Origin of the sequence: Novosphingobium sp. GV079, assembly GCF_003058045.1 — a bacterium.
In the GTDB taxonomy this organism is placed as follows: domain Bacteria; phylum Pseudomonadota; class Alphaproteobacteria; order Sphingomonadales; family Sphingomonadaceae; genus Novosphingobium; species Novosphingobium capsulatum.
The window spans coordinates 1-230,686 of record NZ_QBUE01000006.1; the positions used below are offsets into that span (position 1 = coordinate 1).

At 65.9% G+C, this 230,686-nt stretch carries 190 protein-coding genes and 1 pseudogene (1 of these 191 cut by a window edge); 90 read left to right on the plus strand and 101 right to left on the minus strand.

Going from position 1 to position 230,686, the window contains the following annotated elements; translation table 11 throughout:
- From C8K14_RS09825 to purU, 4 genes and pseudogenes are all read right to left on the minus strand, one after another.
- Positions 1–100, minus strand: a pseudogene (locus C8K14_RS09825) (electron transfer flavoprotein subunit beta/FixA family protein); the annotation flags it as partial.
- A 22-nt stretch (positions 101–122) separates the two neighbouring features.
- Positions 123–1,514 carry an L-serine ammonia-lyase gene (locus tag C8K14_RS09830; RefSeq protein ID WP_107716543.1) on the minus strand — a complete coding sequence of 464 codons (1,392 nt, stop codon included), beginning with the start codon at positions 1,512–1,514 and terminating at the stop codon, positions 123–125.
- Entirely contained in the window at positions 1,511–2,005 is a 495-nt protein-coding gene (locus C8K14_RS09835; protein ID WP_107716544.1) for a prolyl-tRNA synthetase associated domain-containing protein, read from the minus strand. Before C8K14_RS09835 ends, C8K14_RS09830 begins: the two co-directional genes overlap by 4 nt.
- Positions 2,002–2,853, minus strand: coding sequence for a formyltetrahydrofolate deformylase (purU, locus tag C8K14_RS09840; RefSeq protein WP_199223718.1), 852 nt, complete (start codon positions 2,851–2,853; stop codon positions 2,002–2,004). Before purU ends, C8K14_RS09835 begins: the two co-directional genes overlap by 4 nt.
- A gap of 175 nt (positions 2,854–3,028) precedes the next feature.
- Here purU and C8K14_RS09845 point away from each other — a divergent pair, with 175 nt between their 5' ends.
- From C8K14_RS09845 to C8K14_RS09855, 3 genes are all read left to right on the plus strand, one after another.
- A complete protein-coding gene (locus tag C8K14_RS09845) occupies positions 3,029–3,979 on the plus strand; it encodes a LysR family transcriptional regulator (protein WP_022674616.1) in 951 nt (316 codons plus the stop codon).
- Between the two features lie 151 nt (positions 3,980–4,130).
- Positions 4,131–4,853 carry a PAS domain-containing protein gene (locus C8K14_RS09850; RefSeq protein WP_107716546.1) on the plus strand — a complete coding sequence of 241 codons (723 nt, stop codon included), beginning with the start codon at positions 4,131–4,133 and terminating at the stop codon, positions 4,851–4,853.
- Positions 4,846–5,115 carry a hypothetical protein gene (locus tag C8K14_RS09855; protein WP_107716547.1) on the plus strand — a complete coding sequence of 90 codons (270 nt, stop codon included), beginning with the start codon at positions 4,846–4,848 and terminating at the stop codon, positions 5,113–5,115. The genes C8K14_RS09850 and C8K14_RS09855 overlap by 8 nt, the downstream gene beginning before the upstream one ends.
- An 18-nt stretch (positions 5,116–5,133) precedes the next feature.
- On the opposite strand, the gene C8K14_RS09860 is transcribed toward C8K14_RS09855, so the two are convergent.
- From C8K14_RS09860 to C8K14_RS09885, 6 genes are read right to left on the minus strand one after another with little or no spacing between them, the layout of a single operon-like run.
- A complete protein-coding gene (locus C8K14_RS09860; protein WP_107716548.1) occupies positions 5,134–5,664 on the minus strand; it encodes a sarcosine oxidase subunit gamma in 531 nt (176 codons plus the stop codon).
- Positions 5,657–8,539 carry a 2Fe-2S iron-sulfur cluster-binding protein gene (locus C8K14_RS09865; RefSeq protein WP_107716549.1) on the minus strand — a complete coding sequence of 961 codons (2,883 nt, stop codon included), beginning with the start codon at positions 8,537–8,539 and terminating at the stop codon, positions 5,657–5,659. Before C8K14_RS09865 ends, C8K14_RS09860 begins: the two co-directional genes overlap by 8 nt.
- Positions 8,536–8,808: a sarcosine oxidase subunit delta gene (locus C8K14_RS09870; RefSeq protein ID WP_062785691.1), complete on the minus strand. Its 273-nt coding sequence runs from the start codon at positions 8,806–8,808 to the stop codon at positions 8,536–8,538. The genes C8K14_RS09865 and C8K14_RS09870 overlap by 4 nt, the downstream gene beginning before the upstream one ends.
- Positions 8,809–8,830: 22 nt before the next feature.
- Positions 8,831–10,084 carry a sarcosine oxidase subunit beta family protein gene (locus tag C8K14_RS09875; protein ID WP_022675220.1) on the minus strand — a complete coding sequence of 418 codons (1,254 nt, stop codon included), beginning with the start codon at positions 10,082–10,084 and terminating at the stop codon, positions 8,831–8,833.
- A gap of 1 nt (position 10,085) precedes the next feature.
- The gene (locus C8K14_RS09880; RefSeq protein ID WP_107716550.1) at positions 10,086–11,321 is read right to left on the minus strand and encodes an SRPBCC family protein; all 1,236 of its coding nucleotides are present in this window, start codon (positions 11,319–11,321) and stop codon (positions 10,086–10,088) included.
- A gap of 5 nt (positions 11,322–11,326) precedes the next feature.
- Complete coding sequence (locus tag C8K14_RS09885) at positions 11,327–13,834, minus strand: FAD-dependent oxidoreductase (RefSeq protein WP_107716551.1); 2,508 nt, start codon at positions 13,832–13,834, stop codon at positions 11,327–11,329.
- Positions 13,835–14,285: 451 nt separating this feature from the next.
- Here C8K14_RS09885 and C8K14_RS09890 point away from each other — a divergent pair, with 451 nt between their 5' ends.
- The 4 genes from C8K14_RS09890 to C8K14_RS09905 all read left to right on the plus strand — a co-directional run bounded on the left by C8K14_RS09890 (position 14,286) and on the right by C8K14_RS09905 (position 22,596).
- Positions 14,286–16,790: a TonB-dependent receptor gene (locus tag C8K14_RS09890; RefSeq protein WP_107716552.1), complete on the plus strand. Its 2,505-nt coding sequence runs from the start codon at positions 14,286–14,288 to the stop codon at positions 16,788–16,790.
- Positions 16,791–16,953: 163 nt separating this feature from the next.
- Positions 16,954–19,158: a PQQ-dependent dehydrogenase, methanol/ethanol family gene (locus C8K14_RS09895; RefSeq protein ID WP_107716553.1), complete on the plus strand. Its 2,205-nt coding sequence runs from the start codon at positions 16,954–16,956 to the stop codon at positions 19,156–19,158.
- A 2-nt stretch (positions 19,159–19,160) separates the two neighbouring features.
- Positions 19,161–20,528, plus strand: a complete 1,368-nt coding sequence (locus C8K14_RS09900) for an amino acid permease (RefSeq protein ID WP_107716554.1) — start codon at positions 19,161–19,163, stop codon at positions 20,526–20,528.
- 217 nt (positions 20,529–20,745) lie between these two features.
- Positions 20,746–22,596: a DUF885 family protein gene (locus C8K14_RS09905; RefSeq protein WP_107716555.1), complete on the plus strand. Its 1,851-nt coding sequence runs from the start codon at positions 20,746–20,748 to the stop codon at positions 22,594–22,596.
- A 116-nt stretch (positions 22,597–22,712) separates the two neighbouring features.
- Here the strand turns inward: C8K14_RS09905 and C8K14_RS09910 are convergent, their stop codons facing one another.
- From C8K14_RS09910 to C8K14_RS09925, 4 genes are read right to left on the minus strand one after another with little or no spacing between them, the layout of a single operon-like run.
- Positions 22,713–23,603 (minus strand): MBL fold metallo-hydrolase, encoded by an 891-nt coding sequence (locus C8K14_RS09910; protein WP_107716556.1) that lies wholly within the window; start codon positions 23,601–23,603, stop codon positions 22,713–22,715.
- 32 nt (positions 23,604–23,635) lie between these two features.
- Positions 23,636–24,385 (minus strand): SDR family NAD(P)-dependent oxidoreductase, encoded by a 750-nt coding sequence (locus tag C8K14_RS09915; protein ID WP_107716557.1) that lies wholly within the window; start codon positions 24,383–24,385, stop codon positions 23,636–23,638.
- Positions 24,385–26,010, minus strand: a complete 1,626-nt coding sequence (locus C8K14_RS09920; protein WP_107716558.1) for an FAD-binding oxidoreductase — start codon at positions 26,008–26,010, stop codon at positions 24,385–24,387. The genes C8K14_RS09915 and C8K14_RS09920 overlap by 1 nt, the downstream gene beginning before the upstream one ends.
- Positions 26,007–26,372, minus strand: coding sequence for a cytochrome c (locus C8K14_RS09925; protein WP_233251008.1), 366 nt, complete (start codon positions 26,370–26,372; stop codon positions 26,007–26,009). The genes C8K14_RS09920 and C8K14_RS09925 overlap by 4 nt, the downstream gene beginning before the upstream one ends.
- Before the next feature lie 194 nt (positions 26,373–26,566).
- Between C8K14_RS09925 and C8K14_RS09930 the strand changes: the two genes are divergently transcribed.
- The 8 genes from C8K14_RS09930 to C8K14_RS09965 all read left to right on the plus strand — a co-directional run bounded on the left by C8K14_RS09930 (position 26,567) and on the right by C8K14_RS09965 (position 33,846).
- Positions 26,567–27,475 carry a LysR family transcriptional regulator gene (locus tag C8K14_RS09930; protein ID WP_022675209.1) on the plus strand — a complete coding sequence of 303 codons (909 nt, stop codon included), beginning with the start codon at positions 26,567–26,569 and terminating at the stop codon, positions 27,473–27,475.
- A 100-nt stretch (positions 27,476–27,575) separates the two neighbouring features.
- Complete coding sequence (locus C8K14_RS09935) at positions 27,576–28,691, plus strand: FAD-dependent oxidoreductase (RefSeq protein WP_054130351.1); 1,116 nt, start codon at positions 27,576–27,578, stop codon at positions 28,689–28,691.
- A 34-nt stretch (positions 28,692–28,725) separates the two neighbouring features.
- Positions 28,726–29,628: a VOC family protein gene (locus C8K14_RS09940; protein ID WP_022675207.1), complete on the plus strand. Its 903-nt coding sequence runs from the start codon at positions 28,726–28,728 to the stop codon at positions 29,626–29,628.
- Positions 29,629–29,633: 5 nt separating this feature from the next.
- A complete protein-coding gene (locus tag C8K14_RS09945; protein ID WP_107716559.1) occupies positions 29,634–30,791 on the plus strand; it encodes a S9 family peptidase in 1,158 nt (385 codons plus the stop codon).
- An 83-nt stretch (positions 30,792–30,874) separates the two neighbouring features.
- A complete protein-coding gene (locus C8K14_RS09950; RefSeq protein WP_054130353.1) occupies positions 30,875–31,654 on the plus strand; it encodes a cyclase family protein in 780 nt (259 codons plus the stop codon).
- A gap of 5 nt (positions 31,655–31,659) precedes the next feature.
- Positions 31,660–32,643: a fumarylacetoacetate hydrolase family protein gene (locus tag C8K14_RS09955; protein ID WP_107716679.1), complete on the plus strand. Its 984-nt coding sequence runs from the start codon at positions 31,660–31,662 to the stop codon at positions 32,641–32,643.
- A 255-nt stretch (positions 32,644–32,898) separates the two neighbouring features.
- Positions 32,899–33,261 carry a WYL domain-containing protein gene (locus tag C8K14_RS09960; RefSeq protein WP_233251009.1) on the plus strand — a complete coding sequence of 121 codons (363 nt, stop codon included), beginning with the start codon at positions 32,899–32,901 and terminating at the stop codon, positions 33,259–33,261.
- Positions 33,262–33,477: 216 nt separating this feature from the next.
- A complete protein-coding gene (locus tag C8K14_RS09965; protein ID WP_062785709.1) occupies positions 33,478–33,846 on the plus strand; it encodes a PRC-barrel domain-containing protein in 369 nt (122 codons plus the stop codon).
- 65 nt (positions 33,847–33,911) lie between these two features.
- On the opposite strand, the gene C8K14_RS09970 is transcribed toward C8K14_RS09965, so the two are convergent.
- Positions 33,912–34,664, minus strand: coding sequence for a Crp/Fnr family transcriptional regulator (locus C8K14_RS09970; RefSeq protein WP_133726787.1), 753 nt, complete (start codon positions 34,662–34,664; stop codon positions 33,912–33,914).
- 293 nt (positions 34,665–34,957) lie between these two features.
- Between C8K14_RS09970 and C8K14_RS09975 the strand changes: the two genes are divergently transcribed.
- Positions 34,958–35,878: an SDR family oxidoreductase gene (locus tag C8K14_RS09975; protein ID WP_107716560.1), complete on the plus strand. Its 921-nt coding sequence runs from the start codon at positions 34,958–34,960 to the stop codon at positions 35,876–35,878.
- 68 nt (positions 35,879–35,946) lie between these two features.
- Here C8K14_RS09975 and C8K14_RS09980 read toward each other — a convergent pair whose 3' ends face one another.
- Entirely contained in the window at positions 35,947–36,600 is a 654-nt protein-coding gene (locus C8K14_RS09980; protein ID WP_158271889.1) for a Crp/Fnr family transcriptional regulator, read from the minus strand.
- Between the two features lie 307 nt (positions 36,601–36,907).
- On the opposite strand from C8K14_RS09980, the gene C8K14_RS22850 reads away from it, so the two are divergent.
- The 4 genes from C8K14_RS22850 to C8K14_RS09995 all read left to right on the plus strand — a co-directional run bounded on the left by C8K14_RS22850 (position 36,908) and on the right by C8K14_RS09995 (position 40,407).
- On the plus strand, positions 36,908–38,398 hold the full coding sequence (locus C8K14_RS22850; protein ID WP_233251010.1) for a hemerythrin domain-containing protein: 1,491 nt from the start codon (positions 36,908–36,910) through the stop codon (positions 38,396–38,398).
- A 91-nt stretch (positions 38,399–38,489) separates the two neighbouring features.
- Complete coding sequence (locus tag C8K14_RS09990; protein WP_107716561.1) at positions 38,490–39,485, plus strand: sensor histidine kinase; 996 nt, start codon at positions 38,490–38,492, stop codon at positions 39,483–39,485.
- A 103-nt stretch (positions 39,486–39,588) separates the two neighbouring features.
- On the plus strand, positions 39,589–39,783 hold the full coding sequence (locus tag C8K14_RS22355) for a hypothetical protein (protein WP_133726788.1): 195 nt from the start codon (positions 39,589–39,591) through the stop codon (positions 39,781–39,783).
- A 39-nt stretch (positions 39,784–39,822) separates the two neighbouring features.
- The gene (locus C8K14_RS09995) at positions 39,823–40,407 is read left to right on the plus strand and encodes a DUF4142 domain-containing protein (RefSeq protein WP_084390954.1); all 585 of its coding nucleotides are present in this window, start codon (positions 39,823–39,825) and stop codon (positions 40,405–40,407) included.
- A gap of 41 nt (positions 40,408–40,448) precedes the next feature.
- On the opposite strand, the gene C8K14_RS10000 is transcribed toward C8K14_RS09995, so the two are convergent.
- Together C8K14_RS10000 and C8K14_RS10005 are read right to left on the minus strand one after the other, a co-directional pair.
- Positions 40,449–40,964, minus strand: a complete 516-nt coding sequence (locus C8K14_RS10000) for a CinA family protein (RefSeq protein ID WP_062785721.1) — start codon at positions 40,962–40,964, stop codon at positions 40,449–40,451.
- 79 nt (positions 40,965–41,043) lie between these two features.
- Positions 41,044–41,364, minus strand: a complete 321-nt coding sequence (locus C8K14_RS10005) for a hypothetical protein (protein WP_062785723.1) — start codon at positions 41,362–41,364, stop codon at positions 41,044–41,046.
- Positions 41,365–41,522: 158 nt separating this feature from the next.
- Between C8K14_RS10005 and C8K14_RS10010 the strand changes: the two genes are divergently transcribed.
- From C8K14_RS10010 to C8K14_RS10030, 5 genes are all read left to right on the plus strand, one after another.
- On the plus strand, positions 41,523–42,326 hold the full coding sequence (locus C8K14_RS10010) for a Crp/Fnr family transcriptional regulator (RefSeq protein ID WP_062785725.1): 804 nt from the start codon (positions 41,523–41,525) through the stop codon (positions 42,324–42,326).
- A 106-nt stretch (positions 42,327–42,432) separates the two neighbouring features.
- Entirely contained in the window at positions 42,433–43,710 is a 1,278-nt protein-coding gene (locus tag C8K14_RS10015; RefSeq protein WP_084390956.1) for an efflux RND transporter periplasmic adaptor subunit, read from the plus strand.
- Positions 43,707–46,871: an efflux RND transporter permease subunit gene (locus tag C8K14_RS10020; protein ID WP_107716562.1), complete on the plus strand. Its 3,165-nt coding sequence runs from the start codon at positions 43,707–43,709 to the stop codon at positions 46,869–46,871. The genes C8K14_RS10015 and C8K14_RS10020 overlap by 4 nt, the downstream gene beginning before the upstream one ends.
- A complete protein-coding gene (locus C8K14_RS10025) occupies positions 46,868–50,059 on the plus strand; it encodes an efflux RND transporter permease subunit (protein ID WP_062785729.1) in 3,192 nt (1,063 codons plus the stop codon). Before C8K14_RS10020 ends, C8K14_RS10025 begins: the two co-directional genes overlap by 4 nt.
- On the plus strand, positions 50,059–51,555 hold the full coding sequence (locus C8K14_RS10030; protein ID WP_054130361.1) for an efflux transporter outer membrane subunit: 1,497 nt from the start codon (positions 50,059–50,061) through the stop codon (positions 51,553–51,555). The genes C8K14_RS10025 and C8K14_RS10030 overlap by 1 nt, the downstream gene beginning before the upstream one ends.
- Here C8K14_RS10030 and C8K14_RS10035 read toward each other — a convergent pair.
- The gene (locus C8K14_RS10035) at positions 51,501–53,165 is read right to left on the minus strand and encodes a tannase/feruloyl esterase family alpha/beta hydrolase (RefSeq protein ID WP_199223712.1); all 1,665 of its coding nucleotides are present in this window, start codon (positions 53,163–53,165) and stop codon (positions 51,501–51,503) included. The two genes, C8K14_RS10030 and C8K14_RS10035, sit on opposite strands and share 55 nt — an antisense overlap.
- Before the next feature lie 254 nt (positions 53,166–53,419).
- Here C8K14_RS10035 and C8K14_RS10040 point away from each other — a divergent pair, with 254 nt between their 5' ends.
- Entirely contained in the window at positions 53,420–53,710 is a 291-nt protein-coding gene (locus tag C8K14_RS10040) for a hypothetical protein (protein ID WP_107716563.1), read from the plus strand.
- Here C8K14_RS10040 and maiA read toward each other — a convergent pair.
- The 8 genes from maiA to betC form a co-directional block, all read right to left on the minus strand.
- Positions 53,701–54,348 (minus strand): maleylacetoacetate isomerase, encoded by a 648-nt coding sequence (gene maiA / locus C8K14_RS10045; RefSeq protein ID WP_107716682.1) that lies wholly within the window; start codon positions 54,346–54,348, stop codon positions 53,701–53,703. The genes C8K14_RS10040 and maiA overlap by 10 nt on opposite strands.
- A complete protein-coding gene (gene fahA / locus C8K14_RS10050; RefSeq protein WP_107716564.1) occupies positions 54,345–55,646 on the minus strand; it encodes a fumarylacetoacetase in 1,302 nt (433 codons plus the stop codon). Before fahA ends, maiA begins: the two co-directional genes overlap by 4 nt.
- Positions 55,643–56,242, minus strand: a complete 600-nt coding sequence (locus C8K14_RS10055; protein ID WP_369974049.1) for a VOC family protein — start codon at positions 56,240–56,242, stop codon at positions 55,643–55,645. Before C8K14_RS10055 ends, fahA begins: the two co-directional genes overlap by 4 nt.
- A complete protein-coding gene (hppD, locus tag C8K14_RS10060; RefSeq protein ID WP_107716565.1) occupies positions 56,242–57,348 on the minus strand; it encodes a 4-hydroxyphenylpyruvate dioxygenase in 1,107 nt (368 codons plus the stop codon). Before hppD ends, C8K14_RS10055 begins: the two co-directional genes overlap by 1 nt.
- Positions 57,349–57,501: 153 nt before the next feature.
- The gene (locus tag C8K14_RS10065) at positions 57,502–57,969 is read right to left on the minus strand and encodes an Lrp/AsnC family transcriptional regulator (RefSeq protein ID WP_199223713.1); all 468 of its coding nucleotides are present in this window, start codon (positions 57,967–57,969) and stop codon (positions 57,502–57,504) included.
- Positions 57,970–58,013: 44 nt separating this feature from the next.
- Positions 58,014–58,748 (minus strand): histidine utilization repressor, encoded by a 735-nt coding sequence (hutC, locus tag C8K14_RS10070; protein ID WP_022677598.1) that lies wholly within the window; start codon positions 58,746–58,748, stop codon positions 58,014–58,016.
- Positions 58,749–58,799: 51 nt separating this feature from the next.
- On the minus strand, positions 58,800–59,993 hold the full coding sequence (locus tag C8K14_RS10075; protein ID WP_133726789.1) for an MFS transporter: 1,194 nt from the start codon (positions 59,991–59,993) through the stop codon (positions 58,800–58,802).
- A 46-nt stretch (positions 59,994–60,039) separates the two neighbouring features.
- Positions 60,040–61,557 carry a choline-sulfatase gene (gene betC / locus C8K14_RS10080; RefSeq protein WP_107716568.1) on the minus strand — a complete coding sequence of 506 codons (1,518 nt, stop codon included), beginning with the start codon at positions 61,555–61,557 and terminating at the stop codon, positions 60,040–60,042.
- A 90-nt stretch (positions 61,558–61,647) separates the two neighbouring features.
- Here betC and C8K14_RS10085 point away from each other — a divergent pair, with 90 nt between their 5' ends.
- Positions 61,648–62,562 carry a LysR substrate-binding domain-containing protein gene (locus C8K14_RS10085; protein ID WP_107716569.1) on the plus strand — a complete coding sequence of 305 codons (915 nt, stop codon included), beginning with the start codon at positions 61,648–61,650 and terminating at the stop codon, positions 62,560–62,562.
- A gap of 149 nt (positions 62,563–62,711) precedes the next feature.
- Here C8K14_RS10085 and C8K14_RS10090 read toward each other — a convergent pair whose 3' ends face one another.
- The 4 genes from C8K14_RS10090 to C8K14_RS10105 are packed head-to-tail and all read right to left on the minus strand — an operon-like array spanning position 62,712 to position 67,543.
- The gene (locus tag C8K14_RS10090; protein WP_233251011.1) at positions 62,712–63,818 is read right to left on the minus strand and encodes an HPP family protein; all 1,107 of its coding nucleotides are present in this window, start codon (positions 63,816–63,818) and stop codon (positions 62,712–62,714) included.
- Positions 63,819–63,847: 29 nt separating this feature from the next.
- Entirely contained in the window at positions 63,848–64,297 is a 450-nt protein-coding gene (locus C8K14_RS10095) for a MarR family winged helix-turn-helix transcriptional regulator (protein WP_107716570.1), read from the minus strand.
- A 15-nt stretch (positions 64,298–64,312) separates the two neighbouring features.
- Positions 64,313–66,097, minus strand: a complete 1,785-nt coding sequence (locus tag C8K14_RS10100; RefSeq protein WP_233251012.1) for a chloride channel protein — start codon at positions 66,095–66,097, stop codon at positions 64,313–64,315.
- 45 nt (positions 66,098–66,142) lie between these two features.
- A complete protein-coding gene (locus tag C8K14_RS10105) occupies positions 66,143–67,543 on the minus strand; it encodes a glycoside hydrolase family 130 protein (RefSeq protein ID WP_233251013.1) in 1,401 nt (466 codons plus the stop codon).
- A 152-nt stretch (positions 67,544–67,695) separates the two neighbouring features.
- Between C8K14_RS10105 and tkt the strand changes: the two genes are divergently transcribed.
- From tkt to C8K14_RS22360, 6 genes are all read left to right on the plus strand, one after another.
- Positions 67,696–69,795 (plus strand): transketolase, encoded by a 2,100-nt coding sequence (tkt, locus tag C8K14_RS10110; RefSeq protein ID WP_107716571.1) that lies wholly within the window; start codon positions 67,696–67,698, stop codon positions 69,793–69,795.
- Positions 69,796–69,857: 62 nt separating this feature from the next.
- Complete coding sequence (gnd, locus tag C8K14_RS10115) at positions 69,858–70,835, plus strand: phosphogluconate dehydrogenase (NAD(+)-dependent, decarboxylating) (protein ID WP_107716572.1); 978 nt, start codon at positions 69,858–69,860, stop codon at positions 70,833–70,835.
- 168 nt (positions 70,836–71,003) lie between these two features.
- Complete coding sequence (locus C8K14_RS10120) at positions 71,004–72,086, plus strand: PLP-dependent cysteine synthase family protein (protein WP_233251014.1); 1,083 nt, start codon at positions 71,004–71,006, stop codon at positions 72,084–72,086.
- A gap of 85 nt (positions 72,087–72,171) precedes the next feature.
- On the plus strand, positions 72,172–73,725 hold the full coding sequence (locus C8K14_RS10125) for an aldehyde dehydrogenase (NADP(+)) (protein WP_107716574.1): 1,554 nt from the start codon (positions 72,172–72,174) through the stop codon (positions 73,723–73,725).
- A gap of 78 nt (positions 73,726–73,803) precedes the next feature.
- A complete protein-coding gene (pncB, locus tag C8K14_RS10130) occupies positions 73,804–75,108 on the plus strand; it encodes a nicotinate phosphoribosyltransferase (RefSeq protein WP_054130373.1) in 1,305 nt (434 codons plus the stop codon).
- A gap of 92 nt (positions 75,109–75,200) precedes the next feature.
- On the plus strand, positions 75,201–75,485 hold the full coding sequence (locus tag C8K14_RS22360; protein WP_133726790.1) for a hypothetical protein: 285 nt from the start codon (positions 75,201–75,203) through the stop codon (positions 75,483–75,485).
- A gap of 114 nt (positions 75,486–75,599) precedes the next feature.
- Here C8K14_RS22360 and C8K14_RS10135 read toward each other — a convergent pair whose 3' ends face one another.
- Positions 75,600–76,994, minus strand: coding sequence for a nicotinate phosphoribosyltransferase (locus C8K14_RS10135; RefSeq protein ID WP_107716575.1), 1,395 nt, complete (start codon positions 76,992–76,994; stop codon positions 75,600–75,602).
- A gap of 148 nt (positions 76,995–77,142) precedes the next feature.
- Between C8K14_RS10135 and C8K14_RS10140 the strand changes: the two genes are divergently transcribed.
- The 4 genes from C8K14_RS10140 to C8K14_RS10155 are packed head-to-tail and all read left to right on the plus strand — an operon-like array spanning position 77,143 to position 82,002.
- Positions 77,143–77,664 (plus strand): 2Fe-2S iron-sulfur cluster-binding protein, encoded by a 522-nt coding sequence (locus C8K14_RS10140; RefSeq protein WP_054130375.1) that lies wholly within the window; start codon positions 77,143–77,145, stop codon positions 77,662–77,664.
- On the plus strand, positions 77,661–78,632 hold the full coding sequence (locus tag C8K14_RS10145) for a xanthine dehydrogenase family protein subunit M (RefSeq protein ID WP_107716576.1): 972 nt from the start codon (positions 77,661–77,663) through the stop codon (positions 78,630–78,632). Before C8K14_RS10140 ends, C8K14_RS10145 begins: the two co-directional genes overlap by 4 nt.
- Before the next feature lie 5 nt (positions 78,633–78,637).
- Positions 78,638–80,890, plus strand: a complete 2,253-nt coding sequence (locus C8K14_RS10150) for a xanthine dehydrogenase family protein molybdopterin-binding subunit (RefSeq protein ID WP_107716687.1) — start codon at positions 78,638–78,640, stop codon at positions 80,888–80,890.
- Between the two features lie 14 nt (positions 80,891–80,904).
- Positions 80,905–82,002 carry a catalase family protein gene (locus C8K14_RS10155; protein ID WP_107716577.1) on the plus strand — a complete coding sequence of 366 codons (1,098 nt, stop codon included), beginning with the start codon at positions 80,905–80,907 and terminating at the stop codon, positions 82,000–82,002.
- Between the two features lie 21 nt (positions 82,003–82,023).
- Here the strand turns inward: C8K14_RS10155 and C8K14_RS10160 are convergent, their stop codons facing one another.
- The 7 genes from C8K14_RS10160 to C8K14_RS10190 form a co-directional block, all read right to left on the minus strand.
- On the minus strand, positions 82,024–84,303 hold the full coding sequence (locus tag C8K14_RS10160; RefSeq protein WP_107716578.1) for an FdhF/YdeP family oxidoreductase: 2,280 nt from the start codon (positions 84,301–84,303) through the stop codon (positions 82,024–82,026).
- Positions 84,304–84,424: 121 nt separating this feature from the next.
- Entirely contained in the window at positions 84,425–86,569 is a 2,145-nt protein-coding gene (locus C8K14_RS10165; RefSeq protein WP_107716688.1) for a catalase, read from the minus strand.
- 158 nt (positions 86,570–86,727) lie between these two features.
- Positions 86,728–86,940: a hypothetical protein gene (locus C8K14_RS10170; RefSeq protein ID WP_107716579.1), complete on the minus strand. Its 213-nt coding sequence runs from the start codon at positions 86,938–86,940 to the stop codon at positions 86,728–86,730.
- Positions 86,941–87,027: 87 nt separating this feature from the next.
- A complete protein-coding gene (locus tag C8K14_RS10175) occupies positions 87,028–87,642 on the minus strand; it encodes a hypothetical protein (protein WP_107716580.1) in 615 nt (204 codons plus the stop codon).
- Positions 87,643–87,789: 147 nt separating this feature from the next.
- A complete protein-coding gene (locus C8K14_RS10180; RefSeq protein ID WP_107716581.1) occupies positions 87,790–91,383 on the minus strand; it encodes an aminopeptidase in 3,594 nt (1,197 codons plus the stop codon).
- 20 nt (positions 91,384–91,403) lie between these two features.
- Positions 91,404–92,300 (minus strand): ABC transporter ATP-binding protein, encoded by an 897-nt coding sequence (locus C8K14_RS10185; RefSeq protein ID WP_054130379.1) that lies wholly within the window; start codon positions 92,298–92,300, stop codon positions 91,404–91,406.
- A gap of 93 nt (positions 92,301–92,393) precedes the next feature.
- Positions 92,394–93,332 (minus strand): LysR substrate-binding domain-containing protein, encoded by a 939-nt coding sequence (locus C8K14_RS10190; RefSeq protein ID WP_233251015.1) that lies wholly within the window; start codon positions 93,330–93,332, stop codon positions 92,394–92,396.
- A gap of 94 nt (positions 93,333–93,426) precedes the next feature.
- Between C8K14_RS10190 and C8K14_RS10195 the strand changes: the two genes are divergently transcribed.
- Positions 93,427–94,158 carry an SDR family NAD(P)-dependent oxidoreductase gene (locus C8K14_RS10195; RefSeq protein ID WP_233251016.1) on the plus strand — a complete coding sequence of 244 codons (732 nt, stop codon included), beginning with the start codon at positions 93,427–93,429 and terminating at the stop codon, positions 94,156–94,158.
- Positions 94,159–94,224: 66 nt separating this feature from the next.
- Here the strand turns inward: C8K14_RS10195 and C8K14_RS10200 are convergent, their stop codons facing one another.
- Together C8K14_RS10200 and C8K14_RS10205 are read right to left on the minus strand one after the other, a co-directional pair.
- Positions 94,225–95,067 (minus strand): sigma-70 family RNA polymerase sigma factor, encoded by an 843-nt coding sequence (locus C8K14_RS10200; RefSeq protein ID WP_107716583.1) that lies wholly within the window; start codon positions 95,065–95,067, stop codon positions 94,225–94,227.
- The gene (locus C8K14_RS10205) at positions 95,064–95,516 is read right to left on the minus strand and encodes a carboxymuconolactone decarboxylase family protein (protein ID WP_028658206.1); all 453 of its coding nucleotides are present in this window, start codon (positions 95,514–95,516) and stop codon (positions 95,064–95,066) included. Before C8K14_RS10205 ends, C8K14_RS10200 begins: the two co-directional genes overlap by 4 nt.
- Before the next feature lie 342 nt (positions 95,517–95,858).
- Between C8K14_RS10205 and C8K14_RS10210 the strand changes: the two genes are divergently transcribed.
- Complete coding sequence (locus C8K14_RS10210; RefSeq protein WP_107716690.1) at positions 95,859–98,198, plus strand: transketolase; 2,340 nt, start codon at positions 95,859–95,861, stop codon at positions 98,196–98,198.
- A gap of 34 nt (positions 98,199–98,232) precedes the next feature.
- On the opposite strand, the gene C8K14_RS10215 is transcribed toward C8K14_RS10210, so the two are convergent.
- The 3 genes from C8K14_RS10215 to C8K14_RS10225 all read right to left on the minus strand — a co-directional run bounded on the left by C8K14_RS10215 (position 98,233) and on the right by C8K14_RS10225 (position 100,871).
- Positions 98,233–98,694: an Lrp/AsnC family transcriptional regulator gene (locus tag C8K14_RS10215; protein ID WP_051146429.1), complete on the minus strand. Its 462-nt coding sequence runs from the start codon at positions 98,692–98,694 to the stop codon at positions 98,233–98,235.
- A gap of 240 nt (positions 98,695–98,934) precedes the next feature.
- Positions 98,935–100,011, minus strand: coding sequence for a fumarylacetoacetate hydrolase family protein (locus tag C8K14_RS10220; protein WP_107716584.1), 1,077 nt, complete (start codon positions 100,009–100,011; stop codon positions 98,935–98,937).
- A 38-nt stretch (positions 100,012–100,049) separates the two neighbouring features.
- Positions 100,050–100,871, minus strand: coding sequence for a VOC family protein (locus C8K14_RS10225; RefSeq protein WP_022677576.1), 822 nt, complete (start codon positions 100,869–100,871; stop codon positions 100,050–100,052).
- 263 nt (positions 100,872–101,134) lie between these two features.
- Here C8K14_RS10225 and C8K14_RS10230 point away from each other — a divergent pair, with 263 nt between their 5' ends.
- A complete protein-coding gene (locus C8K14_RS10230) occupies positions 101,135–102,040 on the plus strand; it encodes a LysR family transcriptional regulator (protein WP_022677575.1) in 906 nt (301 codons plus the stop codon).
- A gap of 52 nt (positions 102,041–102,092) precedes the next feature.
- On the opposite strand, the gene C8K14_RS10235 is transcribed toward C8K14_RS10230, so the two are convergent.
- The 3 genes from C8K14_RS10235 to C8K14_RS10245 all read right to left on the minus strand — a co-directional run bounded on the left by C8K14_RS10235 (position 102,093) and on the right by C8K14_RS10245 (position 106,719).
- Positions 102,093–104,489, minus strand: coding sequence for a TonB-dependent receptor (locus tag C8K14_RS10235; protein ID WP_107716585.1), 2,397 nt, complete (start codon positions 104,487–104,489; stop codon positions 102,093–102,095).
- 128 nt (positions 104,490–104,617) lie between these two features.
- Positions 104,618–105,700, minus strand: a complete 1,083-nt coding sequence (locus tag C8K14_RS10240; protein WP_166643341.1) for an amidohydrolase family protein — start codon at positions 105,698–105,700, stop codon at positions 104,618–104,620.
- Complete coding sequence (locus C8K14_RS10245) at positions 105,697–106,719, minus strand: aromatic ring-hydroxylating dioxygenase subunit alpha (protein ID WP_233251017.1); 1,023 nt, start codon at positions 106,717–106,719, stop codon at positions 105,697–105,699. Before C8K14_RS10245 ends, C8K14_RS10240 begins: the two co-directional genes overlap by 4 nt.
- A gap of 449 nt (positions 106,720–107,168) precedes the next feature.
- Between C8K14_RS10245 and C8K14_RS10250 the strand changes: the two genes are divergently transcribed.
- Together C8K14_RS10250 and C8K14_RS10255 are read left to right on the plus strand one after the other, a co-directional pair.
- Entirely contained in the window at positions 107,169–109,268 is a 2,100-nt protein-coding gene (locus C8K14_RS10250) for a TonB-dependent receptor (RefSeq protein ID WP_022677571.1), read from the plus strand.
- A gap of 44 nt (positions 109,269–109,312) precedes the next feature.
- A complete protein-coding gene (locus tag C8K14_RS10255) occupies positions 109,313–109,717 on the plus strand; it encodes a DoxX family membrane protein (protein WP_158271890.1) in 405 nt (134 codons plus the stop codon).
- 87 nt (positions 109,718–109,804) lie between these two features.
- Here the strand turns inward: C8K14_RS10255 and C8K14_RS10260 are convergent, their stop codons facing one another.
- Positions 109,805–110,854: an aromatic ring-hydroxylating dioxygenase subunit alpha gene (locus C8K14_RS10260; RefSeq protein ID WP_107716590.1), complete on the minus strand. Its 1,050-nt coding sequence runs from the start codon at positions 110,852–110,854 to the stop codon at positions 109,805–109,807.
- 98 nt (positions 110,855–110,952) lie between these two features.
- Here C8K14_RS10260 and C8K14_RS10265 point away from each other — a divergent pair, with 98 nt between their 5' ends.
- Positions 110,953–111,897 (plus strand): LysR family transcriptional regulator, encoded by a 945-nt coding sequence (locus C8K14_RS10265; RefSeq protein WP_107716591.1) that lies wholly within the window; start codon positions 110,953–110,955, stop codon positions 111,895–111,897.
- Between the two features lie 26 nt (positions 111,898–111,923).
- Here C8K14_RS10265 and C8K14_RS10270 read toward each other — a convergent pair whose 3' ends face one another.
- Positions 111,924–112,943, minus strand: a complete 1,020-nt coding sequence (locus C8K14_RS10270) for an aromatic ring-hydroxylating dioxygenase subunit alpha (protein WP_107716592.1) — start codon at positions 112,941–112,943, stop codon at positions 111,924–111,926.
- A gap of 91 nt (positions 112,944–113,034) precedes the next feature.
- Here C8K14_RS10270 and C8K14_RS10275 point away from each other — a divergent pair, with 91 nt between their 5' ends.
- On the plus strand, positions 113,035–114,054 hold the full coding sequence (locus tag C8K14_RS10275) for an AraC family transcriptional regulator (protein ID WP_158271891.1): 1,020 nt from the start codon (positions 113,035–113,037) through the stop codon (positions 114,052–114,054).
- Positions 114,055–114,079: 25 nt separating this feature from the next.
- Here the strand turns inward: C8K14_RS10275 and C8K14_RS10280 are convergent, their stop codons facing one another.
- On the minus strand, positions 114,080–115,009 hold the full coding sequence (locus C8K14_RS10280) for a LysR family transcriptional regulator (protein WP_107716594.1): 930 nt from the start codon (positions 115,007–115,009) through the stop codon (positions 114,080–114,082).
- Between the two features lie 101 nt (positions 115,010–115,110).
- Between C8K14_RS10280 and C8K14_RS10285 the strand changes: the two genes are divergently transcribed.
- The 4 genes from C8K14_RS10285 to C8K14_RS10300 all read left to right on the plus strand — a co-directional run bounded on the left by C8K14_RS10285 (position 115,111) and on the right by C8K14_RS10300 (position 118,784).
- Positions 115,111–116,199 (plus strand): aromatic ring-hydroxylating dioxygenase subunit alpha, encoded by a 1,089-nt coding sequence (locus C8K14_RS10285; RefSeq protein WP_158271892.1) that lies wholly within the window; start codon positions 115,111–115,113, stop codon positions 116,197–116,199.
- 157 nt (positions 116,200–116,356) lie between these two features.
- Positions 116,357–116,749: a cytochrome c gene (locus C8K14_RS10290; protein ID WP_107716596.1), complete on the plus strand. Its 393-nt coding sequence runs from the start codon at positions 116,357–116,359 to the stop codon at positions 116,747–116,749.
- On the plus strand, positions 116,746–117,237 hold the full coding sequence (locus C8K14_RS10295; RefSeq protein WP_107716597.1) for a hypothetical protein: 492 nt from the start codon (positions 116,746–116,748) through the stop codon (positions 117,235–117,237). Before C8K14_RS10290 ends, C8K14_RS10295 begins: the two co-directional genes overlap by 4 nt.
- Entirely contained in the window at positions 117,234–118,784 is a 1,551-nt protein-coding gene (locus C8K14_RS10300) for an FAD-binding oxidoreductase (protein WP_107716598.1), read from the plus strand. The genes C8K14_RS10295 and C8K14_RS10300 overlap by 4 nt, the downstream gene beginning before the upstream one ends.
- 36 nt (positions 118,785–118,820) lie before the next feature.
- Here the strand turns inward: C8K14_RS10300 and C8K14_RS10305 are convergent, their stop codons facing one another.
- From C8K14_RS10305 to C8K14_RS10335, 7 genes are all read right to left on the minus strand, one after another.
- Positions 118,821–119,477: a FadR/GntR family transcriptional regulator gene (locus tag C8K14_RS10305; RefSeq protein ID WP_022677560.1), complete on the minus strand. Its 657-nt coding sequence runs from the start codon at positions 119,475–119,477 to the stop codon at positions 118,821–118,823.
- Between the two features lie 105 nt (positions 119,478–119,582).
- Positions 119,583–121,052 (minus strand): NAD-dependent succinate-semialdehyde dehydrogenase, encoded by a 1,470-nt coding sequence (locus C8K14_RS10310; protein WP_107716599.1) that lies wholly within the window; start codon positions 121,050–121,052, stop codon positions 119,583–119,585.
- An 11-nt stretch (positions 121,053–121,063) separates the two neighbouring features.
- A complete protein-coding gene (locus tag C8K14_RS10315) occupies positions 121,064–122,074 on the minus strand; it encodes a dihydrodipicolinate synthase family protein (RefSeq protein WP_107716600.1) in 1,011 nt (336 codons plus the stop codon).
- Positions 122,075–122,078: 4 nt separating this feature from the next.
- Positions 122,079–123,074 (minus strand): ornithine cyclodeaminase family protein, encoded by a 996-nt coding sequence (locus C8K14_RS10320; protein ID WP_169049070.1) that lies wholly within the window; start codon positions 123,072–123,074, stop codon positions 122,079–122,081.
- A 153-nt stretch (positions 123,075–123,227) separates the two neighbouring features.
- A complete protein-coding gene (locus tag C8K14_RS10325) occupies positions 123,228–124,184 on the minus strand; it encodes a LysR family transcriptional regulator (RefSeq protein WP_054130397.1) in 957 nt (318 codons plus the stop codon).
- A 79-nt stretch (positions 124,185–124,263) separates the two neighbouring features.
- The gene (locus tag C8K14_RS10330; RefSeq protein ID WP_107716601.1) at positions 124,264–125,385 is read right to left on the minus strand and encodes an FAD-dependent monooxygenase; all 1,122 of its coding nucleotides are present in this window, start codon (positions 125,383–125,385) and stop codon (positions 124,264–124,266) included.
- A gap of 132 nt (positions 125,386–125,517) precedes the next feature.
- The gene (locus C8K14_RS10335; protein WP_107716602.1) at positions 125,518–127,971 is read right to left on the minus strand and encodes a TonB-dependent receptor; all 2,454 of its coding nucleotides are present in this window, start codon (positions 127,969–127,971) and stop codon (positions 125,518–125,520) included.
- A 399-nt stretch (positions 127,972–128,370) separates the two neighbouring features.
- On the opposite strand from C8K14_RS10335, the gene C8K14_RS10340 reads away from it, so the two are divergent.
- The 6 genes from C8K14_RS10340 to C8K14_RS10365 all read left to right on the plus strand — a co-directional run bounded on the left by C8K14_RS10340 (position 128,371) and on the right by C8K14_RS10365 (position 133,044).
- Positions 128,371–129,111: an EthD domain-containing protein gene (locus C8K14_RS10340; protein ID WP_062785806.1), complete on the plus strand. Its 741-nt coding sequence runs from the start codon at positions 128,371–128,373 to the stop codon at positions 129,109–129,111.
- Between the two features lie 165 nt (positions 129,112–129,276).
- Positions 129,277–129,810 (plus strand): sigma-70 family RNA polymerase sigma factor, encoded by a 534-nt coding sequence (locus C8K14_RS10345; protein WP_233251018.1) that lies wholly within the window; start codon positions 129,277–129,279, stop codon positions 129,808–129,810.
- Positions 129,797–130,507, plus strand: a complete 711-nt coding sequence (locus tag C8K14_RS10350) for an anti-sigma factor domain-containing protein (protein ID WP_107716605.1) — start codon at positions 129,797–129,799, stop codon at positions 130,505–130,507. Before C8K14_RS10345 ends, C8K14_RS10350 begins: the two co-directional genes overlap by 14 nt.
- Positions 130,508–130,793: 286 nt before the next feature.
- Positions 130,794–131,354: a fasciclin domain-containing protein gene (locus C8K14_RS10355; protein WP_107716606.1), complete on the plus strand. Its 561-nt coding sequence runs from the start codon at positions 130,794–130,796 to the stop codon at positions 131,352–131,354.
- Between the two features lie 177 nt (positions 131,355–131,531).
- A complete protein-coding gene (locus C8K14_RS10360; RefSeq protein ID WP_107716607.1) occupies positions 131,532–132,536 on the plus strand; it encodes a DUF3034 family protein in 1,005 nt (334 codons plus the stop codon).
- A gap of 28 nt (positions 132,537–132,564) precedes the next feature.
- Positions 132,565–133,044, plus strand: a complete 480-nt coding sequence (locus tag C8K14_RS10365; RefSeq protein ID WP_054130404.1) for a group 1 truncated hemoglobin — start codon at positions 132,565–132,567, stop codon at positions 133,042–133,044.
- A 209-nt stretch (positions 133,045–133,253) separates the two neighbouring features.
- Here the strand turns inward: C8K14_RS10365 and C8K14_RS10370 are convergent, their stop codons facing one another.
- Positions 133,254–134,810, minus strand: a complete 1,557-nt coding sequence (locus C8K14_RS10370) for an alpha/beta hydrolase domain-containing protein (protein ID WP_233252670.1) — start codon at positions 134,808–134,810, stop codon at positions 133,254–133,256.
- 47 nt (positions 134,811–134,857) lie between these two features.
- A complete protein-coding gene (locus C8K14_RS10375) occupies positions 134,858–137,290 on the minus strand; it encodes a TonB-dependent receptor (RefSeq protein WP_233251020.1) in 2,433 nt (810 codons plus the stop codon).
- Between the two features lie 345 nt (positions 137,291–137,635).
- Between C8K14_RS10375 and C8K14_RS10380 the strand changes: the two genes are divergently transcribed.
- Positions 137,636–138,850 carry an acyl-CoA dehydrogenase family protein gene (locus tag C8K14_RS10380; RefSeq protein WP_233251021.1) on the plus strand — a complete coding sequence of 405 codons (1,215 nt, stop codon included), beginning with the start codon at positions 137,636–137,638 and terminating at the stop codon, positions 138,848–138,850.
- A gap of 210 nt (positions 138,851–139,060) precedes the next feature.
- Positions 139,061–139,654 (plus strand): cytochrome c, encoded by a 594-nt coding sequence (locus C8K14_RS10385; protein WP_107716608.1) that lies wholly within the window; start codon positions 139,061–139,063, stop codon positions 139,652–139,654.
- Between the two features lie 147 nt (positions 139,655–139,801).
- Here C8K14_RS10385 and C8K14_RS10390 read toward each other — a convergent pair whose 3' ends face one another.
- Positions 139,802–140,581 carry a hypothetical protein gene (locus C8K14_RS10390; protein WP_133726791.1) on the minus strand — a complete coding sequence of 260 codons (780 nt, stop codon included), beginning with the start codon at positions 140,579–140,581 and terminating at the stop codon, positions 139,802–139,804.
- The gene (locus C8K14_RS10395; RefSeq protein ID WP_107716610.1) at positions 140,581–143,001 is read right to left on the minus strand and encodes a TonB-dependent receptor; all 2,421 of its coding nucleotides are present in this window, start codon (positions 142,999–143,001) and stop codon (positions 140,581–140,583) included. Before C8K14_RS10395 ends, C8K14_RS10390 begins: the two co-directional genes overlap by 1 nt.
- A gap of 528 nt (positions 143,002–143,529) precedes the next feature.
- Here C8K14_RS10395 and C8K14_RS10400 point away from each other — a divergent pair.
- From C8K14_RS10400 to C8K14_RS10410, 3 genes are all read left to right on the plus strand, one after another.
- Positions 143,530–144,873, plus strand: a complete 1,344-nt coding sequence (locus C8K14_RS10400) for a helix-turn-helix domain-containing protein (protein ID WP_107716611.1) — start codon at positions 143,530–143,532, stop codon at positions 144,871–144,873.
- A 93-nt stretch (positions 144,874–144,966) separates the two neighbouring features.
- Positions 144,967–145,503 (plus strand): MarR family winged helix-turn-helix transcriptional regulator, encoded by a 537-nt coding sequence (locus C8K14_RS10405; protein WP_199223714.1) that lies wholly within the window; start codon positions 144,967–144,969, stop codon positions 145,501–145,503.
- On the plus strand, positions 145,500–145,919 hold the full coding sequence (locus C8K14_RS10410; RefSeq protein WP_107716613.1) for a thioesterase family protein: 420 nt from the start codon (positions 145,500–145,502) through the stop codon (positions 145,917–145,919). Before C8K14_RS10405 ends, C8K14_RS10410 begins: the two co-directional genes overlap by 4 nt.
- A 51-nt stretch (positions 145,920–145,970) precedes the next feature.
- Here the strand turns inward: C8K14_RS10410 and C8K14_RS10415 are convergent, their stop codons facing one another.
- Both C8K14_RS10415 and C8K14_RS10420 read right to left on the minus strand, forming a co-directional pair.
- On the minus strand, positions 145,971–146,891 hold the full coding sequence (locus C8K14_RS10415) for a fumarylacetoacetate hydrolase family protein (protein WP_107716614.1): 921 nt from the start codon (positions 146,889–146,891) through the stop codon (positions 145,971–145,973).
- A gap of 28 nt (positions 146,892–146,919) precedes the next feature.
- Positions 146,920–148,047 (minus strand): cupin domain-containing protein, encoded by a 1,128-nt coding sequence (locus tag C8K14_RS10420; protein ID WP_107716694.1) that lies wholly within the window; start codon positions 148,045–148,047, stop codon positions 146,920–146,922.
- Between the two features lie 129 nt (positions 148,048–148,176).
- On the opposite strand from C8K14_RS10420, the gene C8K14_RS10425 reads away from it, so the two are divergent.
- The gene (locus C8K14_RS10425) at positions 148,177–149,154 is read left to right on the plus strand and encodes a carbon-nitrogen hydrolase family protein (protein WP_107716615.1); all 978 of its coding nucleotides are present in this window, start codon (positions 148,177–148,179) and stop codon (positions 149,152–149,154) included.
- On the plus strand, positions 149,151–149,798 hold the full coding sequence (locus C8K14_RS10430) for a flavin reductase family protein (protein WP_233251022.1): 648 nt from the start codon (positions 149,151–149,153) through the stop codon (positions 149,796–149,798). The genes C8K14_RS10425 and C8K14_RS10430 overlap by 4 nt, the downstream gene beginning before the upstream one ends.
- Before the next feature lie 11 nt (positions 149,799–149,809).
- Here C8K14_RS10430 and C8K14_RS10435 read toward each other — a convergent pair whose 3' ends face one another.
- Both C8K14_RS10435 and C8K14_RS10440 read right to left on the minus strand, forming a co-directional pair.
- On the minus strand, positions 149,810–151,297 hold the full coding sequence (locus C8K14_RS10435) for a serine hydrolase (RefSeq protein WP_107716616.1): 1,488 nt from the start codon (positions 151,295–151,297) through the stop codon (positions 149,810–149,812).
- Between the two features lie 102 nt (positions 151,298–151,399).
- Positions 151,400–152,797 carry a hypothetical protein gene (locus tag C8K14_RS10440; protein ID WP_107716617.1) on the minus strand — a complete coding sequence of 466 codons (1,398 nt, stop codon included), beginning with the start codon at positions 152,795–152,797 and terminating at the stop codon, positions 151,400–151,402.
- A gap of 301 nt (positions 152,798–153,098) precedes the next feature.
- Between C8K14_RS10440 and C8K14_RS10445 the strand changes: the two genes are divergently transcribed.
- The 6 genes from C8K14_RS10445 (at position 153,099) to C8K14_RS10470 (ending at position 160,159) form a co-directional block, all read left to right on the plus strand.
- On the plus strand, positions 153,099–153,479 hold the full coding sequence (locus tag C8K14_RS10445) for a DUF6152 family protein (RefSeq protein WP_054130410.1): 381 nt from the start codon (positions 153,099–153,101) through the stop codon (positions 153,477–153,479).
- An 89-nt stretch (positions 153,480–153,568) separates the two neighbouring features.
- Positions 153,569–154,375 (plus strand): hypothetical protein, encoded by an 807-nt coding sequence (locus C8K14_RS10450; protein ID WP_022678554.1) that lies wholly within the window; start codon positions 153,569–153,571, stop codon positions 154,373–154,375.
- Between the two features lie 75 nt (positions 154,376–154,450).
- Positions 154,451–155,770: a DUF4185 domain-containing protein gene (locus C8K14_RS10455; RefSeq protein WP_233251023.1), complete on the plus strand. Its 1,320-nt coding sequence runs from the start codon at positions 154,451–154,453 to the stop codon at positions 155,768–155,770.
- Positions 155,771–155,850: 80 nt separating this feature from the next.
- Positions 155,851–158,025 (plus strand): indolepyruvate ferredoxin oxidoreductase subunit alpha, encoded by a 2,175-nt coding sequence (locus C8K14_RS10460; protein WP_107716618.1) that lies wholly within the window; start codon positions 155,851–155,853, stop codon positions 158,023–158,025.
- Entirely contained in the window at positions 158,025–159,593 is a 1,569-nt protein-coding gene (locus tag C8K14_RS10465; protein WP_107716698.1) for an indolepyruvate oxidoreductase subunit beta family protein, read from the plus strand. The genes C8K14_RS10460 and C8K14_RS10465 overlap by 1 nt, the downstream gene beginning before the upstream one ends.
- Before the next feature lie 116 nt (positions 159,594–159,709).
- Positions 159,710–160,159 (plus strand): MarR family winged helix-turn-helix transcriptional regulator, encoded by a 450-nt coding sequence (locus C8K14_RS10470; protein ID WP_107716619.1) that lies wholly within the window; start codon positions 159,710–159,712, stop codon positions 160,157–160,159.
- 27 nt (positions 160,160–160,186) lie between these two features.
- Here C8K14_RS10470 and C8K14_RS10475 read toward each other — a convergent pair whose 3' ends face one another.
- Positions 160,187–161,296 carry an AraC family transcriptional regulator gene (locus C8K14_RS10475; RefSeq protein WP_107716620.1) on the minus strand — a complete coding sequence of 370 codons (1,110 nt, stop codon included), beginning with the start codon at positions 161,294–161,296 and terminating at the stop codon, positions 160,187–160,189.
- A 135-nt stretch (positions 161,297–161,431) separates the two neighbouring features.
- Between C8K14_RS10475 and C8K14_RS10480 the strand changes: the two genes are divergently transcribed.
- From C8K14_RS10480 to C8K14_RS10510, 7 genes are all read left to right on the plus strand, one after another.
- Positions 161,432–162,619, plus strand: coding sequence for a tyramine oxidase subunit B (locus tag C8K14_RS10480; protein ID WP_233251024.1), 1,188 nt, complete (start codon positions 161,432–161,434; stop codon positions 162,617–162,619).
- 62 nt (positions 162,620–162,681) lie between these two features.
- Positions 162,682–163,104, plus strand: a complete 423-nt coding sequence (locus tag C8K14_RS10485; RefSeq protein ID WP_022678547.1) for a Rid family hydrolase — start codon at positions 162,682–162,684, stop codon at positions 163,102–163,104.
- Positions 163,105–163,139: 35 nt separating this feature from the next.
- On the plus strand, positions 163,140–164,411 hold the full coding sequence (locus tag C8K14_RS10490) for an FAD-binding oxidoreductase (RefSeq protein ID WP_233251025.1): 1,272 nt from the start codon (positions 163,140–163,142) through the stop codon (positions 164,409–164,411).
- Positions 164,412–164,451: 40 nt separating this feature from the next.
- Complete coding sequence (locus tag C8K14_RS10495; protein ID WP_166643343.1) at positions 164,452–166,095, plus strand: AMP-binding protein; 1,644 nt, start codon at positions 164,452–164,454, stop codon at positions 166,093–166,095.
- On the plus strand, positions 166,092–167,273 hold the full coding sequence (locus tag C8K14_RS10500; RefSeq protein WP_107716623.1) for a thiolase family protein: 1,182 nt from the start codon (positions 166,092–166,094) through the stop codon (positions 167,271–167,273). The genes C8K14_RS10495 and C8K14_RS10500 overlap by 4 nt, the downstream gene beginning before the upstream one ends.
- The gene (locus tag C8K14_RS10505) at positions 167,270–168,526 is read left to right on the plus strand and encodes an SDR family oxidoreductase (RefSeq protein WP_107716624.1); all 1,257 of its coding nucleotides are present in this window, start codon (positions 167,270–167,272) and stop codon (positions 168,524–168,526) included. The genes C8K14_RS10500 and C8K14_RS10505 overlap by 4 nt, the downstream gene beginning before the upstream one ends.
- Positions 168,523–169,305, plus strand: a complete 783-nt coding sequence (locus C8K14_RS10510; RefSeq protein ID WP_107716625.1) for a cyclase family protein — start codon at positions 168,523–168,525, stop codon at positions 169,303–169,305. The genes C8K14_RS10505 and C8K14_RS10510 overlap by 4 nt, the downstream gene beginning before the upstream one ends.
- 25 nt (positions 169,306–169,330) lie before the next feature.
- Here the strand turns inward: C8K14_RS10510 and C8K14_RS10515 are convergent, their stop codons facing one another.
- Positions 169,331–169,897 carry a hypothetical protein gene (locus C8K14_RS10515; protein WP_133726792.1) on the minus strand — a complete coding sequence of 189 codons (567 nt, stop codon included), beginning with the start codon at positions 169,895–169,897 and terminating at the stop codon, positions 169,331–169,333.
- Between the two features lie 206 nt (positions 169,898–170,103).
- Here C8K14_RS10515 and C8K14_RS10520 point away from each other — a divergent pair, with 206 nt between their 5' ends.
- Complete coding sequence (locus C8K14_RS10520; RefSeq protein WP_107716627.1) at positions 170,104–171,558, plus strand: APC family permease; 1,455 nt, start codon at positions 170,104–170,106, stop codon at positions 171,556–171,558.
- Positions 171,559–171,589: 31 nt separating this feature from the next.
- The gene (locus C8K14_RS10525) at positions 171,590–173,089 is read left to right on the plus strand and encodes an aldehyde dehydrogenase (RefSeq protein WP_107716628.1); all 1,500 of its coding nucleotides are present in this window, start codon (positions 171,590–171,592) and stop codon (positions 173,087–173,089) included.
- A gap of 55 nt (positions 173,090–173,144) precedes the next feature.
- Here the strand turns inward: C8K14_RS10525 and C8K14_RS10530 are convergent, their stop codons facing one another.
- The 14 genes from C8K14_RS10530 to C8K14_RS10595 all read right to left on the minus strand — a co-directional run bounded on the left by C8K14_RS10530 (position 173,145) and on the right by C8K14_RS10595 (position 186,477).
- Positions 173,145–173,519: a DUF6152 family protein gene (locus tag C8K14_RS10530; protein WP_133726793.1), complete on the minus strand. Its 375-nt coding sequence runs from the start codon at positions 173,517–173,519 to the stop codon at positions 173,145–173,147.
- Positions 173,520–173,544: 25 nt separating this feature from the next.
- Positions 173,545–174,048, minus strand: a complete 504-nt coding sequence (locus C8K14_RS10535; RefSeq protein ID WP_107716629.1) for a DUF6644 family protein — start codon at positions 174,046–174,048, stop codon at positions 173,545–173,547.
- Between the two features lie 53 nt (positions 174,049–174,101).
- Positions 174,102–174,566 (minus strand): DUF6644 family protein, encoded by a 465-nt coding sequence (locus C8K14_RS10540; RefSeq protein WP_022678536.1) that lies wholly within the window; start codon positions 174,564–174,566, stop codon positions 174,102–174,104.
- 124 nt (positions 174,567–174,690) lie between these two features.
- Complete coding sequence (locus C8K14_RS10545; protein ID WP_199223716.1) at positions 174,691–176,757, minus strand: TonB-dependent receptor; 2,067 nt, start codon at positions 176,755–176,757, stop codon at positions 174,691–174,693.
- A gap of 147 nt (positions 176,758–176,904) precedes the next feature.
- Entirely contained in the window at positions 176,905–177,342 is a 438-nt protein-coding gene (locus C8K14_RS10550) for a carboxymuconolactone decarboxylase family protein (protein ID WP_062785861.1), read from the minus strand.
- A gap of 1 nt (position 177,343) precedes the next feature.
- Entirely contained in the window at positions 177,344–178,771 is a 1,428-nt protein-coding gene (locus C8K14_RS10555; protein ID WP_107716630.1) for an NAD-dependent succinate-semialdehyde dehydrogenase, read from the minus strand.
- 26 nt (positions 178,772–178,797) lie between these two features.
- A complete protein-coding gene (locus C8K14_RS10560; protein WP_107716631.1) occupies positions 178,798–179,367 on the minus strand; it encodes a cytochrome b in 570 nt (189 codons plus the stop codon).
- A gap of 26 nt (positions 179,368–179,393) precedes the next feature.
- Positions 179,394–180,182 (minus strand): SDR family NAD(P)-dependent oxidoreductase, encoded by a 789-nt coding sequence (locus C8K14_RS10565; protein WP_107716632.1) that lies wholly within the window; start codon positions 180,180–180,182, stop codon positions 179,394–179,396.
- Positions 180,179–181,783 (minus strand): acetolactate synthase large subunit, encoded by a 1,605-nt coding sequence (locus C8K14_RS10570; RefSeq protein ID WP_107716633.1) that lies wholly within the window; start codon positions 181,781–181,783, stop codon positions 180,179–180,181. The genes C8K14_RS10565 and C8K14_RS10570 overlap by 4 nt, the downstream gene beginning before the upstream one ends.
- A 1-nt stretch (position 181,784) precedes the next feature.
- A complete protein-coding gene (locus C8K14_RS10575; RefSeq protein WP_054130428.1) occupies positions 181,785–182,717 on the minus strand; it encodes an alpha/beta fold hydrolase in 933 nt (310 codons plus the stop codon).
- Between the two features lie 2 nt (positions 182,718–182,719).
- Positions 182,720–183,325, minus strand: a complete 606-nt coding sequence (locus tag C8K14_RS10580; RefSeq protein WP_022678528.1) for an amino acid synthesis family protein — start codon at positions 183,323–183,325, stop codon at positions 182,720–182,722.
- A 62-nt stretch (positions 183,326–183,387) separates the two neighbouring features.
- Complete coding sequence (locus tag C8K14_RS10585; protein WP_022678527.1) at positions 183,388–183,867, minus strand: VOC family protein; 480 nt, start codon at positions 183,865–183,867, stop codon at positions 183,388–183,390.
- The gene (locus tag C8K14_RS10590; protein WP_062785871.1) at positions 183,854–184,888 is read right to left on the minus strand and encodes a glycosyl hydrolase; all 1,035 of its coding nucleotides are present in this window, start codon (positions 184,886–184,888) and stop codon (positions 183,854–183,856) included. Before C8K14_RS10590 ends, C8K14_RS10585 begins: the two co-directional genes overlap by 14 nt.
- Positions 184,889–184,950: 62 nt before the next feature.
- Positions 184,951–186,477, minus strand: coding sequence for an aldehyde dehydrogenase (locus C8K14_RS10595; protein ID WP_054130430.1), 1,527 nt, complete (start codon positions 186,475–186,477; stop codon positions 184,951–184,953).
- 209 nt (positions 186,478–186,686) lie between these two features.
- Between C8K14_RS10595 and C8K14_RS10600 the strand changes: the two genes are divergently transcribed.
- Both C8K14_RS10600 and C8K14_RS10605 read left to right on the plus strand, forming a co-directional pair.
- Positions 186,687–187,457 (plus strand): 2-keto-4-pentenoate hydratase, encoded by a 771-nt coding sequence (locus tag C8K14_RS10600; RefSeq protein WP_107716634.1) that lies wholly within the window; start codon positions 186,687–186,689, stop codon positions 187,455–187,457.
- Between the two features lie 34 nt (positions 187,458–187,491).
- Positions 187,492–188,295, plus strand: coding sequence for an SDR family NAD(P)-dependent oxidoreductase (locus C8K14_RS10605; RefSeq protein ID WP_107716635.1), 804 nt, complete (start codon positions 187,492–187,494; stop codon positions 188,293–188,295).
- A gap of 124 nt (positions 188,296–188,419) precedes the next feature.
- Here C8K14_RS10605 and C8K14_RS10610 read toward each other — a convergent pair whose 3' ends face one another.
- Complete coding sequence (locus C8K14_RS10610) at positions 188,420–189,607, minus strand: MFS transporter (RefSeq protein ID WP_022678522.1); 1,188 nt, start codon at positions 189,605–189,607, stop codon at positions 188,420–188,422.
- 89 nt (positions 189,608–189,696) lie between these two features.
- Complete coding sequence (locus C8K14_RS10615) at positions 189,697–191,061, minus strand: aminotransferase (protein ID WP_022678521.1); 1,365 nt, start codon at positions 191,059–191,061, stop codon at positions 189,697–189,699.
- Positions 191,062–191,314: 253 nt separating this feature from the next.
- Between C8K14_RS10615 and C8K14_RS10620 the strand changes: the two genes are divergently transcribed.
- Positions 191,315–192,259: a LysR family transcriptional regulator gene (locus C8K14_RS10620; protein WP_231627483.1), complete on the plus strand. Its 945-nt coding sequence runs from the start codon at positions 191,315–191,317 to the stop codon at positions 192,257–192,259.
- Between the two features lie 476 nt (positions 192,260–192,735).
- Here the strand turns inward: C8K14_RS10620 and C8K14_RS22635 are convergent, their stop codons facing one another.
- The 3 genes from C8K14_RS22635 to C8K14_RS10630 all read right to left on the minus strand — a co-directional run bounded on the left by C8K14_RS22635 (position 192,736) and on the right by C8K14_RS10630 (position 194,449).
- Positions 192,736–192,891 carry a hypothetical protein gene (locus C8K14_RS22635; RefSeq protein WP_156306329.1) on the minus strand — a complete coding sequence of 52 codons (156 nt, stop codon included), beginning with the start codon at positions 192,889–192,891 and terminating at the stop codon, positions 192,736–192,738.
- A gap of 78 nt (positions 192,892–192,969) precedes the next feature.
- The gene (locus C8K14_RS10625; protein WP_022678519.1) at positions 192,970–193,245 is read right to left on the minus strand and encodes a hypothetical protein; all 276 of its coding nucleotides are present in this window, start codon (positions 193,243–193,245) and stop codon (positions 192,970–192,972) included.
- Positions 193,246–193,249: 4 nt separating this feature from the next.
- Positions 193,250–194,449 (minus strand): CaiB/BaiF CoA-transferase family protein, encoded by a 1,200-nt coding sequence (locus C8K14_RS10630; RefSeq protein WP_233251026.1) that lies wholly within the window; start codon positions 194,447–194,449, stop codon positions 193,250–193,252.
- A 213-nt stretch (positions 194,450–194,662) separates the two neighbouring features.
- Between C8K14_RS10630 and C8K14_RS10635 the strand changes: the two genes are divergently transcribed.
- Entirely contained in the window at positions 194,663–195,628 is a 966-nt protein-coding gene (locus C8K14_RS10635; RefSeq protein ID WP_158271893.1) for an IclR family transcriptional regulator, read from the plus strand.
- 8 nt (positions 195,629–195,636) lie between these two features.
- Positions 195,637–196,854, plus strand: coding sequence for an SGNH/GDSL hydrolase family protein (locus C8K14_RS10640; RefSeq protein ID WP_107716638.1), 1,218 nt, complete (start codon positions 195,637–195,639; stop codon positions 196,852–196,854).
- 21 nt (positions 196,855–196,875) lie between these two features.
- Here C8K14_RS10640 and C8K14_RS10645 read toward each other — a convergent pair whose 3' ends face one another.
- From C8K14_RS10645 to C8K14_RS10665, 5 genes are all read right to left on the minus strand, one after another.
- Complete coding sequence (locus C8K14_RS10645) at positions 196,876–199,674, minus strand: family 78 glycoside hydrolase catalytic domain (protein WP_107716639.1); 2,799 nt, start codon at positions 199,672–199,674, stop codon at positions 196,876–196,878.
- On the minus strand, positions 199,674–203,150 hold the full coding sequence (locus tag C8K14_RS10650) for a glycosyl hydrolase (protein WP_107716640.1): 3,477 nt from the start codon (positions 203,148–203,150) through the stop codon (positions 199,674–199,676). Before C8K14_RS10650 ends, C8K14_RS10645 begins: the two co-directional genes overlap by 1 nt.
- A 66-nt stretch (positions 203,151–203,216) precedes the next feature.
- Entirely contained in the window at positions 203,217–205,811 is a 2,595-nt protein-coding gene (locus C8K14_RS10655) for a TonB-dependent receptor (protein WP_054130438.1), read from the minus strand.
- 57 nt (positions 205,812–205,868) lie between these two features.
- Positions 205,869–207,482, minus strand: a complete 1,614-nt coding sequence (locus tag C8K14_RS10660; protein WP_233251027.1) for an alpha-L-fucosidase — start codon at positions 207,480–207,482, stop codon at positions 205,869–205,871.
- 110 nt (positions 207,483–207,592) lie between these two features.
- A complete protein-coding gene (locus C8K14_RS10665; RefSeq protein ID WP_107716702.1) occupies positions 207,593–208,708 on the minus strand; it encodes an ABC transporter substrate-binding protein in 1,116 nt (371 codons plus the stop codon).
- 120 nt (positions 208,709–208,828) lie between these two features.
- Here C8K14_RS10665 and C8K14_RS10670 point away from each other — a divergent pair, with 120 nt between their 5' ends.
- From C8K14_RS10670 to C8K14_RS10700, 7 genes are read left to right on the plus strand one after another with little or no spacing between them, the layout of a single operon-like run.
- On the plus strand, positions 208,829–209,281 hold the full coding sequence (locus tag C8K14_RS10670) for a MaoC/PaaZ C-terminal domain-containing protein (protein ID WP_022674682.1): 453 nt from the start codon (positions 208,829–208,831) through the stop codon (positions 209,279–209,281).
- A 4-nt stretch (positions 209,282–209,285) separates the two neighbouring features.
- A complete protein-coding gene (locus tag C8K14_RS10675; RefSeq protein ID WP_107716641.1) occupies positions 209,286–210,299 on the plus strand; it encodes a sugar ABC transporter substrate-binding protein in 1,014 nt (337 codons plus the stop codon).
- Positions 210,293–211,804 carry a sugar ABC transporter ATP-binding protein gene (locus tag C8K14_RS10680; protein WP_107716642.1) on the plus strand — a complete coding sequence of 504 codons (1,512 nt, stop codon included), beginning with the start codon at positions 210,293–210,295 and terminating at the stop codon, positions 211,802–211,804. The genes C8K14_RS10675 and C8K14_RS10680 overlap by 7 nt, the downstream gene beginning before the upstream one ends.
- Positions 211,801–212,913 carry an ABC transporter permease gene (locus C8K14_RS10685; protein ID WP_107716643.1) on the plus strand — a complete coding sequence of 371 codons (1,113 nt, stop codon included), beginning with the start codon at positions 211,801–211,803 and terminating at the stop codon, positions 212,911–212,913. The genes C8K14_RS10680 and C8K14_RS10685 overlap by 4 nt, the downstream gene beginning before the upstream one ends.
- Positions 212,910–214,103, plus strand: coding sequence for an extracellular solute-binding protein (locus C8K14_RS10690; RefSeq protein ID WP_107716644.1), 1,194 nt, complete (start codon positions 212,910–212,912; stop codon positions 214,101–214,103). The genes C8K14_RS10685 and C8K14_RS10690 overlap by 4 nt, the downstream gene beginning before the upstream one ends.
- Complete coding sequence (locus tag C8K14_RS10695; RefSeq protein WP_107716645.1) at positions 214,100–215,152, plus strand: Gfo/Idh/MocA family protein; 1,053 nt, start codon at positions 214,100–214,102, stop codon at positions 215,150–215,152. The genes C8K14_RS10690 and C8K14_RS10695 overlap by 4 nt, the downstream gene beginning before the upstream one ends.
- Positions 215,153–215,183: 31 nt before the next feature.
- Entirely contained in the window at positions 215,184–217,259 is a 2,076-nt protein-coding gene (locus C8K14_RS10700) for a beta-galactosidase (RefSeq protein WP_233251028.1), read from the plus strand.
- Positions 217,260–217,283: 24 nt separating this feature from the next.
- Here the strand turns inward: C8K14_RS10700 and C8K14_RS10705 are convergent, their stop codons facing one another.
- Both C8K14_RS10705 and C8K14_RS10710 read right to left on the minus strand, forming a co-directional pair.
- Entirely contained in the window at positions 217,284–218,360 is a 1,077-nt protein-coding gene (locus C8K14_RS10705) for a hypothetical protein (RefSeq protein ID WP_107716646.1), read from the minus strand.
- Positions 218,350–219,171: a FadR/GntR family transcriptional regulator gene (locus tag C8K14_RS10710; RefSeq protein WP_233251029.1), complete on the minus strand. Its 822-nt coding sequence runs from the start codon at positions 219,169–219,171 to the stop codon at positions 218,350–218,352. Before C8K14_RS10710 ends, C8K14_RS10705 begins: the two co-directional genes overlap by 11 nt.
- A gap of 169 nt (positions 219,172–219,340) precedes the next feature.
- Here C8K14_RS10710 and C8K14_RS10715 point away from each other — a divergent pair, with 169 nt between their 5' ends.
- On the plus strand, positions 219,341–221,431 hold the full coding sequence (locus C8K14_RS10715) for a TonB-dependent receptor (RefSeq protein WP_107716647.1): 2,091 nt from the start codon (positions 219,341–219,343) through the stop codon (positions 221,429–221,431).
- 21 nt (positions 221,432–221,452) lie between these two features.
- Here C8K14_RS10715 and C8K14_RS23030 read toward each other — a convergent pair whose 3' ends face one another.
- On the minus strand, positions 221,453–221,710 hold the full coding sequence (locus tag C8K14_RS23030; protein WP_133726794.1) for a hypothetical protein: 258 nt from the start codon (positions 221,708–221,710) through the stop codon (positions 221,453–221,455).
- Between C8K14_RS23030 and C8K14_RS23035 the strand changes: the two genes are divergently transcribed.
- Positions 221,696–221,806, plus strand: coding sequence for a PepSY domain-containing protein (locus tag C8K14_RS23035; protein WP_082349689.1), 111 nt, complete (start codon positions 221,696–221,698; stop codon positions 221,804–221,806). The genes C8K14_RS23030 and C8K14_RS23035 overlap by 15 nt on opposite strands.
- 127 nt (positions 221,807–221,933) lie before the next feature.
- Here C8K14_RS23035 and C8K14_RS10725 read toward each other — a convergent pair whose 3' ends face one another.
- The 7 genes from C8K14_RS10725 to C8K14_RS10755 form a co-directional block, all read right to left on the minus strand.
- Positions 221,934–222,935, minus strand: coding sequence for a LacI family DNA-binding transcriptional regulator (locus C8K14_RS10725; protein ID WP_054130452.1), 1,002 nt, complete (start codon positions 222,933–222,935; stop codon positions 221,934–221,936).
- A 43-nt stretch (positions 222,936–222,978) separates the two neighbouring features.
- Positions 222,979–224,160 (minus strand): cytochrome P450, encoded by a 1,182-nt coding sequence (locus C8K14_RS10730; RefSeq protein ID WP_062785910.1) that lies wholly within the window; start codon positions 224,158–224,160, stop codon positions 222,979–222,981.
- A 1-nt stretch (position 224,161) separates the two neighbouring features.
- A complete protein-coding gene (locus tag C8K14_RS10735) occupies positions 224,162–225,244 on the minus strand; it encodes a hypothetical protein (RefSeq protein ID WP_233251030.1) in 1,083 nt (360 codons plus the stop codon).
- A complete protein-coding gene (locus tag C8K14_RS10740; RefSeq protein WP_133726795.1) occupies positions 225,241–226,539 on the minus strand; it encodes an alpha/beta hydrolase in 1,299 nt (432 codons plus the stop codon). Before C8K14_RS10740 ends, C8K14_RS10735 begins: the two co-directional genes overlap by 4 nt.
- 5 nt (positions 226,540–226,544) lie before the next feature.
- Positions 226,545–228,077 carry a dienelactone hydrolase family protein gene (locus C8K14_RS10745; protein WP_107716649.1) on the minus strand — a complete coding sequence of 511 codons (1,533 nt, stop codon included), beginning with the start codon at positions 228,075–228,077 and terminating at the stop codon, positions 226,545–226,547.
- 17 nt (positions 228,078–228,094) lie between these two features.
- Entirely contained in the window at positions 228,095–230,230 is a 2,136-nt protein-coding gene (locus C8K14_RS10750; RefSeq protein ID WP_158271894.1) for a TonB-dependent receptor, read from the minus strand.
- 425 nt (positions 230,231–230,655) lie between these two features.
- Positions 230,656–230,686: the 3' portion of a LysR family transcriptional regulator gene (locus tag C8K14_RS10755; RefSeq protein WP_022677295.1), read on the minus strand. The gene runs 869 nt beyond the window's last position; 31 of the gene's 900 nt are visible here — the last part of the coding sequence; its start codon lies off the right edge, out of view; it ends in the stop codon at positions 230,656–230,658.

Here is a 230,686-nt window from a genome sequence, read left to right on the forward strand (position 1 = left end):
TCATCTTCACGTTCGCCAGCTCGACACCCGTGCCATCCGCCTTCACCCGCGGCTTCACGTTGTAGTCGATCACCCGCTTCACGCAGACCAGGGCTTTCATCGATACATCTCCTCGAACTCGCTCAGCATTCCACCACGTTGACCGCCACGACGTTCACCGCCAGGCCGCCTTGCGAGGTTTCCTTGTACTTGTCACGCATGTCTGCGCCGGTTTGGCGCATGGTTTCGATCACCTTGTCAAGACTCACCATGTGCTGGCCATCGCCCAGCATGGCGAGGCGCGAGGCGTCGATCGCCTTGACCGCGCCCATGGCGTTGCGCTCGATGCACGGGATCTGCACCAGCCCACCCACCGGGTCGCAGGTCAGGCCCAGGTTGTGCTCCATGCCGATTTCGGCGGCGTTTTCGATCTGGGCATTGTTGCCACCCAGCGCCGCCGTGAGGCCCGCCGCCGCCATCGAACAGGCCACGCCCACTTCGCCCTGGCAGCCCACTTCGGCGCCGGAAATGGAAGCGTTGCGCTTGTAGAGCGCACCGATCGCCGCCGCCGTCAGCAGGAACGTGCGCCGCCCGGCGCGATCGCCGCGATAGCAGCGCTCGTAATAGCGCAGCACCGCCGGAATGATCCCGGCCGCGCCATTGGTGGGTGCCGTCACCACGCGGCCACCAGCGGCGTTTTCCTCGTTCACCGCCATGGCCCACAGGTTGATCCAGTCGAGCACGGCAAGCGGCTCTGACAGCGACATCTGCTGGCGGTGCTGCAATTCCTGCGCCAGTGCGGCGGCACGACGCCGCACTTTCAGGCCGCCGGGCAGGATTCCGCCCTGCGCGCAGCCGCGATCGATGCAGGCGGCCATGGTATCGGCCAGCAGATCGAGCCCGGCGTCCACTTCGGACGGGCTGCGCCACGCCAGTTCGTTGGCCAGCATGATCTGGGCAAAGCTGAGGCCGGTTGCCTCGCCAATCTCGATCAGCTGCGCGGCAGAGGCAAAAGGATAGGGCAATTCCGGCACATCGAGCGCCGGCGCATTGCGGATCACCTCGTCCTCGTCGAGTACGAAGCCGCCGCCCACCGAATAGAACAGCCGCCGCGTCAGCATCTCGCCCGCTTCGTCCCAGGCCGCCAAGGCCATGGCATTGCTGTGATAGGGCTGCCGCTCGCGCTGGAGAAAGCGCATGTCCTGCGCCGGGGCAAACGCAACCTCGTGCTGCCCGAGCAGCGCGACGCGGCCCGATTGCTCCACCGCGGCAACGATGCCCGCCACCGCATCGGGATCGACCGTGGCAGGCACTTGCCCCGCCAGGCCCAGGATAATCGCCACGTCGGTGGCGTGGCCCTTGCCGGTCAGGGCCAATGACCCATAGAGATCGACCGATACCCGCACCGTGCGCGCCAGCAGGCCCGCAGCCTCCAGCGCCTCGGCAAAGCGGCGCGCGGCCACCATCGGCCCCACGGTGTGGGAACTCGATGGTCCGATGCCGATCTTGAACAGGTCAAACGTGCTGACGGTCATGGCCGCTCCGGAATGCCAGACACGATCGCGGAGTGATTCCACCCTTCCAGGGCGCGCAACAAATCGCCACCGGAAAGACCGATCGTTGCTGTGTTGCGCAAGGGATGAACGTGAACCCGTTCTGCGTCAACCAGATCCGCGTCGATCACCACGCGAACCGCGCCATCGGCATCGTTGATCACCGCGAGCGGTGTCACCGCGCCGGGCGTCACGCCCAACAGACGCTCCATGTCTTCCGGCTTGCCAAAGCTGAACTTTTTGGCGCCGACCGCGCCAGCCAGCCCCTTGAGGTCCACCCGCTTGGCATGGTCGACCGTTACCAGCCAGAAACTGCCATCGGCGTTCTTGAGGAACAGGTTCTTGGTGTGCGCCCCGGGCAGCGCGGCGTGGATCGCTTCGCTTCCATCCACGGTGAACACTGCCTCGTGTTCCAGGCTGGACCACACCACGCCCAGCGCAGCCAGATCGGCGTAGAGCCGGGCCTCGCTCACTTGAACACCACGGTGCGGTGGCCATTGAGCATGACGCGGTGCTCGCAATGGGCCTTGACCGCGCGGGTCAGCACACGGCTTTCGGTTTCCTGGCCCTGGGCGATCAGGTCATCGACGGTATCGGCATGGTCCACCATCGAGACATCCTGCGCGATGATCGGCCCTTCATCCAGATCGGGCGTTACGTAGTGGGCGGTGGCGCCCACCATCTTCACGCCGCGCTCGTATGCACGGTGATAGGGCATCGCGCCCTTGAACGCCGGCAGCGAGGAATGGTGGATGTTGATCACGCGGCCTTCCAGGGCGCGGCAGGTGGTGTCGGACAGCACCTGCATATACCGCGCCAGGATCACCAGATCGACATTCTGCTGCGCGATCATGTCCAGCAGCTTTGCTTCCTGCTCCACCTTGTTTTCCGGCGTGATCGGCAGATGGTGGAAGGGGATGCCCTCGTGCTCCACCCGGCGCTGCCAGGTGGTATGGTTGGACACCACGCTGGTCACTTCCATCGGCAGATACCGCGTGGCGGTGCGATAGAGCAGGTCATTCAGGCAGTGCCCGCCCTTTGACACCATGACCAGGGCGCGCACCTTGACCGACAGATCAAAGACCTTCCAATCGATGCCATAGGCACTGCCGACCGAGAGGAACGCGGCGTTGAAGCGATCCACCGTCATGCCTTCGGGCGCGGTGAAGGCCACGCGCATGAAGAAGCGGCCGGTGACGGCATCATCGAACTGCGCGCTTTCAACGATGTTGCAATCCTGCGCCGAAATCGACGTGGCGATCGCGGCCACCAGGCCCTTGCGATCCACACACGAGACAAGCAGGACGAAATCGGGTTTCAAAAGCGCCACGTCAGCTCCCTTTCGCTGGTTGCCCGCATCTGTAGGACGGCTTGCCCGCAACAGGAACGGGGCAGCGCAGACAATAAGCAGATATAATCTGGTAGTTCAGGCATCATGATGGCACAAGAGTGCAGCACGGGGGCGCGAGAGGGCGCGCACCCAAAGGATCATGCCCATGCGCCTGCCCGCCGAATTCGATCTGCACGGCTTGGAAGTGTTTGTCCTGACGGTGGAACTGGGCGGGATGACCGCCTGCGCCCAACAGTTGCGGATCACCCAGTCGGCGGTGTCGCAAACCATCACCCGGCTGGAACAGGGCATCGGCGCGCCGCTGTTCGATCGCTCGCTGCGGCCACTAGGCCTGACGCCATCGGGCCGCGCCCTGCACGAGCGCGCGCGCAAGCTGCTGGCCAGCGCGCGCACTGCCTATGACGAGGTGCGCGAAGGCGCGCAGCAGCCGATCGACCAGTTGACCGTGGGCATGAGCGAGAGCCTCGCCAACCTGCTCACCGCGCCGCTGCTGCGCCGGCACGGCATGCGCGTGGGTTCATGGCGCGTGCGATCGGGCATTTCGCTGCGCCAGCAGCAGGAATTCCTCGCCCGGCGCTGCGACATGCTGGTGACCGGCAGCAATACCCTGGAAAAACACCCGGGCATCGAGCATCACGACGTGATCGACGATCCGTTCGTGATGATCTTTCCGGCCGACCACAGCGGCAGCATCGATCCGGCCGACGTAGCCGAGCGCATGCCGTTCGTGCGCTATTCGCTCGATACCGGCATGGGCCAGCGCATCGAAAGCCAGTTGACCCGCATGAAGCTGCGCCTGCCCAATGTGATCGAGGTGGAGATCATCCACCAGCAATTGACCACGGTGGGCATGGGCATCGGCTGGAGCATCACCTCGTTGCTGTGCCTCGCGGCCCTGCCCCAGCTGATGCCGCAGCTGCGCGTCGAACCCCTGCCGCGCGGCCGCTTTGCCCGCCGCATCCAGGTGGTAGCGCGGATGGGCGAACTGGGCGATCTGCCTGGCCAGACTGCTGCCCTGGCGCGCGAGACCCTGCTGGATCAGGTCCTGCCGCCGCTGATGACCAACCTGCCCTGGGCCGGACCTCTGCTCGGGTGATCCGGCGGCCATGAGAATCGCGGCAACCCCAAAAAGTGCGCTTTTCCGCCATTTTTGCCGGAACCTTTGCATTAACTAAGGATTAGAGCCCCGTCGCGAAGGTGCGCGTGGGGCACGCCTGACCGGGTGTTGGGGAACTCCGGCAGTAATCATGACTAACAACGAACTTTCACGGCAGGTTGCCGGAATCTCGCAACTCTCGCTGGCTGCGGCGCTCGACCAGAGCGTGGATTGCGTCAAGGTTATCGGGCTTGATGGCGCGGTAACTTACGTCAATCCCAATGGCTTGTGCGCCATGGAGATCGATACGCCGTCAGACGTGCTGGGCAAGCGCTGGGACACGCTCTGGCCCGAAGAAGGCCGGCCGCATATCGCCAGCGGCTTTGCCACGGCCCAGGCCGGCGGTGTATCGCGGTTTCGTGCCCATTGCCCCACGGCCAAGGGCAACAGCCGCTGGTGGGACGTGAGTGTTTCGGCGCTGCGCGACGATACCGGCAAGCTGATCAGCTATCTGGCCGTGTCGCGCGACGTGACTGATGCCGAACTCTCCCGCCAGGTGCTGGAAACCGCCACGCGCGAGTTGCACCATCGGCTGCGCAACACCTATACGATGATTTCCAGCCTGATCCGCGGCTTTGCCCGTGGCGACGCGCACAACGATGCCTTTGCCGGGCAGATGGCCGAACGCCTGATTGCGATGGGCCGCGCCCAGGCCCTGTTCACCAGCCTGGAAGTGCCGTGCAGCCTGGTCGAACTGATCGATGCGCTGGTCCTGCCCTTTGGCAGTGCGTTCTGCCCGGTGGCGACCGACAAGGTGCGCGACATGCCGATTGCGCGCGCCCTGGCTGACAACGATCGCCCTGGTCGTGGGTGAACTGGCGGTCAATTCCTCGAAGCATGGCGCGATCGCGCATGGCGGCGCTATCACGCTGTCGAGCGAGGATCAGGACGGCGACATCGTGATCACCTGGCACGAGGTTTCGAACCGCCCCGTGCAGGCAACCTCGCGCGATGGCGGCCAGGGGCTGAACCTCATCAACCGCATCGTGCGGCTGCGCGAGGGCGCGATCGACCTGGACTGGCAGCCCGATGGCCTGACCGCGCGCCTGCGCTTCAAGGGCGGTGTGGCGGCCTGAATTTCAGGCCAATTCTGCTTAGCCGCGTTCCGCCGCCTTGAGTGCGTGCCACAACCATGGGGCAAAGCTGCGCCACACGAACACGCGGAACACGGTTGCGCTTTCGCGCCACAGGATCACTTCCACCGTTTCGAAAACGGTGCGGGTGGCGCGGCCCACAGCAAACCGGTCGAGATCGAGCGGACATCCCGATGACAGGACGGTGGCCGCCCCTGCCCCCTCCACCCGGATGACCACGCCGCGCGCGGAAATGTCCACCACGCTCACCGGTTGCCCGGCGCCATCGGGCAGCGCGGTGCCGGCAGGCAGATCGGCCAGCCATTCGTCTGGCCCGAGGCAGGCGATGCCATCCAGCGTCTCGCCAATGCGCGCCGGTACAGCGCGGCCGATCACGCCTGAAAGCGCCTGCGCCGTGCGGGCGCGCAGCGACCAGCGGCTGGCCGGTGCTTCCAGCGTCAGCGCCACGCCCGAGGCGGTAACTGCCTGGGCTTCCAGCGCCAGATCGGTGCTGGCCACGGCCAGGGCGGGGATCGCAAGGACATCAGACATCGAGGCGGCTCCCTTGCGGATCATAGAACACGGTGCTGGCGCTCACCCGCGCGCGGATCGTGCGGCCGGGCATCGGCACATGGATCACCTGGCCATCGCGCGCGCGGCCGTCGGCAATCACCGCCATGGCGATGGAGCGGCCCAGCGTGGCGCTGTGATACGACGAGGTGACGTGGCCCAGCATGGTCATCGGCACCGGCTGATCGGGATCGGCCACGATCTGCGCGCCTTCTTCCAGCACTTCCTGCGGGTCTTCGGTCAGCAGCCCGACCAGTTGCTTGCGCCCCGGTGCGCTCATGTCGGGCCGGGCGAGCGAGCGCTTGCCGACGAAATCGGGCTTCTTGGTGCCCACTGCCCAGGCCATGCCGGCGTCGTCCGGGGTCAGCGTGCCGTCGGTATCCTGCCCAACGATGACATAGCCCTTTTCGGCGCGGAGCACGTGCATCGTCTCGGTGCCATAGGGGGTGATGCCGTGGGCCTGGCCAGAGGCGTGGATCGCCTCCCACACCATGCGCCCATGCTCGGCCGGCACGTTGACTTCATAGCCAAGCTCACCGGTAAAGCTCACGCGGAACAGGCGCGTCGGCACGCCGCAGATACGGCCCTCGCGAATGGCCATGTGCGGAAAGGCGCCAGGCGCCAGATCGATGCCTTCGACCAGCGGCGCAATCACCGCGCGGGCGAGCGGCCCCTGCACCGCGATCACCGCCCACTGCTCGGTCGTGCTGGTCAGCCAGACGTCGAGATCGCTCCATTCGGTCTGGAGATAGTCTTCCATCATCGCCAGCACGCGCGCCGCGCCGCCGGTGGTGGTGGTCAGGTGGAAACGATCGGGTGCCAGGCGCGCCGAAACGCCATCGTCGGTGATAAAGCCATCCTCGCGCAGCAGCAGCCCATAGCGGCAGCGGCCGGGTGCCAGCGCCTTCCACGGGTTGGTGTACATGCGGTTGAGGAATTCGGCGGCATCGGGCCCGACCACCTCGATCTTGCCCAAGGTCGATGCATCGAACATGCCCACCTGCTGGCGCACGGCCAGGCACTCGCGCGCCACGGCGGCGCGCATGTCTTCGCCGCCTTGGGGGAAATAGCGCGCACGGCGCCATTGCGCCACGTTCTCGAACACCGCGCCGCGCGCATCGGCCCAGCCGTCGATCACCGTCTTGCGGATCGGCTGGAAAAGCGCATCCTTGTGATGCCCCATCAGCGCGCCGAACGTCTGCGGCGTATAGGGCGGGCGGAACGTGGTGAGGCCGATATCGGTCACCGGCTTGGCCAGACTGCCCGACGCGATCTGCAAGCCATTGAGGTTGCTGGTCTTGCCCTGGTCGGTGGCCATGCCGTTGGTGGTATAGCGCTTGATATGCTCGATCGAGCGCATGCCCTCGCGCACCGCCAGATCGATGTCGCGCGCCTTCACGTCGTTCTGGAAATCGACGAAAGCCTTGGTCTGCCAGATCGGCTTGGGGCCAGGCAGCGTGCCCAGCGCCAGGCCCGCGCCCATGTCCCAGGCGCCTGCCCCGGCGCCCACGGCGCGGCAGTTTTCCTGCGCCACGTCGGGCAGATAGGCGCCCCAGGCATTGTCCCAGCGCAAGCTGCCCTTGGCGTGGCTCCACAAATGCACGGTCGGCGTCCAGCCACCGGCCATCAGCAGCGCATCGACCGCCAGTTGCTGGCCCTGCCCGGTGCCACCGGGGGCAAAGGTCACGCCGGTCACCCCATGGCGGCCCGCCACCTGCGTGACGGCATGGCCAAGATGCACGGCAATCCCCGCGCCGCGCACGGCAGCAACCAGATCGGCCGCCACTTCGCCCCGCAAGTCGATCACCGCCACCACGTTGACGCCAGCCGCCTTGAGCGCCAGCGCATCGCGCCAGCCGCTGTCGTGCACCGCCATCACGGCCACGGCGCGGCCCACCGCCACGCCGTAGCGCACCGCCAGCGTGCGCCCGGCGCTCGACAGCATCACCCCCGGCACGTCGTTGCCATCGAACACCAGCGGGCGCTCGATCGCACCCTGGGCCAGGATGACCTCGCCGGCGCGGATGCGCCACAGCCGCTCGCGCGCGCCGCTCGCCTGCGCCGGGGCCAGATGATCGGTCAGCTGCTCCACCGCGCCCACGAAGTTCTGGTGGTAATAGCCGAACGCGGTGGTGCGGGTCAGCACCGTCACGTTGCCGAGCCGGCGCAGCGCCATGGCCTTGTCGGCCACTTCGCCCCACAGCGCCTGGTCCGACAGGGCACCGCCGCCCAGTTCGTCCTGCTCGTCGATCAGGATTACCCGGCCGCCGTCGGCCGCCGCCGCCAGCGCGGCATCGATCCCGGCCAGGCCACCGCCCACCACCAGCACTTCGCAATGGGCATAGGTGGCGTCGTAATGATCGGGATCGCGCTCCGTCGGGCTGGCGCCAAGGCCCGCCATGCGCCGGATCGCCGGCTCATAGAGCTTTTCCCAGGCCGAACGCGGCCACATGAATGTCTTGTTGTAGAAACCCGCGGGAAAGAACGCACCAAGCCGATCGTTGACCGCGCCCAGGTCGAACTTGAGCGAGGGATAGCGGTTCTGGCTTTGCGCGGTAAGGCCCTGATACAGCGGCACGGATGGCGCGCGCAGATTGGGCGTGCGCCGGCCCCACCCCGGCCCGGCCCCACCGCGGTCCACCGTCACCAAGGCATTGGGCTCTTCCGTCCCCATGCCCAGAATGCCGCGCGGGCGGTGATACTTGAACGAGCGGCCGAACAGCATCTGCCCGGATGCCACCAGCGCCGAAGCCAGGCTGTCGCCGGCAAAGCCGCGATGGGCGCGCCCGTCAAAGGTGAAATCCAGCGGCGCGGCGCGGTTGACGCGGCCGCCGGCAGGAAGACGATAGCCGCTCATTTACGCGGTTCCCCGGCCTTGTAGGTCTGTTCGAAACGATCGCTCACGGTATCGCGCACGGCATTGAAGAAACGCCCGCAACCGTGGGTATGCCGCCAGCGTTCGTGATGGCGCCCGCGCGGATTGCGGCGGATGTAGAGATAGTGCTCCCATTCCTCGTCGCTCAGCGTTGCGGGATCGAGCGGGCGCGCGATATGCGCCTCGCCACCATAGACGAATTCCACCTCGGGGCGGTCTTCTTCGCAATAGGGGCAATGAATCAACAGCATGGCTTGGTTCCCTGCGCCTTGCTCAGTGGGCCACGGCGGCTGCGGCCGCCTCGTCGATCATCCGCCCGTTGCGGAACCGATCGAGCGTGAACGGCGCGTTGATCGCGTGCGGGGCATCGTGGGCGATGGTATGCGCCAAAAGATCCGCCGCGCCCGGCGTCGCCTTGAACCCGCCCGTGCCCCAGCCACAGTTGACATAGAGGCCCTGAACCGGAGTCTTGCCCAGGATCGGCGAGCGATCGGGCGTCACGTCGACGATCCCGCCCCAGGTGCGCAGCATGCGCATGCGGGTAAAGATCGGGAAGATCTCGCAGATCGCCGCCAGGGTATGCTCGATGATGTGGAACGCCCCGCGCTGCGAATACGAGGTATATTGGTCCGTCCCCGCGCCGATCACCAGTTCGCCCTTGTCGGACTGGCTGATATAGGCATGCACGGTGTTGGACATGACCACGCAAGGGAAGATCGGCTTGACCGGCTCTGACACCAGGGCCTGCAGCGGATAGCTTTCCAGCGGGAATTGCAGGCCGGCCATGTTCATGACGACCGAGGTATTGCCCGCCGCCGATACGCCGATCTTCTTTGCCCCGATAAAGCCGCGCTCGGTCTCCACCCCCAGCACCGCGCCATCGGGCCCGCGCCGGATGCCGGTGACGGCGCAGTTCTGGATGATATCGACGCCCAGCGCCGTCGCCTTGCGGGCATAGCCCCAGGCCACGCTATCGTGCCGCGCGGTGCCGCCGCGCCGCTGCAACGCGCCGCCCAGCACCGGATGGCGCGCGTTGGGCGAAATATCGAGCGGCGGGCAATAGGCCTGGCATTCTTCCGGGCTCAACCATTCATTGTCCACGCCGTTCAGGCGGTTGGCGTGGATGTGGCGCTTGAAGCTCTGGATGTCGTGCACGTTGTGCGCCAGCATCAGCACGCCGCGCTTCGAATACATCACGTTGTAGTTGAGCTCCTGGCTCAACCCGTCCCACAGCTTGACCGCATGGTCATAGAGGTGGGCGCTTTCATCATAGAGGTAGTTCGAGCGGATGATCGTGGTGTTGCGCCCGGTGTTGCCACCGCCCAGCCAGCCTTTTTCGATCACCGCAACATTGGTGATCCCATACTTGGCCGCCAGGTAATAGGCCGCGCCCAGGCCATGCCCGCCCGCGCCCACGATGATCACGTCATAGGCCGCCTTGGGTGCCTTGTCGGGCCATTGCTCCGGCCACGACTGGTGCCCCGAAAAAGCCTGCGCGATGAGATTGAGCCCGGAAAAGCGCATCATCTTATGGCTGTCCTGCCGCTTCCAGCGCGGCCTTGGCGCGCTCGACGTAGAAGGTCTTGAAGGCATCGACGAGGTTTTCCTCGAGCGCGTAGGGCCCGGGGCGATAGCCATCGGTGACGATGCCGGCGTGGTTCATTTCCGCCAGGTGGCGGTCCTGGCGGTTGGTCGCCTTCCACACGTGGGTCAGGTTCTCCACGGTGTAGTCTTCGCCTTCCACCGCATCTTCGTGCACCAGCCACGAGGTGCGCAGGATCGAACGATCCGGCCCCTGCGGCATCACGCTGAACGTCACCACGTGATCGCAGCAGAAGTGGTGCCAGGAATTGGGCTGGGTCCATACCGAAACGCTGGTCGGTTCGGCGTGCTCAACCGGCCAGATCAGCTTCCTGGAAGCCGGCTGCCCGTCCATGGTCTGCGACAGCGCCCCGTGCGCCAGGCTGAGGCGACCCACGCGATGCCAGCCGCCATCGGGAAATTCGACCAGGTCGCGCCACACGCCCATGGCTTTCCAGCGCTCCACCTGGGCAGTCACATCGTCTTCATCAGCCGCGTCGCCGTCTTCCGGGTTGCCCCGGCCAAAGCCCGATCCACTCAGCGAATTGAGCAGTTCGGGGTGGTTGGCCTCGCAGTGATAGCACTCGCGGTTGTTTTCCATGACCAGCTTCCAGTTGGCCGTGTCATGCAGGTCTTCGACCGCGGCCACCTTGAGCTTGTCCATGTTGTAGATGCCGATGGCGGCCGCGATGTCCTGCTTGGCCGGTTCGATCGGCGGCGGATTGTCCGCCAGGCAGATGAACAGCAGGCCGCCGCAGTTTTCCAGCGCCACCTGGCGCAGGTTGTGTGCGCCCTTGTCAAAATCGTCGGGCATGCCGCGCGCGGCGATCAGCTTGCCATCCAGGCCGAATGTCCAGAAGTGATAAGGGCACATGATGCGCGGCATCGTGCCGGCCTGAACCTGGCAAATGCGCGATCCGCGATGGGTGCAGGTGTTGTAGAACGCGCGCACCTCGCCATCGCGGCCGCGCACGATGAACACCGAGTTGTTGGCCATTTCAAAGACGTAGAAATCGCCAGGGTTCTTCACGTGGGCCACGGTACAGGCATAGAGCCACACCGACTTGAGCATCACCTCGGTATCGAAGCGAAAGGCTTCCTCGCTGGTGTAAAGCGCCTGCGGCAAGGTGTAGCCGGGGCGATCCTGGTTCAGCAGTTCGGCAATCGAAGCGAAATTGCGCATGGGAACTAGCTCCGCAATGCAAGGTTTTCGGGGTCGAAGGGCGAGTCTGGGATCACCACGGCCTTGTGCATCGTTCCGAGAATGGAAATCTCGAGTTCGGTGCCAAGGTTTGCGTGTTCAGGTGCGATCATCGCCAGCGCCAGCGACTTGGCCGTGCGCCAACCATAGCCGCCCGACGTGGCGCGGCCAACCAGTTGTCCATCGCGATAGATCGCTTCGGAGCCGCGGGCATCGGCATCGGTGACGCCCAGCACCTCCAGGGTAACCAGAGTAGAAGAAAGACCGGCTTCCTTCTTCGCCAGCAGCCCGTCACGGCCAACGAAGTCCGGCTTCTTCATGGATATGAAGCGTTCAAGCCCGCTTTCCAGCGCGTTGTATTCCACCGAAAGTTCGCGCGGGATCAGCTTGTAGCTCTTTTCCAGCGCCATCGACGTCATCGCCCGGATGCCAAAGGGCTTGATGTCGAATTCGGCGCCGGCTTCCATCAGCTTGTCGAAGATGTAGTTCTGCATCTCGATCGGGTGGTGGAATTCCCAACCCAGCTCGCCGATGAAGTTCACGCGCAGCGCATCGCACGGCGCCGCGCCGATCGAGATGCGCTTGCCCGTCAGCCACGGGAACGCCTCGTTCGACAGATCGGTGCGGGTCACCTTGGCCAGCACGTCGCGGGCACGCGGCCCGGCCAGGACCAGCACGCCCATTGCCGTGGTCAGCCGCTCGAACTTGACCGAACCGTCGGCGGGCAGCGCCTTGATCAGATAGTCATGATCGTGCTGCTCCAGCGCGCCGGCCGAAACCAGGTAATAGCTTTGCGGCCCGCGCTTATAGACGGTAAACTCGCTGCGCACGCCGCCAGCCGGCGTCAGCAGGTACGACAGGCTGACCCGGCCGATCTTCTTGGGCACCGCGTTGGACAACAGCTTGCCCAGCCATTCTTCCGCACCAGGGCCGGAAATCAGGCACTTGGCAAACGCGCTCATGTCCTGAATGCCAACCTTTTCCGTCACATGGCGGCATTCATTGCCAACATGCTCGAAGTAGTTGGAGCGGCGGAACGACCACTTTTCACGGATCGGCGCACCCGGCACATCGGGATGATTGTGGTTGAGCAGCGTTTCGGGACGGTCGAGATCGGCGTCGGTCAGTTCATAGCCGTCGGGCGCGAACCAGTTGGGGCGCTCCCAGCCGAACACGCTGCCAAACACCGCGCCCAGCTTCTTCATGCGGTCATAGCATGGCGTCTGGCGCAGCGGGCGGGCAGCCTCGCGCTCTTCATCGGGATAGTGAACGGTGAACACCTTGGCATAGGCTTCCTCGTTCTTTTCGATGAGATAGCCTTCGTCGGCATAAGTGCCGAAGCGGCGCGGATCGACCCCCATCATGTCGATGGTGGGTTCGCCGTCCACAATCCAGTGGGCCAGCTGCCAACCCGCGCCGCCGGCTGCCGTGATGCCGAAGCTGTGACCTTCATTGAGCCAGAAGTTCTTCAGCCCCGGCGCAGGACCGACGATGGGCGACCCGTCGGGCGTGTAGGCAATGGCGCCGTTGTAAACCTTCTTGATCCCCAGCTCACCAAAGGCGGGCACGCGCTCGATCGCCGAGAGGATATAGGGCTCCAGGCGTTCGAGAGCATCGGGGAACAGTTCATATTCGCTATTGGCGGCCGGCCCCTTCACATAGCAGGCCGGTGCGCCGACTTCATACGGGCCAAGCAGCAGGCCGCCGGCTTCCTCGCGCATGTACCAGCTCGAGTCGCTTTCGCGCAGCACGCCCATTTCGGGCAGGCCCTTGGCGCGGCGCTCCATGATCGCGGGGTGCTGTTCGGTGACGATGTACTGATGCTCGACCGGGATCACCGGCACATCCAGGCCGACCATCGCGCCCGTCTGGCGGGCAAAGCTGCCGGTGGCCGAAACCACATGCTCGCAGGTGATATCGCCCTGGTCGGTGGCCACCACCCATTCGCCGTTGGCCTTCTGGGTGATGCCCGTGACCGTGGTATTGCGCATGATCGTGGCGCCCCGCTGGCGCGCCCCCTTGGCCAGGGCCTGGGTCAAGTCGGCCGGCTGGATATAGCCATCGGCGGGATGCTGGATCGCGCCGAGCACCCCGTCCATCTGTGCCAGTGGCCAGATTTCATGCACTTGCTCAGGGGTGAGAAAGTTTACGTCCACCCCGATGGTCTTGGCCACGCCCGCATAATAGCGGTATTCGTCCATGCGATCGGGGCTGTTGGCGAGGCGAATGTTCGACACGCGCGAGAAGCCGACATTGAGGTCGGTTTCCGCTTCCAGGCTGGGATAGAGATCAACCGAATACTGGTGCAGCTTGCCGACCGAGTAGGACAGGTTGAACAGCGGCAGCAGGCCGGCGGCATGCCAGGTAGAGCCCGAGGTCAGTTCCTTGCGCTCGATCAGCACGACATCGGACCAGCCCATCTTGGCCAGGTGATACAACGTGCTGACGCCGACGACGCCGCCACCAATCACCACAACGCGCGCACTAGTCTTCATGTCATGCCTCGGCTTTGCTTGGCTGCCTATTTGCAGAAGGGCTATTCCAGCGCGGGAACCGGCGCAATCACGGTGCCACACCATTTTGGAAACTAATGCGAGGGATTAGAAATAATGCTTGCCCCAAGGTCGGGGTGCGCGGCATTGCGAGTCCGTCAACCGCGACATTCCACATCGCCTCGCCCGGCCCTGCCGCCACGGCGCCCGGCACGGTAGCGCATTAGGCAAGTTAATGAGAGTAGTAAGTAGGTGTTATTACCAAACGAAACTGGTGCAGTTAATTTTATATGGTAAAATCATATACTTGACCGTTATGATACCGTAATCCCACAAGGCCGGAAGAAAGCTTTTCCACTGTTGCTGAAGGCTTGCTGCGCCTGCGTTCCTGATGCACGATCCCGGTGCAGGTATTGTGCCCCCGAACGAGGGGCCGGCTTGGAGGGAAGCTGTCATGCGTCACCTGGTATTCTCGGGCACTGTCCTGAATCAAAAATCTGTTCTCCAACACTTTGGTGCGCGTGCGCGCCATGGCCGATCGGGCATCCGCATCATGGCGCTGGCCGCCACGGCGCTGATCCCCGGCCTGGCCCAGGCCCAGGCGCCCGCACCGGCCGAAACCGCCGCCCCGCAAACCGATAACGGCACGGGCGACATCGTGGTGACGGCACAGCGCCGCGAGCAGAAGCTCAACGACGTGGGCATCGCCGTCTCGGTCATTTCCGCCAAGGACTTGCGCGCGCTCAACATCAACAACGCCACCGATATCGTGCGCGCGATCCCCAACCTGAAATACAACGCCTATGGCTCGAGCCAGGTGGTGTTCAACATTCGCGGCGTGTCGCAGAACGACTATGGCGACCAGCAGGAACCGCCGGTTGCCGTCTATCAGGACGACAGCTACGCCGCCTCGATCACCACGGCCGGCTTCCCGATCTTTGACTTGGCCCGCACCGAGGCGCTGCGCGGGCCGCAGGGCACCCTGTTTGGCCGCAATGCCACCGGCGGCGCGGTGCAGTTCATTTCCAACCAGCCCAGCCACGAGTTCGGCGGCTATCTCTCCGCCACCACCGGTAGCTTCAACCAATCGATCTTCGAAGGCGCGGTCACCGGCGGGCTGACCCAGACGCTCTCGGCCCGTGTTTCGGGCGTGTATGATCGCGATTCCGGCTATATCAAGAACCTGCTGCCGGGCGGGGCCAATCTGGGCGCCAACAACCATTGGGCCACGCGCGGCATCCTGCAGTGGGACCCGACCAGCGATTTTCGCGCCCGCCTGACGGTGCGCTATACCCAGGCCGATCACGAACGCCAGGCTGGCGTCTATACCCTGACCCCGGCTTGCCCCAATGCGCAGTTCCAGGGCGAATTCCTGGCCGCCAACCAGGTCTGCGACTATTGGAACAACTATGGCGGCACGTCGTACAACGGCGGCGTGCCCGGCTCGGTCGCCAATGGCTATGCCAACCCGGCGATCACCGCCACCCAGGGCGGCAACCCGTGGCAGACCTACAGCGCGGGCGAAAACTATGTGAACCGCAAGCAGTTTGCCGCCACGCTGCGCCTGGAAGCCAAGCTGGGCGCGTTCGACGTCACGTCGATTACCGATTACCAGAACCTCGCCAAGTTCTATATCGAGAGCGATGATGGCGTGCCGGGCCTGCCCTATGTGGAAGGGGCTGCACTGCCGCCGTTCACCACTGGCCCCTGCGCCAGCGCGCCCAGCGTCACCTGCTATGCCTCGGGCACGATCTTCTATCAGCGCGCCCGAACCCAGCAGATCACGCAGGAACTGCGCGCCGCCACCCATTTCGGCAACAACTACCTGACCATGGGCGCGTTCGGCATGCTGCTGACCGGCAACTATGGCGCCAAGTATGCCACGCCGTTCGACCAGTACGATCCCACCGTGCAGTTCTACCAGCGCACCAAGTCCTTCGCGGTCTTTGCGCAGGACGAATACAAGTTCGACGATCACTGGAAGCTGATCTTGGGCGCCCGCTACTGGCGCGACAGCAAGCTGGCCTGGTACCGCGCGGCAGAGGCGATTTCGGGCCTCACCGTCAACTGGGGCCCCAGCGGCATCAACTTCTTCGATCCCACCGGCGCTGCCCAAGCCAGCGGCATCACGGTCACGCCGTCGGCCGCCTCACCCACCTATGACGGGGTGACCGCGCGCGCCGAGCTGGATTACAAGCCTGGCCCCGATACGCTGCTCTATGCCAGCTACAACCGTGGCTCCAAGTCGGGCGGGTTCACCTTCTCCACCGGCACACCGTTCCCCGGCCAGGCCCTGATCGATACGCTCAACAACATCCCCTACCGGCCCGAGACGCTCAACGACTATGAAGTGGGCCTCAAGACCAAGATCGGCCGCAACATCCAGTTCAACCTTGCGGCATTCTACTATGATTACAAGAACTACCAGGCCTATGTTCAGGTCGGTTATACGCAGCTGGTGCGCAACCTGCCGGCCACGATCAAGGGCGTGGAAGCCGAACTGACGGCCCACCCGATCGAAGGGTTCACGCTTCAGGCCTCGGCCGCGGTGCAAGACAGCAAGGTCAAGAACGTGCTGCTGCCCGATGGCGTGACAGTCGTGAACCACGATCTGCCCCAGGCCCCCGGCTTTTCCGGCAACGCCCTCGTCCGCTATGAATTCGGCATGGGCGGCGCGCGCGTCTCGCTGCAGGGTGACGCGCTCTATACCGGCAAGTTCTGCTTCTCGGTGCTCTGCGCGCCAGACGAGCGCGAAGGCGCCTATCACGTGGAAAATGCCCGCATCGGCGTGATCCCGGCGGGCGGCAAGCTGGAGCTGGCGTTCTTCGTCAACAACCTGTTCAACCGGGTCTATCGCTCCTACGCCTTCGACGGCTCGCTCTATTGGGGCGATGCGCTGAGCGTCTATGGCAAGCCGCGCACCTGGGGCCTGACTGCCCGCATCAACTTCGGCAACTGACCCATGCCTGGGCCGAACCTGTGACGGGTTCGGCCCGGGTTTCGACAAGACATGATGACGGCCATGGCGCATCCGGGCCACGTGGGGCGGCGAGGCGATTGCAGCTGTGGATAGACTGTGATCTATCTTGCCAAGTTCCCTGCCCCACCGGAAAGTGAGGCCCATGAAGACCCTGCGCCAGGCTGTCCTGATCCTGCTTGCCTCTGCCGCTATGGGCGGCGGTGCCCTGATGCTCAACGCCTGCACCAGCGCGCGGGCCGATACGCCAGTTGCGGGGGCTGATCGCGCGGCGGCGGCCACGGCCGGGGCCGAATGGCCGCTGACCGGGGGTAATACGGCGGGCACCTGGTATTCCGCGCTTACCGATATCAACGAAACCAACGCCGCCTCGCTGGGCTATGCCTGGTCTTACGACATGGGCACCGAACGCGGCCAGGAAGCCACGCCCCTGGTGGTCGGCGGGGTGATGTATACCTCTGGCGTCTGGGGCAATGTCTATGCCCTCGACGCCGCCACTGGCGCGCTCCTCTGGCAATACGATCCCGAAGTGGATGGGCAGTGGGGCCGCAATGCCTGCTGCGACGTGGTCAACCGCGGGGTCGCCTATCGCGACGGCACGGTGTTCGTCGCGTCGGAAGACGGGCGGCTGCACGCGATCGATGCCAAGACCGGCAAGGCCCGCTGGATCGCCGATACGATCGTCAACCACAAGCAGCCCTATGCCTCTACCGGCGCGGTGATCCTGACCAAGGACGCGGTGGTGATCGGCAATGCCGGCGCCGATATCGGCGATGGCGATCTGCGCGGCTATATCTCGGCCTGGGATATCAAGACCGGCACGTTCAAATGGCGCTTCTTCACGGTGCCGCCCGCGCCCGGACAGCCGTTCGAGCATCCCGAGCTGGCCATGGCGGCCAAATCATGGGGGCCCAACCGCGATGGCCGCACCCAGAACGGCGGCACGGTGTGGGACGGGTTGTCCTACGATCCCGAAACCGACCAGATCGTGTTCGGCACCGGCAACGCCTCGCCTTACCTGCGTTCGGCCGACGGCGTGCGGCATGATGACCTGTTCAACGCCTCAATCATCGCGGTCAATGCTCAGAGCGGGCGGATGAACTGGTACTACCAGACGACGCCGGGCGACGAATGGGACTATGATGCGGTCCAGAAGTTCGTCTTTGCCAACCTGACCATCGCCGGCCAGCCCCGCCGCGTGGTGATGCAGGCCTGCAAGAACGGCTTTTTCTATACGCTGGACCTGAAAACGGGCAAACTTCTGTCGGCTGATCCGTTCACCTATGTGAACTGGGCCAAGGGCGTGGACCTTGCCACCGGCCGGCCGCTGGTTACCGAGCATGCCGACTATTCGAAAAGCCCGAAGAACGTCTATCCTTCGTGGGCCGGCGGGCACACCTGGAACCCGATGTCGTTCAGCCCGCAGACCGGGCTCGTCTATATTCCCGCGATCGATGCCGGCAACGTCCTGCTCAACATGAAGGCCAACGGCGGCTCGCTCACCCATCTCGAAGGCTTCTTCTCGTCAGACGGGATTTTCCCCGACGATCTCTATGATCCCGCCGCGCTGAAGCGCGTGTTCGGCCCGCTGCCCGCCAAAGACGATCTGCAGAAAGAGCGCCCTGGCGTGAAACTGGTGCGCGAGGTGCTGCGCGCATGGGATCCGGTGGCCAGAAAGGTGGTGTGGGAACGCGTTACCTCGCAAGGGGTGCGCGGCTATGACGGCGGGGTGCTGAGCACGGCGGGCAACCTGGTGCTCCAGGGACGCGGCGATGGCAGCTTGTGGATCTATAACGCCCGCACCGGCGCGCCGATCAAGACGATCCAGACCGGCAGCCACATCATGGCCGCGCCGATGACCTACAAGATCGGCGGCGTGCAATATGTGGCGGTTCAGGCCGGCTATGGCGGATCGGGCATCACGTTCCCGATCCCGCCCTCCAGCGCGGCCTATGCCAATCGCAACGCCAACCGCATCCTGGTGTTCAAGCTGGGTGGCGGCGCGGTGCCGATGCCCGACAAGCGCGAGACCCCGCCCTATCTGCCACCCCCGCCGCTCAAGGCAAGCCCGGCGCTGATCGCCCGGGGCGAGGACAAGTTCACCGAGAACTGTTCGCGCTGCCACGTGCTGGGCACGCCGGGTGTCACGCCCGATCTTTCGCGCCTGCCGCCCGAAGTGCACTCCAGCTTCAACGATATCGTGCTGAAAGGCGCGCTGGCACCGATGGGTATGGCCCGGTTCGATGATGTGGTGACAAAGGCCGATGTCGAGGCCATCCATGCCTATCTGATCGACCAGCAGCGCCAGGGTTACCAGGCGCAACAGTCTGCCAAGAAAGCGAGCCACTGATCATGTCTGCATCTCCCCCCGGCGAAGCGCTGGCCCATTCGTTGAAGCCGCGCCATGTCGCCATGATTTCGATCGGGGGCATCATCGGCGCCGGGATCTTCGTGGGATCGAGCGCCGCGATCCACATTGCCGGGCCGGCCGTGCTGCTGACCTATGCGCTGTGCGGCGCGCTGGTCTTCGTGATCATGCGCATGCTGGGCGAAATGGCCATGGCGCGCCCGGGCGTCGGCTCCTTCACCGGCTATGCCGCGCTGGGGCTTGGCCCATGGGCAGGGTTCACCACGGCCTGGCTCTATTACTATTTCTGGGTGATCACCATCGCGGTGGAGGCGATTGCCGGCGCCAACATGCTGATGCCGTTCATTCCCCTGCCGATGTGGGCGCTGGCCGCGCTGCTGATCGCCGCGATGACGCTGGTGAACCTGTTCTCGGTCAAGACCTATGGCGAGTTCGAGTTCTGGTTCGCCTCGCTCAAGGTGATCACGATCATCGGGTTCATGGCCCTTGGCCTTGCTTATATCTTCGGCTTCGGACCAGGACTGGCGCGGCTGACCGCTGGTTTTGCCAGCCATGGCGGCGCATTTCCCATGGGGCTGGGCGCGGCGTTCACCGCCATTCCGGTGGTGATCTTTTCGATGATGGGTTCGGAAGTGGCGACCATCGCTGCCGTGGAAACCGAAGACCCGGCGCGCAACATCGTGCGCGCGGCGCGCACCGTCACCTTGCGCATCATGTTCTTTTACATCGGCTCGATCGCGGTGATTCTGGCGATCCTGCCATGGGATAGCGTGATTTCGGGCAAGTCACCGTTCGTGGCGGCACTGTCGATCATCAAGGTGCCCGGCGCGGAAGCGGTGATCGGTGCGGTGATCTTTACCGCGATCGTCTCGTGCCTCAATTCGGCGATCTACGTAACCTCGCGCATGCTGTTTGAAATGGCGCAGCGCGGCGATGCCCCGGCAGCGTTCGGCCGCGTTTCGCCGCGGCGTGTGCCGGCGCTGGGCATCATCGTTTCGGGCGTGGCCGGCTTTGCCGTGGTGCTGTCTTCGGTATTTTCGCCCGATGCGCTCTTCACCTTCTTGCTGCAATCGTCGGGCGCGACGATCCTGTGCGTCTATCTGCTGATTTCCCTGAGCCAGATCGCCCTGCGCCGCCGGCTTGATGCTGCGGGTGAGCAGTTGACGGTCAAGGTCTGGGCGTTTCCCGTGATTTCGTGGACGGCGGTGGGCGGGATCATCGCCGTGCTGGTGATGATGGCGATGATGCCCGATCAACGCCTGCAGGTGGCGCTGAGCCTGGCGGTCTTTGCCGCCTGCGTCAGCGCCCATTTCCTGCGACGGCAGCGCGCCCGCAACGCCCAGGTCGCCTGATCGCGAGACCCATCGTGGCCGATCGCAACCAGGGCGATATCCCGTTTGCGATCGGCCAACGACATGCTGGGATCGACCAGCGTCTTTGCTTTCAACCGCAACCATCCGCTATCGCGCGAAGGTGGTTGCCATTGCTGTGGCAGCCCTTCCCCCCCGCTGCCGCGCCCGGCGCCCCCCTCAATACGGGCGCGGCAGCCACTTTGTAACGGACTTGCCGATGAACCGCCGCCACATCCTCAAGGCCGGCGCCGCCAGCGCCGGGCTGGCCGCCCTCTCGAGCCTGGGCACTGCCCGCGCCGCAACCACCGCTTCCACCATCCCTGCCAACGATGCGGCTTCCAGTTCCGGCGAAGACCGGCGGCTCAATGCCCTGTTCGACAGCATGCTGGCCGATCAGCTGGCGCACTCGCCAGAAATGGCCACCGGCCTGGGCGTGGACAGCGGCGCCCACGCTGGCGCCAAGGCGCGCCTCGATGATCGCTCGCTCCACGCGTGGGAAGACGCCAAGGCCCGCACCGCGCGCGACCTGGCCGCCCTGCGCAAGATCGACGCCGCCAAGCTGACCGGCAACAACCGCTGGAACTATGCCAGCATCCTCTATTCCACCCAGCTCAACGACACGATGAACCGCACGTTTGCAACGGTCGGTTCGCCCTATGTCGTCACGCAGTTGACCGGCTGCTATCAGCAGATCCCCGATTTCCTCGATAGTCAGCACACCATCGCCAATGCGGCCGATGCCGATGCCTATCTTTCACGGCTGGACGCCTTTGCCACCGCGATCGACCAGGACAGCGCCGCCGTGCGCCACGACGTGGCCGCCGGCGTGGTGCCGCCCGATTTCATCCTGGCCAAGGCCCTCACCCAGCTCAAGGCGCTGCGCGACGTGCCGGCGGCGCAGTCCAACATGGTGTCGTCGATCGTCCACCGCACGGCGGAGCAGCACATCCCCGGCCAGTGGCAGGCCCGCGCCGAAGCCATCGTGGCCAAGCGCGTGCAGCCCGCGCTCGATCGCCAGATCGCGCTGATGGAAAGCCTGCAGCCCAAGGCGGTGCACACCGCCGGGGTCGCCCGCCTGCCCAAGGGCGAGGAACTCTACCGCCTGTCGCTGCAGAGCTATACCACCAGCGACATGGCGCCGGAGGAAATCCACCGCACCGGCCTGGAACTGATCGCGCAGCAAAGCGCGCAGGCCGATGCCATCCTCAAGAGCCAGGGCTATACTCAGGGCACCGTGGGCCAGCGCCTGCGCGCGCTATATGACGATCCCAAGTTCCGCTATCCCAATACCGACGAAGGCAAGGACAAGCTGCTGGCCGACCTCAACCGCCAGGTCGAGGCGATGGAAGCGCGCCTGCCGCAGTATTTCGGCACCCTGCCCAAGACCAAGCTGGACATCCGCCGCGTGCCCAAGGCCACCGAGGCTGGCGCGCCGGGCGGCTATTACCAGAATGGCTCGCTCGACGGGACGCGCCCGGGCGCCTATTACATCAACCTGCGCGACACCGCCGAAGTACCGAGCTGGACGCTGCCCACGCTGACCTATCACGAAGGCGTGCCGGGCCACCATCTGCAGCTCTCGCTGGCCCAGGAAGCCGGACTGCCGACGCTGCGCAAGATCCAGTTCTTTTCCGGCTATGGCGAAGGCTGGGCGCTCTATGCCGAACAGCTCGCGGTGGAAATGGGCGTCTATGAAAACGACCCACTCGGCCATGTCGGCCAGCTGCACGACAGCATCTTCCGTGCCGTGCGCCTGGTGGTGGACAGCGGCATGCACGCCAAGGGCTGGAGCCGCGAACAGGCGGTGAAATTCTATACCGACACCATCGGCGATCCCGAAACCATGGCGATCACCGAAGTGGAGCGCTATTGCGTGTGGCCGGGCCAGGCGTGCAGCTACATGCTGGGCAAGCTCGACTGGCTGCGCCTGCGGGCCAAGGCGCGCGCGGCGCTGGGCAGCAAGTTCGATATCCGCACGTTCCACGATGCCGGCCTGCTGCCCGGCGCAATGCCGCTGCCAGTGCTGGACCAGTGCATCGACGGCTATATCGCCGCCGCACAGACCTGATCAGGCTAAACCGACAGGGTGGCGTGGGACCCCGGACCAAGTCCGGGGTGACGAGAAATGATTGAAGTGAGGACGTCGCCCCGGACTTGATCCGGGGCCCCACACGCCCGTACGAATTACTCATCCCACGGCGGAATTTCCCCTGCGCCCACCTTGCTCGACGTGCCGAGCAGGAACCCGCCATAGACCTCGGTCGCGTCGGGATAGGCCTTGTTCATTGCCGCAGCGATCTCTGCCGACGAATGGCTGGCGGCGCGCGCGGCCACGAACGTCTTGATATAGTCGCGCGTCCAGCCGATCGCGCCATTGTCGTTGGCCGCGCCGGGGTGGCGATGCCCGGCAATCACCGTCACCGGACGCAGCGCATCGAGGCGGTCGAGCGTGGCGAGCCAGGCCGCATAGCGCGCCGGCGTATGTTCACCCAGCCACACGTGCACGCCATTGTAGAGCACGTCACCCGCCACCAGGGTACGCGCCTGGGCATCCCACACCACGGTCGAATCAACATGATCGCCCTGCATCGGCCCCAGCACCTGCAGGCGATGCCCGTCCAGGTCGATGCTGTCGCCGGTCATCGCCACCGGTTGCACGGCGCGATGGGGTGCGTTGGTGCCCAGTTGCCCGCTCCAGCGCTTGAACTTGATCGGGATGGACCGGGCCATATCGTGCGCCGCCACAGGATTGGCCACGATCTGCGCATCGGGAAAGGCATCGGCCAGCACATCCAGACCGAAGAAGTGATCGGGATGATCGTGCGTGATCACGATGGTCTGCAGATGCTTGCCGCTATCAAGCACGGCAGCAGCGACGCGATAGGCATCGGACCGGGCAAACGGCACGTCGACCAAGACCGCGTTCTTGTCTCCCTTGATCAGGGTGACATTGGCAAACATGCTGATCGGGCCGGTGGGAATGACCTCGTATTGCAGCGGTTTTTCCGCCGATTGGGCCAGGGCCGGTGTCGCGCCCAGCAGCGCTGCGGCCAACATGAACATAGGCATCTTCATGATAGAGGTCTCCTTCCACGCGCGGACGTTTTTCAATGCGCCGTCTGCCCGCCATCGATCACGAACACCGCGCCGTTGCAGAAGCTGGCGGCATCGGAACACAGGTGCAGCACGGTGCCGGCCACTTCCTCGGGCGCGCCGGCCCGGCCAGACACGTTGTGGGCAAAGAACGCCTGCCTGAAATCGTCGCTATCGAGCCAGGCCTGCGTCATCGGTGTGGCGATGAAGCCGGGCGCGATGGCGTTGATGCGGATATGGCGCGCCGAATATTCCACCGCCGCCGCCTTGGTCAGGCCCACCACCGCATGTTTGGCGGCAACATAGTGCGCCATGTTGGGATCTGCGACGAGCCCGGCGACCGAGGCGGTGTTGACGATCGCCCCGCCGCCAATGCTGAGGAAATGGCGGATCTGCGCCTGCATGGCATAGAACACGCCCTTGATATCGACATCGAAGATCAGGTCGAGGTTTTCGGGCGGCACTTCATGGAACGGCAGCGGCGGCGGCAGCACACCGGCGTTGTTGAACGCCATGTCGAGCGAACCATAGGTATCGAGCGCCAAGGCCACGAGATCGGCATGGACACGCACATCGCGCACGTCGGCCTTGCGGAAGGTGGCGCGGCCCCCGGCATCGACGATGGCTTGCGCGATCCGCGCCGCATCCTCGTTCCAGTCGCCGATCACCACGGCGGCCCCTTCGCGGGCAAAGGCGGCGGCGGTGGCCGCGCCGATGCCGGTGGCGCCGCCGGTGATCACCACGGTCTTTCCGGTAAAACGCATCAGATGATCCCCGATTTGCCAGGCGCGAGAATCCCGTTGGGATCGATCGCGTGCTTGAGCGTTGCGTTGAAGCGGCGGTTCACCTCGCCATATTGCTGCGCCACCAGGTCCATCGAATTGACCCCGGTGCGATAGCTGGCCCAGCCCTGTGCGCCAAAGCGCACCACCAGTTCCTTGTAGCAGTCATCGGCGCGCTGGTGCTCGGCCGCATCGGCCTTGTCGAACAGCAGGGCGATGATGTGGTGCAGGTCGCGCCAGCCGATCGCGTAGGCGGCGGTATAGTCGAAGCCGTGGCGCGACACGATTTCGCGCGCCAGCGCCGTCTGCCGTTGTGCCTCCACCCCGCGCGCTGCGGCCACTGGCGCAAACCAGGCCAGGCCCCCACCCGATCCGCGCCAGCGCAACAGGCCGATCTCGTCGAGGTTGAGGCCACCTTGCATCAGGGTCTGGTGGTGGTGGAACCAGGGGTTGTCGCCCATTTCGGCCGCCGTCAGCACTTCGCCGCCACTGGCGGTGAGGCTGGCGCGGATGATCGGCTCTACCCCCGCGATCGTCTGGTCGGTGCCATAGAGCGCGAAATAGGTGTTCCACATGCCCAGCCCGTTGGCCTTGGCCGCTTTCTTGACGCTGTCATCGTCGAGCGGAGCGCCATCGGGCACGATCTCGTTGCGCCGCTTGAACATGGCGAGCTGGTAGCTTGCGCTCATCATCAGGTTGCAGTTGGCCACCAGGTTCGTCACGCGCAACGGGCGCATCGCCTCGATGATGCGGGGCACGTCGGCCATGTCGCCATGGCGCACCATGAACGGCTTGTAGACCGGCGGCCTGGGCATCAGCCACATGCCCATCTTGGTAACGATGCCAAAGTTGGATTGGGTGAAAAGCCCGTCGAGATAGGGGCCATAGCCCCACTTGAACGCCTGCCAGGCCGTGCTGCCCTTGATGCTGCCCATGCCGGTGCGCATCACCTCGCCACTGGGCAGCACCACTTCCATGCCGCACTGGAACATGAAGTGTTCGCCATAGGGCGTGTATCCCACCCCGCGATCGAGCGTATTGCCCACCGGCGAGGCGATCGGGCCGACCGTGGGCACATCGATCCACAGCGGGATCTTGTTCTCGTCGAGATAGTCCTTGAGCTGCTGATATGTGACGCCCGGCTCCAGCAGGCAGGTGCCAAGCTCGGCATCAACCTCCAGAATGCGGTTCATCCGCTTGAGATCGAGCACAACCTGCCCCGGCGTGGCCGGAGACGTCATGCCATAGCCCATGTTCTTGCCGGTCGAGACGGTCCACAGCGGCTGGCGATACTGGTTGGCGATGCGCACGATCGCCTGCACTTCTTCCAGCGATTGCGGGCAGACCGCACCCACCGGTTTGTAGCGGTGGGCCGGATCGGGGATATAGGCCTTTTCATAGGGGGCCACGGCGTCTTCATCGCCGAACACCCATTCCGCCCCGACGACACCGCGAAAGGCCTTCATCGCGCCGGTAAAGTCCGCCATGCTGCGTCCCGGGGCGAGCGGTGCCGGGCTGGCGGCGCTGGCCCCGGTGCCCAGGCCAATGCTGGCGGCACCGACCAGGCCGGCGCCAAGCAGGCCACGGCGATCGAGATCGAGGCTCATTGTCCGTGCTCCTCCTTGCGGGCCGGGCTTTGCGAAACCCATTGCGACAGGGCATCGAGTTCGGCGGGGGTAATTTCGGTGGGGCGGAACGCCGGCATCGCGTTTTGCCCGTGGCGCACGATATAGTGGACAGCCTCGGCCGGCAGGCCACGACCCAGGATGATCGGGCCCACGTTGCGGCCATGGCAATAGCCGCAAACCTTGGCATAGACCTGTTCCGGGCTGCGCTGGGGCAAGACTTTACCCAGTGCCTGGCGCACGGGTAGAGCCATAGCCGGAGCGCCTCCTTGCTGGGCAAGCGCGGGCATCGCCGGCAGCGGCAGGGCAGCCGCCAGCATGATCAGCATGGACCTTGTCATCATCCCCTCTTGTCTGCCGGGCCGCGCGTTTGTGCCTGCGCGTGCCCTGCCCTTTAGGGTGTATCCCCCGCCCCGCCCGCGCGCCACGGCCAGCGGCAGCCAGCGTTTCACGCGGTGAAAACAGCGCGCACAACGCAGACAGGGCAATCGATCCACGCTATGGATCGATCTTCCCTCAAACTATCGACGAATGGCAGATGCGCTTCAAAGGTCTCGATCTCAACCTTCTGGCCGCATTCGACGTGCTGCTGGAAAGCCGCAGCGTTTCGGCCGCCGCACGGCAGATGAACCTGAGCCAGCCGGCGATGAGCGCGGCGCTGACCCGCCTGCGCGAATACTTTGCCGACGAGCTGCTGGTGGTTCAGGGCAAGCGCATGTACCCAACCGCCTTTGCCGAGGCGCTGGTGCCACAGGTGCGCGATACTCTGCGCTCGGTCGAGGCGATGCTGGCGGCCTCCAACCGGTTTGATCCGGCGACCACGCAGCGCACGTTCCGCCTTGTGGCGTCGGATTATGTCGTCACCGCCGTGCTTGCCCCCCTGCTGCAGGCCTTGCCGCGCCTGGCGCCTGGCCTGCGCATCGAACTGGTGCTGCCCAGCGACGCTGCCCATACCGAACTGCGCGAAGGACGCGCCGACCTGCTGATCGCACCGGAGCAATTCATCCTGTCGGACCATCCCAGCGAATTGCTGTGCGAGGAACGCCACGTGGTGATCGGCTCCAGCCACAACGCCGCCTTTGCCGATGGCGGCCCCAGCCTGGAGGCATTTCTGACCGCCGGCCATGTCTCGGTGCGGATCGGCGCCTTGCGCGATCATGCCTTTGCCGATCGCCAGCTCAACCAGATGGGACTGGAACGCAGGATCGAGATCGAGGTGCCTTCGTTCAGCACGATCCCGTGGGTGTTGATGGACACGCAGCGCCTGGCGGTTATTCAGGAGCGGCTGGCCCGCCGCCTGGTCGCGGCCTTTCCGCTGGCGATGGCGCCGCTGCCGTTCGCGTTTCAGCCGATGCGCGAAATGGTGCAATATCACCGCACGCGCAGCAGCGACGAGGGGCTGCGCTGGCTGATGGCCCGCCTGCGCGAAGTGGCCTATCGCAGTTGATCCATTCCATGGATGGATGATGATCAAAACAATCTAGTATCCAAATTCGTATTCACCCCTAGGATGCAGGTCATAACCAGCCCTTGGGGAGAGACCTGACGTGCAAGACTTGCCCGTGCTTGTGGTGGGCGCCGGAATCGGCGGCCTTTCCGCCGCCATCGCGCTGCGCCGCGCCGGCCACCGTGTCACCGTGATTGAAAAAGACCCGACCTGGTCGGTCTATGGCGTGGGCATCATCCAGCAGTCCAACGTGGTGCGGGCGATGGAACAGCTGGGCGTGCTCGATGCCTTCCTCGATGCCGCCTGCGGATTTGACGCGGTGGAAATCTATGTGCCCGATGGCACCCGCGTGGCGCGCGTGCCCACCCCGTCGCTGGTCGAAGGACGCCCGTCGAACGTGGGCATTGGCCGCCGCGCGCTGCAGAAGGTGCTGGGCGACAGCGCCCGCGAACTGGGCGCCGACATCCGCCTGGGCCTGACGGTCACCGCGCTGGACGAAGCCGATGATGGCGTGGACGTGACGCTGTCCGACGGCAGCACCGCGCGCTATGCCGTGGTGATCGGCGCCGACGGCGTCTATTCGCAGACCCGCCAGATGATCCTGCCCGATGCGGAAAAGCCGCAGTTCACGGGCCAGGCGGTGTGGCGCTACAACTTCCCCCGCCCGGCCGATCTCGATGCGCTGCACGTCTACAACGGCCGCATCGGCATTGGCCTGGTGCCGGTATCGCGCGACACGATCTACATGTACGTCACCACGCCCGAGCCGGACAACCCGCGCTATCCGCGCGAGGGGCTGGCCGCTGCGATGCGCGGCAAGCTGGTTGGCGCCGCGCCGCAGATCCAGGCCCTCGCCAGCCAGATCACCGATGATGACGGCGTGGTCTATCGTCCGCTGGAAGGCATGATGATCCATGGCCCCTGGCACAAGGGCCACGTGGTTCTGCTGGGCGATGCCGTCCACGCCACGACCCCACACCTGGGCCAGGGTGCCGGCATGGCGATCGAGGATGCCCTGGTACTGGCCGAGGAACTGACCGCGGCCGACAGCGTGGAAGAGGCGTTCAGCGCCTATCGCGCCCGGCGCTATGAACGCTGCCGCTATATCGTCGAAAGCTCGCTCGCCATCTGCATGGGCCAGTTGGGCAAGGGCCCGCCGATCGACAACCACAAGGCCACGGCTGAGATGTTTGCCATGGTCGCCCAACCGATCTGATCTTTTTTGCCTTCTTGCCAAGGATTGCCAAGCGATGAGCCGAGTGACCGAAATCCGCTATGTCGGATATGGCGTCGAAAACTATGACGCCGAACGCGCCTTTTACGCCGATGACTGGGGCCTGGACGAAGTGGCCGCCACCGATGACATGGTGTGGTTCAAGGCCCAGGGCCATGACGAACACCATGTCGTGCGCCTGCACAAGGCCGAGGTGAACCACGTCGAAGTGATCGCCTTTGCCGCCGACACCCCGGCCGATGTCGACGCGCTGCACGACAAGATCATCGCTGCCGGCTGCAAGGTGATCCATGCCCCTGCCACGATGGATGCGCCGGGTGGCGGCTATGGCTTCCGCTTCTTCTCGCCCGATGGCCTGCCGTTCGAGATTTCGGCCGATGTCGCCCGTGGCGACAAGCGCACGCTCGCGCATTGGGAAGGCGTGCCGGTCAAGATCAGCCACATCGTCATGCACTCGCCCGATCACCAGGCGATGGTCAAGTTCTTTACCGATGTGCTGGGCTTCAAGGTCTCTGACTGGCTGGGCGATTTCATGTGCTTCCTGCGCTGCAACGAAGCCCACCACCGCGTTGCCATCCTGCCTGGGCCGCCCTGCCTCAACCACGTGGCCTATGACATGCTCTCGGTGGACGACATGATGCGCGGCGCCAGCCGCCTCAAGAAGCGCGGCACCGATCTGCGCTGGGGCCCGGGCCGCCACACCGCCGGCAACAACACCTTCAGCTATTTCACCACGCCCGCCGGCTTTGCCGTGGAATACACCGCAGACCTGGACCAGGTCGATTTCGAAACGCACGAGGCCCAGGTCCATGTGCCGGCGCCCTCGATCATGGACCAGTGGGGCATTGGCGTGGGCGGCCCGCAGACCATGCCGCATCCGGCGCCCGATGCGCGCCTGTTCCAGCCGGCCGGGGTTTGATCGTCATGGCGCTGTTTGAATACTTTCCGAACTATATCTGGAACCTGTCGGTCGCGATCGCGATGGAATCGGGTGGCCGCATCGGCGAAATCGTCGACATGTGCCAGCCGATCAAGGACGCGGCGGCCAACGGTGCCGACGCCGGCACGCCGCAGTTCATGAAGGCCTGGGTCGCCATGGGCGACAAGCTGCAGGAACTGGCCGGCGAGGACGAAGCCAAGGGTCGCATGCTCTCGGCCTCGAACAAGCTGGAGCGCGCCTCGCTCTATCTGTTCACCGCCGAGCGCATGCAGGGCCATGGCGCGCCGGGGCGCAAGGAAACCTATGCCAAGGCGCGCGCGGCGTTCGACAAGTCGACCCAGCTGGGCAAGATCAACCGCGAACGCGTGGAAATCCCGCTGGAAAACGGCACGATGCCGGCCCTGTTCACCCGCGCGCCGGGCGAAGGGGCAAAGCCGGTGGTGGTGTTCTGCAACGGTCTCGATAGCTGCAAGGAACTGCTCTACTGGACCAACCTGCCGACCGAACTGGCACGCCGCGGCATTTCCACGCTGTGCGTCGATCAGCCCGGCTCGGGCGAGACGCTGCGCCTGCAAGACCTGCCGGTCGATCCGCATTCGGAAAGCTGGGCTTCGCGGGCGGTGGACTGGCTGGAACAGCAGCCCGAAGTCGATCCCAAGGCGATCGGCATGACCGGCATTTCGCTGGGCGGGCACTTTGCCCCGCGTGCGGTTGCCTATGAACCGCGCTTCGCCTCGGGCGCAGTGTGGGGTGCCAACCACAACTGGCGCGAAGTGCAGGACAAGCGCATGGCGCGCGAAGGCGAAAACCCCGTGCCGCACTATTGGGCACACGTGCACTGGGCATTCGGCGCCAAGGACCAGGACGATTTCCTCGCCAAGTCCGAAGCGATGAACCTAAATGGCCACATGGATCGCATCAAGGTGCCGTTCCTGGTCACCCACGGGGCCAACGATCGCCAGATCAGCGTGGCCTATGCCGATGATCTCTATGACCAGCTGGTCAATTCGCCGCGCCGCGAAAAGGTGATCTTCACCCCGCGCGAAGGTGGCGTGGAGCATGTCGGGGCCGACAACATGTCGTATGGCCGCGATCTGCTGGCCGATTGGTTTGCCGAAACCCTGGGCGGCCATACCGCCTGATACGCTACGCCTGACAAGACAAGGATGCCGGCGGCGCGCACTTTCGTGCTTGCCGCCGGCATCACCAAGAGAGGATCCCCCCGATGGCCCGCCGTTTCATCGACCTGTCGATCACCCTGTGCAACGACGTGGTCAGCGACCCACCGTTCATGCGCCCCGAGATCACCTATCAGACCCACCCCGATACCGTGGGCGAACTCGGCCATTTCTTTCCCGGCGTGACGCAGGAAGACACCATCGATGGCGCCGGCTTTGCCGCGGCGGAATGGGTCAAGCTCACCACGCACAACGGCACGCATCTTGATGCGCCGTGGCATTTCCACCCCACCATGGACGGTGGCAAGCGCGCCATCACCATCGATGAAGTGCCGCTCGAATGGTGCTTCCAGCCCGGGGTGAAGCTGGACTTCCGGCACTTTCCCGACGGCTATGTGGTCACCGCGCAAGACGTGGAAGACGAACTCGCCCGCATCGGCCACGATCTGCAGCCACTCGATATCGTGCTGGTCAACACGGCCGCTGGTGGCGCCCTGGGCCGCCCGGATTTCGTCAACGTGGGCTGCGGCATGGGCTATGAAGCCACGATGTACCTGACCACGCGCGGCGTGAAGGTGACCGGCACCGACGCCTGGAGCTGGGACGCACCGTTCAGCTATACTGCGGAAAAGGTCAAGGAAACCGGCGATACCTCGCTGATCTGGGAAGGCCACAAGGCGGGCCGCGACATCGGCTATTGCCACCTGGAAAAGCTGCACAACCTTGAAAGCCTGCCGCCGCACGGGTTCATTGTCAGCTGTTTCCCGCACAAGATCCAGGGCGCATCGGCCGGGTGGACCCGCGCCGTCGCGATCATCGAGGAGTGACCGCGATGCGCCTGGCAACCTTGCGCAATGGCACGCCCGATGGGCAGCTGGTGGTCGTCTGCGCTGCCGGGGTGCGCTACCTGCCTGCCGGCCCCGCCCTGCCCAACCTGCTGACCGCGATCGAGAACTGGAGCAGCGCGGAAGCCACGCTGGCCGCGCTCGCCAGCGAGCTGGCCGATGGCGCTGGCCTGCCGCTCGACCCCGCGCAACTCGCCGCGCCGCTGCCGCGCACCTGGCAATGGCTCGATGGTTCGGCCTTTGGCACGCATGGTGACCTGATGCAGGTGGCCTTCAACATGCCGCCGATCGAAACCGATCTGCCCCTGATGTATCAGGGCATGTCGGACCGTTTCTATGGCCCGACTGATCCGGTGCCCTTTGCCGATCCTGCCCATGGCATCGATTTCGAAGGCGAATTTGGCGTGATCGTGGACGCGGTGCCGATGGGCACCAGCGCGCGCGATGCCGCCGCACACATCAAGCTGGTGGTGCAGATCAATGACTGGTCGTTGCGCACGCTGGCCCCGATCGAGATGAAGACCGGGTTCGGCTGGGTCCAGGCCAAGCCGGCGTGCAGCATGGCGCCCTTTGCCGTGCCGCCGGCCGCGCTGGGTCAAGGCTGGCATGACAATCGCGTCGCGCTGGACCTGGTGGTGGATTGGAACGGAGCACCGTTCGGTCACGCCAATGGCCGCGCCATGGATTTCAGTTTTGCCGAACTGGTGGCCCATGCCGCCCGGACGCGCGATCTGGTCGCCGGCACGGTGATCGGATCGGGCACGGTATCGAACCCGGAATATGCCACGGTGGGATCGAGCTGCATTTCCGAACGCCGCGCGATCGAGATCATCGCCGCTGGCAAGCCAGCCACCGCCTTCATGGCGATCGGGGATCGCGTGCGGATGGAAGCGCGCGCCGCCGATGGCAGCACCCCGTTTGGCGCGATTGACCAGCAGGTGGTGCAAGCCTCCCTCACCGCCGCAAGCTGAGCGATATCTGAAAAGTTGGCGGGGCGAAGTGCGGCGCCCCGCCAAAAGTTCAGGGAGATCAGGACGGCAGCCAGCCATCCGCAAGCGGGCAGAGGGTCATGCCCGTTGCCCGATCGGTTTATTGATAATGGATATCAATTGCAAGAGCAAAATATGCGCGTTGCCCTGCGCCTGTTTCGATTTGGAATTTGTGGCGCGCCCTGCGCAACCGTTCACACGATTGCCCTGAACCCGCGATTATCCTAGTGTGTTGCGATGCAGCAGAATCAGAATTCCTCGGGAACCCCCGAAACGGCGGATAGCGCGCCCGATATCGAGCAGTCGGTGCACATGCTGGGCTTTGCCATCGCCAACAAGCTGTGCGTGCGCGCGGTCTATAATCGCGGCAGCGTGACACTGGCACCGCATGCGCTGTTCGAACGTCACGGGGCGCCGCACATCGATGCCGTGGTGCACGATCGCGATGGCGTGGCCCCGGCCGAAGAAAAGCTCGGCACGTTCCGCCTCTCGGGCCTGCGCGATGTGATCCTCACGTCCGAGCCGGCCAAGGTCTTTGCCGGGTTCGATCCGGCCGACGAACGCTATGGCGAAAAGCTGCTGGCCGCCATCGCGGTCTGAGCACGCCTTCCCCCCTTTTCAACCATAATGGGCGGGCATCCTTGGTGATGGCCGCCCTTTCTTTTTGCGCGCCTTCCGCGCCGCCTGACGCTGCATCCTTGCATGGATCAGTATGCCGCTCTGCCCGGCGCAAGGTGGGCACGGCCTGTCCTTGGCACCGGCCCCATCGTATCGGCCGGGCAGTTGATGACGCAAACCTCTACGCAGGAGAGCGCCATGTCTGACAGCATTGCCACCGATGAAACCACCCGCCTGATCGCCTCAAACAAGGTGGACGGCACGGCCGTCTATAACCCCGATGGCGAGCGTCTCGGCTCGATCCACAACTTCATGGTCAACAAGCGCACCGGCACCGTCGAGTATGCCGTGCTGCAATTCGGCGGCATTCTTGGCTTTGGCAGCGATTATTACCCGCTGCCCTGGAACACGCTGAACTATGATAGCGGTCAGGGCGGCTATGTCGTCAACCTGAGCCGCGAAACCCTGGAATCCGCCCCGCACTACCAGGCCACCGAAGAACCGGTCCATGACATTGACTATGGCCGCCGGGTCCATTCGCACTACGGCGTGTCCTACCCCTACTGATCGCGTCATACCGCCCAGGTTCGCGCGGGAAGGCCGGCCCTGCCCTTTGGCAAGGCCGGCCTTTTTCATGGGCTCGGCGCGGCGCTGTGGTGGCCGTGCGGCTCAAGATAGGCAGGGTCGAACAGCGCATGCTGTGCCAAGGCCCGCAATTGCAGGATGCGCAGCACGCGGTTTTCCAGATCGATCAGGCCTTGCCGCCGCATGTCGCGCAACACGCGATTGACGTGCACCGGGGTCAACCCGGTCGCCTCGGCCAGTTCCACCTGCGTGACCGGAAAGGCAAAACCGTTGCCCTGGGCCAAACCGATGGCATGCAGGCGGTGATGCAATTCGCAGAACAGGTGGCCGATCCGCTCGAACGCGGCGCGCTGCCCCACGTTGACCAGCCACCGCCGCAAAACCGCCTCTGCCACGCGGTTTTGCAAGGCCAGCGCCGTGGCAATGGCGGGGTGGGCCTTGGCCACCGCCTCCAACGCGCTGGTCGGGATTGGTGCGATGATCGCCGGGGTCAGTGCCAGGATCGAAAAGTCCATGCGCGCCTCACCCAGCGGTTGCCACAGGATATCGCCGGGCAGATGGAATGCGGTGATCTGGCGGCGGCCATCGGGCAGCATCACCTGGTGGCACGCCCACCCTTCCAGCAGCACGTGCACGTGGCCGGGCCGGTCGCCTTCGCGCAGGAACTCGCGGCGCGCCGCCACGCGGCGACGCGGGACGGCGCAGAGCCGTTCCACCGCGCGCACGTCGTTCTCGTCCAGCGGAAAGCAGCATGACAGGCGCCGGGCCAGGGCATTGAACAGCATCGAAGGCAGGCTCAAGGCAGATCAAAGGCGGTGATGCGCGTTCCGGCAGCAGTCACGGCGGCAGTCACAAGAGACATGGCGCAAGCGAAGCAGGGGTACACGCCAGAACGGGCATCGCAGTGGCGCGGCAACATCGCATCCTCAAACCTGGGGCGCGCCTTCCGCGCCGTCGGCAGCCTTATGAAATGACTGTCACATGCCCTTCTTCACATATGTAAAGCCTTGCCACCTTTTCTTGTTTTCGGGGTTTTTAAGGCATCCCGCGTGCGCCTCGCGTGCGCCTTATCCCCCTGCAAGGACCATCTTTCATGACCACGTCGCACCCCGCCAGCCTGGGCAAGCTGGGCGAGACCCCGCCCGAACACGAAGCCAAGGCCGCCGATGCCCAGGCCGGCACCGCCGCCGCGCCCGATCGCCAGGGGCAGGAGCAGGCGCTGAACCGCGAACCGAAATGGCAGCCGGTCTATCCCGGCTCGGGACGCCTGGCTGGCAAGGTGGCGATCGTTACCGGCGGCGACAGCGGCATTGGCCGCGCGGTGGCCGCGCTGTTTGCCCGCGAGGGCGCCAACGTGGCGATCGTCTATCGCCAGGACAGCAAGGACGCGCAGGACACCGCCGCCATCGTCGCCCAGGAAGGCGCAAGGGCGGTCACCCTGCAAGGAGACGTGGGCGATCCCGCATTCTGCCAGCAGGCGGTGGACGCGGTCATCGATCGCTTTGGCCGGCTGGACGTGCTGGTCAACAATGCCGGTGAGCAGCACCCGGCAAAGGACATTCGCGATATTACCCCGGAACAGCTCGATGCCACGTTCCGCACCAATATCTTTGGCATGTTCCACATGGTCCAGGCCGCTGTGGGCCACCTTGGCGCCGGCAGCGCGATCATCAATTGCACCAGCGTGACGATGTACAAGGGCGCGCCGCAACTGCTGGACTATAGCGCGACCAAGGGAGCGATCACGGCGTTTACCCGCTCGCTCAGCCAGAACCTGGTGGACAAGGGCATTCGCGTGAATGCCGTGGCACCCGGCCCGATCTGGACCCCGCTCAACCCGCAGGGCGGCGCCGATCCGGACAAGGTGCGCCACTTTGGCGAGGATACGCCGATGGGCCGGCCGGGCGAACCCAACGAAGTGGCGCCGGCGTTCCTGTTCCTGGCCTGTGCCGATGGCAGCTATATGAGCGGGCAGGTGCTTCACCCCAACGGCGGCACCGTGGTCAACGGCTGACCAGCCAGCGTGGCGATGTGCGTGGCCTGGCTGGAACGGCGCCCCCGTGCCAGCCAGGCCGTCCGGCCTCAGGCCGCGCGGGGCACGCGCGGTTCGGGGTCGAGCGGCACTTCGCCCAGCCGCTTGAGCGCAGCCAGATCGCGCACCTGCATCCACCGCCCCTTGAGATCGACCAACCCCTCGCCGCGCAGGGTCTGCAACACGCGGTTCACGTGGACCGGGGAAATACCGACGATATCGGCAAAGTCATACTGGGTCAGCGGCATGGCGCACCGATCCTGCACCACGCGGTTGCGCGCGGCCAGCCGGCTGTGCAACTCGCACAGCAGGTTGCACAGCCGCTCGGTCGCGGTCATCCGGCCCAGGTTAAAGATCCACTTTTCGCGGTTGCGCAGCAAGGCCAGCATCGCGTCGAGCACGCGGATCATGCTGTCTTCCTCGTGCGGCGCGCGGGCCTGGATGCGGCTGTGCGGCAGCATGCGCGCACGCACCCGCGTCAACGCCACGATCGGCAAGGTGGCGCGGCCTTGCAACAGCCATTGCGGCTCGCAATAGTCGCCGGGAAGAAACAGCGTGATGATCTGGCGCCGGCCATCGGGCAACAGGCGGTATTGCGCCGCCCAGCCTTCCTCGATGCGCAGCACGTAATCCTTGCGTTCGTCCGCGCGGGCCAGAAATTCGTGGCGACGGTATGTGCACACCTGGCTTGGCGCGCGGGTCATATCCTGCGTCATATCCTTTCCCCTGATTTGCGGCGTGATGCCTTTGGCGAATCAGCGGAAAATCTAGGTTCCATCCATTCCGGACAATTCACATAGGTTTGCTTTGGCCGTTCCCATCGACCAGCCGTGGCACTGGGCAGACCAACCGCATCTTGCCCCAAGAGACAGATTGCAAATTGCACACATGGGATAGCCGCGCGGACATTGTGCGCCGTTCGCACGCTTCTCCTTCCGCAACGGGCGCCAGTCGCCCTGCCGGGCTTGCCCTTCGGCACTGCCCCAACCCCATGCGAAGGAGATCGGCCCGATGGCCAGCAACAGCACCCCTTCCCCTGCAACGCAGCCGGCGCAGACCGGGCAGGCCACCCCTGGCCAGGCTGCCGCATCATCGTCCGAAGCCGACAAGATCCACGCCGCCAAGACCGATACGGCAAAGGCAGGGGGCAAGGCGGCAAGCGGACGACGCGGACCGCGCGCCGCATCGCAAGGCAGCGCCGCGACCACCAGCAAGACCGCCAATGCCGACAAGAGCGCCCACAAGAGCGCCGACAAGGGCTCCAATTCGAGCAGGGCCGATGGCGAGGCGATCCGCATGCTCCAGAAAGACCATCGCCAGGTCGAAAAGCTGTTCAAGGAGTTCGAGAGCGCCAGCGGCAGCCGCAAGGACGCGATCGTTACCGAGGTGTGCCAGGCGCTTACCCTGCACACCATGCTGGAAGAGGAGGTCTTCTATCCCGCCTGCCGCGCCGCAGCCGATGAAGACGACGATCTCGACGAAGCACAGGTGGAACACGACAGCGCCAAGGTGCTGATCGCCGACCTGGCACGCAGCGCCCGCGGCGATCCGTTCCGCGACGCCAAGTTCACGGTGCTGGCTGAGCAGATCCGGCACCATGTCAAGGAAGAGGAAGGCGACGACGGCATTTTCGCCCAGGCGCGCGAATCCGGCATCGATACTCCCGAACTTGCAGCGCAGCTGAAAGAACTGCGCAGCGAACTGGAGGCCGAGGATCGGCTTCCGCCCCAGGCACCGGTTTCATTCGGCGCCTTTCCCAGGGCAAATGCCCACAATACCCAGGAGAGAACCATGGCAAGTTATCAAGGACGCGACAACGGCGATTATGGTCGAAGTGGCCGAGACGAGCGTGGCCGGTTTGCCGGTCAGGGCGGCCGCCGCAGCGAAGAAGATGACCGTCGCGGCGGACGCGGCAGCCAGGATCGCCCGCGCGACGACGAAGGCCGCTTTATGAGCGATGATCGCGGCCGGTCGAGCCGGGGGCGTGACGATGACGATCGCGACTATCGCAGCCGGGGCGCCAGCAGCCGGGGCCGCGATGACCGCGACGATGATCGGGGCAATGATCGCGGCGGGCGCGGACACGGCGGCTGGTTCGGCGACTCCCAGGGCCATTCGGAGGCCTCGCGCCGAGGCTGGGAACGGTCTGACCATGACGGCAGCGGCTGGTATGGCGATTCCCGTGGCCATTCCGAAGCCTCGCGCCGTGGCTGGGAAAATTCCGACCACGAAGGCAGCGGCTGGTATGGCGATCCGCGTGGTCATTCCGAAGCGTCGCGCAAGGGCTGGGACGATCGCGGCAGCGCGTCGCGCAGCGGCCGCCACGACGATGACGACGGGCGCCGCAGCAGCCGGGGCCGCGACGACCATGACGACGATCGGGGCCGCTCGCGCCGCATGAGCCATGATGATGATGACCGCGATCGCGGCCACGGCGGCTGGTTCGGCGATTCCCGCGGCCATTCGGAAGCATCGCGCAGGGGGTGGGAAGGCCGCCACTGATGCCACTTGCTTCCAGACGGACCGGCCCCTTCACGGGGCCGGTCTTGTGCCTGTCAATCAAGCGCCGCGGCTTTCCTGACAAGGCGCGCCGGTGACGCGGATCGAAGCGGTTCGCCGCACCATTTTGCTCGATCTCACCCCATGGCAAAGGCTGTCAGGCATTGCCGTGGCGATCGCCGTGCCTGCTACCTTGCGCTGGGCATTGGGGCAGGCAGGCGAGGCAGTGCCGTTTGCGCCGTTCTTTCCGTTCGTGCTGCTGGCGGCGGTGTTCATGGGCTGGCGCGCCGCGCTGGTCGTGGCGATCACCACCACGCTGATGGTGGAATGGGTGTTCCGTGGCGGCAGCCCATCCCTGCTCGATCCCCACCGCCTGACGCTGGCGCTGCTGATCGCGCTGGCCAACCTGGCGCTGATTGCCGTGGGCGACACGCTCCGCCGCACGGTGCGCCAGCTCGATGCTCTGGCGCGCGAACAGGATATCATCGCGCGCGAGATGTATCATCGCGTGCAGAACGCGCTTGGCGTGGTCCAGGCGCTGATCCGCGTATCGCACGCCGGCGATGATACCGAACGGTTCCGCCAGGATCTTTTGGCCCGGGTGCAGGCGCTGGCCAATGCCAACCGCCTGCTCGACAGCCCACCGGGGAACACCAAAGGCGCGCAGCCTCGCAGCGTGACCGAGGCGCGGCAACCTGCCGATGGCACGGGGCTGAACCTGGCGCAGCTGGTGCGCACCGCGATCGCCCCGTTTCACAAGGACGATGCGTTCCACATCGCAGGCCCGCCCTTCCTGATCGAGCGCGAGCCCGCTTATCATCTGCTGCTGGTGCTGCATGAATTGTGCACCAATGCGCTCAAGCACGGCGCGCTGTCTGATCCGCGTGGGCGGGTGAGCATCGGCTGGAGCGCCGATGGCGTGCTGCTGTGGCGCGAGAATGGCGGGCCGCCGGTGCTGCCGCCCAGTCGCCAGGGCCTGGGCACGCGGATGTTCGCGCGCCAGCAGCACTGGACACTGGAACGCGATTTCGCGCCCAGCGGCCTGACGTGCCGCATCGCGCTGCGCGCCCGCGCCACCGTGCGGCGCTGATCGGCGACGCTGGCGGCGGCGCGATTGCACTTACCCATGTTGGGGGCGAGCAACATACCATTACGGTCGGGGCTTGTTGGTACATCCTCCCAGGAGTTCCAAGATGACCCAGCCCCAGCCCGCGTGCGCGGTTGCCATGCCCGCCCTGCCCCGCCCGACTACGCGCCGCCCGGCCACACCCGTGCCGCTGCATCCCTGGCATGAACGGCTGCCCGACCCGGATCTGCGGCCGCGCCTTTTGCCCGGCAGCGTCAGCCCGCAAGCCATTCGCGTGCCGCCCTCGCCCAGCCGGCATTGACGGCCGGATCAGCGAGACTGCCCAAAAGGAGAGAGTATCATGCCCAGATTTCCATTCGCGCCGGTGGCTGCCTGTGCCATGCTGCTGCCCTCGCTTGCTACGGCGCAGGGCCTGGCCCCAACCCAGCCGACGGCACCCCCATCGCCTGCCGACACCATGGCGCCGCTTGACGCGCCGGCCTACCTGGCCAAGGCCGCTGCGGGCGACCGGTTCGAGATCGAATCCTCCCGCCTGATCCTGGCCAAGTCCCCCAGTGCCAAGGTGGCAAGCTTTGCCCGGATGATGATTGCCGACCATACGCATTCCACCGCGCGGCTCGCCCAGGCGGCGCGCCAGGATGGCTTGGCCATGCCGGCACCGGCGCTCGATTCCACGCAGGCGGCCGCGCTCGACGGGTTGCGCCAGGCGCAGGGGGAGACAGCGCAGAACGTTTACCTGGCTGCGCAGCGCGATGCCCACACGGCGGCACTGGCGCTGCATCGCGCCTATGCCGACAAGGGCAACAAACCGGCCTTGCGGGCGGCCGCCAACGCCATCGCGCCAGTGGTAGCCCGCCATGCCGACATGCTGGCCCAGATCGGCGGGCAGGAAGCCCAGGCGCCAGACACCTCACGCGGGCGCTGAGCGCGAACGATCAGCGTCGGTTGAACGCGGCCTGGGGAAGCCTATCCCCGGGCCGCGTTCAATGCATCGGCCATTATCGCAAGGGCTGCGCCGGCCAGGTGCAGCCGCACCGCATCGCGCGGGCGGGCGCCATAATGGCACTCGCGCAGCAGCAGCCCGCCATCGCGCCGCAGCACCGCGATATGGGCCAGACCCGGCTCGTCACGCGGGCCGCCGGTGCCGGCATTGCCAGTAATTGCAGCGACGAGCCCCGCCCGGCTATGGGCCAGTGCCCCGCGTGCCATTGCCTCGGCAATCGCGCGGCTCACGGGATCGTGACGGCGCAGCTCCACCGGATCGATCCCCAGCATCTCGCTCTTGGCCTGGGCCGAATACGTGACAAAGCCACGATCGAACCAGCGGCCATAGCCTTCGATATCGGTCAGCAGCGAAGCCAGCAGCCCACCGGTGCAGCTTTCGGCGGTCGCAATTGCCGCATCGTGCTCGGCCGCAAGCGCGAGCACGCGCTGTGCCGCCACCAGCAGTGGCGCGGCATCGCCAAGGCAGCCGTGCTGCACATCACGCCCCGGTGACGAAGCATGGCTTGGCGAAGCATGATTGGGCGAAGCAGGGCTTGGCACTAGGCGCGCCCTCATTCTACCGGCGCAGCGTCGGGCCGGCGTTCTGGCCGGCCTCGGCCCCTGGATTGCGTTCCACCTTGCTTTCCGGCCCGTCGATTCCCTCCTTGCCATGGCTGCCCGGTGGCAGCGGGATGGGATCGGGCACCGGTTCATCGATCGGCACCTCGGTCGGCGGCGGCGCGCCTACCCCGCCGGTGCCGCCGGTAAGCTGGCCGGGGTTGTCGCGTTCTTCCTCATGCGAGGATTGTTGGCCGGAACGCTGATCGGAATGGGCAATGGGCGCGCCGCGCACCGTGCGCGGGGGGATGGCGGGCTGGGGTGCAGAACGATCGGCCATGGGTAGATATCCTTTTGCGGGCAGGCCATTAAAACCCCGCAGCACGCCCATAGGGCACGCATCACAACCTGTGATGAGATGGGGAACCACTGGGGCGATGGGGTGTTGCGATAGGCATCGGGGAAGGTGTTCCCCGGCCGATTGCAGAACAGGCCAGCATGAATCCCCTTCAGGCCAAATTTGCGCGCTACGTCGAACTGGACCTTCAGGCCCGGACGCAGATCGACGGCCTGTTGCGCAGCGAAGGGCGGCTGGTTCCGGCTGGAGCCGACCTGATCCGCGAAGGCGAGCCGATCCATTTCGTCAAGCTGGTCATCGATGGCTGGGGCTGTCGCTACAAACTGCTGGAGGATGGCCGGCGCCAGGTCGTGGCGTTCCTGCTGCCGGGAGACTTGTGCAATCCCGATGCCTTGGCGGCCGAGGCAATGGACCATTCGATCGGCGCGCTTAATGACATGCATTGCGCGCTGATTGCGCCCGAAGTGTTCGATCGTGCCTGCCTGCGCTCGCACTGCCTGCGCCAGGCCATGGCGTTTGATGCCTGCGCCATGCTGGGCATGCAGCGCGAATGGACACTCAACCTTGCCGCGCGCCCGGCCTTGGCACGGATCGGCGCCTTGCTGTGCGAGTTGCACTATCGGCTGGCAGCCCTGGGCCTGGCAGCAGACGGGCGCTTTGCCACCCCGCTCACCCAGGTGACCCTCGCCGAAGCAACCGGTATGACATCGGTTCACGTCAACCGCGTGGTGCAGGATCTGCGCGGGCGCGGCCTGCTGCATTGGCACGGGCGCCATATCACCCTGCCCGATCCGGATCGGCTGGCGCAGCTCTCCGGCTTTTCCCCGCGTTATTTGCACATGAATCGCTTTGTGCCGGGAACTTTTGCGGGCGATCCCGACTTGGCTGCGAAATCGCCGCGCGTTCCGCCCAGAACCGAAAGTAAGATCGCCGGGGCAATCTGATACAACTTGGGAAACAAGACAGCTTGCACCGCGCGGGGCCATGGCGGAAGAACGCGAGAACTCGATCCGGGACTATCGAGTCGCAGGGCATGCAAGGGTTTGCTAGATGAACGCTGACGAAGCGAGTACACCTGTTTCTCCGGATCACGTAACGTCCGAACATCCCCCCCGCAGCAGCCGCAAGCGCACGCTTCTGATCGCCCTGGCGACCATTGCCGTGTTCGTGGTGGTTGCCCTGGGTGCTCGATGGGTGGCCAAGAGCGGCGGAGACAAGCGCGGCGGGCGTCCGCCGGCGGCGGTGAACATCGCGCCGGCGACCAAGGCAGACATGCCGGTGACGGTGGCCGCGCTGGGCACGGTGCAGCCGCTGGTTACCGCCACGGTACGCACGCAGCTGTCAGGCGTGCTGTTCAAGATCATGTTCCAGGAAGGGCAGATGGTCCGCCAGGGCCAGGTGCTCGCCCAGATTGATCCCCGCCCCTATCGCCTGGCGCTGGAACAGGCCCGCGCCAATCTGGCGCGTGACGAGGCACAGCTGACCTCGGCACGGCTCGATCTCAATCGCTATCAAACCCTGCTCAAGCAAGATTCGATCGCCAGCCAGCAGGTCGATACCCAGCGCGCCACGGTGGGGCAGCTGGCCGGCACCGTGGCAGCCGATCGCGCCGCCATCGGCACGGCCGCGCTCAACCTGGACTATACCGCGATCAAGGCGCCGATTTCGGGCCGCGTCGGCATTCGCCAGGTCGATATCGGCAACTACCTGACGCCGTCGGACACCAACGGTGTGGTGATCATCACCCAGGTCGATCCGATCGACGTGAGCTTTGCCCTGCCCCAGGCGCAGCTTTCCGCCATCGGGCAGACCGCCGGCGCAGGCAGCGGCCTGCCGGTTGACGCCAACGACCAGAACAACGGCAATCGCTTGGCCACCGGCCGCTTCCTGACGTTTGACAACCAGGTCGATGCCACCACCGGCACGGTCAAGGCCAAGGCCCGCTTTGCCAATGCCGGCAATGTTTTATTCCCCGGCGCGTTCGTCAACGTGTCGATGCTGGTACAGACGCTGCATGACGTGGTGACCGTGCCGGTCAGCGCGGTGCGCCACGGCAGCCAGGGCGATTTCGTCTTCGTGGTAAAGCCCGACAACACGGTGAAGCTGACCGTGGTCAAGACCGGCCCCTCTTCGGGTGACAAGCTGGCGATCCTTTCGGGCCTGACGGCCGGCACCCAGGTGGTGATCGAGGGCGCCGATGGCCTGGAAGACGGCGCCAGCATCAACAAGGGCGGCAAGCGGGGCGGTGGCCAAGGTAATGGCGGCGCAGGCGGCCAAGGTGGCAATGGCCATCACCGCCGCGGCGCCAATGCCGGAAACGCGGGATGAGCACGTCCGATCTGCCTGAGCAGGCCCCTGCCCAACCCGGCGGGCCATCCCGGCTGTTCATCCTGCGCCCGGTGGCGACCACGCTGTTGATGGTGGCGATCCTGCTGGCGGGCCTGGTGGCCTATCGCATGCTGCCGCTCTCGGCCCTGCCCGAGGTGGACTATCCGACGATCCAGGTCACCACGCTCTATCCCGGGGCCAGCCCCGATGTGATGGCCTTGACCGTCACCTCGCCGCTGGAGCGCCAGTTCGGGCAGATGCCGGGGTTGACGCGGATGACCTCTGCCTCTTCGGCCGGGGCATCGGTGATCACCATGCAGTTCCGCCTCGATCTGTCGCTCGATATCGCCGAGCAGGAAGTACAGGCGGCCATCAACGCCGCCAATACGCTGCTGCCCACCGATCTTCCCGCGCCGCCGATCTATGCCAAGGTCAACCCGGCCGATGCCCCGATCCTGACGCTGGGCATCACCTCGAAAAGCCGGCCGCTGGGCGAAGTGCAAGGCATTGTCGAACGCCAGTTCAGCAACAAGATCGCCCAGGTTTCGGGCGTGGGCCTGGTGTCCATGTCGGGCGGGCAGCGCCCCGCCGTGCGCATCCAGGCCAATGTGCCCGCGCTCGCCGCGCGCGGCCTGTCGCTGGAATCGATCCGCAGCGCGATTGCCAATGCCAATGCCAACGCCGCCAAGGGCAGCTTTGACGGCCCGACCAAGAGCTGGACGATCGACGCCAACGACCAGTTGGGCGATGCCGCCAGCTATCGCAACCTGGTCGTCGCCTTTGCCAATGGCGCGCCGGTGCGGCTGTCTGATGTGGCGCAAGTGGTCCAGGCCACGGAAAACACGCGCATCGCCTCGTGGATGAATGGCCAGCCGGCGGTCGTGCTCGATGTGCAGCGCCAGCCCGGCGCCAACGTGATCGGCACGGTCGACGCGATCAAGGCATCCCTGCCCGAGCTTGAGGCGCAGTTGCCGGCCGACGTGCACGTGACCGTGCTGACCGACCGAACCGCCGGCATCCGCGCCTCGGTGTCCGATGTGCGCACGGAACTTGTCCTGGCCGTGGTGCTCGTCACGCTGGTGATCTTCCTGTTTCTGGGTTCGCTGCGCGCCACGGTGGTGGCCAGCATTGCCGTGCCGCTCTCGCTGGTCGGCTCGTTTGCGGCGATGTATTTCCTCGATTTTTCGATCAACAACCTCACGCTGATGTCGCTGACCATCGCCTCGGGGTTCGTGGTCGACGATGCCATCGTCGTGCTGGAAAATATCGCCCGCCATATCGAAGACGGGATGCGCCCATTCGAGGCTGCGCTCAAAGGCGCCAGCGAGATCGGCTTTACGATCATCTCGCTGACCGTCTCGCTGATCGCCGTGTTGATCCCGCTGCTGTTCATGGGCGACGTGGTTGGTCGCCTGTTCCGCGAATTTGCCGTGACGCTGGCGGTGACGATCCTGATCTCGGCACTCGTGGCGCTCACGCTCGTGCCGATGCTGTCGGCGCGCTGGCTCAAGCCCGAGCATGAAGAGCGCCAGTATCGCGTGACGCAGGCCACCCGCAACTGGTTCGACCGCCTCGCCGCCCGCTACATGACCGCGCTCGATTGGGTCATGGCGCGCAGCGGGCTGACCATGGCGGTGTTTGCCGGCACGCTTGCGGTGACGGCGCTGCTGTTCTGGATCATCCCCAAGGACCTCTTTCCCGAACAGGATACCGGCCAGATCGCAGTGACGACCGTGGCCGGGCAGGACATCGGCTATACCCGCATGACCCAGTTGCAAAGCCAGGTGGCGCAGGCGCTGCTGGCCGATCCGGCGGTCGACAGCCTCAGTTCCTCGGTCGGGGTCGATGGGCAGAACCCCACGCTTTCGCAGGGGCGCATGGTCGTCAACCTCAAGAGCGAGGGCGATCGCGGCAATCTTGCCCATGTGATCGACAGCCTGACCCAGGCGACCAGTGGGATCGTGGGGATCAAGACCTACTTCCGCCCGGTGCAGGATCTCACCATCGACACCTCCACCGGGGTCAATGCCTATCGCTTCTCGCTGCAAGGCGCGGACGAAGCAGTGGTCAACCAGTGGGGCGAAAAGCTGGCGGCGGCGCTCAAGGACGACGCGCATCTGCAAAACGTCACGTCCAACGTGATGGGCGGCGGCCAGGCAGTGACGGTGAATATCAACCGCGATATCGCCGGGCGTCTGGGCCTCTCGGTGCTGACGATCGACAACGCGCTCTACGATGCCTTTGGCCAGCGCATCGTTTCGACCATCTACACCCAGTCGAGCCAGAACCGCGTGATCCTGGAAGCGCAGCCTGGCTCGGTCACCAGCCCGCAGGCGCTGGGTGACCTGCGCATTCCGCTGCCGGGCGGCACCACCGTGCCGCTTTCGACCATTGCCACGATCACGACCGGGCCCACCGCGCTCGTCGTCTCGCGCGAGGCGCAGTTCCCCTCGGCCACGATCGGGTTCGATCTGGCGCCGGGCGTGTCGCTGGGCAAGGCGGTCTCGGTGATCGAACATGCCGAGCAGACCATTGGCATGCCCGCCGCGGTATCGACCAATTTTGCCGGCGCTGCCTCGGCCTTCAAATCGTCGCTCTCGAACGAGTTGTGGCTGATCCTGGCCGCGATCGTGGTGGTCTACATCGTGCTGGGCGTGCTCTATGAAAGCTTCGTCCACCCGATCACGATCCTTTCGACGCTGCCATCGGCCGGGATCGGCGCGCTGCTCGGCCTGTGGCTGACTGGATCGGGGCTGGGCGTGATCGGCATCATCGGCATCGTGCTGCTGATCGGCATCGTCAAGAAGAACGCGATCATGATGATCGACTTCGCGCTCGAGGCGATGCGCGAGGAAGGCGCCGATCCGTCGCACGCCATCCGCCAGGCCGCGCTGCTGCGCTTCCGCCCGATCATGATGACCACGTTCGCCGCGCTGTTTGCCGCATTGCCGCTGATCTTTGGCGGCGGCATGGGGCACGAATTGCGCCAGCCGCTGGGCATCGCCATCGCCGGCGGTCTGATCTTCAGCCAGGTGCTGACGCTGTTCACCACGCCGGTGATTTTCCTGGGCCTTGAACGCTGGCGCGAGCGGCGCGAAACCGCGCGCGGGGCCGCAACGCCGTCCCAGGAACCGAGCACCCAGGAACCGGGCCGCGCATGAACGTTTCCGCGCCTTTCATCCGGCGCCCGGTCGGCACCCTCCTGCTCACCATCGGGTTGATGCTGGCGGGCGTGGCGGCGTTCTTCAACCTGCCGGTGGCGCCGCTGCCGGCGGTCGATTTCCCCACGATCATGGTCCAGGCCAACCTGCCTGGCGCCAGCCCTTCGACGATGGCGGCAAGCGTCGCCGCCCCGTTGGAGCGGCATCTGGGGACCATTGCCGGGGTCAGCGAAATGACCTCGCGATCGGGCGTGGGGTCAACCCAGATCACCCTGCAGTTTGATCTGTCGCGCAATATCGACGGCGCCGCGCGCGATGTGCAGGCCGCGATCAACGCCTCGCGCGCCGATCTGCCGGCCACGCTCAAAAGCAATCCCAGCTATCGCAAGGCCAACCCGGCCGAAGCGCCGGTGCTGATCCTCGCGCTCACTTCCGATACCCGCAGCCCGTCTGAAATCTATGATGCGGTGTCCAACGTGGTGCAGCAAAAGCTGCTCCAGGTGCAGGGCGTCGGCAATGTCGAGCTGGGCGGCGCGGCGTTGCCCTCGGTGCGGATCGAGGTAAACCCGCTGGCCCTGTCGCGCGCCGGCATCGCGCTCGAAGACGTGCGCACCGCGCTGCAATCGGAAAGCGCCAACCGTCCGCGCGGCGTGCTCGATACCGGCAACGGCAGTTTCCAGGTCTATTCCAACCAGGCCGGCCGCCACGCCGCCGATTACCGCGATACGATCATCGCCTGGCGCAATGGCGCGGCCGTGCGCCTGGCCGATATCGCCACTGTCACCGATGGCCCGGAAGACATTCGCACCATCGGCCTGTTCAACGGCAAGCGCGCCGTGCCGATCCTGATCAGCCGCCAGCCCGGCGCCAACATCGTCGAAACGGTTGACGCGCTCAAGGCGCAACTGCCGGCGCTGCAGGCCGCCCTGCCGCCCGATATCCACCTGTCGATCGGATCGGATCGCACCCGCACGATCCGCGCCTCGCTGCACGAGGTGGAAGTGACGCTGCTGATCGCCACGCTGTTGGTGGTGCTGGTGGTGGGCCTGTTCCTGCAATCGTGGCGCGCTACGCTGATCCCGGCCGCGGCGGTGATTGCCTCGCTGCTCGGCACGCTGGGCGTCATGTATCTGGCGGGCTTCTCGCTCGACAATCTCTCGCTCATGGCCTTGACCGTGGCGACAGGCTTCGTGGTCGACGATGCCATCGTGGTGGTGGAGAACATCAGCCGCCATGTGGAACACGGCATGTCGCCCTTGTCCGCCGCGCTCAAGGGCGCACGCGAGGTCGGCTTTACCGTGCTGTCCATCTCGGTCAGCCTGGTGGCGGTATTCGTGCCGCTGATTTTCATGGGTGGCCTGGTCGGCCGCCTGTTCCGCGAATTTGCGCTGACCATGTCGGTTGCCGTGGCGATCAGCCTGGTCGTATCTCTCACCACCACGCCGATGCTGGCCGCGCGCTTGCTCGATGGCCGCGAAAGCGACAGCCGGGTGATGCGCACGGCCAAGCGCTGGGTCGAATGGTCCGAAGCGCGCTATGCCCGCAACCTCGATTGGGCGCTGGCGCATCGCGGACTGGTCATGCTGGTCCTGGTGCTGACCGTGGCGCTCAATGTCTGGCTGATCGCGATCGCGCCCAAGGGCTTCTTCCCGCAGCAGGATACCGGCGGCCTGATGGGCGGCGTGCGCGCCGACCAGTCGATCTCGTTCTCAGACCTGCAGGACAAGCTCACGCGCATTACCCGGATCGTCAAATCCGATCCCGCGGTCGATACCGTGGTCTCGTTTGCCGGCGGTTCGCGCGCGGGTGGTGGCTTCCTGTTCGCCACGCTCAAAGACCGCTCGCAACGCCCGCCGGTCAACGAGGTGATCGGGCGCCTGCGGCCCAAGCTGGCGCGCGTGCGCGGGGTCAGCCTGTTCCTCAACCCGGTGCAGGATCTCCAGGCTGGCGGGCGGCAGACCAACAGCACCTATCAATACGTGCTCAAGGCCGATCACGCCGCCGTGCTGCAGGCCGCCGGGCAAAAGCTGGTCGATGCGCTCAAGACGCATCCGGACCTCATCACCGACGTCGATATCGACCAGCAGGATGCCGGCGCCGACGCTTTTGTCGAGGTGGACCGCGATGCCGCCGCGCGGCTGGGCATCCCGATGCAGACGGTCGATGCCACGCTCTACGATGCCTTTGGCCAGCGCCAGGTGGCCAACATCTATTCCGGCCTCAACCAGTATCACGTGGTGATGGAGGCCGACCGCCAGTTCAACGGCTCGCCCGAGGCGCTCAACAACATCTATCTGCCGGTGGCCGGCGCGATCAGCTCAGCCAGTTCCGCGGCCAATCTCACCGGATCGGGCGGAGCGGCGGCCGGCGGCGCGCTGGTTGCCAGTGGCAGCGCGGTCAGCACCACGGCCCGCACGATGACGCCGCTTTCGGCCATCGCGCGGTGGAGCACGGGATCGACCGACGCGCAGGTCAGCCACTCTGATGGCGAGCCTTCGGCGACGATCTCGTTCAATCTGCCCCAGGGCGTGTCGCTCGGCCAGGCCTCGCAACTCATCGCACAAGTTCAGGCGAGCCTGGCCTTGCCCGCCACGGTCCACGGCGAATTTGGCGGCACGGCCAAGGTCTTTGCCCAGTCCACCGCCAGCATGCCGCTGCTGATCCTGGCGGCGCTGGTGGCGATCTACATCGTGCTCGGCATCCTCTATGAAAGCGCGATCCACCCGCTCACCGCGCTGTCCACCATCCCCTCGGCCGGGGTTGGCGCGATGATCGCCCTGATCGCCAGCGGCGGCCAGTTCGACATCATCGCCCTGATCGGCATCATCCTGCTGATCGGCATCGTGAAGAAGAACGCGATCATGATCATCGATTTCGCGCTGGAGGCAGAGCGGAACGAAGGTCTTTCCCCGGTAGAGGCCGTGCGCGAGGCCTGCCTCAAGCGCTTCCGCCCGATCCTGATGACCACGATGGCTGCCGCGCTGGGCGCGTTGCCGCTGGCCATCGGCTTTGGCGATGGTGCCGAACTGCGCCGCCCGCTTGGCATCGCCATTTTCGGCGGCCTGGTCGCCAGCCAGGTGCTGACCTTGATGACCACGCCGGTGGTCTATCTCGCGCTCGACCGCTTCCGCCGCCGCCGGCCCCGCCGCGCGGCCCCGCCGGCCCCGATCCAAGGAGTACCCGCCTGATGCGCGCGCCCCTCTCCCGCTTTTCCGCGCTCGTCATTCCCGGCATGGCGCTGCCGCTGGTCCTGGCCGGCTGCTCGATGGCGCCAGCCTATCGCCCGCCCGCCACGGTGGCGATCCCGCCACAGTTCAAGGAAGAGCCCGGCTGGGCCGTGGCGACGCCCTCGGATGCGGTGGCGCGCGGGGCGTGGTGGGATCTGTTCCGCGATCCCGTGCTCGATAGCCTGGAACAGAAAGTAGCGGTCACCAACCAGAACGTGGCCAGCTATCGCGCGGCCTATCAAGCCGCGCGCGCACTGGTGCAGGTGCAGCGTTCGGCGCTGTTCCCCTCGCTTACCGCGTCTGCCAGCGGCACCCGCTCGCAGGATTTCGCCGGCCAGAACGTGACCGGCGGCACTGGGGTTTCGACCACCACCACCGGCGCCACCGTCTCGCGCTATTCCCTCTCGATCGGTGCGAGTTGGGAGCCTGATCTGTGGGGGCGGCTGGGCAACACGGTGAACCAGGCCAAGGCCAGCGCCCAGGCAAGCGAAGGCGATCTGGCCAATGCCACGCTGTCTGCGCAAGGGGAACTCGCCACCAACTATGTCCAGTTGCGTGGCATCGATGCGCAGCGCGTGCTGCTCGATCGCACCGTGGCCGATTATACCCGCGCCCTGGCCATAACCACCAACAAGTACAAGGCCGGTACCGTGTCCCACGCCGACGTGTTCGAGGCGCAGACCACGCTGAGCAACGCGCAGGCCACCCGCGCCGATCTCGATCGCCAGCGCGCCGTGCTGGAACACGCGATTGCCGTGCTGGTGGGCGAAAACCCGTCGACCTTTGCCCTTCCGGCAGTCGACTGGCAGCCGGTCGTGCCGGAAATCCCGGCCCAGGTGCCCGCCGCCCTGCTGCAGCGCCGGCCCGATATCGCCGCTGCCGAACGCCGCGTGGCCGCCGCCAACGCCAATGTCGGCATCCAGAAGGCGGCCTATTTCCCGCAAGTCACGCTGTCGAGCAGCGTGGGCACCAACAGCAGCGTGATCGGCCAGTTGTTCCAGGCCGCCACCAGCCTGTGGTCGCTGGGCTTGAGCGGGGCAATGACGCTGCTCGATTTCGGGGCGCGGCATGGCGCCGTGGTCCAGGCCCGCGCGCAGTATGATCAGACTGTGGCAACCTATCGCCAGACGGTGCTGGCCGCGTTCCAGCAGGTGGAAGACAACCTGGCCGGAACACGCGTGCTGGCGCAAGTGGCGCAGCGCCGGGCAGAGGCGACCGTTTCGGCGAGCCAGGCCGAAACCATTGCCAACAACCAGTATCGCAACGGCATCGTCGATTACACCTCGGTCATCACCGCGCAAACCGCAGCGCTGTCGGCGCGACAGACCGAAATCCAGTCGGTGATCGATCGCCAGACTGCCGCCATCGCCCTGGCCCAGGCCGTGGGCGGGCGGTGGAGCGATCAGCCTCCCGCTGCCGCCGCTGCTCCTGCCACGGGCGCTTCGGCGCAGGAATAGCTTTCGGCGCGATCGGGATCGCCGCCGTTGTAGCGGGCATACCCCGGCCAAGGGCATAGCGGCCGTGCCGCGATGCCCTGGCTGCGCGTGGCGACCACCGCTGCGGGCGCTTCGCCCCGCTCTACCCAATCGACCACCGCGCCCAGCAGGTCGAAGCGGTCAAACGCGTCGCCGCCTTGGCAATGGGCCATGCCCGGCACCATGTAGAACCGGCTGGACTGCGCCCAGGCCCCGCCATTGGTCTTGCCCGCGCGCTTCCAGTAATCCAGCGTGTCGAGCGCCGAAAACCACGGATCGCTGACCCCGTGATAGAACAGCACTTTGCCCTGGTGGCCAAGGAACGAGCTGAGATCGGTCCAGCCGTCGGTGTCGGTCAGCGCCTGCATCCAATCGGCGCGGATCGCAGCGGCGCGGGCATCCAGGTCTACGGTCAGATCGCGGTTGGGCGGGCCGAGGATATCGGTGCGACCATCGGCGATATAGCCCGATACCGGCCCTGACGTATCGACCACGCCGGTATCGTAGGGCACCGGCGCATAGAGCGCGCGGCCGGCCGCATCGCGCGGGCCGGCAAAGGCGCGGTCCAGCGCCTCCACCTGCGGCGCGCTGAGGCAGCCATCCTGCTTGCCGGCGTGGCACTGCAACGCGGCAGGGCGAAAATGGCACTGCGCCACGGCCATGATCATGCCATCCGCCCGGCCATCCAGGCCATCGCACTGCGCCAGCAGACCGGCGCGGATGGTCTGGCGGTCGGCGGCGGAAAAGGCCTTGTCCGGCAGCGGCAGCCCCTGCCCATCGCGCGGCGCGGCCTGGTTGAACATGACCTTGGCGTAGGTGGTGCCCAGGTTGGAAAAGCCGGTGCGCATTGCCGGCGCGCCGATCACCAGCCCATCGAACAGCGCGGGATAGCGCTCCATCGCCAACATCGTCTCGCGCCCGCCGGTGGAGCAGCCCGCCATATAGCTGTGCGCCGGCGCGCGGCCATAGAACCGCGTGGCAATCGCCTTGCCCAATTGCGCCACCGCCGGAACCGCCGTCTGGGCAAAATCGAGCGTCGCGCGCTGGTCGGTGCGAAACGAGGCGTCGAACACCGCGCCCTGGTGCCCGCTATCGTGGCTGGCAACGGCAAAGCCCCGCGCCAGGGCCGGAACCGCGCCTGCCGCAGCGCCCCCCACCGCCGGGCGGACCGAGCCATTGAGGCCACCGCCGCCCTGCAACAGAAAGCGGCCGTTCCACGCCAGCGGCAGGTTCACTTCAAAGCGGATGCCATAGGCGCGGCCATCGGCCCCTTTGCGCGGATCGATGACCCCGCTTACCTTGCAATAGGCAGGCAACGCCGGCTGCGCCTCTCCCTGTGCACCCTGCCCTGCCGCGCTTGGCGGCACGACCTGCGCGGCCATGATCTGCACCGGGCGCCCGCCATCGGCCGGAGCAAAGCGCATACCCGCCATCAGCGGGCAACGCTGCGCCAGGCCCGACCCAGATGCCGGTGGAACCGATGTTGCCCCGCGCGCCTGCGCCAGGCCGGGCACGGCGAGCAAGCCAACCAGCACTGCTCCGGGAATGGCTGCCTGCACCACGCGGCGGCGCTTGCTCTGCTTGACCATCATCGTCCTCTCCCGCCTGCGTCGTGATCATCACAATCGTTAGGGCATCGAACTTGTTCTTTTCACGGAAAGACCGGGTGTTCAAGCCCTTGCGCACCGGCGCTATTATTGTTGCAGCGCAGCGCAATATTACAATCCAAGCCGGGTTCGCGGGACGGCCGATTGCAATATCTGCCGAAATGTCTAAGGTTTGACACGGGACCACAACTTTTGCTGTGCATTTAGTTTCATTTGCACCGCAATAACGGGGGGCGGTCATGACCATCGACTGGACGCAGCGTGCCTGGCTTGAATGGTCTGCCACACACAGTGAGGCCGAGCCCAAGCCCTTCATTAAAGTGGAAAGTGTGCGGCCCGAACCGCTGGCCAAGATCGTCCGCCTGATGCTGCGCTGGAACATCGACACGCGCAAAAGCTTCCGCATCGTTACCGATAGCGGCCTGATCCTCAACGCCAGCGCGCTGGAACAGGTGGTGCAGGACGGGCGCTTTCCGTTTCCGCCGGTCGTGGCCGAGGCACCGGGCGCATCACCCGCCGATCACGCCTGATCGGCGTCTTCCTGTACGCAAGGATGCGCCGCGGCAAAGGCGGGCAGCGCGGCACAGCGCGCATCGATCGCCACCAGGCGGGGAAAGGCATCGAGCGACACGCCAAAGCGGCGCGCGGCGTAAAGCTGCGGCACCAGGCAACATTCGACCAGACCCGGCGCATCGCCATAGGCAAAGCCGGCGCCCCAGCGCGTGACCATGGCCTCCAGCGCGGCGAAGCCATTGCCCATCCAGCGCGCCAGCCAGGCCTGCACCTGGTCTTCGTTGGCGCCGATATCACCCTTGAGAGCCTGCAACACGCGCAAGTTGCCCAGCGGGTGCACGTCGCAGGCAATGATCTGGGCCATCGCCCGAACCCGCGCGCGGCCCAGCGCATCCCCTGGTAGCAGCGCGGGCGCCGGGTGGGTTTCCTCCAGCCATTCGATGATCGCCAGCGACTGCGTCAGCGGCGGCACGCCGGCCTCGCCACAATCGAGCGCGGGCACCAGGCCCTGCGGATTGAGCTGCCGATAGCCATCGGCCCGCTGCGCACCGGTGCGCAAGTCGTGCGCGCAGGTGGCATGCTCCAGCCCCTTGAGCGCCAGCGCAAGGCGTACCCGCCAGGCCGCGCCGGAACGCCAATAGCCGTGAAGCGTCAGGCCCACGGCTGGCGCGCCGGCATGATCTGCCCCACGCAAGGGCCAAACCCGATCGTGGCAAAACCATCCCGCTCTGCCCGGGCATGGAGCGCCAGTTCGTCGCCGTCTTCCAGGAAAGTGCGACTTTCCCCGCCCGGCAGGGGCAGCGGCGCCTTGCCGCCCTGGCTCAGTTCCATCAGGCTGCCCGCGCTTTCGGGCGTGGGGCCAGACAGCGTGCCCGTGCCGAGCAGATCGCCGGCATGCAGATCGCAACCGTTCGAGGCATGGTGCGCCACGATCTGCGCCGGCGTCCAATACATCGCCGCGTGGCTGTTGCCGTGGCTGAGCCGGTGCGGCGGCAGCCCGGCCGCGCGCATGGCGGCGGTGTGCAGCGTGGTTTCCAGGGTGATCGCCAGGGCGCCTTCGCCCTCCTCGCGCAGATAGGGCATGGGCTGCGGATCGCCTGCCGGCCGCGGCTGTGGCGTGGTGCGGAACGGGGCCAGTGCCTGGGCAGTGATCACCCAGGGCGAGACCGTGGTGGCAAAGTTCTTGGCCAAAAACGGCCCCAGCGGCTGGTATTCCCAGGCCTGGATATCGCGCGCCGACCAATCGTTGAGCAGGCAGACGCCGCCGATCCGCTCCCACGCTGTGCCGATCGGCACCGGCGCGCCCAGATCATTGTCGCCCGCGATCCACAGGCCCAGTTCCAGCTCGTGGTCCAGGCGCCGACACGGGGCATGGACGGGCGCATCGGCATCGGGCGCCTTGAGCTGGCCCCATGGCCGCACCACCGGCGTGCCCGAAACCCGCACCGAAGACGCCCGGCCGTGATAGCCGATCGGCACATGCTTGTAGTTGGGCAGCAAGGGATTGTCGGGGCGGAACAGCTTGCCGATGGCCGTGGCGTGATGGATGCCGACATAGAAATCGGTGTAATCGCCAATCGCGAACGGCAGATGCAGCACGACATCGGCCGCCGGATAGAGATGCGGCGTCACTTTCAGGCGGCAACGCTCGCTCGACAGCAGCGCGAACAGCGCGTGGCGCAGGGCCACGCGGTCTGCCTCGGCCAAGCGAAACAGGGCGTTGAGCGTGGGTTGCGCCAGCGCCGCAGCCAGCCCGGCCGGCAGCGCGCCATCGGCGGCAAGGCCGGCCAGGTCGACCACATGATCACCGATCGCCGTGGCGATGCGCCGTTCCGTGTCGGCACCCTTGTGCGAGAACACACCCAGCGGCAGGTTCTGTACCGGGAAATCGGGATGGCCGGCGGCGCCGCCCACCCAGCTTTGCGCGCGGGCATCGTGGGTGTGGTCGATCATGCCTTGCTGCCCTCGCCCGGCTGGGCATGCAGCCAGGCAGCGTGGCGCGGGGCGCGGCGGGTCTGCGCCCATTCCTCCAGCATGGCCGGCGCCACGGCGCGGGCCATGTCCACCTGTTCGGCCGTGCCGATATCGCAGGCCAGTTCCAGGCGATGGCCATTGGGATCGAAGAAATAGATCGACTTGAACAGGCCGTGCCAGGTGGGGCCAAGCACGTCGATGCCCTGCGCCTCGATATGGGCCTTGGCGCGCAGCAGCGTGGCTTCGTCAGCGACCTTGAAGGCCAGGTGCTGCACCCAGGCGGGCGTTGCCGGATCGCGGCCCATCTCGGGCTGGTTGGGCAGCTCGAAGAAGGCCAGAACATTCCCGGCGCCGGCATCGAGGAACACGTGCATGTAGGGATCGAACGCGCCGGTCGACGGCACATGATCCTCGGCAAAGGCCGTGGTATAGGCCATACCGAGGACGCGGCCGTACCACTCCACTGTTTCCTTGGCATCGCGGCAGCGATAGGCAACGTGGTGCACCCCGCCGAGCAGCGGCGGCTGCGTGTTCAGTGCCTTGCTTTCAGGCGCAGCGGTTGACATCGCGTCCATCACGCATCCTCCCCCACCTTGAGCACGCCGCGGCGCAGCTGGTCGCGCTCCATGCTTTCGAACAGGGCGGTGAAATTGCCCTCGCCAAAGCCCTCGTCCTTCTTGCGCTGGATGAATTCAAAGAACACCGGGCCAATCTGCGTTTCCGAAAAGATCTGCAGCAGCAGGCGCGGATCGCCCTGCACGGTGGAACCATCGAGCAGGATGCCACGCTTCTGCAACTCGTCCACCGGCTCACCATGACCGGGCAGGCGCTCTTCCAGCATCTCGTAATAGGTGGCGGGCGGCGGCGTCATGAAAGGCGTGCCGCTGGCCTTGAGCGTGTCCCAGCCTGCAATCAAGTCGTCGCAGGCAAAGGCGATGTGCTGGATGCCTTCGCCATTGTAGGCGCGCAGGAACTCTTCGATCTGGCCACCACCCTTTTGCGATTCCTCATTGAGAGGGATGCGGATCTTGCCATCGGGCGCGGTCATCGCCCGGCTGGTGAGGCCGGTGTATTCGCCCTTGATGTCGAAATAGCGGATCTCGCGGAAGCCGAACACGCGCTCGTAGAAGCTGGCCCAGTGCGCCATGCGCCCGCCATAGACATTGTGCGTGAGGTGATCGATCGTGTGGAAACCCGCGCCCACCGGCTGGCGATCCACCCCGGGCAAGTAGACGAAATCGATGTCATAGATCGAAAGGTCACCGAACTGCCCGCCGTGATAGCGATCGACCAGGTAGATGATCGAACCGCCGATGCCGCGAATGGCGGGAATGCGCAGTTCCATCGCGCCGGTCTTCACGTCTACCGGCTCTGCCCCGCGCTCCAGCGCGGCGGCATAGGCCTTAGCCGCATCGCGCACGCGCCAGCCCATACCGCAGGCCGAGGGGCCATGCTCGGCCGCAAAATAGGCAGCCGGGCTGCGCTTTTCATAGTTGGCGATCAGGTTGATCCCGCCCTGCCGCCACAGTTCCACATCCTTGCTGCGATGGTTGGCGATGTGGGTAAAGCCCATGGCGGTGAACACCGGGCCCAGGCTGCCGCGATCGGCGCTGGCAAATTCGATGAATTCGAACCCGTCGAGGCCCAGGGGGTTTTCAAACAGATCGGTCGATGCGGCCATGGCGCGTGTCTCTCCACCAGCAGGGGCGTGCCGGCGCGGCAGCCACCGTGTTTGGAGACATTCTAGCCCAAAGGCGATGCACGGTCCGCGCGAAGTTGGACGTAAAACCGCCTATGCCTGCGTGATCAGCGCATAACGGAGCCCTTGAACGCGTCAACCATGCGGCGCAGGCAATGGCAGCGCGGTGGTCCGCTTGATCCGGTCGAGCACGATGGACGAGCGCAAGTTAGCCACATCGCCATGGCCCAGGATCTCTTCGTTGAGCAGGGTCGTGAAGGCGGCCAAATCGTGCGCCACGATGCGCAGCAGATAGTCCGCGTCGCCGGTCAGGGCGCAGCAATCGACCACGGCGGGCAGGCCGGCGATCCGCTCGTGAAAGCCGCCCACCACCTCGCGCGCATAGGATGCCATAGTCACGGTGACATAGGCCTCGACCCCCAGGCCCAGCGCCGCTTCATCGAGCAGGGCCACCTGCCCCCGGATCACCCCGGTTTCGCGCAGCCGCGCGATGCGGCGCGAACACTGCGAGGGCGAAAGGTGCACCGCCTCTGCCAGTTCAGCGTGGCTGGCCGAGGCATCGGCCTGCAGATGCGCAAGAATGCGGTGATCGATCCTGTCCATGCGCCGATCGTGCAGCATCTGCAGGATCAGCGCAAGATGACGGCCTATCGCGTCGGGCCGAACCGCGCCACGAGTTCATAGGCGCCCGCCACGAATGTCTGGCGCACGAACGTGACGCTATCGGCCCCGCGCCAGGTGTGCCGCGCCACCACCAGGCAGGCCGCGCCCGCAGCAACGCCCAGGGCGCGTGCCTGGTCGCGGCTGGCGGAAACCGCGCCGATGCGGTTTTCCGCTTCCGTCCAGGGAATGTGCCGCAGCAGCCAGCCGCCAGGGGGATCGGTGGTGAAATCCACCTCGGCCATGCCGGGCACCAGCGCCAGGTTGATCACGCGCTCTTCCAAGGCCAGCGGCGCGCCATCGGCAAGGTGCAGGCCCGACAGCCGCAGGATCGGGCCGACCGGGCCGAGTTCGGCCGCCGCTTCCGCATCGCTGGCGGTATCGCCCAGGCTGCGCGACAGCAGGCGAAAGCCATAGGCCTGCCCGCGCCCCTGCACTTCCTGCGCCAGATCGGGAATATCCAGCACCATGGAAACCGTGCGCGGCCGCGCCACGAATGTGCCGGCACGCTTGCGCCGATCGAGCAACCCGCTTTCCGCCAGACGTGACAGCGCCTTGTTCACCGTCATCCGCGCGCAGCCATAGTGCGCCATCAGTTCCAGTTCCGAGGGGATGCGTTCGCCCGGGCGCAGGTCACCGGCCAGGATGCGGCCCTCGATTTCCTGGCGGATGCGCTCGTGCATCGGCAGGGCGGGCGGCGAAGGATCGGCAGCGGCGGTCATTCCCCCAGCACAGAGAGCGCCCCAGCCACACTGTCAAGGGCGCAGACCATCTCAGGGACAGTGCGGCCGGGCGCGCGCCAGCGGCATGGCCAGGCCCAGCGCCAGCGCGCAACCGGCAAACCCCACCAGCCCAACCCCGGCAAACGATCCCGTGGCATCGGCCAGCAGGCCCGCCCCCAGCGCGCCGACCGATTGCGCCAGCAGCCAGGTGGCCGTCATCATCACCGCCAGCCGGCCATCGGGTTCCTGGTCATAGGCCAGGCCCAGCAGCATCGGATAGGCGATGAACCAGCTGGCATTGAACACCACCAGCGCCACGGCAAAGACCCAGGCAATGCCCGCCGTGGTCAGCAGCGCACACGACAGCGCACAGGCAATCAGCCCACCGCCCAATAGCGCGCGGCGCGGCAGGCGGGTGATCGCCACGGCCAGCGCGGCATTGCCCAGGGCGCTGGTGATCGTGGCCAGCGATTGAAACCAGCCAAACGTCGTGGCGGGCAGGCCAATGGCGTGGGCAGCGCGTTCCATGAACGGCCAGATCGACAGGCTGCCCCCGGCAAACAGGCCCATGGCCAGCAACAGGCGCCATCCCGCCGGGCTGATAGGCCGCTGCGCCCTCGCGCCGGCAGGCTTGGGCAAGGCCGTGGCCGGCAGCGCCAGCGTGCCCAGGCCGAGCAGCAAGGACAAACCAGCCAGCGCGCCAAACATCGCCATCAGGCCATGGCGCGCCGCCACTTGCGGCAAGGCAATGTTGACCAGGGCAAACAGCACGGTCTGGCAGGCGATCCCCACCGAAATGGCCCGCGCCGGATGCGCGGTGCGCCCGGCGGCAAGGTTGACCGCCCCGTTCATCACGCCAAAACCAAAGCCGGTGGCCAGCCGCCCGGCCAGCAGCAGCGGCAAGACCCCGCCAAGCCCGGAAAGCGCCTGGGCCGCCACCACCAGCACAGTGCTGCCCAACGCCAGCCAGCGCGGCGCCAGCCGGCTGCCCCAGCGCGCCACGCCCAGCATCGCCGCGCCATAGGCCAGCGTTTCCAGCATCGCGAACAGGCCCATCGCCCCGGCGGTAAAGCCATAGGCATCGATTAACCCGCCCACCAGGAAGGTGGTGAAATTGTTGCCGATATGCGCCGCGGCCGTGCCCGCACCGATCGCCGCGAGCGAGAGCGCCGGGCGCGGGCCCCCAGATCCCGCCGCCACAGTGCCAGGGGCCGCATCGGCCGATCCTGCCATCGCTACCCCCATTGCCGCCTCCCCCCGTATGTGCGCGATGCGCTGGCCTGCCAGGCGATCAATCGAAGCGCACGCGCGGGAAGCGCGCAACCGCTTCCAGCAACTCCAGATCCATATGCGCGCGGATATACTCGCGCGAGGCATCGCGCGGCACCTGGTGGTCCCAATGGGTCAAGGCCCCGGCCGCATTGGCCAGCGCCACCAGATGGCGGCGTTTCTGGCTGGCCAGCACCTGCGTTTCGATCAGCGGCAGGTTCCAGCGCTCGGCCACTTCGGCGCGCAGCGCGGCCACGCGCTCGGCCTGGGCCGGCTCTGCTGCCAGGTTGCAGGTCTCGTCAGGATCGTCGGCCAGGTTGTAAAGCTGGTCAGGATCGGCGGGGCAATGCACGAACTTCCAGTCGCCGCGCCGGATCATCACCACTGGCGCGATCGCCCCTTCGCCCAGGTATTCGCCCAGCGCCAGGTCATGCCCGTCTTCGCCGCGCAGATGCGGCACCAGGCTGTGCCCGTCGATCGGGGCCGCGTCGGCGGGCGGCAATCCCGCCAGATCGAGCAGCGTGGGCAGGATATCGAGGGTGGATACCGCCGCCTCTACCCGCCGCGCGGCAAAGCGGGCCGGGGCATGGACCAGCAGCGGCACCCGCGCGGCGTTTTCGAAGAAGTTCATCTTGTACCACAGCCCACGCTCGCCCAGCATCTCGCCGTGATCGCCGCTCACCACCACCACGGTGTTTTCAGCCAGGCCGGTTTCTTCCAGCGTATCGAGAATCAAGCCGAACTGTTCGTCGACAAAGCTGATCGCGCCGAAATAGGCGCGCCGCGCGGCCCGCACTTGTTCCTCGGTCACCGGCATCAGGTCGGTGCCGCACACATGGCGCAGCCGCTGCGCATGGGGATCATCAACCACGTCGCCGCGCCCGATGCGCGGCATGGGGATTTCGACGCCGTCATAGAGATCCCAATAGCGGCGCTGGATGGCAAAGGGATCGTGCGGATGGGTGAGCGAGGCGACCAGGAAAAACGGCCGCTTCGCCGGATCACGCGCAATGTCGAACAGCTTGCGCCGCGCGGTGAAAACCACTTCTTCGTCGAAATCGATCTGGTTGGTGCGCACCGTCGGCCCGGCGGTGACGACCGAATCCATCGAGTGATACCAGGTTGGCCGATCATCGGGGCGCGACCAGTCGGGCGTCCAGCCGAAATCGGCGGGATAGATGTCTGTGGTCAGCCGCTCTTCAAACCCGTGCAACTGATCTGGGCCAACGAAATGCATCTTGCCCGCCAGGATCGTGTGCCACCCGCCAGCGCGCAGATAATGCGCCATGGTGGGCGTATCGGCGGCAAATTCGGCGGCATTGTCATAGGCACCGATGCGCGAGGGCAACTGGCTGGCCATCAGCGAAAAGCGCGAGGGCGCACACAGCGGGCTGGGGCAATAGGCATTGGCAAAGACCACGCCACGTTCTGCCAGCGCCGCCAGCCGTGGCGCATGGACCGGCCATTGCCCCATGAACGGCAAGGCATCGGCCATCATCTGGTCGGCCATGAGAAAGAGAAAATTCGGCACCTCGGTCATCCCCATCAATCCCTTCTGGCAAATCGCAAGGCATAAGCTAGAACCAAGGCAGAGCAGCGGTGAAGCCGTTGTCTGCTTAAGGGGGCATAAGTGGAGCTTGCGCCTGGAACCTATGCACGCCTGCCTCTGCGCGGCCTTCTGGTGTTCGAGGCTGCGGCCCGGCGCGGCACCTTTTCGGGCGCGGCACGCGAACTGGCGATGACCCAGGCCGCGATCAGCCAGCATATCGGCCATCTTGAGGCAGAACTGGGCGTGACGCTGTTTGCCCGGCACCACCGCGGCGTGGAACTGACGCAGGCGGGAGAGCGGCTGCTGCTCCGCGTGGAAGAAGGGCTGCAGTCCCTGGCCAGCGGCGTGGCCAGCGCGCGGCGGCACAAGGGCGCCCGCACTGTCACGATCCTCACCGATTTCGGCTTTGCCGCATGGTGGCTGATGCCGCGCATCGGCGAATTGAGCGACCTGATGCCCGAGGTGGAAATCCGCCTGATCACCTGGCAGGGGACCAGCGACGCGCTGGGCACGGAGTTCGACCTTGCCGTGCTGTTCGGCAATGGCCAATGGCCCGGCTGCCGCGCCCATCGCCTGTTTGCCGAAGAGGTCTTCCCGGTCTGCGCGCCGAGTTATCTGGGCACGCGCACGACCCCGCTCCCCCCGGCAGAGCTGGCCGGCATGCGCCTGCTGCATCTGCGCGGCGCGGGGCCAACCCGCTGGTTCGACTGGGCAGACTGGTTTGCCGGCATGGGCGTGCCACCGCCCGCCACCAAGCAGGAACTGGCGTTCAACAACTATCAGATCGTGCTGCAGGCCGTGATGCTTGGCCAGGGCGTGGCACTGGGCTGGTCCCCGCTGATCGACGACCTGGTGCGCGCCGGCAGCCTGGTGCGCCTGACCGAGCGGCCACTATCAAGCCCGCGTGGCTACCATCTGGTAGAGCCACTGTCCCGCCCCCTTCCCGCCGACGTGGCGCGAGTCAACGCGTGGCTGCGCCAGGCCGCCGCGCGGTAGGGGTTCGCCTGACGGGATGCGCCGACAAAACAGCGGGCCGCCGGATCAAGTCCGGGGTGACGAGGAAATGTAGATAATCTATGAACTTACCGTCACCCCGGACTTGATCCGGGGTCCGCTTGAACCTTTTGGATCATAGCTGCAACGTCTCATCCCGCATGCCGCGTGATTTCCTCGGCGATGTGCCCGCGCCACAGGGCGGCAAGCAGGTCGGTTTGGGCAATCAGGCCGAGGAAGCGGCCTTGCCCGTCCACCACCACGGCTTCGCGGTGCAAGCCTGCCGACAGGATCGGCAGCAGTTCATCGATCGCGCGATCCGGGCTGGCCAGGCACGGGGCTGCGTCCATCACAGACGCAACCGTTGCATCCTGCCCAGCGCTGGCGGCGGCCACAGCCAGTTGATCGGCGCGCAACAGGCCGGCAACATGGCCGTCGGCCCGCACCACCGGCAGGCTTTCGCGATGGGCAGCCAGCGTGCGCGCCGCCACATCCAACAGCGCGTCGGGGGCGATCGTGGTGGCGTCAGCCCGCATGATCTGTTCGCAGCGGATCACCCCGTGCAGGCGGCGATAGGCGCGCCCCTCCACCTGGCGGAACAGCGCGTCGAGGTCTTCGCTGCTGACGTCGAGCAGTTCATCGTATTGCGCCAGCACCGCTTCCACGTCCGCCATGGTATAGCCGGCGGCCGGCGCAGTGGCGGGGTCTGCCACGGCGCGAACATGGTGGGGATAATTGCCCCTGGTGCCGAGGTTATAGAGCCAGCCGGCCGCCACCAGCAGCAGGCAGTTGATGGCCACTGGCATCAGCGCGAAATGCCAGCCTGCCGCCGCGATCGCCGGGCCACCGATCACCGCCGTCAGCGCCACCGCGCCGCCGGGCGGATGCAGGCAGCGCAGCAGGCTCATCATCACGATGGCGCTGGCCACCGCCAGACCAGCGGCAAGGGTCGGATCGCCCAGCGACCGCGCCCAGAATATGCCGCACAGCGCCGAAACCGTGTTGCCGCCGATGATCGCCCAGGGCTGCGCCAGCGGGCTGGCCGGCACGCCGAACAGCAGCACGGCCGAGGCACCCATCGGCGCCACCAGCAGCGGCACCGAGACGGCCTGCCCGGCTGCCCAGCGATGCATGACAAAGCCCGTGATGAAAATGCCGAACACGGCACCGATAAAGGCATGAACCAGGCGCCAGGCCGCCGGGCGCGGCTGCACCCCCGCCCAGCCAAAGGCGCCATGCCAACGCGCGCTTATGCTCACGCCCCGTAGTCTCCCCCGTGCATTGTCCCTTATCCCTCCTGCGCCGCGCCGCCGATGCGGTCAACGCGCGCCAACAGCGCCGTCAGCATGGGGCGCAAGCGCCTGATCTCTTCACGGTGCACCGCCGAAAGCGCCGCCAGCGCCGCATCGGCCTGCGGCGTCAATGCCAGCAGCGCCTGGCGGCGATCGTTTGGAGCCGGCCGCCGCTCTACCAGGCCCAGCGCGACCAGGCGATCGATCAGGCCCGTGGCGCTGTGGGGCTTGAGGATCAGCCGCTCGGCCACATGGCCCACGGTTACCGTGCCTGCCTGCCCGGCGCGAATGGCCAGCAGCGCCTGGTGCTGTTGCGGAGTTAGCCCGGCGGCCTGGGCGTGCGCCTCGCTGAAGGCGTGGAACTGGCGCAGGGCAAAGCGGAAATCGGCCAGCGCGGCATAGTCTTCATTGCCCAGCGGCGCTGGTACAGGATCAGGCTCGGTCATCGGCGGCGCGTCTCTTCAGGCAGGCATGGCGGCAAAGCGGCTGCGGGCGGTTTCGGCCTGCTGCGCGCGGTGCCGTGCCTTGAGCAGATCGTGCCGCGTGACAAGCCCGATTACGCGGCCGCTGCCCGGTTCCACCACCGGCAGGCGGCCCTCGCCGCTTTCCAGGATGAGGTCAGCGACGGCCCCCGCCGGCGTATCGGCATGCACCACCATCTGCCCGGCGTCAGACACGGCATCGGCCAGGCGCACCTCGGCCAGGGCCACGTCACCCTGCCAGCGCAGCGCATCGGCGCGCGACACCATGCCGAGCAGCACCCCGCCAGCATCGACCACCGGATAGCTGCGATAGCGCGCCGGGCCCGACAGGAATTGCGTCGCCTGCGCGATCGTCATCGTGCCGGGCAGGGTATCGACGCCTTGGGCCATGATCTGCCCGGCCTGAACCAGATCGAGCGGATCGACGGTGTATTCCTGCAGGATATGCCGGCCACGGCGCGCGATCTTTTCCGTCAGGATGGAGCGCCGCATGATCAACACACTGGCGCCATAGGCAGCCCCTGCGGCCAGCAGCGCGGCGGGCAGCAGGTCAAACCGCCCGGTTAATTCTGCGGCAAACAGCGCGCCGGTCAAGGGCGCACGCATCGCCCCGCTCATGATCGCAGCCATGCCCAGCAGCGCCCAGGCCGCCGCTCCGCCGGGCAGCACCTGCCCCGCGAGGAACCCGGCCGCGCCGCCCAGGATCAGCAGCGGCGCCAGAACGCCGCCCGATGTGCCCGAACCCAGCGCCACCAGCCACACCGTGGCTTTGAGCAACAGCAGCGTTAGCACCACCCGCACCGGCAGGGCGCCATCCAGCAGCGCCTGGATCGTGCCATAGCCCGCACCCAGCACGCGCGCATCGGCGAGGCCACCCAGGCCCACGGCCACCGCGCCAAGCGCCGGCCACCACATCCAGTGCAGCGGCAGGCGGTGGAACAGGTCTTCCACGCGATAAAGCAGCCACGACAGCGCCGCCGCTTCCAGCCCGACAACCACGCCCAGCGCCAGGGCACCGGCCAGGCCCACCACGCCCGGTACCGGGGCCACGCCAGCCGCCAGGGCAAACATCGGCCCCGCGCCCAGCAGCAGCGGCCGCCAGGCATGGGCCACCAGCGCGGCCATCACCACCGGCACGAAGCTGCGTGGCTTCCATTCGAACAGCAGCACTTCCACCGCCAGCAGCACGGCAGCGAGCGGAGTGGCAAAGATCGCGGTCATCCCGGCTGCGGCGCCCGCCACCAGCAGTGTCTTGCGCTCGGCCGCGCTGAGATGAAAACACTGCGCAAACAGCGAACCGATCGCCCCGCCGGTCATGATGATCGGCCCCTCGGCGCCAAACGGGCCGCCGCTGCCGATCGAGATGGCCGATGACAAGGGCTTGAGCAACGCGACCTTGAGCGAGAGCCGGCTTTCGCCATAGAGGATCGTCTCGATCGCCTCGGGAATGCCGTGGCCCCTGATCTTGTCAGAGCCATAGCGCGCCATCACGCCCACGATCAGGCTGCCCACCACCGGCACTGCCACGATCAACACACCCAGATGCGCGTCACCGGGAACGACCGGCGCCGTGGACAGCCGGCCAAACCAGAACAGGTTGGTGGCAATGGCGATCAGCCGCATCAGCGCCCAGGCACCCAGCGCGCCGCCCGTCCCCACCACCATGGCCATCGCCGCCAGCACCACCATGCGCATATCGGCGCTGTGATCGGCCTTTCGCCAGCGCGGCGCGGCCCATTCGCGGGATGATGTGTGATCTGCCATGGCGTTCTCCTCGGCGCCGGCAGTTATATCGCAATACGATATAGGTCAATCCATCTCCGCCAGCAGTGGATCGAGATCGCAACTGACAAAGCTCGCGAAGTTGTCGGCAATGCCATAGGGCACCAGCAGGCGGCGGCCGAGCACCAGGCTGCCACAGCTATAGACCACGTTGGGCACATAGCCGTCGCGCTGTTCCGGGCCGGGGCGCAGCAGTGGTAGGCGCGCCCGGCCCAGCACACGCGATGGGTCATCACGATCGAGCAGCACCGCGCCGATGGTGTAGTTGCGCACCGGCCCCACACCATGGGTCATCAGCAGCCAGCCCTCGTCGATCTCGATCGGCGGGCCACAATTGCCCATCTGCACGAATTCCCAGACATGGCGCGGGCAGACAATCCGCTCCGCCTCGTCCCAGTGCCACAAGCTGTCTGATCGCATCAGCCAGATGTTCTCGTTGTCCTGCCGCCCGATCATAGCATAGCGCCCGCCCACCTTTCGCGGGAACAGCGCCATGCCCTTGTTCACCGCCACGCGCCCGGTCAAGGTGCGGATGTCGAACCGGCGAAAATCGCTGGTCGAGAGCATCTGCGTGCGCCCGGTCACCCCGTCAAACGCGGTAAACGTGCCGTGATAGCAGGCCGTGCCATCATCCTGCCTGAACTGCACCAGGCGCAAGTCTTCCAGCCCGCGCGCCTGCGCCGCCGTCATCGGAAAGAGCACGGCTTCCGACACGTCTTGCGCGCTATCGAAATGCAGGCGCAGTGCGGTGCCATCCTCGTCCTGCGCATCGATGCGTGGCGAGGCGGCGAGTGGCGCGGGCGGGTCGATCGTTACCCCGGCAGCGCCATCCCAGCAGCCAGAGCGAAAGGTGATCGAGGATACGTGCCCCTCCCCAATGCCACGCAGCGCGCAGATAAAGCGCATGCCGCCCGGCGGCGCATCGCTTTGATCAGGCGCCGGCACGATCGTGGGGTTGAACAGGGCTGCCGCCTCGAACGCATATTCCTGCAGGAACATGCCCCCCACCAGCAGGCGCTGGCCGATGCCCAGTTGCGCGGTCTGCGGGGCGATGGCGGTGATCTCGCTCACCCGCCGCTCCAGCGTGGCAAGGACATCGCGATGCCGGGCGTCGAGCAGTTCCTTCATATAGGCCAGCGCCTGGGTCACCGCATCATCGTCAAGCCCGGCAACGCGATCGACGATGGCGCGCACGCGGTCGCCCGGCTCTTTGCCAAAGCCTTCGGGATAGGCCAGATCAAACGGGCGCAGCACGGTGCGCGTGGCATCGGGCTTGAGCTGCACATGCGCGCGCTGCCAGAACCCGACGATCGGCGGCGGCAGCACCGCCGCATCAACCCGCGCGCGCAAGGCATCTTCATCGCTCAGGCTGTCGTTGGGTCGATCGGCAGGGGGCATCACGGCATCCTTCTTGTCGGCAAGCGCCATGCCGCAACAAACGCCGCAGCGCGGCACAGGCTCCTGCACAAAAAGGCAAAAAACGCAGTTGGCCCACCACGCCCGCGAAACCGGGCACGCCCTTGGTCGTTGCTTGCCTCATACCCCGCGCGCCGCAGGCCGCCCTATCCGGATATCCCTTGATGACAGACAGCGCCCCAACCTTTCACCCCCCGGCGGCCGACGTGCAGTCGCACGACGATCGCCTCGCGATCGACACGATCCGCACCCTGGCGATGGACGCCGTGCAAAAGGCCAATTCGGGCCATCCCGGCACGCCAATGGCGCTGGCACCGGTGGCCTATGCCCTGTGGCGCGATGTGCTGCGCACCGATCCGGCCTGCCCCGATTGGCCCAACCGCGATCGCTTCGTGCTGTCGGTTGGCCACGCCTCGATGCTGCTCTATGCCGTGCTGCATCTGGCCGGCGTGGAAGAGATCGACACCCATGGCGCCAAGACCGGCAAGCCTGCCGTCAGCCTGGCCGATATCGAGCAGTTCCGCCAGCTGGACAGCAAGACCCCTGGCCACCCCGAATACCGCATGACCACCGGGGTTGAGACCACCACCGGCCCGCTGGGCCAGGGCGTGGCCAATTCTGTTGGCATGGCGATGGCCGAACAGAGCCTGGCCGCGCATTTCAACCGCGACGGTTTCCCGCTGTTCGATCACGATGTCTATGCCCTGTGCGGCGATGGCGACATGATGGAGGGGATTTCGGGCGAGGCCGCATCGCTCGCCGGGCATCTGCGCCTCTCAAACCTGTGCTGGATCTATGACAGCAACACCATCTCGATCGAAGGGTCGACGCAGATCGCCTTTACCGAGGATGTGGGCGCCCGCTTTGCCGCCTATGGCTGGCAGGTTCTGCATGTTGATGATGCCAACGATCTGCCCGCCCTGCTTGCCGCTTTCGCGCGCTTTCGCGACACCACCGACCGACCCACGCTGATCATCGTCCGCTCGGTCATCGGTTGGGGCAGCCCCCGCGCCGGCAGCGCTAAGGCCCATGGCGAACCGCTGGGCGAAGACGGCGTGCGCGCGACCAAGGCCGCTTATGGCTGGCCCCAGGACAAGACATTCTACGTGCCCGATGGCGTGAAGGAAGCGTTTTCCGGCGCCATCGACGCGCGTGGCCGCCCTTTGCGCGAGGCGTGGGAGGCGATGGTCGAACGCTATCGCGCGGTCTATCCCGCCCTGGCCAAGGAGCTGGACCTGCTGCGCGGCGGACGCCTGCCCGAAGGCTGGCAGGATACGCTGCCCAGCTTCCCTGCCGATGCCAAGGGCATGGCCTCGCGCGAGGCGGGGGGCAAAGTGCTCAATGCCCTGGCGCCGCACCTGCCCGCGCTGATCGGCGGCGCGGCGGATCTCTCTCCCTCCACCAAGACCGAGATCACCGGCGCGCCCTCGTTCTCTCCAGACGATCGCGCGGGCCGCAACCTGCATTTCGGCGTGCGCGAACATGCCATGGGCGCGATCGCCAACGGCATGGCGCTGTCATACCTGCGGCCCTACACCGCCACGTTCCTGGTCTTTGCCGACTATATGCGTGCGCCCATTCGTCTTGCCGCGATCATGGAAGTGCCCACGGTGTTTGTCTTCACGCACGATTCCATCGGCGTGGGAGAGGATGGCCCGACGCACCAGCCGATCGAGCACCTGGCAACGCTGCGCGCCATTCCCGGCCTCGACACCATCCGCCCCGGTGATGCCAATGAAGTGGCCGTGGCCTGGCGCCTGGCACTGGAAAGCACGCACACCCCCACCGCACTGATTCTCTCACGCCAAGCCATTCCCACGCTCGACCGCAGCGAGATGGCCAGTGCCGACGGCGTGGCGCGCGGCGCCTATGTCCTGGCCGATTGCCCCGGCGCCGGCGATGCCGATCCCGAGGTCATCCTGATCGGCACCGGCTCCGAACTGCCGCTGGTGGTAGAGGCCTGGCGTGCCCTGTGCGAACAGGGCGTGCGGGCCCGCGTGGTATCCATGCCCAGCTGGTATCGCTTTGAAAAACAGGATGCCGCCTGGCGCGAAAGCGTGCTTCCGCGTGCGGTGCGCGCCCGCGTGGTGGTGGAACAAGCCGGCTCGCTGGGGTGGGATCGCTATGTCGGCATGGATGGGGCGATGGTCACCATGTCCACCTTTGGCGCTTCTGCCCCGCTTGCCAAACTTCAGGAAAAGTTCGGCTTCACGCGTGACAACGTCGTCAAGCTAGCGCACGAGGCCATCGCGAAAAGCCGCTGAGCCGTCCAGGAACCGGCGCTGGCTCGCGGCCGGATTGAAAAGTTCGACAGGAGATTGCTTGCATGCGTGTTGCCATCATCGGCCTGGGCCGCATGGGCGCCGGGATTGCCCGCCGCCTGATGCGCGCCGGCCATGAAATCGTTGCCTTCGACGTGGCCAAGGAGGCTGTCGCGGCCTTGGCCGAGCACGGCGCGATTGCCGCTACCTCGCTAGAGGATGCCGCCACGAAGTTCGAGGGCCAGAAGGTGTTCTGGGTCATGCTGCCCGCTGGCGAGATCACCGAAATCACCATCGCCCAACTGGCCGATCTTGCCGCCCCTGGCGACATCCTGATCGACGGCGGCAATTCGTTCTACAAGGACGATATCCGCCGCGCCAAGGTCTTGGCCGACAAGGGCATCGCATATGTCGACGTGGGTACGTCGGGCGGCGTCTGGGGCTTTGACCGCGGCTTCAGCATGATGGTCGGTGGCCCGGCCGAGGCCGTGGCCGCGATCGACCCGATCCTGGAATCGCTGGCCCCGGGCATGGGTACGATCGAGCGCACGGCAGGCCGTGGCGACGATGCCGATCCCCGCCCGGAAAAGGGCTATCTCCACGCCGGGCCGGCTGGCGCGGGCCATTTCGTCAAGATGGTCCACAACGGCATCGAATACGGCATGATGGCCGCCTTTGCCGAAGGGTTCGATATCCTCAAGGCCAAGGCATCGGACAAACTGCCCGAAGACGAACGCTTTGATCTCAACCTGCCCGACATTGCCGAAACCTGGCGCCGTGGCAGCGTGGTTGCCTCCTGGCTGCTCGATCTGACGGCAGACGCCCTCGCGCGCGACCATGCGCTCGACCAGTTCTCGGGCAACGTGGCGGATTCGGGCGAAGGCCGCTGGACGGTCGAAGCCGCGATGGAAGAAGCGGTGCCGGCCTACGTGCTCTCGGCCGCGCTGTTTGCCCGCTATCGCAGCCGCATGGAAACCACCTTTGGCGACAAAGTCTTGTCGGCCATGCGCTATGGCTTTGGCGGCCACGTCGAACCGAAATGATCGGGTAGCACCTCCCTTGCAAGGGAGGTGCGCCAAATTTAACGATCGCGCATCTGGATTGCACACCCACGCCAATGCACCGTAATCTTTGCAACCCCCTGCCCTGTCCCCGCTGCTATGGTGCGAGCGGATATTGAGCAGGGGGTTTTTGCAATGCACGCACGGCAGATGGCAACGGTCGGAATGGACACGGCGCCGCGCCGCTGGGCCGATTGGGCCATCGCGCGCATCGAGGCGGACTATGCCCGCAGCGCCGATACCCACCTGATCCCGCTTGATCTGCCTGCGCTGCCCGGCGTTGCCATCTACCTCAAGGATGAAAGCAGCCACCCGACCGGCAGCCTCAAGCATCGGCTGGCGCGCTCGCTGTTCCTGCACGCGCTGTGCAGCGGCTGGATCAGCGAAGGCACGACCGTGGTCGAGGCCTCGTCCGGCTCCACCGCCGTATCAGAAGCCTATTTCGCGCGCATGCTGGGCCTGCCGTTCGTTGCAGTGATCCCCGCCACCACCGCGGCCGAGAAGATCGCCGCGATCGAGGCGCTGGGTGGGCAATGCCACAAGGTGGCCGATCCCAATGCCGTTTATGGCGAGGCGCAGCGCCTGGCTGACGAGCGCGGCGGCCACTACATGGACCAGTTCACCTTTGCCGAACGCGCGACGGATTGGCGCGGCAACAACAACATCGCCGAAAGCATCTTTGCCCAGATGCGCCGCGAGCCGGCGCCGATTCCCACGTGGATCGTGTGTGGTGCCGGTACGGGCGGCACCTCGGCCACGCTGGGCCGCTTCGTGCGCTATCACCGCCACGCCACGCGCATCTGCGTGGCCGATCCAGCCCATTCGGTATTTCACCGCCACTGGCACGATCGCACCATCATGCGCAAGGATGGCGCCTGTAGCGTGATCGAGGGGATCGGCCGGCCGCGCGTGGAACCCTCGTTCGTGCCCAATGTGATCGACCGGATGGAAGTGGTCGAAGACGCCGCTTCGATCGCGGCGGCGCGGGCGCTGTCACGCCACCTTGGCCGGCGCGTGGGTGGATCGACCGGCACCAACCTGATCGCCTGCGCGCGGCTGGCGAGCGAGATGGCCCGCGCCGGCCAGCAGGGCTCGATCGTCACACTGCTGTGCGATTCCGGGGAACGCTATGCCTCCACCTGCTTCAACGATGCCTGGCTGGCCGGGCGCGGGCTGGTTATCACCGATGAAGAGGCACGGATCACGGCCTTTCTCACCCACGGGCAATATTGATGGTAGCGCAACCAAACTGAACACCCTATCTGCCGTGGCCAGACCGCGCGGCCTGCCGCGCACAACGGCAAAGGAACTTGCGCCCATGAACGGTGCCTATCTGATCGGCGGGGAAAACCGCACCAGCAGCGAAACCTTCACCGGCGTGGCCGCCGCCACCGGCCAGGCGCTGGACGGCGATTTTGCCGTGACGCCGCTGGCCGATATCGCGCAGGCCTGTGCCCTGGCGGGCGCGGCATTCGATGCCTATCGCGAAACCACGCCGGCCGCGCGCGCTGCATTCCTGGAAGCGATTGCCACCGCGCTGGAAGCCCGCGCCGAGGCAATCATCGCCCGCGCCATGCTGGAATCCGGCCTGCCGCAGGGCCGGCTGGCGGGTGAACTGGGCCGCACCACCGGCCAGCTCCGGCTATTTGCCACGGTCGTGCGCGAAGGCACCTGGGCCGGCGCGATGATCGAGCCCGCCCTGCCCGATCGCCAGCCCCTTCCCCGCCCGGCGCTGGCCTCGCGCGCGATTGCAGTTGGCCCCGTGGCGGTGTTCGGCGCATCCAACTTCCCGCTGGCGTTCAGCGTTGCCGGTGGCGACACCGCCTCTGCCCTTGCCGCCGGCTGCCCGGTGGTGGTCAAGGCACACCCGGCCCACCCCGGCACCTCGCGTCTGGCGGGCGAAGCCATTGCCGAGGCCGTGGCCCAGTGCGGCCTGCCCGGCGGCGTGTTCAGCCTGGTCCAGGGGCCAGGCAACGACATCGGCACCGCGCTGGTGGCCGATCCGGCGATCAAGGCCGTGGGCTTTACCGGTTCGCGCCGGGGTGGCCTCGCGCTGATGGCCGTGGCCGCCGCGCGGCCCGAGCCGATTCCGGTCTATGCCGAAATGTCGTCGATCAATCCGGTCCTGCTGTTTCCTGCCGCGCTCGCCGCCCGCGCCGAAGACCTGAGCAAGGCCTATGTCGGCTCGCTCAGCCTGTTTGCCGGGCAGTTCTGCACCAATCCGGGTCTGGTCATCGCGCTCGACAGCCCCGATCTCGACCGCTTCCTCGCCTCGGCCGCGCAGGCGCTGGCCGGCGTCGCGCCGCAGGTCATGCTGACCGGCGCCATCGCGGCGGCCTATGCCAAGGGGATCGCCACGCTTTCTGGCAGCGAGGGCGTGACCGTGGTGGCCGCCGGCAGCGATGGCGATGCGCAACAGGGCGCCGCGCGCCTGCTCACCGTCGATGCCGCCCACCTGCTGGCCAATCCCGCGCTGACCGAGGAAGTGTTCGGCCCATCGTCGCTGGTGGTCCGCGCGCAGAGCACCGACCAGATCGCCCAACTGCTCGAAGCGCTGGAAGGCCAGCTGACCGCCACGCTGCACCTGGACGAGGCAGACCATGCCCTCGCGGCTCCGCTCATGCCAGTGCTGGAACGCAAGGTTGGCCGCATCCTGGCCAATGGCTGGCCCACCGGCGTGGAAGTGAGCCGCACGATGGTTCATGGCGGGCCGTTCCCCGCCACCAGCGACGGGCGCACCACCTCGGTTGGCGCCATGGCGATCCACCGCTTCCTGCGCCCGGTCTGCTACCAGGCGCTGCCCGATGCGCTGCTGCCCGCCGCGCTGCAGGCCACCAACCCGCTGGGCCTGCCGCGCCAGACCTTTAGCTGACCACGTTCCGCGCCTGCCCGCACAGCATGGTGGGCAGGCGCATCTTCCCATGCGCGAACAATGGCGTATGGACAGGGCATGACGTTTACCGACATTGCCCGGCGCACTTACGATCACAATTTCCGGCTCGATCCGATCGTGCGCAGCCTGCTCGATACCGATTTCTACAAGCTGCTGATGCTGCAGATGATCCGGCATGTGCACCCGGATGTGGCCACCACCTTTTCGCTGATCAACCGCACCACCAGCGTGCGCCTGGCCGATGTGATCGACGAGGCGGAACTGCGCGCGCAGCTCGATCACGCGCGCACGGTGCGGTTCACCAAGAAAGAGCTGATCTGGCTGGCCGGCAACAGCTTCTATGGCCGCCAGCAGATGTTCGGCCCCGATTTTCTGGCATGGCTGGCTGATTTCCATCTGCCCGAATACGAATTGCGCCGGCACGATGGGCAGTTCGAACTGCATTTCGCCGGCCCGTGGACCCACACCACGATGTGGGAAATCCCCGCCCTGACGATCATCAACGAACTGCGCTCGCGCGCGGCACTGCGCGACAAGGGCAAGTTCGCGCTCGATGTGACCTATGCCCGCGCCAAGGCCAAGCTGTGGAACAAGGTGGAGCGGCTGCGCACCCTGCCCGATCTGGTCCTTTCCGATTTCGGCACGCGGCGGCGCCATGGTTTCCTGTGGCAACGCTGGTGCGTCGAGGCGCTGAAAGAAGGCCTGGGCGAGCGCTTCATCGGCACGTCCAACGTGCTCCTGGCGATGGACGCCGATCTCGAGGCGATCGGCACCAATGCCCATGAACTCCCGATGGTTGCTGCGGCATTGGCGCAAAGCGATGCCGATCTCGCCCGCGCGCCCTATCGCGTGCTGGAAGAATGGCGCCAGCATTACAACGGTAACCTGCTGATCGCCCTGCCCGATGCCTTTGGCACCACCGCGTTCCTGCGCCACGCGCCCGATTGGCTGGCCGGCTGGACCGGCTTTCGCCCCGACAGCGCGCCGCCCATTCCCGCTGGCGAGCAGATCATCGCCTGGTGGCAGGCGCACGGCGTCGATCCGCGCCAGCGCCTGCTGATCTTTTCCGACGGGATGGACGTGGACACGATCGAGCAGACCTATCGCCACTTCCACGGCCGCGTGCGGATGAGCTTTGGCTGGGGCACCAATCTCACCAACGATTTCCGCGGCTGCGCCCCCGATGGCGATACCGCGCTCGAACCGATCTCGCTGGTCTGCAAGGTCACCAGCGCCAATGGCCGCCCCGCAGTCAAACTATCGGACAACCCCGCCAAGGCCACCGGCGATCCAGCCGAAATCGCCCGCTATCTGCGCGTCTTCGGCACCGAAGGCTTCGCGCCGGCGCCGATCAGCGTGTGAGCGATGGAGCGGCGTTTGAGCGCTGGGATGCGGCCAGTTGCGTGGATTGCAAACTGCGCTAGGATAGGTTCTCCAGCCGCAGGAAAAACGTTATGACCGATATCTTCGGCGCAATGTCGCAATTCATTTTATTCGCGATTCTGTATTTTTCTGTCAGGTTTTCTTGGAAGCGCAGCACAAGATTTGCGATTGGCATTTCACTCTGCGCCGTGTTCATCGGGCAATTTCTTTTCCCAATGCACTTTGTCGTTCGATCCGCGGTAGGAAAGCCGCTCGAAATGACCCTGCGACTAGCCAACTTGCTTGTCATAATCCTTTATGTAATTCATCCAGTGCGAGCCCGTCGTCGCGCTTCAGCACCGGAAATTGACCGCTAAGCTCCAAAACCGTACGAGCGAGTTCCACGCGCCCGCATGCGCTTGCTTATTTCAAACGGAATAGCTGGTCCCCGGATCAAGTCCGGGGTCCCGCTTGATCTTTTGCATGAGCGGCTACCCACCCAATCCTGCCTTGGCCCGCGCGCGCACGGCGTCGAATGTATGCCGCACCAGCATTTCGCCATTGCGCCACACCGGCACCAACAGGTCATCACCGGGCGCCACCGCATCGCGCCGCGCGGCGACCATCGCGCCATCGCGCAGCACCACCGCCTGGCGCCCGGCCTTGCTGGCCTTGGCGGGATCGGTGGCAGGATGCTTGAACACGTCATGCCACACGCCGTGCGCATCAAGCATGGCATTGGCTTTCATGGCAAAGCGCAGCGTATCGCGGTTGACCTTCTGCAACAGGCCGGCGCCCATGCCAAAGGCGATATTGTCGATGGCAAAGCCTGCCGCGATCAGCCGCTCGATCAACCGGCCGATGGTTTCGGCGGTCATGCCGTCGCCCTGGATCACCCGCACATGGGGGTCGAGCACGCGAAAGCCCTTGGCGTTGGTCGTGCCGCCAAAGGCATCCCATAGCTTGGCAATCGTGCGCAGCGGGGTTTCGATCGGATCGCCGCTGTCGGGGCGCACTACCAGCGTACCCTGGCGGGCCAGAACATGGTCGCGCAGCGTGCTGCCCCAGATGTCTTGCACTGCCGCGTCCAGGTCATAGCTGTCGGATACCACGGCAACCAGCCGCCCAGGGCCATCGAATGCGTCCAGCATGGTGCGATAGGCATCTGCCTCGCGCGCTTCGCCCCAGCTGGTCATCGTGCTGTGTTCAGCCGCCGGAATGGAAAAGCCGGCCATGTCTGCCCCGTAATAGCGGCGCGCGGCGAGCAGCCCTTCCATCGTGTCGGTGCCCTGGAAGTTGACGAGGTGCGCCAGGCCGCCCAGCCCGGCGCTTTCCCCGCTGCTCACCCCGCGCGCGCCAAAATCGTGGAGCTTGAACGGCAGTTGCCCGTCCACGTCCTCGCTCGTTTGCTCCAGCCCGGCGCGGATCACCTGGCGGCATTGCCAGCTCATCGTGGCAACCGTGCTGGGATACCACACCGCGCGCAGCAGCGCGGTTTCGACAAAGGTGGTAAGCCAGGGCATGCGCGGATCGGTATTTTCCACCTGCACCAGCGGCACACCCGCCGGCACCACGCTGCCTTCGGGCAAGGCGCGGATTTCCAGCGGCAGGTGGCCGCCGTGGTCATCCACGATCGCCTGCCAGCCAGCGCGGTTGAACGGCACGCCGTGCGCGGCGCATACGGCCTCGGCCTCGTCGATATCCGCCCCGGTCACCGCGCGGCCCAGGTAATCGATCAGATAGGGTTGCAGCCCCAGGAACAGGACCACGTCGCTCGCCCCACCGGCCCGCGCCTCCACATAGGCGCTGATCACCCGCGCTTCGGGTGGATATTGGCGAAAGTGGCTGTGCTTGTAGCTGTCGGTGGCCAGGATCGGGTTGGTCATGATGGGAATTTCCCTCACACGCCACGCCGCGCGCGGCAAGCCCTGCGCGCGCGGCTGCCGCTGCCCTTTCTGCCCGGTGCAGGATCGTTGCCGCCTGTTGCGCGTTCGAACCGCACATTCTCCCCCAAGACGAGGACCGCTTCCGGCCATGGCCCCCACTTTGCCAACCGCGCACGTCAACGGCCAGCCGCAGACGCTGCCCCAAGACCCCCGCCGCACTCTCCTCGATTGGCTGCGCCACGACCTGGGCCTGACCGGCACCAAGAAGGGCTGTGATCATGGCCAGTGCGGCGCTTGCACCGTGCTGGTCGATGGCAAGCGCATCAATTCCTGTCTTTCGCTGGCCGCGCTGCATGACGGCGACAGTATCGAAACGATCGAGGGCATCGGCACGCCCGACGCGCTTGCCCCGCTGCAGAAGGCGTTCGTATCGCATGATGGCTATCAGTGCGGCTATTGCACGCCCGGCCAGATCTGTTCGGCCAAAGCGCTGATGGCCGAACTGGCCCAGGGCTGGCCCAGCGCGGTCAGCGCCGATGTGGCCGCCCGTCCCATCCCCACCGCCGAAGAACTGCGCGAGCGGATGAGCGGCAACCTCTGCCGCTGCGGTGCCTATTCCAACATCATCGCCGCGCTGGAAGAAGTCATCGGGGCGGAGGCGCTGGCATGAAGCCCTTCACTCTCGATCATGCCGCAAACGCAGCGGCCGCGCTCAGCGCCATGGGCCAGGGCGCGACGGCGATTGCCGGCGGCACCAACCTGGTCGATTTGATGAAGCTGCAGGTGGCAACACCCGAACGCCTCATCTCGATCCGCCGCACCGGGCTTGACGACATCAAGCCCGATGGCGCGGGCCTGCGCATCGGCGCGCTCGTCACCAATGCCGATTGTGCGGCAGACATGCGCGTGCGCCAGGATTGGCCGCTGCTTTCCCAGGCGATCCTGGCCGGCGCCAGCCCGCAATTGCGCAACCGCGCAACCACCGGCGGCAACCTGTGCCAGCGCACCCGCTGCGGCTATTTCTATGATACCACGCAGGCCTGCAACAAGCGCGCGCCCGGCAGCGGCTGTGCGGCGCGCGATGGGTTCAACCGCATCCATGCCGTGCTCGGCACCAGCGATAGCTGCATTGCCACGTATCCTGGCGACATGGCCGTGGCCTTGCTCGCGCTCGATGCCGTGGTCCTGACCGAAGGCCCGTTCGGCCCGCGTCAGATTCCGCTGGCGATGTTCCACCGCGAGCCGGGCGATGACCCCACGCGCGACAACGTGCTGCAGCCCGGCGAGCTGATCACGGCAGTGCGCCTGCCCGCGCCGACCGGCGGTGTTCAGGTCTATCGCAAGGTGCGCGACCGCGCATCCTATGCGTTTGCTCTGGTGTCCGTCGCAGCCGACGTGACCATGGAAGAAGGCCGCATCGCGCGCTGTGCGCTGGCTTTTGGCAGCCTCGGAACCGTGCCGTGGCGCGACAGCGCCGTGGAAGCGGCGTTGGTAGGGGAAAAGCCCTCTCCCGCCCTGTTCGATCAGGCTGCCGAAATCCTGCTGCGCCAGGCGCGCGGGTTTGGCGCCAACGATTTCAAGATCCCCCTTGCCGCGCGGGCCCTGGCCGCGACGCTGGCCCAAGCGACGAAGGGTTGAACACCATGCACCTTCCCCTGTCAGACATGTATAACCAGCCCGACGAACGCAATCTGCTCGACCAGATGCGCCAAGGCGTGATCGGCCAGCCGCTCGATCGCCCCGAAGGCCCGCTCAAGGTCAGCGGCACGGCCACCTATGCCGCCGAATGGCGCATCGATGGCTGCGTTGAAGGCGAGCTGGTGCTGGCCAGCATAGCCCAGGGCCAGGTCAGCAAGATCGACAGCGACGCGGTGCTGTCGCGCGAGGGCGTGATCGCGGTGATCGCCGATCCGGCGATGACGCGGCGCCCGGCGCAGGGCATGGCGGCCAAAGCGCCGCAGCAGGATGCGGCGAAGGTGGAATACTTTGGCCAGCCCGTGGCGCTGGTGGTGGCGCAAACCTTTGAGCAGGCGCGTGACGCTGCCCTGGCCCTGCCGATCGACTATACCGACGCCGACGGCGATCCCGTGCCGTTCGATCCGGCCGCGCCGGGTGTGAAGGTGGAAGCGCCATCCAGCAGCAAGCCGGTTGAGGGCGGTGACCTTGACCAGGCGATGCGCGACGCGGCCTTTTCCGTGGACGTGGAATACGACACCCCCGGCCACGCCAGCGCCGCGATGGAGCCCCACGCCACGATCGCGCAATGGCAGGGCGACAGCCTGATCCTGCACGGCAGCTATCAGATGCTGTCCTACAACGTGAAGGAAATTGCCGACTGCCTGGGCCTCTCGGCCGACAAGGTGCGGATCATCGCACCCTATGTTGGTGGCGGTTTCGGCTCCAAGCTGGGCATCACCCATGAAGCGGTCGCGGCTGCAATCGCCGCGCGTGAATTGGGCCGCCCGGTGCGCGTGGTGATGAGCCGGCAACAGGTGTTCCAGACCGTGATGCGCCGCTCCGAAACGCGGCAGCGTGTGCGCCTGGCGGCCGATCCCGCCGGCCGGTTGATCGGCCTGGGGCATGAAGCACTGGTATCCAACCTGCCCGGGGAAAAGTTTGCCGAGCCGGTCACCCAGGCAACCGAGTTCCTTTATGGCGGCGAAAACCGCCTGCTAAAGGTGGAAGTGGCGCGGATCAGTCGCATGACCGCCGGATCGGTGCGCGCGCCGGGTGAAGCGGTGGGCATGCAAGTGCTCGAAGCGGCGATGGACGAACTGGCCGAGAAGATCGGCATTGATCCGATCGAACTGCGCAAGCGCAATCTGCCGGCCGAAGTTCCGGTGGCCGGCACGCCCTATTCGTCGCGCATGTTGACACAGGCGCTGGAACAGGGGGCTGAAGCGTTCGGGTGGAGCGCGCGCCAGGACCGTCCCTGCCAGACGCGGGACGGCGATTGGTGGATCGGCATGGGCGTGGCGAGCGCCGCGCGCGTCAACATGATGGTGCCGGCCAAGGCACAAGTCACGCTCAAGGCAGACGGCAGCGCGGTGGTGGAATCCGACCAGACCGATATCGGCACCGGTTCCTATGCCATCCTCGGCCAGATCGCCGGCGAAATGCTGGGCCTGCCGATGGCGCGTGTCGACGTGAAGCTGGGCGACACCGTCCACCCGGCTGGTGCCGGTTCGGGCGGGAGCTTCGGCGCCATCTCCACCGGATCTGCCGTGATGTATGCCTGCGAGGCGATCCGCGCCAAGCTGGCCAAGGCGCTGGGTTGCGACGCCGATGCACTGGTTCTGAAAGACGGCATGGCCAGCGGCGGCAACGCGCCAGCACGCCCGCTGCGCGATCTGCTGAACGGCGAAGACATCGCGGAAACCGGCACGATCAAGCCGGGCAAGACGGCCAAGTCATTCTCGCAGGCCAGCTATGGCGCGTTTTTTGCCGAGGTGGCGGTCCATGCGTTCACCGGCGAGGTACGCGTGCGGCGGATGACCGGCGCGTTTGGCTTTGGCCGCGTGCTCAATGCCAAGACCGCGCGCTCGCAATGCCTGGGTGGCATGGTCTGGGGCATCGGCAGCGCGCTGACAGAGGAGCTGGCGTTCGATACCCGCGACGGGCACCTCGTCAACCATGACCTGGCCGAATATCACGTGCCGGTGCATGCCGACGTGCCGGCGATCGAGGTGATCCTGCTGGAAGAACGCGATGCCGCAGCCAGCCCGCTCCAGGCCAAGGGCGTGGGCGAATTGGGCATTTGCGGCGCAGCCGGCGCCATTGCCAACGCGGTTTACAACGCCTGCGGCGTGCGCGTGCGCAGCTTCCCGCTCACGCTCGACAAGATCCTGCCCGCCCTGCCCGATCCGTTCGCTTCCGGCGCAGACACTGCGCTTTGAAAGGAATACCGTCGATGACCAATCCCCCCATCGCCTACTCTGCTGACCTCGAACAGATCGAAGACAACGAAGCGGAAACCGACGCCTCGTTGGAAAAGTCGTTCGATCATATCCTCGAAACCACGGCGCAGGACTATGGCCGGCCGGTGCGCGCGGTTCATGCCAAGGCGCACGGCCTGTTTGAAGGCACGTTCACCGTCGATGCCAACCTGCCGCCCGAGCTTGCCCAGGGGCTGTTTGCCCAGGCGGGCCGTTATGACGCGGCGCTGCGCATCTCCACCAATCCGGGTGATATCCTGGATGACAATGTCGTGCTGCCCCGTGGGCTTGCATTGAAGGTTACCGGGGCGCCGGGTGAATATCTCGGCACTGCCGAGGATGACGCGCAGGATTTCCTGTTCGTCAACAGCCCGGTATTTGCGACCGCGCGGGCCGATCAGTTTGCCGGCAAGCTCAAGCTGCTGGCCGCCACCACCGATCGCGCGCCGGGTGCCAAGGTGGCGCTGTCAACTGTGCTGGGCTTCATCAACAGCGCGCTGGGCAAGGTCGGCCTGGAATCAGGTACCCTGGCCGCCATGGGCGGCGCGCCGCAGGTTCACCCGCTGGGCGAAACCTATTTCTCCACCACCCCGTTCCGCTATGGCTATCACGTTGCCAAGTTCCGCCTGCGCCCGCTTTCCCCCGCGCTCACCGCGCTGTCGGGCCAGGTGATCGACACCAGCGGCCGGCCCGATGGCCTGCGTGAAACTATCCGCGAGGACGCCACGAACCTGACCGGCGAATGGGCGTTCGAAGTGCAGTTGCTGCGCGATCTCGATCGCCAGCCGGTGGAAGATGCCAGTGTGGAATGGCCTGAGGAGGTCTCGCCTTTCGTCCAGGTAGCAACGCTGCGGGTGGAACCGCAGGACAGCTGGAGCGCCGACAAGGTGCAGCGGATCGATGAAACCCTGCACTTTTCGCCGTGGAACGGGTTGGAGGCGCACCGTCCGCTCGGCGGTATCAACCGCGCGCGCCAGCGCGCCTATCGTCATTCGGCTGATTTCCGGGTGGCAGCACAGCAAGGCTGCCCCGTGGCGCATGGCGAGGCACCGGCATCCGAACCGGCCGCCTGACGGCGGCCGGAATGCGGCCGGTCAGGCCTCGATCCTGACCGGCACGCCCTTCGATGCCGGCGTGTCTGACAGCTTTTCGCGCAGCGACAGCGGCACCAAGGCATTGAGTTCGGGGAAATAGCCCGCCACCGTGCCCGCCGGCAGGTCATAGGGCACGACCTTGAGCCCGCCCACCGCACGGCGCGTGGCCGGATCGGCGGCCGTCACCAGGGTGATGCGCTGCCCTTCAGCCAAGCCCAGCCGGGCGATTTCCTGCGGCGCCATCAACGCGATGGTCCGCTCTCCCGAAAGACCGCGCAGTCGGTCGTTCATGCCATAGACCGTGGTGTTGAACTGGTCGTTCGACCGCAGCGTGACCAGGCGCAGCGTATCGTCTGCCTCATCCTGCGGGCCGGCGTTGAGTACGCTGGGGTCGGTAAACTCGGCCCGCCCGCTTTGGGTATGCCAGACCCGGCGGCGGGCATCGTTGCCGCGGAAAAACCCGCCGGGCTGATGCATGCGCCGGTCCATGTCGAAGAACTCCTTGGGATAGGTCCGCGCGATCAGATCGCGAATGCGCGCATAATCGCCGCGCCATGCGTCCCACTGCCAGCGCGGGTTTTCCGGCAGGCTGGCCTTGGCCAGTTCGCAGATGATCGCCGTCTCGCTCAGCAGGTGCTCGCTTGCCGGCTTGCGCTTGCCCATCGAGCTATAGATGTGGCTGAAACTGTCCTCGATGCTGACGAACTGGTTGCCGCTGTCCTGGATATCCTCTTCCGAGCGGACCAGGCAGGGCAGGATCCAGCTTTCCTTGCCCGGCAACAGGTGCGTGTGGTTGAGCCGGGTGGCGATGTGCACCGTCAGGTCCATCTCGCGCCAGGCGGCATGGATTTGGCCGTGATCGGGCACGGCCATGGCCAGGTTGCCGCCCAATCCAACATAGGCGCGGTTCTTGCCGGCCTGCAGCGCTTCCAGGAACTTGGCCGTGTTGTGCCCATCCTGCGGCGGGGTTTCCAGCCCCAGCACGGTGCGATAGGTTTCCACCGGCGCCAGGGCCACCTTTTCGGTAATGCCCACGGTGCGCTGGCCCTGCACGTTGGAATGGCCGCGAATGGGCGAACAGCCGGCACCGGGACGGCCGATATTGCCGCGCAGCAGCAGCAGGTTGACCAGCATGCCGATCGCTTCGCTGCCGTGCACCTGCTGGGTCAGCCCCATGCCATAGATGCCGATCACCGCCTTGGCATCGGCATAGACATCGCCGGCTGCTTCCATCTCGGCGCGGGTCACACCGCTCGCCACCTCCAGCGCGTCCCAGCCGGTAGCATCCAGCTTGGCCCGGAAAGCCTCGAAACCATGGCAATGTGCGTCGATAAACCCTTGATCGAGCAGGCCCGCTTCTCGCTCGGCACGCGCCAGCACATGCTTGCACACGCCCATCAGCGCGGCGATATCGCCGCCAGGACGCACCTGCAGGTAAAGATGGCTCAGCCGCGTCGCCTTGCCCGTCAGCATTTCCAGCGGGCTTTGCGGATTGACGAATTCGACCAGCCCCGCTTCCTTGAGCGGGTTGAACGTCACGATCTTGCAGCCGCGCTTCACCGCTTGTTGCAGCGGATGGAGGATGCGCGGCGAATTGGTGCCGGGATTTTGACCCAGGTAAAAGATCGCGTCGCACTGCTCCAGGTCTTCCAGCTGGCACGTGCCGACCGGCGAGCCGATCACCTTCTTGAGACCGACCGACGTGGTCTCGTGGCACATGTTGGAACTGTCGGGCAGGTTGTTGTGCCCCAGCATGCGCGCGAATGCGGCGTAGAGATAGCTCGGCTCAAGCGCCGCCTTGCCGCTGGCGTAAAAGGTCATCGCCGCAGGATCGATCTGGCGCAGCCGCGCGCCGATCGCGGCAAAGGCTTCTGCCCAGCTGGCGCGCAGGTAGCGGTCGCTGGCAGGGTCATAGCGCAGCGGCTCGGTCAGGCGGCCTTCGCGTTCAAGTTCATTGGCGCTCAGGCCCCACAGCGAACGGACGGTGTGCTGTTCAAAGAATTCGGGCGTGCAGCGCGCGCTGGTCAGGTCCCACAGCGTTGCCTTGGCGCCGTTTTCGCAGAACTCGAACTTGGCCGGCGTCGGCGGCTTGATCCACGCGCACGAGGTGCAGGCCGTGCCATCCGGCTTGTTGAGATGCGCCAGTGTTTCCAGCGCGCCGGGGCCCGCCCGCTGCGACAGTTCGGTGGCGGCAATCCCTTCCAGCGATCCCCATCCCCCGGCTGCTTCGGGCACCTCGATCGCTTGTGCCTTGGCTTCCGGGGTCTGGGGCTCAGTCATGATCGGCTCATCCTGTCTAAAGGGTCGGCGGCACAATGAAAATTCAAGAAATCACAACGGCCATCACCCCGGATTTGATCCGGGGTGATGGTAACGTTTCACTCTTTTACCGCTTGCGGGATCAAGCCAGGGCGCGGACCTTTGGCTCGCGGGCAAAATGGCGCACCGGCCCCACCTTGATCAGGTCTTCGTTGGGCACCACGCCATCGTCCTTTTCCACACCGGCCTTGTCCAGGATCACTTGGGTGCCGGGGCAGTGGGCAATCGTCTTGCAATGGCCATAGGCGTCCATGAACCATTGCACCGCCGCGCCCTGGCGCGCCAGTTCGGCTGCCGCTTCGGGCATCAGGACCGAGGCGACGGCATCGAACATGATCGAGGGTGAACCATCAAGCTGACCATCGGCCTTGAGCGTGCCGCCCTTGACGGCAATGCCGCCCACCTTCGGCGCCACCAGGAATACCGATCCGCCGGCACCCTCAATGTCCTTCTTGAGCGTGTCGATCGCCGCCTTGTCCGATCCGTCCGCAAACAGGATGCCCACCTTGCGGCCTTCGAAGGTCTTGCGGGCCTGCTTCTGGATCGACAGCGCATCTGACGGCTTCATCGCCGTAACGGCACGCGCGGCGGGTGCCTTTTCCGGCAGGTCCATCGCCAGGCCCTTGGCCACGCGGCTGGCCAGTTCCTCGTCCACATTTCGCAGGCGCGACAGCACACGCTTGCGGATGTGCTCCAGGCTCACCTTCGACAGTTCGAATACGAGGGCTGAGGCGATATGCGCCTGCTCGCTTTCGGTCTGCGAATGGAAGAACAGCGCAGCTTGGCTATAGTGATCGGCGAAAAGCTCGGGCCGCACGCGCAGCTTTTCGGTGGGATCGTTGCGCTCGCCGTTTTCCCGGAACGAGGTGAACCCGCTATCCGGATCGGCCCGCGGTCCGCTGGCTTCGCCCGCTTCATTCAGCGAGTTGGGCTCGTAATTGGCGCGGCCGGTGGGCACCAGCGTCTGCATCAGGCCATCGCGCTGCATGTTGTGGAACGGGCACTTGGGCGCGTTGATCGGGATCTGGTGGAAGTTGGTCGTGCCGAGACGCGATTTCTGCGTGTCGAGGTAGGAAAAGAGGCGGCCCTGCAGCAGCGGATCGTTGGAAAAATCGATGCCCGGCAAAATGTTGGTGGGCAGGAATGCCACCTGCTCGGTCTCGGCAAAGAAATTGTCGACATTGCGGTTCAGGGTCATGCGGCCAACGATTTCCACCGGCACGTCTTCCTCGGGCACCAGCTTGGTCGCGTCGAGCACGTCATAGGGCTGCTTCGCCGCCCATTCCTCGTCAAACACCTGCACACCCAACTCCCAAGCGGGATAGGCGCCGCTGTCGATCGCTTCATACAGGTCACGGCGGTGGAAATCGGGATCGGCACCAGCGATCTTGACGGCTTCGTCCCAGATCAGCGATTCCAGGCCCTGCACCGGCTTCCAGTGGAACTTGACGAAGCGGCCCTTGCCCTTGGCATCAACCAGGCGGAACGTGTGGACGCCGAAGCCTTCCATCGTGCGCAGCGTGCGCGGAATGGCGCGATCGCTCATCGCCCACATGATCATGTGCATGGATTCCGGCATCAGGCCGACGAAATCCCAGAACGTGTCATGCGCGCTGGCCGCCTGGGGATAGCCGCGATCCGCCTCCATCTTCACCGAGTGGATCAGGTCGGGAAACTTGATCGCATCCTGGATGAAGAACACCGGGATATTGTTGCCAACCAAGTCCCAGTTGCCTTCGTCGGTGTAGAACTTGACGGCAAAGCCGCGCACGTCGCGCGGGGTATCGACTGAGCCAGCCCCGCCCGCGACGGTCGAAAACCGCACGAACACCGGGCAGGTCTTCCCCTTTTCCTGGAACAGCCCGGCCTTGGTCAGTTCGGGGATCGCGCGGGTCACTTCGAACACGCCGTGCGCGCCCGATCCACGCGCGTGGACGATGCGCTCGGGGATGCGCTCGTGATCGAAGTGGAAGATCTTTTCGCGAAGGATGAAGTCTTCCAACAGCGCCGGGCCGCGCGCGCCGGCCTTGAGGCTGTTCTGGTTGTCGGCCAGGCGATGGCCGAAATTGTCGGTCAGATAGCCATCGGCCGGGGCACCCGTCGCTGCATCCTGATGCGTTTCCCCGCCACTGCCGGCGCGGGTTTCGTATCCTGCGTTTCCGGCGCCGGGCTGATGATCATGCAGCGCATTACTCTGCGCGGGCGAAGACTTGGGGGGCTTGGTCATGGTCATGGTCCTTTTACCGGCGGCAGGCGCGCGCGGTCGCCCGGACAAAGCAGCAAACGGCTTCGCCCGGCAACAGACGCCAAAAATGAAACGGGTACGTTCAATTAAAGCAAAACCCCCGCTCTGATGCCGGAACGGGGGCTTGCATGGGTATCACATTAAACGGCGGGAGCGCGGCGAGCCTGGCGCTTGGCCATGTAGCGCTTGGCCAGCAGACCACCGGCTGTTGCCGCCACAAAGCCTACAGGGCCCAGGCGGCGCAGCACGGTAGCAGCAGCCACGCCAAGCAATGCGCCGCTGCCTTCGCTCATCCCGGCGGTGCGCTCTGCAATCTTCTTGCCGACGACGGCGGAAACGATCTTGCCAATCACGGGGCGCCCTTTCGATCTGGGGAAATTCAAGGGCTTTAACGCCTGCGTGCGGCCATCGTTCCACGCCGTGCGCCGGTTGGCAGCAGATCAGACCTTCTGGCCGACACCGGGCGCGGGAACGGCCGGTGCCTCAGCCTTGGCGGGGATTGCCTGGCTATTGGGCTTGACCGTGCTGCAACTGTCGGACGCCGCCTGGGTTACGCGCGGGGCCGCCTGCGCGCCGCCTTCAGAGCTGTACGATACCGTGCGGGTGCAGCCCGAAGCGTCGGTCGTGCTCGACACATAGGTCATGTGCACACCCTTGGGCAGGTTGGTCATGCCCGCGACCGTCATGCCCGGCATGCCGTCTGCCGGCGCGGCAGTGCCCTGGGCCATGGCAGCGCGCTGCATCAGCGCGGCTTGCTGCATCATCGCGGCGGCCTGCTGATCGAGCATCGCCGAAACCAGCGCCATGTGGGCAAAGGGATCAGCCGCCATCAAGGCCTGCTCGTCGGCCGCCGGATCAACGCCAGCGTCCATCGCGGCCGCCGGCTGGATCGCAATGCGCGGCGCGACAGCGCCGTGGTACTGTACCTGCGCCACCGTGCCATCGGGCAGGTTCACCAGCATCGTGTGCAGATCATTGGTTGCAGCCTGGGCCGCGCAGGCGCCGGCTACGCTCAACGCTGCCGCACCGATCACAAACTTAGGAAATCCTGGCATGGATATCGCTCCTTGTGCTTGTTTGCGCGGGAAATCTCCGCAATCGGGCTGAACGCGCGATGAAGCAGCAAAGGCGATGCGACGGGCCGTGAAGCAGTGGCGCCCCACGCCACGCCAGCAAGCGCGGCATGGGGCGACAGGGGATCATCAGCCGCCCGTGACGGCGATGACATTGTCATCGCTCTTGCGGTCGATGAACGTGTTGTAGGGATCAACCCCGGCATAGGCCGGCTTGCGGCGGCTGGTCAGCACGATCGTGCTGGTGCCGTCGTGCAGGCGGTGGCGCTCCATGGTGATGACATCGGCCTTGCCAAAGGCGCCCTCGCCCGGCTGCGCGGTGAACAGGCCAATATCGACATCCTGATCGAGCGGCACAGGGGTGCTGGCGCCCTTGCCATCGTCGCGCACCATGCTGGCGGTGAGCGTCAGCGTGGTCTGCCAGGTGCCATCGCCGCGGCGCTGGGTTTTCGCGCTGTCCGCCTTGAAATCCCACACCGTGATGGTTTCCAGAAGATCACGCACCAGCGCATGTTCCTGCGGCGTCCGCGCCAGCGCGTGGAAGCCGCGCACCAGATCCATCGAGGTGGAATAAGGCGGCCCCTGGAAGCGATAGCGCGCCAATATCTGGCGCAGCATGGCATTGACCCGCGCTTCGCCCAGGCGGTCCTGCAGCAGATAGAGCGCGACCGCGCCCTTGCGATAGTGGATATAGGGCTGGTCTTCGACGCGGGCCAGCGGCACTTCCTCCACCGCTTCCCGTCCGCGCGAGGAAAGGTAGCGATCGAGTTCATAGCGCAGGAAGCGGCGGATCTTGTCCGGCCCGTAAAGCTGCTTCATCACCATCAGCGCCGAATATTGCGCCAGCGTTTCGACCATCATCGTGCCGCCCTGCATTTCCGCGCTGATTTCCTGGTGTGCCCAGTACTGGTGCGACAACTCGTGCGCGGCGACATAGGTGGCGTAGTCGATCTTGTCGGGATCGCTGAAATCACCCAGGAACCCGATCGATTCCGAAAACGGCATCGTGCCGGCAAAGGCCTGGGCAAAGCTGGCATAGCCGGGGAATTCAACAATGCGGGCATAATCGAACTGATAAGGCCCGAAATTGCTGCGATAATAGCCCAGCGCCACGCGCGCGGCGCGCTGCAGGCGGGCGACGTTGTAGGCATGCTGGGGATCGTAATAGATCGAGACCTGCACGCCATCGGCATCGCGGGTGTCGATCGCATAGCGGGCCGACTGGATCGACCAGAAGTTGAGGATGGGCACACGCGAGACAAAGCGCGCGGTGCGCTGCCCGCCCGCCACCGCGTCGGCCACCTTATCGCCCGGCGCCAGCGGCACCTGGTCGGCGGCGGTGGTGACGGTGATGTCGCTCGTCACCCAGCTGGCGTTGGCGATATAGTTGAACCGCCGCGCGCCCTGGTCTTCCAGCTTGGGCATGCGGTGCTCTGCCGGCAGCCCGTGTTCGCGGCGCTTGACCGGATCGCTCAACATGGCGGCGCGCTGGATGCCGATCGTGGGCGCGATCTCGCTGGAATCGAGGAACGTGCCATTGGCCAGCAGGCGGGTATCGTCGCCCAGCGGGTTGATACCCTGCTGCCAGCGCCGCACGCGGAAATGCAGCCGCGTGGTGGCGCCCGGCGCCAGCGGGTGATCGAACGTGAAGAAGCGCACCTGGCGCCGATCATCGTCATGGCTCACCCGCGCGCCATCGATCGTCAGCGCCAGGACATCGCGATCGTGCTGCGGCAGCATCAGGTGCACGGTGGACAGCGGCGCGCCGGTGCTGTTGACCAGGTCATAGGTGCCCTCTGCATCCATCCGCGGCGTGGCCGGATCGATGCGGACCTTGAGCGCGATATGCGTGACGCTCGGCTCGGGCGCATATTCATAGCGGGCATAGAGCTTTTCGAGGGTGGCCGCGTCGATCTCTTGCTGCGCGCCATTCTCGTAATGGTTGCGCACGTCCATCTGATAATAGAGCCAGGCGCCGGTTGCCGCCATGCCGGCCAGCGCGGCCAGGATCAGGCCGCCGGCCGGGCTGCGCAGCCGGCGCAGCGCCTGGCGGCTGCGCGCACCGACGCCATCGTTGGCGCCACGCGGCCACAGCAGATGCGCCGCCGCCATCAGCGCCACCAGCAGCAGCCCCGAATAGAGCCGCAGCCACCAGTTGGTGGCCCAGCCCACCCGCGCGCCGTTGATGTCGGTCAGCGGATTGGGCACGCTCGAGGCATATTGGTAGAGCGGGTGGTCCCAATGCATCGCCGAGGCGACGATGCCGAACACGAACCACACCAGCAGCAAGCCCCAACCGACATACTTGCTGGGCGAAACCACCTGAAGGAACACGGCCAGGCCGGCCAGCAACACCATGTCGGCCGTGGTCGGCACCAAGTACCACCACAGATATTGCCCCAGCGCGATCGCGGTAAAGCCATTGGCCAGTTGCACGCCAATGCCCACCAGCGTGCCCAGCGCCACGGTGATGAACAGCACCAGCACCAGCGCCAGCACCTTGGGTAGCAACAAGGCCCAGCTGGGCAAGGCGCTGGCATCGATGATCGCGCTGATCCGCCGCTCACGATCGCGCCAGACCAGTTCGCCGGCATAGAACCCGGCGATCACGATCGGCCCCAGCGTGAACGCGCTGCGCAGCGCCATGATCTGCAGGAACGTGGCAGGATAGCTCTTGCTGCCATACATGCTGTCGCTGAAGCTCAAGGCCGCCAGCGCGTTGATCGCGCCCACGGCCACCAGCACCAGGAACGCCGGGCTGCGCAGGATCATCCGCGCCTCGAACGTGATGCGCGCGATCAGGCGCGGCCATTGCGCGCGGGCCTGGTCAGGATCGGGCAGCCGGCTTACCCGGCTGGGCGCAGCAGAAGCCAGCTTGCGCGCGCGCCGTGCCTCACGCCGCAACTGGCGCTTGCTCGCCGCCGGGGTGGCGAAGCTGAAACGCCACCATGCCAGGGCCAGCGCTGCAACGGTGACGGCCAGCCAAATGGCGCGGTTTTCCAGCATGAGCGCGGAAAACGGAAAAGGCTGCGCGTTGATTTCCGCCAGCGTCCAATAGCGGGTTTCGAGCGCGATGCCGACAACGCCGAACGGATCGGTGAGCGCCGCCAGCGTGCGCAGATCGGGATGGCTGGCGAGGATGCCGCGCGTTACGCCCCAGATCAGCAGGCTGGCCACCACCGCCACATAGGTTGCCATCATCGAGCGGGTGAGCGTGGCCACGGCAAAGAAAAACGCCGCACTCCACAACAGCGTGGGCATCGCCACCAGCACGAAGGGGCGCAGATAGGTGCCGAGCCGGTTGGGCCCGATCGTTTCGGGATCGAGCCAGGGCATCAGCGACCCGACGAAGCTGCCCAGCGGCACCGCGGCAAAGACCAGCAGCGAGACGAGATAGGCCCCGGCAAAGCGGCCGAACAGGTAATCGCCCTTGCGCACCGAGGTTGCCCGCACCAGCGGGCCAAAGCCGCTGTCATCATCGCGCACGATCACGTTGGCGACGAATGCCGTGGTGGAAAACAGCGCAAAGATGGTCATCACACCCTGGGTCATCGCCAGGGACAGCGTGCCGTTTTGCCAGGCATTGTCGGGCGTGCCGCCGATCGAGATCTGGCTCGAGGCCATGGCGCCAAACGAGAGGAGGAAGAACAGCGCGAACACCACCCAGAATACCGGGCTGCGCAACTGATAGCGGATTTCGAACGCGGCGATGCGGCCAAGCATGTCTGTGCCCCCTTGCCCGCTCAGGCGACGACGGCCGCCGGCGCGGATGCGCGCGCGGCAAGCAGCGTCGAGAAATAGACATCCTCAAGCCCGCCGGGAACGGCGGTGAAGCCCTCTCCTGGCGCCGTGTCGGCAATCACGTGCACCACGGTGCGGCCACCACGCAGGCGGGTGGAGATGACGCGGTGCGCCGCGCTGATCGCGGGCAGATCGGCGCGGTCGATCGCGCGCTCCCACACTTGGCCAGCCAGGGCGCCGATCAGGGCGGTGGGCGCGCCTTCCAGCAGGATCTGCCCCTGCCCCAGGATCGCCATGCGCGGGCACAGGTCGGTCACGTCGTCCACGATGTGGGTCGACAGGATCACCACCACGTTCTCGCCGATTTCGGCCAGCAGATTGAGGAAGCGGTTGCGCTCTTCGGGATCGAGCCCGGCGGTGGGTTCGTCGACGATGACCAGGCGGGGATTGCCGATCAGGGCCTGGGCAATGCCAAAGCGCTGCCGCATCCCGCCCGAATAACCGGCCACCGCCTTGCGCCGCACATCCCACAGGTTGACCTGGGCGAGCAGCGTCTCGACCGTGTCGCGCCGCTCGCCCCGCCCGGCGATACCCTTGAGCACGGCCATGTGATCGAGCAGGTCATAGGCACTGACGCGGGGATAGACGCCGAAATCCTGCGGCAGATAGCCAAGCTGGCCACGGATCGCCTGGGGATCGCCGACCACGTCGATGCCGTCGAACATGATCCGCCCGCTGGTGGGGATCTGCAGCGTGGCGATGGTGCGCATCAGGGTGGACTTGCCCGCGCCATTGGGCCCGAGCAGCCCGAACATGCCCTTGGGAATGGTCAGGCTGACGGCATCGAGCGCGCGCGTGCCATTGCCATAGACGTGGGAAACCCCCTGAAGTTCAAGCATGATCTGATGTGCCCTGCTGCCGTGATCGAACCGCGGCAGGCTAGGCAGGGCACCGCCACTTGGCAAACCCCGCTCGACGAACGCCTTGGTCGATCATTTGGGAAAGGTCGCCGCGAGGTGATCGATCAACGCGCGCACCGCCGGCGGCAGCCCCCGCCTGGTGGTGAAGACCAGGTGCACGATGCCGATCTGCGCGCGCCACTGCGGCAGGACATGCACCAGTTGCCCCTGGCGCAGCGCCTCTGAACATACGTGATCGGGCAGCAGCGCCACGCCCAGGTTGTGGATCGCCGCGGCGCGCACGGCGGTAAAGTCGCTGCAGTTCATGCGTGGCTCGTGCCGCAGGCGGTGGGTTGCGCCATCAATGTGCTCCAGCTGCCATTCCACCTCGCCAATTTCGTCAGAAGTGCCCAGTGTCGGCATCGTGGCCAGCCCGGCTGGATCCGCGCCGATGCTTTCTGCCAGCTGTCGGCCGGCCACGAGGATGCGCGCCGAGGTGCCCAACGAACGCATCGTCAGCGCCGCATCGCTGGTCAAGGCCACGCGGACGCGCAAGGCAAGGTCGATACGTTCTTCGATCAGGTCAACGGCGCGGTCGCTGGCGATCACCTGCAGGCGCACGCGGGGATAGCGGGCGAGAAATCCGGGCAGAATATCCGACAGGATCTCGACCAGGCCGGTCGGGCAACTGAAGCGCACGCGGCCATGCGGTTCGGCCTGCGCCTCGGCCACCAGGGCGACGGCCTGCTGCGCCTCTGTCATCATGGCACGGCAGCGTTCGTAAAATGCCTGGCCGACGTCGGTCACGCGAAAGCGGCGGCTCGATCGCTCGATCAGCCTTACGCCCAGCCGCGCTTCGAGAGCAGCGACACGGCGGCTCAACTTTGACTTGGGTTCGCGCAGGGCACGGCCCGCCGCGGCAAAGCCGCCATGCGCCACCACCTCGGCAAAGTAGGCATAGTCGTTGAGGTCTTCGCGCGTCAGCGTTCCTTTGATGCAACGATACGTATCAATTTTGCTGACTACAGCCAATATCGTTGCACACTTACGTGCTTTTTCACCGGCGCAGCACAGCGCCGCTCCAATCAACAGGAGATGAAAGATCGCACAGGATTTCAACAACAAGGTGGTGGTGGTCACTGGCGGCACATCGGGTATCGGATTGGCCACGGCGCAGGCGTTCGCAGCAGCTGGCGCAGCGGTGTTCATCACCGGACGCCGCCAGGAAGCGCTGGATGCGGCAGTCAAGGCAATCGGCGGGCGGGTTACCGGCGTGCGCGGCGATATGTCCCAACTTACCGATATCGATCGCCTTTACGATGCCGTGCAACAGCAGCACGCCCAGATCGACGCGCTCTTCGCCAATGCTGGCGGGGGCAGCTTCGCCCCGCTCGGCGCAATCAGCGAGGAACATTATCAGCAGACCTTCGACACCAATGTGAAGGGCGTGCTGTTTACCGTACAAAAAGCGCTACCCTTGCTGCGTGATGGCGCTTCGGTCGTTCTTACCAGTTCGACCGCAGCGATCACCGGCACCGCAGCGTTCAGTGTCTATTCCGCGACCAAGGCGGCGGTGCGCAGTTTCGCGCGAAACTGGATGCTCGACCTGAAGGACCGCAAGATCCGCGTCAACGCCATCAGCCCGGGGCCGGTCGAAACGACAGGACTGGTCGAACTGGCAGGACCAGACGCGGCATCGCAGCAGGGCCTGCTCGATTTCATGGCAGGACAAGTTCCGCTCGGCCGGGTTGGCCAACCCGATGAAATCGCCAAGGCTGTCTTGTTCCTCGCTTCGGACCAGGCAAGCTTCATCAACGGCATCGAACTGTTCGTCGATGGCGGCATGGCCCAGATCTGAACCACAAGTGCGGGGCGCGCTGCAATTGGCGGTGCACCCCGCGCGGCTTAGGCAAGGGGCAAAGGCTCAATGCACGCGCGTCAGCTTGTCGGGATTGCGGATGACGTAGATGGCCTGGATGTGCCGGCCCTCCACCAACAGGGCCGTGGTCTGTAGCAAGCCATCGGGCTCTCTCGTAATAAAACCCGGCAGGCCGTTGATAGTGGTGAACCGCACCAGTTCGGAAGGGGCGCGGCGCAGCCGTATCAGCGCCGCCTGGGCGCGCAGATATTCGCTGGCGCCTTGCAGGATACGCGCCACTGCGGGGCGCTTGCCGCCGCCATCTGCATGGAACTGCACGTCCTGGGCCAGCAACATGCTCAGTTGCGCCATGTCTCCCTTCTGCGATGCCTCGAAAAAGGCAGCGGCGATGGCCTTGCCCTGCTGGTGATCGATCGGGAACCTTGGCCGGGCATCGCGCACATGCCCCCGCGCGCGGCTGGCAAGCTGGCGGCAGGCGGGCACATCGCGATCCAGCACCAGCGCGATATCCTCGAACCGCTCTCCAAACACGTCATGCAGCAGGAAGGCTGCCCGCTCGAGCGGGGAAAGCCGCTCGAGCGCCAACAGCAGCGGCAGGGTCACATCGTCATCGAGCGCGTCATCCACGGCCGGTTCGGGCAGCCACGGCCCGACATAGATTTCGCGCTGGACCCGCGCCGATTTGAGGTGATCGAGGCACAGGCGCGTAACGATGCGGCGCAGAAACGCAGCCGGCACTGCCACCTCTGCATGGTCCACCGCCTGCCAGCGCACATAGGCATCCTGCACCACGTCTTCGGCATCGGCAATCGTGCCCAGCATGCGATAGGCAACACGCAGCAAGGTGGATCGCTGCGCGTCAAAGATCTCGCCCGCCGTCTGGCTCATTTCCAACCCAGTTCCGGAGCATAGAAATTGAAGCCGACCGCCAGGCGGTTCCATCCGTTGATCACATCGATCGCCAGCGTCAGTTGCACTTGCTCGGCCGGGGTGAACTGCGCAGCCAAAGCGGCATGGACGGCATCGGGCGCGCGGCTGGTCGCGATCTGCGTCATGTGTTCGGTCCAATCCAGCGCCGCGCGTTCGCGATCGGTGTAGCACGGCGCATCACGCCATGCAGCCACCAGATGGATGCGCTGCTCGGTTTCGCCAGCCTTGCGCGCATCAGACGTGTGAATATTCAGGCAGTTGGCACAGCCATTGATCTGCGAGGCGCGGATTTTCACCAGTTCGAGCAGTGGCTTTTCCAGGCCGCATTCCGCCACTTTCTGCGAATAGGCAAACCAGGCTTTGAAAATGTCGGGCGCGGCGGTGTAGAGATTGAGGCGCGGGGTCATGGTCAGCATCCTTTCGATAGGGATGCCATCATGACGAACCCGCTCCACGCTTTGTGACATGGGCACTGGATTTTACTGCTCCACCTGCAAACACGCGAAGGCTGGCGGTCTTCGTGCGGGACGGACCAGGTGCTGCTTCCGAGCGGAATCGCCATACCCTGAAACTCGCTCGCGATAGCGAAGCATTCCGATGGCATCGGCGAAATTCTGGCAATATTTCCTATCAGTCACAATGCATATTGGCAGAACCTGCCATTTCAGACGATTTAAGGGCAATCCTTTCGCAAGGACATGCCCCGCCATGCAGCGCTAGAACCCGTCGCTCCACATCAGGACACGCTCATGGACACGACGATTTCCCCTTCCCGGCAGGACACGATCAGCGCGCTGGAGCATCTCGACACGCGCCTGTTGTGGCTTTCGTCGTGGATGATCCACAATGCCAACCATCTGCGCCCCAAGCGCGATGGCCTGAAAGTGGGTGGCCATCAGGCCAGTTGTTCGTCGATCACCGCGATCATGGCGGCGCTCTATTTCCATGCGCTGCGTCCGCAGGATAAAGTGGCGGTAAAGCCGCACGCCGGGCCGGTGCTGCACGCCATTCACTATCTGCTGGGCAACCAGACGCGCGAGCGGATGGAGCGGTTTCGCGGCCTGGGCGGCGTGCAGAGCTATCCCAGCCGCACCAAGGACAAGATTCCGGTCGATTTCTCCACCGGCTCGGTCGGCCTGGGCGTGGCAGTGACGGCCTTCAGCAGCCTGGTGCAGGATTATCTCATCGCGCATGGGCAACTGCGCGAGGAAGACGCCGGGCGCATGATCGCACTGATGGGCGATGCTGAACTCGATGAAGGCAATATCTACGAATGCCTGATCGAGGGCTACAAGCACGACCTGCGCAATTGCTGGTGGATCGTGGACTACAATCGCCAGTCGCTTGACGCCACCACGGCCGATCGCATGTTCCGCCGCTTCGACGATATCTTCGAAACCTGCGGCTGGCGCGTCATCACGCTCAAGTATGGCAAGATGCAACTGGCCGCCTTCGCGCGGCCGGGCGGCAAGGCGCTGGAAGAGTGGATCGACAGCTGCCCCAATGCCGAATTCGCGGCGCTGACCTATCAGGGCGGCACGGCCTGGCGCGAGCGGCTGCTGGCCGACATTGGCCACAAGCCCAACGTGAAGACGCTGCTCGACAGCTATGACGATGTCGAGCTGGCGCGGCTGATGACCAACCTGGGCGGCCATTGTGTCGAAACCCTGATGGATGCCTTCGACGCCGCGCAGGACGATCGCCCCACGCTGTTCATCGCCTATACGGTCAAGGGCCACGGGCTGCCGCTCGCCGGCCACAAGGACAACCATTCGGGGATGATGAACCCGGCGCAGATGGAGCAATTCCGCCTGAGCCTGGGCATTGCCGAGGGCAACGAGTGGGAGCCGTGGGGCGCACTCGGCGACAATGTCGTCACCGATCTCAAGGCCTTCGTGGCCAATTCGCCAATCGCCCGGACCAAGGCGGAACCGGTTGCGCCTGCCGTTCCCGTTCCGGCAATCCCCGCGCCCGAGGGCGCCGACCAATCGACGCAGGCCGCGTTCGGGCGCATCCTGCTCGAATTGGCGAAATCGGGCGAGGAACTGGCCGATCGCATCGTAACCACGGCCCCCGATGTCACCCAGACGACCAACCTCGGCGCCTTCGTCAACCAGCGTGGGCTGTTCCGGCGGCAGGAACTGGCGGACGTGTTCCACAAGGCCAAAATCCCTTCGGCGCAGAAGTGGGCGCAGCATGCTGCTGGCCAGCACATCGAGCTGGGCATTGCCGAAAACAACTTCTTCCTCATGCTCGCATCGCTGGGCCTGGCCGCGCCGCATTTCGGCACGCGCCTGCTGCCGGTTGGCACCGTCTATGATCCATTCATTGCGCGCGGCCTCGATGCGCTCAACTATGGTTGCTATTCAGATTCGCGCTTCCTGCTGGTGGGAACGCCATCGGGCCTGACGCTGGCCGCAGAGGGCGGCGCGCACCAATCGATCAACACCCCGCTGATCGGTATGGGGCAGCCCAACCTCACCTATTTCGAGCCGGCCTATGCCGATGAACTGGCCGCGATGATGGCGTTCGCGTTCGATCACATGCAGCAGGTCGATGGCGGCTCGGTCTATCTGCGCCTGACCACGCGCGCGATTGCGCAGATCGCGCGCACAGATGACACCTGGCGGGAAGACGCCTTGAAGGGCGGCTACTGGCTGCGCCGCCCCGCCGAAGGCGCGGATGCGGCGATCGTGTTTACCGGCGTGGTGGCCACCGAAGCGCTCGCGGCCTGGGAACAGCTGGTCGATGATATCCCGGGCCTGTGCCTGCTCAACGTGACTTCGCCCGACCTGTTGCATCGCGGCTGGTCGGAACGCCACGCGACACGCTGGACCACCGGATCGCCAGCGCCCTGCCATGCCGAAACCCTGCTGGCGCCGCTTGCGCCGGGCGCCGGCCTGGTGACGCTGATCGACGGGTCACCCGGCGCGCTGTCGTGGCTTGGCGGCGTGAAGGGCATGCGCGTCAGCCCGCTCGGCACCGACCGTTTTGGCCAGACCGGCGATCTGCCCGATCTTTACCGCGAATACCGGCTGGACAGCGAAGCCGTCATCGATGCCGCGGCAGAACTGTTCCTGGGGCAATGACGTGGCAAGCGAGGATGCCGTTTGGGTCCATTGCCTAGATTGGCAGCGCGGTCTTGTAGACCACCGGCCGCAGCGCAAAGCTGGTGGTGACCTGCGAGACCCCCTCGATGCGCGTCAGCTTCTGCCGCAGGAAATCCTCGAAGGCACCCAGTGAATCGAACAAGGCGCGCAACTGGTAATCGCAATCGCCTGACATCAGGTAGCATTCCATGACTTCGGGAAAAGAGGCCACCGCCGCTTCGAACTGGGCCAGATGGCGATCGTCCTGCCGGTCCAGCCGCACGCGAATGAAAGCGGTGACCGGCAGGCCAACCGAGATCGGATCGACCAGCGCGACATAGCGGAAGATAACGCCGTCGCTTTCCAGGGCGCGCAGCCGGCGCAGGCACGGAGAGGGCGAGAGGCCAACCTGTTCGGAAAGATCCTGGTTGGTCATCCGCCCGTCGCTTTGCAGGGCGTTCAGAATACGGCGATCGATCTGGTCCATGATTGTCATTCCATGCTCAGCCCATGATTGAGCATGGATGTTCCAAAAATAGACCTGAACGGCAAGATGCTGCCGCATTTTTGAGATTTCGGGCTATTACCTGGAAGGCCCGCTCCCCCTTTCCGGCCGCGCGTCCTGATGATCGCGACCGGTTCGGGGATGGACTGCGGGCTGGCCAGGCGAGCCGCCTTGCGACCCGCACTGCACGAAAGCCAGCCACGCAATCCAGGGTGGCACCGGCGCCCGGTATCACCAGGCCGTGATGAAGGGCCCGTAGGTTGGCGTGCGGTCGCCCACCTCTTCGGCGACGATGTGGTTGGTCTGGCGGCCCAGGTAGGTGATCTCGCTTTCCATCACATCGCCGGGCTTGAGCCAGGCATTGCCCCACATCGCGCCGTTCCCCGGCGGCGAACCGGTGATGAGCAGATCGCCCGGCACCAGACGAATGCGTTCCGAGGCATAGGACAGGATCTGTTCCGGCTGGAAAATCATGTCGGAAATCGGCCAATCCTGCCGGATTTCGCCATTCACCTTCAGGCGGATCTGCACCTTCGAGCGATCGACGAACTCCTTGGGTACAGCAAAGGGGCCGAACGGCTTGAAGTTGGGCTGATGCTTGCTGACCCAATCGTACATGAAGCGCACATCGACGCGGCGGAATTCGTCCACCGTGCCCAGGTCGTTGACCATGACATAGGCAGCGATCAGTTCGTGGGCGTCTTCCGGGCGGACATAGCGGCCAGTCTTGCCGACGATCGCGCCGAACTCCAGTTCCCAGTCGGGATTTTCGCCGATCAGCGGCAGCGGCACGTCGTCATTCGGGCCGCACAGCGAGGAATGCAGGCCGGTCCAGAAGAACGGCATGCCTTCGCGGCTGCGGCGATCGATTTCGGCCAGATTTCGCTGGAAGAACTGCTCGTCGCTTTCGCCTTCGCCACGCTTGTCCTGGTTGAACTTGTTGAAGGTCATCATCTCGGCCACGTGCTGGCGATAGTTTGATCCGCCACACAGCATGTTGGGATGGGCCAGAACGGGCAGGATGGTCAGCGCGCGATAATCGTGCGCCTTGCGTTCCTGCTTGGCCGCAACATCGTTGGCCAGGTTGGAAGCGCGCGCCCAATCCTCGAACACGGCATGGGTATCGGCATATTCGCCGGCAAGGCTGAACACGCCGCCGCCCGGCACGACGACACCGGGAAACGCGGCGCCATCACCATCACGGAACGTGCCAATTCCGAAAGAACCGGAAACGAGGCCGGTAACATCATCGATGCCCTCGGGCTGGGGTGCGGCGGGCAGCGGCTTCAAGAAGGAATGATCAGACATGGATTTCTCGCTAACGTTTCGTTTGAATATTTTGGGGATCAGGCAAAATAACGGTCGGGCGGGTCCGAGCGCCACACGTCCATCTCGACATCGTGAATATTGTGAATTCGCGTGCCGTCAGACTTCTTCAACCGATCGGTGTCGCTGAACGTCTCGAAGCGGTTGCGGTCAGGGTCGCGCCACACGTCGAACACATGGCTGCCGTGGGGGTGGCGCCCCACGCCCCAGACCAGTTCGTACCCCTGGGTTTCGAGGTAGCGGTGCGCCATGAACTGCGCCTCGAAGTCTTGTGCTTCGAAGCTGATATGATGGCAGTCGACCCGCCCATCCATGCTCTGCATCAGGGCAACGCTGTGGTGATCCACCAGGTCTTCACCATGGTCGAGGCGCAGGAACCCGACGATCTGGACATGGGGCTGGCCCGGAACGTGATAGACATCGCTGGGGATCAGCCCGAGCACGTCCTTGTACCAGGCCTGGGTAGCCAGGTAGCTCGGCACGAACAGGCCAATATGACCCAGACGAAACAGCTTGGCCGGGGCCAGCGGGCGCTTGGGCTCGAAACGCCCGGCGCGCGGATAGCCCAAGGGCGAGTTCATCTGCCACTCGGGATAGGACTGCAGCGCGGGCTTGCTGGCAATTCCGTGGACCAGTTCCACCCGAAAGCCATTGGGGTCAAACAGCGACACGGACCGACCGCCACCGGGCAGGTCCATCTCGACCACATCGCTGGCGCCATGATCGGCAATGGCCTGGGCAAGATCGGCCTCGTCGGCAACCTCGAACGCAAGTCCGATGAACTTGGGTTCATCAGATTGATAGGCGACATAAGAATAGGAATCGCCGCCCTGCGTGGCCATGACAAGTCTTTGGCCAGCTTTTTCTACCGTCAGCAGGCCAAAGTCGTTTGCAAACCGCTCTGTCGCGTCAAGATCACTGACATGAAACGTAACATGGTGCAGCTTTCGCAGCATCATTAGGGTTCTCCCTGGATTTTCTTCTGACGCTCGCGGCGTGCTATAGACGTGACGAAATTTACCAGGGCATCTTCGTCGATCGGGAAATTACCGTCCAATCGAATATCGCGGTTGTCAGCTATAGGTTGCGCTGATAGGTTTCGCGGATGCGATTTGATGGTCTCGATCTCAACCTGCTCGTGGCGTTTGAAGCCTTGTCAGAGGAAAGGAACGTCTCGGCGGCAGCCCGGCGCCTGAATTTGACCCAGCCTGCGGTGACCGGGGCACTCAACCGCCTAAGGGACTATTTCCAGGATGATCTCCTGGTGCTCCACGGGCGCAAGATGCACCCCACGCCCAAGGCAGAGGCGCTTGCCGGCCCGGTGAAACGGGCGTTGCTGCAAATTCGCGGCGAAATTACCAGGGCAGGTAACTTTGATCCTGCGACATCAAACCGCCATTTCCTGCTCGTGGCCTCGGACTATGCCTATGCGATCAGCCTGGCCGATATCATCGCCCATGCCTCGCACATTGCGCCCCTGGTGACTTTTGAAGTCATTCCGCCCAGCGGCATCGCAACCGAACGGCTCGAGCGTGCAGAGGTCGATCTCGTGATCACCGTGCAGCCCTATGCCAACTCGCGCTATCCAACCCGCGAGTTGTGGCGAGACACCGACGTGATCATCAGTTGGCGCGACGCAAATTATGGCACAATCAGTGAAGAGGTGTTCTTTGCCGCGGGCCATGCGGTTGCCACTTTTGGCCCCGACCGGCGCCCTTCCGTCACCGATCAGCATATCGCGAAAATGGCGCATGATCGCCGCGTCGAAGTGCTGCTGCCCAGCTTTGGCGATCTATGCCGCGGCATCGTGGGAACGCGCCGGCTGGCCACCATGCACCGGCGCTATGCCGAGCATTTCGCCAAGCTCTATCCCATTGCCATTCATGAGACCTGGACACCGTTTCCCGACGTGATCCAGATCGCGCAATGGCACAAGGTGCGCGACAGCGATCCGGGCGTGCAATGGATGCTGGAAATGCTCGAGAACGGCTGCTCGGAAAAAACGCAATGATGGGGGAAGCGCGATGCTCCCCCCACCCTTGCGCCATGACGGCAGCAAATTTCTAGAAGCTGTAGGACACGCGCCCACCATAGGTGCGCGGCGGGCGCAGCGTGGTGGCGTAAAAGGCCGTGCCAGGCGTTGGATATGATTGCGATTTCAGGGTCTTGTCGAAGATATTGTTGACGTAGACGCCAAACGTCAGCCCATGGATATTGGGGCTGAAGCTGACCTGGGCATCGGCCAGCCAATACGCCGCCTGCTGTTCGACCGGGGCGAACTCCATGCCGGTCATCGTCGCGGTCTGGTAATGCGCTTTGGCGTTCAGCGTGAATTCGCCGACCGAGACGGGAACGCGCTGGTCGACACCCAGGTTAAGCGTCCATTTTGGGGCATTGACCGGCCGCATGCCGCTGCAGTTGATGATGTAGGAATTGTTGGCAAATCCGGCCGTCGGGCAGGATGTGCCGTTGAAGACTCCGCCGTTGCTGTTCGGGCTCTGATACGTGAACTGGTCGTATTTCGCGTCGAGGTATTGCGCGTCAACATGCAGCGTGGTGAACGCGGTCGCGGCGAATTGCCCCTCGACTTCAAAGCCCTGGAACGTGGCCCGCCCGACGTTTTCGGTCACGAAAGTGGGCACGGTGCCGATCGTCAGCAGATGGCTGATCTGCTGGTCTTTGTATTTCCAGCGGAACACTTCCAGGTTGAGCTGAATCCGGTTGTTCCAGAAACGGTTCTTCGATCCGAACGTCAGCGCGCCCAGCGTCTCGGGTGCGAACTGCCCCCCGGCGCCGTTCGGGCTGTAGAAAAAGCCGCCGGCCTTGAACCCGGTTTCGTACGAGACATACAGCAGGTTGTGCGGCGTCAGATCCCAGTCAGCGCCGACCCGCCAGGTGAATTTGCTGAACGATTTGTTCTCGCTGTTGGAAAAGACCGTGGCGGCCTGGATGACGTTGGGGTTGCCGACAACATCGGGCAGGCCACCATAAGGGGCAGCACCCAGTGCTGGCACCACGACCGAGGGGAATGCGCCCAGCGCCGGCGCCGTGGGCCCATAGGGCAGCGAAGGCGCCGTCGGGCACGAGGCGGCGGTGCAAATGCGGGTCAGCGATATGCGCGAGCCGCTGAAATCCTTGTCTTCCCAGGTTTGTCGCCCGCCCACGGTCAGGCGCAGCGCAGGCGTGACCGCATACGTCAGCCGGCCGAACAGCGCCTTGCTGGTGGTGTTGAGCAAGGTGTGCTTGTCATACTGAGCGTTCCAGTTGGACGCGTAATCGCCATAGGGGCTGTCGGTGTGATCATGGTAGTAAAACGCCCCGAACAGCGCCCGAAGCGGCAGGGCATCGGACGTGGCAAAGCGTGCTTCGACGCTCGTCTGCGCGTTGCGCTCCACCGAATAGACCTGGAAGCCGGGCACGAAGCTGTTGAAGTTGAGATGCCCCTCTCGATAGGAAGGAACAATCGTCAGCGTGCCCAGATCGCTTTGCCATTCCGCCGTCGCTGACACGCCGACGAAGTGGTTGCGCAGGAAAGGCTGGAAATTCGCGGCGAAAGCCTGGAACGGCCGCCCGAGCGTGCCGGCCCACTGGCTGGTGTAAAACGCATGGCCTTGCGGTGAATAGATGCCGATGCGGCTGTCGGGCGAGATCATCGTGGCGGCAGGGGTTCCCTGCGGCGCCAACAGCGGGGTCATGCCAACGCCGCGCCCGCCCTGGTCGAAATAGTCTGCCACCACGCCGATATGCAGATTGCTGGTCGGCTCGAACCGCAAGGAACCACGCACGCCGACGTCGTCCTGATCGTCAGTGCCGTCGTTCATGTAGCCATCGTGCTTGACGCGCACGACGGCAAAGCGTGCGGCAGCCTTGTCACCCAGCGGGATATTCAGTGCGGCATCGAGCCGCACGGCCGAATAATTGCCCACATCGACCGCGCCAAATCCGCTCCAGACGCCCAGTTCAGGCTTCTTGGGCAAAACGTTGATCGCGCCACCGGTGGCGTTGCGGCCATAGAGCGTGCCTTGCGGCCCCTTGACCACCTCGATCCGGTCAAGGTCATAGAAAAAGCCGGTCGTGGCAGATGGGCGCCCGATGTAGACACCAGCGAAATTGAACGCGATGGCGGAATCGGAAAACGCGTTTCCGTTGAAATTACCAACCCCGCGCAAGTAAAACAGGTTATAAGGTCCGGCCGCAGGGGCAACCTGCAGAGACGGCACCACGCTGGTCAGCCCGGTTGGCTGGGTGATCCCAGACGCGCGCAGTGCATCCCCCGTCACTGCCGACACCGCGATGGCCGCTTTCTGCAGGTTTTCGTTGCGCCGCTGGGCGGTCACAATGATCTCTTCGACGCTGGGCGCAGCAGTTTGTGCGCCATCGCTGCGCACTTCGTCAGCCAGTGCCGCGCTTGGAAGTGCAAGCGCAAGGCAACTAGCCGCGATGAGATATCCCGACTTCATCTTCTCCCCTCCGATGTTACTGCCCTTTTGTGCAAGGGCGGATTATTTCATCTGGAATTTCACGTCAGCAGAACGCCGTCCAATCAATAATTAGCCGGTTTAATATCACTGAAATTTATTGAACTGTGCTAGGTGTGATGGGCGCAGCCGTGGGGGCACGCCGACAAGCCGAGCAGGTCTGCTGCATTCAGCCCGAGCAAGCGCGCCTTGATGTCGTCCGGCAAATGGTCGTGAAAACCCAGCGGGTCCGGCTCGCCCATATCGAACGGATAATCGGTGCCCAGGCACAGGCGACTGGCGCCATGGGTGCGCACCAGGCTGTCGAGCTGGTCGCGATCGAACACCAGGGTGTCTAGCCAGACGTTGCGCAGATAGGACGATGGCTCTCGCGAAATGAACTGGCGGCAGTCTTCCCTGGCGCGGAAGGCGTGATCCATGCGCCCCCAATAGGCAGGAAGATACCCACCACCATGCGCGACGCACAGCTTCAGGCCGGCATGCGCTTCCAGTACGCCGCCAAAGATCAAGTGGCTTAACGCTATCGTCGATTCCAGGGGATTGCCGATGATGTTGTCGAAGTAATGCTCGGCCAGCCGGGAACCGTGGGTAAAGCCCAGCGGATGCAGGAACACCAGCACGTCCAGTTCCTCGGCCGCGGCAAAGAACGGCCGGAATTCTGGGTCAGCCAGTTCCTTGCCCGCCACGTTGGAGCCGATTTCCACGCCGCGCAGGCCCAGTTCGGCCACGCAGCGCCGCAATTCCTCCACCGCCATGCCAACGTTCTGCAGCGGTACCGTGCCCATGCCGACCAGCCGGTCGGGATGCTTGGCCGCCGCGTCCGCCATGCCGTCGTTGATCAGCCGCGCGGCCTCGCGGCCGACTTCCGGCGGTACGGCATAGTAATATTGCCCTGGCGATGGACTGATCGCCTGCACGTCGACGCCCAGACGATCCATGTCCTCCAGGCGCTCGTCGATCCCGTTGAGCTTGCGCCCGATCGCGCCAAACAGCTTTGCATTGGTTGCCTTCGACGCGTCCGACATGAAGGCGAACGGGTTGGGCAGATCGGGAACCTCGCGGCGCACAAGCGCTTCGGCCGACGCCACGTTCAAATGGCAATGCAGATCGACCACGAGATGCCGGCCGCGCTGCGCTACAGGAATAGGGGCACGTTCCGGCCCACACGCCGTCAAGGTTGTGCCGTTGCTCATGCTTCGGCCTCCATCATGAGGGCGATCTGGCGGCGCACTTTCACCGCCGGGGCATCGGACTTGGCCAGCAATTCCTGCTGCACCCGCGCGGCGGCATCGACATGCGGTTCGATCGCTTCCACCGCATCGATATCCTGTTGCCGGATCTTTTTGTCAGACTCCAACTGGAACGCGTCCAGCGCCGGATCGTCGAGCCGGAAATTGCGGTTGGCGAAGCCGAAATAGTGCGTGCTGTTCGCCGTTTCCGGGGTGATCCCGTGCAAGATGTGCAAATGCCCAAGCGCCGCCGGCACCTCTTCGTGCCCCGGAATTCGGGTGAACAGGGGCATGTTCGTGCGGATGAACTCGGGCCCATAGAAATCGGTGATCGATTCCCAGTCGGCCAGGCCCTCATAGCGATTTTCCGCGCCCCAGAGCAGATCGTGGAAGCCGCCCCACGGCAGCTTGCCGGTTCGGATCAGGCGATAGCTTTCCTCCCGCTGCTCCTCGCGCATGGGCATGGACTTCATCGCCTCGCCACCGGCGACGTGGTAATGCAGGTAGGGAAGATGTGTCAGATCCATCAGGTTATCGATGATCAGCTGCGCGCGCGCCTTCACGATGAAATGGTTCTGCGAGCTGTAGCGCCACCCCGGCTCACCAAGGCCGAAATCTGCGTAGGGCGGGATCAGCGACGGATCGCACGCGGCGGCGTCGCCCATCCAGATCCAGCACAGCGGGCCGCGCTCCTCGATGCGGTAGGTCGGTTGGCAAAAGCCGGCGCCGGTGCCCTGCGAGGGGATGGCGCTGCACTTGCCGTCCGCCTCGAACACGAAGCCATGATAACCGCACACCAGTGCATCGCCTTCGACCTTGCCTTTCGCCAGAGGGAAATAGCGATGCGGGCATAGGCCATACATAGCCACTACCTTGCCCTGCATGGTGCGATAAAGAGCGAGCGGTATATCCAGGATCGTGCGCGCGAGCGGCTGGCGGCTCACCTCGTCCGAGAACGCGGCGATATACCAGCGATTCTTCACAAAAGGCCGATCACTTCCAAACGGATACATCCTCGATCGCTCCCATCAGCATTCTTTGCGCGGGACGCTACAGGCAGGCGTTTGGGAAATATAATCGATAATATATTGGCGTTATATCAGCCAAAATGATGGATATGCCGCCGACGTTTTCGCCTTGGTCTGGCGCGGCTCGTCAGTGGCAGCGCCGCGCCAGCGACCGTCAAGAATGCGCGCGGATGCTGCGAACCGGCACCACCGACACACATCGTTGCACGGCACCAATGTATAATTTTTAACGATAGCTAATGCGGCATCTATTGATTTGACGAGAATGCACCGCCTCCGTCATCAACCGCCCCGTACCCCCCCTAGGTGCCCCGTGTGACGTGCACCGACCGAAAGAAGGGGATCTGAGAGGAGGCATTATGAAGCGATTGCTTTTGACCACCACGGCCTTGCATGCGGCGTGCATGTTGGCGACCCCCGCCCTGGCGGATGACGCGCAAGCCGCGCCACAGGCCACCACGAGCGCCGCCCCGATTGCCCAGGCAACGCCGGAAATCATCGTGACGGCGCAAAAGCAGAGCCAACCGCTTCATGGCACGCCCGCGGCAGTGACCGCGCTTTCCCAAGATGCCCTCACCACCGCCGGGATCACCGATATCCGCGGCGTCGCCAGCCTGGTTCCTTCGGCACAGTTCCAGGCCGAACGCGGCGCAACCAAGGTGTATCTGCGCGGCGTTGGCACCTTCCTTGACGTCGACAGCACCGATCCGGCCGTGGCGATGAACATCGATGAAGTCTACGCACCGCGCGAAATCACCGGTGGCGCACTGTTCGATCTCAACGACGTTGAAGTGATCTCCGGCCCACAGGGCACGCTCTATGGTCGCAACGCCGCGGGCGGCGCGGTCAACATCTCGACAAAAGACCCAACCCATAACTTCGGCATCAACATGATGGCCGAAGGCGGCAATTACAATTTCATCCACACCACCGGCGCCGTCAATGTCCCGGTCGGCGACGATGTCGCGGTGCGTGCCGCCTTTGATTACCAGGATCACGACGGCTACCTGAGCAATGGCTTGAACGATCAGAAGAGCATTGCCGGCCGGCTCAAGGTCAAGATGACGCCAACGGAGCGTTTGACCGTCACCCTTTCGGGTGAATACTATCACAGCGGCGGGCTGGGCTTGACGCCCAAGCCGGTCACCCCCAGCGCGCAGTTTCCGTCTGATGCCAGCCCCTGGCAATTCAATGTCGACCCCACGGCGGCCAATTTCTTCAACAAGTCATGGTATGATCTTGTCCATGCCAAGTTCGAATATGACCTGGGCGGTGGAACCAGCCTGATCTACATCCCGGCCTACCTGCATTACAGCAGCCGCTCGAACTTCTACAACGGGCCGGGCACGCTGGAACTCGATCCCTCGGCCACGCAATATACCCATGAATTGCGGCTGTCGCACCAGGGTGAGCACCTGAACTGGGTTGCCGGTGGCTATGCCTATCTCAACGATGGTTTGACCACCAGCATCCTCACGCTGGCGCCCATCCCCGCCCGGTATCCGCAGGTCACCCAGAATTTCAACGTGCATTCGGTCAGCTATGCCGGGTTCGGACAGGCGACGTACACGCTGCACGACGGCCTGAAGTTGACCGGCGGCATCCGCTATTCATACGACAAGCGCAGCGGCGGCGGGGTCAACGGGTTCGGGCCTGCGCCAGGCGTGAGTTTCCCCACCACGTTTACCACCGCGTTGAGCTCCAGCAACGTCGATTACCGGGTCGGCGTGCAGTATGACATTTCGCGCGACAACATGGTCTATGCCAACTTTGCCACCGGCTATAACGAGGGCGGGTTCGTCCCCACGGTGGACGCGAACGGCAAGGCGCTGACGTTCCGGCCGCAAACGCTCAAGGCGGTCACGGTCGGCACGAAAAACCGCTTCTGGGGCGGCCGCCTCGAGATCAATGACGAACTCTATTACTACGCCTTTTCCGATTACCAGGTCAGCGCGTTCAACCAGGCGATCGGCGGCCTGATCATCGTCAATGCCAAGTCGGCACAGATGGTGGGCAACGACCTGACCGTGCGCTTCAAGGCGACCGTGCACGACACGCTCGGCCTGGGCCTCGGCCTCGAATCCGCGCGCGGACTGGACTTCGATGTTCCGGCCTCGGCGGTTGGCGCCGGCAATGCCTGCGCCTGCAGTGGCCTGGCTTTGCCCCAGGCGCCCACCACCACGCTCAACGCCGATTACACCCACATCTGGGACTTCAGCAATGGCGCGACCCTGGCGCTGGCGGGTGATCTGTATTTCTCAAGCAGCTATTGGGAAGTCTATACGCACAACCCGCAGACGCTTTCGCCTGCCTATACGCGGTCGAACGCCACGCTGACCTATACCACCGCCGACAAGCGCTGGACCGTCGCTGCATGGGTCAAAAACATCGAGAATACTGCCCGCTACAACGCGATTTCCCAGCCTTCCAGCGATGCCACGCCAACCACCGGCATTATCGAGCCGCCTCGCACCTTTGGTCTGCGCTTCGGAGTACACATCTGATGCAACACGCTGACACCGCACGTCCGGCGACCGGACACCCCCTGATGCCGCGAGTGCTCGACCCGCAGGGAACATGGTTTGAAAATGGCATTTCCCTGGCCGGCCGGGCGATCATCGCATGGTTTTTCATCGGTGCGGCGCGCTATCACCTTTCCAGCGCCCACTATGCCGATACCTTGAGCGACATGACTGCGAGGGGCGTGCCCGCCCCTGCCCTTGGCCTGGCCATCGGCATGGCCGTGTCCGTCATCGCCTCTCTTGCCCTGGTGTTCCGAATGGGCGGCCGCTGGCCCGCCCTGGTCCTGGCGGTCTACAGCATTGCCGTATCGTGGTTGATGCACAACCCGATCTATGGGCACGGACCGGACATGTTCTTTTTCTACAAGGATCTGGCGATTACCGGGGCGCTGCTGCTCGCCGGGTCATGGCCCGGCAATTCGAGGCTCTGACAGGCCAGGCTCTGACAGGCTTTACACAGGATGCCTGCACCGGGCGGGACGCTCCCGCCTGGTGCAGGCTGTTCTGCTTCGGCGCTATCACCCCATGCCGATGTTTTCCCGCCGCAAGTTCGCGATAAGCTGGCGCGTATGGCGCCCACCCACGTCGCTGGCGATGTCAATCAGCGGTTCGTCGGGACACTCGAGCATCCGGCGCTGCTGCAGTTCCAGGACCTCCTGGTCTTCGCGAAACGTGCGCGCGGTCTGTTCAAACACTTCGTCCGGCACGCCATTGTCGAGAATGTTGGTCGCCATCGACCAGAAGTAATGCGTGGTCGTTTCCGTTTCAGGCGTGATCGCGTGACAGCCGCGCATGGAAAACCGCGTCGTGCCCAAGGCGCCGTAATCCGGCCCGTCATATGCCCCCGTGCCTGCGTCGCACGCGCCGGTGTGGATGCGAATGAACACGGGTTCAAAGATGACTTCCTGCCAACGGTCGACCTTCCCCTGGAAATTGGCAGCGTCGACATAGGTCGGCGGCGGCTCTGAATCGGGCATGAGCCGGGTGACCCGCACTGTATGGCCACGCTTCTCGGACTTGGTCTTCGTGCGGAAGTGGAGATCCGGATCGCCGCCGATCGTGCGGGCGTGAATGTATGGCAAGTGGGACAGGTCCATCAGGTTGTCGACCAGCAACTGCCAATTGCCATTGACCTGCAAGTGCGCGCCACGCCAGGCGTAGCTGGCGTCTTCGTGAATAGGGTAATCGGGGATCAGGCTGGGGTCTGCCTGTTCGGCATCGCCCATCCAGATCCACATCAAAGCCTGTCGTTCGACCAGCGGATAGTGCCGCACGCGCGCCGTCTCGGGAATGCGATCCTGCGCCGGAATCCGCACGCAGCGCCCGTCCGCCGCAAATTCCAGGCCATGGTAGGCACAGCGCAGATGCGAGCCGGTGACGACACCGGCCGACAGGGCCATGGCGCGGTGGACACAGCGATCTTCAAGCGCGCTGGCCGTGCCTTCCTCCGATCGCCACAGCACGACCGGCCGGTTCAGGATGGTGCGCGCGATCCGGGCGCCGGGCGCCAGATCGGCACTCCATCCCGCAGCATACCAAACGTTCTTCAGGAATGTGGATTGGCTCACAGCACGCTCTCCCGGATCATGCGCGCGGTTCTAGCAAGGGCAGAGGAAATCCACATCACTGTATGGCGTTATTTCCGATATCCAGATATCTTATAACCATGAGCGTACGCGATTTTGACCTCAATCTGCTCGTGGTTCTCGATGCGCTGATCGAAGAGCGCAGCGTCAGCTCCGCGGCAAGGCGGCTGGGCGTCAGCCAGCCCAACGTGAGCTTTTCGCTCAACAAGTTGCGGGTGCAGTTCAAGGATCAACTGCTACTCCGCTGCGGCAATACGATGCAGTTGACGCCGCTGGCGGAACGGCTGCAAGAGCCGCTCCGACGCGTGCTTGACGGTGTGCAAACCGACGTTCTGGCGGAACGGAAATTCGAGCCCGCCAGTTGCCAGCGCCGCTTCGTCATCAGCACGTCGGATATCGGTGAACTGATCTTTCTGCCGCGGCTGATGGCGGCGCTGTCGCGGCTTGCGCCGCAGGCAACGCTACAGTCCCGTTCCATGACGCCGATCGAACTCGAGACCGCGATGGCCGAGGGCAAGGTCGATCTCGCGCTCGGCTATTTTCCCGATCTGAACGGCAGCAACTTCATGACGCAGAAGCTGTTCGATCACGACTTTGCCTGCATCGCGGCGGCTGACCACCCGCATGCCAGACCGGGCTGGACGCTCGATACGTTCCTGAGCCTGGGCCATATCGTGGTGGCGCAGTCCGGGCGAAGCCAGGAACTGGTGGAGCAGGAGATGCGCCGCAACGGGCTGGAGCGGCGCGTGCAGCTCCAGTCTCCGCACTTCATGAGCGTGCCCCTGTTGGTTGCCGAATCCGAACTGATCAGCACCGTTCCAGCGGCAGTGGCAGGGATATTCGCCACCATGGCCCGGCTGCGGGTGGTCGCGCCGCCGCTCGCGCTGCCGCGTATCAACATCCAGCAATTCTGGCACCGCCGCGTCCACGACGAGCCGTCGAACCGGTGGCTGAGAGCGCTGATCGGCGAACTGTTCCTCAATCGCGACCCTTCGCCGGCAACACCTGCGCGCAACAAGCGATAAGACCGCTGCTGCGCGCAGGTGCAGGGCTACGCCAGTTCTGCCTTCAACAGGGCGCTCACCCGCCGACGCGCCAGCACGGCTGACTTGTCGATCGGCAGCAGCAGGGGCTTCATGTCGAACAGTTCGCGTCCCTTCATGCGCCCCTGGACATCCGCGATCATCGGTTCGTCCTCGTTCTTGAACGCGCCCTCGACGCCCAGCCGGAATCCTTCGGAAACGGCCGGCACGCCCTGCAGCTGGTTGCGGCCACCCGCCCAGAAATAGTGCGTCGTGGTTTCCGTCTCTGGCGTCAGCAAGTGGCAGAACGGAACCTGCACATGGGCATTGGCCATGTCGGCGTGCCGGGCAACGTCAAAGCAGTTGCGCTGCACGAGGTTGGCTGGTGCCTGCCAGCGCATGACGGACAGCAGGCTGATCACCTCGGGGGCGTCGTTCCACAGGCCTGCGACCAGCGGCGTGCGCTTGCACTGGGGGCGGTTGTATTGCGAAATCACCTGCTCTCCCTCTTCATGACAGGTCACTTCCGTGGGGAACGTGTCCGAAGGGTCTGCAAGGAATGGATGCAGGAACTCGACATGGGTCAGGTCCAGCAGATTGTCGATGACGAGTTGGTAATTGCCTTCGACATGAAGGTAGCCCTCCACCCAGTCAAACTGCGCGTCCTCGCGCGCCGACAGCACGGGGATTTTCGCAGGGTCGGCATTTTCCGCCTGCCCCATCCAGATCCACACCATGCCATGGCGTTCGACCAAGCTGTATGACCGCACCCGGATTGCGCCCGTCGCCGGTCCATGTGGATTGTGCACGCAGCGCCCGTCCGGGCCAAACCGCAAGCCATGGTAAGGGCAGGCAATGGCATCACCATGCAGCTTGCCCTTGGCCAGGGCGGCAAACCGGTGGGGGCAGATATTGGACAAGGCGACCGCCGTGCCCTGGCTATCGCGATAGAGCACCACCTCCTCGCCCAGAAACGTGCGGGCAACCGGCTCTGCCCCAAGCGACGACGACCAGCTTGCCGGATACCAACTCTCGCGGATGAACGGCATTATCCCACTCCCTTGTTGTACGGGCACGGCGTGATCGCGCGCCAGACGATTTTCGTTGCGTGGAACCTAAATCCTTCGGATGCTGGCCGTGATGGTTACGCGTACGGAAAAACGGCTGCTCCGTCCGGATTTTGCAGCACCCTCGATCACCAGCAGCCTGCTAGCAGATTTCCGGCTGGTGGGCGCCTCGCTTACCCGGTTCACGCTGCGTGCGCGAAAGGGGTTTGCCATGAGCGGCATGCCCTACATGTTCATCGTGGCAGAAGGGCATTGCCGTGTCGGTCTTCCCGATGGGCGAACCATCAAGCTGGAGCCAGGCGATGCCGTGATGGCACTGGGTGGCGCCCCCACCCAACTGGCTGTTGGCGGCAGAGTGTCCAGCTACGCGGACATGGGCGAAGTCTGGGACGCCAATGCCGGACCGCCGACCTCGCTTGAGGGCTATGAACGCCCGGTCGATATTGCCTGGGGCGATGGCCCCGTCGGCTGCGTCCTCATCGGCAGCGCGATGACCCTGTCGCACCGCGCGGGAACGCCGCCCGTGCAGAAAACGCTCCCCGCAGTGCTGCTCGCGCGCGACAGCGAGACGCGGCTGCGTTTTTGGACCGCGGCGCTTGTGCAGATGCTCGACGCGGAAAGTGCCAAGCCGTCAGACGGATTTGCCGCGATCAGCACGATGACCTCGCAGTTCCTCATGGCGCAGATCCTGCGCACCCACCTTGCCGCCAATGCCCCCGCGTTGAGCGACATCCTCGACAAGGGCCGCTCCCGCGCGCTCGCCAGCCTGATGCGCCGGCTGCAACGCCACCCCGAAAACGCCTGGACCCTGGCCGACATGGCCAAGGCGGCCGGCATGTCTCGTACCGCCTTTGCCGAAGTGTTTGCACGCGCGACGGGCACGACACCTTTTCGCTATCTCACCGGTTGTCGCATGAATGCTGCGGCTGATTTGTTGCGCAACACCGATCTGCCCATAACCGACGTGGCCGATCGCTGTGGCTATCGTTCGGAACGGGCATTTCGGGACGCGTTCGTCCAGGCTCACAACATGCGCCCGCTCGCCTTTCGCAAGGCACAGCGGGCGAAGGATGATGCGATCGCCAGGGTGTGATGTGGGGCGAGCCTGGCTGGGTGGGCTATCCTGCCGGCGTGCCATCCTCCGTCCAGACTGCCGCCTCGTCCCGGATCAAGCCCGTCAACCATTGCAGGCCCATGTCGCCCCTCCGCGCCGGATGGTGCTGCATCACCACTTGCTGCAGGGGCATGGCAAAGGGCGGCTCCGCCACGGCAAGCGGGGCGATCCGCGCAAAGAAGGCGGCCAGGCGCCCATGCATGAGCGCAAGCCGCGGCGTGCCGACCAGGAACCACGGCAGCGACGCGAACGAACTTGTCGTCACCGCGATGCGACGCTCGATTCCCAGTTTCTCCACCACCTGATCGGCAAACGAAGCCTCGCGGTTGGGCCCGAACGTGGCGACGACATGCCCGGCAGCGGCATAGTCGGCCATGGCAATCGGTCCAGAGAACAGCGGGTTATTCGCGCAGCCGACGATCACGTGCCGTTCTTCGAACAGAAGTTCTGACGGAAACCGCGCCAGCACAAAGGCATCGGGCCCGATCAGCAAGTCCACCTGCCCGTTGTCGAGCGCCAGCCCGGATTGTTGCGAGGGAGGAATGATATCAAGGCAGACATGCGGCGCCACCTCGCCCAATCGCGCCGCCACGCGGGTGAGCAGTACCACGGCCATGTAGTCGGACGCGATGATGCGAAAGGTGCGCTGGCTGCTGGCAGGTTCGAACCGCTGGCCAGCCTGCAGCATGGTCTCGGCATCGCGCAGCAATTGCCGCACCAGGGGCAGCAGTGTCTCGGCGGTTGTGGTGGGCAGGAAGCGCTTGCCATTCAACACCAGCAACGGATCGCTGAAATGATCCCGCAGACGGCCAAGCGCTGCACTGACAGCGGGTTGCGACACGTTCATCCGCTTTGCCGTCTCGGTGATACTGCGTGTGGTCAGCAGCACTTCGAGGGCCACCAGCAGGTTGAGATCCAGGCCTTTGAAGCGCATGCCATCCTCTGATTTGGTGAGGATTTATCCTCAAACCTTTCGATTTGCTTGAGACATGACGCACACCCAAGATGTCTGCAACAGCAAAACGGGAGAAGATCATGGACGATGCGAGCGCCACCGCACCCGAACCCGTGCGTGACGGCATCAGCACCACCGGACCAGAGCGCAATTGGCCGAACAACAGCTGGTGGGTTGCTGCGCATGGCAGCGAGGTGATGGACAAGCCGATCCTGCGCTGGATCCTCGAAATGCCGGTTGCGCTCTATCGCAGCGAGACGGGCGTGGTCTCGGCCCTGCACAACCGCTGCCCCCATCGCTGGGCACCGCTGCATCTTGGCCATGTCGAAGGCGCGGATCTGGTCTGCCCCTACCATGGCTTTCAGTTCGCGCCATCCGGGCAGTGCGTCCGCGTACCCAGCCAGGCCACCACCCCACCGGCCATTCGCGTGCGCGCGTTCCCGGCGGTAGAGCGCTATGGCTTTGTGTGGATCTGGACCGGAGAGGTGGAAAAGGCCGATCCCAACCTTATCCCGGCAGACCTTGCCTACCTTTCCGATCCTGCCTGGAACACCGTCTGGGGCTACAAGTCGGTTAACGGCAACTATATGCAGCTCAAGGAAAACGTCCTCGATCTCACCCACTTCGCGTTCCTGCACAAAAACTCGCTGCAGGTCAGCGGGTGGGACCGCGCGCCAGAGGTGGAGATGGGCGACGGCCGCGTCGGCTATGTTCAGGTGCACGACATGGAGCCGCTCGCTCCCGTCTATGCCGTTCCGGCAGGCAAGCCGATCGGCAAACTGGCCAATCGCACCACGCGTGGCACCCAGCTTTCACCCGGCGCGCACCATGCCGAGGTCGCGATCCACGATCCCGCACCCGAAGACGGCGGGCTGGCACATTTCTCGCTCCGCATGGTTCACCTTACCACCCCGGTGTCGATCGCCCGCTCGCACTATTACTGGGCGATGGCCCGCGATCATGGCGAGCCGTTCGACGTGGAAGCGACCCGGGGCATGGCCGACATCGTCTTTGGCGAAGACATCGCCATGGTCGAGGCGACCCAGCAGATGGCGCGCTGCGCCATTGATCATGATCAGGCGGTGGAGTTCAGCGTATCGGCCGATCAGGCCGCCATCCAGGGGCGCCGGCTGGTGCAGGCGATGGTCAACGCCGAGCGCGCAGGCTGAAGCGCGGCGACCATCGACGCGGTCGATAGCACGACCTCACGCATAGTCATTCGACCTCGCATGTGGCGCAGCGTTATGACGCCGCAACAACGAGATCGCGCCGCGCCTGCATCACCGGAGCGCTGGCCGAAATACCATCCGATGGGGGAGGCCAAGCATGAAAGAGACCCGCCTTCGCCCTGCGCGGCGGCGGCTGCCCATGGCGCGCACGCTGGCGCTGATCGGGACACCGGCCTGGGCTGCCGCAGGCCTGGTCTTGTTCGGTGCGCCCGGCAACAGCCAGGTTCCCGCGCCCGTTGATCGGGGCGTTCCGGTGGTCTCCGCCCTGGTCCGCACAGGCGATCCGGTGGGCGTGCAGGTCTATGCGCGCACCTGCGCCTATTGCCACGACCATGGCGTTGGCCCGGCCATCACGCATCGTGGGCTGGATCGCGCCGTGGTGCGCCTGATGGTGCGGCATGGCGGGCTTGCCATGCCGGCATTCCGCCCCACCGAAATCAGCGATGCAGAACTTGCCGCCGTCTCGGCCATGCTGGAGCAAAGCAAGTGACCCTTCCGCTTGGCCGCCGCGCCTTTCTCGCTACCACCGGCGCGGCCATGGCAGCAGCCAGCACTAGCGCACTGGCCATGGCCGCGCCGCCCACGCCAGGCTTGTTGCTCCTTACCGACGCACCTGCGGCGCAGGCCTGGCTGCAATCGCTTGCCAGCGCCTTTGCCCAGCAGGCCGGCAGCCCGGCCGAAATCGTGGTGGCAACGCAGCCCGAGACCATGATGACGCTGATCGCCGATCGGCTGGCGCGGCCACGCGGCGCGTTTCTCAGCCTGCTCGCCGGTTCCTCGCACCTGCTGGTGCAAGTGGCCCTGCGCGATGCCGGGGCGCACCAGTACCTGGAACTGGAACGGGCGGCCGATATCTTCCAGGCGCCCCAGGCTGCACTTCCCCTGCACAGGGCGTTGGGTTTCGCGCCGCACCTGCCCACACCTGCAACGCTCGCCGGCCGCTCGCTGTTGGCAGGCGCAATGGAGATTTCGCGATGACCGTCGATTCCCCCAGGCCGGTCCTTCCTCCCGGGCACGATCGCAGCAGCTTCATGGCCGGCATCGCCGAGTTCCGAAAGGCGATCGGCGAGGACAATGTGTTCGTCGAAGAAGAACGCCTGGCGCCCTACACCAAGATCATGATCCCTGGCGAGGATGCAGACCATGCACCCTCGGCAGCGATCGCGCCGGCATCGGTTCCCGAAATCCAGGCCATTCTGGCGATCTGCAACCGGCACCGGATTCCGGTCTGGCCGGTCTCAACCGGCAAGAACTTCGGCTATGGCACCGCCGCGCCGGCCATGCGCGGCACGGTTGTGCTCGATCTCAGGCGGTTGAACCGCATCATCGAGGTCGATGGCGAACTGGGCACCGCCTTGGTCGAACCGGGCGTGACCTATCGCGCGCTGCTCGATCATCTCAAGGCGCAAGACCTGCCCTATTGGATCGACGTGCCCGCCCCCGGCCCGATCGTTGGCCCTGTGGGCCAGATCCTGGAACGCGGCATCGGCTATACCCCTTATGGCGATCATTTCGCCCACGCCTGTGGCATGGAAGTCGTCCTTGCCAATGGTGATATCCTGCGGACCGGCATGGGCTCGATCGCGGGCGCCAAAAGCTGGCAGACCAACCGCTATGGCTATGGTCCCTATCTCGACGGGATTTTCAGCCAGTCGAACTTTGGCGTGGTTACCAAGATGGGCCTGGGCCTGATGCCGCGGCCCGAGGTTTACAAGCCGTTCCTGGTCTCATTCCCCAACCACGGCGATCTGCCCCGCGCGGTAGAGATTGCCCGTGACCTGAGCTTGCGCGGGGTCATCCGCAACACACCAGTCGTGGGTCACGTGCTCTACATGATCGCGATGAAAGCCCGGCGCGCCGACGTCTTTCCCGGCGAAGGCTCTGTCACCGACGAATGGATCACGCAATTCACGCGGGATCATCATCTCGGCATATGGGTGATGCAGGCCGCGCTCTATGGCTCGGCGGCGCAGGTCGCTGCAGACTGGGCTTTGGTAGAGCAGGCCTATGCCAAGAGCGGCGCGATGCTGCTGACAGACCGCGAACTGGGCGACGAGCCCACCTGGCAGCATGCCAAACGGCTGATGGCCGGCGAACTCGATCTCGACGAATTCGGGCTCTACAACTGGCGCGGCGGCGGCGGATCGGCCTGGTTCGCGCCGGTTGCCCGCGCCACCGGTGCCGATGCAACCGCGATCATCACGCTGGGCAAACAGATCCTTGCCGAGTTCGGCTTCGATTATCTCGGCGGCTTCATGGTGCAGCAGCGCAATATGATCGCGGTGATGGACCTGCTGTTCGACAGGTCTTCGCCCGATGAACGCAAGCGCGCCCACGATTGCTTTGCCCGCCTGATGAGCGAGTTCGGCAAGCGCGGCTATGGCGTCTATCGCACCAACATCGCCTTCATGGACGCGGCCGCAGCCCTGCAGGGTCCGGTGCGGATGAACGTCAACCGCACGCTGAAGCGCGCGCTCGATCCCAACGGCATCATCGCCCCGGGCAAGTCAGGCATCCATCTCTGAACACATCGATCGTTGCACTGGGGGGCGTATCGCCCCTCAGCGCAAACCGAACAGCTTGCCACGCAGCTGGAACAGGTGCTCGCGCATCAAGGTCTCGGCGCCAGCGGGGTCGTGCCGGCGGATCGCGTCGACCACTTGCGCGTGCTCGCTATCGGTATCCGCCTTGGGTCCTGGCTCGGCGCCAAACACCTGGTCGATGCGGCTATCGAGCGTGAACTTCATTTGCGTGCGCAGCGTGTCATACAGCGTGAGCAGCAGATTGTTGCGGGTCGCCTGCGCGATGGCGCGGTGCAACCGCTCGTCCAGTCGCTTCCAGTGGAGCATGGACGGGGCGAGCTTCATCTCCGCAAGGCAGGCGTCCATCTCCGCCACGTCCTCCGGCGTGCTGTGGATGGCGGCCAGCGCGGCGAGTTGTGGCTCCAGCGCGGTTCGTGCCTGAAGGATATCATCGACGCTGAACGAGACGGCAACGGGATTGCTGTCGATCAGCTTGCGCGGGCCAACAAAGGTGCCCTTGCCAACATGGCGCCAGATCTCGCCTTCACTTTCCAACCGCTTGAGCAAGGTACGCAACCGCCCGCGCGAGATGCCGAGTTCGTCGCTAAGCTTCGGCTCGGGCGGCAAGCGATCTTCGCCGCGCTCCACCGTCTGGTCGAGAAGGGCCCTGAGACGGACCAGATCGTCCTTGATCACCCTGCACTCCCCATCGCTGTCGCTGCATTCGCCACGCCTCTCCCATGCGGTATGCGCCCGTGCCGATCAATAGCACGGGCGCGGGAAAGGCGCAGGCGGCAGCTGTCAAATCCCGCCCAGGGCCACGTACTTGGTTTCGAGGTATTCCTCGATACCGACCTGGGAGCCCTCGCGGCCGAGCCCCGATGCCTTGACCCCGCCGAACGGGGCCACCTCGGTAGAGATCAGGCCTTCGTTGACACCGACCATCCCGAATTCCAGCCCTTCGACCACGCGGAAGATCCGCCCGGCATCGCGCGCACAGACATAGGCGGCAAGACCGAACGGGGTATCGTTGGCGAGGGCAATCGCCTGTTCCTCGGTTTCAAAGCGGAACACTGGCGCCACCGGGCCAAAGGTTTCCTCGCCAAAGATCTGCGCATCGTACGGCACATTGACCAGGACCGTCGGCTCGAAGAAATTGCCGCCCAGCGCGTGGCGCCGGCCACCCGCCGCCACGCTGGCGCCCTTGGCCACCGCGTCGGCGATATGCTCCTCCACCTTGGCGAGCGCGGCCGCGTCGATCAGTGGGCCGATCGCCGCATCGGGCTGGGTGCCTTCCGCCACCTTGAGCTTGGCGGTCTCCTCCGCCAGACGCCGGGCGAACGCATCGTGGACGCCGGCCTGGACCAGAAAGCGGTTCGCACCGATGCACGATTGGCCACTGTTGCGATACTTGGCGACCAGCGCCGCCTTGACCGCCACGTCCAGGTCGGCATCGTCGAACACGATGAACGGCGCATTCCCGCCCAGTTCCATGCTGGTGCGCTTGATGGTCGGCGCGCATTGTTCCAGCAGCAACGCGCCGATCTCGGTCGATCCGGTGAACGACAGCTTGCGCACGGTGGGGTTGGCAGTGATCTCGCCCCCGATTGCCCCGGCAGACCCGGTCACCACGTTGCACACACCCTTGGGCAGTCCCGCACGCTCGGCCAGCACGGCCAGCGCCAGCGTGGTCAACGGCGTCTGGCTGGCGGGCTTGATCACACCGGTGCAGCCTGCCGCCCAGCCTGGCCCGGCCTTGCGCGTCAACATCGCCGCGGGGAAATTCCACGGCGTGATGGCGGCAAACACGCCCACCGGTGCCTTTTGCACCAGAATGCGCCGGCCCTGCATGTTCTGCGGGATGATCGCGCCGTTGATGCGCTTCGCCTCTTCGGAAAACCACTCGATAAAGCTGGCCGCATAGAGCACCTCGCCGCGCCCCTCGCTCAGCGGTTTGCCTTGCTCGGACGTAATCAGCAGAGCAAGATCATCGATATTCTCGATCATCAGGTCGAACAGGTTGCGCAGGATTGCGCCGCGTTCCTTGGCCAGCAGCCCCCGCCAGGCCGGCAGGGCCGATGCAGCGGCCGCGATGGCACGGCGCGTTTCCTGCGCGCCAGCCTTGGGCACGCGGGCGATGAGCGCGTCGGTCGCCGGATTGCGCACATCGAACGTTGCGCCATCGTCGGCCTGCACCCATTCGCCATCGATCAGCATCGCCTGCCGAAGCAGCGACGGGTCGTTCAGCGCAAGCGGGGTCGGTTGTTCCATGGTTACGCCTTTCAGCAGGGGTTGCGGCCGATGAAGAACAGCTCGTCGGCATCGGTAGTCGGATTGAGGCCAGCGGCTTCCTGCCCACGGCGCAGCGCGGTCATGTCGCGCTGGTAAACCCGCGCCGTGGGATGGCGCAGCGGGCCACCGTTATAGCCCTGCAACCAGGCTTCATACTTCCACATCATGCGGTTGATCAGGCCATTCCCAGCCTGGGGAACCCCGGCAAACGCACGACGCGCAGGATCGACACGGTGAAATTCGGCCGTCGCCTCGTCAAAGCGCTTTTCGCGGATAAGCTGGAACACCTTGGGCAGCCAGGGCCCGAAATAGGCCGAGAAGTTGGTGCCGCAAAACGGCACGTCGATCAGTTGGGCCAGCGGCACGAACTCATGCTCAAGCGGATAGGAGATCACCACTTCGTCGCCGAACGCGCGCTGCGCCTCGATCGCGCCCATGATGAACGGCGCCCCACCCTCGGCCTTGATCGATACCACGTTGGGGCAATCGTCGACCAGGCGGCGCAGCAGTTCGATCGGCATGTCAGTCGGGCTCAGGCGCGAAAAACCCCAGGTCGGGATCGGGAAGAGCATGACCGCCAGGTCGGTCGCATCGCAGAACGCCTTGGTATAGGCATAGATATCGTCGAGCGACTTGGGGAAGAAATAGGGCGGATAGCCCAGCAGGATCAGCTCTGCCCCCGCGGCCTGGGCCAGCTTTGCCGCCGCAATGTTGTCCTCCAGCGTGTTGAACACGGCGTGGTGGACCACGAAGATCCGCCCGGCGGACTGCTCTACCATCACTTCGACAAAGCGCTGGTATTCGGCCATGGTCACGGCCACTTCCGAACAGGCCAGCGTGCCGACAAAGCCATGCGCAATGGTCGTCTCGATATCGTGGCGCGCGGCCTTTTCATTTAGGCCGGCAAAGTCGTTAGTCATCGTCGGGATGGTGACGTTGGCAACGCCAAGCATCTTTTCGCGCGCCCAGGCGCGGGCTTCGCTCTTGGTGTAGCTGGGCATGATCTCACTTCCCCTTGTTAACGGGTTGAATAGGAGCCGGAATTTCGGTGCCAAGGCCCAGTGCCCGTGCGCGTTCGACGCACATCGCGGCAACGGTCAGGTCCTGGATCGCCGCGCCGACCGACTTGTAGAGCATGATCTGATCGGGTGACGTGCGCCCGGGGCGGGCGCCCGACACGACGGCCGACAGGCTGGCGAGCTTGTCGGCAAAGGCGACGCCGGCGGCACTCGCCGCGATCATGTCGCCCGTGTCGTGCGCCACTTCCTCGACCATGTCGGCCACGATCAGATCGGCCCGTTCGATAGCTTCGGGATCGAGTTCGCGCTGTTCCGGCAGGGTCGATCCGATCGACACCACGGTCATCCCCGGACGCAGCCAAGCGCCGCGCAAGGTCGGGCTTTCATCGCGCGAACGCGCAGCGCAGATCACCAGGTCGGCCGATTGCACCGCCTCCTGCGCGCTGTGGGCCGCTGTTACGGCAACGCCCTTGTCTGCCAGGGCCGCGCAAAAGGCAGCGCGGCTGCTTTCGCGCGGACTGAAAACCTCCACCGCCCCGATCGGGCCGGAGTGCGCCAGTGCTTCAAGATGGGTGCGTGCTTCGAAGCCAGATCCGATCACGGCAACCCGGGGCTGCGGCTTATCGAGTAGCTCGCGCGCGGCCAGCGCCGATGTCGCCGCCGTTCGCAGGCCCGTGATCGAGGCAGCGTCCATCAGCGCCTCAAGCGCCATCGTCGCGCCGTCGAACAGCGGGATCAGGTAAGAGGCACAGGCATTGCGCGGTGACGCGGCGATCATCTTGGCCCCCAGGTACTTCTGCCCCGGCATCACCCCAGACAGCGTGCGCAGCCACAGGCCCTGTCCACGGGCCATCGAGCGTGGGGGAAACTGCGCATCGGTTACATCCACACCATAAGCGTCACGCAGCGCCGCAATGGCCGCAGCCCAGTCAAACGCGGCCCCCACGTCCGCATCGGTCAGGATCAAGGTTTTGAGGCTCACACACGACTCCTGCGAAGATGCACCGGGCTGAATTGCCATTTTGGGTGCTCTAATTATGTCAATGAAACGTGTCAATTTATAAATTGATTCGAAAGAGATCAGCCGAGGTCATGCGCCGCCGCACACCTTCCGCATGTGGTAATTTTCGCGAAATCAGCCCGACGCGGTGCGTCCGGCGCTGCTTGCGGCAAGGTGCGCCTTGGCAGGATCGCGCGACGCCATCAGCCGGATGCGTTCCACCAGCCAGTTCAATGCCAAGTCGTTGCCGCTGGCGACATGCCATTGCAGCATCTCGCGAATGGGCGGCATCACGAAGGGCAACTCACGCAGCACGATCGCCTCGCTCTGCGCCATCTGCTCGGCCAGCCGGCGCATCACTGTCGCCACCCGCCTGGTGCCGACCACCAGTTTGGGAAGCACCAGAAACGTCGGCGCAACCACCTCCACCCGGCGCGCCAGCTTCATCCGCGACATGAAGCTGTCCTCGAAAGCCGGCACCCGCATGCGCCCGAAGCGGGCGACGGCGTGGCCGACATCAAAGTAGGACTGGCGCGTGATCTCGCTGTGCATGAAGGGATTTTCGTCCCAGCCGATCATCACGTGATCGTCCTCGAACAGCAGGCAACTGGGGTGATCAGGGCTCAGCGCATAGTCGAGCGAGACGAGGAGATCGGCCTGCTGCCGCTCGATCACCTCGTGCGGGGCATCGTGCAGGGGGAGAATGTCCACCCGCATGTTGGGTGCCGATGTTTCGAGATCGCACAGCACGTCGGCCAGCAGGACCTGCGTGACATAGTCCGAGCCCACGACCTTGATCTGGCGATCGCAGGTCAGCGGGTTGAATTCAGGAGCGACCGTGATCGTGTTGCGGATCTGCTCAAGCACCGCGCGGACCGGCTCGCGCAGTTCCTCGCCACGCACGGTCAGGGTCATCTGGCGGCCACGCACCACCATGAGCTCGTCGCCGAAATAGTCGCGCAGCCGCGCCAGGGAACTGGAGGCGGCAGACTGGGACAGGCACAGGCGCTCTGCCGCCAGCGTCACGCTGCGTTCGGTGAGCAGGGCATCGAGCGCCACGAGCAAGTTAAGATCGAGCCGCTCGAACCGCATAGAACATCTCCCGGTCGTTTTTCATCATTTTGCGCCAAGCCTACTAACGCGTCGCGCCTTGCCGAACCACCTCCCCTGTTCAGATCGGCTCCGCCAGCGCGGCAACAGCGGCCCCGAACACCTGCGTCTGCTCTGCAGACGGGGCGCGGTCGATCTCCATCTGGCCCAGCCGCACGCTGGTTTGCACCACCAGCCGGCTGCGTTCCCAGCGGCGCTCTGCAAAAGCGTGCCACCCGGCCGCAACGCTGTCCGCCGCAAGCATTTCGTGCGCCAGAACCAACCCGTCTTCCACCGCCAGACCGGCGCCCGATGCAAGATGCGGCGTGGTCGCGTGCGCGGCATCGCCGATCAGGCCGACCCGGCCCACGGCCCAGGGGCGCGGCAGCAGCATCGCCTCGAGCGGGCGATAGTTGAACGCGCTGTCGGGCCCCAGATCGTCGCGCACGGTGGCGATCACGCCGCCAAAGCCGGCCAGAATCTCGCGCAGCATCGCGATCCCTTCCTCGGCACCCACCCGAGGGTTGCCGGGCATCGGGGTATTGCAGAACATGTACATCTTGTCGGCCGAGCATGGCGTCACGCCGGCCTTGCGGTCTGGGCCGTAATACATGCGGCCACTGTCCAGCCACGCCGGCCGATCGGCCAGCACGCGCCAGCACCCCTGCCCGGTGAATTGCGGGCGCGGTGCATCGGGAAACAGCAGCCCGCGCATGGCAGAAAACGCGCCATCGGCCCCAACCACCAGGTCATAGCGCCCGGTTGCCCCATCGGTGAACACCACGTCCACGCCATCGGCATCCTGCGTGAACGATGCCACCGTCACCCCCAGCCGCACATCGGTGCCCACTGCGCGGGTGCGGCTCGACATGATGTTGTGCAGCACCGGACGCAAGATGCCACCGGCGGCCGGAAGGTCGGCGGCCAGCGGCGGCATCGCGTGCTCGGCAATCAGATCACCGGCCTGGGTATAGAGCCCGACCTTCTTGGAAAAGGCCGCAGCCGTGCTCACTTCGTCCAGCAGGTCGAGCGCCTTGAACGCGCGCAGCGTAGGCCCGGTGATGGTGATGCCAGCGCCCAGCACCTTCCACTGCGGATCGATATCCACCAGATCGACCACGATGCCGTGCTGGGCAAAGGCAATCGCGGTGGCCATGCCGCCAACGCCGCCACCGACGACAAGGGTTTTCAATTGCTTGGGCATAGTACGTTCCTTGTCGGGAGGCTGCAGTCTGATCAGAGTTTCTTGATGCCCGGCGTTGCCAAGCCTGGTTTGGCCATGCGTGGTTTGCCATCCGGGCGCCGGGAAAGGATCGCCCTTCCCCGGCTTTGAGCTTTAGAACTTCACCGATGCGCGCGCGCCGTAGGTGCGGGGCGGCGCATAGGACGTGGCGATCACACCGCCGACGTTGTTGTTGTATTGCGTCAGGATGCGGACGTTGTTGTCGGTCAGATTGCGGACCCACGCCGTCAGTTGCCAGCGCTGGTCATGTGGGCCGAACGCGATCGAGGCATCAGCGGTGAAATCGTCGCCGGAGTTGTGCTGGGCGAGATATTCAAAGCCGATCACCCGGTTGGAGCGATAGCGGCCATCAAGCGACAGTTGCAGGGTGTAATCACCCAGCGGGATGTCCTGGCGAATGCCGCCGTTCAGCGACCAGCGCGGGGAGTTGAGCCCCGGCTTGCCGCTGCAGTCAATCGTGTAGACCGGCAGGCCACCCTCGGTACCGGGGGTATAGGGGCACCCTACCGCCGGTGGTAGCGACGTTCCGCCACGCGGCACGTTGTAGGTGAACTGGTCCAGTGTATTGTCGACATATTGAACGTCACCCAAAAGCAGCGTGGTCGGCGTCGCCTTGAACTGGAAATCGATGTCCACGCCCTTGATCGTCGACTTGCCGACGTTGGTGGTGAAATAGGTCGTCAGGCCATCGCTGCCGAAGCCGAAGTGTGAAACCTGCTGGTTGCGGTACTTCCACAGGAACGCCTCGACGTTGATTTGCAGGCGATTGCCCATGAGCCGGTTCTTGATGCCAGCGGTGTAGGCATCGATGAATTCCGGCGCATAGGTTTCACGCCCCTTGGCCAGGGCAAAGCCGCCAGAACGATAGCCGGTCTCGTAGCTGAGATAGGCCAGCGATTGCGGCCCGACATCGTATTCTGCGGCCAGGCGATAGGTGAAGCGGTTGTTGTTGAGCGGCTTGTTCACCGCAACCGGGGCATAAGTCAGGATGTTGCCGGCATTGCCGAACGGACGCACATCACCCGGCGCAGTGGGGAAGCCCGCCGGCAATTGCGACGCAGGGATCTGGGCGGCGATATCTGCCAGCGTCAGGCCGGTCGGCACCGATGGGCCGCCAAAGCAGCCATTCCCGGCAGGCGGCGGCGCGTTGGTGCACAGGTCCAGCAGGGTATTGGCCAAGCCATCGATGCGCTTTTCGTCACGCGTATAGCGCCCACCGGCAACCAGGCGGAAATGGTCGGTGGCGTGGAATACCAGCCGCCCAAACCCGGCATAGGACTTGGTGCCGATGGCGTAGCTCTGGATGGAACTCACCAGATACTGGTTGTAAGTGCTGTTGCCCTGGACGTTTTCGTCATAGAAAAATCCGCCGATCAGCCATTCGACCGGGCCGATCGGCTTGCCCGCAAGCCGCACTTCGGCACTGAACTGATGACTGTTTTCCTTGGTTCGTGCCCCGCGGAAACTGGGCGCCCCGTTGAACAGGTCGTCCAGGGTCGATTTGCGATAGGCCAGCAGTGTTGTCACCTTGCCAATGCTGGTGTCGAGATTGGCTTCGCCTTCAACGCCCCAGTTGGTATCGTTGATGAACGGCTTGTCGAGCGGTGCAGGAGAGATGAACGACCCGCCGATCACGGTGTTTACAAAAAATGCGCTGGCCTTGGGAGACAGCAGGCCCGACCACGCGCCCAGATTTGCAGGAACATACGTGTAATTGGCCGGCGCATTGGCCGACGCCGGTGCACCCGGCGTGAAATTCAGCAGGCCATCATACGTGGCGCCCACGCCCATGCCGCCGTTGTGCGCCCAGTCGGCTGCCAACCGGAGCGACACTGCCGCGCTGGGCTGCGTCAGGATCTGCGCGCGCAGGGCCTGCGACTTGGTATTGCCCGTGCCGTCGGAATAGTAGCCTTTGCTGTCAACAACCTTGCCCGCCAGCCGGACCGCCGTGTTGTCGCCCACCGGCACGTTGATCATGGCATCGCCGTCGATGGCATTGAAGTTGCCATAGCCCAGCGAGGCCGCGCCCATCAGCTTGCCGATCACCGGCTTGGCGGGAAGCACATTGACCGCGCCGCCAGTCGCATTGCGGCCGTACAGCGTGCCTTGCGGGCCCTTGAGCACTTCGATCCGCTCAAGGTCGAAAAATGCGCTGCCGGTCGACGTCGGGCGGCCGATGTAGACACCGTCATAGTTGAAAGCGACAGCCGGATCGCTGTAGACATTGTTGGTGAAATTGCCGACACCGCGCACGAAATAGCTGGTGGTCGCGCCACCACCCTGGGCAACGGTCAGCGAAGGCGCCACGGAATTGAGAGTGGCCGCGCTGTTGACGCCCGCCTTCGTCAACGCTTCTGCCGTAACCACGCTGATCGCGATCGCGGCCTTTTGCGCGCTCTCCGCCTTGCGCTGCGCGGTCACGACGATTTCCTCGAGCCCGACAGTGCCAGATTGCTGGCCCGCCTCATCGGCATGCGAGACCTGCGGCATCGCGGCCATGGCCATCATCGCCAGCGCTGAAGCGCCCGAACGAATGCCCTGCTTCATGTTTTCCTCCCTCTCCGTGACTGTTTTTTGGCTTTTATCGTGCTCGGGCTGCCCCCGATGCGCATGTCATTGTTCCGCCATTTGCAAACGCCTGTCGTTTATGCTGTCGCACGCGGCGCGCCGCGCCCGCTGCGCCAGAGCGGCCCGACCGGCTTCCTGCTCAACCCGCGTTTTTCCTGACATTGTGCCGGCAAACCTAGTCAGCATCGCAGGCGGCGAAAAACGAAAGATACGCATAGCGCATTATCGATGCCATCAATGTGTGTATAAACACGAACCAATCTTAGCATTGATGGAATAAATATGGACCTATCGCCGCTAGCGGCTTTACTCCCGAGGCCGGCGTGGCAAGTTCAGGCCCGGCGCCAAGCGGCGAATGCCAGTTCAAGGGAGAGTAGGATGCTCAAGATCGTTGCCGCCGTCCGGCGCAAGCCGGGCATGACGCATGCCGAATACCTCGCCTATATCGAGCAGGTCCACGGCAAGCTGGCAACGGACAACCCCTTGCAACTCCACCGCTATGTCCAGAACCATGCGTTCGACGGCGCTTACGGGTCAGGCGATCGGCCCGATCATGTCGGCGTTTTCCATCGCGACAGCGTGACCGAACTCTACTTCACCAGCCCCCAGGCCATGGCGGAAACCTTTTCGGCCGAATACAACCGAACCGTGATTGCGCCGGACGGTGCGCACTTTGCCGAATTGCCGACCAACCAGGCCTTGCTGACGATCGAAACCGTACTGGTCCCCCCGCCGGCCGCCCCGGCCGCGAACACGGTGAAGATCATGATGCTGCTGGCTTGCGCCGACGGCGTGGTCGCGGCGAACGCCCAAGGCGGATGGCAGGCCGCGCACGAAGCCGGGCTGGCTGCGGCCCCCGCCTTTGCCACGGCGATCTGTGGGCTGACGCGTTCCGACCCGCAGGAAAGCGGGCCAGGCGCGGCGATGGCCGCGCATTTTGGCGGGGGAGATCAGCCACCGCTGGCCCTGCTCGTATCGATCTGGGCGCCGGAAGACGCGCTGGCCAATTTCCGCCGCTACGAACGCAGCGTGCTGGCCAGCGGGCTGTTCCACCGCGATTACAGCTATTTCCTGTTCACCCGCGAGGTGGAAATTCTGGCGCCGCGAACGGATCAATAGGCGCGATCCGATCGGCCACCGGGCATATCCGGGCGGGGACATGGCGCGCGAATGCGATCGCCGCCCCCTCCCTGTTTGCCACGGTTGCGTCCACTGCCATTCAACGGCTAGACCAGCGGTCCTATGCCGCCCTCCCCCGCACCAGATGCTCTGCCGCGTTCCGAATTGGTCGCCCTTCTGCTGGCTGCGGCGGAAGGCGACGAGCCGAGCTTCTCGGAACTCTATCGCCGCACCAGCGCGAAACTATTCGGCGTGGTCCTGCGTATCTGCCCTGATCGGGGGATCGCGGAGGACGTATTGGTTGATGTCTACCTGACCATCTGGCGCCGTGCCGGCGCGTTCGATCCGGGCCGGGCCAGCCCGATCACCTGGATGGCGACGATTGCGCGCAACCGGGCGATCGACGCCGTGCGCCGCCAGCCCCGTGTTGCGCCAGTCGCGATCGACATGGTCCCCGAGATGGCCGACTGTGCCACGCTGGCAGAAGCCGCCCTGATCGAAGCGGAAGGCGATGCCCGCCTGCACCTGTGCGTCGAGCAGTTGGGCGAGCCGCAGTCTGGCGCCATCCGCGCGGCCTTTTTCCACGGGCTGACTTATGCGCAACTGGCAACCACCATGGCCGTGCCGCTGGGCACGATGAAAAGCTGGATCCGGCGGAGTCTTGCCCGGCTGAAGGAGTGCCTCCATGCCGAGGACTGATTCCGTGCTGTCCGAAGAGGATGTGGTGCTGGCTGGCGAGCTGGCGCTTGGCGTGCTGGAAGGCGATGCCTTGGCCGCGGCGCGGCGCAGGCTGATTGCCGAACCGGCGTTTGCCCGCGAAGTGGAAATGTGGCGCGATCACTTTGCCGCGGTTTCCGTGCGCGGACCTGCTGTGGAGCCTCCAGCCGCCTTGGCCGGCCGCGTGCAGCAGGCCGTTCGCGCGCAGGGCGGCGGCACTCTGGCAAGCATGTCGCAGCGGGCAGTGGCGCGCTGGCGCGCGGCTGCCATCGGGTTTGGCGCGCTGGGCCTTGGCGCGGCGGCTGCGCTGGCCCTGGTATTGCTCCGTCCCGCCACCGTCGACAATACAACCGGCGATAGGGTCCTGGTGGCTGCGCTCGATGTCCCTGCGGCGCATGCCACGCTGCTGGCGCGGATCAAGCCCGGACGGCTGCATGTCACCGGCGCGCTGCCCATTCCCGACCAGCATGACGCGCAGGCGTGGGTGATCGATGCTTCGGGCACGCCGCGTTCGCTCGGCGTGTTGCAGCGAACGGGCGGCCAGGCACTCGAAACGGTGCCACAACGCGCGCTCGCGCCGGGGCAGACGCTGGCGATCAGCATCGAGCCGATGGGCGGCGCGCCTGGTCCACTGCCGACCGGGCCCGTCGTCGCCACCGGCACGATCGAGACAATCTGAGCGCATGACAGAGGCGAGAGCGCACCGACAGTTGCGCGCCCGCTAGCCTGACAGGAGTGAAACGGGCGCGATCCGGTTCGCAGCGTCGCTGCGCGCGCCATCAGCGCAAAATCCGCCCTGCCCGAAAAAATTTTTTACCGGGCGTGCATCCAAGCGTCGGGCCCCTTGCGTAGCTGCGGCATCGGCGGGGGCAGGAAGCCATCCACTATCCCTGCGCCTGCCGAAATGAATGCAGCATTCGTCCGCATTGCCTGTGGTTGTGCGGAAACCCAAAAGGAACAAGATCATGAAGCTTTTCAAGATCCTCACCACCCTTGTTGCTGCCAGCACGCTGCCCATCGGCGCGACCGCTCTCTATGCCGCAGCCGCGCCGGTCACCGTCGGTGGAGCGCCGATGTATCCCACCAAGAACATCATCCAGAACGCGGTCAATTCCAAGGACCACACCACCCTGGTCGCGGCGGTGAAGGCCGCCGGATTGGTCGATACGCTGCAAGGGCCTGGGCCGTTCACCGTGTTTGCGCCCACCGATGCGGCCTTTGCCAAGCTGCCGGCAGACACCGTGCCCACGTTGCTCAAGCCGGAAAACAAGAACCAGCTGACCGCGGTACTGACCTACCATGTCGTGCCCGGCAAGCTCAGCGCGATGGCGCTGCGCCGAAAGGTGATGCAAGGCCACGGCAAGGCGATGCTCAAGACCGTACAGGGCGAGGATCTGACCGTGACCGCCATGGGCCGCAAGCTGATGATCACCGACAGCAAGGGCGGCATGGCCACCGTCACCATTCCCGACGTCAACCAAAGCAATGGCGTGATCCACGTCATTGATGCCGTGCTGTTGCCCTGAGGGTCGCACACCAGGCGGGCATCACGGGGCGGGGGAAACGTGCGCGTTTCCCCCAAACCCGACAGCACACCGGGGCCAACAACGCGCGCACCCATTCTACCGAACACAAACACACACACGCCGTATCTGATGCAACGCGGGACGGATGATCCTGCATTTTCAGTGGAGTAGAACAACATGAGGTTCAACGATATTCCGCGGGCCGCGATGGCGGCTCTGGCGGGAGCGGCTCTCTGCGCGCTCAGCGCCCCCGCGTTTGCCGAGACAACACCCGGCGATGCCGAGACCGCCGCACCAGCCGATAGCGGTGGCGGCGATACCCAATCGCCTGGCGACGCGTCGCACGAGCTGGTGCCATTTCGCAATGGCGGGCGCCTGCTGCTGACCGGCGGCGTCTCCACGATCGAGGGGGCCGGCGGCGGCGGCCTGGTGCCCTGGGCGCTGATCGGCGGCTATGGCACGCGCGACGAGTTCGGCATCCAGTCTTACGTCACCGGCGTAAAATCCGAGGATTTCGCGCTGGTCGCCTTCGGCGCCTCGGCCAACATCAAGAACCGGTTGGAGATTTCGCTCGGCCGGCAGAATTTCCATTTGCGCGATGTCGGCAAGGCGCTCGGGTTGGGCAACGATTTCATCATCAGTCAGACCATCATCGGCGCCAAGGTCCGCCTGATCGGCGATGCGGTGCTCGATCAGAACACGCTGGTGCCGCAAATCTCGGTGGGCGTGCAGCACAAGATCAATGACGACAAGACCGTGGTGGGCGGCGCGCTTGGCCTGCGCCGATCGAGCACCGATTTCTACATCGCCGCCACCAAGCTGTTCCTGGACAAGAACCTGCTCGTCAACACCACCGTGCGGCTGACCAAGGCCAACCAGTACGGCATTCTCGGCTTCGGCGGGCTTGGCGGCAAGGACCAGGCCTACAAGCCGACCTTCGAAGCCTCAGCGGCTTATCTGCTTACCCGCAAGCTGGCCTTCGGCGCCGAAGTGCGCACCAAATCAAACCGCCTGCAAGGCGCGCTAGGCGGGGATTCCTTCCGCGAGGACGCCGCCTACGACATCTTTGGCGCCTATGCCCTGGGCCGCAACCTGTCGCTGACGGCGGCGTACGTCGATCTTGGCCATATCGCGCTCAAGAACCAGCACGCCGCCTATCTCTCGCTGCAAGTCGGCTTCTGACGCTGCCATTCTTCCGGAGACATTCCCGATGATCACCATGCTTCTCGCCGCTGGCCTGATGGCCGCCCAACCTGCTGCTGCCGAACCGCCCGTGGCTGACCCGGCGGTCAAGCCGCACTATCCGACCCTGCCGGTCATCACCCAGAACGAGCATCTCTATGAAACGTTTGGCGGAAAGGAAGGCCTGACCGCGCTGATGGATGATGCCATGAACCGTTGGCTGGCCAATCCGCGCACGCGGCCGTTCTTTGCCAACGCCGATCAGGCCCGGATCAAGGATCTGCTGGTCAAGCAGTTCTGCGTGATCATGCACGGCCCCTGTACCTACGACGGGCGGACCATGGCCGAGGCCCACCGCGGCATGAATGTTTCCGAAGGCAGCTTCTATGCGCTGGTAGAGGAATTGCAGGTGGCGATGAACAAGCGCCACATTCCCTTCAACGCCCAGAACCGGCTGATCGCGGCGCTCGCCCCGATGCACCGCGACATCATAAACAACACCAAGTGATGCAGATGACCATGCGCAAAGCCATCACGGTTGCGCGCATGGCCATTGTGGCGGCGGCATTCTCCCCTGTGGCCGCCGCCACACCCCAGCTACGGCCCGCGCTATTCACACGGCTAAGCCACGCGGATGCGCGTGCTCATACGCTGCAATATCCGCGATCGCGTCCCGTGGCGCACGCTGGCCATTGCGTTGGTCCAGGACAAAGAGCCTCAACGCGGCGACAGGCCAGAGGGCCCGAAGGCTTCCGGCCCGGCGGGGGGAACGAGACCAGCGGCATCTTCCGGCAAGATGATGCCTGCGGCCACTGCGGCGCGGGTGGCGGCGGCAAAACGGCGGGCATAGCGCGCGTAGGAGCCGTAGAGCTTGCGCATCAGCGCGGGAGAAAAGGCCCGCTTGCTGTCGTAGACCGTGCCGCAGCCAGTCTCAAAGTCGGTCCAGTATTCGAATGCCGGCACGGTGATCCACGGCGGCCGCATGCCGCCCACGATTGCCTGGGTGCGCGGATCACGCCGCACGCCGTTACTGGTGCGCACCACGCGGGGATAGCGCTGCATCGGCGCGCCGGTACGCACCCAGCGGTCCATCGCATCGAGCAGCGCCGAGAACGGCAACTCGGCCGGCTCGTCATAGATCGCCTGGCAGCGTGGGTCGTTGCCATGGCCGCGCTGGTTGGGCAGGGGCTCCACCTCGCCAGTGCCGAGATCGGCGGCACGCAGGTGCGGCGTCCCCATCACCTCGACATAGCGCAACATCGGCCGGTCGCTGTCCGGCGGCAGTGCAATGTGCTCGATCGCATCGTGTACGGTCTCGGACTGGCTGTAGACAGTCACGAAAGGAACATCGTCGGGTAATCCGCGCGGGATGCGGCGCGGCGCACCGGCCACTTCGCCATAGGAAAACCGCCCGGTCATGTAGGCATCGATCAGCGGCCCGCCATCGGGTCGGCGCCATTGCTGGTGGCGCCCCTGGTCGAGATAGTCGAACCAGACCTGCGCCTGCACTGCCCAACTGTCGACGTAGACACGGCGGACCGCCAATCCCGCCATGGGCCCGGCAGCAGACGGCGTGCGCAGCAGAAGGGCCAGTTCGGCACCGATACCCTGCGCCTGGGGCAGGAACGGATCGGGCGCACCACCACGCAAAAACCGCTGCGGATCATAATAGCTGCCGAGCGGCGCATAGCGTGCATAGTCGAAGCGTCGCATGAACTCGAGGTTCACGATGCCGCCGTACTGCGCCTGATCGGAATTGCCCACCTCGCCCGGCACCGGCGGGAACTTGGGATCGGCAGGCGGGGCATTGATGTCGAGGGTGTAGGCGACGAAGGCATAGCCGCGCCGCATGAGATAGGCGCGGGTCAGTATCCATCCGGCTGCACGCGCGCCGAACCAGCTGAAAGGCTCGATCACCACCGTGCCGTTGAAGCGCGCAGGGTCAGCCGGGCGGCGCACCAGGATGCGCGTAATATAGGGCGCCGCCGCCACGCGCACATGGCCATCGGCGTCGATCGCCGGGGCCTTGCCTACGAGGTAGTATTCCGCCTCTTCATACCCTGCTGCAGCAAGATCGGCATGCTCGGGGCCAGGCCGCCGCGCCGAGGACAGTGGCAGGGCGCCGCTGTCGGGCACCGGGATGGCCTCGGGCAGGGTAATCGCCGCCGCCTCTGGCGCAGTGGCCGATGCGGGGGTGGGCAGCGGCGCAACGGCGGGGGCGGCCCTTGCCGTGGGAGCAAGGGCCGCAAGCGCGCCGCATGCCAGGCTACACATCAGGCCAAGTGCCAGCATAGCCCCGCGCATGTCGCCGCTGCGCCGCCTCATTTGCCGAACGGCACCCGCAGCGTGGCGCCATAAGTCACCGGCGGGCCATAGATCGATGTCACGCCCAAAATGCCAAGGTTGAGCGCATAGGCACGATAGGCCTTGTTGAACACGTTGCGCCCCCAGGCAGTCAGCGAGATGCCGGTGCTCGTGTCGCGCCAGGTCAGCGAGGCATTGGTGATGTTGTACGAAGGCTGCAAAGAGCCAAGGCCGTTGGTCACCTCGAGGAACTGCTTGTCGTACCACACCCCGTCGATCTGCACGGCGAGGTTGCCGCTGCCGATATCGTGGTTGTAGCGCAGCAGGTAATTGAAGCTGAAGCGCGGCGCATTGGGCAGCTTGGCATTCTTGATATCGGCCTGCGGGAAATCGCAGCGGAACACATTGCCCAGGTTCTTGCAATACTGCGAATCCGGCGCACCGGGGAACAGCACCGGGCCAAACTGGGTGCCGGTACCGGGAATGCTGTCGACCGACGAGGTTTCCCACGTAGCGCCGAACACGCCATCGACATGGCGCGAGGGTGACCAGAACGACTCCAGTTCGGCCCCAGTCGCATGGGCATTGCTGTTATAAACATGGGGAACGCCACCAGCCAGCGAGAAGGCCTGATAGTCTTCGTAGAAGTAGTGGTAGACCGTGCCGTTGACGCGCAGCGTGCGGCCGAGCAGGCTGGTCTTGAAGCCGGCTTCGAGGCTGTTGAGCGTCTCGGGACGATGCTGGAAATCTTGCGGGGTGATCGTCGAGGACAGCGACCAGTTGCCGCCCTTGATGCCGCGATTCCACGACGCGAACAACAGCGTGTCGGGCGTGGCCTGGTAATTGAGCGAGACGCGGGCAGCCCAGTCGCCATAGTTGATGCGGTTAACGCCCGGCACCACGGCCGCCAGGTCACGATCGGTGAACAACACGCGCGGGTCGGGCTGCGGGGCGTATGTCGGGTCGATCAGGACCGCGGTATAGTCAATCGCCTTGTGGTCCTTGGAATAGCGCCCGCCGATCGTGACCGAAAACTTGTCGGTCAGTTGCAGGTCACTCTGCGCGAACAGCGACCAGTTCTTGGAGCGCAGCACATAGAACTGGTCGACCGTCGGGAACGAAAAGCCGCCGTTGGCTTGTTCGGCCAGTGAAATCATCGGCACCCCTGTAACGCCGTGGACGCCGTCGTATTTCATATCGAGGTAGTAACCCCCCGCCTGCCACTTGAGCAGCCCGGTATGGCCTGAGAAGCGCAATTCCTGCGAGAACTGGTGGAAGCGCACGCGCGTATCGACGTTGACGACATCGAGCGGCGTGGCATCGCCGTCTTCGGCATAGACCTTGTTCATCGTCAGGTAGTTGGTGATCGCGGTGAGACTGACGCCGCCCAGGTCCCAGTCGAGCTGGCCCTGGTAGCTGTTGGTTACGCGGTTGAGGTCACCCTTGCGGTTGCCGAAGTGTTCCCACGGCGAGGCCGGGGCCGAGGTGACGCCGTTGATGACCCCATTGCGGCTGTCGCTAAGGCCAGCGGCGTTGGTATCGCAATAGCCGTTGGCAAGATAGACGCAGTTCTCGAAGACATAACCGCCCGTGGCGACATGGTTGTCTTCGGAATGCTTGTACCACAGGCTGAGCGTGGCCTTGGGGGCAAGATCGACCTGCAGGTTGAGGCGTGCGGCCCAGCCGTTCTTGCCGCCGAGGTCCTGCCCGCTGCCCGGCAACACGCCGAGACCCAACGCGGTAGCATCCGTGCTGCGCGACTTGATGTAGCCATCGGCCTTTTCGACCCGACCCGCCGCGCGGAAACGTACGCCCGGCACGATCTGCGCCCCGATGGCGCCTTCGAGCGAGCGATCGTTGAACTTGCCGTATTCGCCCTGGACGTAGCCGTTGAGCGCGTCCTGGCTGGCATCCTCGCTGAGGTAATGGATCAGGCCGCCGGTGGCGTTGCGCCCGAACAGCGTCCCCTGGGGGCCGCGCAGCACTTCGACGCGTTTGATGTCGAACAGTTGCCCTGCCACGGCGTTCATCGAGGCGATATAGGCGTTGTCCTGGTAGACCGCGACCGGAGCCTCGAGGTTGTCGGTGAAATTGTTCTGCGAGATGCCGCGCAGACTGAAGATCGTCAGGTTGGGCGACCAGGCGTTGACACGCAGCGCAGGGATCTGCTGGGTGATTTGGGTGGTGTCGGTGATACCCAGGCGCTTGACCTGTTCGCCGGAAAACGCGCTGACCGAGATCGCCACCTTCTGCACACTTTCGCTGCGCTTGTTGGCGGTCACGAGAATTTCAGAAGCAAGCCCCCCGGCGTTGGCTTGCGCTGCCGGCGCAGCGGCGGACACTGCGGCTGGATCGGCGGCCTGCTGGCCAATGGCCAGTGCAGGTGCGGCGGCCATCGTCGACGCAAGAAGATAGGCCACGCGACGCGCGGCATGGTCACGGCGGATCATGGTACTGCTACTCCCCATAGCGATCCACGCCTCCTTTTAGAGTGCGCGCGCAAATGTTGTTCCTGCTGCGACTTTGTGTCGCACGGTTTACAGTATATGGCAATAGCCTATTATTGTTGCGTTCACGGAACAGTTGAGAATGCCCCCTCCACGCATGAGAATCCCCGCAGCGTCGGGAATTTAGCTCCTGCCATGGCCCTGACCGAACGGGAAGGTTGACCTTCATCGCAGATATGCGACATTGTTGCGCAATCGAGAAAATAACCTCGAATCGACAATTATTGTAACTAAGAAGTCGAATCAGGCCGGTTCTGGCCCACGACAGCCCCAATGGAGAGAGCGGTCATGAGCGTTACAGTTGCCCCCCATATGGATGCCGCCCGCGAAGCGCATGACCTTGCCGCCATGCTGGTCCAGCGCGCACGCGACATGGTGCCGGTGTTGCGCGAGCGCGAGGTGGAGGCGATTGCGGCCCGCCAAGTTTCGGCCGAAACGATCCGCGATTTCAAGGATGCCGGGTTCTTCAAGGTGCTGCAACCGCGCAAGTACGGCGGCTTCGAACTCTCGCCAGCAGTCTATTGCACGATTGCCAAGACGCTGGCCGAAGGCTGCATGGGCAGTGCGTGGGTCTATGGCGTGGTGGCCGTGCACAATTGGCAGATGGCACTGTTCGATCCGCAAGCAGCAGACGATGTCTGGGGCAAGGATCCCTCGGTGCTGATCAGTTCATCCTATATGCCAACCGGCAAGGCCGTGCCGGTGGAAGGCGGCTACCGCTTCAGCGGGCGCTGGCAGTTCTCCAGCGGATCGCAACACTGCGATTGGGTGATCCTGGGCGCCAACATGGTCGCCCCCGACGGAGACGGCACGCCCGAGCCCTACAACTTCCTGGTGCCGCGCACCGATTATCAGATCGTCGATACCTGGCACACGATGGGCCTGTGCCCCACAGGCAGCAACGACATCGTGATCGAAGATGCATTCGTGCCCGCGCACCGCGTGATCCGTGAGCGAGACATGTTTGCGATGAACTGCCCAGGCCATGCCGCCAACCCGGGCCCGCTCTATCGCATTCCCTTCGCGCAGGTGTTCAACCGCACCGTCTCGACCACGTCGATCGGTTCGCTGCGCCGCGCGCTCGAAATCTTCGTGCGGGCCACGCGCGAGAAACGCGCCACCTATTCGGGTGCGCGCCTGGCGGCCGATACCACCATCCAGCAAGCCGTGGCCGAAGTGAAGCTGATCCTCAACGACCTGGAACTGCGTCTCGCCAGCGACTTGGCCGAGCTTGATGCACGATCGCTCAGCGGCGACTGGCCGATCGAACGCCGTGCCGAACTGGGCCACCACACCACCGCCATGGTCAGCCGCTGCGTTACCGCGATCGACCAGCTCATGCTGTTTTCGGGCGGCAAGGCCATCTACGCTGGCAATCAGGTACAGCGCGCGTTCCTCGACATCCATTGCGCCCGCGCACATGTTGCCAACAATCCCTATCCCTATGCCCGCAACGTTGGCGCGATGGCCTTCGGTTACGACAACGATTGCATGGACCTGTAACCAGGTGGCCCGCGCAGCGTGGCGCCGCGCGCCATTTGCGCGGTGAGCGCACCTGATAGTCGCGGCCGACAGCGCCCTGCCCCCGTTGCTGTGACCGTAACCCAACCGTTTCACGCGCGGCCGTGCTGCACTCCTGCCCTATCGCGGTGACAGGCAATACGCTGCAGGAAGGAATTGAAAGTGATAGACGGGGTAAAACGGGCCCGACGGTTGGGCCACGGAATGCTGTCAGTGGCGGCGCTGGCGCTGCTCGCCTGTGCCTGCAGCGGGCAGCGGGAAGACCAAGCTGCAAGCCACACCGCGAACGGGACGGCAAAGGGCGCGGCGACATCGGGTACGGCCGCGATCCAGCCGGTGGTTTCGATCAAGGAACTGATGGATTCCACCGTCGATCCCGCTGCTGACGGGGTGTGGGACGCGGTAGGCACGATCACCACGGCCAGCGGCGTCGATCACCACCAGCCGCGCAGCGATGAGGAATGGCAGGCGGTGCGCCGCCACGCAGTGACTCTTGCAGAGGCAATGAACCTGGTCATGCTCGATGGGCGCCATGCCGCCCCCACCGGCACCCGCCCAGGACTGGGCGAGCAGGCCCCGGCACAAATCGAGGCGGCAATTCGCGCCAACCCGGCGCAGTTCGACCAGTTCGCGACGGCCACGCGCGACGTTGCGATCGACATGGTCCGGGCGATCGACCGGCACGACGTCGATGCCGTGATGAAGCTGGGCGGCACGCTCGATGATCGCTGCGAGTCCTGCCACGTGACCTATTGGTATCCGAACTCGCCGCGCCCCAAGACCTGAGGTTGCGAAGCGCTCTTGGCCACGCGGCCGCAGGGAGCCGCGCGGTCCGATGGGAAGAATCTGAAGAGAGGCGACGCGCACGAAACTTCGCCGTGCGCGTCGCTATGCCTGCGTGCGCAGGCTAGGCGGCGTGGACAGGGTAGCCCCTCATGGCGTGGGCTCGGTTTTCATCTCAAGGCTGCCGTCAGTCCCCACCACCGTGCGATCGCCATCACAGACGTATTCTTCGATGCGGTAGCTCGCCGGCTCGCGCTTGTAGAGGAAGGTGAAACGATAGGGTGCGGTGAGGTACTGTGGGTCGGTAATGGTCACATCGTCGGCGAGGATGCCATCAGCCCGCAGGTGCAGACGTTCCTCCACATGCATCGCGGGCGAATGCGGGATGTCCTCATAGCGGACATCCTCACGCACGCCGGCGGTTTCCACCACGAGCACACCGCCTTCCCAGCGTCCAACCGACCGACCGAAATAGCCGGGGTTGATCGCCTCCACCGGCGGCAACGCTTCGTCAAGGTAGATGCGCCGGACCTGCGACATGAACTCGGCCAGCACGGTCACCTGCCGCAATGCCGGGTTCTGCAGAATCTGCAGCGCATAATGCGCGCCCATGATCCCAGGCACGCCCTCGGGCAGGCACTGCGAACTCGGCGTGGGCAAAGGCTTGCCGGCAGCATCTGCAGCGGCGCGGCGCTGCTCCATCGCCTGCCACTGCGCGAGGTATGGTGCGCGCAGCGGCGGCGGCACAACCTGCAGCTCGGCCGGGTCAGGCTGGCCCGAGAACGTGCCGGGATAGGGCGGATAGCGGTTCCACACCCCCGAAATGTCGGGCTCTTGCGCAGGTGCAGATGCAATTGCCGGGGCGGCGACGAGCGCCCCGGCGATTGCAAGTGCGGCTAGAATGCGCCGCTGTGCCGCAGTGAAGGCCATCACTGCCGTGCCGTCAGCGTCAGGCCGATGGTGCGCGGGCGGAAGCTGCCGGCACGGTACCAGGTCGATATCGGCGAATCGTGGTAGAGCCCCAAGATCGGCTGGCTGTCGGTGACATTGTTGACGAAGACGCTGAGGTCGATATCAGCCTTGCCCGCCTTGAACCGGCCGCCAGCGCGCAGATCGAGCTGCGACGTGGCGGGCGGACGCGGCAGCGCGGGATCGACCAGCGGGGAGTTCGTGTCGATCGGCGTGTTGTTGTGGCTGCTATAGGAATAGTCGGCACGGGCGTAGCCATCGACCGATCCCACCGGCTCGACCAGTTCGGCATTGAGCTGCAGCGACCACGGGGCCACCGCGAAAGGCTCGCCCGCGCGACGGATCGTGGTGCCGCCGGGGCCCGGGATCGCGGTGGTATAGCGCGCATTGGTATAGGCCACCGAGGCACCCAGCGTCAGAGCCGGGATGGGCTTGGCGGCCAGCGACAGATCAAAGCCGTCGATCTTGGCCTTGCCCAGGTTGAGCGCGGCGTAGATCGAGCAGGTCGGCAGCGAGAACAGCGTCTGCACGTTGTTCCAGTCGATGTGATAGGCCGAGGCATCGACCGCCAGCTTGCCGCCGAACAGCCGGGTCTTGGCCCCCGCTTCATAGCTCCAGATCGAGTCGGGCTTGAGCGTCTGCGACGCCAGCGGATCAAAGCCGATCGCTGCGGCGTCGGCAGCGCAGGTCAACCCGACCGGCGGCGAGATCCCTGGTCCGCGCACGCCCTTGGCCGCACTGACATAGAACAGGTTGTTGCGATCGGCCTGGAACGACACGCCCGCCCGGGGCGTGAAGGTGCGGCTGGTCACGCCGAGGCTGTCGGTGTGGCCGGCGGTGGTATAGAGCGGACCTGCGGTGAAGCCCTCGAACTTGTAGTTGGCGATGGTGTAGCGGCCGCCCAGCGTGAGCTTCACCCGCGGCACGATCTCGTAGTCCGCCTGGGCATAGACTGCTGCCTGGCGATCGCGGTGCGTGTTGCGCTGGAACACACTGTAGCGCCCCTGATAGAGATCGACGCCATAAGCATCGGCGAGCGATGCATATTCCGGGTCACCGGCCTGCCGCTGACTATAGTTGACCACGTCGAGCAGCTGCGGATCGCTGCCAGCATACTGGTCGCGCACGAACGAGCGCTGGTAGAAGGCGCCGATGATCCAGTTGAACCGCGCGTTGGCGTTGTCGTTCTGCAGACGCAGTTCCTGGGTGAACGCGGTCTGCTTTGTGTTGCTGGCCGTACCCGGGGCGTAGTTGGCAAATTCGGCCGGTATAGTGCCGACGATATTGCCGAACAGCGAAAGGCTGAGCGTGGCGTCGTCGCTCTGGGTGCGCGTGGTACGGTGGAAGTACGAGGTATCAGACACCAGTGTCGCCCCGCCCAGCGACAGCTCGACCTTGAGCGCAGGCAGATAGAAGCGGTCGGAATGGCTCTCGGGCTTGGTGTTGAGGCTCAGCCGCTGGTCCCCGCGCGAGAGGTCGGACTGCGCAACCTCGAACCGCGACCCGTCGGCGATGTCCTGGTACTGGTAGAAGATCGAAGGCGTGATCGTCAGCGTCTCGGTGGGTTTCGCCCCCACCGCCAGCCGTGCCGAGACCGTATTCGAACTGTTGATGTCCTTCTGCGTCACCTGCTTGGTGGTGCGATCGAGACGATCGATGTAACCGCCGTCGTGACGCATCCAGCCGCTGGCGCGGAAGCCGATCTTGTCGGTAATGATCGGCGCGCCCACCGCCACGCCGCCTTCATAGCTTTCGGCGCCGTTCTTGGTCGTGGCCACTTCGGCACGGTCGTACATCGAGACCGTATCATAGCTGGGCTTGGGCATGATGAAGCGCAGCGCGCCGCCCACCGACCCGCTGCCGAACAGCGTGCCCTGCGGCCCACGCAGCACTTCCACGCGCTCGAGATCGAAGACCTGCGGATAGGGATTGCTTAGCGAGGGGCTCACGCCAACGCGGGTCTGCACCGGGGTATCGTCGATATAGACGCCGGTGGTGGGAATGCCCGACGAGGAATCCACGCCGCGGATCGCAATCGTGGTCTGGCCGGTGCCATAGAGCACCGCGGTCTGGCCGAACGAGACCCCCGGGGTGATCTGGGCGATATCGGCAATCGAACGTACGCCCTGCGCGTCGAGTTCGGCGCTGGTCTTGGCGACCACGCTGGCAGGCACACGGCTCAGCGACTGTGCCTTGCGCGTGGCAGTAACGATGATTTCCCCCACCTGGCCGTTGCTCGGCGTGTCGGTGGGCGGCACCGTCGCGCCCGGCGGCGTGGCAACATCGCCGACCTGCTGTGCCAGCGCGGCCAGCGGGGCAATGATTGTTGAAGACGCAAGAAGGAGGGCCGCGCGACGCGCGGCAACGGAACGATCTGTCATGATAATGCTACTCCCCGATAGCGGAACGCGCCTCCTTGTTGGAGTATCGCGAGTGAGGCTCTTATGAGTGGCCGATAGTGTTACCTAGTTTACATTATATGGCAATATGCTTGTTTTGTTGATTATTTGCAACAAAAGGGGTTTAGCTCGATCTTGCTGATTTATGAGGGCAACTGGCCTTTTTTGCAGTTTCCGGCCGCAGCCCAAAACCGAGGTAGCGCCAACAAATGAACATAATTGTTGCATAATTTATACAAATATCAGTTTTTACGATATTTTGTTTTGTTATGATCACCAGTTTGCCTAGCATCGGGTACGGCGGGGGCGATTGATTCGCGCCGCCCGCCCAGCCGGCTAGGCGAGAGACTGGCGCCATCGCCTTGAGGAGCGAGGCTGGCCGCATCATAGACTTTGTTTTAACCTTAAAGTAAATCAAAATTTGGCGTTTTCATCACGATGCAGGTAAAGCAACAGCGATGTCGCGTCGGTCGCCGCGGATGAACCCGGCCATGAGGGAGAGACCGGATCGTGGAGAACCCCGCAAATCCCCCGCCAAAAGCCGCTGACACGGGCGACCATGCGGCAGCCCGCCTTGCCGAAGAGATTGCCCGCGTACGCGCGGTTCTCGCCGCCAGCCGCTCAGCCGTGCAGTTGCGCCTGTTCGACTACCTTGCCGCGCGTTCGGGCGATGCACGCGCGCCCAAGGAAATCGAGATCGCGCATGCCGTGTTCGGCGGCGACGAATCGACCGACGCAGCCGCCGACTCCGGTGTGCGCGTTTATGTCCACCGCCTGCGCAAGCGCCTTGAAGACCACTATCGCGGGCAGCCCGGTGCGCGTCTCGTCATTCCCAAGGGCGAATATCGCCTCGTGCTTGCCGAGGTCGAGGCCGCGCAGGCCAATGCAGGCTTTACGGCACCGGACCTGGCCGAGACAGCATCGCTCCGCGCGCCCGCCATCGCCCCGCCGCCGGTGCGGTTTCGAAGGATGCCGCCCGGCGCAGTTCCGGCCCTGCTGGGGCTGGCGTTATGCTGCCTTACCATCGCGGCCGGTTTAGCGGTTTACGCCTGGCCATGGTCGCACGGGGCAGGTGGCGAGCCCGACGATGAACGGCTGCGCAACACCGCACTGTGGCGCAATCTCGGCGCAGGCGTCCCTGTGCTGGTCGTGGCCGGCGACGCCTATGCCGCCGCCGAAACCGGCGACCAGCGCAACGTGCAGCGCATGATCCTCGACCCGCGCATCGCCTCGCGGGAGGAACTGGGACAGCACATCCGCAGCCATCCCGACCAGTTCTACCGGCTCTATGACTTCGACCTGCATTTCACGCCGGTGCCGACCGCCCTCGCCGCCTGGAACATCGAGGCGACGCTTCCCCACGAGTCCACCGGAACGCGCCGAATTGCCTCGATCGTGCCTGCCTCCGCGCTGACGCCTGCGCTCCAGCAAGGCGCTGACATCGTCTACGTTGGCCACCTTGCCGACATGGGCACGCTCTCTGCGCCGCTCGCGGCCGCCAGCAGCCTGCGTTTCGACCGACCCGGCGCGATCGTCGATCCCGCTGCGGCACGCGTCTGGCAAGCCTCGCTACCCGCGCCCGACAACACCCCGCACGTGCGCGATGCCGTGACCACCGACTATGGGTATCTTGCCAGCCTGACCGCCCCCGGCGGGCGAGCGCTGTTGGTGATTGCAGGTTTGGGCGATGTTGCCACGGCCCAGTTGGCCGGGCTGGCCACCAGCGCGCAGGCGCTCGGCCAGATCGCGGTGCATACCGGCAACCGCCCCCATTTCGAGGCGGTCTTTGCCATCGACACACGCGACGGCATCGCCGTTTCGCGCCGCCTGCTGTTGGCGCGCGCACTGCGCTGAGCAGGCAGGCAATATGCACCCAGCCGGTTGGCACACATGATCCACTTGGCGGCTTGGCTTTTATGCTTTAAGCCTAAAGAAAGAGGAGATCTGATGCCAACCCCTGCCCCGGGCAACGAGCCGCCCGCAGTCACCGCTACCGACAATCTGACCGCCGCCGACGGCCCTGCGACACGCGCCCCATTGCCCGGCGCCGGATCAGCCACGCTTCGCATGTGGGTGCGCCTGCTCGCCTGCGCCAAGATTGGCGAGAAGCAGTTGCGCCGCAAGTTCGATGAGCAGTTCGATACCACCCTGCCCCGCTTCGACGTGCTCGCCGCCCTCGATCGCGTGCCCGAGGGCCTGAGCATGAGTGCGTTGTCGCGCGCGCTGCTAGTCTCCAACGGCAACGTGACCGCAATCGTGCGCCAGTTGCAGGCCCAGGGCTTGGTCGCCTCGCGCACAGACCCGCACGACGCACGCTCGGCGATCGTCTCGCTCACGCCCGCCGGCCAGCGCCAGTTCGATACCCTCGCCACCGCGCACCACGCCTGGATCGCCGCGATGCTGCGCGATGTCCCGGCCGAGCGGGTAGACCAGCTCGTGCGCAGCCTTGGCGAATTGCGCGCCATCCTGGAAGAGCAGACATGACCCGTTTCACCACCACTGCCCTCGTCCGCTTCGCACATGTCGATGCGGCCGGGATCGTCTTCTACCCGCGCTATTTCGAGATGCTCAACGGTGCGGTGGAAGACTGGTGCGCCCAGGGCCTCGGGGCCGATTTTCGTGCACTGCACGACATCCGCGGGATCGGCGTGCCCACCGTCGGTCTCGAGGCCGAATTCCACAGCCCCAGTCGGCTCGGCGACATGCTCGATATCGCGCTGGTCCCGCTCCATGTCGGGCGCAGCAGCTGCCGGCTTGAGCTGACGTTCTCGTGCGGCGGCGAAACGCGCCTCATTGCCCGCGTCACGCTGGTGTGCACCGACCTTGCCGAGATGCGCAGCACGCCGTGGCCTGACGATATCCGCGCGCGCATGACCGGGACAGCCCCGGTTGCTGCCTGATCAGTCCGCGCCCCGCTTTGTACAGGCGGGGCGCGGACTGATGCGGCCATGTCAGGCTGCTATCACCGGGTGGCGCAATGTGCCGATCCCTTCGACGCAGGCAACGATGGTGTCGCCCGGCCAGACCCATTCCTGTGGATCACGGCCCGCCCCCACACCCGCAGGCGTTCCGGTGGCGATGATATCGCCGGGCTCGAGCGTGATGCCCTGGCTGATGTCCGCCACCAGTTCGTCTACCTTGAACAGCATGTAGGCAGTGTTGCTGCGCTGCTTTTCCACACCGTTGACAGTCAGCCACAGGTCGAGCGTCTGCGGATCGGGAATCTCGTCGGCGGTCACGACCACGGGACCCATCGGGCAGTAGGTATCCTGCCCCTTGGAATAGATCCACTGCCCGGCACGGCGGCAGTCGCGCGCGCTCATGTCGATGCACACGGTATAGCCGAACACGTGGGCCAGCGCGTCATCGCGCCGCACGCGGCGGGCGGTGGTGCCAATGATCGCGGCCAGTTCCACTTCCCAGTCGAGTTGACGGGTGATCGCAGCGTCATGGCGGATAGGCTCGTCCGGCCCGATCACGCTGGTAGGCGGCTTGGAGAAGATCACTGGCTGGCGCGGCAGGTCGGCGGAGGTATCAAGCGAGCGCGCGCTTTCGGCGACGTGTTCGGTATAGTTGAGGCCGATGCCGAACACGTTCTTGCGCGGACGGGGGATCGGCGCGAGCAGACGCACATTGGCCAGTGGCAGCGCGGTGCCCAGCGGGAAGAGGTCGCCTTGCTCGGCAATCAGCGCCGTGATCGTAGTGATCGCGCCAGGACCGAGGTCGATCAGATCAAGCATGCGCGAGGGTAGATCCACTCCGCGCGCCGCGCCAAAGCGGGCGAGATCGAGCACCAATGTCGCTTCGGCGCCCACCAGGACGCCAAGGCGCGCTTCGGCTTCCGCCGTAGCGCGGTAGGTAACCAGTCGCATTGCAATTCCTTCCATGGTTCGGTTCGTATCAGGCGATGAGGGGTTGGTGGCCGCCGTTGTCTCCGAAGGCCTCTTCGCGATAGAGGCCCAGAGCACGCATCACCGGCAGGTCGTGGAATGCGAAGAGGCAGGCGTCCTCACGATCAGAGGCGTTGGCATGTTCGTGGTACATCCAGGCGGGCACCACGAAAATGTCGCGCTCCTTCCAGTCGAACCGTCGGCCGTTGATGATCGACCAGCCGCTGCCTTTGCAGCACTGGTAGACGAAGCTGCCCGTCTGGCGATGCGCGCGCGTGCGCTCGCCGGGACGCAGCATCTGCATGTGCGCACCAATGGTCATCATCACCGGACCACCGGTGTCGGGATTGACGTATTCCATCAGCACCCCGTCAAAAGGAGAACCGTCGGTCACCGCGGCATAGCGCTGCAACGCCTCGTAGGTGGGCGCCCATTCGTACTTGAGCAGCGGCGAATAGCGTTTTTCCCAGGTAGATCCCCAGGGCCTGAGCCCGGGGTTGCCCCAGGTATGGACCGAGGCATCGACCGGGTAGCGCATCGCCTGGGACAAGTCGGGGTGCACCTCGTAGAAGTTTACCTCGAGGGCGTTCATCAGCGGGATGTCGAGCCCATCCTGCCAGATGCACACGCTGCCATCCTCGGCCACGCCATGTTCGTGCCAGGTCCCGTTGGGCGTCAGCACGAAGTCGTTTGCGCCCAGCGTCATCTTCTGCCCGTCGACGTTGGTGAACGCGCCAGTGCCTTCCATGATGAAGCGCAGCGCCGAGGCGCTGTGGCGGTGCGACGACGCGCATTCGCCCGGCTTCATGACCTGCAGCCCCGAATAGAGCCAACCGACGGCGGCGACCACATCCTGACGCCCGGGATTTTCCAGATAGATCACCCGACGCCCCGCCTGCTCAGGGGTAACGAGATCGAGCGCTCGCAGCACGTCGGCGCGCAGATCTTGGTAACGCCACAGCATGGGTTGCGAGGTCGAGGCAGGCTCCCACGGCTCGATCTTGTTGGCCACCGTCCACAGCGCGCCTGTACCCAGCGTCGCGAGCCGGCGGTAGTAGGCCACCAGCTCGGGTGTGTCTGCCACGTTGGCGCGGCCGATCCGATCCTCGCGATAGCTGTCGTATGCCTTGGTAGTCACCGCACTCTCCATCGCGCCAACGAGGCCCGGGCCTCGTCCACAAATTTATTATAGGCTTAAAATATCTTGCTTCGGCGGCGCTGGCAAGCCATCAGTTGCAGCGCAATGCCACCTGCCGAGGAGCCCCGCATGACAAAGCCGTTTCGCGCCGCCGTGGTCCAGGCCGCCGCCGTTCCCGATGATTCGCTGGCCTCGGCCGAACGCGCGGCCGCGCGGGTGCGGCAGGCAGCCGCCCAAGGCGCGCGGCTGGTCGTCTTTCCCGAGGCATTCATCGGCGGCTATCCCAAAGGGGCCACTTTCGGCGCGCCCGTGGGTCTGCGCCGGCCCGAGGGACGCGAGGATTACCGCCGCTATCACGCCAACGCGATTGCGCTCGATGGCCCCGAGGTCGCACTCCTGGCCGAGGCAGTGCGCGAGACCGGCGCCTTCGTGGTGATCGGCGTGATCGAGCGCGACGGCGGCACCGTCTATTGCACCGCGCTGTTCCTCGACGGCGAACGCGGCTTGGTGGGCAAGCACCGCAAGCTCATGCCGACGGGCGCCGAACGCCTGATCTGGGGCTTTGGCGACGGCTCGACGCTGCCGGTGATCGACACGCCGCTTGGCCGGATCGGCGCAGTCATCTGCTGGGAAAACTACATGCCGATGCTGCGCATGGCGATGTACGGCCAGGGCGTGACGCTCTACTGCGCCCCCACGGCCGATGACCGCGATACCTGGCCAGCTTCGATGCAGCACATCGCGCTGGAGGGCCGCGCTTACGTGCTCTCGGCCTGCCAGCACATTACGCGCGGTGCCTACCCGGCCGATTTCGACTGTACGCTGGGCAACGCCCCCGAAACCGTGCTGTTGCGCGGCGGTTCGATGATCGTCTCACCGCTGGGCCGCGTGCTCGCCGGGCCCGACTATACGCCCGATACCATCCTCTATGCCGACATCGATCCCGACGAGGTGATCCGCGGCAAGTTCGATTTCGACGTGGCCGGGCATTACGCCCGCCCCGACGTGTTCTCGCTGCATGTCGATGCAACCGCGCGGCAGCCGGTCTGCTTCGACACCGGGCCCGCCAACGAGCGCGCCGCTTCAACCACTTTGCCAGGGGCATGACGCCGATGCAGTTCGATTTCACCAATCTCGACGCGCCCTCCCGCTACAAGCTGATGGCCGCTGCGATCACCCCGCGCCCGATCGCCTGGCTCACCACGCAATCTCCGCAAGGCGTGCGCAACGCCGCCCCCTACAGTTTCTTCAACATGATGGGTGCGGCACCGCCTCTGGTCGCGGTCGGCCTGATGCGCCGCCCCGATGGCACGCACAAGGACAGCGCGCACAACATCCTCACCACGCGCGAATTCGTGGTCAATCTGGTGGCCGAACACGATGCCGCAGCAATGAACTTCACCTGCATCGACGCCCCGCCCGACTGTGACGAGTTGGCCGCGGCAGGCGTTGCCGTCGCCGCCAGCACCGCGATTGCCCCACCGCGGATCGCCAGCGCACCGGTGTCGATGGAATGCCGGCTGTTCCAGGCGATCGAGGCGGGTACATCGACAATCGTGCTGGGCGAAGTGGTGCGCTTTCACGTCCGCGACGACCTCGTCGATCCCGCGCGGCTCCATGTAAATACACTGGCGATGAACCTTATCGCGCGCATGCATGGCGGCGGCTGGTATGCCCGATCGACCGACCTGCTGCAGCTCGAACGCCCGATCTGGGCGGAATGGCAGGGCATGCTGCACGCGGGTGGCTAGGCCCGGATCTGTCAGAGCGGCGCGTCCCACGCCGCGACGGGCGTGATCGCCAGGTCCGTGATGCGATCGTCCGCCGTTGTCGCCAGCGTCACATCGACAATTCCGCCGTCATAGCGCGCGCGATAGCGCCAGGCCGGACCGCCGCAGGCACTGGTGTGCGCGAAGGGCGCGAGCGCCTCCAGCCGGCCAAGCGGCGCTACCACCCCGGCATATTGCCCCACCATCTCCTTGAGATCGAGCGCGGCATAGTGGGCGAAGGCAGCGGGCTCCACGCGGTTTTCCGCAATGGCGCCCAGCACTTTGCGCACCCGCGCGTTCATCGCCGCCACCGGCGCGGTCGCCCGGTCGGGCAGCGGCTCTGCCTTTGGCCGGGCCAGCGCCGGCACGGTCAGCGCGGCGATCAGGCGTGCCAGCGTCTCGGCGTCGGCGCCCTCGCCGTTGGCGAGTACCGCCACGGTCAGACCTTGCGCACCATAGCGGATGGCAAATGTCTGGAAACCCTGCCAGCTGCCGCCATGCCACCAGGTGCGCCCATCGACATACCAGCCCAGGCCATAGCCACAGGTTGCGCCACCGGGCAGGCGTGCGGCCTCGCCCATTTGCGCCCACGACCGCGGCGACAGCACGGCGCCCCGACTCATCGCCCCGGCCCAGGCGGCATAGTCCAACGCCGACAGGTAAAGCGAGCCATCGGCGGTGGAATTGGCTGCGGCAGAGATCCATTCGGCGTTGCGCAACTGTCCGTCACGGCGCTCGTAGCCGGCGGCGCGGCCAGGGATGATCGCCAATTCGTCGATCCCACGCGCACGCGTCATGCCCGCAGGGGCAAAGACTTCTTGGGCAAGGTAGGCGGCATAGGGCCGCCCGGTGATCCGCCGGATCGCCTGCCCCAGCACCACGTAATCGACATAGCCAAACCGCCAGCGCGTGCCGGCGGCGAAGTTGAGATCTTCGTGCGCGATGATGTCGAGCATCTGCGCATCGGTATATTCTACGCGGAAATCACCGTTGGGCGTCGCCGGCAACCCGGAGGTGTGGGACAGCATCTGCCGCACTGTGACAGGCTGCCAGCGCGCGGGCAGTTCGGGCAGGATTGCCCGGATCGATCGGTCAAGATCGAGGCGGCCCTGTTCGGCCAGCCGCAGCACGCCGGCCGCGGTGAACTGCATGCCCAGCGCCCCGGTCTTGAACAGCGTATCGGCATGCACTGGCACGCCATGTTCAAGGTTGGCGATACCGAAGCCCTCGACTCGCAGCGGCACTCCGTCCTTGACGATGGCGATGGCGATGCCGGGCACGTCGCCACGCGCGCGTTCGGCCTCCACCGCGCGCGCCACCGGGTCGTCGGCGGCCGGAGGGGTGGCGAACGTCTCGGCACGGCTTGGCCGGACGATCGCCAACGCCGCAACCGCCGCGACCAGCACCAGCAGCGCCGGGATGGTGGAAGAGTGCGTCTTGAAACGAACGGGCCTTTGCCCGCGAAACAGGGTCTGGTTCATGCTGCCCACGATGCCCGCGGGCCACGGCGGGCCCAATGGCGCATTCGGCCCCGAACGCGGCGAATGCGGCCGCGCCCGATCTGGTGGCCATGCCGTGTCGTTTCAGTGTACCGGGGCCGTAGTGGCCGCGATCGGGTGATACTCGGGCGCAGGGGCGGCGTTGTCCCAGATGCCCTGCGATCGGGTGGGACGATCGACCACCAGACTTGCGCCCAGGTTGGCATTGCCCAGCGTGCGCACTTGGAACAGTGCCTCGAACCCGCCGCCACACCCGATCCGTCCCTGCCGCAGGCCGCGTAGCCGCCCTGTATCGGTGGCAAGATCCGCCATCTCGCGCAGGCCTGGATCGCGCAGCGCGGCGATCACCAGCACGGTATTACCCGCCGGGCCGGGCAGGCAGGCAAGGTAGCCATAATCGCGCCGCGCGATGCGTTGGTCGCGCAGTTCCAATCCGTCGCTGTGATAGGGCTTGCCGCCCTGCGCATCGACCAAGCTGTCGAGCCCGGCATCGAGGCGAAAGCCCGAGGCCTGCGCCAGCGGATCGCGCAGCAGCGCGCCAATGCCGCTCAACTGCCCGACATAGACCACGTCGGAAACCTTGAGCACGTCGGGCGTCAGCTGCGAGGCAGCGATCAGGCGGATCGGGCGCTGGGCGAAGGCCGGGTCGCGCAGCAACGCCGCACGGATCGTGGCCGCTGCCGTCATCGTCGCGCTGGTAACATAGTGCTGATCGCGGTCTGTCACGGCGCTGGCAGTCTGGGGGTTGAGCATCTGGAAAATGATCAGATCCTCGCGCGTGGGGACGGCATGATCCCAAACCAAGCGCGCCGGCATGCCCGAAGCGGGGGTTTCGGCGAAGAAGTAATAGTCTCCCATCACCACGGTGATCGGTCGCGATGCCCCGGCCAACGCCGACCATGGCGCGGTGCCTTCAAGCCTGTCACCCGCCCCGCGCTGCCAGCGCACCACCAGCGCGCTGCCCAGCACGAGAGCGACCACGGCCAGGACGGCGACGAGGGCTATCACCCAGGGTCGCGTCGGGCCGGTGCCGGGCAGTACAACCGGCGGCTGCGCAGTGATCGCGCCTTGATGCTGTGCAGGCATTGCGGCATCGACCAACATCAGGCGATAGGTGCCTACCGGCAGGTGCAGCCTAGGGCCCGGTTCGTGGGCAAACTCGGTCTCGATCAGACGACGCAGACGGTGGACATAGACCCGCACGTTGGCGTCGGGGCGGTGCGCTGCACTGCGTCCATCGGCAAAGACCTCCGCAGCGATCTGCGCCTCGGACGGGGCGGCGGCATCGCGTGCCCGCGCCGCCAGATGGTCGAACAGCGCAAGCAGCTTGTCCGATCGGCTGCGTTCGAGTGCATCGCGCATCCGTGCCACTGCCACGCCGAAGCCGGTATCGCTGCCGTCACCGACGGCATCTTCGCGCCCGCCGTTGGGCGGCGCTGCGGGCGAATCGGGTGGTATATCTGGGGGCGGAATCGCTGGCACAGGCCTCTCAAAAAATGCAACAATGCATGCTTAAATACGCATGTTGTTTCGATTTGGAAATAACTTCGCGCGAATTCTGGAGTCCATTGCGCGCCGGTCATACCGATCCGCCAGCCCCAGAATGCAGTGCTTGTAACGGTTTCACAACAGTAATCCCGTCGCGCGAGCCGTCACTGTCCGCCAGCGTTGCATTACCGGTTGCACGGTTGCCGAAACGCGGGCGGACAAGGGCTGAACCAGCCGAATGCACACCGCCGCCGCCCGGCCCAGCGCCCAGACGCCACACAAGAGGAGCTTACCCATGATCCGGATCAGCAAGACGGCCGCCGCTCTCGTCGGCATCGTCATTCTGGCCCTCGCCACCCCGGCTGTTGCCCACCATTCCTTCGCGATGTTCGACCAGACCCGGATCGATACCAAGCGCGGCGCCACCGTTGCCGAGTTTCGCTTTACCAACCCGCATTCCTTCGTGGTGGTCAATGTCAACGAGGGCGGCGCCGTCACGCGCTATGCGCTCGAATGCAGCAGTGTGAATATGATGAGCAAGGTCGGCTGGAAGTTCAACACGCTCAAGACTGGCGACAAGGTGGATATCGCCTTCTACCCGCTTCGCAATGGCAAGCCCGGCGGCATGCTCAAGACCATCAAGGTCGCCGACGGGCGCACGCTGAGCGGCTGGTAAGGCCGGCGCGGCTGTCGAGACGACCACAGCGCCCACACCAAAAATGCCAACGACGCGGCGCATGTGATGCGCCGCGCAGGGAGATCACTATGCACCTGCGCCCCTCCATCCTATTGGCCGCCTGCGCCGCCGCGCTGATCGCCGGCAGTGCCACTGCGGCACCGGCCCATGCAAGCCGCCCTGCTCCGGCAAAACCTGCCGCCGCCAACGCGCAGCCCGACATCAGCGGCGTGTGGGAGCTCTATCCCGATCCCTTCGCCGGCGACGAGAACACGTTCCGTGAATTGCCGGTGCCCGGCGACGGGCCGAAACTGCGCGAACCCTATGCCAGCCAATGGAAGGCCCAGCGCGCCAAGCGCGATGCCGCACTCAAGGCGGGCAAGCCGCTGGTCGATCCCAGCACGCAGTGCCTGCCCGAAGGCATGCCGGCAATCATGGGCGCGATCTTTCCGCTCGAAATTCTCCAGACGCCGGGCCGGGTCACCGTGCTCGCCGAATTTCTCACCCAGACCCGGCGCATCTACCTTGGCCGCCAACAGCCCGCGCTCGATGACATCAATCCCTCGTTCTACGGTCTTGCCACCGGCCGCTGGGAGGGTGACACACTTGTCGTGACCACGCGTGGGGTGAAGGAGGACGTGCGGTTCTTCGAGATCCCGCACAGTGCCGAGATGACGATCACCGAGCGCATCCGTCGCACTGGTCCGAATCTCATGGAAGACCAGATCACCATCGATGATCCCAAGATGCTGATCGAGCCCTATCGCTTCACCTATGGGTACAAGCGCAACCCCACCTACGAGATGCAGGAATACTTCTGCGACCGCGAGGACCCGCTGTTCAAGGTGACCAGCGACGGCACGGTCGAGATGAAGGACACCGACGAGATCAAGTAGGCCGTCGCGGGTCTGCACCGCCGGGCCGGTCGCGCGCGGCTGGCCCGGATTTCCATGGCGGAGGAGCCCAAGACGATGAGTGACCGGCGCACGTTCCTGCAAGGATCGCTGGCGAGCCTGGCCACCGGCATGGCCGGCATGCCCACGCCGGCCAGTGCGAACCCGGCGCACCGCCAGGTCATCGGCGCGGTACGGCGCGAGGACACGATCGTGCGCCTCGGTGGCCTGGGCGACGGCTACAAGATGACGCTGCGCCCTGACGGCACGCAGCTCGTCGTGGTCAATGATGGGCCGGGCTGGAACAACCCGCCCACCACCTTCTACAACACCCGGCTGTGGACCGTTTCGGGCAACCCGCCCGCGCCGCGCTTCGCCATGCTGCCGGGCTATCCCGATCTCGATCGCGACGCCCGGCCCGACGCGCCACGCTATTATGGCCACGGCGTGATCCAGGTCGGGCAGCGAATCTATCAGTTCGTCGCCACGCACGATGCCGCCCGGGATCGCCCGCAGCGCTGGCGCGGGGCCAAGCTGATCCTGTCGGACGACGGCGGCACAACCTGGCGGAACCGCGACGGCACTACCCCCGTGGTGTGGGAGGACTGGGCCGAGCAGCGACGCGGGCCCTTCACTTTTTTCGACGAGCCCGACGGTGCGCTTTCGCTGCTGACCTTCCTCCAGCAGATGCGCGGGCAGCCCCCCGCTCCCGGTGGTTGGCTCATGCTCTATGGGCTCGATGGCAACACCGATGGGCGGATGAACCATCTGCTATTGCTGCGCGTGCCAGTCGATGCCGTGACCGATCGCGCGGCCTACCGCTTCTTTGCGGGTCGGGACGCCATGGGCCAGCCGATCTGGTCGGCCGACATTGCCGCACGCCGCCCGGTGCACCGCTTTCCGCCCGGCTGGGTCAACCATGCCAACCTCTTCCCCGGCGACCTCGTGGTCGAAAGCTGGCTGCCGAGCGTAGTCTACAACGCCCCACTCGGGGTCTACATGATGGCGAGCGCGGGCATTGGCGTGGGGGCCGACGGAACAGAATTCGGCAGGTCCAGCTATTTCGGGCTGTGGGTATCCCCCTCACCCTGGGGACCATGGCGCCAGATCCACGAGGAAGCAGCCTGGTGCCCAGGCGGAGACCAGCACGCGCGCGCCTATGCCCCGCAGATCGCGCCGGGCTGGATCGCAGCCGATGGGCGCTCTTTCTGGCTGGTTTGGTCAGACCTTCGCGGCATCCACGCCTTTGGGCATGACGAGGCGCTGCTCGATGCCGCCCTTGCCAAGGCCAGTACACCTGCCGAGCGCGCCACGATCGAGACCCACTTCCTGCAACAGTACATGCCAGGCTTCTCGTTCAACGCCCAACGCGTCGATCTGCGCCTCGCCCCAGCCTGACGGCGGCGGTCGTGCACATCGCACCGATTGACATGCCCTCCATATAAATGTATGCGCATGCATATATATGGAGGGCAGGAATGGCCGAGCGTTCGTTTGCACGTGAAGTGGAGCATCTGCGGCTGGGGGCGGGCGAGGAATTTCGTGGGGAAGCGATCCTCGCGATTACCAAGGGCCTGCTTCAGGCGGGCGTAGCCTATGTTGGCGGCTATCAGGGCTCGCCGATCTCTCACCTCATGGACGTCCTCGCCGATGCGCAGGACATCCTCGGCGAGTTGGGCGTAAACTTCCAAAGCTCGGCCAACGAATCCACCGCTGCGGCCATGCTCTCGGCCTCGGTGATGTACCCCTTGCGCGGCGCGGTGGCGTGGAAATCGACCGTGGGCACCAACGTTGCGTCCGACGCGCTCGCCAACCTGGCCTCAGGCGGCGTCACTGGCGGAGCCATGGTCATCATCGGTGAGGACTACGGTGAAGGTTCCTCGATCATGCAGGAACGCACCCACGCATTCGCGATGAAATCGCAAATGTGGCTGCTCGACCCGCGCCCCGACCATGCCTGCATCGTCGACCTGATCGAGAAGGGCTTCCAACTGTCCGAGGCGTCGAACACCCCGGTCATGCTCGAGGTACGCGTGCGCACGTGCCACATGCATGGTACCTTTGTGTGCAAGGACAACGTGGCCCCCGCCTTCACGCTCGAGGATGCGCTCGCCCATCCCCAGCGCGATCTCGACCGGATCGTACTGCCTCCGGCGGCCTATGCCCACGAACACGAGAAGATCGCGCAGCGCCTTCCAGCCGCGATCGCGTTTGTGCGCGACAATCGCCTCAACGAGTGGTTCGGCCCTGAGGACGATTCAGACGGGGCGCCGCCGGTGGGGATCGTGCTGCAAGGTGGCATGTACAACAACGTGATCCGCGCACTGCAGTACCTCGGGCTTTCCGATGCCTATGGCAACACGCGGGTGCCGCTCTACGTACTCAACGTCACCTATCCACTGATAGACAGCGAAATCGTTGCCTTTGCCAATGGCAAAAAGGCGATCCTGATGGTCGAGGAAGGGCAGCCCGACTATCTCGAGCAGGCGGTCAACACCATCGCCAATCGCCAAGGCCTGACCACCCGCGTGCGCGGCAAGGACGTGCTGCCGATGGCAGGGGACTATTCGGTGCAGGCGATCCTTGCGGGCATTGACGCATTCCTTGCAACCGAGGCGCCACGCCTGCTGGGCAATCGCCCGCCGTTGCCCGATGCACGCCCTGCCCTCGACCTGCCGGTCGTGGCCCGCTTGCGCGAGACGGTGCCGGCGCGTCCGCCAGGATTGTGCACCGGCTGCCCGGAACGCCCCATCTTCGCCGCGATGAAGTTGGTCGACCAGGAACGCGGCGCGCACCACGTCTCGGCCGACATCGGCTGCCACCTTTTCTCGATCCTGCCGCCATTCAACATCGGCAACACCACGATGGGGTTCGGCCTCGGCGGCGCCTCGGCCGCAGCGTTCGGACGCAAGACCACGGGCAAGCGTTCGATCGCGGTGATGGGAGACGGCGGCTTCTGGCACAACGGCCTGACCAGCGGGATCGGCAACGCGGTTTTCAACAAGCACGACGGCGTGTTCCTGATCGTCGACAACTTCTATTCCTCGGCCACCGGCGGGCAGGACATCCTCTCGTCGCGCGCCAGCAACGCCAGCCGCAAGACCAACAACCCGATCGCCAAAGCCGTCGCGGGCATTGGCGCCACGTGGATACGCGAGGTCGATCGCACCTACGACGTCGGCCGGATGAAGGCGGTGCTCACCGAGGCCCTGACCACCCCGGAGGAAGGCCCCAAGGTCATCATCGCCAGTTCCGAATGCATGCTCAACAAGCAGCGCCGGGTGAAGCCGCAGGTGGCCAAGGCGATTAGGAGCGGCACGCGCGTGGTCAAGGAGCGCTTCGGCGTCGATGAGGACATATGCACCGGCGACCACGCCTGCATACGCCTGTCTGGCTGCCCATCGCTGTCGGTCAAACAGCTGGACGACCCGCTGCGCGATGATCCGGTGGTCACGATCGACAATACGTGTGTGGGCTGCGGCAACTGCGGCGAAGTGTCCGAGGCCGCGGTGCTGTGCCCCTCGTTCTATCGCGCCGACGTGATCCACAACCCAACCTGGTGGGACCGCGCCCGCGCGCGTGTCGCCATGGGCCTTATCACCTACCTCCAGGCGCGCCGCGACCGTGCGCGTCCCCTTGCCGGAGCCGCATGATGCCGACCGAAATTCTGCGCCTGCCGCTTGCCCCCGCCGGTGAGGCCACCGAACGCCCCATCGCCATCGCCATCGTTGCCATGGGCGGCCAGGGCGGTGGCGTGCTGACGAGCTGGATTGTCGCGCTGGCCGAGGCGGCGGGCTGGGTGGCGCAATCCACCTCGGTGCCCGGTGTGGCGCAGCGCACCGGCGCCACGATCTATTATGTCGAGATGATGCCTATGCGTGGCGGTCGCAAGCCGGTGCTGGCGCAGATGCCCACGCCGGGCGATGTCGACGTGGTGCTGGCGTCGGAATTCATGGAGGCGGGCCGCTCGATCCTGCGCGGCATCGTCACGCCGGGGCGCACCACGCTGATCGCCTCGTACCACCGCGCGCTGTCGATCGGAGAGAAGAGCGCGCCGGGCGACGGCATCGCCGACAGCGGCGTGGTCCACGAGGCGATCGGTGCCACCGCGCGTGCGCGCATCGTCTTCGACATGAACGCGCTCGCCGTCGCCAACGGCAGCGTCATTTCCTCCGCGCTGTTCGGCGCGCTGGCGGGCAGCGGCGTACTGCCCTTCGCGCGCGAGGCCTATCACGCGGTGATTGCCGCCGATGGCAAAGGCGTGGCCGCCTCGATCCGCACGTTCGATGCAGCGTTTGCCCGCGCTGCCGGGGAAGAGGCACCGTCCCCAGCTTTGGCAGTCGCCAGCCCCGAACCCGCGCCCGTTGACGCGCACTGCGGCCCGCTTGCGTCACGGCTAATCGAGCGGCTGCCTCCCGGCGTTCATGCGATGGCGCGCGCCGGCCTCGCCAAGGTGGTGGACTTCCAGGACCCTGCCTATGGACGCGACTATTGCGGGCTGCTCGAGCAGCTCCACACGGTGGATCTTGCCGCCGGAGGAGCAGAGCGCGACCATGCCTTCACCCGCGAGGCGGCCAAATATCTCGCCCAGGCCATGGCCTATGATGACATCGTGCGCGTCGCCGATCTCAAGACACGCAGTGGCCGCCATGCCCGCATCGCCGCCGAAGCGAACGCCGCGCGAGGCACGCTGCTCCAGACTACCGAATACATGCACCCACGGCTGGAAGAGGTCGCCGGCATCCTGCCAGCCCCGCTGGCCGACTGGCTGACGCGCCGCCCCCGGCTCTTCCGCGCGATCGACCGGCGCATCAGCAAGGGCCGGCGCGTGCGCACCTATTCGGTCGGGTGGTTCCTTACGCTCTATGCGGTCGCCGGCCTCAGGCGGCTGCGACGCAGCTCGCTGCGCCACCGTCAGGAAGTGGCGCACCGCGACGCGTGGCTGGCGCTGGCCACGCGGCTGGTGGCAATCGACTACGCACTGGGGGTCGAGGCGCTGCGCTGCCGCCGCCTGGTAAAAGGCTATTCCGACACCCACGCGCGCGGACTGTCCAAGTTTGACCGCGTGATCGCCACGATCGAGACCCTCGCCGGGCGCGATGATGCGGCCGACTGGGCCCGCCGCCTGCGTGAGACCGCGGTGCGCGATGGCGAGGACAAGGATCTCGACGGGCTGATCCGCACGATCGCCTCGTTCATGGGAGCTGTCGTAGCGGCATGAGCCGGCTTGCCTGCGCCGCCCGGCTCGCGATAATAACCGGCGACCATGACTGAAGCGCCCGCCCATTCACCCCCTGCCCGATCTGTAGCGCTCGGCCGGATCGCTGTGGCGCTGGCATGAGCCTTCCCACTCGCCCCGAAGACCTTGAGGCCAATCTTGGCTATGCGATCAACCGCCTCGCCAATCTGGGCCAGGCCGCACAGGCCCGGCGTCTGGCTGCCAGCGGGCTCAGCCTCGTGCTGGTGCGTACGCTCTCGGTGCTGCACATCGAGGACGGCCTCACCATCAACGAAATCGCCGCGCGCACCTTTGCCGACCAGTCCACCGCCAGCCGCACCGTAGAGGCGATGGTCGCGGCGGGCTTGGTCGAGCGGCGCACCCCGCCGGGCGACCAGCGCCGGCGCGAAATCGTGCTTACCGCCGCCGGCCGCGCCGCACTCGTGGCGGCTTGGCCGCGCATGGAAGAGCATGCCGCAACCCTGGCGCGAAACATCCCCGCGGCCGACCTCGAAACATGCCGCCGCGTGCTCGCTGCGATGACCGCCAACCTGCGCAGCGAGGACTGAGCGGCCGGCAACCACCCGTGCCTGTCCCTACCCCTCTTCATCCCGGCGCAGGAAGCGACCCGGTGAAACCCCCGTCCATTCCTTGAACGCGCGCGAGAAAGCGGCGGTATCGGCGTAGCCGAGCTGTTCGGCCGCGACGGTCAACGAGATACCCGACTTGCCCAGCATCGTCTGCGCGCGGGCCTGGCGGGCTTGTTGCAGCAGGTCGCGGAATGAGGTGCCTTCCTCGGCCAGGCGGCGACGCAGCGAGCGTTCCGACAGCTTCATCTCCGCCGCAACCGACGCGCAATCGACGTGGGTTCGGCCCAGCCAGCGCCCGATGATGTCGCGCGTCAACTCCACAAAACTTTCTGCCGGGGTCGCCTCGGGGCCCATCAAAGCCAGCAAGTGCCATTCGAGGATGGTGCGCAGCTTGCGGTCCTCGGCCGGCACGGCGCTCGGCAGCGGGCGATCAAGGTCTTCGTTGCGCAGCACCAGCGCGTTGGTCACCTGGTTGCCACTCACCGGTGCGCGAAAGGCCTGCGCCAGCGCGGCCTCGCGTCCTGTCACCGCGTGCTCCAGGTGCACCGCAACGGGTGTCCACCGCGCGTGGGTGAGCTGGCGGATGAGAGTCACGTAGCTTGCCAGGGCAAACTCGGCATCCTGCACGCGCGGCCAGATCGCCGAGTCCTCGATGCGGTAGCTATAGGTGGTGGTCTCGGCGTCGCGGCGGCTATCGAACAGCGTGCGCGTCTGCAGGCGCGACTGGAACAACACGAGGTAATCGAGCGCGCCGCGCAACGAGCCGGCCGCGCGCAGCAGCGCGTAGAACGGGCCAAGGTCGGCAAGCCCAAAGGCCGCGCCCATCGCCAGCCCCAGCGCCGGCCGATCGAAGCGCGCGGCGGCCGCCTCGAGCAGGGCAACATAGCGGTGCAAAGGCACGGTTTCGTAGGGTGTCTCAAGCTGGGCGCGGAACATGCCGTGTTCGCGCAGCAGCGGGTCGATGCGCTTGCCCACGTCCTCCAACGCGGTGAACAGCGCCGTCAGGAACAGCAGGCGGATGGTGGCTTGGCCAGCGCGGCCCGCGATGTCGGGCGGAAGGCCTGCAGCGGTATTATCGGCCACACGGCCGGACGGGGGAAGATCGGGGTCTGCCATCACGGGGCGAATGTGTGTGGCCGATTCTGCAATGCGTCAATCCCCGCCTGCAATTGTCGCAAGGCCCGCGCTCGACCAGACCGGCAGCATCCTGGCGCACCACGCCGGGACCCAAGCAAACGATGGGAAATCTGCGTGCCTGAACTGCCCACCGACACTCTCACCCAGGCGGCCGCCCCATCCGCCACGCCAGTTCTGCCGCGTATCGATTTCCTCTATCTGTCCGAACCCGACATGATCCGCGCCGGGGTGACCGACATGCCCGCCTGCGTCGATGCGATGGAGGAGATGTTCCACCTGCTGCACCATGGCGACTATCGCATGGCCGGTGGCAACAACAACCAACACGGCGCGGTGATCGTCTTTCCCGAGGATTCGCCCTTTCCCGCGATGCCCAAGCCCACCACCGACCGCCGCTTCATGGCGATGCCGGCCTATCTTGGCGGCCGCTTCGGCACGGCGGGGATGAAATGGTATGGCTCCAACGTCGCCAACCGCGACAAGGGCCTGCCGCGCTCGATCCTCACGTTCGTGCTCAACGATGCCGATACCGGCGCCCCGCTGGCCTACATGTCGGCCAACCTGCTCTCGGCCTACCGCACCGGTGCGATCCCCGGCGTCGGCGCGCGCCACCTCGCCCGGCCGGATTCGCGCGTGGTCGGCATCGTCGGGCCCGGGGTGATGGCACGCACTTCGCTCGAGGCGTTCATGGCCACCTGCCCGGCAATCGACACGGTCAAGATCAAGGGGCGCGGCGAGGCCAACCTGGCGGCATTCCGCACCTGGGCCGAGGCGCGCTTCCCGCAGCTTTCGGTGCGTGTGGTCGCCACCAATGAAGAAGTCGTGCGAGAGTCCGACATCGCGACGTTCTGCGCCTCGGTGCCGACCGGCGATCCCGCCCGCTATCCCACAGTGCGGCGCGAATGGGTCAGCCCGGGCACGTTCCTGTCGATGCCCGCGCCGTGCAGCATCGATGCCGGCATGGAAGCGCCCGATATCCGCAAGGTGCTCGATTTCACCGGGCTTTACGAGGCCTATCGCGAGGAACTGCCGCGCCCGATGCACCGCATCATCCCGGCGGTAGGCGTGCGCTGGTTTGACCTCGTCGATGAAGGCCGGGTCGCGGCCACGTCGCTCGAAGATCTCAGCGCGATCGTAGCAGGCGCAGCGCCCGGCCGGCGCGATGCCGACGAAATCATCATGCTCTCCATCGGCGGCATGGCGGTGGAGGACGTGGCCTGGGGAACGCACGTCTATCGCCGCGCGCTGGCCCAGGGAATCGGCACGCGCCTCACCCTGTGGGACGAACCCGTCCTGCGCTGAGACCAGGCAGCGCTGAAAACCGCCGCCCCCCTCCGAAATCCTCCTCCCGCGAAAGACATTCCATGCCCGACGTCATCAAGCTCAAGACCGGCAACAAGTTCGAGGAGCATGGCAGCTATTCCCGCCTCGTGGCCGTAGGCGATCTGATTTTCGTGTCCAACACCGCCGGACGCAACCCGCAGACCAAGGAAATCCCCGCGAACCTGGCCGATCAGACCAACCAGGTGCTCGACAACATCGCCGCCGCGCTCGCTGCGGTCGATGCCTGCCTCGAGGACGTAGTCGCCGCGCGGGTCTTCGTGCAGTTTCCCAAGGACGTGCTGGCGGTGATGACCGCCTATGGCGCGCGCATGCGCGGCATCAACCCTACGCTGACGATGACCTGCCCGCCGCTTGGCGCGGCTGAATACAAGGTGGAGATCGAGGTCACCGCCTGGCGTGGCGCGTCAAAGGGCGCGGTGCGCGAACTGCAGATCAGTCTCTGAGCGGACCAACAGCGATGGGCCCCCCGATAACCCCCGTGACGACCTCGGAGCGCTTTCCCGGCAGCACATCGGTCGTGGTGATCGGCGGCGGTATCGTCGGCCTGTCAACCGCGCTGACGCTGGCCGAGCGCGGCGTGCCGGTGGTGGTGCTGGAGAAGGGCGGCATCGCCGGCGAGCAGTCGTCGCGCAACCTTGGCTGGGTGCGCAAGGTCATGCGCGCGGTGCCCGATCTGCCGATGGCCATCGCCGCCGAGCGGATGTGGCAGCAGATGCCCGCGCGCGTCGGCGAGGATTGTGGCTTTCGGCAGGCCGGGATCACTTATGTCGCGCGGACCGATGCGGAATTGGCCACCTACGAGGGCTGGCTCAAAGCCGTGCGCGGCGCGGGTCTGGACAGCCGGATGCTGACCGGGGCCGAAGTAGCGGAGGCGATCCCCGGCAGTACCGGGCGCTGGGCCGGCGGCATCGCGACCCCGTCCGACGCCCGCGCCGAACCGACGCTCGCATCCAGCGCGATCGCGCGCGCAGCCCTGGCGCACGGGGCCGTGATCGTGGAAAACTGCGCCGTGCGCACGCTGGAGACCAGTGCCGGCGCGGTGCGCGGCGTGGTGACCGAGCGTGGCGCGATTGCCTGCGACCATGTCGTGCTGGCAGGCGGCGTGTGGTCGCGCCGTTTCCTCGCCAATCATGGTGTGCGCCTGCTGACCTTGCCGCTGGTGGCGTCGGTGTTGCGCACCGCGCCGATGGACGGGCCAACCGACAGCGCGGTCGGCGCGGCTGACTTCTCGTTCCGCAAGCGGCTCGACGGGGGCTATACCATCACCCAGCGCGGCGCGCTGTTCGCACCGCTGACGCTCGACCACCTGCTGATCGGCATGAAGTACCTGCCCACGCTGATCGCGCAGTGGAAAAACCTGCGCCTATCGTTCGGGCGAGACTTCTTCGCCGATCTCGCCCTGCCCCGGCGCTGGCGCGCCGACGCTGTCTCGCCGTTCGAGCGGCTGCGCACGATCGATCCGCCGGTGAACCAGGCGCTCAACGCAGAAGCCATGCGCAACCTTGTTGCGGCATGGCCTGTCTTTGCCAACGCACGCGTGGCGCAGGCGTGGGGCGGGATGATCGATGTGACACCGGACTCGCTGCCGGTGATCGACAATGTCGCGCAACTGCCCGGCCTGACACTGGCCACCGGCTTTTCAGGGCACGGCTTCGGCACCGGCCCAGCGGCGGGCCGCCTCGCCGCAGACCTCGCCATGGGCGAGACGCCGTTCCTCGATCCCACCCCCTACCGTCTCGAGCGATTCTGATGGCCAGCCCGCAACCCCGCACTCCGCACAGGACGACGCCGTGAGCAAAGAGACCGTCTTTTCGCGCTTTTCCGCCGCGGCGACGCGCTGGTTCGACAAGCCCTTTCTCAACGTGCTGCCCGAAACGGCGCATATCTACGGCATCGCGGCTGGCGAGATCACCTACGCGACGATGCTCGATCGCGTGCTGCGCCGCCAGGTCGCGCTGGCCGCCGCCGGCTTCGGCACGAGCACGCGCGTGGGGCTGCTGCTCGACAACCGGCCCGACTTTATCGAGCTGTTCCTCGCAGCCAACAGCCTTGGCGCGTCGATCGTGCCGATCAACCCCGACTTGCGCCAGGCCGAACTCGAATATCTTATCGCACACTCGGGCATGAGCGCCGCATTCGTCGCCCCCGGCCGCCACGCCGACGTTGCGCGCGCCGCGCTGGCGGTGGGAAGCGCGATGGTCCCCGTCACCCCCGACGCGCCCGTCCGTCCATTGCTGCCACTGGCGCAACTGCCGGCCGATCCCGATTCCGCGCGCGAGGCGGCGCTGCTCTATACTTCTGGCACGACCGGGCAACCCAAGGGCTGCGTTCTGCCCAACAGCTACTTCCTGCATTCGGGAGACTGGTATCGGGACACTGGCGGCCTCATCGCGCTGCACGCCGGCGCAGAGCGGATGCTTACACCGCTGCCCATGTTCCACATGAACGCATTGGCCGTCTCGCTGATGGCGATGATTACGCTGGGCGGCTGCCTCACCGTGCTCGACCGCTTCCATCCCTCGACCTGGTGGGATTCGGTGCAGCGCAGCCGCGCTACCTGCCTGCACTACCTGGGCGTGATGCCGGCAATGCTGATGAAGGCACCCGATAGCCCGGCCGACCGCGAACATAGTGTGCGCTTCGGCTTCGGTGCCGGGGCGCCAGTTGCCCTGCATGGCGCGTTCGAGCGGCGCTTCGGCTTCCCGCTGATCGAGGCCTGGGCGATGACCGAGACGGGCAGCGGCGGCGTGATCAGCGCGCACCGCGAGCCGCGCAAGGTGGGCACCGCGTGCTTCGGCCGGCCCGATTCCAGCCTCGAGATCCGCATCGTCGACGACGCCGGCGACGATGTCGATATCGACGCACCAGGCGAACTGCTGGTGCGCCGCGCTGGGCCCGATCCCGCTTATGGGTTCTTCCGCGAATACCTCGCCAACCCTGCGGCCACTGCCGAGGCCTGGGCCGGGGGGTGGTTCCACACCGGCGATATCGTCGCGCGCGACGCCGACGGTGACCTGCATTTCGTCGATCGCAAGAAAAACGTGATCCGCCGCTCGGGGGAGAACATCGCGGCGGTGGAGGTCGAGACGATCCTTGCGCGCAATCCTCACGTGCGCCAGGTGGCGGTGGCCGCCACGCCCGACCCGGTTCGCGGCGACGAGGTGGCCGCGCTGATCGTGCTCGATGCCCCTGCCCGCGCCGGGACAGACAAGACCGAACAGCTGCCCACCGAGCACCTTGCACGCGATATCGCCACCTGGGCACTGGGTCAGATGGCCTACTACAAGGTGCCGGGCTGGATCGGCTTCGTCGATGCGCTGCCGCGCACGCCGACCGAAAAGATTCTGCGTGCCGCCCTCAAGGAGGAAGTGGGCGCGCACATGGCGCGTGGCGCGTTCTTCGATACCCGCGCGCTCAAGAGGCGGCAGGGATGAGCAGCTCCACCAAACGCTCGCGCATGGCCTACGACGGCGTGGTGGTGGCCGCCCCCATCACCGTGCCCTATCAGCGCTTTTCGAGCGAGCCGGCTCACGGCTGGGCCGGCGCGGCGCTGCGCGCGCTGGCGCGGGAAACAGCCCTCGGCCCGCGTGATCTCGACGGTTTCACTTTCTCGAGTTTCTCGGCCGGCCCGGATACCGCCGTCGGCCTCGTCCAGCATCTCGGCCTCATGCCGCGCTGGCTCGACCATGTGCCCACAGGCGGGGCGAGCGGGGTCATGGCACTGCGCCGCGCCGCGCGCGCTGTGCAGTGCGGCGATGCCGCCATCGTCGCCTGCGTCGCGGCCGATACCAACCAGATCGACAGCTTCCGCCACACCCTCGCCACGTTTTCGCGCTTTTCGCAGGATGCTGTGTACCCCTATGGCTTTGGCGGCCCGAACGCGACGTTTGCGCTGATCACGCAGGCCTACATGCACGAACACGGCGTCACGCGCGCCGATTTCGGCCGCATCTGCCTCGCCCAGCGCGCCAATGCCGGCTCGAACCCACTGGCGTTGCAACGCAGCCCGCTCGACCTCGACACCTACCTCGCCGCACGCCCGATCGCCGATCCGGTGCACCTGTTCGATTGCGTGATGCCCTGCGCCGGCGCCGAAGCCTTCGTCGTCACCACCCCGGAAATCGCTGCCGCGCGCGGCTGGCCGGCGGCGCGGATCATGGCCACGATCGAGCGCCACAATGCCTATCCCGATGATCCGGTGCAGCGGCGTGGTGGCTGGGCGATGGATGTCGACGAGTTATGGGCGATGGCCGGGATCGGGCCCGGGGATATCGACTGCCTTCAGGCTTATGACGACTATCCGGTGATCGTGGCGATGCAACTGGAGGACCTCGGTTTCTGCCCGCCGGGCACGATTGCGCGCTTCCTGCGCGAGACGCACTTCGGCATCGACGGCACGCTGCCACTCAACACCAACGGCGGGCAGCTTTCCGCAGGGCAGGCGGGCGCTGCGGGCGGGTACCAGAACCTGACCGAGGGCCTGCGCCAGATTCTGCACTGCCCGCTCGGCGCGCAGGTGCCCGGCGCCCGGCGTGCGGCAATATCGGGCTTTGGGCTGGTCAATTATGATCGCGGCGTGTGCACCGCCGCTGCCGTGATCGAGGCGCTATGACGACGCCGCGCAATCCGCTGCCGCCGCCCGCACCGCGCGATCCGCTGGCGCGGCCGCAATTGCATCCCGTACCGCCGGGCGCGCGCAGCCGCGCGATGCAGGCGATGGCCGCACGGGCCGCGCAGGGCCGCTTCGTACTTCAGGCCTGCACCGTATGCGGTACAGCGACCTATCCCCCACGCGACGCCTGCCCACGGTGCTGGGGCATACTGGCCTGGCATGACCAGCCGACCGGCGGACGCGTGCTTGCCAACACCGTGATCCGCGTTTCGACCGATCCCTATTTCCGCGATCGCCTGCCTTGGCACATGGGCTCGATCCTGCTCGATGCCGGCCCGGTCGTGCTCGCGCACCTTGCACGAGGGCTGGAGCCCGGCGCGCGCGTCACGATGCGGCTGATGCTCGATCGTGGCGGCAATGCTGCGCTGTTCGCCCTTCCCAGCGATGCCGCACACCCGCCACAGCCGGAACAAGGAGCCACCAGCATGTCCGCCGATCCCCAGGGACGCACCTTCGTGGTGCCGGTGGCAGGGGCAACTGTCCTTGTCAGCGATGCCCGCCAGCCGGTTGGCCGCGCGCTCGTCGGCGCACTTGCCGCCGCTGGCGCGCGCCTGGTGGTTGCCGGCCTGCCCGGCCCCGCGCCGATGCGTGATGCGCACGATCCCGTGCTGGGCCTGCCCGGGGTCCAGCCGCTTCCACTCGATGTGACCGATCCTGTCTCGGTTGCCGAGACGATAAGCCGGATCGGCGGTCCGCTCGACATCGTCATCAACACCGCGCGCCATGTGCGCGCCGGGGGGGTGAGCCACGACGGCAATCTCCTGGGCCACCACCGCGCGCTCGAGGTTTCGGCAATGGGGCTCGCGCGCCTGGCGCAAGCGACGGCGCCAATCCTTGCCGGCCGGCCCAGCGGCGCGTTTCTCGATGTGCTGTCGGTCAAGGCTCTGGCGGGCGATGCCGGCCATGCTGGATTTGCCGCCGCCGAGGCTGCGCGCCTCTCGCTGCTGCAAAGTTTCCGCCACGAGATGCGCAGCACCGGCGTGCGCGTCCTGGAAGTGTTCACCGGGCCGACCGACGATGCCGACCACCAAGCACTGCCCCCGCCCAAGGTAGCGCCCGCGCGCCTTGCCGCCGCCGTGCTCGACGCGCTGGCACAGGGACGCGAGCAAACCTGCGTGGGCGAGGTGGCGCGCGAGGCAATGCGCCGCTGGCGCGACGATCCGGCCCTCTTTGCCAGGGAGACCCAACCATGACGTCGCTGCTTACCGATCTTGTCGCACAGCTTGCCAGCGGGGCGATCCGCGTGGTCGATCTGGCCAATACCCTGTCGTCCGATTTCCCGGTGATCGTTTTGCCGTCCGAGTTCGGGCAATGCGAGCCGTTCCGGATGGAGACGGTCTCCCGCTACGATGCCGATGGGCCGGCATGGTACTGGAACCGGATCACCATGAACGAGCACACTGGCACGCATTTCGATGCGCCGGCGCACTGGATCACCGGGCGCGACGTGCCGCATGGCACGGTCGACGCAGTCGCGCCGCGCGATTTCGTCTATCCCGCCGTGGTGATCGATATCAGCGCGGAGGCCGCCGCCGACGCCGACTTCGTGGTGACACGCGCCTTCCTCGAGCATTGGGAGGCCCGACACGGCGCTATCCCGCCGCGCCATTGGATCCTGCTGCGCAGCGACTGGTCCAAGCGTGTGGGCACCCTCGCCTATCTCAACCTGCAGGATGATGGCGCGCATTCGCCTGGCCCCGATGCCGATGCGATGCGCTTCCTCGTCCACGCGCGCGACTGCGTGGGCCTGGGCGTGGAGACGGTCGGCACCGATGCCGGGCAGGCCAGCCACTTTGCCGAACCGCTGCCCGCCCATTCGATCCTCCACGGCAATGGCCGTTTCGGGCTACAGTGCCTGACCAACCTCGACCAGTTGCCGACCTTCGGCAGCGTGATCGTGGCCGCCCCGCTCAAGATCAAGGGCGGCTCGGGCAGCCCGCTGCGCGTCATCGCGCTAATGCCGGAGGCGTGAGCGGGAGCAAACCCACCCGCTGCCTTCAATAGTCGAAGTCGAACTCGGGGCGAGACCAGGCCCAGCCGGTGATGCGCCAGCCAGCGGCTTCCTTGTGCAGCGCCACGGTGAACGTGGCGTCGACCTCGGCACCTTGCTGGCCGCCGAGGGTATACCGGAAGTCGGCCGGGACGACGACGTAGGCGCGATCCCCCGTCACGTCGACACGGCGGGGCTTGCGCAGCGTGTTGACGCCCTTGGTCAGCCCGATGGCGGCGTTGTGCGCGGTGAGCGCAGCCAGCCAGTGGGCGCAAGTATCGGCGCCGTGCCACTCGTACGGTGCAAACTCGTCGACAATCGCGGCTTCGCGTGCGCAGCTGGCGATGACGCCGGCGTTGTCGCCTCGGTTAAGGCTGTCAACATAGTGGTGCACGGTCTGCATCACGGCGGCGGCGACAGCCGGATCAGGCGCCGTTTCTGCGGCAGGGGGCGATGCCGCAACGGTGGTATCTGCTGCCTGCGCGGGCACGGCGGCCAGCACGAGCGCGAGTGCTGCAAGCGCGGCGGCCCGGGCTGATTTCCGGCGCGTGAACGTCGGCGTCATGGTCGTCATCGGCGGGGCTTCCCTGATCATGGTCGTGATCGGCACAGGCTTGCCCAATGCTGCCTTACTGGCAAGCAGGCAGGCCCTGTGCACCGGGGGCCTGGCCGAAAATACAAGGTATCCCGGCGCAAGTGCAATACCGTGTGGTGGCAAACCTGCCAGTGTTGCATCATCGGGTGCTGGCGATGCACCCAGCCCCCCACAATCGAGCATTCATGCACAGATCCGACCAAGACGCCGCCGCCGAGCCCGGCCTGTTCTCCGGCATGTTGGGGACCGGCGACATCATTTTCATGATCCTCGCCTGCGCCGCACCGATGGGTGTGCTGGCCGGAATTATCCCCCTCGCCTTCGCCTTTGGCAACGGCGCCGGGATGCCCGGCGCGCAACTCGCGATGTGTGCGGTCATGCTGCTGTTCGCGGTGGGGTATGTGCGGATCATCCCGCACGTGCGCAATGCCGGCGCGTTCTATGCCTATATTGCCGCGAGCCTCAACAAGGAGGCCGGCATCGCTGCGGCCTATACGGCCGTGGTCGCCTATACCTGTGCCGCCGCCTCGGTGCTGGGAGCGATGAGCTATTTCGCCGCTGACGTGTTCGCCACGCTGACCGGCATCGCCACCTCGTGGGTGCTATGGGCGGCCGCGAGCATCGCAGCGATTGCCTGGCTGGGGTATCACAGGATCACGATGGCGGCCAAGGTGCTGACCGCGGCACTGCTGCTCGAGGTAGGGCTCATCGCCGTGATCGACGCGCTGATCCTGTGGCAACGCGGCTGGGCCGGGCTCGATTTCGGCAGCTTTGCCCCCGCGACGATCTTTGCGCCCGGCCTTGGCATCGCCGTCATCTATGCCATCAACGGCTGCATCGGCTTCGAAGCGACCGCAATCTATCAGGAAGAAGCGCGCAACCGCGCCGTGACCATCCCGCGCGCTACCTATGGCGCAGTGCTGGTACTGGGCACCTTCTACGTGCTGTCGTCGTGGTGCCTGGTGCTGGCGGTAGGCACGGCACAGATCAAAGCAGTGGCAGCTGCCGATCCCGGCCACCTCGTCTCGGGCATCGCGTTTCGCACGCTCGGCCAATTCGGGCGTGACGCGCTCAGCCTCTTGACGATCACCAGCCTGTTCGCCGCCGCGCTGGGCTTCTTCAACAACATCGCACGCTATTTTTTCGCTCTCTCGCGCGATGGGCTGATCCCCGCCGTGCTCGGCCGCGTCCACTCGCGCCACGGCTCACCCTACATGGCCTGCCTCGCGCTCGCCGGGATACTCGCGCTGGTGATCGCGCTGTTCGCCCTGGCCGGGCTCGATCCGCTGCTCTCGCTGGCCACCAGCCTGTCGTCGATGGGTGCAGTGGGTCTCGAGATCCTGCTCACCGCCACCTCGCTGGCGATCCCGCTGTTCTTCGCGCGGCGCGGCGAATATTCGGCGGGCAAGACCCTGGCTCCGCTGCTGAGCGGGGTGATCATCGCGGTGGCGACGTGGCTGTCGCTGGCCAACTACGCCACGCTGACCGGCACCACGTTGCCGGTGATCAACCGCCTGCCGCTGCTGTTCATCGCCATCGCCGCCGCAGGCCTCGCCCATGGCACCTATCTGCGGCGCTGCCGCCCGGCGATTTATGCCGGCGTCGGGTCCACCCACGTCGAAGGCTCGGTCGGCGAATGACCGTGCCCCTCTTCTCCATCCGGAGCCACCCATGACCGCACCCTTCTCCCCCACTCTCCCGACCGGTAGACTGCTGATCGACGGGGCACTGGTCGAGCCGCTCGGCACTCTCGCCCCATTCGATGCGGTCGATCCGGCCACCGGGCGGGTGATCATGCAGGTGCCGGCCTGCGACATCGCCGACGTGGATCGTGCGGTCGGCGCCGCGCATCGCTGCTTCGAAAGCGCAGCCTGGCAGTCGATGCGCCCGCTCGACCGCGGCCGCCTGCTCGAGCGGCTGGCCCTACTGGTCGAGCGCGAGCGGGACGATCTCGCCGCGCTCGAATCGCTCGATAGCGGCAAGCTGCTCACGGTGACGCAGGCAATCGACCTACAGTTCACCATCGATGGGCTGCGCTATTTCGCCGGTTGGGCTTCGAAGATCGTGGGGGAGACCGTCACGCATTCGCCCTTGGTCGAGGAGGCGGCGCTCTACCGCGCGTTCACCCAGCGCCGCCCCGTCGGCGTGGTAGCGGGCATCACGCCGTGGAACTTCCCGATCGGCCAGGCGATCCAGAAGATCGCGCCGGCCATCGCGTTCGGCTGCACGGTGGTGCTCAAGCCGTCAGAGGAAACCTCGCTCACCGCAATGCGGCTGGGTGAGCTGATTCTCGAGGCGGGCTTTCCGGCCGGGGCGGTGAACATCGTCACCGGCACCGGCGCCGCCGTCGGCGTCCCGCTGGTGGCGCATCCCCTGGTGCGCAAGATCGCGTTCACCGGCTCAAACGCCACCGGTCAGGCGATCCTGACCCAGGCGGCCCGCACGATGAAGCGCGTCACGCTCGAACTGGGGGGCAAGTCTCCCACGATCGTGCTGGCCGATGCCGATCTCGACCGCGCGATCCCGGGCGCGGCAGCCGCAATCTTCGCCAATTCGGGGCAGATCTGCACCGCTGGCTCGCGCCTGCTGGTCGAGGCGCCAGTCCATGACGCGGTGATCGACGGGGTCTGCCGCATCGCACGCGACCTACGCCTGGGCTCGCCATTTTCTGCCGAGACGCAGATGGGACCGCTGATTTCCGCCCGCCAGCGTGATCGCGTGGCCGCGCTGGTCGAAGCGGGGCTCGCCGAAGGCGCGCATCCGCTGGAAGGCGCTGCCATACCCAGCGGTCCGGGCTGGTTCTATCGGCCGACCGTGCTCGCCGGGGTAGAGGCCGGGATGAGCGTGATGCGCGAGGAAATCTTCGGGCCAGTGGTGTGCGCGGTGAAAATCACCGATCGCGCCGACATCGTCCGCATTGCCAACGACACGCCCTATGGTCTGGCCGCCAGCGTGTGGACGCAGGACATCGATACGGCCCACCTCCTGGCTGAGCGGATCGACGCGGGAACGGTGTGGATCAACACGCACAACGTTCTCGACCTGGCGATGCCGTTCGGCGGCAGCAAGCTGTCAGGCGTAGGGCGCGAGTTCGGCAGCGAGGCGCTGCAGGCCTTCACCGAACCGCGCGCGGTATGCCTTCGGCTGGATCGAGCCAGGGCGGGATTCTAAAATCGCCCGCCCGCAACCCCGCCACCCTGAGGGCAGGCTGGGTTGCGGGCTGCGCTTACCAACCGCTCAACACTTTGCCGCCCGGCAGCTTGACGGTCTTGAGCATGCCCCCCGGCTTGCCGTTGCGCAGCGGGTAGAACACGATATCAACCTGGTCACCCGCCTTGAGCGTCGAAAAGCTCCAGCCAGCATGCGTCATCAGGTTGGGGCTGCTGCACTCGAGTGCATAGGTCGTCCCGCCCGACTGCGCGACGACGAAAGCATGGGGGTTGGTCCAGGTGAACTTGCTCACCATGACACCGCGCAGTTCAACCTGCTTGGTCTGGTCGAACATCGCGAACGAATGGTGGGCCAGGGCCGATCCGGCCGGAGCCAGCGCTGTCACAGCGGCCGAGGCAGCAAGCATGATCGTACGAAGAGTTGGGGTCACGGGCAGACGCTCCTGGGAGTGGGTTTCAGAACAGCACATCAAGGGTGAAGCCAATCCAGCGGCCAAGGAAGATCACCAGCGTCCACAGCACCAGCGACAAAACGCCGGCGGCACGCGCGGCAAAGGGCGGCGCGGCGGTCTCGTCCCACTGCGCGATCGTGCGCTGGGTGGTGGCGTGGAAGATCGCCATGTTGATGCCGGCCGCCACGATGGCCAGCAGCTTGAGCTGGAACTCGGTATTGGCGGCATAGGCCACCGCGTTGGACGCAAAGAGCAGGCTGCCGGTGATGATCGCGACGACGAACGCGCCCCATGTGAAAGGCAGCAGTTCAGTGATCAGGCGATTGGCGCTGCGCCGGTGCGCGGCATAGCCGACGAGCCGCAGGTCAACGATCAGGATCGTGCCGAAGACGAGCGTGATCGCCAGCACATGCAGCGATTCGAGCACCGGGAAGGCGTTGGCGTTCTCGCGAATGGCGTTAGAAAGCGGCAGGTCATAGATGCTTTGCAGCGTGGTTTGCAGGGTCATGGGTTGGGCTCCCCCGGTTGTGCTGTTTGGTCGTGACGGTGACGGGGCGCCGTTCAGGTGTAGGCGATGAAGCGGCCACAGAAGATGACCGCGCTCCACACCACCAGCAGCAGCCATGCCACCGTCTTGGCCGCAGGCCGCGCATCGTCGCGCAGCAGCGGGCGGCGCAGCAGCAGCGTGGCAAGGAAGGCCAGCAGCACCAGCGCCATCTTGGCCCAGAACACCGTATTGCCCAGAGTACGCGCCGGCTCGGCCACGATCAGCAGCGTGCCACTGGCCAGCAGCACGACCAGCGCCGACCATATCCACGGCAGATAGCGCCGAACCACGCGCGCGGGGCTCTCGTCAGTAGCGAGCACGCCGGCGAGGCGCAGTTCCGAGACCAGGGCCGAGCCCACGACCACCGCGATCGCCAGGATATGCACGCTTTGCACCGTGGGGATGATCCACGTCGTCTCGCGGAACGTGGTCGAGATCGGCGTGGCATAGAGCCAATCGCCGAAGGTTTGGATGGACATGGCGCAAGGTCTCCCCTCGATGCGTGGACGTTCAGGTCTGTTTATTCCCCCGCCCTAGCCGTCAGGCTGGGCGCCGGGACGTTCGAAACCGTTGCAATACCGGAACAGAGCGCGCGCAACGCCGTCACAGCGTGGCCGAAAGCGTCATGCGCAGCGAACGCGGTTCCAGCGGATGGGCGTTGATTCCGGCCACGCCGGCGGCAGGCTCGCCGGGCAGCCGGCTGACGTAGTAATAGTCTGCCGCATCGTCGCGGCTGCCGAGCAGGTTATAGATATCGGCACGCAGGTTGACGCGCGGCGTCAGTTGATAGCCCGCCGAAAGGTTGATCTCGCCATAGCCAGGCGAGCTTTGGCTGTTGTCCTCGGTCAGCGGATGCGGGCCGAGCCGCCGCCACGTGAGCGCACCCGACCAAGGCCCGAGATTGTCGATCAGCATGCCAGCGGCACCGATAAATCCGGGCGCATCCTCGATAAAGCGGGTGGCCGGGGCGCCATCGCGATAGCGCGCATGGCTGAATGCGAGGTTGGAATTGAGTTCGAGCCAGGGCAGCGGGCGGTACTGGGCGCTCAGTTCCAGGCCGCGACGCCGGCTGGGCCGCCCCGCCTCGGTTTGCCCGGCATCGGCCGAATAGGTCAGTTCGGAGGCGAAATCGATCTGGAACACGGTGGCCGCAAGCGTTAGCTGGCGCATGAGATTGCTGCGCAACCCCGCCTCCATGCTGGTGGCGCCGACCAGCAGTGGTGGGCGCACCAGGCTCGTACTGCCATCGTCCGCGGTGACGAGGCCGGCGCGGCCATCGTTGGAATGAAAGCCGCGCCCCGCCGAGACGTAGAACTCGGTCCGCGCCCAAGGGCCGAGGATTATGCTGCCCTTGGGCTGCCACAGCGCGGCATGCTCATGCCCGCGCTCAGCACGCACCAGGTCGTGGTCGGCCACGTGGAAGCGATCGACGCGCAGGCCAAGCACGGTGCGCAGCCAAGAAAGCCATTGCGCCTTGTGTTCGGCATAAGCGCCAAGGCTTGCCTCCTCGACTTGGTCGTCGCGATCGGTGCTCAGCACCGCGCGGCGGCGGGTGTGCGCCAGATCGACGCGGATCGCATCAAAGCGTCCATCAATCCCGAGGGTCAGCGTCTGCTCGATCCCGCCGGTGGCAAAGCGGTGCGCCAGTGCCAGGCTGCCGCCCGCGATCCAGCGACGATCGTTCTGCGCGTGCTGGTCTCCGTTGACCGGGTCATCGAGGTAATGGGTGAAGTTGCTCCACAGCGTCAGATGCTGGCGCACGCCATAGATCTCGGCGGTGAGCTGGTCGGCACTGGACAAGGGCCGGGCATAGCGCAGCGACAGCGACATGCGCTGCGATATCCCCCCATCGCTGGGATCGAGCGAACCAAAGCGCCCAATCAAGCCCTGCTCCACCGCGCGCAGGGGCTGGTCGGTGGTGGCGTTCCAGCGCCCCGAATAGGCCATTGCCGTGGCTGACCACCCTTCCTCGACCGTGCCATGCGAGAGGCGCACCACCCCGTTGAAGCGGCGCAGGTTATCGGGGTTGTCCCATGGGCCATCGAGGTGGAAGTATTCCCCCGCCCCAAGCAGTGTGGTGCCCCCGCGCAGGGCCACCGATCCGCCCGCGAATACGCGGCGATCGCCGACCGTGCCGGCGGAGAGCGAGAGCGTGGGCGGCAAGCTGTCCACCAGGCTCAGCCGCGCTGATCCCACGGCGGCAAAGTCCCCGGCAGCGGCGAAATAGGGGCCCTTGGTAAAGGCGATGCCGCCAAACAGTTCGGGCATGAGGAAGTTGAGATCGGTATAACCCTGGCCGTGCGCGTGGGTGCGCTGGTTGACCGGCATGCCATCGACGAAGGTGGCAAAGTCAGTGCCATGGTCGAGGTTGAACCCGCGCAGGAGGTACTGGTTGGCCTTGCCCTCGCCGCTGTGCGAGGTGACAGACAAGCCGGGGATCGCCTCCAGGTACTGCCCGACGCGGTAGGCCGGCCGGCGTTGGATTTCCTGGCGGGTGATCGCGCCCTCACTCGATGTGGTGGCGGTGCCAAGCACATCCTGCGTCGAGGCGGTGACCACGATTTGCGGCGGTGCATCGGGCGAAGCGGCGGCAGGTTCGGCGGCGCGGACCGTGCCAGTGGCAAGCGCCAGTGCGCTGATGGCGGCAAGCATGATCGATGTGCGGCGCATGGCGCTTCCTCCCTCGTCTGTTCTTCGACAAAGGAGGAAGCGCAGCGGCCCGGCCCGCACAAGTTACGCGACGGTTGGTGCAGCGCCCCGCAACGGCTGCGCGCAACGGTTACCCAAGGTGCCGTTACACGGGGTCAAAAGCCGACCCTATTGCGCGGCAGCTGTGGTGGCCTCGGCGTCATATTCGGCGATGGCTTCGCGCGCGATACGGGTGGCATCGATGCCAGCGGGCACGCCGCAATAGACCGCCACCTGGAGCAGGGCCTCGCGGATCTCCTCGCGCGTCAGGCCGTTGCGCAGTGCCGCCTTGACGTGGAGCCGCAGCTCGTGCGGGCGATTGAGTGCGCTGATCATGCCGAGGTTGAGCAGGCTGCGCTCGCGGCGGGTAAGCCCTGGGCGCGACCAGGTCTCCCCCCAGCACCAGCGCGTCGATAATGCCTGCATCGGGCGTGAGAAATCGTCCGCGCCAGCCATGGCCTGCTCGACATAGGCCGCACCGAGCACTTCCTTGCGCAGCGCCAGACCGCGCACGAAGGCCGGATCGTCGGTGCCGTCGGCCAGAGGGTCGGGGGAGTCCGGCTCCATGTTACAGCCCGCCGACGAGGCAGTACTTGATGGACATGTAATCAGCGAGGCCGTGGCTCGATCCTTCGCGGCCGAAGCCTGATTCCTTCACCCCGCCGAACGGTGCCACCTCGCTCGAGATCAATCCGTCGTTCACCCCGACCATGCCGTATTCGAGGCCCTCCATCATGCGCCACTGGCGTGCAACATCGGCGGTATAGACATAGGCGGCAAGGCCGAACGGCGTATCGTTGGCGATGCGCAGCGCGTCAGCCTCGTCGGTGAAGCGGATGACCGGCGCTACCGGGCCGAATATTTCCTCGTGCGCGATGGCCATGGCCGGGGTCACCCCCGCCAGCACCACCGGACGATGAAAGGCACCGCGCGCAGGGCCATCGTGCCCGTGGCTGACCTCGCGCGCGCCCTCGCCCACTGCGGCCTCGACCAGCCCGGCTACGCGGGTGACCGCCTTGCCATCGATCAGGGAACCCATTGCGCCCGGCAGCGCCTGCCCATCGGCCACGCGCAAGGCATCGACCCGCGCGGTGAGCGCAGCGACAAAGGCATCGTGCACGCCATCCTGCACCAGGAAGCGGTTGGCACAGACGCAGGTCTGCCCGGCGTTGCGGAAGCGCGAGGCCATGGCACCGTCAACGGCACGCGCGATGTCGGCATCGTCAAATACTATAAAGGGCGCATTGCCGCCCAACTCGAGGCTGAGCCGCTTCACCTGGGCAGCAGCCTTGGCCATGATGACCTTGCCCACCTCGGTCGAGCCGGTGAAGCTGATCTTGCGCACCAGCGGATGGCTGCAGAACAGGTCCCCCGCCTCTGACGAACGCACCGCTGGTGCCACGCGAAACAGGTCGCGCGGCACCCCGGCGCGGTGGGCCAGCGCCTCCAGCGCGAGCGCGGACAGCGGTGTAGCCTCAGCCGGCTTGACCACGATCGAGCAGCCTGCTGCCAGTGCCGGCGCGACCTTGCGGGTTATCATCGCCAGCGGGAAGTTCCACGGGGTGATCGCCGCGCACGTCCCCACCGGCTGGCGCAGCGTCAGCACGCGTTTGCCCGGCGCAAAACTGGGGATCACCTCGCCATAGGCGCGACGCGCCTCTTCGGAGAACCATTCGATGTAACCCGCACCATAGCGCACCTCGCCACGCGACTCCTCGAGCGGCTTGCCGCTTTCAAGCGTCATCAACAGCGCCAGCGCCTCGGCGTTTTCCACCATCGCATTAAACCAGGCGCGCAACACGTCGCTGCGTTCCTTGGCGGTGCGCGCAGCCCAGGCATGGCGCGCGGCGTCAGCGGCCTCGACGATCGCGGTGAGTGCAGCCACGTCATAGCGGCGCACCGTGGCGACGATGCTGCCATCGGCCGGATTGGTCACGGCCAGGCCCGCCGCATCGAAGGCGTCGGGATGCAGCAGGTGGTGGACAGGGTTGGTCATGGCAGGATCTTTCGTTGAAGGGGCGATCACACCATCCGTGCGAGCACGTCGGTATCGCCGCCGCGATCGTGCAGCCGGTGCTTGAGCGCGCCAGCCACGTGAAGCACCACGAGCACGGCGAGCGTATAGGCACTCCACCCGTGCATCGTGTCGAACAGCGCGAAGGCCTTGTCGTTCTTGGGCAACAGCTCAGGTACCTGCCCCAGCCCGAAGAAGGGCACGCCGTCACTCTGGGTAAAGCTGGCCGACATCGCATAGCCCAGCAGCGGGGTCAGTAACGTCAGCACCATGATCGCACGGTGGACCAGATGCGAAAGCACCCGCTCCCAGGGTCTGAGCCCCACCGGCGGGTGCGGCAGGTGGCGGCGGTGCTGGTAGCGCAGGCCCAGGTGGACCAGCGCGAGCAGCCAGACCAGGACGCCGAACTGCTTGTGATTGGGATAGAACACCGCGAACTTGGCCGTCGCCTCGTCAGGCAGGCCGGTCATGAACCAGCCCGACCAGATCATGCCGATGATCAATACGGCGCGCAGCCAGTGCAGCAGGCGCATCGACAGCGGATAGCGGGTACGCGCCCCGCCGGTTTCATCGTGCATCGCCCTCTCCTTGCCCGCACGCGCGCTCACAGGAAGATGCCGCGCGAATAGCCGCCATCGATGGTCAGCGACTGGCCGGTAATGGTCGGCCGCGCGGCAACCGCCAGCATCGCCACCAGCGCGCCGACATCATCGGGCGTCAGGATCGTGCGCGTGGGTATGTCGGCAACGAAGCGCGCCTCGATCGCGGCGGGCGTGGTGTTTTCGGTGTGGGCCATTTCGGCAAACAGCTCGGCCAGGTGCGGCGTGCGGACAATGCCGGGGTGCACCGCATTGACGGTGATACCGGCCGGGCCAAGCTCGTCGGACAAGACCTTGGTCAGGTGCGAGACCGCCGCGTTGCGCAGGCCGCTCAAGGTGTCGCTCGACCGGCCGGTCAGCCCGCCGATATTGACGATATGGCCCCGCCCCTGCCGCTTCATGGCTGGCACGACCGCCTGAGCATAGCGGAGATAGCCGCCCACCTTGACGTCAAGATCGGCAATCAGCGCGGCCACATCGACGGTCTCGATCGCCCCACCGATCGGGGTGGAACTGGCGGCGGCATTGACCAGCACATCGATCCGACCATGCCGTGCAAGGACGGCGGCGGCGAGGCCTTCGATGGAGGCCGGATCGCGCGCGTCCGACGCAAGTGCGAGGCAATCGCCACCGATCGCTTCGGCCGCAGCCGCAAGCCGCCCCGCATCGCGCGCCGTAATGACCACGGCAAACCCGGCGCCCTGCAGGCCGCGCACGATCCCCGGTGCCATTCCGCCGCTGCCGCCGGTGACAATCGCCACGGGCGGCCCGGAACTCACTGCCTCAGCGCTCATGGCAACTCAGCCTGGATCAGCATCGGCCCGTCGAGCGCGAGCCCCTGCGCCAGTGCCTCGGCCAGTTCGCCGCAGGTGGTGACGCGCACCGCCTCCACGCCATAGCCACGCGCCAGCGAAACCCAATCCACCTTCGGCTTGTCCAGCAGCGTCAGCGCCTCGATCATGGCATCGCCCAGCGGCGCGTTGGCGCGCACCAGTTCGGTCTGGAGAATGGCGTAGCGGTGGTTGGCCGCGAGGATCACCGTCACCGGCAGCTTCTCGCGCGCCATCGTCCACAAGGCCTGGAGCGTATATTGTGCGCTACCGTCCGACTGGAGCGAAACCACGCGCGCTTCTGGCGCAGCGAGCGCCGCCCCCACCGCACAGGGCAGCCCCTGGCCGATCGCGCCGCCCGTGTTGGTCATCACACGATGCCGGCACGCACGATGCGCATTGCGCAGCCAGGGCCCACCCAAGGTCGAGCCCTCGAGCGAGATGATCGCATGTTCGGGCAGTTGCACCAGCAATTCCTCGACCACGCCCGCCGGCGTCAGCGCAGCAGTGGGGTCATTGGCACTGGCAGTGGCCGGCGTGAACGGCTGGGCGCCAGCCGGACCCGTTACGCCGAGCGCCGAACCCAGGCGCACCAGCGCGTCGATCGCATCGTGCTCCGGCCCAGCCAGGCGCACCAGACTGGCCTCTGCAACCAGCTGGCTGGGCCAGCCCTCGTAGCCGAAATAGCTGATCGGCATGCGCGCGCCGGCCAGCACGACGCGGGCCGTGCCCATTTGCGCGATCACGTCGTCGGGGAAATAGGCCTGCCGCTCTACCGCAGGCAGATCACCGCCCAAGGTCACGATGCCCGGATAGGGTTCCATCAGCAGGCGGCCGCCAAGCCGCGCGGCGAGTGCGGCACCTGCGCGCACGCCCGCCTCGGTCAAGGCATTCCCGCCCAGCAGCACGATGGCGCCCTGATCGCTTTCCAGTGCGGCAGCGGCGGCGGCAACCGCCGCGTCATCTACCCGCGCGCCCTGCCATGGGGCAACCGTGGCGCTGCCAGGCAGCGCATCCTGGTGTTCCTCGCGCGCGTCGATCACGTCGGTCGGCACGATCAGCGTCGCCGCACCGCCCTCGGCCACCCGCGTCGCGGCAAAGGCAGTGGCGACATCGTGCGCGATGGCACCAGGCTCGGCCATGCGGATCACCTGGCGCGAGACCGGCGATGCCAGCGATGTGATGTCCGAGGTCAGCGGCGCGTCATAAGGCAGGTGCCAGGTGGCATGATCACCGATGATGTTGACGATGCGCGAACCGGCACGCCGGGCGTTGTGCAGGTTGGCGATGCCGTTGGCAAATCCGGGGCCAAGATGCAGCAGCGTTAGCGGCACCTGCCCCGATACGCGCGCATAGCCGTCCGCCGCGCCGGTGCACACGCCCTCGAACAGGCTGAGTACCGGGCGGATGCCACCATGGCGGGCCAGCGCGGTGACCATGGTCATCTCGGTGGTGCCGGGATTGGCAAAGCAGATACGCGCACCGCCAGCGTGGAGCGCGTCGAACAGTGTATCCGCCCCCGTGCGGATCACCGCATCGTCGGATAGTGCAGGTGCGGCAGGCATGTCATTGGCCATCATCGTGGTCCTCGTGCGCGCGCACCGTAACGCCGGCGAGGAAACCCTCGACCAGGCGACGGAACGCCTCGGGGGCATCGTCGTGGACGTAGTGCGAGGCACCGTCCACGCTGGCATGGGCCAGATGCGAGTTTTGCGCTTCGAGCCGGCGCACCGCCTCAAGGCTGCAAAAGTCTGAACGTCCGCCGCGGATCACCAGCGTGGGCACGCGGATCGCGGCGATCACCGGCCAAAGGTCGATCACGCGTGCGGGATCGGGCGCAATGCGCGTGGCGGCGATGCCTTCGGCATCATAACGCCAGCGCACCCCACCTGCCGGGTCGGCAGTCATGCTTTCCCACAACCGTTCCTCGATCGCCGCCTCGCCCACGTTTGGCCGTAGCCGGCGCCAATAGGCGCGCGCCTCGGCCCAGTCGGCAAAGCGCACGGGCAGTGCCTTCATTTCCGCGACGATGCGCTCGAATCCGGCACCACCGACAGACGAGCCGGCGGTAATGTCTTCGACCACCAGCGCGTGAAGGCGTGCCGGGTGCCGCGCGGCATAGGCATAGGCGGTAGTGCCGCCCATCGAATGCCCGACTAGCACGAAACGATCGAGACCGGCTTCGGCCACGACCGCCTCGAGATCGGCGAGGTAGGCATCGGTGTAATAGTTGCGGCCCTCGTCCCAGTCGCTTTCACCACGCCCGCGCGCGTCGAAAGCGATCAGGCGATAGCGGTCAGCCAGAGCCGCGGCGAGCGGGCGCCAGGTCCCCGAATAGCCGCGCAGACCGTGCAGCAGCACGATCGCGGGGGCCTGCGCATCGCCCCATTCGCGCACGCACAGCGACACGCCACCGCGCGCGACGCGCCGGATGCGCTCGCCAGGCAGCAGCGCCACCGGCGCGGGCGGCGCATCGTCCAGGATGAGATCCGCCGTCATGGTCAGGTCAGCCCGTTGCCTTCGGCGTCTTCGGCACGCAGCCCGCCGAGCCGCGCGTTGAGGCGGCCGCGCGTGGCGAAGACCCAGCACACGATCACTTCGTCACGGTTGGGCGCATCGTCGAACGAGACGCTCATCGTGTCGTAGTGCGAACGCACATAGAGCGCGTCCTTGTGGCCGAACGGTACGTCAAGAATGGTTCCGGGCACCCCACGCTTGCCGGTAGAGGGCACCCACGAGGCCCCGCCGCCCAGCGCATCGCGGATCGGGTTCGCCGCCGGATTGGTGAGCAGCGCGTTGCCGTGCTCGTATTCGCCATCGATACCCACGAGGATCGCCTTGCCATAGCTTTCGATCGGCGCCCCGCCGGTCAGCGCATTGATACGCCGCCCGAATTCCACGCCGAGCACCGGGGAAGCCTCGATCCACGCCGAGAGATCCTCGACATAGTTGCCGGCATAGGGGTTCTTGATGCATGCGCCGATCATGTACTTGATCAGCGGCGCACCGTCGGCGGCGGCACCAGTCTCACCTGCAAGGATTTCCTCGACCTGGGTGAACCACTTGCGAATGTGGAAGGCGCCAAAGTTGGCGGCGTATCTGGTCATGACAACTCCCCTGGATTTTTGTGTCTGCGGGCATCGCCCGGTTCAGGTTTCGGCCGGTGCGGTCACAGTGTGATCGGGTTCGCCTGGCCTTCGTTACGGTTGAGCTCGGCCTGCGACGCGCCGCCCTCGAGCGGGACGTTCTGGCAAAACACCTCGAGCATGTGGCCATCGGGATCGTAGAAATAGATGCCCACCGAAACGCCATGATCGAGGATTTCGGCAATCTCGACGCCGCGCTCGCGGAAGAAGGCGTAGTTGGCGCGCAGGTCTTCCATGTTGCACCCGGCCATGGCCAGGCCGATGTGCTCGAACTCGCGGCCCTTGGCCTCCTTGCCGATGGCGGTATCGGCCGCCGCCGGGAACAGCGCGATGTCGTGATCGCTCAGGCCAAAGCTGAGGAACACCCCACCCTTGTACGGCCCATCGCCGGCGCGCGCCGTGATCTTCATGTTGAGGATCTCGGCATACCAGCGGGCAGAGGCCTCGGGATCCTTTACGAACAAAACGATATGCGCGATCCGCGCGACGTTAATGGGTGACATGCGGCAACCCCAGGTCGGAGGGAACGGACGGCAGCCAGGCGAGGCCGGTAATCTCGTTGAACTCGCGCCATTCCTTGGCCCAGGTGCGGCCGCCGTCAACGCTGCGGTAGAGATAGCCGAACTTGCTCGCGGCGAGTTGGAAATCGGGATCGCTGGGATGGGAGCCAAACGCCCACATGCACGAGTTCGACGGATGATCGAGCGCGGCCCTGGTCCAGGTTTCGCCGGCATCGTCAGACAGCAGGATCGCCGCCGTCGTGCCCGGGGTGCCATCGCCGATTCCCACGGCCAGTTGGCGGTTGCTGCCTGGACGGCGCAACAGCACACGCGAATAGCGCAGGCCCCAGGTCTCCTTGGCCGGCTGACGCGTCCAGGTCTGGCCACCGTCGGTCGAGCGGTAGAGGGCGATGACGGTCAGCGCGAGGTGGACGGTGCTGCCGTCGTCCTGCGGCAGGATCATGATGTCGTGCAGGTCTGAGTTGCCACCGAATTCGGACCACGTGCTATCGATGCGCGTCCAGCTGTCGCCGCCGTCGCGACTGCGATAGAGGCCACCTTCCTCGATACCCGCCCAGACGTCGTCGGCATCGCGCGGATCGACCGCCAGCGCCAGCATGCGTGGGCGGTTAACCCCGGCGCAGAACTCGGGCATTTCCAGGCTGGTGCGCTCCCAGGTCTGCCCGCCATCGCGCGAACGGAAGAAGATCGCCAGCGACGGAGCGCCGGTGCCGGCATACATCACCAGTGGATTGCTCTCGCTGACCACCAGCTTCCACACGGCAAGACCGTTGAGCGCGCAGTCGATGCGGCTCCAGTGCACGCCGCAGTCGGCGCTGTAGAACAGCCCCTTTTCCGCTCCGGCAAAAATACCGTCGGGATTGCGCGGGTCGACCAAGAGACAGCGTACGCGATCGTCGTATTCCAGATCCTGGCCAATGTTGATGCGATACCACGACTTGCCGTTGTCGTGGCTGCGCATGACGGCCTGGCCGTCGGTGCTCACGATGAGAGTCTTGCCCATGGTCGGTTCCCTGATTGAAGACGTGAAATTGACGCAGCGCGCGGGTGGAGCTGAACCTCTGCTCAGCTGAGGTTGACCCACACGCTCTTGGTCTCGCTGTAGAGTTCCATAGCCTGGCGCCCGTGCTCGCGGCCCCAGCCCGACTGCTTGAAGCCGCCGAACGGGGTGGCGTTATCGACCATGTTGAAGCAGTTGACCCAGACAGTGCCGGCCTTGACGGCCGCGGCAAGGCGGTGGCCCTGGCGGATGTCGTTGGTCCAGATGCCCGCCGAAAGGCCGAAGTCGGAATCGTTGGCCTGTGCCACCAGGTCGTCGGCATCGCTCCATGACAGCGCGCTCAGCACCGGGCCGAAGATTTCCTCGCGCACCACGCGCATGTCGCGCCCGGCGCCGCGCAGGATTGTCGGTTCGAAGAAGAAGCCCTCGCCATGGGCCGCAGGCCGGCCGCCGCCGATCATCACCTCGGCGCCCTCTGCCTGGCCGATTTCGACATAGGAGGCCACGCGGTCCCACTGCTCCTGCGAGACCAGCGGCCCAAAGTTCACGCCCGCATCAAGACCGTTACCGATCGTCAGCTTGGCTGCCTCGGCGGCGACGCGATCGAGCAGTTCGTCGTGGATCGCGGCGTGGGCATAGAGGCGCGAGCCGGCAGTACAGGTCTGGCCCTGGTTGAAGAAGATGCCCGCCGCGATTGAGGCTGCGGCGGCGCCGAGATCGGCATCGGGCAACACGATCTGCGGCGACTTGCCGCCCAGTTCAAGGCTGACCTTCTTGAGATTGCCGGTGGCGCCGCGCACGATCGCCTTGCCCACCTCAGTCGATCCGGTGAAGGCCACCTTGTCCACGCCGGGATGCGCGACCAGCGCCGCACCGGCTTCGCCAAAGCCGGTGATGACGTTGAACACGCCCGCCGGAATGCCCGCTTCGAGCGCCAGCTCGGCCAGGCGCAGTGCGGTTAGTGGCGTCTGCTCGGCGGGCTTGAGGATGACGGTGCAGCCCGCCGCAAGCGCGGGCGCCACCTTCCATGCCGCCATCGACATCGGATAGTTCCACGGCACGATCAGACCGCACACGCCGACCGGCTCGCGCGTGGTGTAATTGAGGATGCGCGCCCCGCTGCGCGGCGAAACCGGCAGCGTCTCTCCGCCGAACTTGGTGGTCCAACCCGCAAAATAGCGGAACGTCTTGATCGAACCCTCGATCTCGACCCAGCGCGTCAACGAGGCGGGCTTGCCGTTGTCGATGCATTCCAGCACCGCCAGTTCGTCGGCTTCGCGCTCGATCAGGTCGGCCAGGCGATAGAGCAACTGCCCGCGATCGTAGGCGCTCATCGCCGCCCACGCAGGATTGACCAGCGCGCGGCGCGCCGCCGCGACAGCGACATCGACGTCCGCCGCCCCGCCCTCGGCAACCTGGCAGATCGTCTGGCCTGTCGCCGGATTCTCGGTGGCAAAGGTCTTGCCGGAAAGCGCAGGCACTGCCCGCCCATCGATGATGAGGCCGCGCGGAGCGGGCGCGAGGGCGGCGGCCAGGCGGTCTGCCGTCTGGCGTGCGGTCTCGGCGATGGGGGCGGTGGGCTGGCTGGACATGATACTCCCCTCGGTCTCGCCTCTCGCGGCGATAGTGTGATGCAGCAGACCCGCGGCGGCGTGGTGACCAACCAGGCGAATCCGGCTTGGACGTGAGCTAACCCAACTTCATTGCGTAAACAATACTAGATTTTCAAAGTTTGTTGTTGCATATGCGCGACAATGAAGCGGCGGCGGCAAAACGAGTCCGACCGCCCCGGGAGAACTCCATGCCGATAGGCGACCTTTCGCTGGCGCAGGCCCTGCTTGCCGCGCGCCGCTCCACCAGCCCTGCCGCAGTGCCTACCGATGACGTGCCGGTGGCCCAGGCCTATGCCGCGCAGCGCGCCGTCCATGTGGCGCTGACGCTGCCGGTGATGGTGTGGAAGCTGGGGCTGACCAGCGAGGGTGCCCGCATGGCCCATGGCGCACACGAACCGGCAGTGGGCCGGCTGCGCGCCAGCGACATCTTCTGCAACCACGGCACCATCGATTTTTGCGGCGACGAGATGTTCGCCGAGGCCGAGCTGGTATTCGAACTGGGCGAGGATTTGCCCCCGCGCGCAAAGGCCTACACGCGCGCCGAGGTTGCCGCCGCGCTCAAGGGCGTGTGGGCCGGCATCGAGATCGTGCGCACCCGCTTCGAACACAGTGACCTGCCGCTCGGCCTGCTGATAGCAGACAACGTCATGGGCTATGGCCTGATACTGGGCGATCGTCTCGCGCCGGGCTGGGAAGCGCGCTTTGCCGCCATGCCGGTTACGCTCACGATCGACGCGGATGCACCGGTGGCGGGATCGACCGATCGCGTCATGGGCGATCCGCTCGATGCGCTGGTTTGGCTCGCCAACTGGCTCTGTGCCCATGGCGAGGGCGGGCTGCGCGCCGAGCAACTCGTGGCGGCCGGTAGCTGTACCGGGGTCACGGAAATCCATCGTGGCGACACGATCGTCGCCGCATTCGACCAAGCCGGGATCGCCAGGGTGGTCTTGTCCGCCTGATCCCATCATCATGCATTTCACGAGGAGATCGAACATGAACCTGGAACTGGGCCTTGCGGGCAAGGTCGCCGTCATCACCGGCGGCGGCGTGGGTATCGGCAAGGAAACCGCGCGTAAGCTGGCGCTGGCCGGCGCCAAAGTGGTGATCGCGGCGCGTACTGCCACCAAGCTCGAAGCGGCCGCAGCCGAACTGCGCGAATCGACCGGCGGCGAGATCATTGCCGTGCGCACCGACACAACCTCGTGGGAGTCGGTCCAGGCACTCGTCGCGGCCGCCGTGGCGCGCTTTGGCGGTGTGCATATCCTCGTCAACTGCGCCGCAGCACCAGGCGGCTTGGTGCGCAACGCGATCGAGCTGGCCGACGAGGACGCGCTGATGCTTGATCTCAACACCAAGCTGTTCGGCTATTTCCGGGCGGCAAAAGCCTGCGTGCCACATATGCGCAAGGCCGGGTGGGGCCGCATCGTCAACGTCGGCGGTCTGACGGCGCGCTGCACCGAGGCGCTGTCGGGCATGCGCAACACGGCGCTGGTCCACTTCACCAAGACGCTCTCTGACGAGGTGGGACGCGACGGCATCACCGTCAACATCATCCATCCGGGCGTTACCCGCACCGAACATATCGAGGAATGGTTTGCCGAGATGGCGGCCGAGGAAGGCACCACGTTCGAGGCCATCGTCGAGCGCGAGGCCGCCGGCCCCGCTGCGTTAAAGCGTATGCTCGAAGTAGCCGAAGTGGCCGACCCGATCGTGTTCCTGTGCTCGCAATTGGGCAGCGGCATCACCGGCGAATCGATCGCGGTGGACGGCGGCCTATCGCGCGCGGTGTTCCTCTGATGCAGCAGCGATAAGGATGCGGGGTGCGGCCTGTCGCCGCACCCCCACCCAGCTTCACTCGATTACGCCGCCGAAATAAAGCCGCGCGGCCGAGCCGCCGATTGCCCAGCAGGCCCATAGCTCATCAAGCAGGGCGCCGCCGCCGCTCAGCGCGAATGGTCAGCACGGTAACGGCAATGCTCGCCGCCAGAATCGCGCTGTTGGCATAGATCATCGGTGCGAACGAGCCGCTGGCCAGCGTGGCGGCGGCCGCTGCAGGGCCAAGGCCAGTGCCGAATGTCTGGATAGAGCCCATTGCGCATACCACCCGCCCGCGCAGGCACGCCTCGGCACAGATGCCCGACAGCAATGGCTGCGCAAAGTTCCAGCAGAACTGCAACAGTACGACTGCCACCACGAAGCCGGTCGCCTCGACCCGCCCGTCAAACATCAGGAAGCTGATGACACCCGCCGCGCCACTCAGCAGCAACGGCCACACCCGGCCCCACCGGCGCGGCAGCATGCCGGCAAGTGCAGCGCCGGCAACGCCCGCCATCGTGCCGATCGAAAGACCAGTGGCGATCACTCCAGGCGCAATGGCGTGGGCCATGCCGATCCGCTCGGAATAGCTCCACATCGCCCCCAGCGCGAAGAAGAACAGAAAGACCCCAAGCAGGGCCCCGCTCGCCAGCCGCATGTCGAGCCGGCCGGCCCCGGCAAAGATGTCGGTTTCGTCGATGCTGCCTTCGGGGAACCAGCGTACGCCCAACGCCACTGGCACCACGACCAGCGCATTGGCGAGGAACAACGTCGCGGGTGAGACCGCCGCCTGCAGGGCGGGCAGGCTGTAGAGCAGCGCCGAGCTGCACAGCGCGCCAACCACGAGATAGATCGAGAATGCGCGGTCCGGGTTGGCGGCGCGGCCAAGCGCGGCAAAGGCAAAGCCCACCGCAATCCCCTCGCCCGCTCCCGCCACCACACGCGCTGCGGCCATCGCGGCAAAGCCCGTGGCCAGCGCGGTCAGGATATTGCCGGCGATCACCAGCGCCAGGCCGATGCTCACGGCAAGGCGCCAAGGCACCCGCGCCAAAAGGAACGTGCTGAGGCCGATGGTCACGCCCATCGCGTTGATATCGAACGCAGCGAGATAGCCGAGCTGGTCGTTGTCGAACCCGGTCTTTTGCGCGATTACCGCCAGAAAGCCGGGCGTCACGAAAATCACGAAGGCGCCGATCAGCCCGACCAGCACCGCGCTGATCTGCCCCGCCGGGGTCAACCGGCGCGTGCCGCGTTCGGCCTGCGCCATACCCTCGATTGCGGTGTTGAATTCCATCTGCCCCTCCCTGGACGACGTGGAACCGCGCCGCGAGCGGCAATGCATCAAACCATGCACCACCGCCCGCGCCGGGTTGGTCTTTGGGTTCAGCCGGGCAACACGTCCTCCACCGCAGCACCGAAGCGATCGACGATAGCATCGGCATCGGCGCGGGTGATCACCAATGGCGGGGCAAAGACCAGGGTATCACCCAGCGCGCGGGTGATCAGCCCGCGATTGGCTGCAGCCTTGAGCACCTGGCGACCGGTGCGGTTGGCCATGGGCAGCGCTTCCTTGGTGCCGCGATCGTGCACCAGTTCGATTCCCAGCATCAGTCCCTTGCCGCGAATATCGCCAACATGGGCGTGCTGACCAAGCCGGTCGCGCAACGCCTGGAGCATGTAGGGCCCGACGTCGGCGACGTTGTCCACGACCTTGAGCTCATCGATCAGCTTGAGCGCGGCAAGCGCGGCGGCCGCGCCGACCGGGTGCGCCGAATAGGTATAGCCGTGGCCGAAAAGCCCGGCCTTGCCTGCCTCGCTCTCGATCACGTCCCAGACCTTTGGCGAGATGTAGCAGACTGACATCGGAAAGTAGCCCGAGGTCACACCCTTGGCCGAGGTGATGAGGTCGGGCTCGTAGCCATAGGTCTGGCTGCCCCAGTAGGTGCCGAGACGACCAAAGCCAGATACCACTTCGTCGGCGACGAGCAGGATGTCGTGCTTCTTGAGGATAGGGCAGATCGCCTCGAAATAGCCCTCGGGCGGCGGGATCAACCCACCAGCGCCCATCACCGCCTCGGCAAAGAATGCGGCAATGGTGTCGGCGCCTTCACGCTCGATCAGATCCTCGAGTTCCTGGGCAAGCTGCTGCGAGAACGCGCGCTCGGTCATGCCCTCGGGCGCCTTGCGATAGTAGTAGGGCGCGCTGACGTGCAGGATCGGGCCCTTGGGCAGGTCAAACAGCGTGTGCATGCCCGGCAGCCCGGTGAGACTGGCCGTGGCCACACCGGAACCGTGGTAGGCGTTCCAGCGCGCGATGATCTTCTTCTTCTCGGGCTTGCCGCGCAGGTTGTTGTAATACCACACGAGCTTGAGCTGGGTTTCGTTGGCATCGCTGCCCGAGGCACCGAAGAACACCCGCGACATCGGCACCGGCGCGCGTTGCAGCAGGGCCTCGGCACATTCGGCGACGACGTCGCTGCTCATGCCGTTGAACGTGTGGAAGAATGACAGGCGCTCGCTCTGCCGGGCGATCGCCTCGGTGATCTCGCGGCGCCCATAGCCCAGGTTGACGCACCACAGGCCGGCCATCCCGTCGATGTATTCGCGTCCGTCAACGTCACGCACGTGGATGCCGGAACCACTTTCCATGACCGTGGGCCCTTCGGCCATAAGATCGGTGATCGCGGTGAACGGGTGGAATTGGCTGCGCTGGTCGCGCAGGGCCGCTTGGGAAAGCTGGCTGACCATCGAATTTCTCCCTTGTCTGCGTCTTGCGCGGTCCGCGCCGCGAATCAAGCGCCCATATGGCGTAGCACGTCCTCGCCGAAAGGCTTCATAAACGCAACAGTAATACTGAATTTGAGATATCTTTTCCGTTTAAACAACAATTGCCCGCAGCAGGTGCAGACAGGCCGCACCGGGATCGCTATGGTGGGCCAACGTGCCCGTGACGGTGACGGGATACATTGACACGGGCACGCGTGTGGCAGAGGGAGCAGGCATGGACGACAGACCCGATCTTGGAAACGTGATGGCGATGATGTCGTTCGCCGCGGTGGTCAGCACGGGGGGCTTTTCCAGCGCTGCCACGATGCTGGGGTATTCCAAGGCCGCAGTCAGCCGCCAGATTGCCAAGCTTGAGCAGAGCATCGGCGTGCGCCTGCTCGACCGCACCACACGCTCGGTGACACTGACACCGGCGGGACGCGAGATGTATGCGCGCTGCGCCCGCATCGTCGAGGAAGTCAACGAAGCCAACCAGGTGATGACCGGGATGCTCTCCAAGCCGCGTGGCGAGCTCAAGGTCAACGCACCGGTGGTATCCTCGCTGTTCGATCTCACCACGATCCTGCCGCGCTTCCTCCAGACCTATCCTGACGTGCGGCTGTTCGTGAACCTGTCGGACAGCAAGGTGGACCTGCTCAAGGGCCGCTTCGACGTGGTGTTCTGGATGGGTGACACCTTTGATTCCAGCCTGGAATCGGTGCAGTTGCGCAGCTATCCCATGGCACTCGTCGCCGCGCGCTCGTACCTCGACCGCGCCGGGCGCCCCTCGGCCGCCAACGACCTCAAGGTGCACACCTGCATCGTCGAAACGCATATCTCCAAGGTTGGCGAGTGGCGCCTGTCGGAAGACACCACCGTTGCCGTCAACCGCGGACCGCTCACCAGCAACTCGGTACGAATGGCACGCGAGGCCACGCTCGAGGGCCTGGGCATCAGCTACCTGCCGCGCTTCCTCGTCGAGGACGACATCGCCGCCCGCCGCCTCGAGGTCTTGCTGCCCGACCTCGTGAACGAGCGGATTCCACTGCATGTGGTATTCCCACGCGGCAACTACGCGTTGTCCAAGGTGCGCGCTTTCGTCGATTTCGTGCGCGCAGAGATGGCCGATCAGGAAGAGGGCGCCGCCGCGCCGATGTTGGGGCTGGCGACTGCGATCTGATCACCGCGCCGATCGGCGGCCGCGAGGAAGACACCACCCTATCGCAGGCCGAGCGACTGCGGACAAAGCGGCCCGATCTGGCGTATCTGCGTTTCCGCCAGCGCATGGAGTTCAGTGCGGCAACAGCTCCTCGCTCCGCCAGGGCATTGAGCGATCATCGTTTCGCAATTGCGTCGAGGGAGCCATTTGGTGAAGGCCGTGACCTGCCCCGCCAAAAGTCCCTCGTGCGCAAGGCAAAGTGCGACGCCACGGAGGTTTCCGATGTCCGTCGGTTAGGCAATTGCAGGACGAGAACGGAAAGCTGAAGTGGCCTCTGGCTGATACCACGTTACACAACGCGGTCCTGGATGACCTGCTGAGAAAAGGCTGACGACACTAGGCCAGCACTTTCGAGCGAATTGTCCCGTCGCGTTCGGCTTCCTGCAAGCGCGCTATCGGGGACGGCTATGGAAAGCGAGGACCGCGCTTGAATCGTATCAAGCAAAATCAGGGAACGCTGGCGGAGCGGCGAGCGGACGCCCCTGCGCATCGAGCTTGCGCGGAAACCGCGCGAGATCGGCCCTGACCCAGACCGGCGTATAACCCGGCCCGCCGTTCTTGAACGCGCCGAACCACAGCAGCACCAGGCGCACGCGGTGCTGGCGCGCCTGGGCCAGCAGCGTATCGACAAAGGCGAAATCGAACTGCCCCTCGCGCGGCTCGGCCCGGGCTCAGGCCACCGGCATTTCCAGGGTGTTGGCGCCCAATTGCTCCACCGTCTGCCACACTTGCGGCAAGACGCTGGCATGGTTGGAGGAATTGTTGGCCTGCGCCCCCAGCACAAGGAACGGCGCGCCGTCGACGAACAGCGCCGGGCGGCCATGCGGCGCCGCGATCCGTGGCAAGGCGGGCGCTTGCCGGCCGGGCGGCTGGGCCCTGATCGTCTGGGCACTGGCCGCTGTGGTGAGCAGCAGCGCCAAGGCGCTAAGGCAAGTGCGGGCGCGCATCGCCTCAGGCCAGTGCCAGGCCGAATTCGGCGGCGATGGCGGCGCTGTGCTCGCCCACGCGCGGGGCACCGCGCGCCGAAGCCGGCCTTTGCCCATCGATTCGCATCGGGCTGGCGGTGGTGAGAATGCTGCGGCCCCGGCCGCCGATCGATTGCAGCATGTCGAGCGCGCGGAAGCTTTCGGCCTCCAACAATTGCTCCCAATCGAGCACGGCCGCGGTCCAGATGCCGGCCGGCTCCAGCACGGCCAGCCATTCCTGCGTGGTGCGCGTGGCCAGGCGCTGCGCGATGCGGTCAAGCAGCGCGTCGCGCCCGTCAAAGCCGTTACCGCTCTCGCTCAGGCCCGGCAGATCAAGCAATTCGCCGATCCGGGCCAGCGGCGTCATCGCCAGGGCAAGATGCCCATCTGCCGTGCGATAGACGCCATAGGGCGCAGCAAGATAGGCATTGGCGCCATGGGCGGCGGCGCGCGTCGGGGGGCGGCGGCCATCGTTGAGATAAGTGGTCAGCAGCTCGAACTGGAAATCGACCAGCACTTCGAGCAGGCTGGTTTCCACCCGCCCCCCCAGCCCGGTGCGCGCGCGGCGGACCAGCAAGGCCAGGATGCCCTTGGCCAGAACATGGCCAGCCAGCATGTCTGCCACCGAAAGCCCGATCGGCATCGGCCCATGGTCGGCACTGCCGGTCAGCCACATCACGCCCGAGCGCGCCTGGGCGAGCAGATCCTGGCCCGGCAGCTTGGCCCAGGGGCCGGCACTGCCAAAGCCCGAGACGCTGGCATAGACCAGGCCGGGATTGATCGCCTTGACGTCTTCATAGCCCAGCCCCAGCCGCTCGATCACGCCGGGGCGGAAGTTCTGGATGATCACGTCGGCCCGCGCGACCAGGCGGCGCAGTTCCGCAAGCTGGCCCGCGTCCTTGAGATCGACCGCCAGGCTTTCCTTGTTGCGGTTGATCGCGTGGAACAGCGTGGAATCGCCGGCGATGTCGGTATCGCTCAGATAAAGATCGCGGCACAGGTCACCGCTCTGCGGCCGCTCGATCTTGATCACGCGCGCACCCAGATCGGCCAGTTGCAGCGCGGCCGAAGGGCCGGCGAGGAACTGGGCCATGTCGAGCACCAGCAGATCGGACAGGGGGCCGGAACTGGCCGCAGACGACGCTGTGTCCGTTGCCGAATCCGTGCGGATAAGCCGCTGTTCCAATCCCGTCCTCCACATCACTCATTGTTTACAGGCTAACATACATTCTCTATATAAACAATCAATGCAAATTCCACGCGCCTCTTCCGCTATCACCCCGGCCAGCCCGGCGCGCGCCCGTGCTGGCGGGCAAAGCGGCAGGCGATGATGGCACTTCGCGCCGCCATGGGTTACGCAAGCCGCCCGATCGCCAGACCAGCCGCGGAAGGACAGAACATGGATGCGCGCCCCGAATCAGCCACCCAGGCAGACAGCCCTGCGCCGGACATGCCGGACGTGGGCGACGGCCCGCTCGACGGGCGGTCAGAGGGCATGCTGGCGGACAGCATCCTGTCGAGCGACGAGCGCCGCCGGAAGTATGCCGTGCCGGCGCTGGAAAAGGGCCTCGATATCGTCGAGTACCTGGCCGACCAGGCCGTGCCGATGACGCAATCGCAACTGGCGCGCGCGCTCAACCGCCAGCCGGGCGAGCTGTTCCGCATGCTCGCCTGCCTGGAAGGGCGCGGCTATGTGCGGCGCGACCCGACCAACGGCGGCTATGCGCTGACGCTCAAGCTGTTCCAGCTCGCGCGCATTCACTCGCCCTATGAAACGCTGATCGCGGCGGCGCGCCCGCTGATGCGCGCGCTGTCCGACGACGTGCGCGAAAGCTGCCACCTGACCGTGTTGCAAGGCAACCAGGTGCTCGTGCTCACCCAGGAAGAGAGCCCCAACCCGTTCCGCCTGTCGGTGGAAGTCGGCTCCACCCATTCGCCGCTGCGCACCAATTCGGGGCGCCTGCTGCTCGCGGGCCTGGCGCCCGCCGCGTTTGATGCCTGGCTGGGGCATTCGCGCGAATGGCAGGCGATGGCGCCGGCCGCACGGCAGGATCTGCTCGCCCGCATCGACGACGTGCGCGCGCGCGGCCATGCCCGCTCGCTGGGCGAACGCTTCCTGGGCGGGGCGGATATCGGCGTGCTGGTGGGCACGCCGGGCGCGCCGCTCAACGCCGCGCTGACCATCGCCACGCTGATTGACGCCAATGGCGACGCGCGGCTCGATCCGCTGCTCGAACCGCTGCAACGCACGGCCGCCGCCATCAGCCAGGCCGCCGGCCTGGGGCTGGACAGTGGGCCGCTGGGTAGCGCGGTGGACACCCCTGCCCCGGCCAAGCCGGCAAGAACCCGCAAGACCACAAAATAGGAGAGATCATGATTGCCAGGCCCATCGCCGCGCTCGCCCTGCTTGGGGCACCCCTGCTGATGGCGGCCAGTCCGCCTGCGGCTGGCGACGGGAATGGCAACTGGGCGGCCGGCTGGTTCAGCGCGCCGTTCGCGCCGATTGCCGGCCAGCCGGGCGGCACCCCGGCGATCTTTGCCAACCAGACGGTGCGCCAGATCCTGCGCGTGGACACCGCTGGCAATGCCATCCGCCTCAAGCTGACCAACGAGCTGGGCATCGCCCCGGTGCGGATCGCCGGGGTGCACGTGGCGCTGGTCGATGCAGACGGACGCCTGGTGCCGGGCAGCGACCGCGCGGTAACCTTTGCCGGCGGCGCGGAAGCCTGGATTCCAACCGGCGCGCCGCTGCTCAGCGATGCCGTGCCGCTGCCAATCGAGGCGCTGCAACACCTGGCGATCTCGGTCTATTACAAGGACAGCGCGATGCCCGCCGCGCATCATGGCGATCTGGCGGTGGCGCCCGGCGAGCAACTGGCGGCTGCGTCCATGGCCGGCGCTCGCCCGCTGCGCGGCCCGGCGGTGGTGTCGCAAGTGGAAGTGGCGCGGCCCCAGCGCGGCCCGGTGATCGTGGCGTTCGGGGATTCGATCACCGAAGGCGCCGCCTCCACCCCCGGCAAGGACATGAGCTGGCCCCAACAGTTCGCCAAGCGGCTTGCCGCCGATACGCGCTATCGCGGATGGAGCGTAGTCAATGCGGGGATGAGTGGCAACCGCCTGTTGCACGAAGGCTTTGGCCTGCCCGCCCTGGCGCGGCTGGACCGCGACGCCCTGGCGGTCAGCGGGGTCACGCATATCGTGCTGCTGGAAGGCATCAACGACATCGGGTGGTGGAACAAGCCCGACAGCGACGTGACCGCCGCGCAGGTGATCGAGGCCTATCGCCAGATCGTGACCCGCGCCCATGCGCGCGGGGTGAAAGTGATCGGCGCGACGATCCTGCCCTACAAGGGCGCGGTCTATTTCACGCCGGAGGGCGAGGCGATGCGCCAGGCGGTGAACGCCTTCATCCGCACCGGCGGGCTGTTCGACGGAGTGATCGATTTCGAGAAGGCGGCGGCCGATCCCGCCGACCCGGCGCGGATCAATCCCCGTCTGGAGCCGGGCGACCATCTCCACCCCAACGATGCCGGCTATGCCGCCCTGGCGGCCGCCGTTTCGCCCAGCCTGTTCGAAGCGCCCCGTCGCTGATGCCGCGAACCGCCCGCGTACTCAACCAGCGTCGCGGGCGGTCCAGCGATAGTGGCCGGAGCCGAGCGTGATGGCCTGGCCGGCCTCCTCGCGCGCGAAACCGAGCACGCCCGGCACGCGCGCCGGGGCCAGGCCCTGTTCGCGCCAGTCGCTGGCGGGCAGCCCCGGCAAGACCAGCCGCGCCTGGCGCCCCGGCGGCACGGAAACGGTCACGGCGAGGTGGCCTGCCTCGCGTCGCCAGGCGCAGGACAGCACGCCCTCGCGCAGGCGATAGCTGACCTCGGCCGCCGGGATATCGGCCGGCATCTGCGGCGCGAGGCGCAAGGCCGCGTCCCCGCCTCGCGCGTGATCGATGTCCAGCCCGCCCAGGCGCCGATAGAACCAGTCCTCGGCATGGCCGAGCATGAAATGGTTGAGCGACTTGGTGGGATTGGCGTCCCACGCCTCGGTCAGCGCGGTGGCCCCGCGCGCCAGTTGCAGGGCATAGCCGGGGCGATCGCGCACCCGCAGCATGGCCAGGATCACATCGTCACGCCCGGCCGCAGCCAGCGCCTCCAGCACATAGCGATAGCCGATGTCCCCGGCGGTAACGCCATTGCCTTCGCGCCGAATCGCCGCGATCAGCCGGTCGAGCGCCGCGGCACGCTGCGCCTGGGGCACCAGGCCGAGCGCCAGCGGCATGGCTTGCGCCGTCTGGCTGCCCCGTTCGTAGCGGCCGGTGGCGGGATCGAGAAAGCGCGCGTTGAAATGCTGCGTAACCTGCACCGCCAGCGCGGCGTAATCCGCAACCGCCCCGATCCGCGCGGCGATCTTGGCCATCGTCTGCAAGCAGGCAATATAAGTGGCCGTGCCGACCAGCGCGCGCGAGGTCAGTTGCGCCTCGCCCGGATCGTTGGGGCCGACATCGTACCAATCGCCCATGCCGAAATCGACGATCCCATCCCGCGCCCGCTGCGCGAGATAGGCGCAATAGCGTTGCGCCGCCGGCCAGGCCGCCACCAGCACGGTGGCGTCGCCGCAAAAGCGATAGGCCGCCCAGGGTGCCAGCACCGCCGCCGCGCCCCATTCGGGGGAATTGCGCCAGACCTGGTCCTGCCCCTGCTCGTCCTGGAAGGCGACATATTCCGGCGCGATGCCCGGCACCATGCCATCGGCCTGCTGCGCCTCGGCGATGTCGTGCACCAGCTTGTCATAAAGCGGCGCGGCATCGCGGTTGTAGAGCACCGTGGGCGCGTTGAGATAGGTCTGTTCCAGCCAGCCCAGCTTTTCGCGGTGCGGGCAATCGGTGAGGACCGAAACCATGTTGCTGGTCACGGCCTGATCGATCAGCCCATGGATGGCGTTGAGCAAGGGATCATCGGCCTGGAACCGGCCGACGCGCGCAAGATCGGCGTGGAGCACCACGCCTTCGACCGCATGGATCGCGGCGCGCAGCAGGCCGCGCAATTCCAGCCAGCGAAAGCCGTGATAGCTGAACAGCGGCTCGAACGCTTCGACCCCGCTCCCGGTGCTGACGTGGGTAAACGCCACGCGGTTGCCCGGCCCGGCGTTGAAGCTGCGCTGGCTGACCCGGCCCTGTTCGTCCAGCGTCTCGCCCGGCAGGATGGTCAGCGTGGCACCGGCCGGCGCCTCGATCATCAGGCGGGGCCGACCGGCGAAGTTGACGCCGAAATCGACCAGCAGCACATCGGGCGCCACGGCCGTGATCGCCACCGGCTCCAGAGTGCGCGCGGCGACCACCGGCGGCACCAGCCCGGCGCGGAGCATCCCGCCCGGCCCCGGCACGGCCACTACCGGCTGCCAGTCGCGATCGTCGTAGCCAGGTTCCATCCAAGCGGGCGGCACCAGGCGCGCGTCCCAGTCCTCGCCGCCATAGATCGAGGAAAAGCGGATCGGCCCTTCCCGCCAACGCCATTGCCCATCGCTGGCAATGTGCTCGATCCGGCCATCGGCATGCTCGATGGTCATTGCCAGAATCGCCTTGGGCCGGCCGAAGCTGTCGAGGAACTTGGTGTAGCGGCCCTCCTTGGCCTCTACATTGTACATGCCGTTGCCCAGCATCAGCGCCAGGACATTGTCGCCAGCGTGCAGCAGGGCCGTGACATCGTGCGTGTCATAAAGCGCGCGGCGGCGGTAGTTGGTCCACCCCGGCGTCAGCGCCGCATGCCCCACGGCCTGCCCGTTGATCGCCAGGCGATATTGGCCCAAGCCGCAGACCGACAGCACGGCCCGGCGCGGCGGCGACGCCAGGCGCAAGGGCCGACGCAGGATCGGCAGCGGCCGGGCGGGCACCATGGCTGGGCTCGCCTGCCCCTGGCGGTGCGGCGGTAGAACCGGGTCGGGCTCCGCCGCGATCCAGCGGTCGGGCCAGCGCGCCAGCTCGAGCACCCCGGTGAGGAACGCGGCGGGCGCGCTCCAGGCGCCCGGCCGCCCCGCCGCATCGAATACGCGGACCGCCCACCAATAGCGGCGGTGGCTGTCGAGCGCCAAGTCCGCTGTCGGCACCACCAGAGTCTGCCCGCCGGCGGCGGGCGATCCGGCCCAGCGGGCGCCCTGGCCAGCAGCCACGCGGGCGCGATCGGTGCCGCCGATCAGTTCGAACCCGCGCTGCACCAGGCCGCGCGCGCTTGGATCGCGCGCGGCAAGGCCCCAGGAAAAGCGCGGACGCAGCAAGTCGAGCCCCGCGGGCTCGGCCACCCCTTCCACGCGCAAGTCTTGCGCCAGCAGATCACCCGGTGGCAGAGAATGCGCCCTGCCGGCGCCGGCCACCAGCGGCGTCGCGCCGATCGCGGCCAGCGCGGTGCGACGGTCCAGCCTCATTAGACCGGAATGTCCACAAGTGGCTCAGCCACGATCCGGACCGGACCGGCCAGGCCCGCCGGCAGCAGCGGCGCATCGCGGGCCGGCAGCCAGTCCTTGGTGCCGCGCAGCTTGGGATAGACCCAGGCAACCCGCTCCGCTTCGGGCAAGACGCGATCGCCCACCAGGCGGTTGTGCCAGGTGTTGGTGACGGTGATGACGATCGTGTTGCGTCTCGGCCGCAAGAATGCGGTGATGTCCAGCCGGAAGGGTGCGATCCAGCGCCGGCCGGCCAAGCGCCCGTTGACCGTGACTTCGGCCATGGCATGCACTGCGCCCAGATCGAGCATCAGGCGGATATCGCGCACCAGCATGTGGCGCGGCAGGTCGATCTGCGTGGCATAGGTGCCCGATCCGGCATGGAAGCGCACGCGATCGGGGGCAAGGTCGCTCCACAGCGCGGGCTGCTTCAGCGTCAGCCGCTCGGGCGGGGCGCGCCAGCCGGCAAAGCTGAGCGTCCAGGGCTGGTCGAGTTCGATTGCCGGGGTCATGGCCGGCGCCACCGGTGCCAGGCGGCGCCCGTCGCTGCGCAGCAGCCGAGCTTCTCCAGCCCCGGCCATGACAAGCCGCTCACCGCGCCATTCCAGGCTTTGCCCGGCCGCGAGATGGGCCTGTGCGAGATGCGGTGCCACGCCGCCGTCGCTCAGAACGATGAACCGGCTTTCCCCCGGCGCCAGGCGCAGCGGCAGGACCGTGCGCCTGGCGACATTCCGCCAGGCGGGTGCCGGCAGGCGCTGCCCTTCCAGCGCATCCCACAGCGCCACGGCGCGCGCGGTCACGCGCAAGGATACTTCGGTATCGAGCGCGGCACCGCCGGTGTTGGCCAGGAAATAGACATCGACCCCCGCCTCGCGGCGATGAGTCCATTCGAGCCCCGCCGCATCGTTCGCCAGAAGATCGCCCGCGACCCCCAGGCTGGCCAGGACATGCGCAGGGCTTTGCCCCCAGACCACGCGCCCGGCGCCCAGCCAGGTTTCGCCCTGACGTCCGGCATCCGGCCAGAGCCGGCGGCACTGCGCAACGAACGCCGCGGGATCGGCTTCTCGCCCGACGGCACCAAGCGGCGGCGGTGCCAGCACCGTGGCGCCCGCCCGCACCAGGCGTTCGAGTGCGGCGAGGAAGCCGCTGGAATAGCGCGCTCCCGCGCGCAGCACGAGCAGGCGATAGCGCATGCCGCCGGGCAGTACGATCGCGCCCTGCTCCACCCGCGCCAGGCGCACCAGCGCATCGCGGTTGATCGAGTCATAGGCCACGCCGGCCGGCAATGGCGCGTCCAACTGGTGCGGCAAGAGCGCGCGGTTGGGAATGTCTTCCCCGGTGAACACCGCCACGTCGCTCACTGGCAGGCCGCGTTGCAACACCGCCTGGCAGCGGCGCAGGTAATCGAACCAGCCGCGCGCCTGGCTCCACCAGGTCTGGGTGCGGCTGAACATCGTGCCGATACCGTTGAGCGTCAGCCCCGGCGCGCGATCGAGAAACGGCTGCGCGGTATAGACGTGCAGCATGAAGCGGTTGATGCCCCGGCAATAGTGCCGATCGCCCAAGGGCTTGAGCATCGCGGGGTGCTCGTCCCAGAGAATGTCGTTCTCGGTGAAGCTTTCCGTGGCAATGATCCGCTTGCCATAGATGCGCCCGCCCGAAACCGCATCGGCCACATCGGTCGGCTTGTCGTTGCGCGGCGTGCGCAACCAGAATTCGCCCATCGGCACATCGGTCGCCTCTGCCCAGCGCAAGCCGTCCACGGCATAGGTCGGGCTGGCCGGCTCCCCGCTGAAGCGGCAGCCGCGTGCATGGGCCAGGCGCGCGATGGTTTCGAAGAACGCGCTTTGCGTGAGATCGGCCACGGTCTGCCGGAAATCGTGCAGTATCGCCTCGCTCTGCTCTGCGCTGCCGACCGGCACGCCGGCCAGCACCGGCAGCCAGACGCGCAGGGCATAGCCGCGCAAGGCCTGGAACCGGGCAGGAAAATTCGCCGTCCAGTTTTGCCCGCTGGCTTCCCAGCTATCGACATGCACCGTGTTCAACACTTTGCCCGCGCGCGCCGGGCCGATGCGATCGAGCGCGGCGCCGAACCAGCGATCGAACTGCATGGTCACTGCCGCCGCGTTGAAGCGATCGACTTCCAGCCCCTGCGCACCCCCGGCGGCGGAGTTCTCGCGGCCATTGCTAGTGTGGCCCAGGCGCAGGATGCGCCAGCGGCCGGGCGGTGGGGTCCAGTCGAGCGTGCCATCGGCCGCCAGCCTGTCGGTCAGGTCGAGCACCTTGGCCGGATCGACGCAGACCGCATCGGGCACGTCGCGCGCATCGGTGCGGCGGCTGATCGACCATTGCGCCGCCGTCTTGCCCACGATCTGGTGGATTTCCGGCCGGGACGAAAGCTCCAGGCTGAACAGGCGCAGGCGCACGTCCTGCCCGAAATCGTAATTCTCGAAATAGGGGCCGGGCGCCTGCGGCTCGTGCACGAAGCGGAACACGCGCGCGGTGGTTTCGGGCAAGGCGTGGGTCAGCGTGGTCAGGTCGGTCTGCCAGCCATGCTGGGGATATTCCAGCCGGCCAACGGGACGGAACGTGACGCCATCCTCGCTTGCTTCCACGCGCAGCGCATTGGCCGCGCGATAGACGCCGGGGGAATAGCCCCAGGGCGACGGCGTGCGCACGGTGACCGAGCGCAGCGTGAACGGCTGGTCGAAAGCCACGTCGATCTGGCCGGCCTGGGTGGTGTCGAACACGTCCTCGTCGTTGCCGGGATCGAGCAGGCGCGCGAGCGGTGGCCCGGCCAGCGGCAAGGTGGTGGAAACGCGCGGATGGCGCCGTGCGCTCGTCTCGTCCAGCGCTTCCGGCCAGGGAAATGCCAGCACCGCCACGTCGCGATACCAGTTGCGCCGCATCGGCGGGGTGGCCAGGCGGATCGCGCCCTGCCCGGCCGTGGCGCGCGTGTCGGACCAGGTCAGCACCTGCATCGACAGGTCGGGCGTGACCCAGGGGCCGCTCGCCGTAGCCCAGCCATCGCAGATGTTGAGCGACAGCGTAATCCCCAGCCGCTCCGCCTCGGCCACGGCGTGATCGATCAGGCCCCACCATTGCGGCGTGAGTGCATCGGCCGGCGGATCGACCAGCGGCGGCTTGGCCGAGGCGCCAATGGCAAAGACCATCGCCGTGGTGATGCCGTTGGCGTGCATGCCTTCAAGATCGGCCGTGATCCCGGCCGCGCTGACTGCGCCATCGAGCCAGTACCAGTAGACACCCGGTCCGGCCTCGGGCGGAGGGCGGTCGAATGCCTCGCCCCAGGCGCTCGCTTGCGGATCGACCGGCGCGGCGTGGCCGTTGCCAGGCGCGGTGCCCGTGCACAACAGTGCCGCCGATCCGCCCAGCAGGGCCGAGCGGCGATCCACCATCAGGCCCGGAAATACAGCATCGAAGTCACGCTTGGACGGCATGGCAGGCCTTTGTCTGGGCCGCGCATCGGGCCGGCCGGATGCCAGCCTGCCCGATGCGCGGAGGCATCACAACTTGAAGCGAACCCCGAAGATGATCTGGCGATCGTCGATCTGGGTTTCGTGCGGCCGGGTATCCATGTTGTTGTAATAGGACCGGCGGATCACGCGCGTCAGGTTGTTGCCTTCTAGGCTGATCGTGACGTTGGGCGTCACGTCATAGCTGAGCGAAGCGGCCAGCCAGCCATAGCCGCGGCGGAAGCTCGGCTGCCCCACCCCGTTGAACAGATAGGTGCTGTCGAAGTAGGTGCTGCGCCAGTTGTAGGCGACGCGGGCCGAAACGCCGTACTTCTCGTACATCCCCACCAGGTTGTAGGTGTGCTTCGACAAGCCCTGGAGCGGGGTGGTCTGGCCGACGATCGAAGAGGTCGTCTTGCTGTCCACGTAGGTATAGTTCGCCTGGATCCCCAGGCCCGACAGCGCGCCGGGCAGGAAATCGAAGAACTGCTGATACCCCACTTCGGCGCCCTTGATCTCCCCGCCCTGGTTGTTGTCCGGGCGGCTGATCGTGTAGGTGATGCCGTCGTAGACCTCGACCGAGGGATTGACCGAGATGAAGTTGCGCACCTTCTTGTAGAACAGCGCACCATAGATCGAGCTGCCGCGCGCGAAGTAGTATTCCAGCGACGCGTCGAGCTGGTCGGCCTTGAGCGGCTTGAGGTAGGGATTGCCGGCCGACCCGTTCTGCTGCACCGAATTGAGCGTCAGCGACGGCGAAAGATCGCTGAAGTTCGGGCGGGTGACGACCTTGGACGCGGCCAGACGCAGCTTGAGCTTGTCGGTCAGGTTGAAGCGGATGTTGGCCGAAGGCAGGAAGTCGTCATAGCTGGAATTGACCTGGATCGGCCCGACGCCGCCGCCCGAAAGCGTGCGGTTGCCGTTGAGCGCGGTCTGGGTGTGGACATAGCGCAACCCGACATTGCCATCGACCAGCCCGCTGGGCGAGCCGAAGCGCGCCATGGCATAGAGCGCGGTGGTCTTTTCGCTGACGCGATAGAACGCCAGCGGCCCGTTCACCGGATCGGTGGCGTCAAAGCCCAGCGCGGTCTGCACTTCGCTCAGATGATCGCGCAGCAGCGGCACGGGAATGACCAGGTAGTTAGACAGCAGCGGCGTACCGCGCGAAGACTTGCTGAAGAAATCGCTGGCCGGGTTGGCAGCCAGGATCGAGGGCGCAGCGGTGCCGGGCGCGCCGCTGAACAGGAAGAAGCTGGTCTGGTTGGATTGCGCCGTGCGGTTGCCGTAGCGGAAGCCGACGTCGATCGACTTGAGGAAGCCGCTGTCCACCGCATAGGACGCATCCAGCGTGCCGGCGAACTGGTCCGCCTTGTTCTGCGTGCCCTGGTAGAGCAGGAACTGGAAGTTGGTGTTCGACTGGCTCAGCAGGTCATAGCCATTGGCGCTCGAACCCGGCACGAACGCGGTGTTGTCCACCGAGAAGCGCGGGATCGTGGCGCCGGTGAAGCCGCTGTTGAACACCACGCTGCCGGTGGCCTTGGTATAGCTGATGTCGGTGGACACGGTCAGCTTGTCGTTGGTCCACTTGCCGCCCCCGGCAAACTGGGTCATCCGGTCGCGCGTGTCATAGGCATAAGACAGTACGGTGAGCGGGGCGTTGAGATAGGTCGCCTTGGTCACGTCGCCATTGGCGGCCACCGTCGCGCCCGGCTCTGCGGTCAAGCCACCCAGGCCAACTGAAGCGCCGTAGTTGTCGTTGAGGTTGTTGAAGCGCGCGTACTGGCCTTCGAAATAGATTTCGAGGTTGGGCGTGGGCTTCCACTGCAAGGTGCCGCTGATGCCCAGGCGGCGGCGATCGCCATAGGGCGTCACGTCATAGGCGCCGTTGGGAGCGACCACCGTCTGGCCGGGCACGATCGTGGTGCTGCTGGCCGGGGTGCCGGTGGAAATCAGGTCTGAGCGGAACTTGCGCTCCTGGTACGACACGCTGACCAGCGCGCCGATCTCACCCGCGCCGGTGTCCCAGCGATCGGCGATCAGGCCCGAGACGGCCGGGGTCAGTTCCTTGGCCAGGTCGGAATAGATGCCGCGGATGTTGCCGGCCACGGTCAGGCCCTTGAAATCGAGCGGCCGGCGCGTGCGCAAGTCGATCAGGCCACCCAGGCCACCTTCGATCTGGTTGGCCGAGGGCGACTTGTAGACATCCAGCCCGGCGAGCAGTTCGGCCGGAATATCCTGGAGGTTGAGGCCACGGGCGCCTTGCGCGGTGAAGATCTCGCGGCCGTTGAGCGTGGTGTTCACTTGGGCCAGGCCGCGCACGTAGACGGTCGACCCTTCGCCATAGTCGCGCTCGATCTGCACGCCCGTCACGCGCTGCAGCGCATCGGTGGTGTTCTGGTCGGGCAGCTTGCCGATATCCTCGGCCACGATCGAATCCACGATCTGGCTGGCATTTGCCTTGCGATCCTGCGCGCTGCGCAAGCTGGCGCGGACCCCACTGACGACGATAGCGTCGGCAACGGTTTCATCCTTGGCGTCAGTCGTCGCCTTGGCCGCTGCCGGCGCGGTCTGCGCCAGGGCGGAGCCCGCCGGCATGACCAGGGCACCGAGCGCGGCGGTGCAGAGATAGGCTCCCACGTTCTTCATTGCTAAACCTCCCCATTATCCCAAACTTGTGTCAGCTTGTGGTGTGCAAGTGCCCCGTCACGTCTTGTTCGGGGGCGAAAACTCGATGCGCAGCGCATAGGGCATGTCGGCCTTGGCGCCGGTGGCCGGCAGCGTGACATGCAGGCCATCCTTCTCCTGGCGCCAGGCGAGCGGCGCAGTGCTGCCGAGAAGATGCACGGCCTTGACCGGCGGCGCATAGGGATTGCCGGCATAGAGCACGCCGATGCGCACCGCGCCGTCGGCCGGATGGGCCAGACCCAGCGCGTAGAGCCGCCCGTCACGCGTGGTGAAGCGGATGTCGGCCGGGGTATAGGTGGGATCGCCCCCTTCCTTGAGCGAGCCGACCGCGTTGCGCGTGGGTCCTTCCCCGAACATCACCCACGGCCGCGTGCCGTAGATCGCCTCGCCATTGACCGACAGCCAGCCGCCGATTTCGTCGAGCACCCTGGCCGCTTCGGCCGGGATCGTGCCATCGGCCTTGGGCCCGACGTTGAGCAGCAGGTTGCCGTTCTTCGAAACGACATCGGCCAGCGTCGCCACCAGGCTGGCAGCGGTGCGATACTTGTCGTTCTCGACATAGCCCCAACTGTTGATGCTGACCGAGGTATCGGTCTGCCAGGGCAGCAGGCGCAGCGCATCGAGCCGGCCGCGCTCGATATCGAACAGCGCCGAACCAGCGGGAAACGCCTCTTCCTTATAGGCCAGCACCGGGCCAACCCCGCGCCGTGCCGCGCTGTCATAGTAATAGGCGGCAAGACGCTGCAAGTAAGGCGCGAAGGCGGGCTGGTTGATCCACCAGTCGAGATAGACGAATTCAGGATTGTACTTCTCGATCACTTCGCCCGTGCGCGCGAGCCAATCGTCAAGAAAGGCCTTGGACGGCGGGTTCCACTGTTCGAGATGGTTGGGATCGGGCTCCGCGCTGGCATCGCTGCCCGGCAGGGTGCGCGGCGCGGCCGGACCATAGAGATCGGCATAGGCCGGGTTCCACACGTCGCTGCCGGCAGGCGCCTGGCCATACCACCACCAGTGTTCGGCGCGGTGTGAAGACAGGCCAAAGTGCAGATTGGCGGCGCGGGCGGCCTTGGCAATCTCGCCCACCACGTCGCGCTGCGGCCCCATCGCCACGGCATTCCAGCGGTTGATCGCCGAGCCATACATCGAGAAGCCGTCGCAATGCTCGGCCACCGGCACGACGTAGCGCGCGCCGGCATGCTTGAACAAGGCCATCCACGCCGCCGGATCGAAGCGCTGGCCGCGGAACTGGGGAATGAAGTCCTTGTAACCGGCGACGGATTGATCGCCATAGGTCGCGCGCTGGTGCACGAAATCGGCGTGGCCCGGCACATACATGTTGCGCGAGTACCATTCGCTGCCCGAGGCCGGCACCGCATAGACGCCCCAATGGACGAATATCCCGAACTTGGCGTCGCGGTACCATTCCGGCACGCGATAGTTGGCCAGAGAGGACCAGTCCGCCTTGAACCGCCCCCCGGCGACCTCACGATCCATCCGGGCGATCTGCGCGGCGGCGGCCTTGGGATCGGACGAGATGCCGGGCTGCGCACCGGCGGGTGCGGCCAGGGCTGTCCCTCCGGCAAGAGCGCAGGCCAGCATGATGCAAGACAGGCTTTTCATGGCCGCAGCCATATCCTCAATCCTTTCGTCGCCCCTCTGCGAGGGCTGTAGACTATGTGGCAGATTGTTCGTATATGAACAAGATGTTTTTTAACAAACACACTTTGGTGCGTTGCCAATCGTTACGGAACGCTCGCGGCAAAGGCCCGGTTGAGCGTGGAAACCAGCGATTCCGCAGGCATTTGGCGCGCAATGGCGGCCAGGATCAGGCCCGAGGCCTCGTCCTGGAACGGCATGTAGCCGGCGTGGCGCGGGCGAATCCACGCGTGGTCCAGCGTGGCACGAGTCGCGCGGTAGAAGTCGCCGGTGGCGGCATTGGTCGGTATGTCGGCCCAGGCCTGGGCGTGGGCCGGTTGCCCGCCATTTGCCGCAACGATACCGGTCTGCACTGGGCCACTGGCGAGCCAGCGGGCAAAGGCCATGGCGCCCTCCGGATCGCGGCCGAGGCGCGAGACGGCAATGCCGGTGCCGCCCAGCACCGAACCGCGCGGCGCGCTGCCCTGCCATGGAGCCAGGTCGGCGAACGCCAGCCGCACTGGCCGAAACCCGTCCTGCGCATAACTGACATAGCCATAGATCAAAGGCGCGGCGACCAGCGGCGAATCCGCGCGGGCCATCGCTTCGAGCACGGCGATCGGATCGCTTTCGGCCGCGCCTGGGGCAGCGCGTTCGGCCAAGGCGTAAAGCCGCTCCACCGCGACGGCCGCCGCATCGGGAAACAGCACGCGCGGCGCCGGGCACAGCTCCAGGCCCATCAGGCCGCACAGGGTCATCAGGCTCATCAGGCTGTGCGGCGCGCGCAGCGGCAGGCCGATGCCGCCAGCCTCCGCGTGGCGCAGCACGCTGCCCCAATCGCGCAGCGGCGTGGGCAGGCGACCAGGCACCCAGGCCTGGACCTGTGCCGCCGCGTCGATCGGCAGCGCCCATTGCCGGCCATCCCAGGCATAGCTTTCATACGATCCGCCAACGCTGCCGGCCGCAGCATCGGCATCGCCGCCCGCGAACGGCAGCAGCGCGCCCGACTGCGCGGCAATGCCGACGTGGGGATGATCGATCACCACCAGGTCATAGGCGCGGGCAAGGTCTTCCACCGGATGGGTTTCGAACGCCTGGAGCGAGCGCCGCTCCCACTCGATCGCCGTTCCGGTGAGCCGCGCCCACTCGCGCGAAGCGGCCACCAGCGGCTCGTAACCGCGCGGGTGATCCCACGTCATGCCCTTCAAGGTCGTCTCGCTCATCCCATCCTCCTTCTTGCCTGCGCGGCGAACAACACCGGTTGACTCCGGGATCATCACAGCTTAGCAATAATATAAATCATATAAAAATACTATTGCAGATTTTTCGGAGAGGTATCTGCGATGATCATCGAACAGTTTTTCGAAGACTATGTTCTTGGATCGGAACGGCGAAGTTTTGGCCGAACTATCACCGAGACCGATTTCGTCGTGCATGCCGGCCACACCGGAGACTTTTTTCCGCATCACATGGATGCGGATTGGTGCGCCACGCAGGAGATTGGCCAGCGCATCGCCCACGGCACGCTGGTGTTCAGCATCGGCATCGGCCTCACCGCAACGGTGATCAACCCGCGCGCCATGTCCTATGGCTATGATCGCCTGCGCTTCATCCGCCCGGTGCACATCGGCGACACGATCACCACGATCACCCGCATTGCCGACAAGCGCGACCATCCCAAGCGGACCGCCCAGGGCGTGGTGACCGAGACGGTGGACATCCGCAACCAGCGCGAGGAAACCGTGCTCGCCTGCGAGCATCTCTACCTGGTCGATCGCCGTTCGGCGGCGGCCTGACGCAATGCGCCCGATCCGCCCCCTTCCCCTGCTGGCCGCCACCCTGGTCGTGGCCGTGGGCAGCCTCTCGCTCGTTGCGCTGGCGCGCCACGGCAGCGATGGGGCTGCCGCCGCCGCCGGCGCCCCGCTGCCACCCGGCGCGCCGCGCTATGCGCTATCGACCGTGGGCCTGAGCTTTCCCTTTGCCGCCGCGATCGCCAAGGGCTTTCGCCAGGCCGCGCGCGAAGCCGGTGCCGAAGGCCTGGTGGTGGACGGCAAGGCCAATATCCAGAAGCAGGCCAACGACATCGATGACCTGATCGCGCAGCACCCGCGCGGCGTGGCGATCATGCCGCTGGATTCGATCGTGGCACAAGGCTGGGTCAAGCGCGCCCAGGCCGCCGGCGTGCCGGTGGTGGCGGTGGCCGCGCTGGTGGGCGACCCGCGCACGCGCGCGGTGCAGGATGTCTATCCCGGCCTGGCCGCGCTGGTTTCGCAAGACGAAGTCGCCGCCGGCCGCGCCGCCGGCACACTCGCCGCGCAACTGCTGCCCGCCGACCGTCCCGCGCGAATCGCAATTGTCGAAGGGGCCGCCGGATTTCCCGAAGTGGAACAGCGCACGCGTGGTTTTCTCGCCGGCCTTGCCGCCAGCGGCCGGCGCGACACCATCGTGGCCGCACAGCCCGGCAACTGGACACCGGACGGGGGCGAGGCCGCCTGCCAGAACATGCTGGCAGCCGACCCGCGCATCGACCTGTTCTTCAACCAGGCGGACGACATGGTGATCGGCTGCGCCCGCGCCGTGCGCGCGGCCGGATCGCATGCCCGGCTGATCGGCGTGGGCGGTTCGCGCCTGGCCATGGCCTCGCTCAAGGCCGGGGCGATCGACGGCACCGTCTGCTTCCAGCCCGAAGCGCTCGGCGCGCTGGCTTTCCGCGCGCTGGCCCATCCGCCCGCACCGGGCACGCCGCGCTTCCTCACCTACCCGATCCCGGCAGTGACGCGCGCCAGCGCGCAACGGTGCACTGGCCAATGGTGACCGCCCCGCCCCTGCTCGCGCTGCGGCACATCGCCAAGCGCTATCCCAACGGCACGCAGGCGCTGGTAGACGCCTCGCTGGAAATCCGCGCCGGTGAAGTGCATGGCCTGCTCGGCGCCAACGGCGCGGGCAAGTCCACCCTGATCGGCATTCTCTCGGGCGCGACCACGGCCACCGAAGGCGCGATCCTGTGGCGCGGCGCCCCGGTGCGCTGGCGGCGGCCGGCAGACGCACGGCGCGGCGGGGTTTCCACGCTGTACCAGCACATCCCGCTGGTGCCGACGCTGTCGGCGCTGGACAACCTCCTGCTCGGCGCGCCGGGCTGGCAGCGCCGCGATGGCCAACAGCGCGCACGCGCCGAAGCGGTCGTGGCGCAACTGGGCAATCCCTTCCCGCTCGATGCCCTGGTGGCCGACCTGCCGATCGGCGCGCGGCAGATGGTCAGCCTGGCACAGGCGCTGCTCGATGGCGCACAAGTGCTGGTGATGGACGAGCCGACCGCCTCGCTCGCCGCGCAGGACCGCCAGGCGGTCTATGACGTGGTGCGCCGCCTGGCCCACCAGGAAGGCAAGGCGATCGTGTTCGTCTCTCACTTTCTCGACGAGATCCTGGCACTGACCGACCGCGTGACGATCCTGCGCGACGGGCGTGACGTGCTTCACCGCCGCACCGAAGACCTCGACGAAGCCGCTCTGGCCGCCGCGATCAGCGGACGCGCGGTGGCGCGGCTGACCCGCCGGGCGCGCCGCATCGGCGAAACCGTCCGCCTGGCGGTGCGCGATCTGGCATCCCCGGCTGGCCTGGCGCCAATCTCGTTCGATCTGCGCGCCGGCGAAATCCTGGGCCTGGCGGGCATGCTCGGCGCCGGGCGCAGCGAGCTGCTGCACGCCCTGTTCGGCGCCGATCCCTGCGCGCGCGGCGCGGTGCTGGTCGATGGCACGCCGGTGCTGGGGCCGGGCGTGGTGACCAATACCGGCAGCGCCGTCGCCGCCGGGCTGGCGCTGGTGCCCGAAGATCGCAAGCGCCAGGGCTTTGTGGCCGGATTCAGCGTGGCCGAAAACATCGCCCTGCCCCGCCGGGGCTGGCTGATCGATCACGCCACCGAACGGCAAGAGGCCGAGGCCGCGATTGCCGCCCTGGCGATCAAGACCGAAGACGCGCAGCGCCCGGTCGGCACCCTTTCGGGCGGCAATGCGCAGAAAGTGGTGCTGGCCAAGTGGCTCACCGACCAGACCCGCGTCCTGCTGCTGGACGAACCGACCGCCGGCATCGACATCGGCGCGCGGGTCGACATTCTCGAACAGGTGCGGCGCCTGGCCGACGAAGGGCTGGCGATCGTGCTGGTCTCTTCGGATTTCGCCGAACTGCTGGCGCTGAGCGACCGCATCCTGGTGCTGCGCGAAGGTGCCGTGGTGGCCGACGTGGACCCGGCCACCAGCAGCGAGATCGACCTTACCCTTTTGGCCAGCGGCAGCGCACCGGCTTGCGATGGAGTTCCTGCATGATCGCCTCAATCCCCTGGCGGCAAAGCCTGGGCCTGCGCCAGGCCGGCGTATTCTATGCGCTGCTGGCGCTGCTCGGCATTCTGGCGGCGCTCGCTGCCAGCCGCGGCCTGCCGCCCTATCTGGCGCCGGCGAACCTGGGTAACATCGCCTATCAAGCCTCGCTCGTCGGGATCATGGCCGTGGCGATGACGATCATGCTGATCACCGGCGCGTTTGATCTCAGCGTGGCATCGGTTGCGGCCCTGGCGGCGGCAGTGCTGGTCGGGCTGGCCGGGCAGATCGGCTTCGTTCCCGCGCTGCTCTGCGCGCTGTGCACGGCGGCGATGATCGGCATTCTCAATGGCGTGATCGTCGAATTCGTCGGGATCAACGCTTTCATCGTCACGCTCGGCACGCTTACGGCGGTGCGCGGGCTGGTCCTGGTGGTCACCGACGGGCGCTCGCTGATGGTCGAAGACCCGCAGGTGCTGGCGCAAATGCTGGCGTTCGAAAGCGCGCGGGCGCCGCTGTTCTGGCCGCTCTTCGCACTCGGTGCCGTGGCGCTGGCGATCGCGACGCTACGCCGGGCGCCTGCTCCGGCGCTGGGCGGCCTGGGGCTGCTGGCGCTGGCCGGCCTGGTCGGCCCGCGCTTCACCGTGGCGGCCCCCGTCGTCTATCTGCTGCTGTTCACGACCGCCGCCTGGTTCGTGATGGAGCGGACCGTGCTCGGCCGGCGTATCCAGGCGGTAGGCGGCAATGCCGAGGCGGCGCGCCTTTCGGGCATCAACGTGCGCGCCTATCGGCTCGGCGTGTTCATCCTCTCCAGCCTAGCGGCGGGCTTTGCCGGGGCGCTGTTCGGCTCGCGCCTGGGCGCGATCAACCCCACGGCCATGCAGGGCGCGGAACTGACCGTGATCGCCGCGGCGATCCTGGGCGGCACGTCGCTCTATGGCGGAGCAGGCAGCGTGATCAAGACCGTTGCCGGGGCGCTGATCCTGTTTACGCTGACCAACGGGTTCAACATCCTGAACCTGGGAGCCAACTACCAGGGCATCATCGAAGGCGCGGTGATCATCGTTGCCGCCGCGATCTACACCCTGGGCAACCGCAAGCGCGGGGAAACACGATGACCGAAACCGTCCTGCGCATCGCGGTGCGCGAATTCGCACCATTCGAAAGCGCCATTGCCGCCCAGTTCGCCGATTTCGTGCGGCACACCGGCGTTTCTGCCCGGATCGAGCTGGACGTGCTCGATCTCAACGCGCTGCACCACAAGGCGATTGCGCAAGGCGGCCTAGCGCGCGGCGACTATGACATCGCGTTCCTGTGCACCGACTGGCTGGCGCAGGCCCAGGCCATGGGGCAACTGGCCGATCTGGCGCCTCTGCTCGCGCAGCGGCCGGCCAGCGACTATCCCCACGGCTGGAGCCCTTCGCTGACCACCATGCAGGCCTTCGCCGGCGGCGTCTGGGGCCTGCCCTATCACGATGGCCCGGAATGCCTGGTCTATCGCAAGGATCTGCTGGCCGCCGCCGGCCTGGCCGTGCCCGGCACCTGGGAGGAATACCACGCCGCCGCCCGCCGCCTGCACGATCCGGCCAGCGGCGTCAGCGGCACGGTGCTGGCGCTGTTTCCCGATGGCCACAACGGGTTCTATGATTTCTGCATCCACATCTGGTCGCGCGGCGGAGAGCCTTTCACGCCCGCCGGCCGGCCCGATTTCGCCTCGCCGCAGGCCCATGCGGCGCTCGATTTCCTGCGCACGCTGGCGCGCGACACACAGGCCATCGCGCCGGGCGCGCGCGAGACCGACAGCGTGCAATCGGGCATGCTGTTCGCCGCCGGACATGTGGCCATGATGGCCAACTGGTTCGGCTTTGCCGCCTATGCCGATACCGCGCCCGACAGCGCCGTGCGCGGATTGGTGGACGTGGCGCCGTTGCCCGCTGGCGAGGGCGGTGGCACGGTATCGCTCAACGTGTTCTGGGTGCTGGGCATCGGCAGTGGCAGCACGCACCGCGATCTCGCCTGGGACTTCCTGCGCCATTGCACCCGGCCCGAGATGGACCGCCTGACCACCACCCATGGTGCCATCGGCACGCGCCGCTCGACTTGGGCGGATCCGGCTGTCAATGCCGCCATCCCCTATTACCACCGCCTCGACTGGCTGCACCAGTCCGCGCGCGCGCTGCCGCACACCACGCGCCTGGCCGATTTTTCGCACATCATCGACGATGTGCTGGGCCAGGCGGTGACCGGCGAGCAGACCACGGCGGACCTGCTGGCGCAAGCCCAGCGCCAGGCGGAGGCACTGGCATGACCGCCCCGCTGCGCCAGGCCTGGGACCACCCCGCCCAGCCCCGTCCGATCGTGCTGATCGGCACCGGCGGCATTGCCCACGACGCGCATCTGCCCGCCTATCGCAAGGCCGACCTGCCGGTCTACGGCGTCTACGATCCCGATCAGGACCGCGCCCGCGCCCTGGCCGATGCGTTCGGCATTGGCACCGTCTTCCCCACGCTGGCCGATGCGGCAAAAGCCGATGCGGTGTTCGACGTGGCCGCGCCGCCGGTGGCGCATCTTGCCATCCTGGAAGCATTGCCACGCGGCGCCAGCGTGCTGCTGCAAAAGCCGATGGGCCTTGATCTCGATGCCGCGCGCGCCATCCGCAACGCGGTGCATGCGCGCGGACAGACCGCAGCGGTCAATTTCCAGTTGCGCTATTCGCCGATGATGCTGGCGCTGGCCGATTGCCTGGCGCGCGGCGATCTCGGCACGCTGCTGGAGATCGAGGTGCATCTCAACCTGGCCACGCCTTGGCACCTCTTTCCGCACCTGATCCCCAATCCGCGCGTGGAGATCGTGTCCCACTCGATCCATTATCTCGACACGATCCGCGCCTTGGCCGGCAACCCGAGCGGCGTCTTTGCACGCAGCTTCGGCTATCCCGGCAGCCCGCTGGCCGATACCCGCACCACGATCCTGCTCGATTACCCGGCGCCCTTGCGCGTCACGCTGTCGATCAACCACCACCACGATTTCGCGCGCCAGTTCCAGGATGCCAGCTTTCGCTTAGAAGGCACCGAAGGCGCCGCGCTGGTCAAGCTTGGCCTGTTGCTCGACTATCCGGTGGGTGAGCCGGACGAGCTGTGGATCGTGCGGCGCGGCAGCGAGTGGCAGCAGGTGCCGCTGCAAGGGCGCTGGTTTCCCGACGCGTTCCTCGGCCCGATGTGCAATCTCCAGCGCTTCGCCAGCGGCGAGGACACCCATCTCGCCACGCACGTGGACGATGCCTGGCAGACCATGGCGCTGGTCGAGGCCTGCTATGCCGCCGCGCGCGCGTCCGCCTTTCCCATCCCGCAAGACTGATCGGCGGCTTCCGCCTGCAAGGGGACTTTCCATGATGCGCTTTTCCAGCCGCGCCCTGGCGCTTTGCCTCTGCCTTTCGGCCAGCGCCACGGCCCTGCCGGCCCTGGCCGCTTCGGCACCGACACCGATGCAGGCGACGGCCGCGCCGGGCATTGCCTTTGGCACCGCCTGGTATCCCGAACAATGGCCCGAAGCGCGCTGGGACACCGACCTGGCGCTGATGCAGCAGGCCCATATCAACACCGTGCGCATCGCCGAATTCGCCTGGAGCCGGATGGAGCCGGAGGAAGGCCGGTTCGATTTCGCCTGGCTCGATCGCGCGATCGCCGCTGCCGCACGGCACGGCATGCGCGTGGTGCTGGGCACGCCCACCGCCGCCCCCCCGATCTGGATGAGCGAGCGCTATCCCGAAATCCTGCGCGTGGACGAAGACGGCAGCCGCGCCGGCCATGGCGGGCGCCGCCACTTCTCGTTCGCCAGCGCCCGCTACCGCCAGTTTGCCCGGCGCATCGCCACGGAAATGGCCCGCCGCTATGGCCACAACCCCGCCGTGATCGGCTGGCAGATCGACAACGAGATCGGCCTACCCTCGTTCGATGCCGAAGCCGCGCGGCTGTGGCATGCGTTCCTCGCGCAGCGCTATGGCACGATCGACACGCTCAACCAGCGCTGGGCCACCGCCTATTGGAGCCAGACCTACCAGCGTTTCGACCAGGTGCCGATGCACCTGGGTGGGCAGCAGAATCCCGGCCTGCTGCTCGATTACCGCCATTTCCTCACCAGCACCTGGACCAGCTATGCGATGAACCAGGCCGACGCGATCCGCGCGTTGGCCAATCCGCACCAGTTCATCACCACCAACACGATGTTCTGGAACGACGGGTTCGATCATTTCGCGCTGCACCAGGGGCTCGATATCGCCGCCTGGGACAATTATATCCAGGATGCCGAGCCGGACTGGATCGCCAATGGTGCCGATCACGATCTCGTGCGCGGCTACAAGCAGAAGAATTTCTGGCTGATGGAAACCCAGGCCGGGCGGATCGACTGGGCGCCGGTCAACCGCGCGATGCGCCCGGGCCAAGTGCGCGAAATGGGCTGGCAGGCCGTGCAGCACGGCGCCGATGCCATTCTCTATTGGGAATTCCGCCCCGCGCCCAATGGCCAGGAAACCAACTATGGCACGCTGCTGGCCGCAGACGGTACGCCCGCGCCGATCTTTGCCGAAATTGCCGGACTGGGCGGCGAACTGGCCAAGGCCTCGGCCGCGCTGGCCGGCACGGAGCCGGTGGCAGACATGGCCTTCCTGTTTTCCTACGACAGTCGCTGGGCGATCGACCTGCAACGGATGCACAAGGATTTCGACCCGGTGCGCCAGTTCACCGACTTCTACCGCCCGTTCCGCCTCGCCGCGCAAGGCGCCGCCGTGGTCGCGCCCGAAGCGGACCTGGCGCGCTACAAGCTGGTGGTTGCCCCCAGTCTCAACGTCTTGACCGCTGCCCAGGCGCAGCACCTGGCCGCCTATGTGCAGAACGGCGGCACGCTCGTACTCGGCCCGCGCACCGGGCAGAAGGACGATGCCAACGCGCTGTGGGCCGCGCGCCAGCCTGGGCCGCTGCGCACGCTGCTGGGCGCGCATGTCGAGCAATTCTATGTGCAGGACGGCACCGTGGCGATCACCGGCCCGCTGGGCGAGGGCAAGGCCGCCATCTGGGCCGAGGCGCTGGTGCCCGATGCACCGGAAACCGAGATCCTGGCGCGCTATCGCCAGCCCGGCGGCTGGCTCGATGGCAAGGCGGCGGTCGTCTCCCGCCAGGTCGGGCGCGGGCGGATCGTCTATGTCGGCGCCTGGCTGGAGCCGGAGGCGCTGTCACGCCTCGCTGCGCGCCTGGTGCCCCAGGCCGGGGTTACCCCGGTGTTGCCGGGCACAGCGGCGGACGTGGAAATCGGGCTGCGACGCGGCCAGGGCCGCACCCTGCTGATCGCGATCAACCATGGCGATGAAGCGCGCGCCCTGGCCCTGCCGACCGGCGCCCGGCCGCTGATCGGCACGGCACCGGGCGGACAGATCGGCGGGCATGGCGTGCTGGTGGCGGAGTTGCCTTGAGGGCTGCGCCGCCACCCCGTTCGATCAGCTCCAGGGGCGCGACCGGCAGACCGAAATCCCCCGCACATCATTGGGATAGGGGCCGCTGACTGCCGTGTAGAAGTGGTAGAGGTCCCCCTTCCAGAAAATCACCGAGGGCTTGTGGGCATATCCATCGTCGACCGAGCCGGGCTTGCCGACATCGATCAGCACTTCGTCCACCTTGTGGAACGTGAACGGATCGCGGCCCAGCGCGAGCAGGTCGCGCGCCTTGTAGTCGGTGCCCGACAGGCCGAAGTAGAACATCGCCCAGCGCCCCTGATGCGTCATCACCACCGGATCGCTGGCAAAGCGGGAGTCCGGCGCGGGCGGTGCGCCGTTGCGCAGGATCGGGTTGCCCGGATGGCGGCGCCAGGTCTTGAGATCGGTGGACACCGCCACGCCGGTCTGCTCGTGCCAGTCCTTCTCGGCGGTCTTGGCGTTGTAATAGAGCAGGAACTGGTTGCCGTGCTTAACGAGGTAGGGCTTGTAGAGCCCGCCCCGCTCCCACGCCGCGCCATCTTGCGCGCGCAGGATCGGCGGCCCGCGCCGCCAGGTGCGCAGATCGCGGCTGAACGCCAGGCCGATCACCGCCGGTCCTTCCTCGTATCCCGGACTGGGATAAGCGTGCCAGGCGCAGACATATTCGCCGTTCACCCGGATCAGTTCGCCGGGCGCATGCATCTCGGTTTCCCGCAGGATCGAGGCCGAGGCGACGTTGAAGCGGGTGACCGGATCGCTGGGATCGCGCGCCAGGATCACGCCCTGCCGCTGCCAGTTCACCAGATCGTCGGACACGGCGATGCCCGTCTGGTAGCCGGTGCCGTCAAAGCCCACGTACGTCAGGTAGAAGCGGCCCTCGTGGCGGAACACGAACGGGCAATCGACGGCCTTTTCGTCAAAACTGCCCGCCACCTTCGAGCCGCCGAGGATCAGCCGACCGAGCTTGTAGGGCGTGCGGAACGGCGCGACCGGATCGCTCGCGCCATGCCCATTGGCCAGGGCGTTGCCGGGCAACAGCAAAGTGCCGGCCGCAGCCGACGAACCCGCCAGCATGGCCCGGCGGGAAAGACTATCCTTCATGGTTCCTGATCTCCCCTTCGCGCTGTTCGACAGCGTCGATTCTCTGTTGGCCGTGGCGGATCACGCCACACACCGCCTCTGCGGCGGCAACGCCGTCGCGCGCGGCAATCGCTTCGACGATGGCCGCATGGCCGCGCAGGCTGGCCTGGTGCTCTGCCGCATCGTCTACCGGCGAACTCAGGGTGAACGCGGCGAACAGCGCCGTTTCGATCACCGCTTCGGTCCCGGCCATCAGGCGATTGCCCGAAGCCTGGCCGATCAGCTTATGCAGGGCGAGGTCCGCCCTTGCGAAATCCAGCCGAGACAGGCCCGGCTCACCCATCGCGGCGATCAGCCCGCACATCTGCGCGATCTGCGCGGGCGTGGCATGGCGCGCTGCCAGGGCGGCGGCGGCCGGCTCCATCGCCAGGCGGAAATCGGCCAGTTCCTCGCGCAGGCGGCTTTCAACGCCTTCGCCCACGTGCCAGGCCAGCACGTCGGCATCGAACAGGTTCCACTGCTGACGCGGACAGACCCGCATGCCCACGCGCGTGCGCGCCACGACCAGGCCCTTGGCCGCCAGCGTCTTGAACGCTTCGCGCAGCACCGTGCGAGACACCGCGAAGCGCTCCAGCAGCAATTCTTCGCTCGGCAGCGTGCCTCCTTGCGCAAACGCGCCGGCGACGATCGCGCTGCCGATGCCATGGACCACGCGATCATGGCTGTTGCGCAAGCCCGGCTGCCGCGCGCCACCGGCCATGGCGGATCGGCCATGAGCGGACAGAAGCGGGCCGGATGGGGCCGAGGCAGACAGGAAACCGGGAATCGCCATGGCGATAGTTTTACGCGGAACGCGCAAACCTGAATAGTCATTTTATATTATTATATGATTTTATGCCAAACCACACCCAACAGACGAAATTGCCAATCCTCCTGCTAATGCGATTGCCTCTCATTACTGTTTAAGCCAGTTGCCGTCCGGTAACAGGGAGGCTCCGCATTTGACCCGATTTCACGCCTTGCTCGCCGGAAGTGCCCTCGCCGCGCTCCTCGCTTCTCCTGGCCTGCACGCCGAAGATGCCGAGGCGCCGCGGACGATTGCGCCGGGCGAGATCGTCGTGACCGGCGAAAAGGCCGCGCGCACGCTTCAGCACACGCCGACCAGCATCGCCGTTACGACGCCGGAAAAGATCGCCCGCGAAACCCTGCTGTCGATCCAGGATGTCTATGCCCGCACCGCGAACCTGAGCGACACGTATGGTTCGGCCGGGTTCATCATTCGCGGCATCACCAATTCGGGCGTGGGCGGTGGCGGCCAGGCGGATACCGCCAGTGTCTATATCGATGGCGCGCCGATCCCGCGCCAGGCGCTCTATGGCGGCCCTACCGACTTGTGGGACGTGCAGCAGGTGGAAGTGCTGCGCGGGCCGCAATCGACCATCCAGGGCCTCAACGCGCTGGCCGGCGGCATTGTCATCACCACGCGCGATCCCTCGCTCGATCGCTGGACCGGCGACGCGCGCGTGCTGTGGACCGATCGCAACGACCGCACCTTTTCCGCCGCGCTCGGTGGCCCGCTCATCGCCGACGAACTCGGCCTGCGCCTGTCGGCCGAGCGCCGCGCCAACCGCGGCGTGATCCGCAACGTCACGCGCGGCGGCTATGACGACGCGATGGAGTCGCTCAACCTTCGCGGCAAACTGAAATGGACGCCCAGCGCCCTGCCCGGCGTGGAGGCCGTGGCCAGCTACAACCGCGTGCGTCGCGAAGGGGGCTATCTCTGCCAATATGCCCGCACCGACGTGCCCGATTACTATGACAACTGCACCTCCACCGCTGACCAGCCCAATCGCGGCTGGGTGGCCAGCGACATCGCCCTGTTCCGGCTGAGCGTACCGCTGGCCGACGGCCTCAAGCTGTCAAGCGCGACGTCGTGGAACCGCTCCCGCGTGCAATCGGTGGCCGACTCCGACAACACGGCGGCCAATCTCTCGACGATCAACAATCTCTATCGCTTCAAGACCCTGACGCAGGAACTTCGCATCAATTACGAAGGCGACCGGCTCAGCGCCCTGCTCGGCGCATGGTACTATCGCCGCACCGGCGGGCTGACCGCGCGCAGCCAGATCAACGTGCCCACGCCCACCGGCACGATCACCAACCTGCTCACGCCCTACGTGGGGGCGACGAGCGCCGCCACGATCGCCACTGCCTATGCCCAAGTGCTGCCGGTCATCCCGGTTGCCTATGCCGCTTCGCAGCCGGAGCGGGTCGAGACCATGGCACTGTTTGGCGACGCGCGCTGGCGCGTGCCCGACCGCCTGACCCTGATCGGCGGCTTCGGCCTCGATCGCGAGCGCAATCGCTATGCCGCGGAAACGCAAGCGACCTTCACCGGCACGCTGCCCGCCACCGATTTCCTGGGCACGCGCTATGCCCCGCTGGTCTCCGCCGTCAACGCCGGGGTGCTCGGCTTGGTCGACGATGCCAATGCGCCGATGGCCGCCAACACCCGCACGTTCCACGCCTTCCTGCCCAAGGCCGGGGTCAGCATGGACTGGACGCCGGACCTGACCACCGCATTCACCGTGCAGCGCGCCTATCGCTCCGGCGGATCGAGCCAGAACCCGGCGCGGGCCGGCGCGGTGCTGCTGGCCTATCGCGGCAATCGCGCCGACCAGACCTGGGCCGTGGCCGGCGGCGGCACGCTTGCACCGCTCAGTGCGCGCTGGAGCGATTTCCTGCTGCACCTGCATGTGAACCTGCATCTGCCGCGAAGCTGGGGCGGGTCCCTGGTCGGGCTGACCGGCGTGGCCCTGCTGTCTTCGCTCGTCTCCGGGGTGCTCGCCCATCCGCGCGTGGTGCGCGATGCGTTCCACTTGCGCCTGGGCGGATCGCGGCGTCTGGCCGAGGCCGACTGGCACAACCGCCTGGGCGTGTGGGCCTTGCCATTCCACGCCACCCTGGCGCTCACCGGTGCCCTGCTCGGGCTGAGCACGCTGATCGTCGCGGCGCTGGCGCTGCTGCTCTATCGCGGGGATCGATTGCGGCTCGATGGGCAGCATCGCAGCCCTTTGGCCATGCCGACATAGCGCTGGCGTTGGGCAGCGCGATCATGGCTGGCTGCCTGTTGCGTTTGGATAGAGGCTGTCGCGCAGGCCCGCCGGAAGCGCATCCGCTGTGACGCCTGGCGTTGGCTGATCCGCTCTGCCGGTGTGTCGGGGTGAGGCAAACAGCGAGGCGGCCCGCCAATCCGGCACCGCAGCAAGCGTCTCCTGCGCCGCCGGTGGCGTGGTGGCGAGATCGCCCGGCAAGGCGAGCCGGGTGGCAAGCCGGGCCGGCAGATCCTGGCGAGCATGTTCGAGATTCATCGGGGCGCCTTTTTTGGCAGGGCGGGACAGATCGTGCTGTTCGTCACCAGCCTTGGCCTGCCCTTCTTCGCGATCACCGGCGTGTGGTTCTGGTAGGCACGCCAACGCGCCAAACGCAAGGCGCGTGCCCGGCGGCAGGCCGGCACCGCGGCCGGTTGGGCTTAGGCGCTGGCGCCGCAACCAGGGACCTGCCGCCTTTTGCCCCCTCAGGACGGGTATCCAATCAAGCGCTCTCGCGGGCAATGATGCGAAATCCTACGTTCACCGAACGCTGTTTCGGCGCCACGCCCGAGACATGGCTCCGCACCGCGGCATTGACCTCGCGCGCAATCTGCGCCCCGTCGATTTCGACGCTCGTGATTGTCGGGCGCATGTCACTGGCAACGCTGGCATTGCCGAAACCGACGACAGCAAGCTGATCAGGAACCTTCAGGCCTGCGGCATTGGCTTCCACGATGATGCCCTGGGCCAGCGAGTCCGAGCCACAGACGACCACATCGGGGCGTTCCGGCTGCCGGCGCAATTCTGCAAAGACACGTCTGGCGTGGCCAAAGCGGGAAGGACTGTCGACCGCGATTTCCTTGACCGGCGTGTCGCTGTGCGCTTCCCATCCTTGTACGAAGCCATCGCGGCGCAGGCGGGCCCGGCCCAGTTCTGCCGAGACCAGCGCCGGCCGGCGATAGCCGCGTTCATAGATGAAGCGCGCAAGGTCATGCCCGATCTCGACGTGGGAAAAACCGACCGCGATGCCCGGTGGTTCCGCCGGAAGATCCCAGATCTGGACAAAGAGGCCCGGAAAATGCTGTATGAGCGCCGTGGTTTCGGCGCTGAGGGGGGCAGTCGAGACGATCGCGTCCACCTGGCGGCCCATGGCGGCCCGGATCATCGCTTCGGTGCGGCCCGCCGCTGTCCCGGTCAAGGCTAGCATAACCATGGTGCCGCCGGCGTTCAATTCCTCCACCATGGTCTCAATCGTGCGGTCGAACAACGAGTCCACCAAATGGGGGATCAGCACCGCAACCATCTTGGAGCGCGACGACGCCAATCCTCCCGCCAGAAGATTGGGTACGTATTGCATTTCCTCGATCGCGGCACGGATTCGCACCGCAGTGCCGGCAGCCACGATGTCCGGGTTGTTGAGGAAGCGACTGACCGTGGCCGTTGATACTCCGGCCCGCGCGGCGACATCATCGAGTTTGGGATTGCGCGTGGAAGGACGGACCATGGTTGCCACCCTTTCCGAATTTGCCGGAAAGATGCAAGCGTTCTCATCCAAACCGCAACGGCACAGTCAGTGGCCCGATTTCTGGCCAGCGGCTCAACGTGATCGGCCCGTCGAGCGTAAAACCACCCGGCGTGGCAGCCAGCAGTTCGCCCAGCGCCACGCACAGTTCCATGCGCCCCAGGTGCAGCCCCGGACAGTTGTGAGGTCCACGGCCAAACGCAAGATGCTCGGCAATGTTGGGGCGATCAAGCACGAAGCGGTCGCCATCGGGGAAGATCGCCTCGTCGCGATTGGCGGAGCAGTAGAGCAGCGCGATGGCATCGTTGGCCTTGATCGCGCGCGCACCCACCACCGTGTCGTTGACGGCGGTACGGGCAAACCCGCGATAGGGTGTGTAGAGCCGCAGGAATTCCTCGACGGCGGCGGGGACCAGCGCCGGGTCTGCGCGCAACTGCGCCTGCAATTCCTGGTCGCGTGCCAGGTGCACCGCCATGCTTCCGACCAGCACCATCGGGGCTACGATGCCGACCACCAAGACCTGGCGCACGGCCCCGATCAGCAGGTCTTCTGGCAAGGATTGCCCGCCGTGGACAGCGGCAAGCAGGGCGCTCGTCGGGTCGATCGCAGGGTCTTCGGGCGCCTCGCGCCGCAGCCGCACCAGATCACGCGCCATGTCGTAAAGGCGCAGGCTGGTGGCCTTCATCAGCTCCGGCTCGTTGCGATGTACGGCCAGAACGAAAGCACGCCCGTCATCATGCAGCGTATCGAGCCATTGGGGCGGCATGCGCATCCACAGGCCGAACACCCGCACCGGCAAGAACGAGGAAAAATCGGTGCAGATGTCGCCACCGCCGCGCTCCACCATCGGCGCCAGCATTTCGCGTGCAAAGCGCCGGGTATCGGCTTCGAGGCGACGCACCTTGTCCTGCGACAGCAAGGGATTGAGCGCCTGGCGGAAAGGCGTGTGTTCGGGCGGATCGAGGTGCAATGGCGGGCGCCGGCCGGTGAACGCCACCTTCGGGATCACGTTCTGCGTTTCGGTGGAGAACGAAGCCCAATCACTGGCAACGCGGCGCACATCCTCATAGCGGCTGAGCGCCCAGAAACCTCCAAGCCCGTCCGTATGGGCCACCGGACATTCCCGGCGCAGCCGGGCATATTCGCGATGGGCGCTGTCGAAATCCTCGGGCGCCTCGGGATCGAAGTCCGACGGGATTGCGGTCATCTCAGTGGTCCTTGTCAGGGCTGGCCATGGCGCGCGCAGGCATGACGCCGTGCGCGGCACGGGCGGAAAGGCGGGGGGCGAGCGAAAGCAGGGCGATCGCGGCAATCAGGATCGCCGCACCGGCCAATTCTGCAGGGCGTGGCACCGCCATGCCCCAGATCCAAGCGAGCAGCAGCGCCGCCACGACACCCGCGATCAGGCTGGCCGCCCGCTCCAGCGGGACGCAGTAGGAATTCTCGCGCGGGTCCAGCAGGATGAGAATCGACAGGATGGACACGGCGGTGAGCGTCACGCCCATGCCCACCAGCGGCCAGATCACGCCCAGGCGCCAGATGCCGATGAACCCACGCGCCAGTTCATCGGCCTGTCCACCCAGGCCGAGCGTGGAAATGGCCGCCAGGGCCACCAGTGACATGGGCAGCGCGATGATCTTTTCTTCGACGAAATAGGCCCTGACCGTTTGTGGATCGCCGGTCTTGCCCACCCGCGTCATCACCACCAGGCGCAGGAAATAGCCAAGCGTGTAAAGCACCACGGTCAGCACCGCGAGAGGAGGCAGCCGCAGCCCACCCCGATCGGTCAGGGTGATCACCAGGGCGAATGCAACCATGGCCAGGGCCAGCCAGCTCCACCACCGCACGCGGCGCCCGAACAGCACGTCGACCAGCGGGGCCAGGATCAGAATGTCACCGCGCATGATCAGCTGGATGAACGGGATGCTGACGCCCTTGAACGTCAGCGACAACGGCACGGTAAACAGCACCAGCGAGGTCGCCAGCCCCGAAAGGAACGTCGCACGGCGGGGAAACGGCACGCTCCAACGACCGATTGCCAGGCGGTTGGCCTGCCGATGCCAGCCAGACAGCCAGATGAAGGCATAAGTCATCACCAGGTTGAGCATCAGCGAGCCGGGCAGGAGTTCGAGGCCGGTGAGCGGACGTCCCAGGGCCACGATCGACGTTGTCGCGAGATACCGCGTCAGCATGATGCTGGGCAGATAGGACAGGAGATAGCCCAGCAGCAGCAGTTCCATCGGCATGCCGCCGGTCGCGGAGGTGGGCGCAGATTGAGCAGGCCTGGTCATCGGCAGGGTTTTCCTCGCAGGCACGGGCGGAGCATCGGTGCCGGGCGATGGGCAACGAACGGGCCTTTCGGCACAACCCAGCGCGCGCGGTCGAGCCGCGCCTCCAAGGTCGACAGCGCGCCCAGAAGCGCCTCGGGCGGGAACCGGCAATGGCCGGCACCGCGATACCACAGGCCCTTGACCATCGCAGGCCTGGCCGCGTCGACATAGGCCTGCTGCAAGGACGGCGACGTGATGCCGTCCCCCTCGGCCTGGAGCGAGACGACCGGCACGCGTGGGCGCGCGTCGGGTGTGTAGTGCTGCATCATGTAAGCCACCGCTGCCGGCTTGGCCGGGATGCGCGGCGCCGCATCGAGGCGGGCCAGATCCGCATCGAGGTTCAGGCCGGCCTGCGCGTAGAGCTTGGCCACGAATGCACGGCGCCCCGAAAGCGCCAGTTGACGGGGATAGGACACCTGCGTGTTCCAGGAAAACGCCCCACCGGCGCGGGTTTCCTGGTCGTGGCGCGGCGGGAACACCGCCATCGCAAAGGTCGCCGCGATGTTGGCAGCCTGGGCATCGGCATCGTCGGCGCGCGGTTCCGGCTGATCGGGCGCGGTCCATCCGGGCATGCCGCCCAGCACACCGGCCAGCGCCAGCCGCGCCCGCCCCTGCGGTGTCGCCATGGCGGCCTTGACCGCATCGCGCACCCGCATGCCGTTGGCCGCATCGTCGGCAACGCCCGTCAACACGATGCCGTCGCCCGGCGCCTGCAAGGTGCGAAAGGCAAAGGCGCCATCCAGAGCCATGTTCATCATGCCGACAGCGCCGCCGATGGACGGGCACAGCGCCACCGCGCCATCGATACGATCGGGTCCGCCGCGGGGCTGCTCGGCCAAGGCAATGGTGACGAGGCTGCCCATCGACGCCCCCCAGGCGATGGTGCGACGCGGGGCCCCATGCTGGGCGGCAAAGGCAGCAATGGCAGCGCGCTGCGCCGGTACGGCCTGCGCCAGCGACCATCCGCCCGACGCATAATCCGATGCCAAAAGCGCGTAGCCCCGCGCCAGCAGCGTGTCACGCAACCCGGCGGGCGCCGGATCCGGCAACGCCGCCTGCGGTTCGTACCCCCGCCCCCAGACGAGCAACGTACCGTTCCAATGCCCGGAAACCATCGCGTGCCACCGCCCGCCGCCAGGCAGAGTGCCCGAAAGCACCTGCACGTCGGCAGGAACCGGGTCGGTGGACGGTACCGGTTGGGCCGGGGCGACACCGGAGGTCGGCGCCATGACCATGGCCATGGCAAGGGTGGCCATGGCTTTCATGGCGCCACCACCCGGAGGTTGCGGCTAACGGTCCAGTCGGGATCGCGGCACAGCCGACAATCCGCGCCGACAAACGCCGCGCTGGCGGCACGCTCGCCCTTGAGCTGCCAATCGAGCCAGTGCCGGGCAACGATGGCCCAAAGCCCGCCGCGCGGTTCGAAAAACGTGCCCGAATGCCCGACGTCGCGGCTCACGAGCACCGCGGGAACCGAACGGATCCGGGCGAAATCATCGGTGCCATTGGTATAGGCCACGTCGGTCATGCCACCCAACATGTACAATATCGGCGCATGCAACCGGTCCAGCAGGCTCTTGTCCACCGCCAGGCCCGGCATGCCGGCACCACCCGCTGGGAAAAGCCCGGAATCGAACACGATCGTGGCGCGGATGCGCAGATCGGTCGAGAGGCTCAGCGCAAGCAAGCCGCCGCACGACCAACCGGCAACCCCGATCCGTGCCTTGTCGACATAGCGGGCCCAGCCGCCATTGCCGGCGGCATCGGCGCTGGCCCAATCGAGGGCGCGGGTCATGTCTGCCGGGCTTACGCCTTGGCCGGGGCGATCGGGCGCCAGGACGGCGCCTTGCGGATAGTTGCGCAAGCCGCCCGGGCCCTCCAGCATGGCACCGGGCACGATCACGACATAGCCGTGCGAGGCAATTTCGGTCAGCAGCCGGCGCGCGTTGCTGGCATCGGCCATGCAGCCGCCGTTGCCGAAGATGAGCACCGGCAGCCGGGCCTGCTCGAAAAGAGCCAGATTTGCCGGGCGGTAGAGCACGGCGCCGGGCAAGGCGGGCTCGATCGCGCGGATCGCGGGATAAGGGCCGCTGCCTGGCTCGTCGGGCAGGCCGTTGAGGTGTTCGCGTTCACGCTGAAGGACGGCCTCGTCGCTCAACCCGGGCACCGCGCGAAACGCCGCGTCGAGCGCGCCGCGTACGGTGTTGCTGACCAGCGCGAGCCGTGCCGGCGAATCCACCTTGATCTCGGGATGGAAATCGATGTGGTTGTAATCCGCATAGCGATACCCGCGTGCCAGGGCGGCATCCTGCATCCACTGCGCCAACGCCTCGTCATCGCGCGACGCGCCGGCCGCAAGGCCGAGCGGCCGTGCAAGGACCACCTTCAGCCCCGCCCCCTGCGCCGCCCGGGCCAGCCGATCCGCGGCGTTGCGCGTGGCTTCCAGTTGGCCCTTGCCGTCCACTAGGTGATCCGGTTGAAGGTGCAAGACCTGGTACCGGCCGCTTTCGATCTGCGCGCGCGCGGCGGCTTCCCCTGCGGCAAGACCGCCCTTTCCGGTCAGGACCGTGCCAAGGCCGGGGAAGTCGAACAGCGCGGGATCGATCCGCATCCAACTTTGCAGCGTGGTGCCCCCCACGAACAGCGGCAAGCGCCGCACGACCGCGGTTGAATTGGCGGCCGCAGCCGCACCCGGCACCGCCGACTGCGCCAGCACCGCGTCGTTCGCTCCCGCAAGCAGCAGGCCCGCCGCGAGGAGACGAAGCGGACCGGGTTTGCGCAAAACGCTGTTCATGGAGGGGACTTTCACGATCAGAACCGGAACGACAGTGTTGCGCCAAACTCGCGCGGTTGCCCCAGGATATAGGACCCGATGCCGTCGGTAACCTGGTCGACACTGGCAATGTAATTGTTGTCCAGCAGGTTATCGACATAGGCTGCCAGCGACCAGTTGTCGGACGCCTTGTAGGTGAGGCGCGCGCCAACCAGCGTCCGGGCGGGGAGACGGTTATAGGGCGCCTGGAAGAAGTTGACCCATTGTGCGCCCTGGTAGCTGATGCGGGCCGACGGGGTCAGCGAGCCCTTGCCCAGGGCGAAGACGTAGGACACGCCCGCCGCGCCCGAAAACTTGGCAGCAAAGGGAATGGTGCGCCCGGCAAGGTTGATCAGTTCGGGCTGTGCCGGCAGCCCATTGCCGAACAGGCCCGCAGGCTGGACAATCTCGAACTGGCCATATTTTGCATCCAGCACCGAGAAGGACGCATCGGCCGCAAAGCCCCCCACCTTCAGGTCGAACTGCCCTTCGACACCCTTGATCCTGGTGCCGTTGACGTTGCGGGTGATCGCGGTCGCGGGATTGTTGATGTCGGCCGCGTAGGTCGCCTGGAAATTCTGGTATGTCATGTAGAAGCCGCTGACCGAAGCGGTCAGGTGATCATCGAACAGGCGTCCCTTGACGCCGGTTTCATAGTTGATGACGCGCTCGGCATCGTAGTTGATGCCAAACGGCGTCGTCCCTCCCGGCTTGTAGCCCTTGCTGATCGTGCCATAGATGAACAGCCTGGGATCGATCTGCCAGTTGAGCGCGACGCGGCCGGTGAACTCGGAAAAGTCGCGAATGCCGGGATTGAGGGGGATGCGGAAGCCCGAAGGGCCGGCCGGGGCAATGTAGCTGTCGATGAAGCCCACGTGGTCCCAGCTGTAGCGGCCGCCGGCCTTGATTTCCAAGCCATTGCCCAGCTTGTAGCCGACTTCGGCAAAGACGGCCTCGTTGCGCCGCCGTGCATCGGTGAAGATAGTCAGGCTCTGCTCGTATGGCGCGCCCTTGGCGATGTTCGGCACGGTAAAGGCCGGCTGGCGATAATTGAGCATGGTCGCGCCGGCCGTCCAGGTGAACGGGCGATTGTCGGGAGAGATCAGATCGATTTCGCCAGTGTAATAGCGATCGTGAATGGTGATCTTGCTCGACGTTCCGGTGGCAGCGGTGGAATAATCGTTGTCGCGCACCGAGAGCTGGTCGGTCGTTTGATAGGTGCCCAGCACGCGCACCTTGAACGCATCGATACCGCTGTAGTTGAGCACCGCCGTGGTGCGGTTGTACATGGTGTTGAGCGCCTGGTCGGTGTCATAGGCGATCGTGCGATTGCCCACCGGGGCCTGGGCAAAGCTCTGCGTGGGCAGGCCATCGGTCCGCCGGTCGCTGTATTGGTGGATCAGCAGCAGGTCCAGGTCATCGATCGGCTTGTAGAGCAGTTGGGCGCGGCCCAGGAAACGGCTGAGGTTGCCCGGCTGGTTGCCATAGCGCACGGGCTGCGCCGCCCCGGTCGGCCCCAGGTTGGTGAACGCCGAACCGCGCCGCTCGACCTGGCCCGACAGGCGGACGGCCAGCTTGTCGCTCAACTGCGTGGTGACGCCTGCCTCGACCTGCTTGCGGCCGATATTGCCCAACGTGACGCTACCAAAGCCGCTGGTTCCGTTGAAATCGGGCCGCACCGAACTGATGTAGATCGCGCCGCCGCTGGCATTCTGGCCCGTGTAAGTGCCCTGCGGGCCGCGCAACACTTCCACGCTGGCAACATCGAAGAACGAGTCCCCGTAGACGAATTCGCGGGCGACATAGGTGCCATCCCAATGGATCGCCACGCCAACCGACTGGTTCGGCGCCCCTTCGGAAATGCCGACACCCCGAATGTTGACGAACTTGACGTTGCCGTAGTCAGCAAAGCTCAGCGACGGAACCTGCGATTGCAAGCTGTTGATATCGCTCACGCCACGGGCCTTCAGCATGTCGGCATTGAGCGCCACGACGGAAATCGGCGTGGAAAGCGCGCTCTGGCTGCGGCGCTCGGCGGTCACCACGATGCCGGGGGCAGCCGCGCCTTCGTCGGCGGCCGCACCACTGCCTTCGGCCTGCGCAAATGCAGGAGCCGACGTTCCAGCAAGCAACACGCCTGCGATCCAGTGCTTATACCTCATATTGGATACCCCTCTCCCGATATCGGACACTGCCCGGCGCATGAAGCTGGCCCGCATTCTGATTTTGCATCTGGGTCCGCACAGGCCTTGCGCGCCCTGAAGCACCGCATAGCCCCGTTCCCGCCTTTTATGCAAGCGCTTTCATTCATGAGGGACCGTTCGGAACCGACCCCATCAAGATCGGTATGTCCGCTCGAAATGGGGCAAACAGCGTATCACGCCAGCCAAATTGCCAACGTAACCAACATCAGCCCCAGCCGACACCGTCCGTGGATTAAATGACGTCGCACTCGGCAAATTTCGGAGTAAGCGTTTACATGCAGAAAGCCTGAAGGGGCGACTCCACCGCGCCGGGTCTTGCCGATGGGCCTCACGCAAACGGAATAACCGATGCGCAATCAGGGCTGCTCCCAGTAGGGCGGATCGCCA

What these genes read in the sequence shown, in the direction of transcription:
- C8K14_RS09850 (WP_107716546.1), top strand. Translation starts at nt 4,131, where the DNA reads ATGACTAACAACGAACTTTCACGGCAGGTTGCCGGAATCTCGCAACTC.
- C8K14_RS09920 (WP_107716558.1), bottom strand. Translation starts at nt 26,010, where the DNA reads ATGAGCCTCGATCTCGATCGCCGTGGCCTGCTTGGCGCCGGCCTGGTC.
- C8K14_RS10010 (WP_062785725.1), top strand. Translation starts at nt 41,523, where the DNA reads ATGAATCCCCTTCAGGCCAAATTTGCGCGCTACGTCGAACTGGACCTT.
- C8K14_RS10240 (WP_166643341.1), bottom strand. Translation starts at nt 105,700, where the DNA reads ATGAGCAACGGCACAACCTTGACGGCGTGTGGGCCGGAACGTGCCCCT.
- C8K14_RS10055 (WP_369974049.1), bottom strand. Translation starts at nt 56,242, where the DNA reads ATGGACGCGATGTCAACCGCTGCGCCTGAAAGCAAGGCACTGAACACG.
- C8K14_RS09965 (WP_062785709.1), top strand. Translation starts at nt 33,478, where the DNA reads ATGTCTGACAGCATTGCCACCGATGAAACCACCCGCCTGATCGCCTCA.
- C8K14_RS10030 (WP_054130361.1), top strand. Translation starts at nt 50,059, where the DNA reads ATGCGCGCGCCCCTCTCCCGCTTTTCCGCGCTCGTCATTCCCGGCATG.
- C8K14_RS09830 (WP_107716543.1), bottom strand. Translation starts at nt 1,514, where the DNA reads ATGACCGTCAGCACGTTTGACCTGTTCAAGATCGGCATCGGACCATCG.
- C8K14_RS10675 (WP_107716641.1), top strand. Translation starts at nt 209,286, where the DNA reads ATGCGCCCGATCCGCCCCCTTCCCCTGCTGGCCGCCACCCTGGTCGTG.
- C8K14_RS10710 (WP_233251029.1), bottom strand. Translation starts at nt 219,171, where the DNA reads ATGGCGATTCCCGGTTTCCTGTCTGCCTCGGCCCCATCCGGCCCGCTT.
- C8K14_RS10340 (WP_062785806.1), top strand. Translation starts at nt 128,371, where the DNA reads ATGCTCAAGATCGTTGCCGCCGTCCGGCGCAAGCCGGGCATGACGCAT.
- C8K14_RS10325 (WP_054130397.1), bottom strand. Translation starts at nt 124,184, where the DNA reads ATGCGGTTCGAGCGGCTCGATCTTAACTTGCTCGTGGCGCTCGATGCC.
- C8K14_RS10470 (WP_107716619.1), top strand. Translation starts at nt 159,710, where the DNA reads ATGAGCCTTCCCACTCGCCCCGAAGACCTTGAGGCCAATCTTGGCTAT.
- C8K14_RS10550 (WP_062785861.1), bottom strand. Translation starts at nt 177,342, where the DNA reads ATGGAGCCGGACTCCCCCGACCCTCTGGCCGACGGCACCGACGATCCG.
- C8K14_RS10220 (WP_107716584.1), bottom strand. Translation starts at nt 100,011, where the DNA reads ATGTCTGATCATTCCTTCTTGAAGCCGCTGCCCGCCGCACCCCAGCCC.
- C8K14_RS10435 (WP_107716616.1), bottom strand. Translation starts at nt 151,297, where the DNA reads ATGAACCAGACCCTGTTTCGCGGGCAAAGGCCCGTTCGTTTCAAGACG.
- C8K14_RS10455 (WP_233251023.1), top strand. Translation starts at nt 154,451, where the DNA reads ATGAGTGACCGGCGCACGTTCCTGCAAGGATCGCTGGCGAGCCTGGCC.
- C8K14_RS10745 (WP_107716649.1), bottom strand. Translation starts at nt 228,077, where the DNA reads ATGAACAGCGTTTTGCGCAAACCCGGTCCGCTTCGTCTCCTCGCGGCG.
- C8K14_RS10540 (WP_022678536.1), bottom strand. Translation starts at nt 174,566, where the DNA reads ATGTCCATCCAAACCTTCGGCGATTGGCTCTATGCCACGCCGATCTCG.
- C8K14_RS10605 (WP_107716635.1), top strand. Translation starts at nt 187,492, where the DNA reads ATGAACCTGGAACTGGGCCTTGCGGGCAAGGTCGCCGTCATCACCGGC.
- C8K14_RS10315 (WP_107716600.1), bottom strand. Translation starts at nt 122,074, where the DNA reads ATGCCCAGCTACACCAAGAGCGAAGCCCGCGCCTGGGCGCGCGAAAAG.
- pncB (WP_054130373.1), top strand. Translation starts at nt 73,804, where the DNA reads ATGACGTTTACCGACATTGCCCGGCGCACTTACGATCACAATTTCCGG.
- C8K14_RS10270 (WP_107716592.1), bottom strand. Translation starts at nt 112,943, where the DNA reads ATGCCGTTCATCCGCGAGAGTTGGTATCCGGCAAGCTGGTCGTCGTCG.
- C8K14_RS10725 (WP_054130452.1), bottom strand. Translation starts at nt 222,935, where the DNA reads ATGGTCCGTCCTTCCACGCGCAATCCCAAACTCGATGATGTCGCCGCG.
- C8K14_RS10310 (WP_107716599.1), bottom strand. Translation starts at nt 121,052, where the DNA reads ATGGAACAACCGACCCCGCTTGCGCTGAACGACCCGTCGCTGCTTCGG.
- C8K14_RS10410 (WP_107716613.1), top strand. Translation starts at nt 145,500, where the DNA reads ATGACCCGTTTCACCACCACTGCCCTCGTCCGCTTCGCACATGTCGAT.
- C8K14_RS10280 (WP_107716594.1), bottom strand. Translation starts at nt 115,009, where the DNA reads ATGCGCTTCAAAGGCCTGGATCTCAACCTGCTGGTGGCCCTCGAAGTG.
- C8K14_RS10205 (WP_028658206.1), bottom strand. Translation starts at nt 95,516, where the DNA reads ATGACCCCGCGCCTCAATCTCTACACCGCCGCGCCCGACATTTTCAAA.
- C8K14_RS10175 (WP_107716580.1), bottom strand. Translation starts at nt 87,642, where the DNA reads ATGCCAGGATTTCCTAAGTTTGTGATCGGTGCGGCAGCGTTGAGCGTA.
- C8K14_RS10290 (WP_107716596.1), top strand. Translation starts at nt 116,357, where the DNA reads ATGAAAGAGACCCGCCTTCGCCCTGCGCGGCGGCGGCTGCCCATGGCG.
- C8K14_RS10610 (WP_022678522.1), bottom strand. Translation starts at nt 189,607, where the DNA reads ATGGAATTCAACACCGCAATCGAGGGTATGGCGCAGGCCGAACGCGGC.
- C8K14_RS10600 (WP_107716634.1), top strand. Translation starts at nt 186,687, where the DNA reads ATGCCGATAGGCGACCTTTCGCTGGCGCAGGCCCTGCTTGCCGCGCGC.
- C8K14_RS10700 (WP_233251028.1), top strand. Translation starts at nt 215,184, where the DNA reads ATGATGCGCTTTTCCAGCCGCGCCCTGGCGCTTTGCCTCTGCCTTTCG.
- C8K14_RS10690 (WP_107716644.1), top strand. Translation starts at nt 212,910, where the DNA reads ATGACCGAAACCGTCCTGCGCATCGCGGTGCGCGAATTCGCACCATTC.
- C8K14_RS09950 (WP_054130353.1), top strand. Translation starts at nt 30,875, where the DNA reads ATGGCCCGCCGTTTCATCGACCTGTCGATCACCCTGTGCAACGACGTG.
- C8K14_RS10640 (WP_107716638.1), top strand. Translation starts at nt 195,637, where the DNA reads ATGATTGCCAGGCCCATCGCCGCGCTCGCCCTGCTTGGGGCACCCCTG.
- C8K14_RS10075 (WP_133726789.1), bottom strand. Translation starts at nt 59,993, where the DNA reads ATGGGGGTAGCGATGGCAGGATCGGCCGATGCGGCCCCTGGCACTGTG.
- C8K14_RS10620 (WP_231627483.1), top strand. Translation starts at nt 191,315, where the DNA reads ATGGACGACAGACCCGATCTTGGAAACGTGATGGCGATGATGTCGTTC.
- C8K14_RS09880 (WP_107716550.1), bottom strand. Translation starts at nt 11,321, where the DNA reads ATGCGCAATTTCGCTTCGATTGCCGAACTGCTGAACCAGGATCGCCCC.
- C8K14_RS23035 (WP_082349689.1), top strand. Translation starts at nt 221,696, where the DNA reads ATGTTCGAGATTCATCGGGGCGCCTTTTTTGGCAGGGCGGGACAGATC.
- C8K14_RS10460 (WP_107716618.1), top strand. Translation starts at nt 155,851, where the DNA reads ATGGCCGAGCGTTCGTTTGCACGTGAAGTGGAGCATCTGCGGCTGGGG.
- C8K14_RS10150 (WP_107716687.1), top strand. Translation starts at nt 78,638, where the DNA reads ATGCACCTTCCCCTGTCAGACATGTATAACCAGCCCGACGAACGCAAT.
- C8K14_RS10035 (WP_199223712.1), bottom strand. Translation starts at nt 53,165, where the DNA reads ATGATGGTCAAGCAGAGCAAGCGCCGCCGCGTGGTGCAGGCAGCCATT.
- C8K14_RS09975 (WP_107716560.1), top strand. Translation starts at nt 34,958, where the DNA reads ATGACCACGTCGCACCCCGCCAGCCTGGGCAAGCTGGGCGAGACCCCG.
- C8K14_RS10145 (WP_107716576.1), top strand. Translation starts at nt 77,661, where the DNA reads ATGAAGCCCTTCACTCTCGATCATGCCGCAAACGCAGCGGCCGCGCTC.
- C8K14_RS10105 (WP_233251013.1), bottom strand. Translation starts at nt 67,543, where the DNA reads ATGGCGCTTGCCGACAAGAAGGATGCCGTGATGCCCCCTGCCGATCGA.
- C8K14_RS10565 (WP_107716632.1), bottom strand. Translation starts at nt 180,182, where the DNA reads ATGAGCGCTGAGGCAGTGAGTTCCGGGCCGCCCGTGGCGATTGTCACC.
- C8K14_RS10135 (WP_107716575.1), bottom strand. Translation starts at nt 76,994, where the DNA reads ATGACCAACCCGATCCTGGCCACCGACAGCTACAAGCACAGCCACTTT.
- C8K14_RS09865 (WP_107716549.1), bottom strand. Translation starts at nt 8,539, where the DNA reads ATGAGCGGCTATCGTCTTCCTGCCGGCGGCCGCGTCAACCGCGCCGCG.
- C8K14_RS09875 (WP_022675220.1), bottom strand. Translation starts at nt 10,084, where the DNA reads ATGATGCGCTTTTCCGGGCTCAATCTCATCGCGCAGGCTTTTTCGGGG.
- C8K14_RS09910 (WP_107716556.1), bottom strand. Translation starts at nt 23,603, where the DNA reads ATGAAGATGCCTATGTTCATGTTGGCCGCAGCGCTGCTGGGCGCGACA.
- C8K14_RS10510 (WP_107716625.1), top strand. Translation starts at nt 168,523, where the DNA reads ATGACGTCGCTGCTTACCGATCTTGTCGCACAGCTTGCCAGCGGGGCG.
- C8K14_RS10095 (WP_107716570.1), bottom strand. Translation starts at nt 64,297, where the DNA reads ATGACCGAGCCTGATCCTGTACCAGCGCCGCTGGGCAATGAAGACTAT.
- C8K14_RS09870 (WP_062785691.1), bottom strand. Translation starts at nt 8,808, where the DNA reads ATGCTGTTGATTCATTGCCCCTATTGCGAAGAAGACCGCCCCGAGGTG.
- C8K14_RS22355 (WP_133726788.1), top strand. Translation starts at nt 39,589, where the DNA reads ATGACCCAGCCCCAGCCCGCGTGCGCGGTTGCCATGCCCGCCCTGCCC.
- C8K14_RS10250 (WP_022677571.1), top strand. Translation starts at nt 107,169, where the DNA reads ATGTTGGCGACCCCCGCCCTGGCGGATGACGCGCAAGCCGCGCCACAG.
- C8K14_RS10655 (WP_054130438.1), bottom strand. Translation starts at nt 205,811, where the DNA reads ATGAAGAACGTGGGAGCCTATCTCTGCACCGCCGCGCTCGGTGCCCTG.
- C8K14_RS10200 (WP_107716583.1), bottom strand. Translation starts at nt 95,067, where the DNA reads ATGAGCCAGACGGCGGGCGAGATCTTTGACGCGCAGCGATCCACCTTG.
- C8K14_RS10615 (WP_022678521.1), bottom strand. Translation starts at nt 191,061, where the DNA reads ATGGTCAGCCAGCTTTCCCAAGCGGCCCTGCGCGACCAGCGCAGCCAA.
- C8K14_RS10380 (WP_233251021.1), top strand. Translation starts at nt 137,636, where the DNA reads ATGAGCGTTACAGTTGCCCCCCATATGGATGCCGCCCGCGAAGCGCAT.
- C8K14_RS10405 (WP_199223714.1), top strand. Translation starts at nt 144,967, where the DNA reads ATGCCAACCCCTGCCCCGGGCAACGAGCCGCCCGCAGTCACCGCTACC.
- C8K14_RS10360 (WP_107716607.1), top strand. Translation starts at nt 131,532, where the DNA reads ATGAGGTTCAACGATATTCCGCGGGCCGCGATGGCGGCTCTGGCGGGA.
- C8K14_RS10160 (WP_107716578.1), bottom strand. Translation starts at nt 84,303, where the DNA reads ATGACTGAGCCCCAGACCCCGGAAGCCAAGGCACAAGCGATCGAGGTG.
- C8K14_RS10695 (WP_107716645.1), top strand. Translation starts at nt 214,100, where the DNA reads ATGACCGCCCCGCTGCGCCAGGCCTGGGACCACCCCGCCCAGCCCCGT.
- C8K14_RS10020 (WP_107716562.1), top strand. Translation starts at nt 43,707, where the DNA reads ATGAGCACGTCCGATCTGCCTGAGCAGGCCCCTGCCCAACCCGGCGGG.
- C8K14_RS10590 (WP_062785871.1), bottom strand. Translation starts at nt 184,888, where the DNA reads ATGGGCAAGACTCTCATCGTGAGCACCGACGGCCAGGCCGTCATGCGC.
- C8K14_RS10740 (WP_133726795.1), bottom strand. Translation starts at nt 226,539, where the DNA reads ATGGCCACCCTTGCCATGGCCATGGTCATGGCGCCGACCTCCGGTGTC.
- C8K14_RS09915 (WP_107716557.1), bottom strand. Translation starts at nt 24,385, where the DNA reads ATGCGTTTTACCGGAAAGACCGTGGTGATCACCGGCGGCGCCACCGGC.
- C8K14_RS10645 (WP_107716639.1), bottom strand. Translation starts at nt 199,674, where the DNA reads ATGAGGCTGGACCGTCGCACCGCGCTGGCCGCGATCGGCGCGACGCCG.
- C8K14_RS10635 (WP_158271893.1), top strand. Translation starts at nt 194,663, where the DNA reads ATGGATGCGCGCCCCGAATCAGCCACCCAGGCAGACAGCCCTGCGCCG.
- C8K14_RS09980 (WP_158271889.1), bottom strand. Translation starts at nt 36,600, where the DNA reads ATGACCCGCGCGCCAAGCCAGGTGTGCACATACCGTCGCCACGAATTT.
- C8K14_RS10165 (WP_107716688.1), bottom strand. Translation starts at nt 86,569, where the DNA reads ATGACCAAGCCCCCCAAGTCTTCGCCCGCGCAGAGTAATGCGCTGCAT.
- C8K14_RS09900 (WP_107716554.1), top strand. Translation starts at nt 19,161, where the DNA reads ATGTCTGCATCTCCCCCCGGCGAAGCGCTGGCCCATTCGTTGAAGCCG.
- C8K14_RS09885 (WP_107716551.1), bottom strand. Translation starts at nt 13,834, where the DNA reads ATGAAGACTAGTGCGCGCGTTGTGGTGATTGGTGGCGGCGTCGTCGGC.
- C8K14_RS10395 (WP_107716610.1), bottom strand. Translation starts at nt 143,001, where the DNA reads ATGACAGATCGTTCCGTTGCCGCGCGTCGCGCGGCCCTCCTTCTTGCG.
- C8K14_RS09890 (WP_107716552.1), top strand. Translation starts at nt 14,286, where the DNA reads ATGCGTCACCTGGTATTCTCGGGCACTGTCCTGAATCAAAAATCTGTT.
- C8K14_RS10475 (WP_107716620.1), bottom strand. Translation starts at nt 161,296, where the DNA reads ATGGCAGACCCCGATCTTCCCCCGTCCGGCCGTGTGGCCGATAATACC.
- C8K14_RS10015 (WP_084390956.1), top strand. Translation starts at nt 42,433, where the DNA reads ATGAACGCTGACGAAGCGAGTACACCTGTTTCTCCGGATCACGTAACG.
- C8K14_RS10585 (WP_022678527.1), bottom strand. Translation starts at nt 183,867, where the DNA reads ATGTCACCCATTAACGTCGCGCGGATCGCGCATATCGTTTTGTTCGTA.
- C8K14_RS10005 (WP_062785723.1), bottom strand. Translation starts at nt 41,364, where the DNA reads ATGGCCGATCGTTCTGCACCCCAGCCCGCCATCCCCCCGCGCACGGTG.
- C8K14_RS10485 (WP_022678547.1), top strand. Translation starts at nt 162,682, where the DNA reads ATGCCCGACGTCATCAAGCTCAAGACCGGCAACAAGTTCGAGGAGCAT.
- C8K14_RS10185 (WP_054130379.1), bottom strand. Translation starts at nt 92,300, where the DNA reads ATGCTTGAACTTCAGGGGGTTTCCCACGTCTATGGCAATGGCACGCGC.
- C8K14_RS10390 (WP_133726791.1), bottom strand. Translation starts at nt 140,581, where the DNA reads ATGGCCTTCACTGCGGCACAGCGGCGCATTCTAGCCGCACTTGCAATC.
- C8K14_RS10125 (WP_107716574.1), top strand. Translation starts at nt 72,172, where the DNA reads ATGAACGGTGCCTATCTGATCGGCGGGGAAAACCGCACCAGCAGCGAA.
- C8K14_RS10425 (WP_107716615.1), top strand. Translation starts at nt 148,177, where the DNA reads ATGACAAAGCCGTTTCGCGCCGCCGTGGTCCAGGCCGCCGCCGTTCCC.
- C8K14_RS10445 (WP_054130410.1), top strand. Translation starts at nt 153,099, where the DNA reads ATGATCCGGATCAGCAAGACGGCCGCCGCTCTCGTCGGCATCGTCATT.
- C8K14_RS10450 (WP_022678554.1), top strand. Translation starts at nt 153,569, where the DNA reads ATGCACCTGCGCCCCTCCATCCTATTGGCCGCCTGCGCCGCCGCGCTG.
- C8K14_RS10140 (WP_054130375.1), top strand. Translation starts at nt 77,143, where the DNA reads ATGGCCCCCACTTTGCCAACCGCGCACGTCAACGGCCAGCCGCAGACG.
- C8K14_RS10660 (WP_233251027.1), bottom strand. Translation starts at nt 207,482, where the DNA reads ATGGCTGCGGCCATGAAAAGCCTGTCTTGCATCATGCTGGCCTGCGCT.
- C8K14_RS10515 (WP_133726792.1), bottom strand. Translation starts at nt 169,897, where the DNA reads ATGACGACCATGACGCCGACGTTCACGCGCCGGAAATCAGCCCGGGCC.
- C8K14_RS10735 (WP_233251030.1), bottom strand. Translation starts at nt 225,244, where the DNA reads ATGACCAGGCCTGCTCAATCTGCGCCCACCTCCGCGACCGGCGGCATG.
- C8K14_RS10215 (WP_051146429.1), bottom strand. Translation starts at nt 98,694, where the DNA reads ATGACAATCATGGACCAGATCGATCGCCGTATTCTGAACGCCCTGCAA.
- C8K14_RS10355 (WP_107716606.1), top strand. Translation starts at nt 130,794, where the DNA reads ATGAAGCTTTTCAAGATCCTCACCACCCTTGTTGCTGCCAGCACGCTG.
- C8K14_RS09940 (WP_022675207.1), top strand. Translation starts at nt 28,726, where the DNA reads ATGAGCCGAGTGACCGAAATCCGCTATGTCGGATATGGCGTCGAAAAC.
- C8K14_RS10210 (WP_107716690.1), top strand. Translation starts at nt 95,859, where the DNA reads ATGGACACGACGATTTCCCCTTCCCGGCAGGACACGATCAGCGCGCTG.
- betC (WP_107716568.1), bottom strand. Translation starts at nt 61,557, where the DNA reads ATGACCGAGGTGCCGAATTTTCTCTTTCTCATGGCCGACCAGATGATG.
- C8K14_RS10350 (WP_107716605.1), top strand. Translation starts at nt 129,797, where the DNA reads ATGCCGAGGACTGATTCCGTGCTGTCCGAAGAGGATGTGGTGCTGGCT.
- C8K14_RS10025 (WP_062785729.1), top strand. Translation starts at nt 46,868, where the DNA reads ATGAACGTTTCCGCGCCTTTCATCCGGCGCCCGGTCGGCACCCTCCTG.
- C8K14_RS10560 (WP_107716631.1), bottom strand. Translation starts at nt 179,367, where the DNA reads ATGCACGATGAAACCGGCGGGGCGCGTACCCGCTATCCGCTGTCGATG.
- C8K14_RS10375 (WP_233251020.1), bottom strand. Translation starts at nt 137,290, where the DNA reads ATGATCCGCCGTGACCATGCCGCGCGTCGCGTGGCCTATCTTCTTGCG.
- C8K14_RS10575 (WP_054130428.1), bottom strand. Translation starts at nt 182,717, where the DNA reads ATGACGGCGGATCTCATCCTGGACGATGCGCCGCCCGCGCCGGTGGCG.
- C8K14_RS23030 (WP_133726794.1), bottom strand. Translation starts at nt 221,710, where the DNA reads ATGAATCTCGAACATGCTCGCCAGGATCTGCCGGCCCGGCTTGCCACC.
- C8K14_RS10505 (WP_107716624.1), top strand. Translation starts at nt 167,270, where the DNA reads ATGACGACGCCGCGCAATCCGCTGCCGCCGCCCGCACCGCGCGATCCG.
- C8K14_RS10415 (WP_107716614.1), bottom strand. Translation starts at nt 146,891, where the DNA reads ATGCGACTGGTTACCTACCGCGCTACGGCGGAAGCCGAAGCGCGCCTT.
- C8K14_RS09945 (WP_107716559.1), top strand. Translation starts at nt 29,634, where the DNA reads ATGGCGCTGTTTGAATACTTTCCGAACTATATCTGGAACCTGTCGGTC.
- tkt (WP_107716571.1), top strand. Translation starts at nt 67,696, where the DNA reads ATGACAGACAGCGCCCCAACCTTTCACCCCCCGGCGGCCGACGTGCAG.
- C8K14_RS10100 (WP_233251012.1), bottom strand. Translation starts at nt 66,097, where the DNA reads ATGGCAGATCACACATCATCCCGCGAATGGGCCGCGCCGCGCTGGCGA.
- C8K14_RS09925 (WP_233251008.1), bottom strand. Translation starts at nt 26,372, where the DNA reads ATGATGACAAGGTCCATGCTGATCATGCTGGCGGCTGCCCTGCCGCTG.
- C8K14_RS10330 (WP_107716601.1), bottom strand. Translation starts at nt 125,385, where the DNA reads ATGCCCAAGCAATTGAAAACCCTTGTCGTCGGTGGCGGCGTTGGCGGC.
- C8K14_RS22850 (WP_233251010.1), top strand. Translation starts at nt 36,908, where the DNA reads ATGGCCAGCAACAGCACCCCTTCCCCTGCAACGCAGCCGGCGCAGACC.
- C8K14_RS10285 (WP_158271892.1), top strand. Translation starts at nt 115,111, where the DNA reads ATGGACGATGCGAGCGCCACCGCACCCGAACCCGTGCGTGACGGCATC.
- C8K14_RS10545 (WP_199223716.1), bottom strand. Translation starts at nt 176,757, where the DNA reads ATGCGCCGCACATCGATCATGCTTGCCGCCATCAGCGCACTGGCGCTT.
- C8K14_RS09905 (WP_107716555.1), top strand. Translation starts at nt 20,746, where the DNA reads ATGAACCGCCGCCACATCCTCAAGGCCGGCGCCGCCAGCGCCGGGCTG.
- C8K14_RS10235 (WP_107716585.1), bottom strand. Translation starts at nt 104,489, where the DNA reads ATGAAGTCGGGATATCTCATCGCGGCTAGTTGCCTTGCGCTTGCACTT.
- C8K14_RS09955 (WP_107716679.1), top strand. Translation starts at nt 31,660, where the DNA reads ATGCGCCTGGCAACCTTGCGCAATGGCACGCCCGATGGGCAGCTGGTG.
- C8K14_RS09895 (WP_107716553.1), top strand. Translation starts at nt 16,954, where the DNA reads ATGAAGACCCTGCGCCAGGCTGTCCTGATCCTGCTTGCCTCTGCCGCT.
- C8K14_RS10650 (WP_107716640.1), bottom strand. Translation starts at nt 203,150, where the DNA reads ATGCCGTCCAAGCGTGACTTCGATGCTGTATTTCCGGGCCTGATGGTG.
- C8K14_RS10580 (WP_022678528.1), bottom strand. Translation starts at nt 183,325, where the DNA reads ATGACCAGATACGCCGCCAACTTTGGCGCCTTCCACATTCGCAAGTGG.
- C8K14_RS10065 (WP_199223713.1), bottom strand. Translation starts at nt 57,969, where the DNA reads ATGGACAGGATCGATCACCGCATTCTTGCGCATCTGCAGGCCGATGCC.
- C8K14_RS10300 (WP_107716598.1), top strand. Translation starts at nt 117,234, where the DNA reads ATGACCGTCGATTCCCCCAGGCCGGTCCTTCCTCCCGGGCACGATCGC.
- C8K14_RS10180 (WP_107716581.1), bottom strand. Translation starts at nt 91,383, where the DNA reads ATGCTTGGCCGCATCGCCGCGTTCGAAATCCGCTATCAGTTGCGCAGC.
- C8K14_RS10525 (WP_107716628.1), top strand. Translation starts at nt 171,590, where the DNA reads ATGACCGCACCCTTCTCCCCCACTCTCCCGACCGGTAGACTGCTGATC.
- fahA (WP_107716564.1), bottom strand. Translation starts at nt 55,646, where the DNA reads ATGATCGACCACACCCACGATGCCCGCGCGCAAAGCTGGGTGGGCGGC.
- C8K14_RS10685 (WP_107716643.1), top strand. Translation starts at nt 211,801, where the DNA reads ATGATCGCCTCAATCCCCTGGCGGCAAAGCCTGGGCCTGCGCCAGGCC.
- C8K14_RS10120 (WP_233251014.1), top strand. Translation starts at nt 71,004, where the DNA reads ATGGCAACGGTCGGAATGGACACGGCGCCGCGCCGCTGGGCCGATTGG.
- C8K14_RS10625 (WP_022678519.1), bottom strand. Translation starts at nt 193,245, where the DNA reads ATGCGCGCCCGCACTTGCCTTAGCGCCTTGGCGCTGCTGCTCACCACA.
- C8K14_RS10670 (WP_022674682.1), top strand. Translation starts at nt 208,829, where the DNA reads ATGATCATCGAACAGTTTTTCGAAGACTATGTTCTTGGATCGGAACGG.
- C8K14_RS10555 (WP_107716630.1), bottom strand. Translation starts at nt 178,771, where the DNA reads ATGACCAACCCTGTCCACCACCTGCTGCATCCCGACGCCTTCGATGCG.
- C8K14_RS10680 (WP_107716642.1), top strand. Translation starts at nt 210,293, where the DNA reads ATGGTGACCGCCCCGCCCCTGCTCGCGCTGCGGCACATCGCCAAGCGC.
- C8K14_RS10255 (WP_158271890.1), top strand. Translation starts at nt 109,313, where the DNA reads ATGCCGCGAGTGCTCGACCCGCAGGGAACATGGTTTGAAAATGGCATT.
- C8K14_RS10230 (WP_022677575.1), top strand. Translation starts at nt 101,135, where the DNA reads ATGCGATTTGATGGTCTCGATCTCAACCTGCTCGTGGCGTTTGAAGCC.
- C8K14_RS10275 (WP_158271891.1), top strand. Translation starts at nt 113,035, where the DNA reads ATGGTTACGCGTACGGAAAAACGGCTGCTCCGTCCGGATTTTGCAGCA.
- C8K14_RS10665 (WP_107716702.1), bottom strand. Translation starts at nt 208,708, where the DNA reads ATGAGCGAGACGACCTTGAAGGGCATGACGTGGGATCACCCGCGCGGT.
- C8K14_RS09860 (WP_107716548.1), bottom strand. Translation starts at nt 5,664, where the DNA reads ATGTCTGATGTCCTTGCGATCCCCGCCCTGGCCGTGGCCAGCACCGAT.
- hutC (WP_022677598.1), bottom strand. Translation starts at nt 58,748, where the DNA reads ATGACCGCCGCTGCCGATCCTTCGCCGCCCGCCCTGCCGATGCACGAG.
- C8K14_RS10370 (WP_233252670.1), bottom strand. Translation starts at nt 134,810, where the DNA reads ATGTGTAGCCTGGCATGCGGCGCGCTTGCGGCCCTTGCTCCCACGGCA.
- C8K14_RS09845 (WP_022674616.1), top strand. Translation starts at nt 3,029, where the DNA reads ATGCGCCTGCCCGCCGAATTCGATCTGCACGGCTTGGAAGTGTTTGTC.
- gnd (WP_107716572.1), top strand. Translation starts at nt 69,858, where the DNA reads ATGCGTGTTGCCATCATCGGCCTGGGCCGCATGGGCGCCGGGATTGCC.
- C8K14_RS10040 (WP_107716563.1), top strand. Translation starts at nt 53,420, where the DNA reads ATGACCATCGACTGGACGCAGCGTGCCTGGCTTGAATGGTCTGCCACA.
- C8K14_RS10365 (WP_054130404.1), top strand. Translation starts at nt 132,565, where the DNA reads ATGATCACCATGCTTCTCGCCGCTGGCCTGATGGCCGCCCAACCTGCT.
- C8K14_RS10265 (WP_107716591.1), top strand. Translation starts at nt 110,953, where the DNA reads ATGAGCGTACGCGATTTTGACCTCAATCTGCTCGTGGTTCTCGATGCG.
- C8K14_RS09930 (WP_022675209.1), top strand. Translation starts at nt 26,567, where the DNA reads ATGCGCTTCAAAGGTCTCGATCTCAACCTTCTGGCCGCATTCGACGTG.
- C8K14_RS10335 (WP_107716602.1), bottom strand. Translation starts at nt 127,971, where the DNA reads ATGAAGCAGGGCATTCGTTCGGGCGCTTCAGCGCTGGCGATGATGGCC.
- C8K14_RS10705 (WP_107716646.1), bottom strand. Translation starts at nt 218,360, where the DNA reads ATGAAGGATAGTCTTTCCCGCCGGGCCATGCTGGCGGGTTCGTCGGCT.
- C8K14_RS10730 (WP_062785910.1), bottom strand. Translation starts at nt 224,160, where the DNA reads ATGACCGCAATCCCGTCGGACTTCGATCCCGAGGCGCCCGAGGATTTC.
- C8K14_RS10465 (WP_107716698.1), top strand. Translation starts at nt 158,025, where the DNA reads ATGCCGACCGAAATTCTGCGCCTGCCGCTTGCCCCCGCCGGTGAGGCC.
- C8K14_RS10535 (WP_107716629.1), bottom strand. Translation starts at nt 174,048, where the DNA reads ATGACCCTGCAAACCACGCTGCAAAGCATCTATGACCTGCCGCTTTCT.
- C8K14_RS10155 (WP_107716577.1), top strand. Translation starts at nt 80,905, where the DNA reads ATGACCAATCCCCCCATCGCCTACTCTGCTGACCTCGAACAGATCGAA.
- hppD (WP_107716565.1), bottom strand. Translation starts at nt 57,348, where the DNA reads ATGGCCGCATCGACCGATCTGTTTGAAAACCCCCTGGGCCTCGACGGG.
- C8K14_RS10595 (WP_054130430.1), bottom strand. Translation starts at nt 186,477, where the DNA reads ATGTCCAGCCAGCCCACCGCCCCCATCGCCGAGACCGCACGCCAGACG.
- C8K14_RS10520 (WP_107716627.1), top strand. Translation starts at nt 170,104, where the DNA reads ATGCACAGATCCGACCAAGACGCCGCCGCCGAGCCCGGCCTGTTCTCC.
- C8K14_RS10500 (WP_107716623.1), top strand. Translation starts at nt 166,092, where the DNA reads ATGAGCAGCTCCACCAAACGCTCGCGCATGGCCTACGACGGCGTGGTG.
- C8K14_RS10430 (WP_233251022.1), top strand. Translation starts at nt 149,151, where the DNA reads ATGACGCCGATGCAGTTCGATTTCACCAATCTCGACGCGCCCTCCCGC.
- C8K14_RS22360 (WP_133726790.1), top strand. Translation starts at nt 75,201, where the DNA reads ATGACCGATATCTTCGGCGCAATGTCGCAATTCATTTTATTCGCGATT.
- C8K14_RS09995 (WP_084390954.1), top strand. Translation starts at nt 39,823, where the DNA reads ATGCCCAGATTTCCATTCGCGCCGGTGGCTGCCTGTGCCATGCTGCTG.
- C8K14_RS10570 (WP_107716633.1), bottom strand. Translation starts at nt 181,783, where the DNA reads ATGCCTGCCGCACCTGCACTATCCGACGATGCGGTGATCCGCACGGGG.
- C8K14_RS09960 (WP_233251009.1), top strand. Translation starts at nt 32,899, where the DNA reads ATGCAGCAGAATCAGAATTCCTCGGGAACCCCCGAAACGGCGGATAGC.
- C8K14_RS10225 (WP_022677576.1), bottom strand. Translation starts at nt 100,871, where the DNA reads ATGGCCACGCAGGGCGGCGATTCCTATTCTTATGTCGCCTATCAATCT.